Source organism: Janthinobacterium sp. DSP2-3-3 (assembly GCF_049897325.1).
Classification (GTDB): domain Bacteria; phylum Pseudomonadota; class Gammaproteobacteria; order Burkholderiales; family Burkholderiaceae_D; genus Janthinobacterium.
This window is the reverse complement of the sequence record NZ_JAFCWA010000009.1, coordinates 111,368-292,576: the sequence shown is the minus strand read 5'-3', so window position 1 is coordinate 292,576 and position 181,209 is coordinate 111,368. Positions and strand designations below refer to the sequence as shown.

Annotated in this window: 165 protein-coding genes and 2 tRNA genes (1 of these 167 running past the window's edge); 106 read left to right on the top strand and 61 right to left on the bottom strand. The window is 61.7% G+C overall.

The annotated features are described in order from the left end of the window. Window positions 1-138: 138 nt before the first annotated feature. Complete coding sequence (locus ACP7DE_RS19530; protein ID WP_426073621.1) at window positions 139-915, bottom strand: 5'-methylthioadenosine/adenosylhomocysteine nucleosidase; 777 nt, start codon at window positions 913-915, stop codon at window positions 139-141. A gap of 1,451 nt (window positions 916-2,366) precedes the next feature. On the opposite strand from ACP7DE_RS19530, the gene ACP7DE_RS19525 reads away from it, so the two are divergent. The 7 genes from ACP7DE_RS19525 (at window position 2,367) to ACP7DE_RS19495 (ending at window position 11,115) form a co-directional block, all read left to right on the top strand. Beyond that, window positions 2,367-3,992: a GMC family oxidoreductase gene (locus ACP7DE_RS19525; RefSeq protein ID WP_426073620.1), complete on the top strand. Its 1,626-nt coding sequence runs from the start codon at window positions 2,367-2,369 to the stop codon at window positions 3,990-3,992. Between the two features lie 133 nt (window positions 3,993-4,125). Then, window positions 4,126-4,896: an ABC transporter ATP-binding protein gene (locus ACP7DE_RS19520; protein ID WP_426073619.1), complete on the top strand. Its 771-nt coding sequence runs from the start codon at window positions 4,126-4,128 to the stop codon at window positions 4,894-4,896. Further along, window positions 4,896-5,621, top strand: coding sequence for an ABC transporter ATP-binding protein (locus ACP7DE_RS19515; RefSeq protein ID WP_426073618.1), 726 nt, complete (start codon window positions 4,896-4,898; stop codon window positions 5,619-5,621). The genes ACP7DE_RS19520 and ACP7DE_RS19515 overlap by 1 nt, the downstream gene beginning before the upstream one ends. Window positions 5,622-5,690: 69 nt before the next feature. Beyond that, window positions 5,691-6,908: an ABC transporter substrate-binding protein gene (locus ACP7DE_RS19510; protein WP_426073617.1), complete on the top strand. Its 1,218-nt coding sequence runs from the start codon at window positions 5,691-5,693 to the stop codon at window positions 6,906-6,908. 164 nt (window positions 6,909-7,072) lie between these two features. After that, window positions 7,073-7,957 carry a branched-chain amino acid ABC transporter permease gene (locus ACP7DE_RS19505; RefSeq protein ID WP_034752662.1) on the top strand — a complete coding sequence of 295 codons (885 nt, stop codon included), beginning with the start codon at window positions 7,073-7,075 and terminating at the stop codon, window positions 7,955-7,957. A gap of 31 nt (window positions 7,958-7,988) precedes the next feature. Then, on the top strand, window positions 7,989-8,969 hold the full coding sequence (locus ACP7DE_RS19500) for a branched-chain amino acid ABC transporter permease (RefSeq protein WP_426073616.1): 981 nt from the start codon (window positions 7,989-7,991) through the stop codon (window positions 8,967-8,969). 82 nt (window positions 8,970-9,051) lie between these two features. Then, complete coding sequence (locus ACP7DE_RS19495) at window positions 9,052-11,115, top strand: 3-hydroxybutyrate oligomer hydrolase family protein (RefSeq protein ID WP_426073630.1); 2,064 nt, start codon at window positions 9,052-9,054, stop codon at window positions 11,113-11,115. 57 nt (window positions 11,116-11,172) lie between these two features. On the opposite strand, the gene ACP7DE_RS19490 is transcribed toward ACP7DE_RS19495, so the two are convergent. The 3 genes from ACP7DE_RS19490 to sugE all read right to left on the bottom strand — a co-directional run bounded on the left by ACP7DE_RS19490 (window position 11,173) and on the right by sugE (window position 13,108). Then, on the bottom strand, window positions 11,173-12,330 hold the full coding sequence (locus ACP7DE_RS19490) for an iron-containing alcohol dehydrogenase (RefSeq protein WP_426073615.1): 1,158 nt from the start codon (window positions 12,328-12,330) through the stop codon (window positions 11,173-11,175). 86 nt (window positions 12,331-12,416) lie between these two features. Beyond that, entirely contained in the window at window positions 12,417-12,776 is a 360-nt protein-coding gene (locus tag ACP7DE_RS19485) for an NADH-quinone oxidoreductase subunit A (protein ID WP_426073614.1), read from the bottom strand. 11 nt (window positions 12,777-12,787) lie between these two features. Then, window positions 12,788-13,108, bottom strand: a complete 321-nt coding sequence (gene sugE, locus ACP7DE_RS19480; RefSeq protein WP_426073613.1) for a quaternary ammonium compound efflux SMR transporter SugE — start codon at window positions 13,106-13,108, stop codon at window positions 12,788-12,790. Window positions 13,109-13,425: 317 nt separating this feature from the next. Here sugE and mnmG point away from each other — a divergent pair, with 317 nt between their 5' ends. The 13 genes from mnmG to ACP7DE_RS19415 all read left to right on the top strand — a co-directional run bounded on the left by mnmG (window position 13,426) and on the right by ACP7DE_RS19415 (window position 25,249). Then, the gene (gene mnmG, locus ACP7DE_RS19475; RefSeq protein WP_426073612.1) at window positions 13,426-15,363 is read left to right on the top strand and encodes a tRNA uridine-5-carboxymethylaminomethyl(34) synthesis enzyme MnmG; all 1,938 of its coding nucleotides are present in this window, start codon (window positions 13,426-13,428) and stop codon (window positions 15,361-15,363) included. Continuing rightward, window positions 15,360-16,004 (top strand): 16S rRNA (guanine(527)-N(7))-methyltransferase RsmG, encoded by a 645-nt coding sequence (gene rsmG / locus ACP7DE_RS19470; RefSeq protein ID WP_426073611.1) that lies wholly within the window; start codon window positions 15,360-15,362, stop codon window positions 16,002-16,004. The genes mnmG and rsmG overlap by 4 nt, the downstream gene beginning before the upstream one ends. 159 nt (window positions 16,005-16,163) lie before the next feature. Then, window positions 16,164-16,934: a ParA family protein gene (locus ACP7DE_RS19465; RefSeq protein WP_426073610.1), complete on the top strand. Its 771-nt coding sequence runs from the start codon at window positions 16,164-16,166 to the stop codon at window positions 16,932-16,934. Window positions 16,935-16,999: 65 nt separating this feature from the next. Continuing rightward, the gene (locus tag ACP7DE_RS19460; protein WP_426073609.1) at window positions 17,000-17,884 is read left to right on the top strand and encodes a ParB/RepB/Spo0J family partition protein; all 885 of its coding nucleotides are present in this window, start codon (window positions 17,000-17,002) and stop codon (window positions 17,882-17,884) included. A gap of 270 nt (window positions 17,885-18,154) precedes the next feature. Then, a complete protein-coding gene (locus ACP7DE_RS19455) occupies window positions 18,155-18,523 on the top strand; it encodes an ATP synthase subunit I (protein ID WP_426073608.1) in 369 nt (122 codons plus the stop codon). A gap of 46 nt (window positions 18,524-18,569) precedes the next feature. Further along, a complete protein-coding gene (atpB, locus tag ACP7DE_RS19450) occupies window positions 18,570-19,379 on the top strand; it encodes a F0F1 ATP synthase subunit A (RefSeq protein WP_426073607.1) in 810 nt (269 codons plus the stop codon). A 59-nt stretch (window positions 19,380-19,438) separates the two neighbouring features. Then, a complete protein-coding gene (atpE, locus tag ACP7DE_RS19445) occupies window positions 19,439-19,717 on the top strand; it encodes a F0F1 ATP synthase subunit C (protein WP_426073606.1) in 279 nt (92 codons plus the stop codon). A gap of 43 nt (window positions 19,718-19,760) precedes the next feature. Then, a complete protein-coding gene (locus ACP7DE_RS19440) occupies window positions 19,761-20,231 on the top strand; it encodes a F0F1 ATP synthase subunit B (protein ID WP_034752697.1) in 471 nt (156 codons plus the stop codon). A gap of 2 nt (window positions 20,232-20,233) precedes the next feature. Further along, a complete protein-coding gene (locus ACP7DE_RS19435; protein WP_426073605.1) occupies window positions 20,234-20,779 on the top strand; it encodes a F0F1 ATP synthase subunit delta in 546 nt (181 codons plus the stop codon). A 78-nt stretch (window positions 20,780-20,857) separates the two neighbouring features. Continuing rightward, window positions 20,858-22,399 (top strand): F0F1 ATP synthase subunit alpha, encoded by a 1,542-nt coding sequence (gene atpA / locus ACP7DE_RS19430; RefSeq protein WP_096232956.1) that lies wholly within the window; start codon window positions 20,858-20,860, stop codon window positions 22,397-22,399. A 62-nt stretch (window positions 22,400-22,461) separates the two neighbouring features. Beyond that, window positions 22,462-23,337, top strand: a complete 876-nt coding sequence (gene atpG / locus ACP7DE_RS19425) for a F0F1 ATP synthase subunit gamma (protein ID WP_219887685.1) — start codon at window positions 22,462-22,464, stop codon at window positions 23,335-23,337. Window positions 23,338-23,366: 29 nt separating this feature from the next. Further along, window positions 23,367-24,767, top strand: coding sequence for a F0F1 ATP synthase subunit beta (atpD, locus tag ACP7DE_RS19420; protein WP_071080005.1), 1,401 nt, complete (start codon window positions 23,367-23,369; stop codon window positions 24,765-24,767). 62 nt (window positions 24,768-24,829) lie between these two features. Then, window positions 24,830-25,249, top strand: coding sequence for a F0F1 ATP synthase subunit epsilon (locus ACP7DE_RS19415; protein WP_065307860.1), 420 nt, complete (start codon window positions 24,830-24,832; stop codon window positions 25,247-25,249). Between the two features lie 69 nt (window positions 25,250-25,318). Here the strand turns inward: ACP7DE_RS19415 and rsgA are convergent, their stop codons facing one another. The 7 genes from rsgA to ACP7DE_RS19380 all read right to left on the bottom strand — a co-directional run bounded on the left by rsgA (window position 25,319) and on the right by ACP7DE_RS19380 (window position 30,760). Next, on the bottom strand, window positions 25,319-26,386 hold the full coding sequence (rsgA, locus tag ACP7DE_RS19410; protein WP_426073604.1) for a ribosome small subunit-dependent GTPase A: 1,068 nt from the start codon (window positions 26,384-26,386) through the stop codon (window positions 25,319-25,321). A gap of 274 nt (window positions 26,387-26,660) precedes the next feature. Beyond that, the gene (locus ACP7DE_RS19405; protein WP_426073603.1) at window positions 26,661-27,215 is read right to left on the bottom strand and encodes a hypothetical protein; all 555 of its coding nucleotides are present in this window, start codon (window positions 27,213-27,215) and stop codon (window positions 26,661-26,663) included. A gap of 63 nt (window positions 27,216-27,278) precedes the next feature. Further along, window positions 27,279-27,644 (bottom strand): adenosylmethionine decarboxylase, encoded by a 366-nt coding sequence (gene speD / locus ACP7DE_RS19400; RefSeq protein WP_426073602.1) that lies wholly within the window; start codon window positions 27,642-27,644, stop codon window positions 27,279-27,281. A gap of 2 nt (window positions 27,645-27,646) precedes the next feature. Further along, complete coding sequence (locus ACP7DE_RS19395; RefSeq protein WP_170840580.1) at window positions 27,647-27,820, bottom strand: hypothetical protein; 174 nt, start codon at window positions 27,818-27,820, stop codon at window positions 27,647-27,649. Then, a complete protein-coding gene (locus ACP7DE_RS19390) occupies window positions 27,813-29,279 on the bottom strand; it encodes a DUF4178 domain-containing protein (RefSeq protein ID WP_426073601.1) in 1,467 nt (488 codons plus the stop codon). The genes ACP7DE_RS19395 and ACP7DE_RS19390 overlap by 8 nt, the downstream gene beginning before the upstream one ends. 10 nt (window positions 29,280-29,289) lie before the next feature. After that, window positions 29,290-30,342: an SPFH domain-containing protein gene (locus ACP7DE_RS19385; protein ID WP_426073600.1), complete on the bottom strand. Its 1,053-nt coding sequence runs from the start codon at window positions 30,340-30,342 to the stop codon at window positions 29,290-29,292. A 31-nt stretch (window positions 30,343-30,373) separates the two neighbouring features. After that, window positions 30,374-30,760 (bottom strand): DUF350 domain-containing protein, encoded by a 387-nt coding sequence (locus ACP7DE_RS19380; RefSeq protein ID WP_426073599.1) that lies wholly within the window; start codon window positions 30,758-30,760, stop codon window positions 30,374-30,376. A gap of 59 nt (window positions 30,761-30,819) precedes the next feature. On the opposite strand from ACP7DE_RS19380, the gene ACP7DE_RS19375 reads away from it, so the two are divergent. Both ACP7DE_RS19375 and ACP7DE_RS19370 read left to right on the top strand, forming a co-directional pair. Further along, window positions 30,820-32,331, top strand: a complete 1,512-nt coding sequence (locus ACP7DE_RS19375; RefSeq protein ID WP_426073598.1) for a polyamine aminopropyltransferase — start codon at window positions 30,820-30,822, stop codon at window positions 32,329-32,331. Beyond that, window positions 32,331-33,962, top strand: a complete 1,632-nt coding sequence (locus ACP7DE_RS19370; RefSeq protein ID WP_426073597.1) for an NAD(P)-binding protein — start codon at window positions 32,331-32,333, stop codon at window positions 33,960-33,962. The genes ACP7DE_RS19375 and ACP7DE_RS19370 overlap by 1 nt, the downstream gene beginning before the upstream one ends. A gap of 61 nt (window positions 33,963-34,023) precedes the next feature. Here the strand turns inward: ACP7DE_RS19370 and mmsB are convergent, their stop codons facing one another. The 3 genes from mmsB to chvE all read right to left on the bottom strand — a co-directional run bounded on the left by mmsB (window position 34,024) and on the right by chvE (window position 37,902). Further along, entirely contained in the window at window positions 34,024-35,235 is a 1,212-nt protein-coding gene (gene mmsB, locus ACP7DE_RS19365) for a multiple monosaccharide ABC transporter permease (RefSeq protein ID WP_426073596.1), read from the bottom strand. After that, window positions 35,225-36,766 carry a multiple monosaccharide ABC transporter ATP-binding protein gene (gene mmsA, locus ACP7DE_RS19360; protein ID WP_426073594.1) on the bottom strand — a complete coding sequence of 514 codons (1,542 nt, stop codon included), beginning with the start codon at window positions 36,764-36,766 and terminating at the stop codon, window positions 35,225-35,227. The genes mmsB and mmsA overlap by 11 nt, the downstream gene beginning before the upstream one ends. Window positions 36,767-36,879: 113 nt before the next feature. Continuing rightward, window positions 36,880-37,902, bottom strand: coding sequence for a multiple monosaccharide ABC transporter substrate-binding protein (chvE, locus tag ACP7DE_RS19355; RefSeq protein ID WP_426073629.1), 1,023 nt, complete (start codon window positions 37,900-37,902; stop codon window positions 36,880-36,882). Window positions 37,903-38,332: 430 nt separating this feature from the next. Between chvE and ACP7DE_RS19350 the strand changes: the two genes are divergently transcribed. The 15 genes from ACP7DE_RS19350 (at window position 38,333) to gabD (ending at window position 55,198) form a co-directional block, all read left to right on the top strand. Continuing rightward, entirely contained in the window at window positions 38,333-39,493 is a 1,161-nt protein-coding gene (locus ACP7DE_RS19350) for a fumarylacetoacetate hydrolase family protein (protein WP_426073593.1), read from the top strand. 27 nt (window positions 39,494-39,520) lie between these two features. Continuing rightward, complete coding sequence (locus tag ACP7DE_RS19345; RefSeq protein WP_426073592.1) at window positions 39,521-40,288, top strand: SDR family NAD(P)-dependent oxidoreductase; 768 nt, start codon at window positions 39,521-39,523, stop codon at window positions 40,286-40,288. After that, window positions 40,285-42,072 carry an IlvD/Edd family dehydratase gene (locus ACP7DE_RS19340; protein WP_426073591.1) on the top strand — a complete coding sequence of 596 codons (1,788 nt, stop codon included), beginning with the start codon at window positions 40,285-40,287 and terminating at the stop codon, window positions 42,070-42,072. The genes ACP7DE_RS19345 and ACP7DE_RS19340 overlap by 4 nt, the downstream gene beginning before the upstream one ends. Before the next feature lie 91 nt (window positions 42,073-42,163). Then, window positions 42,164-43,138, top strand: a complete 975-nt coding sequence (gene xylF, locus ACP7DE_RS19335) for a D-xylose ABC transporter substrate-binding protein (RefSeq protein ID WP_426073628.1) — start codon at window positions 42,164-42,166, stop codon at window positions 43,136-43,138. Window positions 43,139-43,212: 74 nt separating this feature from the next. Next, the gene (gene xylG / locus ACP7DE_RS19330; protein WP_426073590.1) at window positions 43,213-44,799 is read left to right on the top strand and encodes a D-xylose ABC transporter ATP-binding protein; all 1,587 of its coding nucleotides are present in this window, start codon (window positions 43,213-43,215) and stop codon (window positions 44,797-44,799) included. Continuing rightward, on the top strand, window positions 44,796-45,938 hold the full coding sequence (locus ACP7DE_RS19325) for a sugar ABC transporter permease (RefSeq protein ID WP_426073589.1): 1,143 nt from the start codon (window positions 44,796-44,798) through the stop codon (window positions 45,936-45,938). Before xylG ends, ACP7DE_RS19325 begins: the two co-directional genes overlap by 4 nt. 32 nt (window positions 45,939-45,970) lie before the next feature. Next, entirely contained in the window at window positions 45,971-47,170 is a 1,200-nt protein-coding gene (locus tag ACP7DE_RS19320) for a XylR family transcriptional regulator (RefSeq protein ID WP_426073588.1), read from the top strand. Then, the gene (locus tag ACP7DE_RS19315; protein ID WP_426073587.1) at window positions 47,167-47,934 is read left to right on the top strand and encodes a hypothetical protein; all 768 of its coding nucleotides are present in this window, start codon (window positions 47,167-47,169) and stop codon (window positions 47,932-47,934) included. The genes ACP7DE_RS19320 and ACP7DE_RS19315 overlap by 4 nt, the downstream gene beginning before the upstream one ends. Window positions 47,935-48,017: 83 nt before the next feature. After that, entirely contained in the window at window positions 48,018-49,031 is a 1,014-nt protein-coding gene (locus ACP7DE_RS19310) for a 2-dehydro-3-deoxygalactonokinase (RefSeq protein ID WP_426073586.1), read from the top strand. Beyond that, window positions 49,028-50,758, top strand: a complete 1,731-nt coding sequence (gene araD / locus ACP7DE_RS19305) for an L-arabinonate dehydratase (protein WP_426073585.1) — start codon at window positions 49,028-49,030, stop codon at window positions 50,756-50,758. The genes ACP7DE_RS19310 and araD overlap by 4 nt, the downstream gene beginning before the upstream one ends. Before the next feature lie 13 nt (window positions 50,759-50,771). Then, window positions 50,772-51,668 carry an SMP-30/gluconolactonase/LRE family protein gene (locus tag ACP7DE_RS19300; protein ID WP_426073584.1) on the top strand — a complete coding sequence of 299 codons (897 nt, stop codon included), beginning with the start codon at window positions 50,772-50,774 and terminating at the stop codon, window positions 51,666-51,668. Between the two features lie 13 nt (window positions 51,669-51,681). Then, a complete protein-coding gene (locus ACP7DE_RS19295; protein WP_426073583.1) occupies window positions 51,682-52,335 on the top strand; it encodes a bifunctional 2-keto-4-hydroxyglutarate aldolase/2-keto-3-deoxy-6-phosphogluconate aldolase in 654 nt (217 codons plus the stop codon). 66 nt (window positions 52,336-52,401) lie between these two features. Continuing rightward, complete coding sequence (locus ACP7DE_RS19290; RefSeq protein ID WP_426073582.1) at window positions 52,402-52,824, top strand: CoA-binding protein; 423 nt, start codon at window positions 52,402-52,404, stop codon at window positions 52,822-52,824. Continuing rightward, window positions 52,821-53,663 carry a PPK2 family polyphosphate kinase gene (locus ACP7DE_RS19285; RefSeq protein WP_426073580.1) on the top strand — a complete coding sequence of 281 codons (843 nt, stop codon included), beginning with the start codon at window positions 52,821-52,823 and terminating at the stop codon, window positions 53,661-53,663. Before ACP7DE_RS19290 ends, ACP7DE_RS19285 begins: the two co-directional genes overlap by 4 nt. An 80-nt stretch (window positions 53,664-53,743) precedes the next feature. After that, window positions 53,744-55,198 carry an NADP-dependent succinate-semialdehyde dehydrogenase gene (gabD, locus tag ACP7DE_RS19280; RefSeq protein ID WP_289950484.1) on the top strand — a complete coding sequence of 485 codons (1,455 nt, stop codon included), beginning with the start codon at window positions 53,744-53,746 and terminating at the stop codon, window positions 55,196-55,198. Window positions 55,199-55,204: 6 nt separating this feature from the next. Here gabD and ACP7DE_RS19275 read toward each other — a convergent pair whose 3' ends face one another. Then, window positions 55,205-56,329 carry an extracellular catalytic domain type 2 short-chain-length polyhydroxyalkanoate depolymerase gene (locus tag ACP7DE_RS19275; RefSeq protein WP_426073579.1) on the bottom strand — a complete coding sequence of 375 codons (1,125 nt, stop codon included), beginning with the start codon at window positions 56,327-56,329 and terminating at the stop codon, window positions 55,205-55,207. A 176-nt stretch (window positions 56,330-56,505) separates the two neighbouring features. Between ACP7DE_RS19275 and ACP7DE_RS19270 the strand changes: the two genes are divergently transcribed. Then, the gene (locus ACP7DE_RS19270) at window positions 56,506-57,114 is read left to right on the top strand and encodes a glutathione peroxidase (protein ID WP_426073578.1); all 609 of its coding nucleotides are present in this window, start codon (window positions 56,506-56,508) and stop codon (window positions 57,112-57,114) included. 114 nt (window positions 57,115-57,228) lie between these two features. Further along, window positions 57,229-57,588, top strand: coding sequence for a DUF1428 domain-containing protein (locus ACP7DE_RS19265; RefSeq protein WP_426073577.1), 360 nt, complete (start codon window positions 57,229-57,231; stop codon window positions 57,586-57,588). A 100-nt stretch (window positions 57,589-57,688) separates the two neighbouring features. On the opposite strand, the gene pabB is transcribed toward ACP7DE_RS19265, so the two are convergent. From pabB to ACP7DE_RS19250, 3 genes are all read right to left on the bottom strand, one after another. Next, window positions 57,689-59,527 carry an aminodeoxychorismate synthase component I gene (gene pabB / locus ACP7DE_RS19260; RefSeq protein WP_426073576.1) on the bottom strand — a complete coding sequence of 613 codons (1,839 nt, stop codon included), beginning with the start codon at window positions 59,525-59,527 and terminating at the stop codon, window positions 57,689-57,691. 21 nt (window positions 59,528-59,548) lie between these two features. Further along, window positions 59,549-60,124, bottom strand: a complete 576-nt coding sequence (gene slmA, locus ACP7DE_RS19255) for a nucleoid occlusion factor SlmA (RefSeq protein ID WP_086144344.1) — start codon at window positions 60,122-60,124, stop codon at window positions 59,549-59,551. A gap of 102 nt (window positions 60,125-60,226) precedes the next feature. Beyond that, entirely contained in the window at window positions 60,227-60,961 is a 735-nt protein-coding gene (locus ACP7DE_RS19250; RefSeq protein WP_426073575.1) for a pyrimidine 5'-nucleotidase, read from the bottom strand. A gap of 51 nt (window positions 60,962-61,012) precedes the next feature. On the opposite strand from ACP7DE_RS19250, the gene ACP7DE_RS19245 reads away from it, so the two are divergent. After that, the gene (locus ACP7DE_RS19245; protein WP_426073574.1) at window positions 61,013-61,921 is read left to right on the top strand and encodes a TraB/GumN family protein; all 909 of its coding nucleotides are present in this window, start codon (window positions 61,013-61,015) and stop codon (window positions 61,919-61,921) included. 166 nt (window positions 61,922-62,087) lie between these two features. Here ACP7DE_RS19245 and ACP7DE_RS19240 read toward each other — a convergent pair. After that, window positions 62,088-62,162: transfer RNA gene (locus ACP7DE_RS19240), tRNA-Thr, on the bottom strand. A 40-nt stretch (window positions 62,163-62,202) separates the two neighbouring features. Next, window positions 62,203-63,096, bottom strand: a complete 894-nt coding sequence (gene argB / locus ACP7DE_RS19235) for an acetylglutamate kinase (protein ID WP_010393729.1) — start codon at window positions 63,094-63,096, stop codon at window positions 62,203-62,205. 231 nt (window positions 63,097-63,327) lie between these two features. Between argB and ACP7DE_RS19230 the strand changes: the two genes are divergently transcribed. The 3 genes from ACP7DE_RS19230 to ACP7DE_RS19220 all read left to right on the top strand — a co-directional run bounded on the left by ACP7DE_RS19230 (window position 63,328) and on the right by ACP7DE_RS19220 (window position 67,847). Then, window positions 63,328-63,531: a cysteine-rich CWC family protein gene (locus tag ACP7DE_RS19230; protein WP_426073573.1), complete on the top strand. Its 204-nt coding sequence runs from the start codon at window positions 63,328-63,330 to the stop codon at window positions 63,529-63,531. A 94-nt stretch (window positions 63,532-63,625) separates the two neighbouring features. Beyond that, window positions 63,626-66,664, top strand: coding sequence for a response regulator (locus ACP7DE_RS19225; protein WP_426073572.1), 3,039 nt, complete (start codon window positions 63,626-63,628; stop codon window positions 66,662-66,664). Window positions 66,665-66,695: 31 nt separating this feature from the next. Beyond that, the gene (locus tag ACP7DE_RS19220; RefSeq protein WP_426073571.1) at window positions 66,696-67,847 is read left to right on the top strand and encodes a response regulator; all 1,152 of its coding nucleotides are present in this window, start codon (window positions 66,696-66,698) and stop codon (window positions 67,845-67,847) included. Here ACP7DE_RS19220 and ACP7DE_RS19215 read toward each other — a convergent pair. Together ACP7DE_RS19215 and ACP7DE_RS19210 are read right to left on the bottom strand one after the other, a co-directional pair. Further along, complete coding sequence (locus ACP7DE_RS19215) at window positions 67,840-69,129, bottom strand: extracellular catalytic domain type 1 short-chain-length polyhydroxyalkanoate depolymerase (protein ID WP_426073570.1); 1,290 nt, start codon at window positions 69,127-69,129, stop codon at window positions 67,840-67,842. The two genes, ACP7DE_RS19220 and ACP7DE_RS19215, sit on opposite strands and share 8 nt — an antisense overlap. A gap of 53 nt (window positions 69,130-69,182) precedes the next feature. Continuing rightward, window positions 69,183-69,596: a CopG family transcriptional regulator gene (locus ACP7DE_RS19210; RefSeq protein WP_034783786.1), complete on the bottom strand. Its 414-nt coding sequence runs from the start codon at window positions 69,594-69,596 to the stop codon at window positions 69,183-69,185. 362 nt (window positions 69,597-69,958) lie between these two features. Between ACP7DE_RS19210 and ACP7DE_RS19205 the strand changes: the two genes are divergently transcribed. From ACP7DE_RS19205 to ACP7DE_RS19195, 3 genes are all read left to right on the top strand, one after another. After that, complete coding sequence (locus tag ACP7DE_RS19205) at window positions 69,959-70,108, top strand: DUF1289 domain-containing protein (protein WP_426073569.1); 150 nt, start codon at window positions 69,959-69,961, stop codon at window positions 70,106-70,108. Window positions 70,109-70,116: 8 nt separating this feature from the next. Continuing rightward, window positions 70,117-71,040: an MBL fold metallo-hydrolase gene (locus ACP7DE_RS19200; RefSeq protein WP_426073568.1), complete on the top strand. Its 924-nt coding sequence runs from the start codon at window positions 70,117-70,119 to the stop codon at window positions 71,038-71,040. Between the two features lie 99 nt (window positions 71,041-71,139). After that, complete coding sequence (locus ACP7DE_RS19195) at window positions 71,140-72,093, top strand: NAD(P)H-dependent flavin oxidoreductase (RefSeq protein WP_099761116.1); 954 nt, start codon at window positions 71,140-71,142, stop codon at window positions 72,091-72,093. Between the two features lie 48 nt (window positions 72,094-72,141). On the opposite strand, the gene ACP7DE_RS19190 is transcribed toward ACP7DE_RS19195, so the two are convergent. The 9 genes from ACP7DE_RS19190 to ACP7DE_RS19150 all read right to left on the bottom strand — a co-directional run bounded on the left by ACP7DE_RS19190 (window position 72,142) and on the right by ACP7DE_RS19150 (window position 81,532). After that, on the bottom strand, window positions 72,142-72,723 hold the full coding sequence (locus tag ACP7DE_RS19190; protein ID WP_035823544.1) for a hypoxanthine-guanine phosphoribosyltransferase: 582 nt from the start codon (window positions 72,721-72,723) through the stop codon (window positions 72,142-72,144). A gap of 63 nt (window positions 72,724-72,786) precedes the next feature. Then, on the bottom strand, window positions 72,787-74,043 hold the full coding sequence (locus ACP7DE_RS19185) for a phenylacetate--CoA ligase family protein (RefSeq protein ID WP_426073567.1): 1,257 nt from the start codon (window positions 74,041-74,043) through the stop codon (window positions 72,787-72,789). Then, a complete protein-coding gene (locus ACP7DE_RS19180) occupies window positions 74,040-74,399 on the bottom strand; it encodes an MmcQ/YjbR family DNA-binding protein (RefSeq protein ID WP_426073566.1) in 360 nt (119 codons plus the stop codon). The genes ACP7DE_RS19185 and ACP7DE_RS19180 overlap by 4 nt, the downstream gene beginning before the upstream one ends. 15 nt (window positions 74,400-74,414) lie before the next feature. Continuing rightward, a complete protein-coding gene (locus tag ACP7DE_RS19175; RefSeq protein WP_426073565.1) occupies window positions 74,415-75,260 on the bottom strand; it encodes an ABC transporter ATP-binding protein in 846 nt (281 codons plus the stop codon). Window positions 75,261-75,328: 68 nt separating this feature from the next. Continuing rightward, window positions 75,329-76,648, bottom strand: a complete 1,320-nt coding sequence (locus tag ACP7DE_RS19170; protein ID WP_426073564.1) for an ABC transporter substrate-binding protein — start codon at window positions 76,646-76,648, stop codon at window positions 75,329-75,331. Between the two features lie 63 nt (window positions 76,649-76,711). Further along, window positions 76,712-77,770: a branched-chain amino acid ABC transporter permease gene (locus ACP7DE_RS19165; RefSeq protein WP_034752817.1), complete on the bottom strand. Its 1,059-nt coding sequence runs from the start codon at window positions 77,768-77,770 to the stop codon at window positions 76,712-76,714. 84 nt (window positions 77,771-77,854) lie between these two features. Further along, window positions 77,855-78,751: a branched-chain amino acid ABC transporter permease gene (locus tag ACP7DE_RS19160; RefSeq protein ID WP_198521486.1), complete on the bottom strand. Its 897-nt coding sequence runs from the start codon at window positions 78,749-78,751 to the stop codon at window positions 77,855-77,857. Between the two features lie 19 nt (window positions 78,752-78,770). Further along, window positions 78,771-79,586, bottom strand: a complete 816-nt coding sequence (locus ACP7DE_RS19155) for an ABC transporter ATP-binding protein (protein ID WP_251349535.1) — start codon at window positions 79,584-79,586, stop codon at window positions 78,771-78,773. A 14-nt stretch (window positions 79,587-79,600) separates the two neighbouring features. Continuing rightward, complete coding sequence (locus tag ACP7DE_RS19150; RefSeq protein ID WP_426073627.1) at window positions 79,601-81,532, bottom strand: AMP-binding protein; 1,932 nt, start codon at window positions 81,530-81,532, stop codon at window positions 79,601-79,603. Window positions 81,533-81,711: 179 nt separating this feature from the next. Between ACP7DE_RS19150 and ACP7DE_RS19145 the strand changes: the two genes are divergently transcribed. The 7 genes from ACP7DE_RS19145 to ACP7DE_RS19115 are packed head-to-tail and all read left to right on the top strand — an operon-like array spanning window position 81,712 to window position 88,809. After that, a complete protein-coding gene (locus ACP7DE_RS19145; protein WP_426073563.1) occupies window positions 81,712-82,410 on the top strand; it encodes a Crp/Fnr family transcriptional regulator in 699 nt (232 codons plus the stop codon). Further along, entirely contained in the window at window positions 82,397-84,457 is a 2,061-nt protein-coding gene (locus ACP7DE_RS19140; protein ID WP_426073562.1) for a DUF4132 domain-containing protein, read from the top strand. Before ACP7DE_RS19145 ends, ACP7DE_RS19140 begins: the two co-directional genes overlap by 14 nt. A 46-nt stretch (window positions 84,458-84,503) precedes the next feature. Beyond that, window positions 84,504-86,360, top strand: a complete 1,857-nt coding sequence (locus ACP7DE_RS19135) for an aminopeptidase P family protein (RefSeq protein ID WP_426073561.1) — start codon at window positions 84,504-84,506, stop codon at window positions 86,358-86,360. Beyond that, window positions 86,360-86,614, top strand: a complete 255-nt coding sequence (locus tag ACP7DE_RS19130; protein WP_426073560.1) for a hypothetical protein — start codon at window positions 86,360-86,362, stop codon at window positions 86,612-86,614. Before ACP7DE_RS19135 ends, ACP7DE_RS19130 begins: the two co-directional genes overlap by 1 nt. Continuing rightward, window positions 86,615-87,355, top strand: a complete 741-nt coding sequence (locus ACP7DE_RS19125) for an MgtC/SapB family protein (RefSeq protein ID WP_426073559.1) — start codon at window positions 86,615-86,617, stop codon at window positions 87,353-87,355. 17 nt (window positions 87,356-87,372) lie between these two features. Next, window positions 87,373-87,960, top strand: coding sequence for a DUF924 family protein (locus ACP7DE_RS19120; RefSeq protein ID WP_426073626.1), 588 nt, complete (start codon window positions 87,373-87,375; stop codon window positions 87,958-87,960). A gap of 6 nt (window positions 87,961-87,966) precedes the next feature. Further along, a complete protein-coding gene (locus ACP7DE_RS19115) occupies window positions 87,967-88,809 on the top strand; it encodes a Rossmann-like and DUF2520 domain-containing protein (RefSeq protein ID WP_426073558.1) in 843 nt (280 codons plus the stop codon). A 1-nt stretch (window position 88,810) separates the two neighbouring features. Here the strand turns inward: ACP7DE_RS19115 and ACP7DE_RS19110 are convergent, their stop codons facing one another. Continuing rightward, window positions 88,811-90,265 carry a sensor domain-containing diguanylate cyclase gene (locus ACP7DE_RS19110; protein ID WP_426073557.1) on the bottom strand — a complete coding sequence of 485 codons (1,455 nt, stop codon included), beginning with the start codon at window positions 90,263-90,265 and terminating at the stop codon, window positions 88,811-88,813. A gap of 297 nt (window positions 90,266-90,562) precedes the next feature. Between ACP7DE_RS19110 and ACP7DE_RS19105 the strand changes: the two genes are divergently transcribed. Beyond that, on the top strand, window positions 90,563-90,925 hold the full coding sequence (locus ACP7DE_RS19105; protein ID WP_426073556.1) for a hypothetical protein: 363 nt from the start codon (window positions 90,563-90,565) through the stop codon (window positions 90,923-90,925). Between the two features lie 129 nt (window positions 90,926-91,054). Here ACP7DE_RS19105 and ACP7DE_RS19100 read toward each other — a convergent pair whose 3' ends face one another. Beyond that, on the bottom strand, window positions 91,055-91,636 hold the full coding sequence (locus ACP7DE_RS19100) for a molybdopterin-dependent oxidoreductase (protein WP_426073555.1): 582 nt from the start codon (window positions 91,634-91,636) through the stop codon (window positions 91,055-91,057). Window positions 91,637-91,873: 237 nt separating this feature from the next. Between ACP7DE_RS19100 and ACP7DE_RS19095 the strand changes: the two genes are divergently transcribed. Next, entirely contained in the window at window positions 91,874-92,455 is a 582-nt protein-coding gene (locus ACP7DE_RS19095) for a porin family protein (protein ID WP_426073554.1), read from the top strand. 82 nt (window positions 92,456-92,537) lie between these two features. Here the strand turns inward: ACP7DE_RS19095 and ettA are convergent, their stop codons facing one another. Then, window positions 92,538-94,208 (bottom strand): energy-dependent translational throttle protein EttA, encoded by a 1,671-nt coding sequence (gene ettA / locus ACP7DE_RS19090; protein ID WP_426073553.1) that lies wholly within the window; start codon window positions 94,206-94,208, stop codon window positions 92,538-92,540. 96 nt (window positions 94,209-94,304) lie between these two features. Further along, entirely contained in the window at window positions 94,305-95,186 is an 882-nt protein-coding gene (gene rarD, locus ACP7DE_RS19085; protein WP_426073552.1) for an EamA family transporter RarD, read from the bottom strand. Between the two features lie 238 nt (window positions 95,187-95,424). Here rarD and ACP7DE_RS19080 point away from each other — a divergent pair, with 238 nt between their 5' ends. Beyond that, window positions 95,425-97,302: a potassium transporter Kup gene (locus ACP7DE_RS19080; RefSeq protein WP_426073551.1), complete on the top strand. Its 1,878-nt coding sequence runs from the start codon at window positions 95,425-95,427 to the stop codon at window positions 97,300-97,302. A gap of 147 nt (window positions 97,303-97,449) precedes the next feature. Further along, window positions 97,450-97,911 (top strand): FKBP-type peptidyl-prolyl cis-trans isomerase, encoded by a 462-nt coding sequence (locus ACP7DE_RS19075; RefSeq protein ID WP_426073550.1) that lies wholly within the window; start codon window positions 97,450-97,452, stop codon window positions 97,909-97,911. Window positions 97,912-97,977: 66 nt separating this feature from the next. On the opposite strand, the gene ACP7DE_RS19070 is transcribed toward ACP7DE_RS19075, so the two are convergent. The 3 genes from ACP7DE_RS19070 to ACP7DE_RS19060 form a co-directional block, all read right to left on the bottom strand. Then, complete coding sequence (locus tag ACP7DE_RS19070) at window positions 97,978-98,655, bottom strand: diphthine--ammonia ligase (protein WP_426073549.1); 678 nt, start codon at window positions 98,653-98,655, stop codon at window positions 97,978-97,980. Then, complete coding sequence (locus ACP7DE_RS19065) at window positions 98,652-99,122, bottom strand: GNAT family N-acetyltransferase (protein ID WP_426073548.1); 471 nt, start codon at window positions 99,120-99,122, stop codon at window positions 98,652-98,654. The genes ACP7DE_RS19070 and ACP7DE_RS19065 overlap by 4 nt, the downstream gene beginning before the upstream one ends. Window positions 99,123-99,250: 128 nt before the next feature. Further along, window positions 99,251-99,676: an organic hydroperoxide resistance protein gene (locus ACP7DE_RS19060; RefSeq protein WP_426073547.1), complete on the bottom strand. Its 426-nt coding sequence runs from the start codon at window positions 99,674-99,676 to the stop codon at window positions 99,251-99,253. A 283-nt stretch (window positions 99,677-99,959) separates the two neighbouring features. Between ACP7DE_RS19060 and ACP7DE_RS19055 the strand changes: the two genes are divergently transcribed. After that, a complete protein-coding gene (locus ACP7DE_RS19055; protein WP_426073546.1) occupies window positions 99,960-101,225 on the top strand; it encodes a sensor histidine kinase in 1,266 nt (421 codons plus the stop codon). Continuing rightward, on the top strand, window positions 101,212-101,994 hold the full coding sequence (locus ACP7DE_RS19050; RefSeq protein ID WP_426073545.1) for a LytR/AlgR family response regulator transcription factor: 783 nt from the start codon (window positions 101,212-101,214) through the stop codon (window positions 101,992-101,994). Before ACP7DE_RS19055 ends, ACP7DE_RS19050 begins: the two co-directional genes overlap by 14 nt. 13 nt (window positions 101,995-102,007) lie before the next feature. Here ACP7DE_RS19050 and ACP7DE_RS19045 read toward each other — a convergent pair whose 3' ends face one another. The 7 genes from ACP7DE_RS19045 to ACP7DE_RS19015 form a co-directional block, all read right to left on the bottom strand. Further along, entirely contained in the window at window positions 102,008-103,051 is a 1,044-nt protein-coding gene (locus tag ACP7DE_RS19045; protein ID WP_426073544.1) for a histone deacetylase family protein, read from the bottom strand. A 19-nt stretch (window positions 103,052-103,070) separates the two neighbouring features. Further along, window positions 103,071-104,672, bottom strand: coding sequence for a glutamate--cysteine ligase (gene gshA, locus ACP7DE_RS19040; RefSeq protein WP_426073543.1), 1,602 nt, complete (start codon window positions 104,670-104,672; stop codon window positions 103,071-103,073). A gap of 215 nt (window positions 104,673-104,887) precedes the next feature. Then, entirely contained in the window at window positions 104,888-105,718 is an 831-nt protein-coding gene (prmC, locus tag ACP7DE_RS19035) for a peptide chain release factor N(5)-glutamine methyltransferase (protein WP_426073542.1), read from the bottom strand. 11 nt (window positions 105,719-105,729) lie between these two features. Continuing rightward, complete coding sequence (locus tag ACP7DE_RS19030) at window positions 105,730-106,200, bottom strand: disulfide bond formation protein B (protein ID WP_426073541.1); 471 nt, start codon at window positions 106,198-106,200, stop codon at window positions 105,730-105,732. Between the two features lie 185 nt (window positions 106,201-106,385). Then, window positions 106,386-107,462, bottom strand: coding sequence for a peptide chain release factor 1 (prfA, locus tag ACP7DE_RS19025; RefSeq protein ID WP_071079939.1), 1,077 nt, complete (start codon window positions 107,460-107,462; stop codon window positions 106,386-106,388). Window positions 107,463-107,557: 95 nt separating this feature from the next. Beyond that, the gene (gene hemA / locus ACP7DE_RS19020; protein WP_426073540.1) at window positions 107,558-108,832 is read right to left on the bottom strand and encodes a glutamyl-tRNA reductase; all 1,275 of its coding nucleotides are present in this window, start codon (window positions 108,830-108,832) and stop codon (window positions 107,558-107,560) included. A 92-nt stretch (window positions 108,833-108,924) separates the two neighbouring features. Continuing rightward, on the bottom strand, window positions 108,925-109,614 hold the full coding sequence (locus ACP7DE_RS19015; protein WP_426073539.1) for a response regulator transcription factor: 690 nt from the start codon (window positions 109,612-109,614) through the stop codon (window positions 108,925-108,927). 170 nt (window positions 109,615-109,784) lie between these two features. Between ACP7DE_RS19015 and ACP7DE_RS19010 the strand changes: the two genes are divergently transcribed. Continuing rightward, a complete protein-coding gene (locus tag ACP7DE_RS19010) occupies window positions 109,785-110,288 on the top strand; it encodes a hypothetical protein (RefSeq protein WP_426073538.1) in 504 nt (167 codons plus the stop codon). 3 nt (window positions 110,289-110,291) lie between these two features. On the opposite strand, the gene minE is transcribed toward ACP7DE_RS19010, so the two are convergent. The 4 genes from minE to metE all read right to left on the bottom strand — a co-directional run bounded on the left by minE (window position 110,292) and on the right by metE (window position 114,712). Beyond that, window positions 110,292-110,543, bottom strand: a complete 252-nt coding sequence (gene minE / locus ACP7DE_RS19005; protein WP_071079935.1) for a cell division topological specificity factor MinE — start codon at window positions 110,541-110,543, stop codon at window positions 110,292-110,294. Window position 110,544: 1 nt separating this feature from the next. Beyond that, the gene (gene minD, locus ACP7DE_RS19000; protein WP_131689577.1) at window positions 110,545-111,360 is read right to left on the bottom strand and encodes a septum site-determining protein MinD; all 816 of its coding nucleotides are present in this window, start codon (window positions 111,358-111,360) and stop codon (window positions 110,545-110,547) included. A 37-nt stretch (window positions 111,361-111,397) separates the two neighbouring features. Beyond that, window positions 111,398-112,147, bottom strand: a complete 750-nt coding sequence (gene minC, locus ACP7DE_RS18995; RefSeq protein ID WP_426073537.1) for a septum site-determining protein MinC — start codon at window positions 112,145-112,147, stop codon at window positions 111,398-111,400. Between the two features lie 228 nt (window positions 112,148-112,375). Further along, window positions 112,376-114,712, bottom strand: a complete 2,337-nt coding sequence (gene metE / locus ACP7DE_RS18990; RefSeq protein ID WP_426073536.1) for a 5-methyltetrahydropteroyltriglutamate--homocysteine S-methyltransferase — start codon at window positions 114,710-114,712, stop codon at window positions 112,376-112,378. Window positions 114,713-114,830: 118 nt separating this feature from the next. On the opposite strand from metE, the gene ACP7DE_RS18985 reads away from it, so the two are divergent. The 5 genes from ACP7DE_RS18985 (at window position 114,831) to ACP7DE_RS18965 (ending at window position 120,201) form a co-directional block, all read left to right on the top strand. Beyond that, complete coding sequence (locus tag ACP7DE_RS18985) at window positions 114,831-115,739, top strand: LysR substrate-binding domain-containing protein (protein WP_426073535.1); 909 nt, start codon at window positions 114,831-114,833, stop codon at window positions 115,737-115,739. A gap of 129 nt (window positions 115,740-115,868) precedes the next feature. Next, window positions 115,869-116,354, top strand: a complete 486-nt coding sequence (locus tag ACP7DE_RS18980; protein ID WP_426073534.1) for a phasin family protein — start codon at window positions 115,869-115,871, stop codon at window positions 116,352-116,354. A gap of 218 nt (window positions 116,355-116,572) precedes the next feature. Next, window positions 116,573-117,751 (top strand): acetyl-CoA C-acetyltransferase, encoded by a 1,179-nt coding sequence (locus tag ACP7DE_RS18975; protein ID WP_426073533.1) that lies wholly within the window; start codon window positions 116,573-116,575, stop codon window positions 117,749-117,751. Between the two features lie 143 nt (window positions 117,752-117,894). Then, a complete protein-coding gene (phbB, locus tag ACP7DE_RS18970) occupies window positions 117,895-118,635 on the top strand; it encodes an acetoacetyl-CoA reductase (protein ID WP_035823615.1) in 741 nt (246 codons plus the stop codon). A gap of 117 nt (window positions 118,636-118,752) precedes the next feature. Continuing rightward, entirely contained in the window at window positions 118,753-120,201 is a 1,449-nt protein-coding gene (locus ACP7DE_RS18965; RefSeq protein WP_426073532.1) for a hypothetical protein, read from the top strand. Here ACP7DE_RS18965 and ACP7DE_RS18960 read toward each other — a convergent pair. Continuing rightward, the gene (locus ACP7DE_RS18960) at window positions 120,138-120,758 is read right to left on the bottom strand and encodes a LysE family translocator (RefSeq protein WP_426073531.1); all 621 of its coding nucleotides are present in this window, start codon (window positions 120,756-120,758) and stop codon (window positions 120,138-120,140) included. The genes ACP7DE_RS18965 and ACP7DE_RS18960 overlap by 64 nt on opposite strands. A 153-nt stretch (window positions 120,759-120,911) precedes the next feature. Here ACP7DE_RS18960 and ACP7DE_RS18955 point away from each other — a divergent pair, with 153 nt between their 5' ends. The 4 genes from ACP7DE_RS18955 to ACP7DE_RS18940 all read left to right on the top strand — a co-directional run bounded on the left by ACP7DE_RS18955 (window position 120,912) and on the right by ACP7DE_RS18940 (window position 123,490). Next, entirely contained in the window at window positions 120,912-121,394 is a 483-nt protein-coding gene (locus ACP7DE_RS18955; RefSeq protein ID WP_010393611.1) for an Lrp/AsnC family transcriptional regulator, read from the top strand. Between the two features lie 85 nt (window positions 121,395-121,479). Next, window positions 121,480-122,436, top strand: coding sequence for a prolyl aminopeptidase (gene pip, locus ACP7DE_RS18950; RefSeq protein WP_426073530.1), 957 nt, complete (start codon window positions 121,480-121,482; stop codon window positions 122,434-122,436). Between the two features lie 112 nt (window positions 122,437-122,548). Further along, window positions 122,549-122,989: a DUF2721 domain-containing protein gene (locus tag ACP7DE_RS18945; RefSeq protein ID WP_071079926.1), complete on the top strand. Its 441-nt coding sequence runs from the start codon at window positions 122,549-122,551 to the stop codon at window positions 122,987-122,989. A gap of 45 nt (window positions 122,990-123,034) precedes the next feature. After that, entirely contained in the window at window positions 123,035-123,490 is a 456-nt protein-coding gene (locus ACP7DE_RS18940; protein WP_426073529.1) for a hypothetical protein, read from the top strand. Window positions 123,491-123,494: 4 nt separating this feature from the next. Here the strand turns inward: ACP7DE_RS18940 and ACP7DE_RS18935 are convergent, their stop codons facing one another. After that, window positions 123,495-124,085, bottom strand: a complete 591-nt coding sequence (locus ACP7DE_RS18935) for an SRPBCC family protein (protein WP_426073528.1) — start codon at window positions 124,083-124,085, stop codon at window positions 123,495-123,497. A 159-nt stretch (window positions 124,086-124,244) separates the two neighbouring features. Between ACP7DE_RS18935 and ACP7DE_RS18930 the strand changes: the two genes are divergently transcribed. Further along, on the top strand, window positions 124,245-126,290 hold the full coding sequence (locus ACP7DE_RS18930; protein WP_426073527.1) for an FAD-dependent oxidoreductase: 2,046 nt from the start codon (window positions 124,245-124,247) through the stop codon (window positions 126,288-126,290). A gap of 63 nt (window positions 126,291-126,353) precedes the next feature. Here ACP7DE_RS18930 and ybaL read toward each other — a convergent pair whose 3' ends face one another. The 3 genes from ybaL to ACP7DE_RS18915 all read right to left on the bottom strand — a co-directional run bounded on the left by ybaL (window position 126,354) and on the right by ACP7DE_RS18915 (window position 131,040). Next, window positions 126,354-128,066 (bottom strand): YbaL family putative K(+) efflux transporter, encoded by a 1,713-nt coding sequence (gene ybaL, locus ACP7DE_RS18925; RefSeq protein WP_426073526.1) that lies wholly within the window; start codon window positions 128,064-128,066, stop codon window positions 126,354-126,356. A 209-nt stretch (window positions 128,067-128,275) separates the two neighbouring features. Then, the gene (locus tag ACP7DE_RS18920) at window positions 128,276-129,397 is read right to left on the bottom strand and encodes a beta-ketoacyl-ACP synthase III (RefSeq protein ID WP_426073525.1); all 1,122 of its coding nucleotides are present in this window, start codon (window positions 129,395-129,397) and stop codon (window positions 128,276-128,278) included. Between the two features lie 188 nt (window positions 129,398-129,585). After that, window positions 129,586-131,040, bottom strand: coding sequence for a S41 family peptidase (locus ACP7DE_RS18915; RefSeq protein WP_426073524.1), 1,455 nt, complete (start codon window positions 131,038-131,040; stop codon window positions 129,586-129,588). Window positions 131,041-131,408: 368 nt separating this feature from the next. Between ACP7DE_RS18915 and ACP7DE_RS18910 the strand changes: the two genes are divergently transcribed. From ACP7DE_RS18910 to ACP7DE_RS18895, 4 genes are all read left to right on the top strand, one after another. Continuing rightward, window positions 131,409-131,630: a hypothetical protein gene (locus ACP7DE_RS18910; protein ID WP_426073523.1), complete on the top strand. Its 222-nt coding sequence runs from the start codon at window positions 131,409-131,411 to the stop codon at window positions 131,628-131,630. A 219-nt stretch (window positions 131,631-131,849) separates the two neighbouring features. After that, entirely contained in the window at window positions 131,850-133,943 is a 2,094-nt protein-coding gene (locus ACP7DE_RS18905; RefSeq protein WP_426073522.1) for a M13 family metallopeptidase, read from the top strand. Window positions 133,944-134,125: 182 nt separating this feature from the next. Beyond that, on the top strand, window positions 134,126-136,207 hold the full coding sequence (locus ACP7DE_RS18900; protein WP_426073521.1) for a M13 family metallopeptidase: 2,082 nt from the start codon (window positions 134,126-134,128) through the stop codon (window positions 136,205-136,207). Window positions 136,208-136,440: 233 nt separating this feature from the next. After that, entirely contained in the window at window positions 136,441-138,354 is a 1,914-nt protein-coding gene (locus ACP7DE_RS18895) for a methyl-accepting chemotaxis protein (protein WP_426073520.1), read from the top strand. A 115-nt stretch (window positions 138,355-138,469) separates the two neighbouring features. Here the strand turns inward: ACP7DE_RS18895 and ACP7DE_RS18890 are convergent, their stop codons facing one another. Continuing rightward, on the bottom strand, window positions 138,470-139,033 hold the full coding sequence (locus ACP7DE_RS18890; protein ID WP_426073519.1) for a c-type cytochrome: 564 nt from the start codon (window positions 139,031-139,033) through the stop codon (window positions 138,470-138,472). 200 nt (window positions 139,034-139,233) lie between these two features. On the opposite strand from ACP7DE_RS18890, the gene ACP7DE_RS18885 reads away from it, so the two are divergent. The 17 genes from ACP7DE_RS18885 to ACP7DE_RS18805 all read left to right on the top strand — a co-directional run bounded on the left by ACP7DE_RS18885 (window position 139,234) and on the right by ACP7DE_RS18805 (window position 160,707). Next, window positions 139,234-139,309 (top strand) — tRNA-Arg (locus ACP7DE_RS18885). 341 nt (window positions 139,310-139,650) lie between these two features. Continuing rightward, window positions 139,651-142,305, top strand: a complete 2,655-nt coding sequence (locus ACP7DE_RS18880; RefSeq protein ID WP_426073518.1) for a TonB-dependent receptor — start codon at window positions 139,651-139,653, stop codon at window positions 142,303-142,305. A 108-nt stretch (window positions 142,306-142,413) separates the two neighbouring features. Then, window positions 142,414-143,766, top strand: coding sequence for an MFS transporter (locus tag ACP7DE_RS18875; protein WP_426073517.1), 1,353 nt, complete (start codon window positions 142,414-142,416; stop codon window positions 143,764-143,766). A 24-nt stretch (window positions 143,767-143,790) separates the two neighbouring features. Beyond that, on the top strand, window positions 143,791-144,738 hold the full coding sequence (locus tag ACP7DE_RS18870) for a glycoside hydrolase family 43 protein (protein WP_426073516.1): 948 nt from the start codon (window positions 143,791-143,793) through the stop codon (window positions 144,736-144,738). A gap of 18 nt (window positions 144,739-144,756) precedes the next feature. After that, window positions 144,757-145,827, top strand: coding sequence for an aldose epimerase family protein (locus ACP7DE_RS18865; RefSeq protein ID WP_426073515.1), 1,071 nt, complete (start codon window positions 144,757-144,759; stop codon window positions 145,825-145,827). 194 nt (window positions 145,828-146,021) lie between these two features. Beyond that, window positions 146,022-147,764, top strand: coding sequence for an IlvD/Edd family dehydratase (locus ACP7DE_RS18860; RefSeq protein WP_426073514.1), 1,743 nt, complete (start codon window positions 146,022-146,024; stop codon window positions 147,762-147,764). A 12-nt stretch (window positions 147,765-147,776) separates the two neighbouring features. Beyond that, window positions 147,777-148,769 (top strand): AraD1 family protein, encoded by a 993-nt coding sequence (gene araD1 / locus ACP7DE_RS18855; protein WP_426073513.1) that lies wholly within the window; start codon window positions 147,777-147,779, stop codon window positions 148,767-148,769. Then, window positions 148,766-150,343, top strand: a complete 1,578-nt coding sequence (locus ACP7DE_RS18850) for an aldehyde dehydrogenase (NADP(+)) (protein ID WP_426073512.1) — start codon at window positions 148,766-148,768, stop codon at window positions 150,341-150,343. The genes araD1 and ACP7DE_RS18850 overlap by 4 nt, the downstream gene beginning before the upstream one ends. Before the next feature lie 34 nt (window positions 150,344-150,377). Further along, window positions 150,378-151,145, top strand: a complete 768-nt coding sequence (locus tag ACP7DE_RS18845; RefSeq protein ID WP_426073511.1) for an SDR family NAD(P)-dependent oxidoreductase — start codon at window positions 150,378-150,380, stop codon at window positions 151,143-151,145. A 158-nt stretch (window positions 151,146-151,303) separates the two neighbouring features. Continuing rightward, window positions 151,304-152,854 (top strand): alpha-N-arabinofuranosidase, encoded by a 1,551-nt coding sequence (locus ACP7DE_RS18840; protein WP_426073510.1) that lies wholly within the window; start codon window positions 151,304-151,306, stop codon window positions 152,852-152,854. Between the two features lie 65 nt (window positions 152,855-152,919). Further along, a complete protein-coding gene (locus tag ACP7DE_RS18835; protein WP_426073509.1) occupies window positions 152,920-153,945 on the top strand; it encodes an arabinan endo-1,5-alpha-L-arabinosidase in 1,026 nt (341 codons plus the stop codon). Window positions 153,946-154,104: 159 nt separating this feature from the next. Then, a complete protein-coding gene (locus ACP7DE_RS18830) occupies window positions 154,105-155,079 on the top strand; it encodes an ABC transporter substrate-binding protein (RefSeq protein ID WP_426073508.1) in 975 nt (324 codons plus the stop codon). Window positions 155,080-155,088: 9 nt separating this feature from the next. Then, window positions 155,089-156,642, top strand: coding sequence for a sugar ABC transporter ATP-binding protein (locus ACP7DE_RS18825; protein ID WP_426073507.1), 1,554 nt, complete (start codon window positions 155,089-155,091; stop codon window positions 156,640-156,642). A 47-nt stretch (window positions 156,643-156,689) separates the two neighbouring features. Then, window positions 156,690-157,721 (top strand): ABC transporter permease, encoded by a 1,032-nt coding sequence (locus ACP7DE_RS18820; RefSeq protein ID WP_426073625.1) that lies wholly within the window; start codon window positions 156,690-156,692, stop codon window positions 157,719-157,721. Beyond that, complete coding sequence (yjfF, locus tag ACP7DE_RS18815) at window positions 157,718-158,692, top strand: galactofuranose ABC transporter, permease protein YjfF (RefSeq protein ID WP_426073506.1); 975 nt, start codon at window positions 157,718-157,720, stop codon at window positions 158,690-158,692. Before ACP7DE_RS18820 ends, yjfF begins: the two co-directional genes overlap by 4 nt. A 5-nt stretch (window positions 158,693-158,697) precedes the next feature. Next, entirely contained in the window at window positions 158,698-159,672 is a 975-nt protein-coding gene (locus ACP7DE_RS18810) for a glycoside hydrolase family 43 protein (protein WP_426073505.1), read from the top strand. A 93-nt stretch (window positions 159,673-159,765) separates the two neighbouring features. After that, on the top strand, window positions 159,766-160,707 hold the full coding sequence (locus ACP7DE_RS18805) for a LysR family transcriptional regulator (protein ID WP_131689644.1): 942 nt from the start codon (window positions 159,766-159,768) through the stop codon (window positions 160,705-160,707). Here the strand turns inward: ACP7DE_RS18805 and ACP7DE_RS18800 are convergent. The 4 genes from ACP7DE_RS18800 to ACP7DE_RS18785 all read right to left on the bottom strand — a co-directional run bounded on the left by ACP7DE_RS18800 (window position 160,704) and on the right by ACP7DE_RS18785 (window position 165,100). Further along, window positions 160,704-161,969: a DUF6445 family protein gene (locus ACP7DE_RS18800; RefSeq protein WP_426073504.1), complete on the bottom strand. Its 1,266-nt coding sequence runs from the start codon at window positions 161,967-161,969 to the stop codon at window positions 160,704-160,706. The two genes, ACP7DE_RS18805 and ACP7DE_RS18800, sit on opposite strands and share 4 nt — an antisense overlap. Window positions 161,970-162,015: 46 nt before the next feature. Then, entirely contained in the window at window positions 162,016-162,747 is a 732-nt protein-coding gene (locus ACP7DE_RS18795) for a hypothetical protein (protein ID WP_426073503.1), read from the bottom strand. Window positions 162,748-162,787: 40 nt separating this feature from the next. Beyond that, window positions 162,788-163,612, bottom strand: coding sequence for a hypothetical protein (locus ACP7DE_RS18790; RefSeq protein WP_426073502.1), 825 nt, complete (start codon window positions 163,610-163,612; stop codon window positions 162,788-162,790). A gap of 75 nt (window positions 163,613-163,687) precedes the next feature. Further along, window positions 163,688-165,100 carry a caspase family protein gene (locus ACP7DE_RS18785; RefSeq protein ID WP_426073501.1) on the bottom strand — a complete coding sequence of 471 codons (1,413 nt, stop codon included), beginning with the start codon at window positions 165,098-165,100 and terminating at the stop codon, window positions 163,688-163,690. 187 nt (window positions 165,101-165,287) lie between these two features. On the opposite strand from ACP7DE_RS18785, the gene ACP7DE_RS18780 reads away from it, so the two are divergent. From ACP7DE_RS18780 to ACP7DE_RS18725, 12 genes are all read left to right on the top strand, one after another. Continuing rightward, entirely contained in the window at window positions 165,288-166,052 is a 765-nt protein-coding gene (locus ACP7DE_RS18780) for a hypothetical protein (protein ID WP_426073500.1), read from the top strand. Further along, entirely contained in the window at window positions 166,049-167,080 is a 1,032-nt protein-coding gene (locus ACP7DE_RS18775; protein WP_426073499.1) for a hypothetical protein, read from the top strand. The genes ACP7DE_RS18780 and ACP7DE_RS18775 overlap by 4 nt, the downstream gene beginning before the upstream one ends. 34 nt (window positions 167,081-167,114) lie before the next feature. Continuing rightward, window positions 167,115-167,972, top strand: coding sequence for a hypothetical protein (locus tag ACP7DE_RS18770; RefSeq protein ID WP_426073498.1), 858 nt, complete (start codon window positions 167,115-167,117; stop codon window positions 167,970-167,972). A gap of 1 nt (window position 167,973) precedes the next feature. Then, window positions 167,974-169,578, top strand: a complete 1,605-nt coding sequence (locus ACP7DE_RS18765) for a hypothetical protein (RefSeq protein WP_426073497.1) — start codon at window positions 167,974-167,976, stop codon at window positions 169,576-169,578. Beyond that, the gene (locus ACP7DE_RS18760) at window positions 169,553-170,464 is read left to right on the top strand and encodes a glycerophosphodiester phosphodiesterase (RefSeq protein ID WP_426073496.1); all 912 of its coding nucleotides are present in this window, start codon (window positions 169,553-169,555) and stop codon (window positions 170,462-170,464) included. Before ACP7DE_RS18765 ends, ACP7DE_RS18760 begins: the two co-directional genes overlap by 26 nt. Before the next feature lie 193 nt (window positions 170,465-170,657). Beyond that, on the top strand, window positions 170,658-171,683 hold the full coding sequence (locus ACP7DE_RS18755) for a LacI family DNA-binding transcriptional regulator (protein ID WP_426073494.1): 1,026 nt from the start codon (window positions 170,658-170,660) through the stop codon (window positions 171,681-171,683). Continuing rightward, complete coding sequence (locus ACP7DE_RS18750) at window positions 171,683-173,170, top strand: sugar ABC transporter ATP-binding protein (protein WP_426073493.1); 1,488 nt, start codon at window positions 171,683-171,685, stop codon at window positions 173,168-173,170. Before ACP7DE_RS18755 ends, ACP7DE_RS18750 begins: the two co-directional genes overlap by 1 nt. Then, window positions 173,151-174,170, top strand: coding sequence for an ABC transporter permease (locus tag ACP7DE_RS18745; RefSeq protein ID WP_426073492.1), 1,020 nt, complete (start codon window positions 173,151-173,153; stop codon window positions 174,168-174,170). Before ACP7DE_RS18750 ends, ACP7DE_RS18745 begins: the two co-directional genes overlap by 20 nt. 103 nt (window positions 174,171-174,273) lie before the next feature. Then, window positions 174,274-175,206, top strand: coding sequence for a substrate-binding domain-containing protein (locus ACP7DE_RS18740; protein WP_426073624.1), 933 nt, complete (start codon window positions 174,274-174,276; stop codon window positions 175,204-175,206). Between the two features lie 46 nt (window positions 175,207-175,252). Then, complete coding sequence (locus ACP7DE_RS18735) at window positions 175,253-176,305, top strand: sugar phosphate isomerase/epimerase family protein (protein ID WP_426073491.1); 1,053 nt, start codon at window positions 175,253-175,255, stop codon at window positions 176,303-176,305. A gap of 9 nt (window positions 176,306-176,314) precedes the next feature. Then, the gene (locus ACP7DE_RS18730; protein ID WP_426073490.1) at window positions 176,315-177,466 is read left to right on the top strand and encodes a Gfo/Idh/MocA family protein; all 1,152 of its coding nucleotides are present in this window, start codon (window positions 176,315-176,317) and stop codon (window positions 177,464-177,466) included. Between the two features lie 9 nt (window positions 177,467-177,475). Further along, the gene (locus tag ACP7DE_RS18725; RefSeq protein WP_426073489.1) at window positions 177,476-177,799 is read left to right on the top strand and encodes a 2Fe-2S iron-sulfur cluster-binding protein; all 324 of its coding nucleotides are present in this window, start codon (window positions 177,476-177,478) and stop codon (window positions 177,797-177,799) included. A 1-nt stretch (window position 177,800) separates the two neighbouring features. On the opposite strand, the gene ACP7DE_RS18720 is transcribed toward ACP7DE_RS18725, so the two are convergent. Further along, window positions 177,801-178,112 (bottom strand): hypothetical protein, encoded by a 312-nt coding sequence (locus tag ACP7DE_RS18720; RefSeq protein ID WP_070258491.1) that lies wholly within the window; start codon window positions 178,110-178,112, stop codon window positions 177,801-177,803. Window positions 178,113-178,214: 102 nt separating this feature from the next. Here ACP7DE_RS18720 and ACP7DE_RS18715 point away from each other — a divergent pair, with 102 nt between their 5' ends. Both ACP7DE_RS18715 and ACP7DE_RS18710 read left to right on the top strand, forming a co-directional pair. Further along, window positions 178,215-178,484, top strand: coding sequence for a MoaD/ThiS family protein (locus tag ACP7DE_RS18715; protein WP_426073488.1), 270 nt, complete (start codon window positions 178,215-178,217; stop codon window positions 178,482-178,484). A gap of 26 nt (window positions 178,485-178,510) precedes the next feature. Beyond that, complete coding sequence (locus ACP7DE_RS18710; RefSeq protein WP_426073487.1) at window positions 178,511-179,608, top strand: exo-alpha-sialidase; 1,098 nt, start codon at window positions 178,511-178,513, stop codon at window positions 179,606-179,608. On the opposite strand, the gene ACP7DE_RS18705 is transcribed toward ACP7DE_RS18710, so the two are convergent. Further along, entirely contained in the window at window positions 179,581-180,204 is a 624-nt protein-coding gene (locus ACP7DE_RS18705) for a TetR/AcrR family transcriptional regulator (protein WP_426073486.1), read from the bottom strand. The genes ACP7DE_RS18710 and ACP7DE_RS18705 overlap by 28 nt on opposite strands. 157 nt (window positions 180,205-180,361) lie before the next feature. Between ACP7DE_RS18705 and ACP7DE_RS18700 the strand changes: the two genes are divergently transcribed. Then, window positions 180,362-181,209, top strand: partial view of an MBL fold metallo-hydrolase gene (locus ACP7DE_RS18700; RefSeq protein ID WP_426073485.1) — the 5' portion only. Its footprint extends 208 nt past the window's final position; only the first 848 of its 1,056 coding nucleotides appear in the window; it begins with the start codon at window positions 180,362-180,364; its stop codon lies beyond the right edge, outside the window.

Genomic DNA, 181,209 nt, shown 5'->3' with positions numbered 1-181,209 from the left:
TAAGGTAATTGTTTTGTTTGGCGACATCAATTTACCAATTCAAAACCCTCGCTGCCACCCCCTTCCAGCAAAAACGTCAAGTCCATCTTCCCCCACCAAACGCGAAGAACCTTTTTTTATGCACCGTCAGTTCAAGGATCAGCCAGCCAAACGCTGGCATAGCTGCTGAATCACCGTCAACGCATACGGCGAGGCGACGGTTTGCACAAAACGCATGAAGTCGACGGCCGCTTCTTCGTTGGCGTTGTCGGAAATGGTGCGCATGACAGTAAACGGCACGCCCAGTTCAAAACACACTTGCGCCACGGCGGCGCCTTCCATTTCGACGGCCAGCAAGTCGGGGATATCCGCTTTCAGCTGGTTCACACGCACGGCGCTGCTGATGAACTGGTCGCCGCTGGCGATCAGGCCGCGGTGGACTTGCGCCTGTTGCAGCGCAAACTCTTGAATATCCTTGTCTTGTAATACCTTGGCAAGCTCATCGCGCAGGAAATCTTCTGCCGCACCGGCCAGTTGCGCACTCAACTCCAGATCCGTGGCGAAGCGCTGCAAGCCCGTCAGCGGCACTTCGAAGCGGGGAAACAAAGGTCGGGCATCCATATCGTGCTGCAGCAATGCTTCCGCCACCACGATATCGCCCACTTTCACGTTGTTATCCCCACTGCCGGCCACGCCGGTGAAAACGATGTGGGTAACTCCGTACTTTTCCACAAGGATGGAAGCTGTCATGGCAGCGGCAACCTTGCCCAGACGCGACAGGACGCACACAGCGTCGATATTCCATAGGGTTCCCAGGGTGTAGTCGCGCATGCCGTGCAAACGCTTCTGGGGGCCTTGCATGGCTTCTACCAGCCCCTGCTGTTCTTCGTGCAAGGCACTGATGATGCCTAAACGCATTTTTTTATGTGAATTCATGCTGTTCTTACCGGTTTCGGGGATTGCAGAACGGTTTATATGGTGAACACAGCCGTTTCGGTGACTTTTCCACTGTGCGCGTTTGTCTCTGTGTTTTAAATAAAGATGTATACATAAAAATAGTAGTAATAGTAAACGCCCAATTTTTTGTGGATAAGTCGGTATACCATCGAAAAATCATCGACTTAGCGCGTAAAAAAGTAGGCGCACAAGCATTGTATCGAGACAGGACTTGTTTGGGATAAAAATTGAGTTGTGGACAAAGATCGACTTTTCCCACATCTCATCCTGTGGATATGCAGGCACTTATCCACACCTGCAAGCAAAAATCATGGTTTTTCTTGCTGTTGTGGCATGTTTGACGTGCTTCGTCTGCACTGATGCTTGTCTGTGAATCAACCTTGAGTGACCCCGAGCGGTGTTCTTTCAGGAACGCTGGCATCCAGGTGATTCTTTGAAGACGGTTTGGCAGTGGATCTGGCTGTCGCCGTTGGTTTTTTTTTTGACGCTTCTTGCTTGCTTTTTAGAAATATCCCCGGACTTCCGCTTTTTTTATCGGTTTACAATAGATCTATATATAAAAATAGTAGTAATAGTAAACGCGGTTTTTTCTGTGGATAAGTCACTTTTTTTCAACAGGATCAACCGTTTACGCGCAAAATAAAGCGTGCATAATCGTTGTATCACGCGAGGAGCAAAATTGTATAAAATGCGGGCCTGCGCACAACTTCGTGTTTACTCACAAGTCATCCTGTGGATATCAAGTGACTTATCCACAATCGATTCAAATTTCCCTTCTTTTCGACATAGAACCGCTTGCTGGCCCAGTGCCTGATCAGGTTTGTTAACGTTTCCATTTTGCACAACGGTTTGGCAGTGTTGTGTGCGTGATGCCGGCCGTGCCGGTTTTCGTCGCTCAGTTGTTGGCTCCATTTTTTTTTGTCAGCAGTTTGTCGGCTTTTTTTTGAAGTGAGGTTTGCGAACCTTCTCGATGGTGAAGGGCAGGCAAAACGCGCGTCATCGGGTTTACCTTAATAAGTTCGTATACAAGAATAGTAATAGTAGTTAACAGGGGCATCTTCTGTGGATAAGTCTTGATTTATCCATGTAAACAATCGCTTGGCGTACGGATAAGCGCTGAGTAAGCGTTGTATCTGCCCGGGACGGTTTCTGGACAAAAAAAAGTCGCTGAAAAAATTTTTCGTTTACACACATATCGTCCCTGTGGATATCCATACGGTTATCCACAGCTTGCAGCCCCTGTTTTTATGTTCTTTTTGACCTTTGCCCGTATCGCCGGTCACGATTAATGTCGCCCTGGCCCGGCACTGGTGGTAATCTCAAGGCGGCTCAACAGCCATGCATGCATGAAAAAAGACAGACTCTGGTAGCGGAACGCGGTGGGGAGACACGCCGCGCGACAGCTTGATGGCATACCGAAAGGAGCTTCATTGGAATCGGCAGGCGAATACGACTACATCATCGTGGGTGGCGGCACGGCAGGTTGCGTGCTGGCCAACCGGCTCACACGCGACAAGGACGCCAACGTTTTGCTCGTGGAAGCGGGCGGCAAAGACGATTACGTGTGGATCCATATCCCCGTCGGCTATCTGCATTGCATCGGCAATCCCCGCACGGACTGGCTGTATTCCACGCAGGCGGACGCGGGACTGGGCGGGCGCAGCCTGATGTATCCGCGCGGAAAAGTCCTGGGCGGTAGCTCTTCCATCAACGGCATGATTTATATGCGGGGCCAGGCCGGCGATTACGACCACTGGGCCGACCTGACGGACGACGCATCCTGGCGCTGGGACAAAGTCTTGCCGCTATTCAAACAAAGCGAGGATTACTACGGCGGCGCCTCGGAAAATCATGGCGTGGGCGGTGAATGGCGCGTGGAAAAACAGCGCTTGTCGTGGGATATTTTGAATGCGTTCCGCGACGCCGCGCAGCAGGTCGGCATCCCGAAAACCAGCGATTTCAATGGCGGCGACAATAGCGGCAGCGCGTATTTCGACGTCAACCAGCGCCGCGGCATTCGCTGGAATACCTCGAAGGCGTTCTTGAAACCGGCTGCGCGCCGCCCGAATCTGACCATCATGACGGGTTGCCACGTGGAACGTCTGTTGCTGGAAACGACGGAGTCGGGACCGCGCTGCACGGGCATCGTATTTACGGGCGGCGGCACGCAGTGGCAGGCGACGGCCAAACGGGAAACTTTACTGACGGCGGGCGCCATCGGTTCGCCGCAATTGCTGCAATTGTCCGGTATCGGCCCGGCCGCCTTACTGCAGCAGCATGGGATTGTTCCCGTGTTGGACTCTTCTGGCGTGGGTGGCAACCTGCAAGACCACCTGCAGCTGCGCATGGTCTTTAAAGTACAGGGCGTGAAAACCCTGAACGTGATGGCCAGCAATATCGTCGGCAAGATGCAGATCGGCTTGCAATATGCGCTGTTCCAGAGCGGGCCCATGTCGATGGCGCCATCGCAGCTGGGCGCGTTTGCCAAGTCCAATCCGCAGCAAGCCACGCCGAACCTGCAATACCACGTGCAGCCGCTGTCGCTGGATAAATTTGGCGCACCGCTGCATGCGTTTCCTGCGTTTACGGCCAGCGTGTGCAATTTGCGCCCTACCTCGCGCGGCCATGTGCACATCGCGTCGGCCGACACCTATGTGGCGCCGAACATCGTTCCTAACTATCTCAGTACGCAGGAAGACCGCGCCGTTGCGGCCGACGCCTTGCGCCTGACGCGTGCCATCGCTGCCGCACCGGCCTTGAAACAGTTTGCGCCGCAGGAATATAAGCCCGGGGTGCAATTCCAGAGCCAGGAAGAACTGGCGCAGGCGGCCAGCCAGATCGGCACCACCATCTTTCACCCGGTGGGCACCTGTCGCATGGGCCTGGCCAGCGAGGCATCGAGCGTCGTCGACAGCGCGCTGCGCGTGATCGGTGTGGCCGGCTTGCGCGTTGTCGATGCCTCCATCATGCCGTACATTACTTCTGGTAATACGAACTCGCCGACGGTGATGATCGCGGAAAAAGCGGCGCAAATGATACACGCGGCCTGGAAATGACCGTGTAAAAGCGCGGGTTTGCGCCATTCGGGCTGGCGAAAAATCCCCGTAGTTATACTGTATTGTGCGTTAAATTTAAGTTGTGTATTATAAAAATGACTAAGTAGTACAAAAAGTACAACTAGGAGACACGATGTCAAACGTAATCTTGGAAACAAGAAATTTGACCAAGGAATTCAAGGGTTTCACCGCAGTGAGCGAGGTGAACCTGCAGGTAGAGCGGGGCCATATCCACGCCTTGATCGGTCCGAACGGCGCCGGCAAGACCACGTGTTTCAACTTGCTCACCAAATTCCTGGTCCCCACTTCCGGACAGATCCTGTTCAATGGGAAAGATATCACGGCCGCCAAGCCGGCGCAGATCGCGCGCATGGGCGTGATCCGTTCCTTCCAGATTTCCGCCGTCTTCCCGCATTTGTCCGTGCTGCAAAATGTGCGCATCGGCTTGCAGCGGCAGCTGGGTACCTCGTTTCATTTCTGGCAAAGCGAACGTTCCCTGAATCAGCTCAATGACCGCGCCATGGCCTTGCTGGCCGAAGTCGACCTGACGGAGTTTGCCGACACCATCACGGTTGACATGCCCTACGGGCGCAAGCGGGCGCTGGAAATTGCCACCACCCTGGCGATGGAACCGGAAATGATGCTGCTTGATGAACCGACGCAGGGCATGGGCCACGAAGACGTGCACCGCGTCACCGAGTTGATCAAAAAAGTCTCGGCCGGCCGCACGATTTTGATGGTGGAACACAATATGAGCGTGGTCTCGGGCATCTGCGACAAGATTTCTGTCCTGCAGCGCGGCGCCATGCTGGCTGAAGGCAGTTATGCGGAAGTGTCGCGCAATCCGCACGTGATGGAAGCGTACATGGGCACTACCCACGCCGAACTGGAAGGGGCGCATTGATGACGACGCAATCGAACAAGGCGCCGGCGCTGGAAATTACGCAATTGCACACCTGGTATGGCGAATCGCACATCCTGCACGACGTGAATCTGAAAGTGGAGCAGGGCGAAGTGGTGACGTTGCTGGGCCGCAACGGCGCCGGCCGCACGACCACCTTGCGCGCCATCATGGGTTTGACGGGCGCACGCACGGGTTCCATCAAAGTCAATGGCATCGAAGCGATAGGTTTGGCCACGCACAAAATCGCCCACCTGGGCATCGGCTATTGTCCCGAAGAGCGCGGCATTTTTTCATCGCTGTCGACCGAGGAAAACCTGATGCTGCCGCCGACCCTGGCCAGCGGCGAGAAGGGCATGTCGGTGGAGGAAATCTACGCCATGTTCCCGAATTTGCAGGAACGCCGCCACAGCCAGGGCACGCGCCTGTCGGGCGGGGAACAGCAGATGCTGGCCGTGGCGCGCATCCTGCGCACTGGCGCGCGCCTGCTGCTGCTCGATGAAATATCCGAAGGCCTGGCGCCCGTCATCGTGCAAGGCCTGGCGCGCATGATTACCACCTTGAAAGCGAAGGGCTACACCATCGTCATGGTGGAACAGAATTTCCGGTTTGCCGCACCGCTGGCGGACCGGTTTTATGTGATGGAGCACGGTCAGATCGTCGAGACTTTTGCTGCATCCGAACTGGAGGCCAAGATGCCGGTATTGACCGAGCTGCTTGGCGTCTAGTCATCATGTAGTACGCGTCATCGTCCAGCAATCGACTGAATAGCAAACAATAATCCCAACGGAGACACTATGAAACGTAACGCTATCGCCATTGCCACCGCCACTCTGTGTACCTTGTCTGCACTGGGCTTTTCCGCTACCGCGCACGCCCAGGTATCGGGCGACACCATCAAGATCGGTTTTATTTCCGACATGTCGGGCGTGTATTCCGACGTCGACGGCCTCGGCGGCGCGGAAGCCATCAAGATGGCGATCGCCGATGCCGGCGTGGTACTGGCCGGCAAAAAGGTGGAATTCATTTCTGCCGACCATCAAAACAAGGCTGACATTGCCGCTTCGAAGGCGCGCGAATGGTTCGACCAGCAGGGCGTCGACATGCTGATTGGCGGCACCAATTCCGGCGCCAGCCTGGCCATGGCCAAGGTCGCGGCGGAAAAGAAGAAGATTTTCATCGCCATCGGCGCCGGTTCTTCGCGCCTGACAAATGAAGAATGCACGCCCTACACCGTGCATTACGCCTACGACACGGTGGCGCTGGCGCGCGGTACGGGCGGCACCATTGTCAAGCAGGGCGGCAAGAGCTGGTATTTCATGACGGCCGATTACGCGTTTGGACATTCGCTGGAAAAAGACACGGCCGAGGTCGTCAAAGCGGCCGGCGGCAAGGTGCTGGGCAGCGTCAAGCATCCGCTGGGCGCTTCGGATTTCTCATCCTTCCTGCTGCAGGCGCAAGCAGCCAAGCCGCAAATCCTGGGTTTGGCGAATGCCGGCGGCGATGCCATCAACAGCATCAAGGCGGCCAACGAGTTCGGCTTGACGAAATCGATGAAACTGGCCGGCTTGCTGATCTTCATCAATGACATCCATTCCCTGGGCTTGAACCTGACGCAAGGCATGTACCTGACGGATGGCTGGTACTGGGACTTGAATGCGGATACGCGCGCCTGGTCGAAACGCTATTTTGCCAAGATGAAGAAAGAGCCGTCGATGCTGCAGGCGGCCGACTATTCGGCTGCGGCGACCTACCTGAAAGCCGTCAAGGCGTTGGGAACGGATGACACCGAGAAAGTCATGGCCTACCTGAAAAAGACCAAGATCAACGACATGTTTACGCAGAATGGCGAAGTGCGCCCCGATGGCCGCATGGTGCACGATATGTATTTGATGGAAGTCAAGAAGCCATCCGAGTCGAAATACCCATGGGATTACTACAAGGTGGTCGCCACCGTGCCCGGTGCGCAAGCGTATGTGACCAAGGCCGAATCGAAGTGTTCGTTGTGGAAGTAACGCTGTAGCCATACCTCCAGCGGATCGCCCGCCTGTGCGCGGGTGGTCTGTCCTGCATGCTCTTCGCTCGCAGGGTTCGCCTTGCGCCGCCGCGCCAGTCTGCGGTGGCGTGTTTCCCTTGATACCACACCGTCCTCTGGCGGTGCTTTTTATACTGTGATGCCATGGAAATTTTCGGCGTTCCAATACAAGCGATGATGAGCCAGCTGCTGCTGGGTCTCGTCAACGGCTCGTTCTATGCCATGTTGTCCCTCGGTCTGGCCGTCATCTTCGGCTTGCTCAATGTCATTAATTTCTCGCACGGCGCCATGTACATGATGGGCGCCTTCCTGGCCTGGATGGGTCTCAGCTATTTCGACATCAATTACTGGGCCATGCTGGTCATCGCCCCGATCCTCGTCGGCCTGGTCGGCATCCTGATCGAAAAGACCATGTTGCGCTGGTTGTACAAGCTTGACCATCTGTATGGCTTGTTGCTGACCTTTGGCATCACCCTGATCATGGAAGGCGTGTTTCGCTCCTTCTATGGCGTCTCGGGCCAGCCGTATGCCGTGCCTGAAGCGCTGGCCGGCGCGACGGACCTGGGTTTCATGATCTTGCCGAACTACCGCGCCTGGGTGGTGATCGCCTCGCTCTCCGTATGCCTGGCCACCTGGTTCGTCATCGAAAAAACCAAATTAGGGGCTTACCTGCGGGCGGGCACGGAAAACCCGAAACTGGTGGAAGCGTTCGGCATCAACGTACCGCTGATGGTCACCCTGACGTTCGGCTTCGGCGTGGCACTGGCCGGTTTTGCCGGCGTGCTGGCGGCACCGATCATCCAGGTTTCGCCGCTGATGGGCTCGAACCTGATCATCGTCGTGTTTGCCGTCGTGGTGATCGGCGGAATGGGTTCCATCATGGGTTCCATCCTGACAGGCCTGGGCCTGGGCGTGATCGAGGGCCTGACCCGCGTGTTTTACCCGGAAGGCTCGGCCACCGTGGTCTTCGTGGTGATGGTCATCGTGCTGTTGCTGCGTCCCGCCGGCCTGTTCGGAAAAGAAAAGTAATCCTCATCAGTCATGTATTGGAGCTACCACGATGAATAAGAATGTAGGCTACGCCATTGCCTTGCTGCTGGCGTTGGCGGCCCCGTTTTACGGCTATCCCGTCTTCCTGATGAAGTTGCTGTGCTTTGCCCTGTTTGCCTGCGCCTTTAACTTGCTGATCGGCTACACCGGCTTGCTGTCGTTCGGCCATGCAGCCTTCTTCGGCGGCGCCGGCTATGTCACCGGCTATGCGCTGCGCACCTGGGGCTGGCCAACGGAATTGGGTCTGCTGGCCGGCGTCGCCACCGGCGCCTTGCTGGGCCTGGTGATCGGTGGCCTGGCGATCCGCCGCCAGGGCATTTACTTTACGATGATCACCCTGGCGCTGGCGCAGATGGTGTACTTCCTGGCCTTGCGCCTACCGTTCACGGGCGGCGAGGATGGCTTGCAGGGTGTTCCACGTGGAACCTTGCTGGGTATGATAGACCTGGGCAATGACACCGTACTGTATTACTTCGTGCTGGCCATCTTCATCGCCGGCTTTGCCTTGATCGTGCGCACTATCCACTCGCCGTTCGGCCAAGTACTCAAGGCGATCAAGGAAAACGAACCGCGCGCCATCTCGCTGGGCTACGACGTCAACAAGTACAAGCTGATGGCCATCGTGCTGTCCGCTTCGCTGGCCGCCCTGGCCGGTGCCACCAAGACCCTGGTGCTGGGCTTTGAAACCCTGACCGATGTGTACTGGGGCATGTCAGGTCTGGTCGTGCTGATGACCTTGGTGGGCGGCATGGGCACGTTGTCCGGTCCCATCCTTGGCGCCGTGTTGATCATCGCGCTGGAAAACAAGCTGGGCGATGTTGGCACCTATCTGGCCACGCACACGGGCATCGAGTGGTTCGGCACCCTGGGCGAATCGGTGGGCATGGTAACGGGTGTGATTTTCGTCATCTGCGTGCTGCTGTTCCGGCGCGGCATTGTCGGCGAAGCCATCGCGCGCTTCGGCGGTAGGGCTGCCAAAGCCGCTGTCTGATTTTCAAGCAACGCCGGACGATTCGTCCGGCGTTTTTCATTGTGCGTCCACTGTTACCTCAACGGAGAGAACCACCATGCAAATGACGATCACGCGCGCGGGCACTACTGGCATGAGCCTGTGCACCTTGCTGGCGTTGGCAGCCTGCGGCAGCAACCATGCACCGGAAGAACTGAACCAGATGCCCGGCTACCTGGGTACCATCACGCGCGCCGACTACGATGGCAAGACGAATGATTTGCTCACGGCCGGCCTGGGCAAGACCGGGCTGGCGGGCGCCGCGCCCGCGTATGCGAACGTGGAACAGCCGACGCCGCTCGAACTGCGCCGCAATGCCATCTACGCCAACTACCGCGCCGTGCTCGACATTGCCGCCAACAGCGGCTACGGCACTTTGTACGGACCGAATGTCGATGCCGGCGGTAACGTGGGCACGGGCGAGGGCCTGGTCGCCGGCAGTGAATACATCGCCTATGCCGACGATGGCACGGGCAAGAAGAATGTCACCTTGATGGTGCAGGTGCCGGCCAGTTTCGACCCCGAGCATGCCTGCATCATCACGGGCACGTCCAGCGGTTCGCGCGGCATCTACGGCGCTATCGGCAGCTCCGGTGAGTGGGGCTTGAAGAAAGGCTGCGCCGTGGCGTACGCCGACAAGGGCTCCGGCACGGGCCTGTATGTGTTTGAAGATGATAGCGTCAACCTGCAGAACGGACTACGGGCGGGAAGAGTGGCCGCTGGCAAGAACGCGCTCTTCGCGCCGGACTTGAGCGACGCCGACCGGCTGGCCTGGGCCGCTGCCAATCCAAACCGTATCGCCTTCAAGCATGCGCATTCACAGCAGAACCCGGAAAAGGATTGGGGCAAGGTCACTTTGCAGGCGGTCGAGATGGCCTATTTCGTCTTGAACGAACGCTACGGCGTGCTGGCCCGCGATGGCAGTTCGCGCATCGTTCGGCTGACGCCGGAGAACACCATCACGATAGCCTCGAGCATTTCCAACGGGGCTGGCTCGGCCTTGCTGGCGGCGGAACAGGATAGCAAGGGCTTGATCAGCGGCGTGGCCGCCAGCGAGCCGCAGGTCCAGCCGGCAGCGTCGGGTGCCTACAGCGTGCGCCAGGGCGGGGTAGTGGTGGCCAATCCGGGGCGCGCCCTGTTCGACTACGCCACCTATGCGGCGCTGTATCAGCCGTGCATCGCTTCCGTGGCGGGCATTGCGGGACGCTGCACGGCGCTGGTGGCCAAGGGCTTGTTGAATGGCGCCGACCTGACGGCGCAGCAGGCGGACGCGAAGCAGCGCTTGCGGGCGTATGGCTGGCTGGTCGATGCCGATCCGCTGCAGGCCGCGCACGCGGGCACGAACATCCTGGTGGCCGTCACGTATGCCTATGCCTACGGCAAGTTTTCCGTGATGGACAAGGTATGCGGTTTCACGTTTGCGCAGACGGACGGCAGCGGCAATCCTATCCCGTTTACCACGGCGCAAAAGGCGGTCAGTTTTGCCGCGCAAAGCGGCATCCTCGGCAGTGTCGTGTACGAGAACAGTGTGGGCGGTGCCAGGGTCTACACGGCCGGCGTGTCGCCGTCAAACAGCTTGGCGGACCAGTCGCTCGATGGCTTCCTGTGCCTGCGCAGCCTGGCGACGGGCAAGGATGCCGTCAGTGGCGCCAGCTTGCAGGGCAGTCTGGCCACACAAAGCGTGCGCGTGCGTGCGGGCATGGCCGAGGTGGCGGCCAACGGTAAATTGAATGGCAAGCCGGCCATTATCGTGCACGGCCGCAGCGATACCCTGATTCCCGTCAATCACGCTTCGCGCGCTTACCTGGGGCTGAACGCTGCGGTGGAGGGGGCCAACAGCAAGTTGCGCTATATCGAGGTGAGCAACGCCAACCACTTCGATTCCTTCAGCAGCGCCTTGCCGACCCTGATCGTGCCCTTGCATGTGTATCTGAACCGGGCACTCGACGCGATGTATGCGCATTTGTCTGCCAAGCAGGCCCTGCCGCCATCGCAGGTGGTGCGCACGGTGACGCGCGCCGATGCGTCGACCTTGATCACGAATCTCAACGTGCCGGCGATAGCGGCAACGCCAGCGGCGGGCAATGCGATCAGTGTCACGGGGACGGTTGTGGATGTGCCCAACTAGCATCAGCTTGCATGTCGCGCGAGAGCCACGTCGTGTACGTGGCTTTTTTTTGAACGCTTATAGCGCGGCCGCATAGATGACGCGGGCATCCTCGCGTGTGACGACGCGCGGATTGTTGCCCAGCAAGCGCGTCTGCAGCATGGCTTCATCGGCCAGCCGGTTCAGGTCGCTGGCCGCGATACCCACCTCGCGCAGGGTGCACGCGATGCCGGTGGCGCGCGCCAGCGCCTGCATGGCGTCGATCAGGGCCTCGGCCCGCGCTTCCTCGCTGCCCGTGATGCCGGGCTGCACGACGGCCGCCAGTTGCGCATACAGCGGCGCAGCGTGGGACAGATTGAAACGCAGCACGTGCGGCAGCACCAGCGCATTCGACAGGCCATGTGGCACGTGGAACAGTCCACCGATGGGATAGGCCAGCGCATGCACGGCGGCCACGGGCGCATTTGCAAACGCCTGGCCGGCCAGCATGGCGCCCAGCAACATTGCTTGCCGCGCCGGCAAATTGCTGCCATCGCGGCAGGCGGTGATCAGGTTGCGGGAGAGCAGCGACAGCGCTTGGGTGGCCAGCATGTCGGATAAAGGATTCTTCAGCAGACGGCTGGTGTACGCTTCGATCGCATGTACCATGGCGTCGATGCCGGTGGCGGCCGTCACGGCAGGAGGTAAGCCCAGGGTCAGGTTGGCGTCGAGGATGGCCAGGTCCGCATACAGTTGCGGTGCCACCACGCCCATCTTGCTGGTGGCGCCTGTGGTGACGATGGCGATATGCGTGACTTCCGAACCGGTGCCGGCCGTGGTCGGCAATTGCACCAGAGGCAGGCGCTGGCCGTGGACATTGCCGATGCCATACAGTTGCGCCAGTTCTTGGTGGCCTGGCGCCAGCACGGCGATCAGCTTGGCCACATCCAGCGAGCTACCGCCACCGAGGCCGATAATCAGTTCCACGTGAAACATCTGGGCCTGGGCCACGCCGGCAAGTACGATGGCTTCGGGCGGATCGGCTTGCACGTCGGAAAAGACATGCGCTTCTATCCCCGCCGTTCGCAAGCTGTGCAGCGGATCATCTGCGAGTCCTGTACGCAGAAATCCCGCGTCGGTGACGAGCAGGGCGCGGCGTACGGCGGGAAAGTGATGGGCGATGTGCGCGCCCAGCTGGGCGGCGGCGCCCGGTTGAACGATCAGATGCGGCACGGTGCGGAACTGGAAGGCGGACATGCAGACTCCTGACGGTAAGGACAGAAGCCCAAGCTTACTCCGCTTTCCAGCCCCGCGCGTGTTTCACGTGGAATCAGAAGCCGGGACTACTCCCACTCCAGCGCGCCGCGTTTCCATTCATAGGCCAGGCCGATGGTCAGTAGGCTCAGGAAACCCATGACGGCCCAGAAACCGTGCAAACCCAGCGCGTTGACGTTGGCCGCCCACGGCATCAGGAAGATCACCTCGATATCGAACAGGATGAAGAGGATGGCGACCAGGTAGAAGCGGATGTCGAACTTCATGCGCGCGTCGCCGAACGCCTCGAAGCCGCATTCGTACGGCGACAGCTTTTGCGCATCGGGTTTGTGCGGACCGAGCGCGCGCCCCAGCAGCATGGGTACGATGCCGACCAGGATACCGATCAGAATGAACAGCAGGACGGGAAAATAGTTTTCGAGGAGCATGGGGATTCCTCTCAGTGGCTGGACGACAGTTTCATCAGCACGATACCGCACACGATGAGGACGGCGGCGCACACGCGCATGGCATTCAGTTGTTCACCGAGGGCGACGATACCGACGATGAAGGCGCCGACGGCACCGATGCCGGTCCAGATCGTGTAGGCCGTGCCTAGGGGCAGGGTGCGCATGGCAAGCGACAGCAAGCCGAAGCTGGCGATCATCATGACCACGGTAATCACGGAGGGAGTGAGTTTGGTGAAACCCTCGGAGAGTTTCATCGAGTATGCCCATACGACTTCAAGCATGCCAGCAATCAGTAAAAATATCCAGGCCATGGCGGCTCCTTATACAGAGCGGGCCGTCCCGGTGTGTGCCCATGATGGGGGAGGCCGTCCTCCTGAATGATCGTCCCGATGGCCACTGGCGTGACCACGGTGTTGCTGACGACGCGGCAATTGTAGCAAACATTGGCGGCCAGCGCAGCCTCGTCGCGAGCCCATGAGTGTTCCACGTGAAACAGAAATCACCACTTCCTTGCCACTGCTGAGTAAAAATTAAGCAAAAATTGGCCCGTGGAAGGTTGCGCTCGCAAAAAGACTCTATAATCGGAGCTCTCTTCCCGCATTTTTACTTGCACTGTTACCTATTTATCATGTTATTTCCTACAGAATTCGACGTCATCGTTGTCGGTGGTGGTCACGCCGGTACCGAGGCGGCCCTCGCTTCCGCCCGTATGGGGCAGAAGACGCTATTGCTCACGCATAATATTGAGACACTGGGCCAGATGTCGTGCAATCCCTCCATCGGTGGCATCGGCAAGGGCCATCTGGTCAAGGAGGTCGATGCCATGGGCGGCGCGATGGCGATCGCCACCGACGAGTCCGGCATTCAGTTCCGCATCCTGAACTCTTCGAAAGGCCCGGCAGTCCGCGCCACGCGCGCCCAGGCCGACCGCATTCTCTATAAAGCCGCCATCCGTACGCGCCTGGAAAACCAGCCGAATTTATGGCTGTTCCAGCAAGCGGTCGATGATCTGATCGTCGAAGGCGACCGCGTCGTCGGCGCCGTGACGCAGATCGGCCTGAAGTTTCTGGCGCGCGCTGTCGTACTCACGGCCGGGACTTTCCTCGACGGCAAGATCCACGTGGGCCTGAACAGCTACTCGGCCGGCCGCGCCGGCGACCCGCCTGCCATCTCGCTGTCCGCCCGTTTAAAAGAATTGAAGCTGCCGCAGGGCCGCTTGAAAACGGGCACGCCGCCGCGCATCGATGGCCGCTCGATCGACTTTTCCGTGATGCAAGAACAGCCGGGCGACCTTGATCCCGTGCCCGTGTTCTCGGTGATGGGCAACACGGCCATGCACCCGCGCCAGGTGCCGTGCTGGGTCACGCATACGAATAGCCAGACGCACGACATCATCCGCGCCGGCCTGGACCGCAGCCCCATGTACACGGGCGTCATCGAGGGCGTGGGCCCCCGTTATTGCCCGTCCATCGAAGACAAGATCCACCGTTTCGCAGGCAAGGAATCACACCAGATCTTCCTCGAGCCGGAAGGCTTGACGACGCATGAGTTCTATCCGAACGGCATCTCCACCAGCCTGCCGTTCGATGTGCAAATCGCCCTCGTGCAATCGATGAAGGGCATGGAAAACGCGCACATTCTGCGTCCCGGTTACGCCATCGAATACGACTATTTCGACCCGCGCGGCTTGAAAGCCTCGCTGGAAACGAAGGCCGTGGCAGGCCTGTTCTTCGCCGGCCAGATCAACGGCACCACCGGCTACGAGGAAGCAGCCGCGCAAGGCATGCTGGCGGGCCTGAATGCGGCCTTGCTGACGCAGGACAAGGAAGCCTGGGTACCGGGCCGCTCCGAAGCGTATCTGGGCGTGCTGGTCGACGATCTGATCACCCAGGGCGTGCAGGAACCGTACCGCATGTTCACCAGCCGCGCCGAGTACCGCTTGAGCCTGCGCGAAGATAATGCCGACATGCGCCTGACCGAAATCGGCCGCACCCTGGGTTGCGTGGGCGACGCCCAATGGCAAGCGTTCGAGACCAAGCGCGAAGCGGTGGCGCTGGAACTGCAGCGCCTGCGTTCCACCTGGGTCAATCCGCGCATCCTGGCGGCAGCCGAATCGGAACGCATCGTCGGCCAGGCCATCGAGCGCGAGTACTCGCTGGCGGACTTGCTGTGCCGCCCGAACGTGGCCTACGACACGCTGATGAGCATGACGGGCATGGAAGGCCAGGCCCTGGCCGGCCCCGGCGTGGAGGACTCCGCCGTGCGCGAGCAGGTGGAAATCCAGCTCAAGTATGCGGGTTACATCGAGCGTCAAAGCAAGGAAATCGAGCGCCACGAACACTATGAAAACCTAGCCTTGCCGGCCGGTTTTAATTACCTTGATATCGGCGCGTTGTCTGTCGAAGTGCGGCAAAAACTCGACAAGCAGCGCCCGGAAACCCTGGGCCAGGCATCGCGCATTTCCGGCGTGACGCCAGCGGCGATTTCGCTGCTGCTGGTGCATTTGAAAAAGCGCGGTTTTGGTGCCGCGCAGACCACCACTTTAAAGGACGAGGTTGTTGAATGAAGCAGTTTGACCGGGCCGCACTGGCCCCCATTTTGAATGAAGGCATCGCCGCGCTGGGGCTCGACCTGAGCGCGGATCAGACGGAAAAATTGCTCGATTACCTGGCCTTGCTGGCCAAATGGAATAGCGTGTACAACCTGACGTCGGTGCGCGACCCCCTGCAGATGCTGACTTTGCACGTGCTCGATTCGCTGGCGGCCGTGCCCGCGTTCGCGGACGCCAAAAACGTGCTCGACGTGGGCGCCGGTGGCGGCTTGCCGGGCATGGTGCTGGCCATCGCGCGGCCCGATGTGAAGGTGTCGATGATCGACACGGTGCATAAGAAGACGGCTTTTTTGACGCAAGTGAAGGCCGAACTGGGTTTGAGCAACGTCACCGTGTACACGAAACGGGTGGAACAGCTGGAGGTGCAGCAGAAATTCGACGTGATCACTTCGCGCGCTTTTGCCGACCTGTCCGACTTCGTCAACTGGTCGGGCCACGTGCTGGAAGAGGGCGGTCAGTTCATCGCCTTGAAAGGCATAGCGCCACCAGACGAGCGCGAGCGACTTCCAGCGGAATGGCAAGTTACAGCGCTACGCGCAATTGAGGTGCCAGGGCTAAATGCAGAGCGCCATCTGGTCTTTATAGCAAGAGTTTAAACACCAAAAAATTAAATGATATAAATGGTTTATACGGTATAAATAATATAAACCGTATAAATGGTTTATATCGTATAAATGAAATAAACAGTATAAATCGTTTCGGCAAGATGCCGGGGCGCACGATGAAGTTTGCATCTCTTTACAACTAGAAGATACATGGCCAAAATTTTTTGTGTAGCAAATCAAAAGGGTGGTGTTGGTAAAACCACAACAAGCGTCAACCTCTCCGCCGGCCTGGCCAAGTTGAACCAGCGCGTGCTGCTGGTCGACCTCGACCCGCAAGGCAATGCGACCATGGGCGCCGGCATCAACAAGGCCGGCTTGAAGGCGTCCACCTATGAAGTCATGCTGGGCGAGTCCGATGTCAAGACGGCACGCCAGCGTTCGGAAGCGGGGCGTTTCGATGTCTTGCCGTCTAACCGCGAACTGGCCGGCGCCGAAGTGGAAATGGTCGACCTGGACAACCGCGAACGCCGCCTGAAGGATGCGCTGGCCGAAGTCGACAGCGAATATGACTTCATCCTCGTTGATTGCCCGCCAGCATTATCGATGCTGACCTTGAACGGCCTGTGCGCCGCGCATGGCGTGATCATCCCGATGCAGTGCGAGTACTACGCGCTGGAAGGCTTATCCGACCTGGTCAACACCATCAAGAAGGTGCACGCCAACCTGAACCCGGATTTGAAGATTATCGGCCTGCTGCGCGTGATGTTCGATCCGCGCATGACATTATCGCAACAGGTGTCGGCCCAGTTGGAACAGCATTTTGGCGACAAGGTCTTCAATACCATCATCCCGCGCAATGTGCGCCTGGCCGAAGCGCCATCGTACGGCGTGCCCGGCGTGACTTTCGACCCCAGCTCGAAAGGTGCCCAGGCGTACATCGCCTTCGGCGCCGAAATGGTCGAACGCATCAAGCATATGTAAACAAAGGGCGAGCGACTCGCAAAGAATGATGTGAGTGCTTACTCTGAAAACACGATTAGGACAGCATGGCTACGAAAAAATTAAAAGGACTGGGTCGCGGACTCGACGCCCTGTTGGGCGGCGGCGGCGACTTCGCCAGTCCGGACACGCATCAACCGTCGAACTTGCCCGTGTCACAAATGCAAGCCGGCAAATACCAGCCGCGCACGCGCATGGACGAGGGGGCTCTGAATGAACTGGCCGCCTCGATCAAGGCGCAAGGGCTGATGCAGCCCATCCTGGTGCGCCCGATCGGGCAAGACACCCTGAGTGGCTTGATCAAATATGAAATCATCGCAGGTGAACGCCGCTTCCGCGCCTCGCAGCTGGCGGGGCTGACGGAAGTGCCGGTGCTGGTGCGCGATGTGGACGACCTGGCCGCCGCGGCCATGGCGCTGATCGAGAACATCCAGCGCGAAGACCTCAATCCCCTGGAAGAGGCGCAGGGCATCCACCGCCTGATCGCCGACTTCAACTTTACGCATGAGCAAGCGGCCACTGCGCTGGGACGCTCGCGCAGCGCCGTGTCGAACCTGTTGCGTTTGATGAACCTGGCCGCTCCCGTGCAAACCATGCTGATGGCCGGTGATATTGACATGGGCCATGCGCGGGCGCTGCTGGCGGTCGACGCGGCCAGCCAGATCACCCTGGCCCACCAGGTGGTGGCCAAGCGCCTGTCGGTGCGCGAAACGGAAAAGCTGGTCACGCGCACGGTCGAAGAAGCGGCCAACCCCGTCGAGCCGCGGCAAAAGGAAAAGTCCGGCGACATCGCCCGCCTGGAAGAAGAGTTGTCCGATGCGCTGGCCACGCCCGTGGTGTTCAAAATGGGCAACAAAGGCCGTGGCCAATTGGTGATCGATTTTGCCGATCTTGACGTGCTCGATGGATTGTTGACCCGCTTGCGTGGTTAAATAGCAAGCTGCAAAGACATGGGGAGTGTGGGTGTGGACAATCCGGCCATGCTTTCCAGATGCACCACGTGATTCCTTGATAACACGGCTGGAAGCGGCCAGACAAGCGACTTTGCCATATAGTGGTGCAAATGGCGGCGAATAGTCGGTAAAGCGTCAGTTTCACGCAGCAATCGCCCTGCTGCGGTGCAGCAACGTTTGACTCTATAGATCAAAGCCAACTATAATCCCGTGTCTTTGCGTGTGTAGATTTTTCTGGGAACCTGGCAATTGAGTGATTCACAACAAAGTATTGCCAAACCCGTCTACAAAGTAGTTGCATTGCAGTTAGCAATCGCTATCAGCTTTGCTACCGTCACCCTGTTTTTCGGTGGCAGTGTCAGAGGCTGGTCCGCCGCATACGGCGGTGCTATCGCAGTCATCGGTAGCCTGGTGTATGCCATGCTGGTGGTTCGCGGTACTAGCGACGCCAATAAGGCATTCCGGGCGCATTTGCGCGCAGAAGTGGTGAAAATATTTATCACAGCGGTGCTGTTTATCTTGGCACTGGTGTTGTTTCAGTCGGCCGCCTGGTTATGGCTGATCTTGGGTTTCGCGGTGGCAACCTTAGCATACTGGTTTTCATTGCTCGCTGTTTAATCATTGGTTTCGGGGCGGTGCTCTGAAACGACAAATCTAAATTCATATGACCACAGAACACGCTATTGAAGCGGGCCATGCTGCCCCGGCCAACGCCACAGAGTACATCAGTCACCATCTGACCCACTTGAAAAGTGCGGATGGCGCCTATAACCTGGACACCTTCTGGATTTCCGCCATTCTGGGCTTTGTTTTCCTGGCTGTTTTTTACATGGCTTCGCGTCGTGCCACTGCCGGCGTGCCTGGCAAACTGCAAAATTTCGTCGAAATGATCATGGAAATGGTCAATGAAACTATTAATGGGGCCTTTCACGCGAAAAGCAAGATCATCGCACCGCTGGCCATCACGATTTTTGTCTGGGTCTGGCTGCTCAATGCGATGGACTTCTTGCCGGTTGATCTGTTGCCGATGATTTTGAGCTGGTTTGGCGTGCATAAGCTGCGCGTTGTAGCAACGGCCGACGTGAATCACACCTTCGCCATGTCGTTCTCGGTTGTTTTGTGCATTATCGCTTTCTCGGTCAAGGCCAAGGGCCTGGGCGGCTGGATCAAGGAGCTGTTCACGGCGCCGTTCCATGCAAGCGGCATCATCGGTACGATCTTGCTGGCACCCATCAATTTCTTGTTGCAAATGGTTGAGCTGGTTGCAAAACTGATCTCCCTGTCGCTGCGACTGTTCGGCAATATGTATGCCGGCGAACTGATTTTCATCTTGATCGCGTTGTTGCCTTGGTGGGCACAGTGGGCGTTGGGTGGTCCATGGGCAATTTTCCATATCTTGATTGTAACTTTGCAAGCTTTTGTGTTTATGGCGTTGACGGTTGTGTATCTGAGCCTCGCGGTTGAGAAACATTAATCAGCAACTTTATATTTTGTTTTTTTAGTATCTTTCGTTTTTAAATTTAGGAGAATTTTATGCAAGCTCTGATCGCACAAGTACAAAGCATGACCGTTCTGGCAGCAGCAATCATCATCGGCCTGGCCGCAATCGGCACTGCTCTGGGCTTCGCTATCTTGGGTGGCAAATTCCTGGAAGCATCGGCACGTCAACCAGAACTGATGCCACAACTGCAAACCAAACTGTTCGTTATCGCTGGTCTGCTGGATGCCATCTCGATGATCGGTGTTGGTATCGCTCTGCTGTACACGTTCGCTAACCCGTTCCTGGCTCCTTTGATGGCTGTTGCTCAGTAATTCGCTCCAATCCTAGGAGAAACTTTTAGTTAGGAGCAAAGGTATGGACATCAATATGTCGCTCATCGGCCAGATGATCACCTTCGCGGTGTTGGTCTGGTTCTCGATGAAGTTCGTATTTCCAGCGCTGAACAATGCGCTGGATGAGCGTGCCAAACGAATCGCGGATGGATTGGCTGCGGCCGATCAAGGTCAAGCTTCGATGGCTGTCGCTGAAAAGCGTGCGCAAGAGGCATTGAACAGTGCACGTGAAGAAGCGTCGCAACGCGTTGCGGACGCTGAAAAGCGCGCGCAGCTGGTTGCTGAAGAGATCAAGCAAAATGCACAAGCTGAAGCTGCGCGTATCATTGCGCAAGCCCAGTCGGACGCCGAACAGCAACTGTCGAAAGCACGCGAACAATTGCGCGCTCAGGTGGCTGACCTGGCTGTCAAGGGTGCCGAGCAGATCTTGAAGCGTGAAGTCAACGCTACGGCTCACGCCGAAATGTTGCAGCGTCTTGCTGTCGAGCTGTAATCATGGCAGAACTCGCAACCGTCGCCCGTCCCTACGCGGAAGCTTTGTTCCGCGTAGCCCAAGCTGGTAAGGAGTCAAGCAACCTCGCGGCGTGGTCCGAGCTGGTGTCCGAACTGGCACAGATCGGTAGCCACCCCGAGGTACAGGCGTACGCGCGCAATCCGAAAGTTTCGGAAAGCGACGTCGCCGCCACCATCCTGTCGTTGTTGAAATCGCCGCTCAATGAAGAAGTGAAAAACTTCGTCACGTTGTTGATCGAAAATGCCCGCATCAGCCTGCTGCCGGAAATCGGCGCGCAATTCCATACCTTGAAAAACGGTCTGGAAGGTGCGGCTGACGCCGAGATCACGAGCGCTTTCGATCTGAGCGAAGGCCAAACGGCCGAGCTGGTCGCAACGCTGGAAAAGAAATTCAGTCGTAAGCTCAACCCTGCCGTCACAGTGGATCCATCGCTGCTCGGCGGCGTGCGCGTGGTTGTTGGCGACCAAGTGCTCGATACCTCGGTGCGCGCCAAGCTGCAGCAACTGCACGCTGCATTGGTGTCGTAAGACACGCGCTTCGGCAGGCCAGCTAAGACAGACCCTTACCCCTCGCGCAAGCTGAGAGAAACACTTTTAGGAGTTAGTATGCAACTCAACCCATCTGAAATCAGCGAGTTGATCAAGAGCCGGATCCAAGGTCTTGATGGCGGCGCTGAAGTGCGTAATCAAGGCACGGTTATTTCCGTCGCCGACGGTATCTGCCGCATCCACGGTTTGTCGGACGTGATGCAAGGCGAGATGCTGGAATTCCCAGGCAACACGTTTGGCCTGGCAATGAATCTGGAACGCGACTCCGTCGGTTCCGTGATTCTGGGTGCCTACGAGCACATCTCCGAAGGCGACACGGTGAAATGCACCGGCCGCATTCTGGAAGTGCCAATTGGTCCTGAGCTGCTCGGCCGCGTTGTCAACGCACTGGGTCAGCCAATCGACGGCAAAGGCGCCATCGACACGAAACTGACGGCCGCGATTGAAAAAATCGCTCCGGGCGTGATCGCCCGTGAGTCCGTTTCGCAACCAATGCAAACCGGCTTGAAGTCGATCGATGCGATGGTTCCAGTTGGCCGCGGCCAGCGCGAACTGATCATTGGCGACCGTCAAACCGGCAAGTCGGCTGTGGCGATTGATGCGATCATCAATCAAAAAGGCCAGGGCATGAAATGTATCTACGTCGCGATTGGCCAAAAAGCCTCGTCGATCAAGAACATCGTGCGCTCGCTGGAACAGCACGGCGCGATGGAATACACCATCGTTGTCGCCGCTTCCGCTTCGGAATCGGCCGCCATGCAATACATCTCGCCGTACTCCGGTTGCGCCATGGGCGAATACTTCCGTGACCGCGGTGAAGATGCACTGATCGTCTACGATGATCTGTCCAAACAAGCTGTTGCATACCGTCAAATCTCGCTGCTGCTGCGCCGTCCACCAGGCCGCGAAGCCTACCCAGGCGACGTGTTCTACCTGCACAGCCGCCTGCTGGAACGCGCAGCACGCGTGAACGCCGCCTACGTCGAGAAGTTCACCGACGGCGCCGTCAAAGGCAAGACCGGTTCCCTGACGGCTCTGCCGATCATTGAAACGCAAGCTGGCGACGTGTCCGCATTCGTTCCAACCAACGTGATTTCGATTACCGACGGTCAGATCTTCCTGGAAACCTCGCTGTTCAACGCTGGTATCCGTCCTGCCATTAACGCCGGTATTTCCGTATCGCGCGTCGGTGGTGCCGCCCAGACCAAGGTCATCAAAAACCTGTCCGGCGGTATCCGTACCGACTTGGCGCAGTACCGTGAATTGGCCGCGTTTGCGCAGTTCGCATCCGACCTGGATGAGTCGACCCGCAAGCAGCTGGACCGTGGTGCGCGCGTCACGGAATTGCTCAAGCAAGCCCAGTACTCGCCACTGTCGATCTCGCTGATGGCCGTATCGCTGTTCTCGGTGAACAAAGGCTTCATGGACGACGTGCCAGTCAAGCAAGTGCTGTCGTTCGAAGCTGGTGTCCACGCTTACATGAAGACCAAGCAAGCTGCTCTGCTGGCCAAGATCGAAGAAACCAAGCAACTCGACAAAGACAGCGAAGCAACTCTGTCGGCGGCCATTGCTGATTTCAAGAAATCCGGCGCATATTAAGCGGCCAGGCGGCGCCCACCTCGAGTGAGGCGCCGCCCTACGCGCAGAAGGAGTAAGGACTCATGGCATCAAGCAAAGAGATACGAGGCAAGATCAAGAGCGTAGAGAATACGAAGAAGATCACCAAGGCGATGGAAATGGTCGCCGCGTCCAAAATGCGCAAGGCGCAAGACCGGATGCGGGCCGCCCGTCCCTACAGTGACAAGATTCGTAATATCGCCGCCAATCTGGCGACCGCCAATCCGGAATATACGCACCCGTTCCTGGCAGCTGCCCAGGGCACGCAAGCGAAGGCAGTGGGTTTCATCGTTGTCACGACCGACAAGGGTCTGTGCGGCGGCATGAATACCAACATCCTGCGCCAGGTGATGTCGAAGTCGCGCGAGCTGGAAGCAGCTGGCAACCGGATTGAAGCAGTTGCCATCGGTAACAAGGGTTTGGGTTTTTTGAATCGCATCGGCGTCAAGATCATCGCGCACGCCATTCAAACCGGTGATACGCCCCACCTGGACAAATTGATCGGACCCGTCAAGGTCATGCTCGAAGAGTTCCAGGCAGGCAAGATCGATGCAGTGTACCTGTGCTACACCAAATTCATCAACACGATGAAACAGGAACCAGTCGTGGAGCAATTGCTGCCCCTGACGGCCGACAAGATGGTCGCCGACAAGGGCGCCCACACGTGGGATTACATCTACGAGCCGGATGCGCAAAGCGTGATCGACGAATTGCTGGAGCGCTATGTAGAAGCGCTGGTGTACCAGGCAGTCGCGGAGAATCTGGCGTCCGAGCAATCGGCACGGATGGTCGCGATGAAAGCTGCAAGCGACAACGCGGGTAGTGTGATCGGCGAACTGAAGCTGATCTACAACAAGACCCGCCAAGCTGCGATTACCAAAGAACTCTCCGAAATCGTCGCCGGTGCGGCTGCGGTTTAAACGAATTTAACTATATTGAAGGAACGAACATGGCTGATGGCAAAATCGTTCAGTGTATCGGCGCTGTGGTGGACGTTGAGTTTCCCCGCAACGCGATGCCTAAGGTATTTGATGCCTTGAAGATGGCAGGCTCGGAACTGACCCTGGAAGTACAACAGCAGTTGGGCGACGGCATTGTCCGTACCATTGCACTCGGCACGTCCGATGGCTTGCGTCGCGGCATGATGATCCAGAACACCGGCAAACCTATCATGGTGCCAGTCGGTAAAGCAACCCTGGGTCGCATCATGGACGTGCTGGGCAACCCGATTGACGAATGCGGCCCAGTGTCGCACGAGCAAGTCGCGTCGATCCACCGCACCGCTCCTGCATACGACGAACTGTCGCCATCGCAAGAACTGCTGGAAACCGGCATCAAGGTGATCGACCTGGTTTGCCCGTTTGCAAAAGGCGGTAAAGTGGGTCTGTTCGGCGGCGCTGGCGTAGGCAAGACCGTCAACATGATGGAACTGATTAACAACATCGCCAAAGCGCACAGCGGCGTGTCCGTGTTCGCCGGTGTTGGTGAGCGTACGCGTGAAGGTAACGACTTCTACCACGAGATGGCTGACGCGAAAGTGGTCGATCTGGAAAATCCAGAGAACTCCAAAGTAGCGATGGTCTACGGTCAGATGAATGAACCGCCAGGTAACCGTCTGCGCGTTGCGCTGACCGGCCTGACGATCGCTGAATCGTTCCGTGATGAAGGCAAGGACGTTCTGTTCTTCGTCGACAACATTTACCGCTTTACGCTGGCCGGTACCGAAGTATCGGCACTGCTGGGCCGTATGCCGTCGGCCGTGGGTTACCAACCGACCTTGGCTGAAGAAATGGGCCGTTTGCAAGAGCGTATCACGTCGACCAAGACCGGTTCGATCACCTCGATCCAGGCCGTCTACGTTCCTGCCGATGATTACACCGATCCATCGCCTGCTACCACGTTTGCTCACTTGGATTCGACCGTTGCGCTGTCGCGTGACATCGCTTCCCTGGGTATCTATCCAGCCGTGGACCCACTCGATTCGACCTCGCGTCAGCTCGATCCATTGATCGTTGGTCAAGAGCACTATGACACCGCGCGTGCCGTGCAAACGACCCTGCAACGCTACAAGGAATTGCGCGACATTATCGCGATTCTGGGTATGGACGAGCTGGCACCGGAAGACAAACTGCTGGTTGCCCGTGCACGTAAGATGCAGCGTTTCCTGTCGCAGCCTTTCCACGTCGCTGAAGTCTTTACCGGCGCGCCTGGTAAATACGTTTCGCTCAAAGACACGATCAAGGGCTTCAAAATGATCGCTTCGGGCGAACTCGATCACCTGCCGGAACAAGCGTTCTACATGGTCGGCACGATCGAAGAAGCAATCGAAAAAGCCAAGAAACTTAACTAAGTTAAGTCTGGGCCTAACCCCGCCCGTCACACGGCGGGGTTCTTCAACCCGATAGGACACACATGGCACACACAATTCACGTTGACGTGGTTTCCGCTGAAGAACTGATTTTTTCAGGCGAAGCAGAATTCGTCGCGTTGCCGGGTGAACAGGGCGAGCTGGGTATCTACCCACGCCACACGCCTTTGATTACCCGCATCCGTCCGGGCGCGGTCCGCATCAAGGTAGTCGGCCAGGCTGAAGAAGAATTCGTCTTCGTTGCTGGCGGCCTGCTGGAAGTGCAACCGGACACCGTGACCGTCCTGGCCGATACCGCGATCCGCGGTCACGACCTGGATGAAGCGAAAGCGCTGGAAGCGAAGAAGTTGGCGGAAGAAAATATCCACAACAAGGATTCGGGCATCGACTACGCGCAAGCGCAAGCCGAGCTGGCCAGCGCGATTGCGCAGCTGGCAGCGATCCAAAAGCTGCGCAAGCATTAATTTGCCCGCACGTAGTAATACAAAAGGCAGCCTGCGGGCTGCCTTTTTTTTATACAATTTTTGAGGTGATTACGTGTTGCGCTTCTGCTTGCTCCTTTCCTGTCCCGCTTTGAGTATCGTCTTCCACTTGGCGCGCGCGGCGATGCGCTCGAGCGGCGTTTCTTCGCTACGGCGGGCGTCGCGCAGCAGCTTGTGATAATTGCGCAAGCGGTCCGCATCGACGGTGCCGCGCACGGTGCAACCGGGTTCGCTGGCATGCCGGCAATCGCGGAATTGGCAGGTGGATGCCAGTTGTGCAATGTCGTCAAACGTGGCCGCCAGGGTGTCCGCATCGGCGTCGGCTTGCCAGCTGCGCAAGCCCGGCGTATCGATGATGCAGGCGCCGCTGGAGCACAGGTGCAGGGAACGCGCCGTCGTCGTATGCTGGCCGCGTCCATCGCCATGGCGCACAACATTCGTCGCTTGGCGTGCCGCGCACAGGGTATTGGTCAGGCTGGACTTGCCGGCGCCCGATGACCCGAGCAAGACCAGGGTCTGGCCTGCGCCCAGCCAGGGTTCCAGGATGGCCACGTCATACGCATGGCGCGTATCGATGGCAAACAGCGGCACGTGCTGCGGCAGGCGTTGTTTCAGCTGCGCCAGCTTGCCGGCCACGTCGTCAGCCACGTCGGCCTTGCTGAGCACCACCACGGGGATGACCTGGGCCGCCAGCACGATGGCCAGATAGCGCTCCAGGCGGCGCGGGTTGAAGTCCGCGTCCAGTCCCATCACCAGCAGGGCTGTATCGACATTACTGGCGAGCACTTGCCGCCGGCCGTCATTGCTGCGCCGCGCGATCTGCGTGCCTGGGGATAAGCGTGTAGTTATCCACAGCGTGCCGTGAAGATCATGTTCGGCACCGACCCAGTCTCCGACCGTCAGGACGCTGTTCTGCTGCAGCAGTTGGTGCAGCAGGCGCGGTAGGATCTGCGCCGGGTGTTCCTGGTGGCCATCGTGCACGAGGATGCCGTCGCGGTGTACGGCGCTCACGCGCAGCAGCTGCGCGGCGGGGGAAGATAAGTCGAGTTGGGTGGCTGCGCCGGCGATGGCCTGCTGCAGCCCGATAAGGCGTAGTTGCGCAAAATCGAATGCGATCATGGTAGCGTAATTCCACATTTTGTCGTCCGCGTGCGGACGTGAAGCCTGCGCGTGCAGGCACCGCCAGTCGCTATGACTGGCACGAAAGAAGGGAAGTCGGCTACGCGATCACGCGTATAAAGAATAGCCGGCTAAGGGTCTTAGCCGGGAAAGACAGTGATCAGGCAGCCGACAGCACGGCAGTATCTGAATGACGCATGTTGTCTACTCCTGTTGTGTGATGGAAAACGTTAGTGTGCCAGTGGCGTGCGCCGCCGTCAATGGACGGCGTGGCTCAGCTGCACATGCCGTAGGCGCTGCGTTCGGGGAAATAGCGGTAGGTAAACGTGCGTACCGGGTAGCGCTTGCCGGCGACGAGCATGTCGGGCATCGACAGATCAAAGCGCTGCGGCAGTTGGCGCGGCAGTTGCAAGCGCAGCCGCCACTGGGTTTCCTTGCTGTTGCCGACGGCGGCAAACATGATGGGCAGCTTTTCGATGACGTCGACTATCTCTGCCTTCTGGTTCATGCCGCGCTGGTAAATGGTGAGTATCTTCGCTTCCGCGAAGGGCGGCTTTTTCGGCTCTTCCAGCAGGAACGACAGGCGCGTGAAACTGGCTTGCGTACCGACGGGCAAGGTGAAAATCAGCGCCAGCTCCGTGCCGCCTTCCTTCAGGGTGACAGGTGGCGTGGCATACACGCTGATACCGCGCGGTAGTTCGAAACGCGAGCCCTCCGTCCACGTCTTGCACTCGGGCGTGGTGGCCTGGTACAGGCTCGGTGCCGTGTAGTCATCGCAGGCGGAAGCCAGCAGCAGCAGGGGCAGGGCAAGGAAGGCGGAACGGCGCATGGGAGTCACGGTTGGAGGATGAGCCGACAGTGTAAGCGATCCCCACGCGATCCACCAGCGAGCTTACCCCGGCGGCGCGCGGCGCACGGATTGCAGCTGGCAGTGCGTCGCCTGCAGCGCATCCTTGATGATGTCGAGCGCCAGTTGCGGCCGGGCCGCGCCGCACATGAAGATATCGATGGCGGCAAAGCTGCATTCCGGCCAGGTGTGGATAGAAATGTGCGATTCGGCCAGCAGCACCACGCCAGTGACGCCCTGGACCGCGCCAAAGCTGTGGAAATGGCTATGCAGCACCTGCGCGCCGGCCGTGACGGCCGCGTCGCGCAGCAGGCGCTCGAGCGCGGTGCAGTCGCGCAGGCGTTCCGGCACGATGCCCGACAGGTCGGCCAGCAAATGGGTGCCCAGGGGCAGGTGCGGTGTAGACGTCATGCTTACTTGTGGCTCCCGCCGCTGGAACCGCCGCCATAGCTGCCGCCGCCGCTGCCCGTGCGCGAACTCCAGCTGCTGCCGCCGCTGCCGCTGCCGGCCACCTTGAACATGCGCACCCAGTTGGCGGCCGTGACGGAAAACGTCACCATCAAGGCATAGATCACATATTTACTCATGGGGATTCTTTGCATTCTTGTCGAGAAAAGCGGCCGGCAGGAACAGCGCCAGGCAGCCCAGCAAACTCCACATCAAGGTGCTGGAGAACGAGACGAACATCGGTATCGCATTCAAGACCAGCACGATGATGATGAAGACCTTGGCGATGCCGCGATGACTTAGCTGGATATTCTGCACCTTGGCGCCACCATGGAAGGCGGCGCCGAACCAGGCGGCCATCTGGTCATAGGCCACGGGCACGGAGCGCGACCAGGTCATTTCCTCGCCGGTGATTTCCGCCGCCAGCTTGGTCTGTCCCTGCTCGAATTCATGGACGCGCGTGCTGTCGCCGACGGCTACCTTCCAGTTGAAGGCGCCCGCCGCATACACCACCTGCGAGCCGTAGTCATACAGTTTGCGGTAGGTGGCGCCATCGAGTGTGCAGGTATCGGCGTCCAGCGAGGCCCAGTTGGGCCAGTTCGGCAGCACGTCCGAGCGCGACCAGCCATCGTCCGTCTCCACCAGCCAGAAGAAGCCGGCGCGCGCGTTGTACAGCAGGTATTCGTTCCATTCGCTACCTTCGTCGTCGGCGCGGCGCATCATGCCGATCACCGTGAAATCGACATTGCTGATCTTTGCGCTGGCACCCAGCTCCAGCGTGATGTCGGCGTTGTCGTGCACCTGCTTGCCGATGGCCAGCACCTGCGCTTCCGGGCCGCTGGCGTCGAGCTGCGCGTGGCAGGCGGGGCACACCAGCTGCGCCGCCGCGCCGGGCACGTATTGGATGGCGCCGCCACAGGACGGGCAGTCGAGCGCATCGAGCTTGCCGCGGTACTTGCCGGCGCTTTTGGCAATGGCATCGTCATCGCGCAGCAGCTGGCACTGCAAGCCATCGAGGGTGACGGCGACGCCCTGGTAGACGATGGGTTGCGGGCCATCCGTGTAATCGAGCGTGATAAAGCTGGCGTAGTTGCGGAAGTCCGCCACCTGGATGCGCCAGCCGGCGCCCACCTTGAACGGCAATTCACCCTGGCCGGCGATGCATTCGGCATTGCGGATCTCGGCCGCCGTGTATGGCTCGCCGCAGATCGTGTAGCGCTTGCCTGGCGCCAGCTCGCCAAAGACGGGCAAGGCATCTTGCGTCGCGCGCTCGCGCGTCAGGGTGTACAGGCCGGACGAATCGCCCAGCCAGGCCGTGCTGGCATCGTCGAACAGCACATACCACTCGTTCCACGTGCCGGCGCTGTAGCGCTGCTGGATGCGTCCGACGACCGTGAAGTGGATGCCATCGTGCACGCCGGCCGTGCCGATCTGGATCGGCGAATAGTCTTCCAGGATGGCTGACATCTTGCCCACGTCCCTGACGGAGTCGGCATCCTTCAGGATGGTGCTGTGGCAGTACTCGCATACGGCGAGCACGGAAGCGTGCGAGCGGAAGTGGACTTCCGCGCCGCAGCTGGGACAGGAAACAGTTTGCATGCAGTCGCGCTTAGCCGATCAGTTTTTTCAGCAGTTCAGCCTTGGCGCCGTCGTAGTCGGCCGGCGAAATGAGACCCTTGTCGAGCAAGCCTTTGAGCTTTTCCAGACGCGCCTCGATCGGTTCTTCCGCAGGCGCGGGCGGTGCCGCCGGACCTGGTGCCGGGGCGGGCTGCTGCAGCGCATTGCCCGTACCGTGCGCCATGCTTTGCGCCATCACCTGGCCGATCGACAGCCCGGCGCCGAGGCCCGCGCCGATGCCGGCCATGCCGCCTTCGTTCTGCGCCGCCAGCGGGATCGCGTTGGCGACCTGGAATTTCGTATAGCCGCTCATCTTGTCGGCGCCCAGGCCACCCTTCATGCCGGCGGAAATGCGCTCGTCGAGTGCCGCCTGCAATTCCTCGGGCAGGCTGATGCTGGCCACGTTGAATTCATCGAGGCCCACGCCATAGCGGGCAAACGCTTGCGCCAGGCCATCCTTGACTTCCTGTGCCATCAGCGCCTGGTTGGCCGCCATGTCGAGGAAGGGGACATTCGCGCCGCCCAGCGAGCTGGCCATGCTCGACATCAAAATGCCGCGCAATTGATCTTCCACCTCGTCGCGCGTATAGACTTCGCGCGTGCCGCTGATTTCGGTAAAGAAGGTGCGGGCGTCGGCGATGCGGTACGAGTACATGCCGAAGGCGCGCACGCGTATCATGTCGAAATCCTTGTCGCGGATGGTGATTGGCTGCGGCGTGCCCCACTTGCGGCCCGTCTGCACGCGGGTGCTGAAGTAATACACGTCCGACTTGAAGGGCGAATCGAACAGCTTGTCCCAGTTTTTCAAGTTGGTCAGCAACGGTAAAGTTTGCGTCGTCAGCTTGTGCGTGCCGGGGCCGAAGACATCGGCGATCTTGCCTTCATTGACGAAAACGGCCACTTGCGATTCGCGCACATTCAGGATGGCGCCATTCTGGATTTCGAAATCCTGCATGGGAAAACGCCAGGCCAGCACGCCTTCCGTCTCTTCGTTCCACTGTAGTACGTCGATAAACTGCTTCTTGATAAAGCTGCCGAGGCTCATGATGGATATCCTTGAAAAAGGTAAAGCGGTGTCAGGAAATGCAGGCGGCGTTGATGGCGCCGATTGACAGGGAAATGGCGGCCAGCAGGCCGCCGAAGGCGCTGTTGTTCGATTCGATCTGGTCCTTCGACATGCGCAGCAGGCGCGTGGTGACTACGTACGCCAGCAGTTGCACCACCATGGCGCCGAAGGCCCAGGCGAAGAATTGCTGGTAGTCGGCCGTATGCATCAGCGAGGAGGCGATGGTGGCGGAAAAGCCCAGCAGGGAGCCGCCCAGCGACAGGGCCGCCGCCTGGTTGCCCTGGCGGATCAGCAGCACTTCGTTATACGGCGTGACGCGCGTATAGGTGATAAAAAATACAATCAGCAGCCCGGCGGCCAGTAAAAGATGGATCAGATAGTTTAGGATGGCGGGCACGGCTTTCCTCGCAGTGAGTATTTGATAACGTCAACGCATATTAGAACAAAAAAAGTCCAATGAACAAAAAAATTCTGATCTTGTCCGTCTTCGTGGTCGCCTCCTGCGGCCTCGCGTATGAGCTGATCGCCGGCGCCATGTCCAGCTACCTGCTCGGCGACTCCATTCTGCAGTTTTCCACCATCATCGGCTGCTACCTGTTTGCGATGGGTGTGGGTGCCCACTTTTCAAAGTATGTACAGGACGACGACGTGCTCTCGCGCTTCGTCGACATCGAACTGGCGGTGGGCCTGATCGGCGGCCTGTCGGCCGCCATCCTGTTCATGACGTTTTCATGGATGGCCGCGCCATTTCGCACCTTATTGTATGTGATGGTGTTCCTGATCGGCGCACTGGTCGGCATGGAAGTGCCGCTGGTGATGCGCGCCCTGAACTCGCGCCAGACGGAATTTTCTGAACTGGTCAGCCGCGTGCTGACCTTCGATTACCTGGGCGCGCTGGCCGTCTCGTTGCTGTTCCCGCTGGTGCTATCGCCGTATCTGGGACTGGTGCGCACGGGCTTCTTGTTCGGCATGCTCAACGTGGGGGTGGGCCTGTGGACAATCTGGGTGTTCCGCGCGGAGCTGAAGAACCTCACAGGGCGCTTCTTGCGCGCCTGCGCCGTGATGCTGGTGCTGATCGCCGGCTTTGCCCTGTCGGACCGCATGGTGGCCTGGGGCGAACACGGCCTGTTCGGCGACCAGATCGTGTATTCCACCACCACGCCCTACCAGCGCCTGGTGATCACGCGCTGGAAGGACGATACGCGTTTGTACATCAACGGCAACCTGCAGTTTTCTTCGCGTGACGAGTACCGTTACCACGAGGCGCTGGTGCACCCCGTGCTGGAAGCCTTGCCGTGGGCGCGCCGCGTGCTGGTGCTGGGCGGCGGCGATGGCCTGGCGCTGCGCGAAATCCTGCGTTATCCACAGATTGAACACGTCACCGTGGTCGACCTTGACCCCGCCATGACGGCCGCGTTTACCACGCGCCCGGAACTGGCAAAATTAAATAACAGCGCGTTCTCGGATAAGCGCGTTACCGTCGTCAATGCCGATGCCGCCGTCTGGTTGCGCAATAACGGCGACATGTTCGATGCGGCCATCGTCGACTTTCCCGATCCGTCCAGCTTCGCGCTCGGAAAACTGTATTCCGTGCCCTTCTACGACCTGGTGAAAAAGCACCTTGCCGCCAAGGGCTTGATGGTAGTGCAATCGACGTCGCCCTTCTTTGCCCCGCATGCCTACTGGACCATCAATTCGACCCTGCGCGAAGTGGGCATGCGCACCTGGCCTTACCACGCCTATGTGCCCTCGTTCGGCGAATGGGGTTTTATTCTGGCTTCGCCCCAGCTCGACTACAAACCGCCCACCAGCTATCGCCTGCCCATGCGCTACCTGAATGCGGACACCACACGCGAGATGTTTATCTTCCCGCCCGACATGCAGCCGTTGCCGATGGCGCCGAATCGCCTCAACACCCAGTCGCTCGTGCATGAATTCGAGCAGGACTGGAACCGGGTGATCCGCTGATGCAGCGCCGTTCCTTCATGCTGTGGGCCGCCGCCGGTACGGCCGCTGCAGCCGCTGGCATCGGCAGCATCGCCGCGTATCTGCATTGGCAGGAAATCACACCCAAGGTGCTGTACCCGGGCCGCAGCGAGGGGCATTATTTGCGCAATCTGCTGCGCGAGCGCAAGGCGCTGCCGGCGCCTTCACGCACTTTGAGTACCGACGTGGCCATCCTCGGCTCCGGCATCGCCGGCCTGACGGCGGCATGGCGCCTGAACAAGCTGGGGCATCAGGATTTCCTGATGATCGACGGTCCCCAGCCGTATGGCAACGCGGCCGGCGGCCATTTCGGCGAGCTGGCTTACCCGACCGGTGGTCATTACCTGCCGCTGCCTTCGCCCGAATCGACGCATGTGCGCGAAATTCTGTTCGACCTGGGGATTATCCAGCGCGATCCGCAGGCGGAAAAGCCGACTTACGACGAGCGCTACATCCTGCATGCGCCCGAAGAACGCCTGCTGTTCAAAGGCCAGTGGCAGGATGGCTTCATTCCCACCGAAGGCGTGCCGCCCGAGGAACTGGCGCAGCATGAGCGCTTCTTTGCCGAGGTGCGGCGGCTGCGCCAGGCGCATGGCAACGATGGCAAGCGCGTGTTTGTCTTCCCTACCGTGGAATCGTCGCAAGACCCGGTTTGGCAGGCGCTCGACGCCATCACCTTGAAGCAGTGGATGGAGCGCGAAGGCTATACCTCGCCCACCCTGCACTGGTACCTGAATTACTGCTGCCGCGACGATTACGGCACGCGCTACGACCAGGTTTCAGCTTGGGCCGGCTTGCATTACTACTGCAGCCGCTGGGGACAGGCAGCGAATGCGGGCAATGGCGCCTGGCTGACCTGGCCGGGCGGCATGCAGCCCGTGGCCACGGCCATGGAGCAGGCGTCAAAAGTGCAGCGCCATTCCGGCACGGTGGTCTCGCTCACCACCACGGCAAATGGCGTGGAAGCGCTGTGCCTGGAACTGGTCGATGGCCAGCCGCGCACTTATCTGGTGCGCTCGCGCAAGGCCATCTGCGCCATGCCGCTGTATGTGGCGGCGCGCGTGGTGAAGAATATCGCCGACTATGGCTTTGACGTGAAACGCGATACGCCCGCGTATGCGCCGTGGATGGTGGCCAACTTCCTGCTCAAGCGCTTTCCCGATGAACTGCCGCATGCGCCCCTGTGCTGGGACAACGTGGTGTACCAGGAGCCGGGCCTCGGCTATGTCGTTTCCACGCACCAGGACATCCGCGTGCGCCCGCCCGAGAAAACCGTCTTCAGCGCCTACGTGGCGCTGTCCGACCGCACGCCCCAGGAAGCCCGCAAGTGGCTCGATACGGCCACGCCTGAGGAGCTGCTGGCGCTGGCCAGCATCGACTTGAAAACGGCGTATGGACGCGACTTTGCAAGCTGCGTCGAGCGGGTCGACATCACCGTGCGCGGCCACGCCATGGCCGCGCCGCTGCCCGGTTTTCGCAGCAATGCGGGGTTGAAGGCGCTGCGCGAACATGACGGCGCCATTCTGTTCGCGCATGCCGATTTGTCCGGCTTTTCCGTATTTGAAGAAGCGGCGTGGTGGGGGGATCGGGCGGCGCGTCTGGCCATCACATGAGAATATAAATAAAAAAGGCCGGCGCGAGCGCCGGCCAGAGCCCCCTAAGGCTCGAACCGGTCTACTTGTTCTTGTTGATCACGTCGATGAAGACGGCGGCCAGCAGCACCAGGCCCTTGATCACTTGCTGGTAGTCGATGCCGATGCCCATGATGGACATACCGTTGTTCATGACGCCCATGATGAAGGCGCCGATCACTGCTCCCATCACCTTGCCCACGCCGCCCGAGGCCGAGGCGCCGCCGATGAAGCAGGCGGCGATCACGTCCAGTTCGAAACCCGTGCCAGCCTTCGGCGTGGCCGTGTTCAGGCGCGCCGCGAAGATCAGGCCGGCCAGTGCGGCCAGCATGCCCATGTTGACGAAGGTGTAGAAGCTGACGCGTTCCGTTTTGATGCCGGACAGGCGCGCCGCTTTTTCATTGCCGCCGACTGCGTAGACGCGACGGCCCAGCACGGTGCGGTTGGTGACAAAGGTGTAGGCGACGATCAGGATCGACATCACTGCCAGCACGTTCGGGAAGCCGCGGTATGACGACAGCAGGTAGCTGAAGTACACCATCACGGCGGCGAAGATCGCGTTTTTCAGCAGGAAGAAGGCACGCGGCTCGTTTTCCATGCCGTGCTTCAGTTGCTTGGCGCGGCTGCGCAGCGAGGTGATGATCAGCGCCGCGGCGGCGATCACGCCCAGCAGCAGTGACAGGCCGCGCAGGTTTTCGCCGCCGAACGGGTCGGGCAGGAAGCCTGAGCTGAGCATCTGGAAGCCTTCCGGGAAGGGGCCGACCGACTGGCCTGCCAGCAGCGCCAGGGTCAGGCCCTTGAACACCAGCATGCCGGCCAGGGTGACGATGAAGGACGGGATTTTAAAGAAGGCGACAAAGTAGCCTTGCGCGCCGCCGATGACGGCGCCGGCGATCAGGCAGATGATGCTGGCGGCGACAAAATTCATGTGGTAGTTGACGATCAGGACGGCCGCCAGCGCGCCGACGAAGCCGACCACTGAGCCGACGGATAAATCGATATGGCCGGCTACGATCACCATCAGCATGCCCAGCGCCATGATGACGATGTAGCTGTTCTGCAGCACCAGGTTGGTCAGGTTGAGCGGCTGCATCAGGGTGCCGTCGGTCATGTACTGGAAAAATCCCATGATGACGATCAGGGAGAGCAGCATGCCGTAGTCGCGCATATTGTTTTTCAAAAAGCCGGCGTAGCTTTTCGCTTCCGGCGCTGCCGCTGGCGTTGCTGGCGCGCCCGCTGTCAGTTTATTGTCCATTGTTTTCTCCGTGTGTGACGATCGCGCGCATGATTCGCTCTTGCGATGCTTCTGCTGCGTTAAGTTCTGCCGCGAAGCGGCCTTCGTTCATGACATAGATCCGGTCGCACATGCCCAGTAACTCCGGCATTTCCGAGGAAATCATGATGATGCATTTGCCTTCGGCGGCCAGGTCGCTGATGATGCTGTAGATTTCATACTTGGCGCCCACGTCGATGCCGCGGCTCGGTTCATCGAGGATCAGGATGTCGGGGCGCGAAAACAGCCACTTCGCCAGCACTACTTTCTGCTGGTTACCGCCGGACAGGTTGACCACCTTCTGCGCGACGCTGGAGCAGCGTGTCTTGAGCTTGCGGCGGAACTCCTCGGCCACGCCGAATTCGCGCTGCTCGTCGATCACCATGTGCTTCGAGATCGCGTCCATGTTGGCCAGGCTGGTATTTTTCTTGATGTCCTCTTCAAGGATCAGGCCCAGGCCCTTGCGGTCTTCCGTGACATACGCGAGGCCGTGGGCGATTGCCTTGCCGATGGTGCTGATGTCGATTTCCTTGCCATTCTTGAGTACGGTGCCGCTGATGCGCTGGCCGTAGGCGCGCCCAAAAATGCTCATCGCCAGTTCCGTGCGGCCAGAACCCATCAAGCCGGCGATGCCGATGATTTCGCCCTTTTTGGCATGCATGTTGATGCCTTTGATGACGGGGCGGTCGGCATGCTCAGGATGGAATACCTTCCAGTCGCGCACTTCGAAAATGGTCTCGCCGATGGTGGGCGTGCGCGGCGGATAGCGGTCCGCCATCTCGCGCCCGACCATTTTTTCGATGATGCGGTCTTCGCTGACGGCTTCGATGCGGCAGTCGAAACTGTCGACCGTGTTGCCGTCGCGTAGCACCGTGATGGCGTCGGCGACGCGCGAGATTTCATTGAGCTTGTGCGAAATCAGGATCGATGCGATGCCCTGGCGTTTCAGGTCCAGCAGCAGGTCGAGCAGGGCCGCGCTGTCGCTTTCGTTGAGGCTGGCCGTCGGTTCGTCGAGAATCAGCAGCTTGACGTCCTTGCACAGCGCCTTGGCGATTTCGATCAGCTGCTGCTTGCCCACGCCCAGGTTGGTGATCAGGGTGTCCGGGGACTCTTTCAGGCCGACTTTGTGCAGCAGTTCGCGCGTCTTCGTTTGCGCGTATTCCCAGTCGATGACGCCCATGCTGGCCTGCTCGTTGCCGAGAAAGATGTTCTCGGCGATCGACAGCAGCGGCACCAGCGCCAGTTCCTGGTGGATGATGATGATGCCGATTTCTTCGCTGTCCTTGATGCCGCGGAAGTGCCGCGTCTGGCCCAGGTAATCGATGTCGCCCGTATAACTGCCATGGCCGTAGACGCCGCTCAGCACTTTCATCAGGGTCGATTTGCCGGCGCCGTTTTCGCCGACGATGGCGTGGATCTCGCCGCTGCGTACCCGCAGGTTGACATTGTCGAGCGCAACGACGCCCGGGAATGTTTTGCGTATCCCGCGCATTTCCAGGATAGTGTTCGTCATATAACCTCTCTGGCACGGCCGCGCTGGTCGGCATCGGTCGTGCGGCAGTCTTGTTCTGGATAGTGCATGAAGCGTAAGGCCCGGCATCGCCGGGCCTTCAGTACTGTCGATGCTTATTTCACTTGCGCTTCCGTGTAGTAGCCGCTGCCGGTGACGAGCACCTGCTTCCAGTTCGCCTTGTCGACGGTGACCGGTTTCAACAGGTAGGACGGCACGACTTTTACGCCATTGTTATAGGTCTTGGTATCGTTGACGGTCGGTGTCTTGCCGCTCATCATCGCGTCGACCATGTTCGCCGTCACCTTGGCCAGTTCGCGCGTGTCCTTGAACACGGTCGATGCCTGTTCGCCGCGGATGATCGATTTCACCGACGGGATTTCAGCATCCTGGCCCGTCACGATGGGGAAGGGCTGTTTCGACGTGCCGTAGCCGACGCCCTTGAGCGACGACAGGATGCCGATGCTCAAGCCGTCATACGGCGACAGCACCGCGTCGACACGCGCATTGCCGTAGTAGGCGCTGAGCAGGTTGTCCATGCGCGCCTGCGCCACGGCGCCGTCCCAGCGCAGGGTGGCGACCTTTTCCATGCCCATCTGCTTCGAGCGCACCACCAGCTTGCCGCTGTCGATGTACGGTTTCAGGACCGACAGCGCGCCGTTGTAGAAGAAGTGCGCGTTGTTGTCGTCGGCCGAGCCGCCGAACAGTTCGATATTGAACGGACCCTTGCCTTCCTTGAGTTTCAGCGCCGATTCGATATAGCCCGCCTGCAGCACGCCGACCTGGAAGTTGTCAAAGGTGGCGTAGTAATCGATGTTTTTCGTGCCGCGGATCAGACGGTCATACGAGATGACCTTGATGCCCTTGTCGGCCGCCTTTTGCAGCACGTTCGACAAGGTGGTGCCGTCGATGGCGGCGATCACCAGCACCTTGGCGCCCTTGGTGATCATGTTTTCCACCTGCGCCAGCTGGTTCGGGATATCGTCGTCGGCAAACTGCAAGTCCGTCTTGTAGCCGCGCTCCTTGAATACCTTGACCATGTTGTCGCCGTCGGCGATCCAGCGCATGGACGACTTGGTCGGCATCGAGATGCCGATGGCGCCCTTGTCGGCGGCGCTTGCCACGGGCATTACTGCCATGCCGGAGATGGCCAGCGCCAGGCTCGCGGTCAGCATTTTCATTGTTGTTTTCATTTCAGGTCTCCACCGTCTTCGATAGTTGAATGTGCCAGGGCCGTCGTCCCAGTGGGCGGGCTCCGTGCGGATGGCCGATTGCAGGCCACGGCTGATACTAGTTTGTCCATCCATCCCCCACCAATCACTTTTTTCGCATCGGCGATATCCAAAACGGTATCGATAAGCAGATTGATGCAATGCGCCATGCGGCCCGTTCCCGCCTGCGGACAGGGCGGTAACGGGAGCTCGGCGGCGGCTTCTTTTGGTGCGCTGCAATACCAATAATCATCATCCAATTTGGTGATTTTCGTAATTGCGACGACACAGGTCGGCGCGCAGAATCGGTGCGAACTTGAAGACCAGCCATCCCGCCATACCCTTTTGAAAGCTTGCCATGCAGCCGATTTCCCCCGCTTCCCTGTTGCCCGCCGACCTGGCGCAGGCCCTCCTCATCGGCCGCATCTGGCGTGACGGCCCGTGCGTCATCGCCGTGCGCTGCGGCGAAGTGGTCGACATCACGCAGACAGTGGCGACGGTGGCCGAGCTGTTCGAATGCAGCGATGCGCTCGATATCGCCCGCCATGCGCCGGGAATCGCGCTCGGCTCCGTGCAGGCGCTGCTGGAGCAGGCGCTGGCCGCGCCGGTCGGCGAGCCGCTGCTGCTGGCGCCGTGCGACCTGCAGGCCGTCAAGGCATGCGGCGTGACCTTCGCCGTCAGCCTGCTGGAACGGGTGATCGAGGAACAGGCGGGCGGCGACGCGGCGCGCGCGGCGAGCTTGCGCGCCGCCCTGCAATCGACCCTGGGCGGCGACTTGTCGGCATTGAAACCCGGCTCGGAGGCGGCGCAGCGGCTGAAACAGCAACTGCAGCAGCGCGGCGCCTGGTCGCAATACATGGAAGTGGGCATCGGCCCCGATGCCGAAGTGTTTACCAAGGCGCAGCCCATGTCGTCGGTGGGATGCGGCGCGCAAGTGGGCTTGCTGCCATCGTCCGCCTGGAACAACCCCGAACCGGAGATCGTCCTGGCCGTCAACAGCCGCGGCGAGGTGCTGGGGGCTTCCCTGGGCAACGACGTCAACCTGCGCGATATCGAAGGGCGCAGCGCCCTCTTGCTGGGCAAGGCCAAGGACAACAACGGCTCCTGCGCCATCGGCCCCTTCATCCGCCTGTTTGACGAGGGCTTTACGCTCGATACCGTGCGCCAGGCGGAAGTGTCGCTGCTGATCGAAGGCGCGGACGACGGCTTTGTGCTCGAAGGTGCCAGTTTCATGCGCGAGATCAGCCGCGACCCGCTCGACCTGGTGCGCCAGACGGCAGGCCAGTACCACCAGTATCCGGACGGTTTCATGCTGTTCCTCGGCACCATGTTCTCGCCCGTGAAGGACCGCAGTGCGCAGGGCGGGGGCTTTACGCACCACCTGGGCGACCGCGTCACCATCGCCAGCGCCGCGCTGGGCGCGCTGGTCAACGAAGTGCAGCGCTGCGATGTGATTCCTCCTTGGACGTTTGGCGTGCGCGCGCTGTACCAGAACCTGGCCCAACGCGGTTTGCTTTGATCCGATTATTTTGAAAAGAGAGACACCATGCAGCACGCAATCTATCCCAGCCTTGCCAACAAGCGCGTCGTCATCACGGGCGGCGGAACCGGCATCGGCGTAGCCATCGTCGAGGCGTTCGCACGCCAGGGCGCCCAGGTCACCTTTCTCGACATCGCCAGCGGGCCTTCGCGCGCACTGGAAGAAAAACTGGCCAGCCTGCCGCATCCTCCACGCTTCCGCTATTGCGACCTGACGGACCTGGGTGCTCTGGCCGCCAACTTCGCTGAGATTGAGCACAGCGTGGGCGCCACGGATATCCTCGTCAACAACGCGGCCAACGACGACCGCCACCAGTTGCAGGACGTCACACCGGCCTACTGGGACGAGCGTATCGCTGTCAACCTGCGGCACCAGTATTTCTGCGCCCAGGCAGTGGCGCCTGCCATGCGCGCCAAGGGCAGCGGCGTGATTCTCAACCTGGGGTCGATTTCCTGGCACTTGGCGCAGGCGAACCTGTCGATCTACATGACGGCGAAAGCCGGCATCGAGGGCTTGACCCGTGGCCTGGCGCGCGACCTGGGCGTCGACGGCATCCGCGTCAACTGCATCATTCCCGGCGCCGTGCGCACGCCGCGCCAGGAAAAACTGTGGCATACGCCGGAAGCGGAAACCCTGATCCTGCAGGGCCAATGCCTGCAGACGCGCGTGGAACCGGAAGACGTGGCGGCGCTGGCGCTGTTCCTCGCGTCCGATAACGCGGCCAAGTGCGCCGGCCGCGAATACTACGTCGACGCAGGCTGGTACGGCGCATGAGCACCCCAAGCAATCGCCAGGCGCGGCGCTTCCGCTCGCAGGACTGGTTCGACAATCCCGACCACATCGACATGACGGCGCTGTACCTGGAGCGCTTCATGAACTACGGCATTACGGCCGAGGAGCTGCGTTCGGGCCGTCCCATCATCGGCATTGCGCAAAGCGGCAGCGATATCAGTCCCTGCAACCGCATCCACCTGGAATTGGCGCAGCGCGTGCGCGATGGCATCCGCGACGCGGGCGGCATCCCGATGGAATTCCCCTTGCACCCGATCTTTGAAAACTGCCGCCGTCCCACGGCCGCGCTGGACCGCAACCTGGCGTATCTGGGCCTGGTGGAAATCCTGCATGGTTACCCGATCGACGCCGTGGTGCTGACCACGGGCTGCGACAAGACCACGCCGGCGCAGCTGATGGCTGCCGCCACGGTGGATATCCCCGCCATCGTGCTGTCGGGCGGCCCCATGCTCGATGGCTGGATGGACGGCGAACTGGTGGGTTCGGGCGCGGCCATCTGGGAGGGCCGCCGCCAGCTGTCCGCCGGCTTGATCGACAACGACAAATTCCTGCAAATCGCTGCCGCGTCGGCGCCGTCGGCCGGCCACTGCAACACCATGGGCACGGCATCGACCATGAATGCACTGGCCGAGGCGCTGGGCATGTCCCTGACGGGCTGCTCGGCCATCCCCGCGCCGTACCGCGAACGGGGCCAGATTGCCTACGCAACGGGGCGGCGCATCGTCGGCATGGCGTTCGAGGACGTGCGTCCTTCGAGCATCCTCACACGCGACGCGTTTTTGGACGCGATTATCGTCAATGCAGCCATCGGCGGCTCTACCAATGCCCAGCCGCACCTGATGGCCATGGCGCGCCATGCGGGAGTGGAATTGCACTCGAGCGACTGGATGGAGCACGGCTACGACGTGCCGCTGCTCTTGAACATGCAGCCGGCCGGGAAGTATCTGGGCGAGCGCTTCCACCGCGCCGGCGGCGTGCCGGCCGTGATGTGGGAACTGCTCAAGGCGGGTTTGTTGCATGCGCAGCGCCCCACCGTCACGGGCCAGAGCATGGCGGCGAACCTGGCCGGCCACGAAAGCGCGGACCGCGAGATGATCCGCCCGTTTGCCTCGCCGCTGAAGGAGAAGGCCGGTTTCATGGCCTTGCAGGGCAACCTGTTCGACTTCGCCATCATGAAGACCAGCGTGATCTCGCCCGCTTTCCGCGAGCGTTACCTGAGCACGCCTGGCAGTGTAGGCGTGTTCGAGGCGCGCGCCATCGTTTTTGACGGCTCGTTTGACTATCACGCGCGCATCAACGACCCGGCATTGGCCATCGACGACAGCTGCATGCTGGTCATGCGCGGCGCCGGCCCTGTCGGCTGGCCCGGTTCGGCCGAAGTGGTCAACATGCAGCCGCCCGATGCCTTGCTCAAGGCGGGCATCCTGAATTTGCCGACCCTGGGCGACGGGCGCCAGTCGGGCACCTCGGACAGTCCCTCGATCCTGAACGCCTCGCCGGAAAGCGCCGTCGGTGGCGGCCTGGCGCTGCTGCGCACGGGCGACATCATCCGCGTGGACTTGAACGCGGGCCGCTGCGACATGCTGGTCGACGCCTCTGAGCTGGCGCGCCGCGCGCAAGAACTGCCGCCGCCCGTCAACGACAGCGCCACGCCGTGGCAGGAGCTCTACCGCGCCAGCGTGGGCCAGCTGGAAACGGGCGCCTGCATGGAGCTGGCGCTGAAGTACCGCGCCGTGGGACAGACCCTGCCACGGCATAACCATTGATGTAGGAAGCCGCAACACCCGTAGTGAAAAAACGTTGTTAATAAAATCCACAAGGAGACACCTAATGAACAAGATCATCAGTGCAGCCATCATGACCGCCATGCTGGCATTCACCAGCAGCGCCGCCCTGGCCGATGCGAAAAACCCGAAGATCGGCTTTTCCATCGACGATTTGCGCGTGGAACGCTGGACGCGCGACCGCGATTTCTTCATCGCCGCCGCCGAGAAACAGGGCGCCAAGGTGTTCGTGCAATCGGCCGACGCCAGTGAACAGCGCCAGATTTCGCAGATCGAAAACCTGATCTCGCGCGGCGTGGACGTGCTGGTGATCGTGCCGTTCAACGCCACGGTCCTCAACAACACCGTCAAGGAAGCGAAAAAGGCTGGCATCAAGGTGCTGTCGTATGACCGCCTGATCCTGAACGCCGATATCGACGCGTATATTTCGTTCGATAACGAAAAAGTGGGCGAGATGCAGGCCGAAGGCGTGACCAAGCTGCAGCCGAAGGGCAATTACTACCTGCTGGGTGGCTCGCCGACTGACAACAATGCCAAGATGCTGCGCGAAGGCCAGATGAAGGTACTGAAACCGTTCATCGACAAGGGCGACATCAAGATCGTCGGCCAGCAGTGGGTGAAGGACTGGAGCGCCACCGAAGCGCTGTCCATCGTGGAAAACGCGCTGACGGCCAATAGCAACAAGATCGACGCCATCGTCGCCTCGAACGATGGCACAGCCGGCGGCGCCATCCAGGCCCTGGCCGCGCAAAAGCTGGCTGGCAAGGTGCCGGTCTCTGGCCAGGACGCCGATCTGGCGGCGGTGAAACGCGTCATCGCCGGCACGCAATCGATGACGGTCTACAAACCGCTGAAAACCATCGCTTCGGAGGCGGCCAAGCTGGCCATCCAGCTTGCGCGCAATGAAAAGCCGGCCTACAACTCGAGCTATGACAACGGCCTGAAAAAAGTCAGCACGGTGCTGCTGAAACCTACGCCGCTGACCAAGGCGAATGTAAACATGCTCGTCGACGACGGCTTCTATACCAAGGCGCAATTGGGTAATTAATCGCCCGGCTGATGTCGGCTTGCGCACTGTGCGCTAAGCCGACATTCTTCTTCGTATCCGCAACGAGAGTGAGCATGTCCGACTATCTGCTTGAAATGAAAGGCATCGTCAAACAGTTTGGCGACGTCCGCGTAGGCGGTGTCCGCGCGCTTGACGGCATCGACCTGCAGGTGCGGGCCGGCGAGTGCATCGGCTTGTGCGGCGAGAATGGCGCCGGCAAGTCGACCCTGATGAAGGTGCTGTCCGGCGTCTACCCGCACGGCACCTGGGATGGCGAAATTCGGTGGGGTGGCCAACCCCTGCGCGCGCAATCGATCCGCGACACGGAAGACGCGGGCATCATCATCATCCACCAGGAACTGATGCTGGTGCCGCAGCTGTCCGTGGCCGAAAATATCTTCATGGGCCGCGAGCTCACCCTGCCCGGCGGGCGCATGCATTACGCGGCCATGTACAAGCGCGCCGACGAGCTGCTGCGCGAACTGAAAATTCCCGAACTGAACGTGGCGCTGCCGGTCATGAACTATGGCGGCGGCCACCAGCAGCTGGTGGAAATCGCCAAGGCGCTCAATAAGAATGCGCGCTTGCTGATCCTCGACGAACCGTCGTCGTCGCTGACGGCCTCGGAAATCGCCGTGCTGCTCGATATCTTGCGCGCCCTGAAAGCCAAGGGCGTCACCTGCATCTATATTTCGCACAAGCTCGATGAAGTGGCGGCCATCTGCGACACCATCGTCGTCATCCGCGATGGCAAGCATATCGCCACCACGCCGATGGCGCAGATGAACGTGGAACGCATCATCGCGCAGATGGTGGGGCGCGAAATGAACCAGCTGTATCCGCAGCGTACGAAAAAAGACGCCATCGGCGAGGTGCTGTTCGAGGCGCGCCATGTCACATGCATCGATGCCGATAACCCGCAGCGCAAGCGCGTCGACGATGTGTCATTCACCCTGCGCAAAGGTGAGATCCTCGGCATCGCCGGCCTGGTGGGGGCGGGGCGCACGGAGCTCGTCTCGGCCCTGTTCGGCGCCTACCAGGGGCCGTGCCAGGCCGAGGTGTGGCTCGATGGCCGCCGCATCGATACCGGCTCGCCGCAAAAGGCGATTGCCATGGGCCTGGCCATGGTGCCGGAAGACCGCAAGCATCACGGCATCGTGCCCGATCTCGACGTGGGGCAGAACATCACCCTGGCCGTGCTGGAGGAATTTGCGCGCGCCACGCGCATCGACGGCGAGGCGGAATTGACGGCCGTGCGCGGCGAAATCGCCCAACTGGAGCTGAAAACGGCCAGCCCGTCGCTGCCCATCACGAGCCTGTCGGGCGGCAACCAGCAAAAGGCCGTGCTGGCCAAGATGCTGCTGACGCGCCCGCGCGTGCTGATCCTCGACGAGCCCACGCGCGGCGTCGACGTGGGCGCCAAATATGAAATCTATAAATTGATGCTGGCCCTGGCCGACCGGGGCGTGGCCATCATCATGGTCTCGTCGGAACTGGCCGAGGTGCTGGGCGTGTCCGACCGCGTGCTGGTGATGGGCGAAGGCCGCCTGCGCGGCGACTTTATCAACGATGGTCTGAGCCAGGAAACCGTGCTGGCGGCGGCGCTGGCCCAGCACCCGGCGCCCGCCGCCCCTACCGCCTACAAGGAACCCGCAGCATGAAACCGCACAGTATCAAACAGCTGTTCACCCAATACAAGATGCTGGCCCTGCTGATCGCCGTGGCGCTGATCTGGGCCTTTTTTTCGTGGAAGACGCAGGGCAGTTTCCTCACGCCGCGCAACCTGTCAAACCTGCTGCGCCAGATGTCCGTCACCGGCATCCTCGCCTGCGGCATGGTGCTGGTGATTATCGCCGGTGAGATCGACCTGTCGATCGGCTCCCTGCTGGGACTGTTGGGCGGCATTGCCGCCGTGCTGGATGTGACGCAGCACTGGCCGCTGGCGCTGAACCTGGCGGCGGTACTCGGCTGCGGCTTGGTGATCGGTCTCTTGAATGGCTACCTGACGGCGTACCGGGGCATCCCTTCCTTTATCGTCGGCCTGGGCGGCATGCTGGCGTATCGCGGCATCCTGCTGGGCATCACGGGTGGCATCACGATCGCGCCCGTGTCCGAGCCGCTGGTTTACCTGGGACAGGGCTACCTGCCCGCCTTGCCCGGTATCGCGCTGGGCATCGGCCTGTTCCTGCTGGCGGCCTTTTTGACGTGGCGCGCGCGCGCCAGCCGCGCGCAGCATGGCTTGCCGCAAACGGCGCCCTGGGCCGACGGCTTGCGCCTGGCCGTCATCGGCGCCGTGTTGTATGCCTTCGTGCAAACCCTGAACGGCTATGAAGGCATCCCGCTGCCCGTGCTTTTGCTGCTGGCCTTGCTGGGACTGTTCAGCTACATCACCAGCCAGACCGTGTTCGGCCGCCGCATCTACGCCGTGGGCAGCAATATGGAAGCGACGCGTCTGTCCGGCATTAACGTGAAAGCCGTCAAGCTGTGGATCTTCGGCATCATGGGTTTGATGTGCGCGCTGGCGGGCCTGATCAACACGGGCCGCCTGGCGGCCGGTTCACCCTCGGCCGGCACCTTCAGCGAACTCGATGCCATCGCCGCCTGCTTCATCGGCGGCACCTCGATGCGCGGCGGCTCGGGCACGGTGTACGGCGCCCTGATCGGCGCGCTGGTGATGGCCAGCCTGGATAACGGCATGTCCATGCTGGACGTGGACACCTACTGGCAGATGATCGTGAAAGGCAGTATCCTCACCCTCGCCGTGTGGGTCGATGTCAGCACGCGTGCCGGACGCAGATAGCCGTGAAACGATCTGGCACGGGAGGAGACACCATGAAGATGCCGACCGCGCACCGGATCGCGCTGCTGTTTAACGGGAATAAAATCTACGACCGCGACATCATCGCCGGCATCGCCTCTTACCTGAACACCACGCGCGTGTCGTGGGACCTGTTCCTGGAAGAGGATTTTCGCTGCCGCCTGCCCGGCATCGAACGCTGGCAGGGCGACGGCATCATCGCCGATTTCGATGATCCCGCCGTCTGCGCGGCGCTGGCGCACAGCCGTCTGCCCGTGGTGGCCGTGGGCGGCTCGTATGCGCGCGCCGAGGATTACCCGGCCGACATCCCGTATGTGGCGACCGATAATTTCAAGATCGTCAAGCTGGCCTATGAACACCTGGTGGTAGCGGGCTTGACGCGCTTTGCCTGTTTCAGCCTGCCCGAGGCGGATGTTAACCGCTGGGCGCAGGAGCGCGAAACGGCGTTTTGCGCATTGATGCAGCGCGATCACATGCGCGCCGACGTGTACCGCGGCGTCGCCACCAGCGCGCCTTCTTGGGACGAAGCGGTGGAGCAGCAGATCGCCTGGCTCAACAGCCTGGAAAAACCCGTCGGCATCATCGCCGTGAGCGATGCGCGCGCGCGCCAGTTGCTGCAAGCCTGCATGCATGCGGGCATCGCCGTGCCGGAGCAAGTGGCCCTGATCGGCATCGACAACGATCCGCTGGCGCGCATGCTCACGCGCATTCCGCTCAGTTCCGTGATCCAGGGCACCGAGGAAATGGGCCGCACGGCGGCGCACCTGCTGCACCAGATGTTAAATGGCGCACGCCTGTCCGGCACGCGCATCCTGGTGCCGCCGGCCGGCTTGAATGTGCTTGCGTCCACGCGTCACCAGCCGTTCCAGCACCCGCAGGTGATGCAGGCGCGCCATTTCATTCGCCAGTACGCCTGCCAGGGCATCAAGACGGAGCAGGTGGCCGATTACGTGGGCGTGTCGCGCTCCTCGCTCGAAGCGCACTTCCGCCACGAGCTGGGGCGCAGCGTGCACGATGAAATCCTGCATTTCAAGCTCGATGCGGCCAAGACCCTGCTGGCGCGCGGGCCGGGGCAGGTGGCCGAGGTGGCCGTGCGTTGCGGCTTTACCACGGTGCAGTACATGCATGCCGTCTTCAAGCGCGAACTCGGTTGCACGCCGCGCGAATTCCAGCAGCGCAGCCAGCCACCGCCCGCCCCCGGACAGGCGCCATGATGCACACCCTGCGCAACGGGCGCGGCATGCGCGTGGCCATCGACGCGCACGATGCCAGTGTGCGGGCCTGGTGGGCGCCAGATCGCTATGGCCGCCTGGCCGATGTGCTGGGCGCGGCGCCCCCTGCGGCGCTTTCGGCCACTGGCTGGCAGTGTGCGCCGCCGGACGATGGCCACCTGCGCTTGCGCCTGGAACAAGACGGCCTGTCGGTGCGCTTGGCTTACCGGCTCGACGAGGATGGCAGCCTGCACCTCGACTGCCTCGCCACGGCCGAGACGGTTTCCCGTTTTGCGCTTGCCGCGCCCCGCTTCAATCTGCAGGGCAGAGGGGCCGCCGTGGGCGACCATGTGCTGCGCCTTGATGCCGATCGCTATTGGCCGGGTGGCCGCACGGGCGAGGCGCCGCTCGATGTGGCGGGCAGCGCGTTTGACTTCCGCCAGCCGGCGCCGCTCGCTTCGCGCCTGGCCTGGCCCGCGCTGGCGAACTTGCCGGGATTCCGGCATGACTTTTACTGGACGGGCAGCGGCCAGCTGCGCGAGGCGGCGCGGGTTGCCGACCCCGCGTCGGGCCGGGTATTGCGTTTTTCCAGTACCCAGGACAGTTGCCGTCTGTATTCCGATACGCGCTGTTTTTCCCTGCTGGCGCTGGGTGTGGAAATGCCGCCGGGACAGGTGATGCGCTTCAAGCTTGCCTACCGTCTGGGCGTGCAGGATATCGATGCGTTTGACATATCCGAACCGGTATCAATGATGTCAAATAAGTGATTGGTCAGATATGCGGGGCAGTTCTACCATGGGGTAGTTTTTCCTCATCTATTTTTGCCCTTACCGACGCTGCTAACCTGCCCATGAACATACTCACCATCGATGCCGGCACCACCAATACGCGTACCTTGCTGTGGCGCGCAGGCGCGGTCATCGCCCAGGCGCAGCTGGAAACGGGCGTGCGCAATACCGCCATCGATGGCCATAACGGCGCGCTGAAACAGGCGCTGCGCGACACCATCGCCAGCGTGCTGGCCAGCGCGGGCATCGCGCCCTCCGAGGTGGACCTGGCGCTGGCCTCGGGCATGATCACCTCGCCCATGGGGGTGCAGGAAGTGCCGCACTTGCCGGCGCCTGCCGGCCTGGCCCAGCTGGCGCAAGGCATGCAGGCGGTGGACTTGCCCGACGTGCTGGCGCAGCCCCTGTGGCTGATTCCCGGCGTGCGCAATCAGCATGGCGCCGTCGGCCTGCATAACGTCGAAGCGATGGACATGATGCGCGGCGAAGAGACGGAAGTCGTCGCGTTGCTGGAGCGCCTGGAATTGCGCGGCGCTGCGACCTTGATCATGCCCGGTTCGCATACCAAATTGATCAGCGTGGATGAGCAGCGCCGCATCCTCGGCTGCAGCACCACCATCGCGGGCGAGCTGCTGCAGGCGATCACGCAGCACACCCTGATCAAGCAATCGCTCGATGGCGGTTTTGCGCAGACCCTGGTGCCGAAAATGCTGCTGGCCGGCGCGGCCGCGGCGCAAAAAACGGGGCTGGCGCGTGCCTGCTTCAGCGTGCGCACCCTGGGCCAGTTCAGCGCGGTCGAATGCAATGAACGGGCCAATTTTCTGATGGGCGCTGTCCTCAGCGGCGACTTGCTGGCGCTGCGCAACAGCACCGCCATCCTGATGCGGCCCGAGACCCCGCTCGTCATTACCGGCAAGCCCATGCTGCGCCAGGCGCTCGGTCTGCTGATCGAAGAACACGGATTTTTTTATGGCAAGCGCATCATCGTCGACGACCAGCAGCAAGCCAATCTGGCTGGTTACGGTGCGCTGCTGATCGCCGCCGCGCGCGGCTTGATTTCCCCGCAGGAGACAGTATGAGTGACAACAAGAACAAGCGTCCCTTGCGTTCGCAAGCGTGGTTTGGCGGCGACGACAAGGACAGTTTTATTCACCGCAGCTGGATGAAGAACCAGGGCTATCCCGGCGACGCCTTCGATGGCCGTCCCGTCATCGGCATCTGCAATACCTGGTCCGAGCTGACGCCCTGCAATGGCCATTTCCGCGACCTGGCCGAGATGGTCAAGCGCGGCGTGCTCGAAGCGGGCGGCTTTCCCGTCGAATTTCCCGTCATGTCGCTGGGCGAGACGAATCTGCGTCCGACGGCCATGCTGTTCCGTAACCTGGCCAGCATGGATGTGGAAGAATCGATCCGCGCCAACCCGATCGACGGCGTGGTGCTGTTGACGGGCTGTGACAAGACCACACCGGCCCTGCTAATGGGTGCGGCCAGCGTGGACTTACCCACCATCGTGCTGTCGGGCGGCCCCATGTTGAACGGCAACTATCGAGGCAAACCGATCGGTTCGGGCACCGACGTGTGGAAGTTTTCCGAGGACGTGCGCGCCGGGCGCATGACCTCAAACGAATTCAAGCAGGCCGAATCGTGCATGTCGCGCTCCGCGGGCCACTGCATGACCATGGGCACGGCGTCCACCATGGCCAGCATGGTCGAGGCGCTCGGCGTGACCCTGCCCGGCAACGCGGCCATTCCCGCCGTCGACGCGCGCCGCAAGCTGCAGGCGCAGCTGACGGGCCGGCGCATCGTCGACATGGTGCATGAAGACCTGAAACTGTCGCAGATCCTCACGCGCGCAGCGTTTGAAAACGCCATCATGGTCAATGGCGCCATCGGCGGCTCGACGAATGCCGTGATCCACCTGCTGGCGATTGCCGGGCGCATCGGCGTGGACATGCGCCTGGCCGACTGGGACCGCCTGGGCCGCGACATTCCCTGCCTGCTCAACCTGATGCCGTCGGGCCAGTATCTGATGGAAGATTTTTACTATGCGGGCGGCCTGCCCGTGATCATCCGCGACTTGCTGGGCAAACTGCATGGCGAGGTGCTCACCGTCACGGGCGCCAGCATGGCTGTCAACGTGGCCGAAGCGGAAAATTTCAATCCCGAGGTGATCACGCCGCTGGCGCAGCCATTCAAGGACGAGGGCGGCATCGCCGTCTTGCAGGGCAACTTGGCCCCGCGCGGCGCCGTCATCAAGCCATCTGCCGCCTCGCCGGAACTGATGCAGCATCGTGGCCGCGCCGTCGTCTTCAACAGCATCGAGCATTATAAAAAGCGCATCGACGATCCCGCACTCGATATCGACGCCAGTTGCGTGATGGTGCTGCAAAATTGCGGCCCGCAGGGCTATCCGGGCATGGCTGAAGTGGGCAATATGGGATTGCCGAAAAAACTGCTGGAGCAGGGCGTGCGCGACATGGTGCGCATCTCGGATGCACGCATGAGCGGCACGGCCTATGGCACGGTGGTGCTGCACGTGGCGCCGGAAGCTGCCGTGGGCGGGCCGTTGGCGCTGGTGCGCGATGGCGACATGATCGAACTCGATGTGGCGGGACGGCGTTTGCACCTGGACGTCGACGATGCCGAGCTGGCGCGCCGGCGCGAAGAGTGGCGCGCCCCCGAGCCGGCCATGAAAGGCGGCTATCAGTCGATGTATATCAAGCACGTGACGCAAGCCGACGAAGGCGCGGACCTGGATTTCCTCGTCGGCTGTCGGGGATCCGCCGTGCCGCGCGAATCACACTGAAAAACAAGGAAAAATGATGGGGACACAGGCCCAATTGCTGGTCGATGCGCAAAACTTCCTGGGTGAGGGCGTGCGCTGGTGCGAACGCAGCGGCCGCGTTTTCTGGACGAATATCGAAGGCTGCCAGCTGCATGCGCTGGTGCTGGCCACGGGCGAGCGCCAGACGTGGGACATGCCCGAGCGCCTGGCCTGCTTCGCGCTGACGGACAGCGATGAGGTGCTGCTGCTGGGCCTGGCTTCGCGCCTGGCCTGGTTTGACGCGCGCAGCGGGGCCGTCACGCCCTTGCACACGGTGGAGGGGGACTTGCCCATGACGCGCCTGAACGATGGTCGTTGCGACCGCCAGGGACGCTTTGTCTTTGGCACGCTCGATGAACGCCCGTGCCGCGCTGCCATCGCCAGTTTCTACCGCCTCAACCTGGACTTGACTCTGGAGCGTCTGCCGCTGCCGCAGATCGCCATCTCGAACAGCATCTGCTTCAGCGTTGATGGCACGGCCATGTATTTTTGCGACTCGATGAAGAAGGCGATCTACCGCTGGGACGATTACCTGGGCGGCGACGCCAGCCGGGTGCGCGTGTTTGCCGTGCTCGATCCGGGGCCGGGCGCCGCCGATGGCGCCACCATCGATGCGGACGACCACCTGTGGAGTGCGCAATGGGGCGGGGGCAGGGTCTTGCGCTTCGCGCCGGACGGCAGCGTCGAGCGCGCGATCACCTTGCCCGTGTCGCAGCCCAGTTGCGTGAGCCTGGGCGGGCCGCACTACGACGAATTGTTCGTCACCACCGCTCAGGAGAGTTTGACGCCGGCGCAGCTGGCGGGCGAACCGCTGGCCGGGGGATTATTTCATGCGCGCCAGCCTGGCTTGCGCGGCTTGCCGGAAGTGCGCTTTGGCGCCCTGCCGGCCTGACAGGAGAGAGCATATGCAAAAGCACACGGTTTTTGAGGGCATCCTCACACGGGGCATGGTCGGCATCGTGCGTGCAGATTCGGCGCAGGCTGCCGTGCAGATCGCCGAGGCGTGCATCGCCGGTGGCATCACGGCGCTGGAAGTGGCCTTCACCACGCCCGATACCCTGGGCGTGCTGCGCACCCTGCGCGAACGCCATGGAGACGACGTGCTGCTGGGTGCGGGCACGGTGCTCGATACCGAGACGGCGCGCGCCGCCATCCTGGCCGGCGCGCAGTTCATCATCTCGCCCGGCGTGAACGTGGAAACCATCACGCTGTGCCAGCGCTACCAGGTGCTGGCCATGCCGGGCGCGATGACGCCGACGGAAATCGTCACCGCGCTGCAGGCCGGCGCCGACATCGTCAAGGTTTTCCCCGCCGAGATGTTCGGTCCCGCCTACATCAAGGCCCTGCGCGCGCCCTTGCCGCAAGCGCCGCTGATGCCGACAGGCGGGGTCACGGTAGAAAATCTGGGCGAATGGTTCGCCAGCGGCGCCGTGGCCGTGGGCATCGGCAGCAGCCTGAGTGGTCCGGGCGCCACGGGCGACTATGCGGCCGTGACGGCGCGTGCACACGAGTTTGTGGCGAAGATGGCGCTGGTGCGCACTTCTAGGTCTTCTGGATAGCTCCCTGTCCTGGATAATTCTGCTACGCTAGGCGGGCAATGTCGCACGCCTGACCACGACCCGAATATGCCCAACATCGCCCGCATCCTGCAAGACAGCCGTATCATCGCCATCGTCGGCATGTCCGACAAACCCGAACGCGCCAGCCACGAAGTGGCTGCATACCTGCTGCAGCATGGTTACCGCGTGCTGCCCGTCAATCCGGCCCTCGCCGGTAAGGAAGTGCTGGGACAGCGCGCTTACGCCACCCTGACGCAGGCTGCGGCGGCGGTCGCGCCGGCGCGCATCGATATCGTCGACTGCTTCCGCAAGCCGGCAGACATTCTGCCCATCGCCGAGGAAGCCATCGCAGTCAAGGCCGGCTGCCTGTGGCTGCAGCTGGACATCGTCAACGAGCAGGCGGCGCAGCTGGCGCGCGCGGCTGGCCTGGACGTGGTGATGGATCATTGCACAAAAATCGAGCATCGCAAGCTGGCGGTGACAGCATGAAGGCGCGCACGCAATTTCGCGCCGGCCAGGGTTTCGACCTGAACGAGGATTTCGGCGGCAAGCGCCTGCTGGGCGCTGCCACCAAGGCGGCGAACAAGAAGCTGACGGCAGCCCAGTGCAAGGCCCTGGACCGCGAGGAAACCGTGGCGCTGACGGCGCAGATCGCCGAGTGCCAGAGCATGCTGTATGCGCAGCACAAGAAAAAAGTGCTGCTGGTCCTGCAGGGCATGGATACCTCGGGCAAGGATGGCACGGTCAAGGCCATCTTCAGCAATATCAACCCGATGGGCATCCGCGCCGTGGCGTTCAAGGGTCCCACCGATATCGAACTGGCGCACGATTACCTGTGGCGCGTGCACCAGCACGTGCCCGTCAAGGGCGAGATCGCCATCTTCAACCGCAGCCACTACGAAGATGTGCTGATCACGCGCGTGCAGGACATGATCGACAAGGCCGAATGCCAGCGCCGCTACGCGCAGATCCGTGATTTCGAGCGTATGCTGAGCGAAACGGGCACCGTCATCCTGAAAGTCTTCCTGCATATCTCGAAGGACGAGCAACGCGGACGGCTGCAGGAGCGGCTCGACGATCCCGACCGCCAGTGGAAGTTCGACCCCAACGATATCGCCCAGCGCAAGAAGTGGGATGGCTACCAGCGCGCCTATGAAACGGCGATCCGCGAGACCGATGCCGATCACGCGCCGTGGTATGTGGTGCCATCCAATTCCAAGACCCAGCGCAACCTGGTGGTGGCGTCCTTGCTGCTGGAAACCCTGCAGGGCATGAAGTTGGAATACCCGGCGCCGGACCCGAAACTGTCGTCTTTCAAGGTCGAGTAGTTCCGTCCTCCGCCTGCGGAATCGGCCGCGCTGTGGCATAGTATCCCTCGTCGATAATTCAAACCAGACCGGAGATGCATATGCTGCAGTTGAAAGATCCTACCTTGTTGCGTCACCAGGCTTACGTGAATGGAGCCTGGGCTGATGCCGACGGTGGCCAGACGATTAATGTGAGCAATCCCGCCACCGGCGAGCATATCGGCACGGTGCCCCTGATGGGCGCAGCCGAGACGCGCCGCGCCATCGAGGCGGCCAATGCCGCCTGGCCCGCCTGGCGCAAGAAGACGGCCAAGGAGCGCGCGGCCGTGCTGCGTCGCTGGCATGACCTGATTCTGGAAAACGCCGACGACTTGGCGCTGATCATGACCACCGAGCAGGGCAAGCCCTTGCCGGAAGCGAAGGGCGAAGTGCAGTTCGGCGCCTCGTTCATCGAATGGTTTGCGGAAGAAGGCAAGCGCGTCGCGGGCGATACCCTGCAATCGCCGTGGCCGGACCGCCGCCTGGTCATCACCAAGGAGCCGATCGGCGTATGCGCCGCCATCACGCCGTGGAATTTCCCCGCCGCCATGATCACCCGCAAAGTCGGCCCGGCCCTGGCAGCCGGCTGCCCGATGGTCTTGAAACCGGCTGAAGCAACACCGTTTTCCGCGCTGGCGCTGGCCGTGCTGGCCGAGCGCGCGGGCGTGCCTGCGGGCGTGTTCAGCATCGTCACGGGCGCGCCGAAAGACATTGGCGGCGAAATGACGTCGAATCCCATCGTGCGCAAGCTGACGTTTACGGGCTCGACCCAGGTGGGCCGTTTGCTGGCCGAGCAATGCGCGCCGACGATCAAGAAACTTTCGCTGGAACTGGGCGGCAACGCGCCGTTCATCGTCTTTGACGACGCCGATCTGGACGCGGCAGTGGAAGGCGCCATTGCCTCGAAATACCGCAATGCGGGCCAGACCTGCGTCTGTGCCAACCGCCTGTACGTGCAGGACAGCGTATATGACGCCTTCGCCGACAAGCTGGTGGCCGCCGTGGCCAAGCTGAAGGTGGGCAATGGCATCGAGGCGGGCGTTACGCAAGGACCGTTGATCGACGCCAAGGCCGTCGCCAAGGTGGAAGAGCACGTGGCCGATGCCTTAGCCAAGGGCGGCCGGCTGCTGGCCGGTGGCAAGCGCCATGCGCTGGGCAACGGCTTCTTCGAGCCGACCATCATCGCCGACGTGACGAACGACATGCGCGTGGCCACCGAGGAAACCTTCGGCCCGCTGGCGCCGCTGTTCCGCTTCAAGACGGACGATGAAGTGATCGCCCTGGCCAATAACACGGAATTCGGCCTGGCCGCCTACTTCTATTCGCGCGACATCGGCCGCATCTGGCGTGTGGCGGAAGGCCTGGAAACGGGCATGGTTGGCGTCAACACGGGCCTGATCTCGAACGAGATCGCCCCCTTCGGCGGCGTCAAGCAATCGGGCCTGGGCCGTGAAGGGTCGACCTACGGTATCGAAGACTATCTCGTCATTAAGTACATCTGCATGGGCGGTATCTAAGGCCGCCTAGCGTGAGCCGCGGCGCGCAGCCAACCTGTCCAGCATGCCCTTGACCGCTTGCATCTGCGTGCCGCTCTTGCGGTAAAAATCCGGATCGATCGGATTGATGCTGGTGTAGCCCCAGAAATCCCAGCAGCCTTTCGGGTTGTAAGGGTAGACGGGGCTCGGTTCGGCCTGCGGATACAGCACGATGATCTTGTTGGCGTCCGCCACCTGATTGTAGCCGGTGGTGGTGTAGAAGCGGTTGCCGATGGCTTGCGTCGTTTGCAGGCAGCCGTGGAAGACCACGTGCACGCGGCAGCTCTCGCTGTCGCAGGCTTTCGGGATGTAGGCGTAGCCCGTATTGTTCATGCTGGAATACGTGTTCTGGATGAAGCTGCGCTGGTTGAAGGCGATCAGCTTGCCCGTCAGGGTGGTCGACGAGGGCTGCAGGTCCGGGTACAGGTGCTGCAGGATGTCGCGCGCCTGCACGAAGTCGCAGTCATTGATGAACGGCGATTCCGTCACGGCGCAGGGTTTGTCCTGATTGTTGTCTGTGATGATGGCATGGCCCGCGCCGACCGTATCGACGAAGCGGATTTGCGCCGCCGGCGTGCCCGCCAGTTGATAGAATTTTTCCACCTGCTCCACCACTGGCCGCGTCACGGTCTGGTCTTTCGTTCCGCTGAACAGATATACGCGCTGGCGTTTCAGGTTGGCCGTGTCGTCGATGAGACGGGTGCGCGCAAAATCGTTTGCCGCGCGCAGCAATTCGCTGGCCACGGGCGGCGCCACTTGCGCGCTGCCCGGATTCATGCAGGTGGTCAGGGCATTCGTCAAGTAGGGAATATAGGGGAAGCGGCCCGGCTGACCCGAGCAGAAATACGGGCCACCGGCGATGATGCCGGCGCCGGCGACAGTGGCCGAGTAGGCGACGGCAAATTGCGCCGCCATGAAGCCGCCCGAAGACAGGCCCGATACGGTGGTCTGGCTCAGGTCGGCCTGGTAGGCGGGCAGGGCGGGGGCATCCTTAGTCGCGGCGGGCTTGACGGCTTTGGCAGCCGTGGCGGCGTGCGCGCCGCCTGGCGCCAGGACGAGCAGGCTAGCGGCCAGCAGGGCGGTGGGTAATGCGGTCAGGTGCGGGAAGGACATGGTAACTCCACAGGGCAAGGGCAGGAAGGCCGAGCATAGGTAAAAAAACTGTGCGCTGGGCAAGTACTGCACTGTCATTGATGTCGCTCAAGCAATCGCTGTTGTTGTACGTCTTATACGCGTGCGCGGCGTTTGGCATAGAATGGTTTTTTTCCTTTTCAACCACGGTGCCCTTCATGTCCAAGACCCTTGCCCAGCTGTTTGCGCTGACCACCCTTGCCGCCGGCGCCAGCCTGGCCATGCCAGCCCAGGCTGCCGAAACCGCTGCTGCCACGAGTGCCGCAGCGGCCGCCGCGCTAGCCGCTTGTCCCGCCATCCTCAAGCAGACCTTCAACCGCTTGCAGGATGAAGCGCCGCAAAACCTGTGCCAGTACGCGGGCAAGGTCGTGCTGGTGGTGAATACGGCCAGTTATTGTGGTTTTACTAATCAATACGAAGGGCTTGAGGCGCTGTACGCCAAGTACGGCAGCAAGGGCTTGGTGGTGCTGGGTTTCCCGTCGAACGATTTCGGCAAGCAGGAGCCCGGCAACAGCAAGGAAATCGCCGATTTTTGCTACAACACCTATGGCGTGAAGTTCCCCATGTTTGCCAAATCGGTGGTCTCCGGCCCCACGCCGAATCCGCTGTACGTTGATTTGATCAAGCAGACGGGCAAGACGCCGGCCTGGAATTTCCATAAATACCTGATCGACCGCCATGGCAAGGTCGTCGACAGCTTCCCCAGCAAGGTGACGCCGGACGACAAGAAACTGGTGGGCGCGGTGGAAAAAGCGCTGGCGATGTAAGTTGCCGATACCCGAGCAGGCTTGCGTGCCTGCTTTTTTTTATGCCGCGCTTGTCGTCTTGTCATCATTGTCCTAAGCTGGTTGTTCGCGTTTGTCACAACAAAGGAGAACATCATGGCGTATGTCGATGGATTTGTGGTGCCCGTGCCGAAAGCCAAGCTCGATGCTTACCTGGCCATGTCGCGCGCCTGCGGCGCCGTCTGGCGCGAATATGGTGCGCAGGAATTTCGCGAATGCGTGGGCGACGATGTCAAGCCGGGCAAGCTGACCTCGTTCCCGCAGGCGGTGGACTTGCAGGATGGCGAAGTGGTGGTGTTTTCCTGGATCGTGTTCGAATCGCGCGCCAGGCGTGATGAAATCAACGACAAGGTCATGAAAGACCCGCGCCTGGCCGAGATGATGGACCCGGGAAAATTGCCGTTCGATGGCAAGCGGATGATATACGGCGGTTACGAAATGCGCATCGACCTGTAACCCCTGAAACAGTCCATGGCGGCGTTGCAGTGCCTCGTAGTGCGTTCGCACTGCCTTCGGCAATGCGCCTTGCCCTGAACGGTTTCAGGTGCTACCGGATTTACAGGATGAGCTTGGCCGGCATCGCGCCGCGCAGTGCATTGCACACGACAATCGCCTCGGCCTGCGCCAGCATGGCGCGCGTGATGATGGTTTCCTGCGCATTCCAGGCGGGATCGGCCAGCATGGCCGCGCGCTGCACGCCGGGCAGCAAGCCGCAGGACAGGGGGGGCGTGTGCCAGCAGCCATCGAGCTGGACGAAGACATTGCTGCGCCCGCCTTCCGTCAGCTCACCCCGCTCGTTAAAGAACAGCATGTCGAAACCGCCTTGCGCCTCGGCCGCGCGCCAGGCCGCGTCGTAGCGCGCACGCACGCTGCTCTTGTGGCGCAGGAAGAGGTCGTCGGCCATGGTGGCGTTGGGCGCCAGCAGGATTTTTACCGTGTCCGGCAAGGTGGTGAGCGCACCGCTTTGCACTGTGAACTGGCCATCCTGGCGCAGCGCCAGGCGCAGGCGGAAGGGGGTATCGTCGGGGCGTGCCGCGCAGGCTGCCTGCAGCGCGGCGCGGGCAGCGTCTGCATCCCAGGCAAAACCGAAGTAGGCGCTGGAGGCGGCCAGGCGCGCCAGATGGCGCTCTTGCTGGCGGCAGCCATAGTCGCGGCTGGCGTGCAGGGTTTCGAACAGTTCGAAGTCGTTGGTCAGACCCGTCAGGAAGCGGGCCTTGAGCTGGCATTCCGCAAATTCCTCCTGCGGATCGCTATCGAGCACGATGCCGGCGCCCACGCCCATTTCGCCGCGCCGGATGCCGCCGGGGCCAGCCGCTTGCAGGGCCAGCGTGCGGATTGGCACGGACATGCAGAAGTCGCCCACCGCGTGGACAGCGCCGGCGGCCGGCGGATCGAACCAGCCGATGGCGCCCGTGTAGATGCCGCGCGGCGCCCCTTCCAGTTCGGCGATGATTTCCATGGTGCGGCGTTTCGGCGCGCCCGTGATCGAACCACACGGATACAAGGCCTGGAAGATGTCGGCCAGGCTGGCGTCGCCGCGCAGGCGCGCTTGCACGGTGGAGGTCATTTGCAGCACGCTGCTGTAGCGCGTCACCTGGAACAGGGTCGGCACCTTGACGGAGCCCGTGGCGGCGATGCGGCCGATGTCGTTGCGCAGCAGGTCGACGATCATCAGATTTTCCGCGCGGTTTTTCGGATCATTGGCCAGGGCGGCGGCGCGGCGCGCGTTTTCTGCCATTTGCTCAGGCGGGGCGGCCGGCGCCGTGCCTTTCATGGGACGTGCCGTCAACTCGCCTTGCGCATGGCGTACGAACAGCTCCGGCGACAGCGACAGCAGGGCGCCGCCATCGGGCAGCATCACCAGCGCGCCGTAGGGCACGGGTTGGCGCGCGCGCAGCCGCGCATACAGGGCCGGGGGCGAGCCAAAGGCATCGAAGCGCAAACGATAGGTATAGTTGACTTGATAGGTGTCGCCGGCCACGATGTAGTCGTGGATGCGGTGCAGCGCCTGCGTAAATTGCGCCTGATCTACATTCGCGTGGATGCCGGCCAGGCCGGCCGGCCCTGCATCCGCCCGGACGCGCTCGTCCAGCCACTGCGCCACGTCGTCGTGCGACAGCTGCGTGCAATGGTCGAAGACGAGCACTTGCGCCAGCGGCGGCGCGTCGATACCGGCCGCGCGCGGCGGCATGGCCAGCAAATGCGCGCCCAGCTCGTAGCTGCACACGCAGACGGCGTACTGGCCGCGTTTTAAAACCGCTTGCAGCCCTTCGAGCAGGGCCGGCCACCCGCCGCCCTCGGTGCACTGCAAAACCGCTGTCAGGCCCGTGTACAGGCGCGAACCGGCGCCCGGGGTGCTGGCATCGTCGAGCAGGGCGAAACAGTCGGTGTGCATGGGGACAGCCACGGCGTTGACTTACCCCAGCAGCATGGCGATTTGCAGCGCCGCTTCCTGGGATGGATTGATCTTGAAGCCGCTCTTGGCGTAGCGGTGCCAGCGCCCGATGACGAAGCTGACGATCAAGGTGGCGCGCGCGGCCACTTCGCTTTCCTTGCCATGGCCTTCGGCGGCGGCCACGCGCAAGGCTTGCTTGAGCGCCAGTTCGACGCGGTCGTAGAACTGGTTCATGCGCACTTGCAGGCGCTCGTCCTCATTCACCAGCGCATCGCCGATCAGCACGCGCGTCATGCCCGGATTGCTGATGGCGAAATTGAGCAGCATGCCGACGATGTCGCGCGTCTGCGTCATGCCGTCGCTGTGCTTTTCTGCGATCTGGTTGATCAGGCCGAAGACGCTCGACTCGATGAACTCGATCAATCCTTCGAACATTTGCGCCTTGCTGGCGAAATGGCGGTACAAGGCCGCTTCCGAGACGGCCAGTCTGGCGGCCAGTGCGGCAGTGGTGATCTTTTCGCCTTTCGGCTGCTCCAGCATTGCGGCGAGGGCCTGAAGAATTTGTAGCCTGCGTTGGCCCGGCGGTGTGCTTGCCATATTTTCTCTTGTCGTTAAAAAAAATGCTGCCTTGATGGGGAGGTCCGTCACCGCCGCTAGCGGTGCGGCTTCCGGCGTCAACCGGAAGCCCAAGAGTCCCCTTCAGCGCAGACGGTGAAGGCGGCGTGCCAAATGCCGGACAGATTTTACTTTGACATCGACGTAAGCGGGGCGATTTAACGCTCTGGGCAGCTTTGCCACACCGATCGGATCGGCCATTTTCAGGTATTGCGTGATCCAGGCCGTGCGCAGGCCCAGTTTTTTCGCACCCTTCAGGTTGGCCAGGGTGTCTTCTACCAGGATGCAGCGGCCAGGGTGGATCTGGTGCTTGCGCATCAGTTTGCGCAGCATCAGGGTCGATGGCTTGGGTCGCAGCTGGCGGTGCACATGCATCGCCTCGATGGCGATATGTTGCGCAAAGTGCTGGCGCAGGCCCAGGTGGCGCATCACGTCGCTCGAATAGCGCAGCGGCGCGTTGGTGAGTAAAATTTTACGGCCAGGCAGGCGTTTGAGTAAAGCCCCCAGCCCCCGCTCGGCGCGTATCATGGCGCGCAAATCGTCGAAGGTATGCGTCTCGTGAAAAAAATGTGCTGCCTGCACCTGATGGTGCTTGACCATGCCAAGCAAGGTAGCGCCATAGCGGCGCCAGTAGGCCGCGCGGGCCGCATTGACGATGGCGTCGTCGGCCGGCGTCACACCGTCGCCCAGTACGCGGGCAATATACGTGTTCATATTGGCCGTGATGGTGGGGAAGATGGCGTGCGAGGCATTGTGCAGCGTGTTGTCGAGGTCAAACAGCCAGACCGGCGACGAGCGGTTAAGATGGGACACAGGCACAAGAGTCTTTGCTAGCGAGAGAAGATGAAAAATTCAACAATCAGGAAAACCATGCGACGCCAGATTATAGTGATGTTTTGCGGATTATTCTTGCTGCCGTTGCAGGCTGCCCTTGCCGACGCGCCGCCCGTGGCGCAAAACCGGGGCGCCCTGTTCAAGGTGCAGGACGCCAGCCATACCTTGTATTTGTTCGGTACCATCCATGTCGGCGCCCCTGATTTTTATCCGCTCGAGCCGACCGTGACGCAGGCATTGGAAGGCGCCGGGGCGCTGGCGCTGGAGATCGATCCCGACGTCGATCCGCGCGCCGCCCTGGGCGCCGTGCTGAAATACGGCATGGACGCGCCGGGCAGCACAGTGCCTGCCGATTGCCGCCAGACCCTGGCACCGCGCCTGGCACCGTTGTTGCAAAAATACGGCATTCCAGCCGAATCGGTGGCGCCGATGAAGCCGTGGATGCTGGCCAGCATGCTGGCCATCGGCGAATTTTCCACCCTCGGCTACCGCTCCGACCTGGCGGTGGACAATTATCTGTCGCAGCAAGCCAAGGCGCGCAAGATCCCCGTAGTGGAACTCGAGTCGATGGAAGGCCAGATGGCGCTGTTTGGCGCCATGTCGCCGGCGGACCAGTGCCGCTTCCTGGAAGACGGCGTGGCATCGATCGAGGATCAGGAACAAAGCCAGGAAGCGCGCGAGATCGCCAACGCCTGGCGCACGGCCGACGCGGCGGCCTTCGACAAGCTGGCGGCAAAGGCGGCGCAAGACCCGTCGTTCGCCGCGCAGTTCGTGCAAAAAGTGCTGCTCGACGGCCGCAACCCGGCCCTGGCCGACGGCATCGCCAAGTTGCTGGCGCGCGAAAAGCACAGCCTGGCCGCCATCGGCGTGCTGCACCTGGTCGGAACGAAAAGCGTGCCGGACTTGTTGCGTCAAAAGGGCTTGAAGGTCGAGCGGGTATATTAAGTTCTGACAGCAGACAGCAAGAATGCCGTGGCTTAGCCGCGCGACAGGCTGCGGCAGAGTAGATGAAAAGTGTTCAGGGCAAGGCGCCGAGCCGAAGACAGTACGCATGTACGGCGAGGCGAGGCAACGCAGCCATGGACATTTTTCAGATACGGGGAGATATAGTTGGTGCCCTTGACGTGGATCGAACACGTGACCTCTCCCTTACCAAGGGAGTGCTCTACCACTGAGCTACAAGGGCATAAAAAATCGGCGCTGGGTGAATTGCGCCGAATTAATTTTTAGTGCGAACGGATCATAGTACCAAAAGCCTGCTCGGTCAACACTTCCAGCAATAATGAGTGTTCGATGCGGCCATCGATGATGTGCACCGTGTTCACGCCGGACTTGGCGGCGTCGAGCGCGGACGATATCTTCGGCAGCATGCCGCCCGAAATCGTGCCATCGGCGAACATCTCGTCAATTTCACGCGCGGACAGGTCGGTCACCAGGTTGCCCTGCTTGTCCTGGACGCCGGCGATGTTGGTCATCATGATCAGCTTTTCCGCTTTCAGGATTTCCGCGATCTTGCCCGCCACCACGTCGGCGTTGATGTTGTAGGCCTGGCCATCCTGGCCGAAACCGATCGGCGAGATGATGGGAATGAAGGCATCGTCTTGCAGCGCCTTGACGACGGCCGGGTTGATCGCGTCGATCTCGCCCACAAAGCCGATGTCGAGGAATTCGCCCGGATGTTCGCGGTCCGGCATCTGCATCTTGCGCGCGCGGATCAAGCCGCCATCCTTGCCCGTCAGGCCGACAGCCTGGCCGCCGTAATGGTTGATCAGCATGACGATATCCTGCTGGACTTCGCCGCCCAGCACCCACTCCACCACTTCCATGGTTTCTTCATCGGTGATGCGCATGCCTTGCACGAAGGTGCCTTGCTTGCCGATTTTTTTCAGCGCGTTGTCGATCTGCGGTCCGCCGCCGTGCACCACGACCGGGTTCATGCCAACCAGCTTGAGCAGGATGACGTCGCGCGCGAAGCCGTGCTTCAGGCGTTCGTCCGTCATGGCATTGCCACCGTATTTGATGACGATGGTCTTGCCATGAAAATTGCGAATGTAGGGAAGGGCCTCGGCCAGAATCTGCGCCTTGATTTGCGGCGACACCGCCGTCAAGTCGTCATTCATGTCCAGGTTCAAGTTAGCTAGTTGATTCATGGCGAGTCCGGAAAATAGATTGGTGAGATTTTACAGGGAAGAAGAAAATCTTGGAGGCATTATAGGGCGATCTTGTTGTATTTTCCCTGATGATCCTATAGTCTGGCCCGATATGTCCCCCAGCCAGCCCTTTTACTGCCAGTTACATCTGCGTCGCATCCCGGCGCAGCATGACACACACTTGCCAATTCAAACACAGCTATGAGCCAGTGCAGCCTGTGCGGCGCCACCTTCCAGTGTGGCCAGCTAGACCCGGACGCCAAGGAACCCTGCTGGTGCGTGGCCCTGCCGCCGGCCGTTCCTGTGCCCGGCAGCAGCGCCGGGCGCTGCTGGTGTCCCGCCTGTCTGCAAGCCCACATCGCCTCCTTGACTCCGCCTGAAAAAGTCCCAACAGCGCCTAAATAAGCGCTTCGACGTCTAATTCCTTTGCAATAAACCTTGCATTCCGTAGGGGAATACGTTCAGACTTCGATTTTCAAGAATTTCTGATAGGAAAGTCATGCGCTTCAGGGATATCCGCATCGGCGTGCGCATCAATGCCGGTTATGCCATGTTGATCGTGCTGATGCTGGTCGTCATCGTCCTGGCGGGTAGCCGCATCTATGCCATCCGTGCCGAGACCGACGATATCCTGCAGCGCGACTGGGTCGCCGCCAAGGCCACTAGCAAGATCCATGGGCTGGCGCGCGAGGCGGCCACGCGCATAGGCAGCCTGCCGAACCAGCACGAGTTGGCATGGCGCCAGGCGAATCAGGTGCGCCTGGAAGCGATCAAGCAAGGCATCGACGAGCAGGTGCGCATCCTCGATGGTCTCGATGCGCGGCCGGAAGAACGGCGCCTGCTGGAACAGATGCACCTGGCACGCGCCGACTACTATGCTTCGCTCAAGGCGATGTTCGAACTGGTCGAGCGCGGCGAGGATGCTGCCGCGGAACAGGCCATGCAGACGCAGACCTTGCCGGTGCTGGAAAAAGTGCTGCTGTATGTGGGCCAGCTCGATGACTTGCAGCAGCAACTGATACGCGACAGCGCGGCCAGGATACGCAACGACATCGATACGTCGCTGATCCTGATGGGCGGCATCGGACTGGCAGCCCTGTTGACCGGCATGGCCTTTGCCTGGTCGGCGCGTTCGATCACGCGTCCGCTGGGCGAGGCGGTGGCGATCGCCACGCGCGTGGCCAACGGTGACTTCAGTTCCGTCATCGAAGTGACGTCGCGCGATGAAACGGGCGAATTGCTGCAGGCGCTGAAAAACATGAGTACTAACCTGGCCGTCGAGCAGGATCTGCGCCATGCCGTCGAAGTGGCCGAAGATGCGACCAAGATGAAGTCGGACTTCCTGGCCAATATGTCGCACGAGATCCGCACGCCGATGAACGGCATCATCGGCATGACCCACCTGGCGCTGCAGACCGAGCTCACGTCGACCCAGCGCAACTACCTGGAAAAGGTGGAATCGGCTTCGAAGAATCTGCTGGCCATCATCGACGATATCCTTGATTTCTCGAAGATCGAGGCGGGCAAGATGGCCTTTGAAAAAGTCGACTTTTTCCTCGAGGATGTGCTGGCGCAGATCGCCGACCTGTCCGTGATGCGGGCGCAGGACAAGGGGCTCGAACTGCTGTTCGACATCGGCCCCGACGTGCCGAACGCATTGCAGGGCGACCCGCTGCGCCTGGGCCAGGTGCTGATCAACCTGACCAACAATGCCATCAAATTTACGGACAAGGGCGAGATTGTCGTCAGCATCCGCCTGCAGCAGCTGGAAGAGCATGCGGCGGTGCTGCGCGTGGACGTGCGCGACACGGGCATCGGCCTGACGCCGCCCCAGCGCAGTAAATTGTTCCAGGCATTTACCCAGGCCGACACGTCGACCACGCGTCACCATGGCGGCACCGGCCTGGGGCTGACCATCAGCAAGCGCCTGGTGGAAATGATGGAAGGCGAGATTGACCTGGTCAGCGAAGCGGGTGTGGGCAGTACCTTTTTCTTTACGGCCCGCTTCGGCCTGGCCGCCGTGCCGCGCGACAGCCTGCCAGTACCGCCGCAGTTCCAGGGCCTGCGCGTGCTGGTGGTTGACGACAATCCCAGCGCGCGTGAAATCTTCGTCAGCATGCTGACGGCGCTGGGTTTCGAGGCGCGCGCCGTGTTTGGCGGCGTGCTGGCCATCGGCGCCGTGGCGCAGGCGCGCACCGAAGGGCGCCCGTACGGCCTGGTGCTGATGGACTGGAAAATGCCGGGCATGAACGGTCTGGATACTCTGGCCGGCATCCGCGCCGATGCCGCCGGCATCGATGCGACGCCGGCCTGCATCATGGTCACGGCCTTCCACCGCGAAGCGCTGCTGGAGGCGGCGCGCCAGCGGGACTTGCCGCTCGACGGCGTATTGAACAAGCCGGTCAGCGCCTCGACCCTGCTCGACCAGATATCGTTCGTGTTTGGCGGCGTGACGGGGCAGAGCCGCAAGACGCAGCGCCAGAGCAGCTACCGCGACGACGAACGCGCGCTGCGCGGCGCCTGGCTGCTGCTGGTGGAAGATAATGAAGTGAACCAGGAAGTGGCGCAGCATATTCTCAACGACGCAGGCATCCGCGTCGATATCGCGAGCAATGGTGCCATCGCGCTGGCGAAGATCGAGGAAAACGCCTATGACGGCGTGCTGATGGATTGCCAGATGCCTGTGATGGACGGTTACCAGGCCACCCGCAAGCTGCGCCAGGATCCGCGTTATTCGAATTTGCCGGTGATCGCCATGACGGCCAATGCCATGGTCGGTGACAAGGAAAAATGCCTGGACGCCGGCATGAACGATTTCATCGCCAAGCCGATCGACGTGGCGCAGCTGTTCGGTACCCTGGCGCGCTGGATCGCGCCGGCCACGCCGCAGGAAATGACGGCGATGGTGGTGCAGCCGGAAGCGGAGCTGCCGGTGATCGCCGGCCTGAAAATGGCGGAAGCCATGCGGCGCGTGGGAGGCAATGCCACTTTGATGCGAAAATTGCTGGATCGTTTTGTGGAAACCCAGTTCGATGCCATGCAGCGCATCGTTGCCGCCATCGAGAACAACCAGCTCGAGACGGCGATCCGCGAAGCGCATACCCTGAAAGGCCTGGCCGGCAATATCGGCGCCGGCGGCCTGGCCGACAGCGCCGCGCGGGTCGAGCATTTGCTCAGCCTGGGCTCGCACGATGGCTTGCCGCAGGCGCTGGCCGCCTGCACCCTGGCACTCGATGAACTGGTACCGAAAATCGTGCTGGCCATGCAGTCGCGCGGCAATGTGACCGAGCCGGGCAACGCCGTGGTGGCGCCGGTGGACCGGGCATACCTGGAGGCGGGCTTGCGCGAACTGTCGCAGTTGCTGCAGCAGGACGACGCGCAGGCCGTCAAGCATCTCGATGGCATCGGTCCCGTGCTGGTCGCGGCCGGGCAGGCGGAACACGCGCGTCAGTTGAAGCGCATGCTGGGACAATACGATTTCGAAGGTGCGCTGGCGCAGCTGGGCGAGGTGGCCGATGCGCTGGAGCTGACACTGTGACAAGGATAACTATGCAGAACGAAGGACGGGCATGAGAGCCCCAGCAAGCAAGCCAACCATTCTGGTAGTCGACGACACGCCAGATAATATCGACCTGCTGCGCGCGGTGCTGGAAGACGATTACCGGACCAAGATCGCCGTGAATGGCGAGCGCGCCCTGAAGATCGCCGGCGGCGGCGACCAGCCCGACCTGATCCTGCTCGACATCATGATGCCGGGCATGAGCGGCTACGATGTGTGCCGCGCGCTGAAGGCCGATCCCGCCACGGCTGGCATACCCGTAATTTTTGTGACCGCCATGAGCGAAGTGGCCGACGAGCAGCTGGGCCTGGCCCTGGGCGCCGTCGACTACATCACCAAGCCGATTTCGGCGCCCATCGTGCTGGCGCGCATCAGGACGCAGCTGGCGATGAAGCAGATGCAGGATTTTTTGCGCGACCAGAATCATTACCTGGAAACGGAAGTGGAGCGCCGCGTGCAGGAAGTGGCGGCGCTGCAGGACGTCACCATTCACGCCATGGCCTCGCTGGCCGAGACGCGCGACAGCGAGACGGGCAACCATATCCGCCGCACCTCGCACTACCTGAAGGCGCTGGCCGAGAAAGTACGCGGCCTGCCGCGTTTCCGTGATTTTTTGACGGACAAGAATATCGAACTGCTGTTCAAGACGGCACCGCTGCATGATATCGGCAAGGTGGGGATCCCCGACCATATCCTGCTCAAGCCGGGGCGTTTCGAACCACACGAAATGGCCATCATGAAGACGCACACCACCCTGGGGCGCGACGCCATCCTGGCGGCCGAACACGAGCTGGGTATCGAAGTCGATTTCCTCAAGTACGCCAAGGAGATAGCCTACAGCCACCATGAAAAATGGGATGGCAGCGGTTACCCGCTAGGACTCGCAGGCGAAGACATTCCGATTTCGGCGCGCCTGATGGCGCTGGCCGACGTATATGACGCCCTGATCAGCCGGCGCATCTACAAGCAGGGCATGCACCATGCGCAGGCCGTGCAGATTATCGTCGAGGGGCGCGGTTCGCACTTCGACGCCGAGATCGTCGACGCCTTCCTGGAGATCCAGGACCAGTTCATCGCCATCTCCAACCGGTATGCCGATGGCGTGTGCGAGATCGCCGACAAGCAGCGCCAGATCGCGCCCTACACCGAAAACATCAGCTAACGGTCTTGAAGAAGCGCAGCATCTCTCGGCTGGCGTCCGGCCCTTTGCCATCCGTGTAGCTGCCACTGCCACTGCCGCCGGACCAGGCATGACCTGCGCCGTGGATGACCCAGTGTTCGCCCAGCGGCGAGCCATCGGCCTGGCTGTGCGTGGTGCGCGTGTAGCGGTGGCCATTCGGTACGCTGCCATCCATGGAAGCGGCCTTGGCAGCCTTGCCGCCCGCCTGGCTGCGCACGCCCTGGGCAATCAGTTCATCGCCATTGCGCGGGTTGACGGTGGTGTCGCGGTCGCCGTGGAAAACGATGATGGGCACGCCGCCCGCCGGCGCCTGGCGCTGGGCATTGGGCATGGCGCCGCCCTTCATGGCGGCCAGCGCCGACGGCAAGTCCTTTGCCGAGGCGAACGGCAGGCCCGAATGCACACCGACGGCGGCAAACAAATCCGGGTACAAGGTGCCGACAATGACGGCCATGGCGCCGCCCGCCGACAGGCCGGCGACGAACACTTCGCGTTCATTCACCGGGTAGTCGTCGATGACTTGCCGCGCGATGCCGGCGATCAGCGACGGTTCGCCCTGGTCGCGCTGCTGGTCGATGGCATTGAACCAGTTCCAGCAGCGCGAACTGTTGGCACCCTGCGTCTGCGCCGGATAGACGACAAAACATTCCTTTTCTTCGGCCAGCGCATTCATCTGCGTGCCGGCCGCGAAATCGTCGGGATTTTGCGTGCAGCCGTGCAGCATCACGATCAGCGGCATGGCCTGGCCGTGATAGCTGCTGGGGATATACAGTTTGTAGGAGCGCGTGCCCGCATGGTTGCGGTAAACGCCGTCGATGAACTGTGCGCCAGCGGGGAGTTCGGCCGGCGTGGTGGCCGGCGCGTTGAAACCTGGCGGATGAAAACTCGGCATTTCGAAGCTGGGCATGTCGAAACTGTGCTGCCCCAGGCCGACAGGCACGCCCAGGCGCGCCATGAAATCCTGCGCGAAATCCTGCGCCGCCTGCGCGGGCGTGGGCGGCACAGGCGGCGCTTCCGGCGCAGCATCAGCTTGCGGCTGCGCGGCCCGGGCCTGCGCTGATGGCGGTGCCGGTGGTGGCGCCGGTGGTGGATTAATGTCGCGCATGGCCTGCGGTGGTGGCTGCTGCGCGGACGCTGCCTGCGGCGCCAGGCCGGCCGCGGCCAGCGCCTGTTGGATGGCTTCGGTGGCGGCAGCAGGACCTTGGCCCATCAGATTGCGGGTTGCTGTGCGCATGTGCGCCAACATGTTGAGAGGTAGTTTCATGACTATCCTTACGGTGCCGCGCATCGGCCGGGTCATCGCCGCGAACCAATACGCTAGTGAATTCGCCCTGCTAGCGCCGTCTTGACGACGGTGCTGGCGTGCAGGGCACCTAATACGAAAATCGACTCGATCGTGGCCAGTGCCAGTTCCACGGAGACGTCGCTGGCGATGCTGGCCAGTCCCAGAACCTGAATTTGCAGGCGCTGGCCGGCTGCCTGGATCGCCTCCAGGTCGGCGCGCGAATAATGCTGCATGCCCAATACCAGGCTTTTACGGGCGACGGTTTGTTTCACCACGTCGGCGTGGATACCTAGCTGATTGCGTATCGCCGTCCGGATCAGATCCGTGCGGTTGGAATAAAATCCCTCCTGGACCAGCAGATCGATTTGCCCCAGGTCGATCAAACCGAGGTTGATCGTGATTTTCTCGGATTCCCCAATTTTGGGCTTGCTGTCTTGCTTGGCCATAAGTCTCCAAAAACTCCCCGTGGCATCCATTTGCCATCTGTATGGATGGTAGTATAGTTCTGAAATATCTCAAGTCAAGCAGGATCTGGCCTAATCGTGTTGTAGGACGGATACCCGCAGAGTGAGAACGGACTGCAAAATAAATTTCCAGAAGATAAGTTTTTGATCATGCTTTCGCTTGAAAATATATTCACGGAAACATTGCATGGCGACGCTATCGCCTCGCCGGCATGGTTTCGCGGCATAATGAAAGCCTTCACGTTTACCGATGCCGCTCCATGATGGTCGCTACCCCACCTCCGCCAGCCGTTCCGCTCCCCTTGCCGTCACCGGTGCCGTCGCCTTGTGTCAGCCTGTGCAAGATGAACCGCAACAGTGGCTTGTGCGAAGGCTGTTTGCGCACGCTCGACGAGATTATTGCCTGGAGCAAGGCCGATGACGACTTCAAGCGCGCCGTATGGGCCGAATTGCCAGGCCGCGAAGCTTTGCTCGACTTCGAGCCCGATTACTGAGGAAGCCCATGCCGCGATCGCCAGCGCTGTTCCCCGATTCCATGCAGGTGTTTGAACGCGGCTGGCTGTCGTCGAATAACATTCTGTTCAAGGGCAAGGATGACGCGGCCCTGATCGACAGCGGCTATGTCACGCATGCGCCGCAAACACTGGCCCTGCTGCGCCATAGCCTGGCCGGCCGGCCCCTGGACCGCTTGTTCAACACCCATCTGCACTCCGACCATTGCGGCGGCAACGCGCTGCTGCAAGCCGAATATGGCTGCCAGACGGCCATTCCCGTGTCGGAAGCGGACAAGGTGAGAGTGTGGGATGTCGATGCTCTCAGTTTCCAGGCTACGGGCCAGCAATGTCCGCGCTTCGGCTTTGACGCCACCATTTCCCCCGGCGACACATTCTCCCTGGCCGACCTGCGTTGGCAGGCGCTGGGCGCGCCCGGCCACGATCCCCATTCATTGATCTTTTATTGTGCCGACGAGGGCATCCTTATTTCTGCCGACGCCCTGTGGGAAAACGGCTTTGGCGTGATCTTCCCCGAACTCGATGGCGGCTCCGGCTTTCTTGAAGCGCGCGCCACGCTCGACCTGATCGCCAGCCTGGACGTGCGTGTGGTGATTCCCGGCCATGGACGCCCCTTCCAGGACGCTGCTGGTGCCCTGCAGCGCGCCTATTCGCGTCTTGATTACCTGTCGTCCGACCCCGTGCGCAATGCGCAGAACGCGGTGAAAGTGCTGCTGAAATTCCTGCTGCTGGAACGCCAGCGCATCGCCCTCGCCGAGATACCGGCCCTGCTGCGTGGCATGCCCGTCTTCGAAGAGGCTAACCGGCGTTTCCTGCGCCAGGAGGCGGCTGCGCTGGCCGAGTGGGCCGTGTTGCAGCTGGTGAGAGCTGCAGCGGCAAGAGTCGAGAGTGAGTACTTGCTCAACGAGGGCTGAAACGGCCAGGCGATAAATTCAGCACGATCGTACTTTTTCTGCACTATAATCATTGTTCAGTGTGTCCCTCATCCCGATCAACTTTCCAGCGAGTCCGCCATGGCATTGCCTGTTGCGTTGCAAAACCTCTCCCTACCCGTTATCGCCTCGCCGATGTTCATCGCCAGCGGTCCGGCCCTCGTCGCGGCGCAGTGCAAGGCCGGCATCGTCGGTTCTTTCCCGGCCCTGAACGCGCGTCCCGCCGAATTGCTCGACACCTGGCTCACGGAGCTGCAAGCCGAGCTGGCAGCCTTCCAGGCTGCCAATCCCGACAAAAAAGTGGGGCCGATCGCCGTTAACCAGATCGTGCACCAGTCGAACGACCGCCTGGCGCATGACGTGGAAGTATGCGTGAAACACCGGATTCCCATCATCATTTCCTCGCTGCGCGCGCCGCCCAAGGAAATGCTCGACGCCATCCACAGTTATGGCGGCATCGTGCTGCATGACGTGATTTCGATCCGTCACGCGAAAAAGGCGCTGGAGGCGGGTGTCGACGGCTTGATTTTGGTGGCCAGCGGCGCTGGCGGTCACGCTGGCACCCTGTCGCCGTTCGCGCTGGTGGGTGAAGTGCGCAAATTCTTTGACGGTCCGCTGGCGTTGTCGGGCTCCATCGCCACCGGCGATGCCGTGCTGGCCGCGCAAGCCATGGGCGCCGACTTTGCCTACATTGGCTCGCGCTGGCTGGCGACCAAGGAATCGAACGTCAGCGACGGTTACCGCGACGCCATCGTCGAGTCTGCCGCATCGGACATCGTCTACACGAACCTGTTTACGGGCGTGCACGGGAATTACCTGAAAAAATCGATCGTCGCGGCCGGACTCGATCCGGAAGCCTTGCCCGAAGCGGACAAGAGTTCGATGAATTTTGGTTCCGGCAGCGCCAAGGCCTGGCGCGACATCTGGGGCGCCGGTCAGGGCGTAGGTCTGATGGATGACGTGCCGAGCGTGGAAGAGATGGTGGCGCGCCTGAAGGCCGAATACGATGCGGCGCGCGCGCGCCTGAAGCTGTAACGCTGGTGCTGCCGGATGATGCGGCATGCCGCGTCATCCGATCCATCCTTACTCCTGCTTCAAATCCTCGGGTTTGATGGCCCACAGGCCCGGCAGGTTGCGCCAGTAGCCGTACGCGTCCATGCCGAAGCCGACGACGAAGCGGTTCGGGATCACCAGGCCGACAATGTCCGCCTGCACGGGCTTTTTCTTGCCGATGGCTTTGTCGGCAAACACGGCCAGGATCACTTCGGAAGCGCCCATATCCAGCAAACGCTGCTTGACGTGCGCCAGGGTTTCGCCCTCGTCGAGAATATCGTCGAGCACGATGACGGTGCGGCCCGCCACGTTCGAGCGGGGGATGACTTTCCACACCACTTCGCCACCCTTGTCGTCGTCGCCGTAGCGGCTCACATGGATGTAGTCGAATTCGAGCGGGAAGCTCAGTTGCGGCAGCAGGTTGCCCGTAAATACGACGGCGCCGCCCATCACGCCCAGCACCAGTGGGAACTCTTTCGAGTCCTCTGCGTTGAAGCGTGTGTTGAGTACATCGGCCATGCGCGTGATCGACGCCTGCACGGTATCTTGGTCGAACAGCAGTTCCGCGTTCTTGATCAGGTCACGGGCACGGTTGTGATGAAATTCTTGCATGGACTCTTGCATGGCGATGAATGGGGCTGATGGTCAATGCCGGTATTATCCCGCAAATCGGCCTTATTTGTAATCGCGCATGTCGTCAATGACCTTGCCATCCTGCGCCAGGCTGCCCACTGCCACCAGCACCACGTCGCCGCGCAGCTTGGTCAGTTCGCGGATCGAGCCGATGATGGCTTCCACCCCGCTGGCGTCGCACGGATCGTCGACTTCGCAATGCAAAGCCATTTCGTCGTTGGCCATGCGTCCCGATACCACCAGCCGCGCCTTTTTGATCTGCGGATGGCGGCGCGCGATTTCATGCACCTGCGACGGATGCACGAACATGGCGCGCACCTTGGTGGTCTGGTCGGCGCGTCCCATCCAGCCGCGGATGCGCGTATTTGTGCGCCCGCACGGCGAATCCGCCGCGTCCATCAGCACGGCCGATAAATCGCCAGTGGCAAAGCGGATCAGCGGGTAGTCGGCATTGAAGACGGTGACGACGACTTCACCCACTTCGCCCGGTGCGACGGGAATGCCGCTGCCCGGATGGACGATTTCGAGCAGCACGTTTTCGTCAACGACCATGCCCGGATTGAGCTTGCCATTGCTGGCCGTTTCATAGGCGATGCTGCCGATATCGGCCGAGGCATAGGTCTGGAACACGTGCGGCACGCCATTCTCGGCAAACCAGCTGCGCAAGGATTCGGGCAAGGCTTCCGCACCCATCACTGCCTTGGTGACGCTGCTGATATCGGCGCCCATCTCGCGCGCCTTCTCGATGATCAGTTTCAGGAATGACGGCGTGCCGATATACGTGTCCGGCTTCAGGTCGACCATCGCCTGCACCTGCATTTCCGTTTGGCCGATGCCGGCCGGGATGACGGTGCAGCCGATGCGTGCGGCGCCCCCTTCGACCATGAAGGCGGCCGGCGTAAAGTGATATGAAAAGCAGTTCTGCAGCAAGCCGCCGGCGCGCACGCCGGCCGCATACATGGGCCGCGCGAAGCGCCACCAGTCCGGGCCGCGGCCTTCTGGGTCGAAGATGGGGCCGGGCGAGACGAACACGCGCGACAAGGCGTTCTTCGGCGTCGTATTCAAGCCGCCGAACGGCAGCGCGCCGTGCTGCAATTGCTTGAGGTCGGACTTGCGCGTGACGGGCAGTTGCGCCAGCGCGGCGCGGCTGGTGATGTCGGCCGCGTTGACGCCATCGAGAATGCGGGCCCAGCCCGGCGCCGCCTGTGCGCGCGCGATCAGTTGCGGCAGGCCGGCCATCAATTCGCGTTCGCGTTCTTCCGGGGCGCGTGCTTCCAGACTGTCGAGCGTATCGGTCATGTTGCTGATTCTCCAATGTCACGTTGCATTTTTTTCGTCAGTCCCGCAAAAATCAGGCTGTATGAGCGCTGCAGCTGGGCCGCCATTTCTCCGTCGTCTAGCGCGTCGGGGCTAGCGACCAGCACCCATTTGGCCCGCGCCAGGTAGGGTGCAGGGCGAAAGCCGGGGCGGTCCGTCAGTTCCAGGAAGCGTTCCGCATCGACTTTGAAGCTGATGCCGCGCGTGCTGTGCGCTTCCGCGCCGCACAGCGCGAACAGCTTGCCGCCAACGGAAAACGCCAGCACGTTCGTCCATTTGATGTCTTCTGTCGCGCCGGGAAAGCCGCGGCACACTTGCTTGGCCCGTTCCAGGTCCATGATGCTTCCTTCCGGTCAGGCCAGCCAGCGCTTGCGGCGGCGGTAGAACTTCATGTCGCGGAAGCTCTTGCGCCCGGCGCTGGAGACGCCCAGATAAAACTCTTTGACGTCTTCGTTGCTGGCCAGTTCCTGGGCTTGTCCTTCCATCACGACCCGTCCGTTTTCCAGGATGTAGCCGAAGTCGGCGTAGCGCAGTGCCACGTTGGTGTTCTGCTCGGCCAGCAGGAAAGACACGTTTTCCTTGTGGTTCAGGTCCTTGACGATGCCGAAGATCTCTTCGACGATCTGCGGCGCGATGCCCATCGAGGGTTCGTCCAATAGAATCATCGAGGGCTTGGCCATCAGCGCGCGGCCGATGGCGCACATCTGCTGTTCGCCGCCCGAGGTATAGCCGGCCTGGCTGCTGCGCCGCGTTTTCAGGCGCGGGAAATAGTGATACACCTTCTCCAGCGCGTCTTTCAGCTCGCCGCGCGACAGGCTGCGCGTGTAGGCGCCCGTCAAGAGGTTTTCCTCGATGGTGAGGTGGCCGAAACAGTGGCGCCCTTCCATCACTTGCGAAAGGCCCCGTTTGACCAATTCATTTGGCGTCAGTTGATCCACGCGCTCGCCCTTGAACTGGACCTCGCCCTTGGTGACGTCGCCGCGCTCGCCGCGCAGCAGCGTCGAGATGGTTTTCAAGGTGGTCGACTTGCCGGCGCCGTTGGCGCCCAATAGCGCCACGATCTTGCCTTGCGGCACTTGCAGCGAGACGCCCTTCAGGACCAGGATCACGTGGTCGTAGATGACTTCGATATTGTTCACCGACAGATAGGGCGGCGGCGCGTCCGCCTGGATCGGGGATTGCGTGGCAGTGTGGGTCATGGCTGCTTCTTTAAAAATGTTAAACACGGGACCGGCGGTGGCCGGTCCGGTTCCTCTCGCCTACTGCATTACTTCATGCACGCCGGCGTGATCTTCTTCTCTTCGGCGTACTTGCCTGACGATTCCTCGACCAGCTTGCGCACCAGGGCCTTGTCGCCGACGATCCATTTCGGCGTGATGGCGGTCCATTTCTTGCCATCCCATTGCTGCACTTTCACGGCGCCCGAGCCTTCATGGTCGTCGCAGCTGGTTTTCACGGTGGGGAACATGCCCAGCGCGCCGACGGCCTTCTGGCGCGCATCGTCGACGTTCAGGTTTTCCAGGCCCCAGCGCATCTGCTCGCCCGTAATCGGTTTGCCCTTGCCGAATTTTTCCTGTGCCACGCGGATCGCCTCCACCCACAGGATGCCGGCCGTCACGCCGCGCATGTGGTAGACGGAGCCGATGCGCGACTGGTCGGACAGATTGCCCTTGCCGGACGTGTAGAGTTTCTTGCGGATGTCGTCCAGCACGGGGTAATTGCCCGGCGTATTAAACGTCATCGCCGTGTAACCCTTGGCTGCGTCGCCCGATGGAATCGTGTCTTCCTCGGAGCCGGCCCACCAGACGCCCAGCATTTTTTCGCGCGGGAAGCCGTTGCGCTGCGCCGTCTTGATGGCAACAGAGTTCATCACGCCCCAGCCCCACAGGATCACGTGGTCCGGCTTGGCCTGGCGGATTTGCAGCCATTGCGATTGCTGCTCGCTGCCGGGCGGCGCGACGGGGATTTTCACCAGTTCAAAGCCGTACTGTTTCGACAGCGCTTCCAGCACGGGCATCGGCTCCTTGCCGAAGGCCGAATCGTGGTACAGGTGGACGATTTTTTTCCCTTTCAGCTTGTCCATGCCGCCATTCTTGTCGCCCAGGTATTTGATCATGGCGGCGGCCTGGCTCCAGTAGCTGGAGATCAGCGGATACACATATGGGAAGACTTTGCCGTTGGCGGCGTCCGAGCGGCCGTAGCCGATCATCGTCATGGGGATCTTGTCTTGCGCCACGCGGTCCAGGATGCCGTAGGCGACGCCCGTGGACAGGGTTTCGACCAGGGTGGCGCCACCCTGCTTGGTTTTCAGGCGTTCATAGCATTCCACGCCGCGCGACGGGTTGTATTCGGTTTCGCATTCTTCCCAGCTGATCTTGACGCCATTGACGCCGCCGGCCTGGTTGACCAGGTTGAAGTAGTCGATGATGCCGCCGTAGAAACCGGAGCCGCCGGCCGCGTAAGGGCCCACGCGGTAAGACGGCAGGGCGATGTACTGCTCCTTGTCTTGCGCCTGCGCGCTGCCGGCAATGGTGAGCGTGGCACTGGCGATGGCGGCGGCCAGCATGAGCGATTTGATGTGTTTCATTGTGTCTCCTCTTGTTTTATTTGGTATTCAAGTGAACCGACATCGGACTGCGAAGTAAGACCGTTAGTGCGGGAAAGGCCAGAGGCGTAATTTTTCTTTCGCGATCTGCCACAGCCTGGCCAGGCCGTGTGGCTCGACGATCAGGAAGAAGATGATCAGCGCGCCGAACACCATCAGTTCGAGGTTCGAGGCCACGCTGGTCGGCAATGCCAGGCCATGCGCGATGGTGTTCAGGAAGACGGGCAGCAGCACGATGAAGGCCGCACCGAGGAAGGAACCCAGGATCGAACCGACGCCGCCGATGATGATCATGAAGAGAATGCGGAAGGACAGGTCCAGGTTGTACGCTTCCGGTTCCACCGTGCCCAGGTAGGCATACGCATACAGCGCGCCGGCCACGCCGCAGTAGAACGAGCTGACGGCGAAGGCCAGCAGCTTGGTGCGCATCAGTCTGAAACCGATCACTTCGGCGGCCATGTCCATGTCGCGCACGGCCATCCACGAGCGGCCCACGTTCGAGCGGATCATGTTCTTGGCCAGCAGGGCCATGCCGGCAACAATCGCCAGCACCAGCAGGTATTTGCTTTGCGGCGTATCGAACTGGTAGCCGAGGATGGTCATTTTCTGCACCGTGATCACGCCCGAGGAGCTGTAGTTGGTCAGGTACGGGATCTTGGTCAGGCACCAGACGACAAAAAACTGCGTCGCCAGCGTGGAGGCGGCCAGGTAAAAGCCGCGGATGCGCAAGGAGGGCAGGCCGAAGGCGATGCCCACCATGGCCGCGCACAGGCCGCCCAGGATGAACGACACCAGCAGCGGCAAGCCAGGCAGGCGGGCCATGAAGTTATACGAGGCAAACGCGCCCACGGCCATGAAGGCGGCCGTACCCAGCGACAGCTGGCCTGCGTAGCCGGTCAGGATGTTCAGGCCGAGTGCTGCCAGCGCGAAGATCAGGAAGGGAATCAGGATCGCCGACAGCATGTACGGCGAGGCAAAATACGGCAGGAGGAAGACGGCGACGAGGAGCGTGGCCGTCAGCGCCAGGCGGTCCTGGCGGATCGGAAAAATCTGGTTGTCAGCCTGGTAGCTGGTCTTGAATTGTCCTGCTTCACGGTAAATCATGGCGTGTCCTTTGCGATGGAGCGGTAGCGTTGTGCGTCGTATGCATGGTGTGCATGGTGTGCATCATGCGGCGGCGGTGCGGCGTCAGATGCGCCGGATGATTTTCTCGCCGAACAAGCCTTCCGGGCGCACCAGCAAGAACAGCAGGGCCAGCACATACGGGAACCAGCCTTCGATGCCGCCGCCCACCATGGGGCCGAGGTAGACTTCGGCCAGCTTTTCCGAAGCGCCGATGATCAAGCCACCGACGATGGCGCCGGGTACCGAGGTAAAGCCGCCGAGGATCAGCACCGGCAGTGCTTTCAAGGCGATGAAGGTGAGGGCGAACTGCACGCCGTTGCGCGCGCCCCACAGCAAGCCGGCCACCATGGCCACCAGGCCTGCCACACCCCACACCACGGCCCAGATGCGCTGCAGCGGAATGCCGACCGCCAGCGCCGCCTGGTGGTCGTCGGCGACGGCGCGCAGGGCGCGTCCCACCTTGGTTTTCGAAAACAGCAGGGCCAGGCAGATCACCAGCAGCGCGCAGATACCGGCCGCCATCAGGTCGAACTGCGAGATGTTGATGTCGAAGCGGTCCATCAGGAACTGCATCGGCACGTCTTCGATGGGCAGGTCCAGCTTGTGCACTTGCGAGCCCCACATCAGCTGCGCCAGGCCTTCGATGAAAAAGGTCAGGCCGATGGTGGCCATGAACAGCGTGATTTCAGGTTGGTTGACGAGGGGGCGCAAGACCACCCTTTCAATCGCCATGCCCAGGACGATCATGGTGAGCATCGTCAGCGGGATGGCCAGCCATAGCGACAGGCCGAACTTGTCCATGATGCCGACGCAGGTGAGGGCGGCAAAGAATACCATCGCTCCCTGCGCAAAATTGAACACGCCCGAAGCCTTGTAGATCAGGACAAAACCGATCGCCACCAGCGCGTACATGACGCCTGACAGCAGGCCGCCGATCAGCACTTCAAAGAAAAAATTGATATTCATTGCTATTCCTTGTCTAGTGCGCCACGCCGAGATAGGCGTTGATGACATCCTGGTTGCTGCGCACCTCGTCGGGCGTGCCGTCGCCGATCTTCTTGCCGTAGTCGAGTACCACCACGCGGTCGGAGATATCCATCACCACGCCCATGTCGTGCTCGATCAGCACGATCGTCGTGCCCAGCTGGTCGTTGACGTCGAGGATGAAGCGGCACATGTCCTGCTTTTCTTCGACGTTCATGCCGGCCATCGGTTCATCCAGCAGCAAAATTTCCGGTTCGGCCACCAGCGCGCGACCCAGTTCCACGCGCTTTTGCAAGCCGTAGGGCAGGCGCCCCACAGGCGTCTTGCGAATGGCCTGGATTTCCAGGAAGTCGATGATCTCTTCGGCCTTCTTGCGGTGCTCGATTTCCTCGCGCCGTGCCGGTCCCCAGTACAGGGCTTGCAAGAGAAAATTCGACTTCATCTTCAGGTTGCGTCCTGTCATGATGTTATCTAACACCGTCATGCCTTTAAAAAGGGCGATGTTCTGGAAGGTGCGCGCGATGCCGGACTTGGCAGCCTGGTAGCAGTCCATGCCGCGTCGGTGCTCGCCCCGATAAATGATTTCGCCCTGCTGCGGACGGTACACGCCATTGATCACGTTCAACATCGAGCTTTTGCCGGCGCCGTTCGGGCCGATGATGGCGCGGATTTCATGCTGCTTGACGTCAAACGAGATGTCGGTCAGCGCTTTCACGCCGCCGAACGACAGCGAGATGTTCTTCAGGTCGAGGATCACGGGACCGGTCTTGCGGGCCGTGCCGAAATGGGCGTCGGGTTCGTTCATTTGCATCGTGCTGTGCTCCATCATGCGGCCAGGCCTTGGGGCCGATACGTTTTGCTGTCCCAGATCTGCAGGTCGGCGCTGGTCGAACCGGTGCGGCCATCCTCGAATTTCACCTGGGTCTCGATGTATTGCGTTGCCTTGCCTTCATACAGGGCGGAAATGAGCACCGCGTACTTTTCGGCGATGAATTTGCGGCGCACCTTGCGCGTGCGCGTCAGCTCGTCGTCGTCCGGGTCCAGCTCCTTGTGCAGTACCAGGAAGCGGTGGATCTGCGTGCGCTCCATCAGCGGATCGGTCGCCAGTTCCGCATTCACCTGCTCGATGCAGTCGCGGATCAAGCCGTAGGTTTCGGTGCGCGCCGCCAGGTCGGTGTAGCCGGCATACGCGATGCCGCGCCGCTCCGACCAGTTGCCCACCGCTTCAATATCGATATTGATGAAGGCGCATACCTGGTCGCGCGCATGGCCGAAGGCCACCACTTCCTTGATGAAAGGGAAGAACTTGAGCTTGTTTTCGATGTAGTTGGGCGCGAAGATGGCGCCGCACGAAAGCTTGCCGACATCGGCCGCGCGGTCGATGATTTTCAGGTGGCCTTCGCTATCGAACACGCCCGCGTCGCCGGTATGAAAGTAGCCGTCGGCGTCGATCACTTCGGCCGTGGCATCGGGACGCTTGAAGTAGCCGCTCATGGTGGCCGGCGACTTCACCAGCACTTCACCATTTTGCGCCAGCTTGACTTCCACGCCGGGCGCGGGCAAGCCCACGCTATCGAACTTGATATTGCCGTCCGGCTGCAGACACACATAGGCGCAGGTTTCAGTAGAGCCGTACAACTGCTTGAGGTTGACACCGATGGAACGGTAGAAGCGGAACAGGTCGGGGCCAATGGCGGCGCCGGCCGTATAGGCGACGCGCACGCGCGACAGCCCCAACACGTTTTTCAGGGGGCCGTAGACCAGCAGCTCGCCCAGCTTGTAGCTGAGGCGATCCGCCAGCGACACGGGCTTGCCGTCCAAAATCTGCGCGCCGCAGCGCTTGGCCACGTCCATGAAATGGCTGAACATGTGGCGCTTGATGCTGCTGGCGTCTTCCATGCGTATCATCACGCTGGTGAGCATGTTTTCGAACACGCGCGGCGGGGCGAAGTAGCAGGTGGGGCCGATTTCGCGCATGTCGATCATCACCGTGTCGCCCGATTCGGGGCAATTGACGGTGAAGCCGGCCACCATGGCCTGCGCCAGCGAAAACAGGCAGTCGCCTACCCACGCCATGGGCAGGTAGGACAGGATGTCTTCGTCGTCGGTGAGTTTGTCGAAGGCCACGCCGCCTTCGCCGGCCGCCAGTAGCGCCGTGTGGCTCTGGCACACGCCCTTCGGCTTGCCCGTGGTGCCCGAGGTGTACAGGATCACGGCGGAGTCACTGCCCCGTCCCGCTTCCACCGCAGCGTCGAAGAAGCCGGGATGTTCGCGGTCGTAGGCCCTGCCCAGCACCTGCAGGGCGGCAAAGGACATCAGTTCCGGCTGGCGGTAATGGCGCATGCCCCGTTCATCGTCATAGGCGATGTGGGCGATGTGCGGATACAGGGCCTTGAGTTCGAGCAGTTTGTCGACCTGCTCCTGGTCTTCGACGATGGCGTAGCGGATTTCCGCATCCTGCAGCACATAGGCCATGTCGGCGGCCGGCGCATCTTGGTAGAGTGGCACGGGCACACCGCCCAGGCTTTGCGCGGCCAGCATGGCCCAGTACAGGCGGGGACGGTTGTCGCCAATGATGGCCAAGTTCATGCCGCGCTGGAAGCCGATGGCAGCCAGGCCGCAGGCCAGCGCGCGCACCTCCTCGTTGACCTCAAACCAGGTCCAGGTTTGCCAGATGCCCAGGTGTTTTTCGCGGAATGCGGGCTTGTCGGATCGTACTGTCCCGTGTTGCAATAAGCGCCGCGGAAAAGTCGGCATCGTTGCTGTGGTAGTCGTTTGCACCAGTGTCTCCCTGTTGCTTGTCTCAGGCGCCACCTCGTTGGATGGCGCTCTGTGTTTTTATGTGTGAGGCGTTTGTGCAATGATAGTAGCTTGCGTTAGTTTGCCGAGTTGTCTTTTCGGGGACATTTACCCACTTTTCGATGGTGCATCGCACAATGACCTACCCTGATATCAGTTTGAAGGATGCCGTGCGCGCGGCCAACTGGGCGCAGCTGCTCGATCCCGTGCAAATGGCCCGGGTCGAGGCGGATGTGTTTGAAACCTTTGTGCCGAAAGGCGGTTTTGTCTGCCGCAAGGGCGAGCCGGTGGATAACTGGATCGGCGTCATCAGCGGCATGGTCAAGATGAATAATTTTTCCGCTGCGGGCAAGGCCATGACCTTCATCGGCGTGCCGCCCGGCAGCTGGTTCGGCGAAGGTTCATTGCTGAAGAATGAAATCCGCAAATACGACACCATGGCCCTGCGCGACACGCGCGTGGCGCGCCTGCCCGGCGCCACCTTTCACTGGCTGCTGGAAACGAGCCTGCCATTCACGCGCTTTTTGCTGATGCAGCTCAATGAGCGCCTGGGACAGTTCATTGGCATGGTGGAAAACGAGCGCCTGCTGGATCTGAACACGCGCGTGGCGCGCTGCCTGGCCTCGATGTTCAATTCGCACCTGTACCCTGGCGTGGATACCTTGGTGCAGCTGTCGCAGGAGGAAATCGGCCTGCTGTCCGGCTCTTCGCGCCAGCGCGCCAACCAGGCCTTGCAAGTGCTGGAAAAGAAAGGCTTGCTGCGCCTCGATTATGGCGGCATTCGCGTGCTGGACCTGGAAGGCTTGCGCGGCTATGAGGCCGATGATGCCATCTGAGACCACTCGCGCCGCAGCCCTGCGCGTGCGCCTCGATGGCGGCTTTGTCGAGCATGCGCGTTTCACGGGGCCGCCGGTCGATTTCAAAGGCTGGACGCCCGAAGAACTGGGCGCCGTCTGGGGTGCGTTGCACCGCGCGACGCGCTTCGACCATGACGATCCTGCGCGGCGCGAACTGGCGATGGCGCTATCGGCACAAGCGACCAGCATGAACCTGGCACCGGCGCTGGCAGGCGACATGTTTCTCGATGCGCTGGACGCGGCCGGCGTGCATGACTGGGACTATGCAATCGGCTGCCTGGCTTGCTTGCACGGCGAGGTGCCGGAAGGCAGCGCACGCCTGGCCCAGCGCATCCTTGACGAACCTGCGCGCTGGGGCGAGCAGCATTTTGCTGTCTGGCTGCTGGCGCGCCTTGCTGGCGGCGACGCCCCTGCGCAATTTGCGCAGGTAATGGAGGAGCGTCACGTCCATTATCTAATGCCATTGACCTTGCAGGAATTGGAACTACTTCCGCAACTGGCGCAAGCGTCCCTGCTGGCGCTGGCCGGTTCGCGCTACAGCGGCCACTGGAACCGCGACAGCATCGGCGAGGCGGACCCCGCCGAATTGCTGGCCGACGATGCGGCGTATGTCGATTTTGCGCGCACGATACTGGAACAGGCGGCGCGCCATATCGCCGCCATCCATGACGGCAGCGTGCCGTATGCGGCCGATGCCGCCTTTGCCACGGCAGACTCTCCGGTGCTGGCGCGCGCCGCGCGGGTCGCCGCCTATCGCGATGATGAATGGTTCAGGCCCGTGATCACCGTCTTGCTGCCTTTGGTATGCGTCGCGCCCGGCGCGGCCAAGAGCGCGCCGTCGCAGTCGTTGGCGATGGCGCTGGGTCATGCGGTGGAAACCATCCCCACGCCGGAAGGCTTGCTGGCCCTGCGCACGGCGCTGGCGCAGGTACGCCATGCGGGCATCCGCAAGAAGCTGGAACGCAATCTGAAACCGGCCGAACGGATGCTGGCCGAACGGTCCGATATCGCCTGGAGGATCGGCATGCCGGGCCCTATGGGCAAGCGGCGCCAGGCCACGCTGGCGCGCCGCCTGGAAGCGGGCTACGCCAGCGAGGTGTGGTTTAGCCTGGACCAATGGCGTGTCCTGCGCGACGATGCCGATATTGACGCGGTGGCGCGCGCGCTGGTCTGGCGCACGGGCGATGGGTTGGCCTTTATGCTCGACGGGAAGGGCGCCATCGATGCGCAGGGGAAGCCAGTGGAATTGCCTGAGCAAGGCGAAATCGGCCTGTGGCACCCCTTGCACGGCAGCGGCGAGCAGCGCGCCGCCTGGCAGGCGCTGGTGACACAGCGGCGCGTGCGCCAGCCGCTGCGCCAGGTGTATCGTGAAATCTATGCACCGCCCGGCGACGGCAGTGCCCCATTTTCCGGTTACCAGTTGTCGCTGCGTACCTTGCTGGGACTGGCCCGCCGCGAAGGCTGGCGGCTGGACGACGCTGAAGGCTTGTCGCGCCAGTTCGGCGCCTGGCGCGTATTGCTGCGCATCGAGGGACGTGTGTATCCAGGTGCGGGCGGTGCTTGCACGTCAAACGGGCTGGCGCCCGCGCAGATGATGCCGATGGCGCCGGTGGCATATTCGGAAGCGTGCCGCGCGGTGGATCTGCTGGTCAGCGCCAGTGCGTTGGCGCTGGTGGAAGAAGAGCAAAGCGTGCAGCGCGAAGAGCGCTTGTTTTACCTGGCCAACTTGGCACCGGGACCGATGACGGGCATGCGACGCACCGTGCTGGAACAGGTATTCGCGGAGCAGATCGAGGACGGCCGAATGGCGCTCGAAGCGCGCCACCTGATGGTGGGCCGGCATGCGATCCACCTGACCACCGGCAGGGTCACGAAGGATGGCGCCGAGGTGGCGATCGAGGTGGTAGCGAAGGGGAACAAGCTGGGTGCCGTGCCGTGGTTGCCGCATGATGAGGCGCTGCTGGAAAAAATCGCCGCTACCGCCGGGGTGCTGCTGGCGTTGCACCGAGTGCAGCCCGGCTGCTAATCGCGGTATCATAGGTGCTTCCCAGCATCGCGCCATTTTCGCTCCCATGCAGACACCAGACCACGCCGCCACTCCTGTCCATTCCACCGCTGCCCCCGCTGAGCGCATGGCGCAACTGCGCAGCGCCATGCGCGCCCAGCACATCGATGCCTGCATCGTGCCCTCGGCCGACCCGCATTTGTCCGAGTACCTGCCGGCGCGCTGGCAGGGCCGGGAGTGGCTGTCCGGCTTTACGGGGTCGGTCGGCACCCTGGTCGTGACGCAGGATTTCGCCGGCGTGTGGACCGATGGCCGCTACTGGGAGCAGGCGGAAACGGAACTGGCCGGCAGCGGCATCGTCCTGAAAAAAATCCCTTCCGGTGCCAGCGTGTTGTATATCGACTGGCTGGGCGAGACCATGCAGTCGGGGCAGACGGTGGCCGTCGATGGCGCCGTGCTGGGCCTGGCCAATGCGCGCCTGCTGCAGCAGGCGCTGGGCGCGCAGGTAACCCTGCGCACCGATACTGACCTGCTGCAAGCCGTCTGGCCGCAGCGTCCTGCCATGCCCGCCGCGCCCGTGGTGGAACATGCGGCGGCGTATCCGGCCCTGTCGCGTATTGAAAAACTGGCGGCCCTGCGCGCCAGCATGGCGGTGCACGGCGCCAGCCACCATGTGATTTCCACCCTCGACGATATCGCCTGGCTGTTCAACCTGCGCGGCGCCGACGTGAGCTACAACCCCGTCTTCCTCGCGCATGCGCTGGTGGGTCCGGAGCGCGCCACCCTGTTTGTCGCCGATGGCAAGCTGCCCGCCGCCCTGCGCGCCACGCTGGAGAGCCAAGGCGTGGACGTGGCTGCGTATGACCGTGCCGGCGCCATGCTGGCGGCCCTGCCTGATAGCACCACCTTGCTGCTGGACCCGCGCCGCATGACCTTCGGCACGCGCCAGGCCGTGCCTGAATCGGTGCGGGTGGTGGAAGCGATCAATCCGACCACCCTGGCCAAATCGCGCAAGACGGATAGCGAAGCGGCGCACGTGCGCGCCGCCATGGAGCAGGATGGCGCGGCCCTGTGTGAATTTTTCAGCTGGCTCGACAGTACCCTGGCCGACCCGCAGCGCGCGCCCTTGACGGAAATCGGCGTCGACGAACACCTGACGGCATGCCGTGCGCGCCGTGCGCATTTTGTGAGTCCCAGTTTCGGCACCATCGCCGGCTTCAACGCGCACGGCGCGATCATGCATTACCATGCCCATGCGGGCAGCGAGGCGACCATCGAAGGCGACGGCTTGCTGCTGATCGATTCGGGCGGCCAGTACCTGGGCGGCACCACGGATATCACGCGCGTGGTCCCCGTCGGCACGATCACGGCCGAGCACAGGCGCGATTTCACCCTGGTCTTGCGCAGCATGATCGCTCTGTCGCGCGCGCAGTTCCCGCGCGGCGTGAAGTCGCCCATGTTAGATGCCATCGCCCGCGCACCGCTGTGGGCCGAGGGCATCGACTTTGGCCACGGTACGGGCCACGGCGTGGGCTTTTTCCTGAACGTCCATGAAGGCCCGCAATCGATTTCGCAGTCCGCCATGCCGGAGCCGCAAACAGCCATGGAGATAGGCATGATCACCTCCATCGAACCGGGTATCTACCGTCCCGGCCAGTGGGGCATCCGCATCGAGAACCTGGTGCTGAATGTACCAGCGGTCCCTGCGGGGACGACGCAGTTTGGTGAATTCCTGCGCTTTGAGACCCTGACCCTGTGCCCGATCGACACGCGCTGCGTCGAGCGGTCGCTGTTGCGCGACGACGAGGCTGCCTGGCTCAACGACTATCACGCCACCGTGCGCGCGCGCCTGGCGCCGCACCTGGCCGCGCTGGCCGATGCGCCTGCGCTGGCGTGGCTGGAACAGCGCACGGGAGCCATCTGATGCGTTCGACCCGCGCCACCTCCGCCATCGAGCGGCTCAAGGAACGCACCGGCCATCGCCTCTACACGATGGCGCGCACGGGCGATGAACTGTTTTTCCTCACCGAAGGTCCCGGTTTGCCTCCCCTGTGCCCGCCGCTGGAACTGGATGCCTTTGTCGCCTTCGTGAATGGCCTGGGACCGCAAAAGGCGCGCCGCGTCAGCAAGCTCGATGTGGCGTTTGAAAAGCAGCTGATGAAAAAGCCCCAGAATTAAATGCCGACGATCGACTTCCTGCGCGCCTACTGGTCGCCGGCCGAGCTGGCGACGAATGGCGTGATCCTGCTGAATTTGCTTGGCGCGTTGCTGCTGGGCTTGCTGGTGGGCTATGAGCGCTCATATCACGGGCGCGCTGCCGGCATGCGCACGTATGGCCTGGTCTGCATGGCTTCGGCCGCGCTGACGGTGCTGGGCGGCTATCCGGAGTTCTGGTTTGGCGGCCATGGCACCGTCATCGGCAGCGACCCCACGCGTATCATCCAGGGTATCGTCACGGGCGTGGGTTTCCTCGGCGCCGGCGTCATCATGCGCGAAGGCTTCAATATCAGCGGCTTGACGACGGCTGCTTCTATCTGGGCCTCGTCCGTGATTGGCATCATGGTGGGCATCGGCTTTTATCTGTCGGCTATGGGCTTGGCGTTCATGTGCGCGATGGCGATGATTTTTCTGTCAAAATTGGAGAATTGGTTACCGTCGCGCCACGCAGTGGCCATCACCATGCGCTTCAAGCAAGGGTTTGTTCCGCGCGAAGATGCGCTGCGGCGCATGGCTGCCAAGCGCGGCTACGACATCGCCGGCGGCTCGCTGACCATCGGCAGCACCGACGGCATGCAGGAATGGCGCTTTGTCGCCATCGCGCATGGCAAGAACACGGGCATCAGCCTGTCGGCCATGTCGGCCGAACTGGCCGCCTTCGAAGGCATCGCCGGCTTCCAGCTGTCGCATGCCCGTAATTGATACGAATGCTGAAAAGGATGGACATGGACGCACAGGCCCAAGGTGTACTCGATTTCTGGTTCCTGCCGCCGGATAACCCTGACTATGGCCAATCGCGCGTGGCATGGTTCCGCAAGGATGACGGCTTCGACGCGCAGATACGCGCGCGTTTCGGCGCGCTGATCGATGCCGCCATCGAGGGCGGCTTGCGCGCGTGGGACGCGACGCCGCACGGCGCGCTGGCGCGCCTTATCGTGCTCGATCAATTGACGCGCAATGTGTACCGCGGTACGCCGCGCGCCTTTGCCGGCGACGCCCTGGCGCTGGCGCTGGCCGTGTCGATGACTGAACAGCGTCTTGACCAGCAGCTGGCGCCGATGCTGCGTGCCTTCGCGTACCTGCCGTTCGAACACGCGGAAGACCTGGCCATGCAGGCGCGCGCGGTCGAGCTGTTCCAACTGCTGTCGCAGGCGCAGCCCGGTTTTGACGGCATGCTCGATTATGCGCAGCGTCACCAGGAAGTGATCGCCCGCTTTGGCCGCTTTCCCCACCGTAACGCCATTCTCGCTCGGCCCTCTACGCCGGAAGAAGTGGAATTCCTGCGCCAGCCCGGTTCCAGCTTCTAGGCAGCCATGGACGTTACCCTGAATATCATCGGCGCCGGCCATGTAGGCCGCGTGCTGGGCCGCCTGTTCGCCGGCGTGGATGGTACGCATGGCGGAAAAATCCTGGTGCAGGACGTGCTGACGCGCTCGATGGCGTCGGCGCAGGCGGCTGTGGATTTCATCGGCGCCGGCACCCCCGTCGCCAGCTATGCGGCCTTGCGCCGGGCCGACGTCACCATGCTGGCCGTGGCGGACGACCAGATCGGCCCGGCCTGCGCGGCGCTGGTGGCCGAAGGACGGCAGGCGGGCGCCATCGTGTTTCACTGCAGCGGCGCGCTGGCGTCCAACGTGCTGCTGACCGCTACGCAGGCCGGCGCATCGGTGGCCAGCGCGCACCCGATCCGCAGCTTTGCCGATCCGCAGCAGGTGGCCGCCACCTTTGACGGCACGTTTTGCGGCGTCGAAGGCGATCCACTGGCGCTGGCCTTCCTCACGCCGGCCTTGCATGCCATTGGCGCGCGTCCCGTGCCCATCGACCCCGCCGCCAAGACCCTGTATCACGCCGCTGCCGTGTTTGCCAGCAATTATCTGGTGACGGTGCTCGATGCCGCCCTGCGCGCCTACCAGGCGGCCGGCATTCCCGAGCCGGTGGCGCGCGAGCTGGCTCAGCCCCTGGTGACGGAAGCGGTGGCCAATGTGTTCCGTCTGGGGGCCGCGCCCGCGCTCTCCGGACCCATCGCACGCGGCGATGCGGCCACTGTGCAACGCCAGCAGCAGGCGGTGCAAAGCTGGGATGCCGCCACGGGCGAGTTGTACCGGGCGCTGGTGGCGCCCACGCAAGATCTGGCCAGGCGCAAGCGCGGGGGATGAGTCAGGCGGCGTGCACGCCGTTGCGTCCCTGCTGTTTCGCCTGATACAGGGCGCTGTCGGCGCGCGAAAAGAAGGCTGACTCGCTTTCGTCGGGCCGATATTCGGCCACGCCCAGGCTGATCGTCACGGGTTCCTGTGGCGCGGGCAGGCCGAAATCGTGCCGCTCGACGGCGGCGCGCAGGTTCTCCGCCACTTCTTCTGCTTTGGCCAGGCTGCAGTTATTCAGCAGCACCAGGTATTCCTCGCCGCCCCAGCGCGTGATGACATCGCTTTCGCGCACGGTGGCGCGCGCCACGTCGGCCACGCTACGGATGACCTTGTCGCCCCACAGGTGGCCATGGGTATCGTTGACGCGCTTGAAGAAATCGATGTCGAACAGGATGGCCGACATCGGTTGCGCCGTGCGCTTGGACAAAAGCATGGCGCGCTGGAACAGCAGTTCCAGCGATTGGCGGTTCAATAGCCCTGTCAGCGCATCCGTCGAGGCGATGCGTTCTATGCGGCGCTGGTAGCGGTTCACCGTCAGCAAGGTCAGCACCAGTACCAGCAGGGTCACGCCAAAGCTGATGGCCAGATTCAGGATGAACACGCGCTGCAGCGACTTGACTTCGTCGCTGACATTCTGCTCGACCACCAGGTACCAGCCCAGCTCGGGAATGAAACGCGAGTTGACGAGGATTTGCGCACGGCCCAGCTGGTACGACAGATGCGTCGGCGTACTCTGGTGGTTGATGATCTGGTCGGCAATAGCGCTCACGCCGGGCAGGTTGCGGATGTTGCCGTGCCCGTTGCGCATGGTCTTGCCCGCCAGTACCAGGGTGCCGGCGCCGTCGACAAAATAGATGTTGCGGTGGAAGCGCGCCTGGTAGCGGTCGAGGATGTTGCTCATGGTGGCCAGGGTCAGGCCGATGCCGGTGGCACCGATGAACTGGCCTTCATAGTCGTAGACGCGGTGGTTGATGAAGATGGTCATGCTGTCGCGGTTGGCCATGTCCACGTCGACATTGGTTTCATAATCGGTACTGTCCATGGCGCGCACGCGGTAGTACCAGATGTCGCGCTTCGCTTCCGGGCTGACGGATTTCAGGGTGCCTTCGGCAAAATAATATTTGCTGCTCTTGTCCGAAACGAGAAAGCTGGTGATGGCGCCGTATTTCTTCTTGACTTCGGCCAGGTAGCGCACGATCTGTTCCGGCTTGTTTTCGCCGGCGAGTATCCAGTCGCGCACGAAGGTGTCGTGCGCCATCAGCGACGAGATGAAGACGGGGCGCAGCATGTCTTTCTGGATTTCGGAATAAATATTGTCGCCTGTTAAAGGCAAGGTCTGGTCGGCGATGCCATGCTCGATGGCCTGGCGCGACGCCAGATAGCTGGCCAGGCTGGTGGCCATGAAGCCCGCCCCCAGGATCAGGGTCAGGAGGATAAGCAGGCGGTACTTGATCGACAGAAGGCGCATGGGTACGAGGGTAGGCAGGCCAGGGCACGCGGATATTGGCTCAGGCCGCGAGGCCGGGGCAATCTTTACGCAAGCCAAAAGTATGCAGCAGGCCGGGTATTGACGCAATGATAACTGGCTTTATTGATAATTTACGCTGGTGTACGCGACAAGATAACCACGACTTACCAAATAAAAGTACCGATTTGTCGACAAAGATGCAAATTAGCAATAAGATTTGACGAGGGGGATCATTGCGCACCACCCCTGTCTTGCCGCACGTTTTCGGCGCAGGACACCACGCGTAGGGAGTGTTGTATGTTATTTTTAAAGAGTACGTCTGTCAGCAAGGCCCCCGGCATTTATGAAGTCGATATCGCCGCCAAACCACCGGGCAAGACCTTTGGCATTTTTCTTGCCACCGACCCCGATCATCCACCACATGCCTTGTTGGGGCAATTGAAGGCGCTCGGCTACGAGAATACCTATAGTTCGCCCTACCTGCACAAGGATCAGGGCAAGGTGCTGGACCTGCATTTCCAGAAGGATGGCACGGATATCTTCAAGGGCTGGAAAACCGAGGAGTGCACGCACAACCTGGCGGCCATCACGGCCTTGTTCGAGGAACACGGCATCACCATCGCGCCACGTGTCATGTCGATGGCCGAAGCTTACGCTTAAGCGCCTGTCAGAACCTACTGCGCGTCGGTATAGGCGGCCTGCGATGCTCACCGTACTAAAGTACGGTTGCGCTTCTTAGCCACCTCTCGCTTCCGCTCGCTACGGTTTTGTTTGGCGTTGTAATCTGCTTCAAGCTGTCTCTACGCCGATGTGATACAGCGCCCACGGGCAGTTGGCGAAACGTTCGGCCAGGGGCAGTGCCGCCACGGCCGCGATGCGGTCGGCATCATGGATCGCCCACAGCGGCCCCAGACCGCCCAGCGCCATCGTCTGTCCGTCCAGATGGGTGGCGACAATAAAACGCTGCGCGCGCGCCTGCGCCACGGTCAGCGCCGCCGCATAGCCGTCCACGGCGCGCAGTAGCAGGCGTACCTCATTTTCCTCTGGGGTGCCGGCCGCCTTCAAGACATCGACCAGCAGCGGTCCGCGTAGGGCGTGCGCCTTGCCATCGTATTCCAGGGTGGGGTAGATGGTGCGCGCAGGCAAGTTCGTCAGCGCCGCAAAGTCGAATGCCCGCGCCCGCTCAAAACTGATTTTCTGCTTGTGCATCATCTGGTCGCGCACCGCGTCGAACGGGCCCCGGTTAGGCTTGGCTATGCTGCCAGTGATGGTCAGCAGGGCCGGTCCGCGCAGACTGGCGGGCGCCGCCCGACCCAGGGTGGGCAGCGCAGTGGCCGCCATGGCGGCGGCGAGAAACTGGCGTTTTTGCATGGACCTCTCCTCTTGATTTGAAAATCGCTAATGCTCTTAAGTCTATCTTAAGTTCGCTTAACAGGGCGCATTTTGACGTTATTGTCAGTTTGCAATGTCAGCTTACATCTTGTCACAGTTCTTACGGAATGCAGAAAGACGTAGTTTTTTTCGGCTGTTATTGTGTAGTCATCGCACTTCGCTGAACTGCGAATCCAGGCATGAATCTAGGCACACTAACTAATTGAGAGAAAGAACATGATGAAGAAGAAAATCCTGTTTGCAATGATCGCTTCCGTTACCGCACTGACCGGCATGAGCGCCGCACACGCTGAAGGCGCCTATGTGGGTGCCGGCATCACAGGCAATCGCTACAATTTTGATATTCCTGGCGCCACCAGCGCCGATAATCACAGCGGCTACAAGGCAGGCGCCAAGGTCTTCGCCGGTTACGATTTCGACAAAACCTGGGCGGTCGAGGGCGGCTACGCCGATTTCGGCAGCAAGGATTACAGCTATGTCACGGGCGCCGGCAACGGTTCCGTGAAAAGCGATTCGCACGGCTACTACCTGGCCGGCAAGGCCAGCATGCCGGTGAGTGATAAAGTGGGCGTGTTCGGCAAGCTCGGTGTGGCCAAGGTCAAGAATAGTTTGAGCGGCACGGGCCTGTCGACCGGCATCAGCGGCAACGACAAGACGGGCGTATACGCTTCCGTCGGTGCCCAGTACGCGATCAACGAGAAAGTCTCGCTGACGGCGGAAGTGGAACATTTCGGCAAGAGTGCCGACCAGGGCCGCAAGGCTACCGGCCTGGCGTTAGGCGCACGCTACAACTTCTAATGGTTTAGAAGTGGTTTAGAAGTTTGCTGAAAAAAAGGCAGTTACCGTGAGGTAACTGCCTTTTTGCATGGCCAGACGTCAATTACGTTGTCAGAGGTTTGTAGCGAATACGTTTTGGTTTCGCACCTTCTTCGCCCAGGCGTTTTTTCTTGTCCGCTTCGTACTCTTGATAGTTGCCGTCAAAGAAACTCACTTGCGAGTTGCCTTCGAAGGCCAGGATGTGCGTGGCGATACGGTCGAGGAACCAGCGATCATGCGAAATGACCATCACGCTACCAGCAAATTCCAGCAGGGCGTCTTCCAGCGCGCGCAGGGTTTCCACGTCCAGATCGTTCGACGGCTCATCGAGCAGCAGGACGTTGCCGCCCGCCAGCAAGGTTTTTGCCAGGTGCAAACGTCCACGTTCACCGCCGGACAGGTTGCCGACGATTTTTTGCTGGTCGCCACCCTTGAAGTTGAAACGGCCCAGATAGGCGCGCGACGGCATTTCGAAGCGGCCCACGGTGAGCATGTCGGCACCGCCGCACACATCCTGGAAGACGGTCTTGCTGTCCGACAGCGAGTCGCCGCGATTCTGGTCGACGATGGAGACGCGCGCCGTCTGGCCGAGGGCTACTTCGCCGCTGTCCGGTTGTTCCTGGCCCGTGATCATCTTGAACAGGGTCGACTTGCCGGCGCCGTTGGGGCCGATGATGCCGACGATGGCGCCGGCCGGGATCGTGAAGCTCAGGTCGTCGATCAGCAGGCGGTCGCCGAACGCTTTCGATACATTTTTGAACTCGATGACCTCATTGCCCAGGCGTTCGGCCACGGGAATGAAGATTTCCTGCGTTTCGTTGCGCTTCTGGTATTCGTGCTCGGACAGCTCGTTGAAGCGGGCCAGGCGGGCCTTCGACTTGGCCTGGCGCGCTTTCGGGTTCTGGCGCGACCATTCCAATTCCTTCTGCAGCGCCTTCTGGCGCGCCGATTCCGTCGATTCTTCCTGCTTCAGGCGGGCTTGCTTCTGCTCCAGCCAGGTCGAGTAATTGCCTTTCCATGGAATGCCGCTGCCGCGGTCCAGCTCCAGGATCCACTCGGCTGCATTGTCGAGGAAATAGCGGTCATGGGTGATGGCCACCACGGTGCCGGGGAAGCGCAGCAGGAATTGTTCCAGCCAGTCGACCGATTCTGCATCCAGATGGTTGGTTGGCTCGTCGAGCAGCAGCATGTCGGGCTTGGACAGCAGCAGCTTGCACAGCGCCACGCGGCGCTTTTCACCGCCGGACAGCACGCCGATGGTGGCATCCCATGGCGGCAGGCGCAGCGCGTCGGCGGCCATTTCCAGCTGCAAATTCAAATTGCCGCCATCGGAAGTCGAGATGATCGCTTCCAGGCGCGCCTGTTCCGTGGCCAGGGCGTCGAAATCGGCGTCTTCCTCGGCATATGCGGCGTACACGGCTTCCAGCTTGGCTTGTGCTTCAAATACTTCGCCCAGGCCCGACTCGACTTCCTGGCGCACGGTTTTTTCCGGGTCCAGCTGTGGTTCCTGCGGCAGATAGCCGATGTTCAGGCCCGGCATCGGCACGGCTTCGCCCTGGATGTCGGTGTCGATGCCGGCCATGATTTTCAGCAGGGTCGATTTGCCGGAGCCGTTCAGGCCCAGCACGCCGATCTTCGCGCCTGGGAAGAAGGAGAGGGAAATATCTTTCAGAATCTGGCGCTTGGGCGGGACGATTTTGCCCACGCGATTCATGGTGTAGACGTAATTTGCCATTAGAAATCTCGGGTGATATACAAAGACGGACAGGATACGGTAAACGCCCGCTTCCGGCCAGCGTTGCGCGCTGCGGAACGGGCGCCAGGGGGGTACTTAGGCGGCGCGCGCCTTGCGGGCCATCCACAGCCCCTCGGCCGCGTACAGGGCCAGCGCCGTCCAGATGACGAGGAATCCCAGCATGCGTTCGCGCGTGAACGATTCGTGGAAGACCCACACGCCGATGAGTAACTGGCCCGTGGGGGCAATATATTGCAGCAAACCCAGTACGGCCAGCGGCAGGCGGCGCGCGCCGGCAGCAAACAGCAGCAGGGGAATGGCCGTGATGGGGCCGGACGCCAGCAGCAGCGCGCGCGTGGCGGAAGAGTCAGTATTGACGAAGCCGCTCTGGCCATGCCAGCCCAGCCACAGCATGTAGGCCAGTGCCAGGGGGAATAAAATCAATGTTTCAAACGACAGGCCTTCCAGCGCACCCAGCGCGGCCGTCTTGCGCAGCAAGCCATAGCCGCCGAACGTGGCTGCCAGTAGCAGGGCGATCCAGGGCACCTGCCCGCCTTGCCATGTGAGCCAGGCCACGCCGCAGGCGGCCAGGCCGATGGCCAGCCACTGCAGGCGGCGCAGGCGCTCGTGCAGCAGCAAAAAACCCAGCATGACGTTGACCAGCGGCGTGATGAAGTAGCCGAGGCTGGCGTCGACCACATGGCCGTTGTTGACGGCCCAGATATAGATGAACCAGTTGGCGGAGAGTAAAAATGCACTGGCGACGAAGCTGGCCACGACCCTGGGCTGCGCTTTCAGGCTGCCCAGCCAGCTCCACTGGCGGCGCACGGTCAGTACGATGCCTAGAAACAACAGCGACCAGACCATGCGGTGCGCCAGGATTTCCTGCGGTGCGATCTCATCGATGGCATGGAAATACAGGGGGAACAGGCCCCAGCACAGGAAGGCGAGGGAAGCGTAGAGCATGCCTGGATTCATAATGAGGTACGCTGGAGAGTAGACAGTCTGTCATTATGGCTGAAAACACCGCGAGCTGCCCGGCGCCGCCGGTGAAGCGTAGAATGGCAACAAATCTATGACCGCGAGCCCGCGCAGCAAGGCGGAGCGGCACAAAACCACGACCTTGGGGCAGCTGCGGAACCATGCGAAAATACTCTTGCTATTTGCTAATACCTATCATATTGTGCGATGCAACAAAACAAAAACGGGTGCAATCTTGACGTCGGAACATAAAAAAAGCAGCCTGGTCGGCCTGACACTGGCTGCCGTCGGCATTGTCTATGGCGATATCGGCACCAGTCCGCTGTACACCCTGAAGACGGTGTTTGACCCTGCGCACGGCCTGGCGGTCACGCATAACAATCTGCTGGGCATCGTCTCGCTGATTTTCTGGGGCCTGACCCTGATCGTCTCGCTCAAGTACGTGACCCTGGTGTTGCGTGCCGACAACCGGGGCGAGGGCGGCATCATGGCCCTGATGGCGCTGGTGCTGTCATCTGTCAGTAAGTCGTCGCGCTGGCATGTGCCGCTGATGGTGATCGGCGTCTTTGGCGCCACCCTGTTCTATGGCGACAGCGTGATCACGCCGGCCATTTCGGTGCTATCGGCCATTGAAGGTCTGGAAGTGGCCACGCCTGCCTTCAGCCCGTATGTGGTGTGGCTGACGATCGCCGTGCTGGTGGCGTTGTATTCGGTGCAGTCGCACGGTACGGCCGGCATCGGCCGTTTCTTCGCTCCCATCATGGTGATATGGTTTGTCGCGCTGGCCTGCATGGGCGTGGTCAACATCATCAAGTCGCCAGCCATCCTGGCCGCCGTCAATCCCCTGCACGCGGTGGCTTTCCTCTTGGACAATGGCCGCATCGCCTTTCTGTCGCTGGGCGCCGTGGTGCTGGCACTGACGGGCGCCGAGGCCTTGTACGCCGACATGGGCCATTTCGGCAAGAAGCCGATCCGCATGGCCTGGTTCCTGATCGCCTTCCCCGCGCTGGCGCTGAATTACCTGGGCCAGGGCGGGCTGCTGCTGGCGCACCCGGAAGCCATTTCCAATCCGTTCTACCAGCAGCTGGGCGCCTGGAGCGTGTATCCGCTGGTGATTTTGTCGACCATGGCCACCGTGATCGCCTCGCAGGCGACCATTTCCGGCACCTTCTCGATGACCAAGCAAGCCATTGCGCTGGGCTTCCTGCCGCGCATGCGCGTGCGCCACACGTCGGAAAGCGAAATCGGCCAGATTTACATTCCTGCCGTGAACTGGCTGCAGCTGGCCGTCGTGCTGATGGCCGTGGTCGGTTTTGGCTCGTCGGAAAAGCTGGCCGCCGCCTACGGCATCGCCGTCACGGCCACCATGCTGGCGACCACCATCCTGACCTTCTTCGTCATCCGCTACCGCTGGAAGATGAATTTACTGCTGTGCTGGGCTGCCACCGGTTTCTTCCTGATCATCGATGTCAACCTGTTCGCGGCCAGTTCCCTGAAACTGTTCCACGGCGGCTGGTTCCCGCTGCTGCTGGGCGCCGTCCTGTTCATCATCATGCTGACCTGGAAACGGGGCCGCCAGCTGGTCTTCCTGAATCTGGAAAAACATGCGATCCCGCTCAACGAATTCCTCTCGTCGCTGTTCATCGCGCCGCCGCTGCGCGTGCCCGGCACGGCCGTCTTCCTGCGCGGCGAAACGGATGGCGTGCCGCATGCGCTGTTGCATAACTTGCTGCACAACAAGGTGCTGCATGAGCGGGTGATTTTCCTCACTGTCTTCATGCATGAAGAGCCGTGGGTGACGCCATCCGAGCGCGTGCGCGTGGTGGAGCTGGGCCACCAGTGCTACCAGGTTAATGTGTATTACGGCTTCAAGGATGAACCGGATATTCCGGCTGCGCTGGCGCAATGCGCCGAGCAGGGAATGGATTTCGAGATGATGGAAACGTCGTTCTTCATTGCGCGCCAGACCATCATCTCGACGCCGGGGGCCGGCATGATGCCATGGCGCGAGCACCTGTTCGTCACCATGTCGCGCAATGCGCGCACGGCGGCCGACTACTATCAGATCCCGAGCAACCGGGTGATCGAACTGGGCACGCAGGTGGAAATCTAGATATTGTGGCAACGTTGTATCGTTGCACCACTTAGCGCCGTGCTTACGTCTGCTTACAAATGGGGCCGGCGACACCTGTTAAACTGCAGCCCGTACCGGTCCGCACCGTACGGGCCTCAGTCACACACCAATATTTGAAGGGAAACCATGAAATCGGTATTTCAATTGATCGCCACACTCGCTTGCGCCGTGGCCCTGACCGCTTGCGGCGCTGCTGCCAACACCGAGAAGCCGGTCGTGCTCGACCCGAATACGCAGGTGAAGGAATTCACCTTCCCCGACGTGGTGGTTGGCACCGGCACGACGGCGGCAGCGGGCGATACCCTGGACGTGCTTTACACGGGCTGGCTGTATGACGCAAGCAAGCCGGGCAACAAGGGTACGCAGTTCGATGCGAACCAGCCGGGCGCCGCCTTCCCTTTCCCTCTGGGTATCGGTCAGGTCATCCTGGGCTGGGACCGCGGCCTGGTCGGCATGAAGGTTGGCGGCACCCGCATCCTGTCCATTCCGTATGACCTGGGCTATGGCAAGGCGGGTAAGCCGCCGTCGATTCCCGGCTACGCGGGCTTGCTGTTTGAAGTCAAGCTGGTCGGCGTGACAAAAAAATAGGCACGCGCAGGGCACAGGGACAAAGGGCGATTCCACGGAATCGCCCTTTTTGCTTTGGCGGCCCCTTTATACCTCAGGCGGGGCTAGTTCCTGGAAGTAATAGGTGGCGCCGCCCAGATCGGCCGGCGCGTCATAGTGCAGCACCTGCGTGCGGCGCAGTGCCACCGGTGCGCTGAAGGCGGGACCATCGTAGACGAAGGTGTGGAATTCGCCGTTTTCGCCGCAGGCGTCGACGCCGGGCGGCAGGTCGGCCAAAAAGGCGGCGTCGAACTCGCGCCCGCAAAATTCGCGTGGCAGGTGCTGGCCATTGATGCACACGACGATGGCCTTGAAGCCGGCGGCGAGAAATTCATCGACCAGCGCGCGCCGCGCTTCGCCCCACAGGGGCAGGTGGGCCGTCAGGCCGGCCGCGGCGCAGACTTTTTCTTCCCAGTCGCGGTGCGGCTGCAAGTCGATGTCGCCAAACAGGGCGTGGGCTATGCCATCGTCTTTCGCCGCGCGCAGCATGGCGATGAATTGTTCCTCGTAGCTGGCCCAGCTGGCGTGATAGCGCTGCAGGCGCGCCCCCAGGCTGGCCGCCTGCGCTTCGAGCAGCTCGGGCGGCACGCCGTGCGAGCGCGATTTGCGGCCGTCTTCATCCATGGCCGTGATCAGCAGCGGCACGCGCATGCCGGCGTTGCGCGCGCGCCACAGGGCCAGGCAGGAATCCTTGCCGCCGCTCCAGGAAATGAGGGCCGTCGTCATCCTGCCGTCTGCGCCGCGCGCAGCATGTCGACGTGCTGTATGCCGTCTTCGTCGTAGGGCGCGCTGACGGTGACAAAGCCGAACGACTGGTAGAAGCGTTCCAGGTATTGCTGCGCGCCGATGCGGATGGCGTGACCAGGGTGAAGGCGTTCGGCGCGCGCGATGCCTTCCGCCAGCAGCCGCTTGCCGGCGCCCGTGGTGCGCGCTTCGGGCGCCGTCAGCACGCGGCCCAGCGACATTTCCACGTATTTGGCGCCGGGCGCCAGCACGCGCAGATACGCGCCCAGCAGACGCTGGCCATCGACCGTTTGCCAGCCCAGCAAATGCATGGCTTGCTGGTCATGGCCATCGAGGTCCGGGTAAATACACTGCTGTTCGATGACGAACACGCGCTGGCGCAAGGCCAGCACCTGGTACAAATCGTGGGGGCCGAGTTCGTCGAACGTGTTCCATTGCCAGGCGATCATGCGTACTCCGGAAAAATCAGGAAAAGAGCGCCATTCTAAAGGTACACGTGAAAAAAAACCGCACTGCCTTCATGGCAGTGCAGTTTTGATGGCAAAGCGCGACACGTAGCAACTTATGCCAGGTGTGCTCAGACGATCGTCAGGGTGACGTCGATGTTGCCACGCGTGGCGTTCGAGTACGGGCACACGATGTGGGCGGCGGCGACCAGCGCTTCGGCGGCGGCGCGCTCCATGCCTGGCAGCGAAATTGTCAGTTCCACTTCGATGCCAAAGCCCGTCTCGATGGCGCCGATGCCGACCTTACCTTCGATCGACAGGTCCGCAGGCAGGGCGATCTTGTCGCGGCCGCCGACGAATTTCATGGCGCCGATGAAGCAGGCCGAGTAGCCGGCAGCGAACAGTTGTTCCGGATTGGTGCCGACGGCGCCATTGCCGCCCAGTTCTTTTGGCGTGGTCAGCTTGACATCGAGCACATTGTCGGACGACACGGCACGGCCTTCGCGGCCTCCGGTGGCGGTAGCTACAGCACGGTACAGGACTTGTTTGATCGACATGATGGTTTCCTTGGTATAGATGAATAGGTAACTACTAAATAGTGTGCTACTTGTTTCGTGGACTGATGCCCAGGATGCCCGTCTGAAGAAGCGAGTGCGGCGTCCATGTGCTCAATATATATCGTGCGCTATTTAATTGCAAGCGATTTTATTTCGTGGCGGCGCACATTTGTGCTTTATTTTCTTGCCTTTGTCGCCAGTATTGCCCTTCCATCGCATAATGGCCACCGCCGCTGGCGCCGATTGCTATTCTTGGCCCACTTCTACGTTCCAGGGAAAAATCATGACTAGCCTCTTCTTTATCCTGCGCATCACTTTGGCCACGATGCTCACGTACATCATTGCCACCGTCCTCCTGGTCGAGAACTTCCTGCGTTTTATTTTCGGGCATACAGAAGGCTTCTTTGTCATCGTCGGTGCGCTGCTGGCCAGCGCCGTCATCACGAATGCGTTTTCGCACGTGCGGCGCGTGCGTCTGATCGCCGGCGTCGTCAATGCCAGCACCCTGTCGAGCCGCCAGCGGCGCCAGATCGAGATCCCGTTCGAGGCGGGCGAGGTGTTCGACATGATCGATGCGGCCATCCGCGAATTGCCGGGCAGCGAAGTGGTCGAAAGCGCGCGCGACAGCCTGCAGGTGCAGGCTAGAGTGCGCCGTGCGGCGCCCTACACGCACACGGGCTTGCCCCGTATGCGCCTGCTGGGTTTCCTCGAGCCGCGGCCGAACCAGATCCTCGCCACCGTCACGCCGAATGGCGAGGCGGGCAGCGTGACCCTGATCTGCGAGCCGGCGCGCAATGCCTGGACCGACTGGTTCCTCGTCGACCATGGCAGCAACCTGGAAAACGCGGAAGCGGTGACGCGAGCGATGACGCGCCGGGTGGCGCAGCGCCGGCGCGGCGAGCAGGCCGAGGCGCGCCAGACGGTGACGGAAAAGGAACTCACGGTGGCCAAGCTGAGCCTGCTGCACGCGCAGGTGGAACCGCACTTTCTGTACAACACGCTGGCCAGCGCGCAGCTGCTCACGCGCAGCGACCCGGTACGCGCCGACGAGATGCTGGGCAACCTGATTTTGTATCTGCGCCATTCGCTGCCGCGCATGGAGCAAGCCATGTCGACCCTGGGCACGGAGTTGGAACGTGCGCGCGCCTATCTCGATATCCTGAAAATCCGCATGGGTAACCGCCTGAACTTGCAGATTGAGGTACCGCACTACCTGCGCCAGGTAGAGCTGCCGCCGATGATGCTGCAAACCTTGGTGGAAAACGCCATCAAGCACGGCCTGGAGCCGAAGAGCGGCGGCGGCACCATCTGGATCATGGCGCGCAGCGGCGATGGCACGGTGATCGTCACGGTGGCTGACGACGGCAAGGGCTTCAGTGACGACGGTGCAGGCACGGGCATCGGCCTGCGCAATGTGCGCGAACGCCTGCGCCTGACCTACGGCAATGCCGCCGCGTTTTCCATCCTGGCCAATTTCCCCGATGGCGTGACGGCCACCATCACGCTGCCAGACAGCACGGCGCAAGGAGCCTCGTATGCATCAGCCTGAAATGACCTGCGTCATCGCCGAAGACGAAACCTTGCTACGCGATGCGCTGGTGGCCTTGCTGGCCGAAGAATGGCCGGCGCTGCGCATCGTCGCCGCCTGTGACGACGGCGGCACGGCGCTCGACGCCATCGCCACACGCAAGCCCGATATCGCCTTCCTCGATATCCGCATGCCGGGCCTGACAGGGCTGGAAGTGGCGGCCGGCGCGCTGGAAGCCAGTCCCGGCACCCAGGTGGTGTTCGTCACGGCCTACGACCAGTACGCGATCGATGCCTTCGACAACGGCGCCGTCGATTACTTATTGAAACCCATCGCCCGCGAGCGCTTGCAAGCGACCTTGCAGCGCCTGCAGGCGCGCGCCGGCAAGGCCCGGGCCGGCGACGGCGCGCTGGCCGGCCTGCTGCAGCAATTGAGCAGCGCCTTGCCGGCGGCGGCCAAGTCGCCGCCGCTGGTGTGGCTGACGGCCAGCAGCGGCAAGGATACGCGTTTGATCATGGTGGAAGACATCGCCTATTTTCAGTCCGATACCAAGTACACGGCCGTCATGACGGCGGACGGCGAGGCGCTGCTGCGCAAGCCGATACGCGAATTGCTCGATGTGCTAGACCCGGCCATTTTCAAACAGATCCACCGCTCCACCATCGTCAACATGAAGATGGTGGCATCCGTCACGCGCGACGAGGTGGGACGCGGCGTCTTGCGTCTGAAAACGCGGCCGGAAACCCTGGCCGTAAGCCAGCCGTTCATGGCCTTGTTCCGTAATATGTAGCGTTGTAAGACGCTTAATCAGCCGTCTCGAAGCCTTCGAGCACATTCACCACATTGATGCCCAGCTCCTTCACCGCATAGCCGCCTTCGAGGATGAAGGCGGTGGGCAAATTCAGATGCGCCAGGCGCTCGCCCACGCGCAGGTAGTCGCCGCTTTGCAGGGCGAAGTGCGACAGCGGGTCGCCAACGAAGGTGTCGACGCCCAGCGACACCACCAGCGCGTCGGGCGCGTACATATTGATGCGCAGGCAGGCCGTTTCCAGCGCGGCGAACCAGCTGGCCGTGGAGCTGCCGGGGGGGAGTGGCAGGTTGACGTTGTAGCCCGTGCCGACGCCGCTGCCCGTTTCATCGGCGTGCCCCAGGTAAAACGGATATTCGCTGCGCGGGTCTGCGTGGATGGAGGCGAACAGCACGTCGTCGCGCGCATAGAAAATGCTTTGCGTGCCGTTGCCGTGGTGGTAATCGATATCGAGGATGGCGACCCTGCGCGCGCCGTCGTCGAGCAAATGCTGCGCGGCCAGGGCTGCGTTGTTGAGGAAGCAGTAGCCGCCAAAGAAATCGCTGCCCGCATGGTGGCCCGGTGGGCGCGTCAGGGCAAACGTGGCGCGTTCGCCCAGGCGCAGCGCATGGGCCGCGTTGACGGCGCAGTCGGCGCCCGTCTTGGCCGCCGTCCAGGTGCCGGCCGTCAGCGGCGTGCCGTTGTCCATCGAGTACAGTCCCAGCTTGGCCGTGAAGTCGTCCGGTTCGATATCGCTGCGCAAGGTGCGCACGGGCCACACGGACGGCAGCGCGTCCTTGCCCGCGTTGTCCGGGTCGAGCGCCAGCCATTCGTGCCAGGCGTGGCGCAAAAAATGCAGGTAGCGGGGCGTGTGGATGCGCTCCAGCGACGTCAGGGGAACGCCGTGCGGCGTGACGATGCGCCCCAGGTTGCGCCGGCCCAGTTCGGCCACCACCATGTCGGCCCGTTCGGGTGTCTCGAAGCAGGGCACCATGGTGCCGCGAAACATTTCGAAGCGGCCCCGGTGCTGGCTGTGCAATTCATTGAAGAAGGTCAGCATCGGGGTGTTTTGCGCAAGGTCAGGTGTGCGAACACAGGGTGCTGGCGCGGTAGGCGGCGACGAAATCGTCGAAGCTGCCGGCGGGCGCCGCTTCCATGGCGCGCTGCTCGGCCAGCGAGCTTGCGGCCAGCTGGTCGAAATATGCGCTTTGTTCCGGCGTTGGCGGTTGCGCGCGGAAGTAGGCGGCGTGGCGCTCGCTCTGGCGCAGGCCGAAGGCGGCAAACGAGCCGCCATGGTCGCGCAGCTCTGCCAATACCTTTGCCGATGGCGTCGCGTCCGGGTCGGCCAGCTTGGCCGCCTGCGCCGCCAGGCTGTCCGCATGCGACGTGCCGCCTTGGCGCGCATCGAGCAGGGTCGCCACGGGGGCGATGCGCGCCAGCAGTTCCTCGCCCCACGCCCGCAGGGTGATTTCTTCGCCGTCCCGGCGCAAGGTCAGGCCCGGTGTGCGGCCTTCCTTGACGGTGCGCGCGAAATTGTGCGTGTAGCAGGCGCTTTGCTCGGCCGAGATGGGCGCGCTGTCGTCGAGCGCGCAGAACAGCAAAAAGGCGTCGAGGAAGCGGCCCGTTTCCAGGCTGATGCCGACCGGTTCGAACGGATCGACATCCATGCAGCGCACTTCGATGTATTGCACGCCGCGCAGGCACAGGGCCTGGATCGGGCGCTCGCCAGTGCGGATCACGCGCTTCGGGCGGATGGTCGAATAGTATTCATTTTCGATCTGCAGCACGTTGGTGGACAATTGAATCCACTCGCCATCTTTTTTTGTACCCAGCGCCGCATACGGCGGATACGGGTCGTTGACGGCGTGCGTCAGGGCGTTGACGTAATCATCGAGGCTGTTTTCGTGCGGGCGCAGGCCGGACTGGGCATCGTTCTGGTAACCGAGGTCGCTCATGCGCAGGCTGGTGGCGTAGGGCAGGAACAGGGTGTCGTCGGATAAGGTGTCGAGCTTGTGCGCGCGGCCGCGCAAGAAGCCGGCGGACAGGGCCGGCGAGGCGCCGAACAGATACATCAGGAGCCAGCTGTAGCGGCGGAAATTACGGATCGTCGCCAGGTAGCTTTCCGACTGCACGTCTTTTGGCGTGGCCGCCGCGTGGTGCGCGCTGGCGCTGGTGTCCGGATGGCTGGCCAGCACTTGCCACAGCTGCTCGTCGAGCGAATAGTTGTAATGGATGCCGGCGATGCATTGCATGGCCTTGCCGTAGCGCAATGCCAAGCCGCGCCGGTAGACGTGCTTGAGCATGCCCATGTTCGAGGTGCCGTAGTTGGCGATCGCTATGTCCGCTTCGGGCGGCAGCTGGCAGGGCATCGACTGGCTCCACAGCAATTCGTCGCCAAGGCGGCTGTAGGCATGGCGGTGCACGGTGTCGAGCTTGTCGAGCGTGACGGCGATGTCTTGTTCCGCCGGAGTGATGAATTCGAGCAGCGCTTCGGCGTAGTCGGTGGTGATTTCAGGGTGCGTCAGCGCCGAGCCCAGGACGGCGGGGTGGGGCGTAGAAGCCAGATGGCCGGCATGGTCGACGCGCAGGGTTTCACGCTCGATGCCGCGCAAGCCGCCCAGCAGCGCGCGGTTGGCATCTTCGGTCAGCAATGCCAGGCGGCGAGTCAACAGGTTGGGCAATTTGAGCTTCCTTTCTTGTGCAGCAGATAAATAATTTGTGCTGAGATTAACCGAATTTTGGCAAATGCGTCGGCGCCGGCCCAAAAAACGCCGCGTCGCCAGCGTCCGCCCCGGTGAATGGGGGCGGCGCTTCGGTCAGGAATTCGCTTGATATTTTAACAAACTGCGGAGCATCTGGCGCGTTGCTGGATCAAGCCCTGCGCACGTGGACAGGGTCAGCCCAGGCGGGCGCCGCTGACGCGCTCGATGCCGGCCAGGTCGCGCCAGCTTTGCACTTTGCTGTAGCCGGCATCGGCCAGCAAGCCGCGCACGGACGGCGCCTGGTCATAGCCGTGTTCCATCAGCAGCCAGGCGCCTGACGCCAGGTGGCGCGCGGCGCCGGAGACGATGGTGCGCAGGGCCGACAGGCCATCGGCGTGGTCGGTCAACGCACCGGCCGGCTCGAAGCGCAAATCGCCTTCGGCCAGGTGGCGGTCGCCGCTGGCGATGTAGGGGGGATTCGAGACGATCAGGTCGAATTTTTCCGTGCCCAGCGCTTCGAACCAGTCGCTGGCCATGAAGGTGATGTTGACGCCGTTGGCGCTGGCGTTGCGGCGTGCCACGGCCAGGGCCGCGCTGCTCACATCCAGGGCCGTGACGACGGCGTCCGGCCGCGTGTACGCCAGCGCGACGGCGATGGCGCCGCTGCCCGTGCCCATGTCGAGCACGCGTCCGCCGGGCGGCAGGCGCTCAAGCGCCAGTTCCACCAGCACTTCCGTGTCGGGGCGGGGAATCAGCACGGCGTCGTTCACTTCGAATGGCAGGCCGAAGAATTCGCGTTGGCCGACGAGATAGGCGATTGGCTCGCCTTGCAGGCGGCGCGCCAGCAAGGCCGATAAGCGCTCGGATTCTTCGGTAGTGAGCACACGCTCCGATTGCGTGATCAGCGAGACGCGCGACAGGCCCAGCGCGTGGCCCAGCAGGATGCGGTTGTCGAGCGGGTCGAGCAACGGACGGATTTGCAGGGTGCCGACAGTGCTGCCGGCGGGGATCAGTGTTTCTGGCATGGTGCTTTCAATTATTTCTGACGGCGCAACAAGGTCCACAGCAGGCCGACGCTAAAAATGGCAAACCAGATGAACGCCCATTGCGGAATCGACAGGCCGAAAAACGGCTCGCCGGCGTTTTCGCAGGCGCCATACGATTCAAACATGAAGGGCATGACTTGCGCCGTGAAAATCTTGTTCAGCGCCGTTTCCACCGGATCGATGCCGCACGAGAAGCCGGGATGCGCCAGTACGTATAAATGCTTGGCGCCCACGCCCAGGCCGCCCAGGGCGGCCAACAAGCCGACGCTCGCGCCGATTTTCGGCCGGTTGGCCGCCGCGCCAGCCAGGCAGGCGATGCCGATGGCGAGGAACAGGTAGCGCTGGATCACGCACAGCGGGCACGGCGCCATGTTCATGGCATGCTGCAAATACATGGCCACGCCCAGCATCAGGAAACACAGGGCGGCGATCGATAGGAGGACGGTGCGTGAATTTTTCATGGGCGACACGGTGAGGTGGATGGAAGCGAGCTGGTCATTTTCGCACAAGGCCGGTTTTTTATTGCTTAGCCCCTACTTAAACCCTTGATCTGGCTGGATGCTTTCAAAAGTGTTCAGGGCAAGGCGCAGCGCCGCAGGCAGTACGAACGTACGGCCAGGCGATGCAACGCCGCCATGGACGCTTTTTAATCGCCCAGGGCAGCCAACAGCTCGGCTTGGTGTTCCGCCGCCAGCGCATTCGTCAAGTCCGTCAAATCCCCGTCCATGATGAAGTCCAGCTTATACAAGGTCAGGTTAATGCGATGGTCCGTCAGGCGGCCCTGCGGGAAATTATAAGTGCGGATGCGCTCGCTGCGGTCGCCCGAGCCGATCAGGCTCTTGCGCGTGGCCGCTTCTTTTGACTGCTGCTCGCGCAGCTGCACGTCCTTGATGCGCGCGGCCAGCACTTTCATCGCTTGCGCCTTGTTCTTGTGCTGGCTGCGGTCATCCTGGCATTCGACGACGATGCCGGTGGGCAAGTGGGTAATGCGCACGGCCGAATCCGTCTTGTTGATGTGCTGTCCGCCCGCGCCCGAGGCGCGGTAGGTGTCGATGCGCAAGTCGGCCGGGTTGATGTTGACGTCTTCCACTTCGTCCGCTTCCGGCATCACGGCCACCGTGCAGGCGGACGTGTGGATGCGGCCCTGGGTTTCCGTTGCCGGCACGCGCTGCACGCGGTGGCCGCCCGATTCGAATTTCAGTTTTGAATACGCTCCGTTTCCGACCACGCGCACGATCACTTCGCGGTAGCCGCCCAGGTCGGAGTCGGACGACGATACCAGCTCCACCTGCCAGCGGTTGCGCTCGGCAAAGCGCGAGTACATGCGCAGCAGGTCGCCGGCGAACAAGGCGGATTCATCGCCGCCCGTGCCGGCGCGAATTTCCAGGAAGATATTGCGCTCGTCATTGACATCCTTCGGCAGCAGCATGGTTTGCAATTCGCGTTCCAGGCGCGCCATGGTGGCTTTCGCCGCCTCGATCTCTTCCTGTGCGAATTCCTTCATGTCCGGGTCGCCCAGCATCTCTTGCGCCGTGGCGATATCGTTGCCCGCTTCCTGATAGGAATGGTACAGCGCCACCAGCGGGCCCAGTTCGGCGTGCTCGCGCGTCATCTTACGGTAGCTGTCCATGTTCGACGTGGCGTCCGGGTGCATCAACAGTTCGTCAAGTTCGACCAGGCGGTTCGCCAGTTGATCGAGTTTGCCCAGCATGGATGGTTTCATAGCGATTCGCGGTAAAAGAGTGTAGGGATGCTGCGGGTCCGGCAAGCCCGGCAGGCGGGCAGGGGGCGGCCGCGCGGGCGGCCAGCGGGGCTGCGCTAACGGCGGGGGCGGAACAGTTTCGGCAGCAGGGTGACCAGCTGCTTGCGCTCGTCGCCCTGCGCATGGTGCAGCGCCTGCTGCGGACCGTGCAGGAACTTGGCCGTCAAGCCTTTCGACAGTGCTTCCAGCACGGCATCGATGTCGGCGCCCTTGGCCAGCATCTTGCGCGCCCGTTCCACTTCCATCAGGCGCAGCGCTTCGCTGTTTTCATGCAAATGCTGGATGACGGGCACCATGGCGCGGTCGTCGACCCAGCTCATGAACGACTGCACGCGCGTCTCGATGATGACCTCGGCTTGCGCCACGGCCGCTTGGCGGCTTTCCATGCCCGTCTGCACGACCTTGCCCAGGTCGTCGACCGTGTACAGGAAGACATCGTTCAGGCGGCCCACTTCCGATTCGATGTCGCGCGGCACAGCCAGGTCGACCATGAACATGGGCTTGTGGCGGCGTGCCTTGATGGCGCGCTCGACCAGACCCAGGCCCAGCAGCGGCAAGGACGACGCCGTGCACGAGATGACGATGTCGAACTGGTGCAGCATTTCTGGCAGGTCGGCCAGGCGGATGGCCTTGCCATTGAAGCGGTGCGCCAATTCCTCGCCCCGTTCCATGGTGCGGTTGGCAATGGTGATGCTTTTAGGATTTTGCGCGGCAAAGTGCGTGGCGCACAATTCAATCATTTCGCCGGCGCCGATGAACAGCACGTTCTGCTCGGCAATCTTGTCGAAGATGCGCTGCGACAGGCGTACGGCCGCAGCCGCCATGGAAACGCTGTGGGCGCCGATTTCCGTGCTGCTGCGCACTTCCTTGGCGACGGAAAAACTGCGCTGGAACAATTGGTGCAGATACGTGCCCAGGCCGCCGACCTCGTCTGCCGTGCGGATGGCATCCTTGATCTGCCCCAGGATCTGCGTTTCGCCCAGCACCATCGAGTCCAGCCCGGAGGCGACGCGGAAGGTGTGGCGCACGGCATCGTGCTGCGGCAGCATATATAAGTGCGGGCGCAGCTCGCTGTAGTTGAGCTTGTGATAATCGGCCAGGAAATGCGCACCCGCGTCGAGCGGATTGGGTACGTGGCTGGCCGCATACAGCTCGGTGCGGTTGCACGTCGAGAGGATGGCCGCTTCGTCGTTGTCGCGCAGGTCGATGCGCTGGAACCAGGTACGCGCCGCCATCACCGCCTGACCCAGATGCTCAGGCGCAAACGCCAGCTGTTCGCGGAGCGACACTGGGGCGGTGGTATGGTTGAGGCCGACGGCGAGCAGTTGCATTTCAGGGCTGTTGGGAATTCTTATGCCGACATTATAGCGCCTTGTGCCCGCTCTTTGAGCAGTTCGTCTGTTTTCGTCCGGATGCGTGGGCGTCACCCGCCCAGTTTTTCCAGGCGATAACCATAACTGTAGACGGGCACCAGGCGGTAGCCGTGTTCCGGTTTCAGTTGCAGCTTGTTGCGCACGCGCGAGACGTGGGTATCCATGGTGCGCGAGGGCAGGGCCGTATCGCGCTGCCACACGGCTTCATGGATGTAGGCGCGCGACAGGGGACGGCCCAGGTTGCGGAAAAACAGCAGCGCCAGGGCAAATTCCTTGTGCGTCACGTCCAGCACTTCGCCATCGCGCAGCAGGCGACCGGGGCGGGTTTCAAACGTATACTGACCGAATTGCAAGTACTCGGCGCCATTCTGCGCCGGGTAGGCCACGCGCAGCAGCGCCTGGGTGCGCAAGGTCAGTTCGCTGCGCCGCAAGGGCTTGATCATGTAGTCGTCGGCGCCCGCCGTCATGCCGGCCACCACGTCATCTTCGCCTGAGCTGTTGGTCATAAACAACACGGGCGCCTTCGGCGCCAGTTTTTCCCTGGCCCGGCGTAATACTTCCGCGCCATCCAGATCGCTCACATGCCAGTCGAGGATGAGCATGTCGCAACTGTCCTTGCGCAATTGCCCCAGCATTTCCTTGCCACTCTGAAACTCGTGGCAAGCGTGGCCGGCGGCGGTGAGCACCTGGCAGATCAGTTCTGCCTGACTATGATCGCTATCGAGTACGGCAATTCGCATAATGGGCTGGAATGTGTAGCAACAAACAGACGGTCCGCTCTGCTTATCGTAATGTTAAGGAATGCTCAAGTGAAATATAACAGAGATTGCCATTGTGTCCAGTGAAATCAACGGCCACATTCTTTACGTTACACTTGTTCATCTACCCCCTTATTAGTGGAGAAACGCGCATGGCAGACAAGAGCAGCACCGATTGGACCCTGATACCGGCCAGTCGTGCCGAAATCGAGCAAGTGCGCGAGCGTTGCCGGCGCCTGGTGCAGCGGCGTGCCTTGATGTCGGCGGGCGCCTCGGCCATCCCCATTCCCGGCATCGACCTGATGTCGGATGTCGGGTTGTTTTCCATGCTGATCAACGATATCAATCACGAATTCGGCCTCACGCCCGAACAGATCGAGCGTCTCAACCCGCAGTTCAAGATGATGGCCTACCGCGCGGCGGTGGGCATGGGTGGCATGTTGGTGGGAAAACTGGTGTCGCGCGAACTGATCCTCCAGCTGCTCAAGCGCAGTGGCGTCAAGATTGCCACCAAGCAGGTGGCGCGCTTCGTGCCGTTTGCCGGCCAGGTGGTGGCGGCAGCCATCGGCTACGCCGTGTTCCGCCAGATCGGCAACCAGCACGTGAATGCCTGCGCCGCGGTGGCGCAGGAATTGCTCACGGTCAGGCCGGATTAGGCGCTACGCGTCCGGCAGCACCACGTTGACGTCGAGCACCTCCAGGTTGCCCTGGCGGTCCAGCGAAATCTTGATGTCGTCGGCATTCACCTTGGTGTACTTGGAAATGACGGCGATCAATTCCTTGTGCAGGGCGGGCAGGAAGTCCGGACCACCGCGTCCGCTGCGTTCGCGGGCGATGATGATCTGCAGGCGTTCCTTGGCTGCGGTCGCCGTCTTCGGCTTGGGGGGAAACAGGAAAGAAAGCAAGGCCATATCACTTCGCCCCAAAAATGCGCTGGAGTAATCCAGGCTTTTCATAGTTGGTAAAGCGCAGCTCGACATCTTCGCCGAGGAAACGCGAGACCACGTCTTCATAGGCTTGCGCCACGTCCGTCCCCTTGAAATGGATGGCGGGATTGCCCTGATTCGAGGCGGCCAGCACTTGTTCCGATTCTGGAATGATGCCCACCAGCGGGATGCGCAGGATTTCCTGCACGTCCTGGTAGGACAGCATTTCATCCGATTCCACGCGTTTCGGCGAGTAGCGGGTAATCAGCAAATGTTCCTTGACCGGCTCGCCGCCCGTCTGCGCGCGGCGCGACTTGGCTTGCAGGATGCCCAGGATGCGGTCCGAATCGCGCACCGATGACACTTCCGGGTTGGTGACGATGATGGCTTCATCGGCAAACGTCAGCGCCATCAGCGCACCATGCTCGATACCGGCCGGCGAATCGCAGATGATGAATTCGAAACCCATGTTGATCAGGTCGTTCAACACGCGTTCCACGCCTTCTTCCGACAGGGCGTCCTTGTCGCGCGTTTGCGAGGCGGGCAGGATGAACAGGTTGTCGCAGTGCTTGTCCTTGATCAAGGCCTGGTTCAGGCTGGCCTCTTTATTGATCACATTGATCAAGTCATACACGACGCGGCGCTCGCAACCCATGATCAGGTCGAGGTTGCGCAGGCCCACATCGAAGTCGAGCACGGCTGTCTTGTGGCCGCGCATGGCCAGACCAGTGGCAAAACTGGCGCTAGAGGTCGTCTTGCCGACACCGCCCTTGCCGGACGTCACAACAATAATTCTTGCCACAAATAATCCTTTTCAGATATCTCTTGAATTGTGCAGCTTAAGAGCGGTTCACGGGAGTGACCGGATTGACAGAGTGTATATCGATTCTGTCTCCAGCCAAACGAATTTGCGCGGGTCCGCGCGCCATTTCTGCGGGGAAACCATCCTCGAACGTGCGGTATACGCCGGCGATCGAGACCAGTTCCGGTTCCATGGCCAGCGCGAAGATGCGCGCCTGGGCATTGCCCGAGGCGCCGGCCAGCGCGCGGCCATACAGCGAGGAATACACATGGATGCTGCCGTCGGCGATGATTTCGGCGCCATTGTTGACGACAGCCGTGATGATCAGGTCGCAGCCGCGCGCGTAAATGCGCTGGCCCGCCCGCACGGGCGTGTCGATCACCATCACCTGCGCCTCGGCACCCGCTTGGGCGGCCGCCGTGGCGCTATCCTTCGGGCCATCCTTGGGCGGCGCATCGTCGCGCGTCTTGCCGCTGTCCAGACTCAAGCCTTGCGCCAGGATGGCGTCATGCATGTCGGCCGGCGCATTGCGCACGGCCACGGCATTCAAGCGGTATTTTTTCAGCAGGGCCACGAGGGCGGCCCAGTCGATGGGCACGCTGCCGGGCGGTAAGGCAGCCACGTCCAGCACGGCCAGGTCGTCCTCGAAAAAGTCCGCCACGCCCCCCGTCATGTCGCGCAAGGCGGCATCGAGTGCCTGCGTATCGGCGCTATGCATAATGGCGGAGACAGCAACGACGGTGGAAATCTTGATTTCGATAGGCTTCTGCGACGGGCTTTTGGACATAAACATTTATCAAAGTGAAACTGCGGCAGGCCAACTGTTCCGTACGGCAACAATGGGAGCAGTAAATTTCTTGCATTCTACTGCAAAAAAATCAGCGTCAGGGACCTGGAGTGTGCTATTCCGCAGGGCAACAGTGACTTCTTGTCAAAAAACAAGGGCGGCGCCCCGGAAAACCGCTGCGCCGCCCCGCAAGCAGCTGAGAATGCGCCCTGACGGCGCTATCCTGCGTCAAGCCGCGCGCATCTGCTGTGCCGCCGCGACCATATTGCGCAACGCCGCTTCCGTTTCCGCCCAGCCCCGCGTCTTCAAGCCGCAGTCCGGGTTCACCCATAAGTTGGCCGGCGCAATCGCGGCGCTGGCTTTTTGCAGCAACTTCACCATGTCGGGCGTCGAGGGGATGCGCGGCGAGTGGACGTCGTACACGCCGGGGCCGATGTCGTTCGGATACTGGAACTGGCCAAAGCCCGTCAGTAGTTCCATGTCCGAGCGGCTCGTTTCTATCGTGATCACGTCGGCGTCCATGGCGGCGATCTGCGGCAGGATGTCGTTGAACTCCGCATAGCACATGTGCGTGTGGATCTGCGTCGTGTCCTTGACCACGGAAGCGGCGATGCGGAAGGCGCGCGTGGCCCAGTCCAGGTAGGCGTCCCACTGGCCGCGGCGCAGTGGCAAGCCTTCGCGGATGGCCGGCTCGTCGATCTGGATGATGCCGATGCCGGCCGTTTCCAGGTCTTGCACCTCGTCGCGGATGGCCAGGGCCAGTTGCAGTGCCGTGCTGGGGCGCGGCTGGTCGTCGCGCACGAACGACCATTGCAAGATCGTGACGGGGCCCGTCAGCATGCCCTTCATGGGTTTTTGCGTCAGGCTTTGCGCGTGCACCGTCCAGGCTACTGTCATGGCGGCCGGGCGCTGCACGTCGCCGTAGATGATGGGCGGCTTGACGCAGCGCGAGCCGTACGATTGCACCCAGCCCAGGCGCGTGAAGATGAACCCGTCCAATTGTTCGCCGAAGTATTCGACCATGTCGTTGCGTTCCGCCTCGCCATGCACCAGCACGTCCAGACCCAGCGCTTCCTGGCGCCCCACGACGTGGGCGATTTCCGCGCGCAGCTGGTTGTCATACTCGGCGCTTGCCAGTTCGCCCCGCTTGAAACTCGCGCGGGCTGCGCGGATGGCCGTCGTCTGCGGGAAGGAGCCGATGGTCGTTGTCGGGAAGTCTGGCAAGCGCAGGCGTGCGCGTTGCACGCCCTGGCGCTGCGGGAAGCTGGAATCGCGGCGGTCGACGCTGGGCGTGAGCGTTTGCAGGCGTTGCGTGACCGATGCACGGTGGACGCGGGGGCTGGCGCGCCGCCCTGCAATGGCCAGACGAGACTTTGCCAGCGCGGCCAGCGCGTCGTCGTCGGGAGGGCCTTCCAGTGCCCCCTTGAGCAGGGACAGTTCCACTAACTTCTCCGTGGCAAACGCCAGCCACGTGCGGATTTCACCGTCGAGGTCCGTTTCGGCTTCCAGGCTGAACGGTACGTGCAGCAGCGAGCATGAGGGCGCCAGCCACAGGTGGCCGTTGCGCTTGGCTGCCAGCGGCTGCAGCATGGCCAGGGCCGCGTCGAGGTCGGTGCGCCAGATGTTGCGCCCGTCGACGATGCCGATGGACAAGACTTTATGCGTGGGCAGCCAGTCCGTTACGCTGATCAGCTCGTGCGGCGCGCGGATGCCGTCCACGTGCAGGCCGGCCACAGGCAGGCGGCAGGTCAGGCTGAGGTTTTCTTCCAGTGGCGAGAAATACGTGGCCAGCAGGATATTCACGCCCACCTGGTTCAGCTGCCAGTAGGCGCTCTCGAAGGCGCTGCGCCAGGCGTTGGGCAAGTCCAGTCCCAGGATCGGTTCATCGAGCTGCACCCACGTCACGCCTTGCTGCTTGAGGCGGTCGAGCAGGGCGCCGTAGACGGGCAGCAATTGTTCCAGCAGGGCCAGACGGTCGAAGCCAGACTCGCCGGGCGTCTTTTCCTTGCCCAGCCAGAGGAAGGTGAGGGGGCCGATCAGGGCCGCCTTGACCTGGTGACCGAGCACCTGCGCCTCGGCCACTTCCGCCAGCAGGCGCTCGCAGGCCAGCGAAAACCGGGTCTGCGGCGACAATTCGGGCACCAGGTAATGGTAATTGGTGTCAAACCACTTGCTCATTTCCAGCGCGTGGTTGCCGGCGGCGTGCTCATGGTGCGCTTGACTGTGCGTGCAGCCGGCGTGGTCCGCCTGGTTGTCGTTGCCGCGCGCCATCGTGAAATAGCGCGACAGCGGCGATTGTGCTGTGTCAAAGCGGAAACGCGCCGGTTCGCAGCCCAGCAGCTGGATATGGCTGGCCACCTGGTCGTACAAGGCGAAGTCGCCCACGGTGACATAGTCCAGCCCGGCGTCGCGTTGCAGCGCCCAGTGGCGCGCGCGCAGTTGCTGGCCCGTGGCTTCCAGGGCGGCCTCGGACACCTCGCCACGCCAGTGGCTTTCCAGCGCCAATTTCAGTTCCCGCGCGGCGCCGATACGGGGAAAGCCAAGGATGTGGGTACGAATGGTCATGATGTCATCGAGATTTAATGTGAATGCGCTAGAGTGTGCGGCAACTTAATCTATAATCAAAACGAAACCTTTTTACGAATAACATGAAAATATTTCACGTACATCACCCATTTTCCCAATGCTAGAAATCCGTCACCTGCGCACCCTGAGTGCCTTGCGTTCCTCCGGCAGCCTGGTGCGCGCTGCGCAGTTGCTCAATTTGACGCAGTCGGCCCTGTCGCACCAGATCCGTTTGCTGGAAGAGCGCTACAAGGCGCCCTTGTTCGAGCGCAAGTCGATGCCGATCGCCTTTACGGCCACGGGCAGCCGGCTGCTGGAGCTGGCCGACAAGCTGTTGCCCGAGATCGAGCTGGCCGAGCGCGACGTGGCGCGCCTGTCGCAGGGCGACAAGGGGCAGCTGCGCGTGGCGCTCGAATGCCATACCTGCTTCGACTGGCTGATGCCGGTGATGGATGCATTCCGCCAGCGCTGGCCTGAGGTGGAAATCGATCTGGTGTCGGGCTTTCACAGCGAACCGGCGGAGCTGCTGCGCTCGGGCGAGGCGGACCTCGTGATCGGCTCGCCGTATGGCCCCGATTTCACCGTGTTTCCCCTGTTTCGCTTTGAAATGCTGGTGGTGATGGCGCAGAAGCACCGGCTGCAGGCGCAGCGCCGGCTGGTGGCGGCCGACTTTACAGGCGAGACCCTGATCACCTATCCCGTGCCGGAAGAGCGTATTGACCTGATCCGCGAAGTGCTGCGGCCGGCCGGCATCCAGTTTGAACGCCGCACGGCCGAGCTGACGGTGGCCGTGCTGCAACTGGTGGCGAGTCGGCGCGGCATCGCCGCTTTGCCGAACTGGGCCATCAAGAATTACGTCGATTACGATTATGTGGTGGCGCGTCCGGTGGGGGAGCACGGCTTGTGGAGCGACCTGTATGTCTCCGTGCCGGAGCAGTTGCAGGACAAGGCGTATGTGCGCGATTTCGTCAGCGTGATACGCGAACAGTGCGCGGCTTCGCTCGATGGCATCAAGTTGTTGTCCTGATCAACGTTGAGTTGGAAACAAACCAACAGGAAAGCTTGATAAATATCAAGGTTTAGCAATGAACCACCGCTTACAGTTGAGCACTGTGCGGCGCAACATGGCGCCGCCTACTCTTTGGGGAGGAACGATATGTTTTCAATTTCGGAACAATGGGCACTCGCCGGCAAGGCCGTGGTGGAAGCACAGTTGAGCAGTGCGCAAGCGTATCTCCAGGCTGCGCTCGACAGCGGTGCCAGCGTGCTCGATTGGCAGATCGATGCGGGCCGCGCGGCGCTGGCGGCCGCTACGGTGGCGGGCAATCAGCTGCTGTCCGTGAAGGATACGCAAGCGCTGCTGCAACTGTCGCGCACGCAGTCGCAACTGGCCATCGAACGCATCGGTGCATATGGCCGCCAGGCAAAGGATGTTGCTCAAGAAACCCATGAGAAATTCGACACTGTGACAAAGGGTGAGTTTGCTGCATCGCGTCAAAAATTTGGCGAGCTGTTGCAGGTAGTAAAGCAAACGCCCGTACCCCTGATTATTCCCTTTAATAATTTTCTAAAAACCACTTTCGGCGGCGCCGATGAAGGGTATGATAAAAATAAAAACACGCGTCCCGCTCGTCAAACGTAGGCGCGTTGCGGCCCGGCAGCGGCTATCCGCCGCGCCAGGCCGCCCGCCGCCACCGCAGGGCGGGCTGCCATCGCTGCCGTCTGCCATGCGGTGCTGGAACTGTGGCGCATGCCACGCTAGAATGAAACACAGCTTGCTGTGTCTTCCAGAATTCGGATTCATTGGATTCTATTAACACCTTGACCTTGGCCTTCTTGGCCTGCATATCGGAGAAATAAATGGATGATGTCGTAATCGTGGCCGCCGGCCGTACCGCAGTCGGTAAATTCGGTGGCAGTCTGGCCAAGATTCCTGCGTCCGAACTGGGCGCGCATGTAATCAAGGGCTTGCTGGCACAAACCGGCATCGACCCGAACCTGATCGGCGAAGCGATCCTGGGCCAGGTGCTGACGGCTGCCGTCGGCCAGAACGCCGCGCGCCAGGCTGTCATCAAGGCAGGTTTGCCCAGCTCCATCCCGGCATTCACCATCAACAAGGTATGCGGCAGCGGCCTGAAGGCCACGCACCTGGCGGCGCAAGCGATCAAGTGCGGCGACGCCAACATCATCATCGCCGGCGGCCAGGAAAACATGAGCGCATCGCCGCACGCCATGAACGGCTCGCGCGACGGTTTCCGCATGGGCGACTTCAAGATGATCGACACCATGATCGTCGACGGCCTGTGGGACGTGTACAACCAGTACCACATGGGCATCACGGCGGAAAACGTCGCCAAGAAATATGAAGTGACGCGCGCCGAGCAAGATGAATTCGCGCTGCAATCGCAATTGAAGGCGGAAGCGGCGCAAAAAGCGGGCAAGTTCAAGGATGAAATCCTGCCGCTGGAAATCGCCAACAAAAAAGGCACCGTTGTCTTCGACAGCGACGAATACATCAAGCCCGGATCGACCCTGGAATCGCTGACCGGCCTGCGCCCCGCGTTCGCCAAGGACGGTACTGTCACGGCCGGCAACGCCTCGGGCCTGAACGATGGCGCCGCCGCCGTCATCATGATGTCCGCCTCGCAAGCGAAGGAACTGGGTCTCAAGCCGCTGGCGCGCATCAAGGCTTACGCCTCGTCGGGTCTGGACCCGGCCGTCATGGGCATGGGCCCTGTCTCCGCCTCGCGTTTGTGCCTGAAAAAAGCCGGCTGGACGCATGAAGAGCTGGACTTGATGGAAATCAACGAAGCGTTTGCCGCGCAAGCGATTGCCGTCAACAAGGAAATGGGCTGGGATACCAGCAAGATCAACGTGAACGGCGGCGCGATTGCCATCGGCCACCCGATCGGCGCCTCCGGCGCGCGCATCCTGGTCACCCTGATCCATGAAATGATACGCCGCGACGCCAAGAAAGGCTTGGCAGCCCTGTGCATCGGCGGCGGCATGGGTGTTGCTTTAGCGATCGAACGCGACTAATAGCTGCCAACCGAAGCCAAGCCGTTGCGCGCAGTGCGTGGCGGCCTGGTACGGTGCGGTACGCCGCCGTCACGCGGCGGTTTTGGACTGCTTTCATTAAATAATTAACTTTTTAGCAACAGAACGACACTGAGGGGATGAAAATGGCAAGAGTTGCATTGGTAACTGGTGGCATGGGTGGTCTGGGCGAAGCAGTCTGTTTCAAGCTGGCGGCGCTCGGCTATCGCGTGGTCACGACCTATTCTCCAGGCAATCCGAAGGTTGCGGAATGGCTGGCGACGACCAAGGACATGGGCTATGACTTCAAGGCGTATCCGTGCGACGTGGCTGACTACGATTCGGCGGCTGCCTGTGTGGCTGCCGTGGAAGCGGAAATCGGTCCTGTCGACGTGCTGGTGAATAACGCCGGCATCACGCGCGACATGACATTCAAGAAGATGGACAAGCCGAACTGGGATGCCGTGATGGGCACCAACCTGGACTCCGTCTTCAACATGACCAAGCCCGTCTGCGACGGTATGGTGGAACGCGGCTGGGGCCGCATCATCAATATCTCGTCCGTGAATGGCCAGAAAGGCGCTTTCGGCCAGACCAACTATTCGGCCGCGAAAGCCGGCATGCACGGTTTCACCAAGTCGCTGGCGCTGGAAGTGGCGCGCAAGAACGTCACCGTCAACACCATTTCGCCAGGCTACATCGGCACCAAGATGGTCATGGCGATTCCGCAGGAAGTGCTCGACAGTAAAATCATCCCGCAAATTCCGATGGCGCGCCTGGGCAAGCCGGAAGAAGTGGCCGGCCTCGTCGCCTACCTGGCTTCCGATGAGGCAGCGTTCGTCACGGGCGCGAATATCTCGATCAACGGCGGCCAGCACATGTCGTAATCGTTGTTGAGGTAAAACAGAAAGACAGCTGCGGCTGTCTTTTTTTATGCTGGCAAGCAAAACAGGCCGGGCGCGTGCTTTGCCTTAGAATCAGCATTTCCCCACCGCATCATCCCCATGACTCTTGTTCCTGCCTTGCGCCGCGCCAGCGTGCTTGCCTTCCTTCTCCTGGGCATTTCCGCTGTCCAGGCCAGCGTCGCGTTCCACGTCACGGTGACTACCGAGCGCGTCAACAAGCCCGGCGTGAATACCAGCCTGCCCGCGCGCGATACGCAGGACAGCGACGTCGTGCTGGGCGAACACTTCATCAGCGTCCGCGATGGCCACACCTTGTCCGTGCTCGATTTTGCCACGCGCCGCCGCTACATGATCGATACGGCGGCGTCCACTTACGACACGTATTCGCTGCTCGACGTGGCGGGTTCTCGCGCCGCTGAGCTGCGCCACCGGCAGGGGATCGCCGGCATGTTGAAGGCGAGTGGCCTTGGCCAGCAGGCAACGCCGCCCGTGTATGAGGAACAAGCGTTGTCGGTGCTGGACAACAAGCGGCGTGGACCCTTGCTGCCACAAGTGCTCGACGGTGCCGTGCTGTGGTCGCTCGACGAGCAGCCTCTGTTGCGCCTGGGGATAGCCGGCAGCCCCGTCACCGGCGACGATGCCACGGCGTTTGCCCAGTATTTGCGCTACACCTGGGGCGGCCACCCGGCGGTGCTGAAGATGCTGGCCGACGGCAAGCGCATTCCCGCGGAATTCACCTTGAGTCACCAGCAGATTGCTGGCAAAGTCACGCGCCATTTCCGCATCAGTGCCATGACAGTGGATGCGCCCGCCACGTACACGCTGGCCGCGTACCGGCCACGCCCGCTGGCGGCTGATGCGCCGGCGCTCGAACGCGTGCTGGCGCAGGCGGCCCTGCTGCCGCCGCTGGGACCCCAGGCGCATCCGGCGCTGCGGGCCGAAGCGGAGCGCCTGTTTGCGGCAGAGAAGCCCTTTGACGCCTTCCTGAGCATGCTGGAAGACCATTTTTCCACGGGGGCGCTGGTCGACAAACTCTCGCCGCCGCAGCAGCAGGCCATGCAGCAATGTCAGCCCATTCATGACTTGACGCGCGCACTGCTGGCCAAGGACAAGGAAGATATTCAGGCCGCGCTGACCACCGTGCAGGGCTTGCGCCAGCAGCACGGCCTGGAGCAGCCGGTACTGGCTTTGTTCGAGGGAAATCTGCGCGCCAAGCTGGGGCAACGGCAGGCAGCGATGGCCTTGTATCTGCAAGTACTGCAGGCGAAGCCGCACATGGCGGCCGCGTACCAGGACTTGGGCGACGCGCTATACGCGCAATTCGATGCGCCAAATGCTTGGCGCAGCTGGGATGCGGGCCGGGCCATGGCGCCGTCGCTGCGGCAATTTCGCAAGGTCAATGACCTTGAGCGTAGCCTGCTGAACGATTACCCCGCCTTCTTTGCGGGCGGGGCGCCGGTTCAGTTGCCGGTTCCGCCGAAAGTTCAGCCCAGCACCAGCCGTCCGGCCAGCAGCACGAAGACAGAAGGCAGCACGAACTTGCCGTAAGGCGAAGGCTTGCCGCGCAGGCGGCGCGCCAGGCGCGCAGCCAGTACGGCGTACACGGCGTCGAATAGCAGGCCCACCAGCACCAGGACGGCGCCCAGGCGCAGGTATTGCATGCCGACGCTGTCGCTGCCGGCGACGAACTGGGGCAGGAACATGCTGCAAAACAGCAGTGCCTTCGGATTGAGCAGATTCGTCAGGAAGCCGCGCACCAGGCTGGCGCGGGCGCTGTGCGCCGTAGCGGGGGCGGCTTTTTCCTGCGCCGTTTTTTTCGACAGGGCCGACTGCAGCAAGCGCAGCGCCAGGTACAACAGATACGCGGCACCCGCCCATTTGACCCACAGCAGGGCTTGCGGATGCGTCACCATCAGCGCCGCCAGGCCCGCGCCTGACAGCGCCACGTGCACCGCGCGCGCGCCGGCGATACCCAATGCCGTCACCAGCGCCGTGGCCACGCCGCGCGCGGCACCTGTCGCCAGCACCAGCGCCATGTCGGGGCCAGGTAATAAAAAGGCGCCGGCCAGTGCCAGCAGGTACATCAGGAAGGTAGAATCGGACATGCAGTCAGTCGAAAAGAAAACGGGAGCAAGCGCACGGTGCAGCCTGCTCGCCGGGCCCCATTATGTTCTTGCTGTGATGAAATGTGCTTGCTTTTCCTGCCCTGCATGCCCTAGTATTTGGGTAGATTCCACTCCTATAAAAACAAAAAATAGATGAAAATTTCAGAAGTTAGCCTCGATGCCACCGATTTGCAGATTCTCAGGCTGTTGCAGGATGAAGGACGACTGTCGAATGCGCGCCTAGCCGAGCGCTTGAAGCTCAGCGAAACCCCCGTCTGGCGCCGCTTGCGCCGCCTGGAAGAGGAAGGTTTTATCACCGGCTACCAGGCTTTGCTCAACCGCAAGAAGCTGGGCATCGGCCTGGTGGCGTTTGTACGGGTCGTGTTTGCCAACCATGGCGGCGAGCAGCCCTCACAGTTCGAGCAAGCCATCGCCACGATTCCCGAGATATTGTCGTGCCACAATGTGGCGGGCGAAGCCGACTATTTCCTGCAAGTAGTGGCGCGCGACCTGGAAGCGTATGGCGAATTCGTTTCGACCGTGCTGCGTCGCCTGCCCGGCGTGGCGGAAATCCAGTCCAGCCTGTCGATGCGCGAAATCAAGTCGTCGAACCGCCTGCCCTTGCCGCTGGCCTGAGGCGCCGGGAGCGCACTATCGCACTATAATTGGGTCTTTGCCAGGCATCCGCTGCCTGGCTTCCAGACTGTCTACGAGGACCGCCATGCCCGATTCCCTGTCGCCCCTGTTTCCCGTCCTGTCGCCGAACCGGCACGGCATGCTGGCGGTCGATGACATCCACACCATTTATTGGGAAGAGTGCGGCAATCCCGATGGCATTCCCGTGCTATTCCTGCATGGCGGCCCCGGCGCGGGCCTGTCGCCGCAACACCGTCGCTTCTTCGATCCGCAGCGCTACCGCGTAATCCTGTTCGACCAGCGCGGCGCGGGCAAGTCTACGCCGCTGGGCGAATGGCGCAACAACACGACGCAGCTGCTGATCGACGATATCGAAGTGCTGCGCACCCAGTTCGGCATTGCCCAATGGCTGGTGTTTGGCGGTTCCTGGGGTTCGACCCTGGCGCTGGCGTATGGCCAGGCACATCCCGAAGCTTGCCTCGGTTTCGTGCTGCGTGGCATTTTCCTCTGCACGCAGGCGGAAATCGACTGGTTCATCGAAGGCGTGCGCTGGTTTTATCCGGAACTGTACGCGGAATTCGCCGCGCCCATCCCGCTGGAAGAACGCGGCGACTTGCTGGCCGCCTACGTAAAACGCATCCTCAGCAGCGACCCCGCCGTGTACTGGCCCGCCGCGCGCGCCTGGAGCCGCTTCGAGGGCCGCCGCGTGTACCTGATGCCGCAACCGGAAGATGCGCCGAACGATGCGCTGGACCTGGGCGTGGGCCGGCTCGAATCGCATTACATGGCGAATCTCGGTTTCTTCGAGGAAGACCAGCTGATCCGCAACATGGGGCGCATCGCGCATTTGCCGGCCGTCATCGTGCAGGGACGTTACGACGCCATCTGCCCGCCCCTGTCGGCTTACCGCTTGCAGCAAGCCTGGCCCGGCGCGCAGCTGAACATGATCCCGGACGCGGGCCATGGCGCGCTCGAGCATGGCATCGCTTCGGCGCTGGTGAACGCCACCGAGCGTTTCGTGCCGGGACGCGGCTTCGCATGACGGCAGGGCCTGCCTGGCGGCAAAGCGGCCTACAGGCGTGCGCCACCTGCTACACTAGCGCCTGTGCCGCCGCCTTCCGCGGGCGGCAGTGCGACCTTACCTTTTTTTACCCATGAACATACAGATCGGCGATATCGGCCATATCATCCAGCTGGCGATTGCGCCGGTCTTCCTGCTGACAGGTATTGGCACCATGCTGGTCGTGCTGACCAACCGCCTGGGGCGCATCATCGACCGCACGCGCGTGCTGGAAGACCGGCTCGACATCGGCTACAACGATTTCTACATGGATGAGTTAGATACGCTCTATACGCGTACCCATCTGATCAATTATTCGATCTCCCTGAGCACGGCTTGCGGGTTCTTTGTCTGCATCATCATCGCCATGCTGTTTCTGGGCGATATTATGAACCTGACGCTGGATAAATACATCGCCGTATTCTTCGTGCTGGCCGTGATCTGCCTGATCGGTTGCTTCACCTATCTGCTGCGCGAGATTTACCTGGCCGCCACCGCCCAGCGCATCCGGCGCCATATCCGCCCGCCCCGCTAGGCGGGCCGCACCGGTTTTACCTTCCATATTAAGAACGAGTCCAGCATGCACGATTACAAACGCCCCCCCACCCTGCACCGCTACGGTCAGCGCAGCGAGCTCGAATTGGCCTTGAGCCTGGGCCAGTTCCGCCTGGTGCCGGCGGGCAATTGCCTGACCCTCAGCTTTTCGCAAGTGTGGGACAAGCAACTGTTCGACCTGTTCGCCCCGGCTGACAGCTGCCTGATCATCCATAACACGGAAGAATTCGGCGAACGCCTGCACCGCGCCGTGCAGCGTACTCTGCCCAGCTGGGCCGGCATCGATGGCGTCGTCGAATACGGCCAGCGCGCCGCCCTGGGCGCTACTTTCACCAAGACGCGCACTGAAGCGGCCGAGCAGGAATGGCTGTTCGCCTGGCGCTCGATGCAGCCGCAGGCCAGCCTGAACCCCGTCACGGTGAAACTGGGCAGCCTGGAAAATTTCGCGGAGCTGCGCGACCGCGATACGTATTTAGCCTGATTTGTCAGGATTTATCGGCATGCTGGCTGTCGATGCGGGCCAGCACGGCCGCCATCATGCGCTCGATATCGCCGCGTATCATGGTCGTGCCCAGCATGCCGGGCACATAGAAGCCCGGCACCAGCCGACTGGAAAAGACGATGCGCGTGCCGCCCGTCTCGGGGATGGGATACAAATTCCAGCGCGCTTCATAATGCCGCATGTCGCCGGAGATCAGGGCGATGTCGATGGCCGTGAACGGCGTTTCCGTGGCCCGCACCACCAGGTGGATGGCGTGGTTCATGAACAGGAAGCGCGCCATGCCTTGCTGCTCGATGATGACTTCATTGCCATTGCGCGACAGCACGCGGCAGGAACTGAGGTCGGGCACGAATTCATGCATGCGCTCGTAGGTGGTCAGCGTCTTCCAGACGGATGCCGGCGGCGCCTGCACGCTGCCGCTGGCATCGACTTCATACATGCGCTGCCCGTCGACCTCGATGCGCTTGACGTCGACCTTCAGCTTGTCCAGGCGCAGCGCCTGCATCTGCGCTTGTGCCGCCGCCGGGGTGGCAACGGTGCACAGCATCAGCAGGCAGAGGAAGAGGCGCGTCATGCTACCTAGCCTACGGGAAACTTGCGCCCTGCACAAGCTGTACCCATCGCCGGCGAGTGCGCCGGGCGATTTAGAACTCCCGGTCTAGAGAAATACGCTGCGGCGGCCAGCAATGCTTGTTACCGTACGGCCTGCATACCATCTTCTATCGGACCGACCATGACTGCCTATCCCCATTTGCTGGCCCCGCTCGACCTGGGCTTCACCACCTTGCGCAACCGCGTCATCATGGGGTCCATGCACACGGGCCTGGAAGACCGGTTTTATCATTATGGCAAGCTGGCCGCGTTTTACCGCGAGCGGGCGCGGGGCGGCGTAGGGCTGATCGTCACGGGCGGCATCTCGCCGAACCGCCAGGGTTGGCTGCTGCCGTTCGGCGGTACCTTGAATTTCCTCGGCGACGTACCGAACCACCGCAAAGTGACGCGCGCCGTGCACGAGGAGGGCGGCAAGATCGTCATGCAGATCCTGCATGCGGGCCGCTACGGCTACCAGCCCTTCGTCGTCTCGGCGTCGGCAAAAAAGTCGCCGATTTCGCCATTCCGCCCCCGTCCTTTGAGCGAACGGGGCATCGAGCGCACCATCTGCGACTACGTGCGTTGCGCACGCCTGGCGCAAAAGGCGGGCTACGACGGCATCGAGGTGATGGGCAGCGAAGGCTACCTGTTGAACCAGTTCCTGTGCGCGCGCACCAACCTGCGCCAGGACCGCTGGGGCGGCACGATCGAGAACCGCATGCGCCTGCCCGTGGAAATCGTGCGCCGCATCCGCGCCGCCGTCGGTCCCAACTTCATCATCATGTACCGCCACTCGCTGCTTGACCTGGTCGAAGGCGGCAATACCTGGGACGACGTGGTGACGGTGGCCAGGGCGCTGGAACAGGCGGGGGTGACGATACTCAATACGGGCTTCGGCTGGCATGAGGCGCGCGTGCCGACCATCGTCACCTCGGTGCCGCGCGCCGCGTTTGCCAGCGTGGCGGGACGTTTGCGCCGCGAAGTGAGCATTCCCGTGGTGGCGTCGAACCGCATCAACATGCCGCATGAAGCCAACGCCATCCTGGAGCGGGGCGACTGCGACCTGGTGTCGATGGCGCGCCCCTTCCTGGCCGACCCGTTTTTTGTCGCCAAGGCGGCCTCGGGCCGTGCCGACGAGATCAATACCTGCATCGGCTGCAACCAGGCGTGCCTGGACCACACCTTTGCCAACAAGCGCGCCAGCTGCCTGGTCAACCCGCGCGCCTGCCATGAAACGGAACTTGTGTACGCGAAAAAAGCCGTGGCGCGCAAGGTAGCTGTCGTCGGCGCCGGGCCGGCCGGCCTGTCGGCCGCCACCGTGGCCGCCGAATGCGGGCACGAGGTAACCCTGTTCGACAGCAGCGACAGCGTCGGCGGCCAGTTCAAGGTGGCGATGCAAATTCCCGGCAAGGAAGAATTTACGGAAACCATCCGTTATTTTGCCCGCCGCATCGCCTTGTCGAATATCCAGCTGCGCCTGGGCCAGCGCGTCACGCGTGAGCAATTGCTGGCCGGCGGCTATGACGACGTCATCATCGCTACCGGCATCAAGGTGCGCCTGCCGGCCATTCCCGGTATCGAGCATCCGAAAGTGCTGTCGTATCTGGACGTGCTGCAAGCCAAGAAGCCTGTCGGCGCGCGCGTGGCCATCATCGGCGCGGGCGGCATTGGCTTCGACGTGGGCGAGTATTTGCTGCACGACCCGACGCACCCGCTGCCGCAACCCGTGGCGACGTGGGCGGGCGAGTGGGGCGTGGACTTGAACGCGGCCACGGGCGGCGGCCTGGTGTCGCCCGTGGCGCCTGTGCCCGTGCGGCAGATTTTCCTGTTGCAGCGCAAGACGTCGAAAGTGGGCGCGGGCCTGGGCAAGACTTCGGGTTGGGTGCATCGCGCGGCCCTGGCGAGAAACGGCGTGGCCATGCTGGCCGGCGTGACCTACGACAAGATCGACGGGCAGGGCTTGCATATCACCGTGGGCGGCGAGCAGCGCCTGCTGGCGGTGGACAACGTGGTCATCTGCGCGGGCCAGGACAGCTTGACGGAACTCATGCCGCCCGTCGACAAGGATGGCAAGCCCTTACAGGCGGGCGGCCCGCGTTTCCATAAAATCGGCGGCGCTGCGCTGGCGGCGGAACTTGATGCCAAGCGGGCCATACGGGAAGGCGCGGAGCTGGCCGCCAGCCTGTAAAAAGAAAGCCTGCCGGCTGGGTAGCGGGCAGGCTTGCTGGACGGAAAAGGCGTTGGCGCTCGCTTAATGCGCGCCGTGGCCCTTTTTCACCGTCTCAAAACTTTGCAGCACGTGCTCGGCCATGCCATTGGCCAGTTCGTGCTCGCCAATGAAGACTTTGCCCGCGTTTTCCGCGCGCAGCAATTCCGCCTCTTCCTCGCTGTGCGTGCGCACCACCGTCAGGATGGCGGGGTTCAGCGCGCGCGCCGTCGCTATCATGGCGCGCACGTGGAAGGTGTCCGGCGTGGCGATGACGAGCATGGTGGCGTGCGTGATGTGCGCCTGGATCAGCACGGCCGGTTCGCCCGCATTGCCGGCCACGGCCGGGATGCCCTGCTTGCGCAGCTGGTCGACGATTTCGCGGTTTTCCTCGGCCACGACAAAATGAATGCCCCGCTCCATCAGGGCGGCGGCGATGCGCCGGCCCACACGGCCATAGCCCACCAGCACGATTTGACCTGACAGCTTTTCCTGTGGCACCGTCATCGGCAGCTCGGCCAGCGGATCGGTGGTGCGTTCGAACTTGCGCGCGAAATCGCTGTTGCCGATCACGCGCAGCAGTGGCTTGGCCAGGCTGAACACCAGCGGGTTGAGGGCGATGGACAGGATGGCGCCGGCCAGGATCAGGCTTTGCCCTTCCTGCGGCATCAGGCCCAGCGACAGGCCCAGGGCGGCCAGGATGAATGAGAACTCACCGATCTGCGCCAGGCTGGCCGAAACGATGATGGCTGTTTTCGGCGGGTAGCGCAGGGCCATCACCAGCAAGAAGGCGGCGATCGACTTGCCGAAGATAATGATGGCGCACACGGCCAGCACTTGCAGCGGCTTGTCGATGAGGATATTCGGCTCGAACAGCATGCCGACGGAAACAAAGAACAGCACGGCAAACGCGTCGCGCAGGGGCAGCGACTCTTCCGCGGCGCGGTGACTGAGTTCGGACTCGCGCAGCACCATGCCGGCGAAGAAGGCGCCCAGCGCAAACGACACGCCGAACAGCTTGGTCGAAGCGTAGGCGATGCCGACGGCGGCGGCGATCACGCACAAGGTAAACAGTTCACGCGAACCGGTGCGCGCCACTTGCCACAAAATCCACGGGAACAACTTGCGGCCCACCACCAGCATGAAGATGATGAAGCCGGCCACTTGCCCCAGGGTCACGGCCAGGGTTTGCCACAGGCTGACGGCCTCGGCATCCGGCGCAACTTTTCCACCCAGCACACCGGCAAACGCCGGCAGCAGCACGAGGACCAGCACGGTGACCAGGTCTTCCACCACCAGCCAGCCGACGGCGATGCGCCCGTTGAGAGAGTCGAGGATGCCCCGTTCTTCCAGCGCGCGCAGCAGCACCACGGTACTGGCCACGGACAGGGCCAGGCCAAAGATCAGTCCGCCACCGAGAGTCCAGCCCCACCAATGGGCCAGGCCCATGCCCATCGCCGTGGCGACGCCGATCTGCAGGATGGCGCCGGGCAGCGCGATCTTGCGCACGTCCCACAAATCTTCGATGGAAAAGTGCAGGCCGACACCAAACATCATCAGCATCACCCCGATTTCCGCCAATTGCCCGGCGATTTCCGCATCCGCCACAAAACCGGGCGTGGCCGGTCCGATGATGATACCGGCAGCCAGATAGCCGACCAATGCCGGCAGTTTCAGGCGCGCGGCGAGGAAGCCGAAGATGAGGCCGAACCCGAGGGCGGCGGCGATGGTGGTGATCAGACTGATGTCATGGGGCATGCGTGGTGGGTTCCTTATGGGGACGTGCGGATGGAAAAAGAGGGTGTGCAGCGATTGAGTATAAACGCAACAAAGCTGCGGCTGGAATGTTCCTGCCGCTTTTTTTACAAAAAATTTGCGCTATATCTTCGTCCAGGTGGCTACGAACGCATGCCATCCACCCGCATCTGCGCCTAATTCAAGCAATCAGGCGCATCTCCCCCAGGCGCTTACACCTTGCGCACAACCACGCAGCCTATGGAGTAGCCGGCGCCAAACGAGCAGATGACGCCCAGGCTGCCTGCCGCCATGTCATCCTGATAGGTATGGAAGGCGATGATGGAACCGGCCGACGAGGTGTTGGCGTAGGTGTCGAGGATCACGGGCGCCTCGTTGGCTTCCGCGTCGCGGCCGAGGATCAGGCGCGCGATCAGCAAGTTCATGTTCAAGTTGGCCTGGTGCAGCCAGTAGCGGCTCACTTGCGCCACTTCCACGCCGGCCTTGGCCAGGGTTGCCTTGATCATCTCGGCCGCCATCGGGCACACTTCCTTGAAGACCTTGCGGCCTTGCTGGCGGAACAGTTTATCGGCCTTGCCCACGCCGGATTCATCAAAACGGTTGAGGAAGCCGAAATTGTTGCGGATGGCGTTCGAGAAGCGCGTCTTGAGTTCCGTAGCGATGATCTCGAACTGGTGCGTAGAGACGGCCGTGTCTTTCGCTTCGACGATGATGGCGGTGCAGGCGTCGCCGAAAATAAAATGGCTGTCGCGGTCGCGCCAGTTCAGGTGGCCGCTGGTGATTTCAGGATTCAAGACCAGCACGGCGCGCGCCTGGCCGCTTTGCACGGCGGCGACGGCTTGCTGGATGCCGAAGGTGGCGGACGAACACGCCACGTTCATGTCAAAACCATAACCGTCAATGCCCAGCGCATCCTGCACTTCCACCGCCATGGCCGGATAGGCGCGCTGCATATTGCTGCAGGCTACCAGCACCATGTCGATGTCGGCCGGCGTGCGGCCGGCGCGCGCCAGCGCATCGCGCGCGGCTGCCACGGCCATTTCCGCCTGCAAGGACAGTTCGTCATCGCCCCGTTCCGCAATGTGCGAGACCATGCGGGCCGGATCGAGGATGCCTTCCTTTTCCATCACGAAGCGCGATTTGATGCCGGATGCCTTTTCGATGAAGGCCACGCTCGACAGGTCCAGCGCCGTCACCTCGCCCGTGGCGATCGCGTCGGCGTGATCGGCATTGAATTTTTCTGCATAGGCATTGAAGCAGGTGACCAGTTCTTCGTTGGAGATCGAAAATGGCGGCGTGTACAGTCCGGTGCCGCTGATGACGACTTGTTTCATGGTTAAACTTTCAAATTTGGCAATCGGCGCGCTGCCGATAAGTGAAGCAAATTTTACACAAACGGACTCGACTGTAGAGAGTTTCGTGTTGCGGAGGAGGGGGAAGTGTGGCGGAAGATTGATTTTTGTCGCGTGGACCGGTGATCGGGGGGCATTGTGCCACCCCGCTGTGCTGTCGGCGTTGCTGCTTACTTCTTCTGTTCTTTCTTGACGTCGGCTTGCACCACCACCGGTTCGGCTTTGGCCAGTTGCACCGGTAAACCCTTCAGGTGGTTCAGCGCCTGGTGCAGCTGGAAATCATCCTTGCTGCCAAATTCCAGCGGCTTGCGGGTTTTTTCCAGGGCGATGATGCGCAATTGCTCTTCCATCTCGTCATTGACGGGGGCGGCCTTGGTGCCGTTGTTGGCGCTGCCTTGGTCGCGGTCGTTGCTCAGGTGCTTGGTCAGGTCCGCTTCACGGATGCGCAAGCCGTTCAAGCCGTCGCCGTCCGCGTTTTCATCGACCAGCAAGTCGGGCATGATGCCCTTGGCCTGGATCGAGCGGCCATTCGGCGTGTAGTAGCGGGCCGTCGTCAGCTTGACGGCCGTGTCGGCGGTCAGCTGGCGGATGGTTTGCACGGAACCCTTGCCAAAGGTTTGCGTGCCGATGATGGTGGCGCGCTTGTAATCCTGCAGGGCGCCGGCGACGATTTCCGAGGCCGAGGCCGAGCCTGTGTTGACCAGCACCACCAGCGGCACTTTTTTGATGGCTGCCGGCAATTTTGCCAGCGCATCGCTTTCCGAGCGGAAGGTATAGTATTCGGCGCGGCCGTAGAACACCTGTTTTGAATCGGGCAGCTGGCCATTCGTCGAGACGATGGCCGCGTCCTTCGGCAGGAAGGCGGCCGAGACGCCGATGGCGCCCTGCAGCACACCGCCCGGATCGTTGCGCAGGTCGAGCACCATGCCCTTGAGGTGCGGGTCTTGCTGGTACAGGGCCGTGATCTGCGCGGCCATGTCGTCGACGGTCGGTTCCTGGAATTGCGACACGCGCAGCCAGGCGTAGCCCGGCTCGACCATCTTCGCCTTCACGCTCTTTTGATGGATTTCCTCGCGCGTGATGGTGAAGGCCAGCGGCTGCGGTTCATCCTTGCGGGCAATGGTCAGCGACACCTTGGTGCCCGGTTCGCCGCGCATGCGCTTGACGTTGTCGTCCAGGCTGACGCCTTTCACGGGCTGGCCATCGAGGCGGGTAATCAAATCGCCAGCCTTGATGCCGGCGCGGTAGGCGGGCGAATCCTCGATGGGCGAGACGATCTTGATGTAGCCGTCTTCGCTCAGGCCGATTTCAATGCCCAGGCCGACAAACTTGCCTTCGGAACCTTCGCGCAGCTCGGCGTAGGCTTTCTTGTCCAGGTAGGCGGAATGGGGGTCGAGCGAGGCGACCATGCCGGAAATGGCGTCTTCCAGCAGTTTCTTGTCTTCCACCGGCTCGACGTAATCGGACTTGATCAGGCCAAACACATCGGCCAGCTGGCGCAACTCTTCCAGCGGCAAGGGCGGCTCGACGGTTTTTTGCGCCATGGCTGAAAATTGCAGCGACACGGCGACGCCGGCCACCACGCCCAGGCCGATCAAGCCGGTATTTTTGAGTTTGCCCATCATTGCACCTTTGCAGCTAGCGTGTCTTGCACAAGCGCCAGTCCCCGTGGAGCGGCGCTTTCCTGAAAGTATAGACCTGAATCTCTGCCGGCGTGGGCCTGCCATGGAAAAAGCGTGCCTGGGTCCATTCTACGCGCGAAAACGGGGCTTTCAGCTTGCCAAATGTTGCGGCTTTGTATGCGATGTATAGTTCATCTTGAGGGGAGTAAGCATTTGTAAGAGTCGAAAAAAAGCGTGTGCGGCGGCCCTATAGTGGATTCGCATTCTCGACCCGAAGTGGTTTTGCCTGCGTCTGCGGACGCAGGCTTTTTTTTATCCACGGGCTCAGGCTCATTTAGACTGGAGCTTCTTCTTTCCCCGCAGATAAAAAAATGTTAACTGATTTGCAGGCACGTGTCTCGCTCACAGCGCTGATTGAAAAGTATCTGAAGGGGCGGCATCCTGATGTCGACCTGCTGACCGACATCGTTCAGGATCCGTCACGGCAAGTGCCGATTAGGGGTGTGCTCGAAGATATCGGGCAGTGCAACAACATGCAGTTCACGCAACAGGAGCTGGCGCTGATCGACGACCTGCTCTATCTGTATGGATAAACGCGCCATGCGTTTTTCCAGGCCACGCCATGCTCGCCGGCCTGGACAATGAAAGCCCCTTGAGCCTGGTCGAACTGAGCGGCGATCCCGGGACAGTCCGGGGGCAAGGATGGCCAAACGGCATGGTCGCGTGCTACATTCCTGCAGCGCCTGGCGCGGCGGGCTATCCGCCCGCAGCTATCTGCCCGGTCTTTTTGACATGCCCCATAAGGACAATCCGTGAATCGCTATCTCTTGAGCAGTCTGACCCTGACCCTGTTGGCTGCGTTTGCCCATGCCGCCGAACCCGTATCCGCCGCATCCTCCGTGACCGCACCGAGCGTGGCGCCCGGCGTCGCACCTACCGCACCTGCCGCTGCTGGCGTCGTTTCCGGCATCGATGTGCAGTACATCGACCCTGCGGTCAGAGTGCAGGACGACTTTTTCACCCATTTGAACGGCAAGTGGCTGGCCACGGCGGAGATACCTGCCGACAAGTCGAGCTGGGGTTCGTTCGCCAAGCTGCGCGATGACACCACGCCACAGTTGCGCGGCATCATCGAGTCCACGCAACAGGACAAGCACAAGAAGGCCGGTTCCGAAGCGCAGAAAATCAGCGACATGTACGCCAGTTACATGGATGAAGCCAAGCTCGATGCGCTGGGCACGAAGCCGCTGGCCGGCGAACTGAACCGCATCCGCTCGCTGCGCGACAAGAAGGGCCTGCCCGCCCTGATCGCCCACCTGAGCCAGACGGGTGTCTCGACCCCGTACACCGTCTACGTGGGCCAGGATGCGCGTGCCTCGACGAAATATGCCGCGTATCTGAGCCAAAGCGGCCTGGGCATGCCAGACCGCGACTACTACTTGGAAGCCAAGCAGGCGGGCGTCAAGGAAAAATACCAGGCGCACGTGGAAAAAATGCTGGCCATGGCCGGCGACAAGCACGCCGCCGCCCGCGCCAAGGCTGTCGTTGCCCTGGAAACGGCCTTGGCCGAAGTGCAATGGACCAAGGTCGAGAACCGCGACCCTGTCAAGCGCTATAACAAGACCGAGCTTAACAAGCTGAACGACCTGACTCCCGGCTACGATTTGAAAGCGGGCCTGGCTGCCCAGGGCATCGCCAATAAGGTCGATTATGTCATCGTCAATCAGCCGAGCTACCTGGCCGGCTACAACAAGGTGCTGGCCGCCACCGACCTGGACACCCTGAAAGCCTACTTCGAATGGCAGTTGCTGCGTAGCTACGCCAGCTACCTGTCGAAAAACTTCGTTGATGAAAGCTTTGCCTTCTACGGCACGGTGCTCAGCGGCGTGACGGAAAACCAGCCGCGCTGGAAGCGTGGCGTGGGCGCCGTCGAAGTCGTGTTGGGCGAAGCCGTCGGTAAACTGTACGTCGCGCAATATTTCCCGGCAGAACGCAAGGCGCACATGCAGGAACTGGTGAAAAACGTGCTGGCCGCCTACAAGGACAGCATCGATACCTTGGACTGGATGAGCCTTGACACCAAGAAAGAAGCGCAAGCCAAGCTGGCCAAGTTCACGCCGAAGATCGCCTATCCGAACAAATGGCGTGATTATACGAAGCTGCAAATCGTCCAGGGCGACCTGGTTGGCAACATGATGCGCGCAGCGAACTTCGCTTCGGCGCGCCAGGTGGCCAAGCTGGGTAAACCGATCGACCGCGAAGAGTGGGGCATGACGCCGCAAACGGTGAACGCCTATTACAGCTCGACGATGAATGAAATCGTCTTCCCCGCGTCCATCTTGCAGCCGCCATTCTTTGACGCCAACGCGGATGACGCCGTCAACTATGGCGCCATCGGCGCCGTCATCGGCCATGAAATCAGCCACGGCTTCGACGACAAGGGTAGCCAGTCCGATGGCGACGGCAACTTGCGCGACTGGTGGACCCCGGCCGACCGCAAGAACTTTGCCGCCAAGGCCGATGCGCTGACCAAGCAGTACGATGGCTACAGCCCATTGCCTGGCTACAACGTCAATGGCGCGCTGACCCTGGGCGAGAACATCGCCGACAACTCGGGCGTGGCGATTGCGTACAAAGCCTACAAGATCTCGCTGGGCGGCAAGCCGGCCCCCGTGCTCGATGGCTTGACGGGTGACCAGCGTTTCTACATGGGCTTTGGCCAGGTGTGGCGCAGCAAGATGCGCGAAGCGCAGCAGATCGTGCAGATCAAGACCGATCCCCATTCGCCGGGCCAGTACCGCGCGAATGGCACCATGGTCAACCAGCCTGGCTTCTACGAAGCGTTTGGCGTGAAACCGGGCGACAAGATGTATGTCGCCCCGGAAAACCGCGTGATCATCTGGTAAGCGCGGTCTTGATGAAAACGTAATGCTGTAGCAACAAAAGAGACCAACTTGCGTGGTCTTTTTTGCATTTCGGACAAAGTTTTTTCTGTCGTTTCGGCCGGTATGCTACAGTCAAAAACCGGGCCAGAAGCCTTGGGCCTTCTGACCCTTATATTCCACACAATATAATATAGAGGACAACCGTGAATCGTTATTTGTTAAGTGCATTGACCCTGAGTTTGCTGGCTGGCGTGTCCGGCATGGCCGGCGCCGCTGATGCGTCCAAGAAAGCCGCTGCTGCGCCTGCCACCGCCACGGCCGTCGCGTCTGCGGCGCTGACATCCGGCATCGCCGTCGAATACGTCGATCCCGCCGTGCGCGCGCAGGACGACCTGTTCCAGCACCTGAATGGAAAATGGCTGGCGGAAACTGTGATTCCCGCCGACAAGTCGAGCTGGGGCAGCTTTGCCAAGCTGGCCGACGATACGCAAACGCAGCTGCGCGGCATCGTCGAAGGCGCTGGCGCCGACAAGGCCCGCGCGGCCGGTTCGAATGCGCAGAAAATCGGTGATTTCTACAATAGCTTCATGGATGAAGCCAAGCTGGAAAGCCTGGGCCTGACGCCCTTGAACGCGGAGCTGGCGAAGATCGCCGCACTGCAGGACAAGGCGGAGTTGCCTGCCGTCATCGCGCACTTCAGCAAGCTGGGTGTGACTTCGCCTTACGACTTCGCCATTCATCAGGACGCCAAGGATTCCACTAAATACGTGGCCGACATCGTGCAAAGCGGCCTGGGCTTGCCTGACCGCGATTACTACCTGGAAGCGGGCAAGGCCGATACGCGCGCCAAATACCAGGCCCACGTGGAAAAAATGCTCAGCTTGTCCGGCGACGCGAACGCCGCCTCCAATGCTAAGGCTATCCTGGCCCTGGAAACGGACTTGGCCAAGGCGCAATGGAGCAATGTGCAGAACCGCGACCCCGTCAAGACCTACAACAAGGTGGAGTTGGCAAAACTGGCCACCGTGGCGCCAGGCTACGACTGGGCCCGCTACCTGAAGGATACGGGCATCGCCGGCAAGGTCAATTACGTGATCGTCAGCCAGCCCAGCTACCTGAAGGGCTTTGCCGAGATCGCCAACAAGACGCCGCTGGCAACGTGGAAAGCGTATTTCCAGTGGCACTTGCTGCACGCCAATGCCGGCTACCTGCCGAAAGCCTATGTCGATGAAAACTTCGCGTTTTACGGTACCACGCTGACGGGCGTGACGGAAATGCGTCCGCGCTGGAAACGCGGCGTGGGCGCCGTCGAAGGCGCGCTGGGCGAAGCCGTGGGCCAGCTGTACGTGGAGCAATATTTCCCGGCCGAGCGCAAGGTGCGCATGGAAGCGCTGGTCAAAAACCTGATGACGGCTTACCAGCAAAGCATCGACAAGCTCGACTGGATGAGCCCCGTCACCAAGAAACAGGCGCAGATCAAGCTAGCCAAGTTCACCACCAAGATCGGCTATCCGAACAAATGGCGCGATTACTCGGGCCTGACGGTGGCGCAGGACGATTTGATCGGCAATATCCGGCGTTCGCATCTGCTCAACTACAACCGCGAATTGAACAAGCTGGGCCAGCCGATCGACCGCGACGAGTGGGGCATGACGCCGCAGACTGTGAATGCCTATTACAACCCGGAACTGAACGAAATCGTCTTCCCGGCCGCCATCCTGCAAGCGCCGTTCTTCGACGCCAACGCGGACGACGCCGTCAACTATGGCGCCATCGGCGGTGTGATCGGCCATGAAATCAGCCACGGCTTCGACGACCAGGGCGCCCAGTACGACGGCGACGGCAATCTGCGCGACTGGTGGACCAAGGCCGACCATAAAAACTTCGCCAAGAAGACCAAGCAGTTGGTGGCGCAGTACAACGGCTTTAGCCCCGTCAAGGGCCACTTCGTCAACGGCGAACTGACCCTGGGCGAGAACATCGCCGACAATTCCGGCGTGGCGATCGCCTACAAAGCGTACAAATTGTCGCTGAATGGCAAGAAAGCGCCCGTCATCGACGGTTTCACGGGCGAACAGCGCTTCTACGCGGGCTTTGCCCAAGTATGGCGCATGAAGATGCGCGAAGCGCAGCAACTGGTCTTGCTGAAAACGGACCCGCATTCGCCAGGCCAGTTCCGCGCCAACGGCACCATGCGTAACCAGCCCGGCTTTTACCAGGCCTTCGACGTAAAACCGGGCGACAAGATGTATCTGCCACCGAAAGACCGCGTCATCATGTGGTAAGGCTGCTGTTCAAGGCCTAAGTTGCCAGCCGCCCCGCGCAAGCCGGGCGGCTTTTTTTGCGCCCGACATGGGCGTGCTATCGCGGAAGCAAGCTAAGCACAATGAGGGAAGTGTTGCGCGTGTCGGTGGCGATTTTCCTTGCTCGTTGACAACGAAGATTGAAGCGCCTATATCTGGATGAAAACAATCATAAACCTGTGTAGCGCCCCGTGTGTCATCAAAAAGGAAACATTGTGAGAGACATATTCCGTACCAGCCAAGCCCGTTTTATCACCATGTTCAGCCTTGTTTTTGTGGTGCTGCTGGTCATGACCTTGGCTGTCATCCATTTTTTCGTCACGCCGGATCTGAAACGTACCGAAGGCATGGTGGTCGGTTTTGATGTCAGCAAAATTTCCACCAGGATTACCGAGCAGTTGCGGCAGGTGGAGGCGCAGCAGCGCAGCATCACCCAGACGGTGGCGCTGATGGACAGTGCGGCAATCGACGTCCTGCTGCCGGGACTGGTCGACCAGTATTCCGACCCGAATGTGTTTGGCGGCGGCATCTGGCCGCTGCCGAAAAAGCGCGATCCCGAACGCGACAAGTTCAGCACCTTTTATGCCCGCGACGCTTCCAACAAACTGGTTGTCAACACCCACTGGAATTCGCCGGAGTCGTTGAAGTACTTCGAGCAGAGCTGGTATCTGGGCGGGCTCAAGTCGGCCAAGGGGCATTGCGATTGGGCCAAGGCCTACAAGGACGACGCCAGTGCGCAGCCGCGCACCAACTGCGCCATGCCGATCTACAAGGATAACGAGCTGTACGGCGTTTCCACCATCGATGTCACGCTGGGTTTCTTCAACCGCCTGGTGGCCGACATGGAGACAGCGATCCACGGCCAGATACTGATCGTCGAGCGTGACGGCAAGATCATCAGCAACAGTACTTATATCAAGGACGAAATCGTACTCAAGAAAGTCGAGGATCTGGCGTCCAGCTCGCCGATGGTGGCGGAAATCGGCCGCCTGCTGCCCAAGTTGGACGCGCAGGGCGTGGCGGAATCGGAATATCGCAGCGACGGCACGCCTCACACCTTGTTCCTGAAGGCGATACCGGGCAGTCCGTGGGTATTGGCGACAGGTTTGCCGACCAGCCAGCTGACCGAGCAAAGCGATCGCATCCTGGGCAAGCTGGGCATGGTGCAGATCCCCATCGCCTTGCTGCTGCTGGCCATGTTCATCGGCATCATCCGCCTGTTCATGGGGCGCCTGGGTGTTCTTAAGAGCAATATCGACGCCCTGTCGGCCGGCGACGCGGACCTGACGCGGCGCCTGCCGGGCGGCGGCGGCAGCGAGTTCAACGATGTGGCCGGCAGCTTCAACGCCTTCATCGAACGGCTGCAGCAGATGATGCGCGAAATCGGCCGCAGCACTGGCTCCATCGCGCTGGCCTCGCGTGAAATCGCCAGCGGCAACCAGGATCTGTCGGCCCGCACCGAAAGCCAGGCCAGCGCGCTCGAGCAGACCGCCGCGTCGATGGAGGAGTTGACCGGCACCGTCAGGCAGAACGTCAGCAGCGGCCAGGAGGCCAACCGGCTGGCGCTGGACGCCTCGAAGGTGGCGGCGCGGGGCGGCGTGGTGGTGACGCAGGTGGTTGAGACGATGGGCGCGATTGAACGTTCATCGAAGAAAATCGCCGACATTATCAGCGTCATCGACGGGATCGCGTTCCAGACCAATATCCTGGCGTTGAACGCGGCCGTCGAGGCGGCCCGGGCCGGCGAACAAGGCCGCGGCTTTGCCGTGGTGGCATCCGAGGTGCGCAACCTGGCGCACCGCTCGGCCACGGCGGCCAAGGAAATCGGCGCGCTGATCGTCGAATCGGTGCACAACGTTGACGCCGGCACCAAGCTGGTCGACCAGGCTGGCGCCACCATGCACGAGATCGTCGCCGGCACCGATAAGGTCGCCAACATCATCGGTGAGATCCTGCTGGCCAGCCAGGAGCAGGAAACGGGCATCGGCCAAGTCAACCAGGCCATCGTCCAGCTCGACGATAACACCCAGCAAAATGCCGCGCTGGTGGAGCAGGCAGCGGCGGCAGCCCATTCGATGCAGGAGCAGACCGGCAAGCTTGAACAGATCATCGGCGCATTCAAGCTGTAGCGCGCGGCGCGAACGCACATGAAAAAGCCGCCCAGTTCTATTCAACTGGGCGGCTTTTTTACATCCGAAGCAACTCTGGGGCCGCTTCAACGCGCCGCTAGACGCGGCCTCGCGCTTATTTCTTGGCTTCTTCCGCTGGCGCGCCAGCGCCGTCAGCGGCCACGGCCGGTGCCGGCACTTCGGGTTCCTTGAACTTGCCGCCCGAAGCGTTGGCAATGTAGACGACGGCGCGCGCCACTTCTACATCGTCGAGGTCGGGATTGCCGCCCTTGGCCGGCATCGCGCGCAAGCCTTCGATGGCGTGTTTCAGTACCGTATCGTAGCCCTGGGCCAGGCGGGCCGACCAGCCACCCGCATCGCCAAATTTCGGTGCACCGGCCACGCCGGCGCCATGGCAAGCCACGCAGGTCGCCGTGTAGACAGCTTCGCCGCTTTGCAGCACCTTCGGACCGCTGGCATCCTTGAAGGTAAAGCCGGTGTTGGCGACGGGGCTCAAGCGCTCGGCAATGGCTTCCGGCGACTGGCTGTCCGTACCGGCGCCCGTCAGTTTTTGCGCCGTGACGAACTGCACCAGCAAGATGATGCCGATGACGGTGATGAGGAAGAAGCCAGCTACGGCGGCAAGCAATTGTTTAGGCGTTTTGATCGCTGATTGTTGTTCGTTATGTGCGTCGCTCATGATGTCCTTAGTCCAGATTTGAAACTGATGGCCGTGTAAGGTAGCATTTTTTACATGCTTGGATGCAAACCTTTATGAAACCCACAATTATAGGCACAAAAATTGAGCAGTGACATGCAATTGCCAGTGATACGACAGTTTCCGTAGACGTAGGTAAAGAAAAACGGTATCCTTCGCATCACTTCAGAAATTCCCCCTACGCGGCTGTAGCTCAGTGGATAGAGTATTGGCCTCCGAAGCCAAGGGTCGTGGGTTCGATCCCCGCCAGCCGCACCATACAAATCAAGTCTCCAGTTTTATCCAGCCTGCATTGCCATGCGGCTGCATGCTGTATCCCACTATTACTTCAGCAAGCCTGACATGGTCTGTATCGCTGCTTGCCGGCTTGTCAGGGATGCCACTTCTTGGTGCATTGCCCTCCTGAAAACGCCCCTGGCGCCCCTGCCGTTGTCGCTTTGCAATCTCCAAAGTGTTCCAGCCACCGATATCAAAATTGATATCGAAACTGTGGAAAAATTGATTGGAGAGATTATCGTCCAGCCCCTAAGATAAACGCCGAGCATGCGAACGACATGCAAGCGGTACAACAATATCAATACAATATCTGGAGATTCTTGATGCGCAACGCCACCGGTCCGCTCACGGCCACTTCCCCTCGTCCATTCACCTTGAAGGCAGCCGTTGCGGCATTGGCCGGTATTGGCCTGCTGAGCTCGGCTTCGGTATGGGCACAGGATGCGGTGGCGGCGGACGCCAGTGCCGAGCCTGCCGCAGAAGTGTCGGTCGTGACCGTCAGCGGCGTGCGCCGCGCGGCGCAAAATTCGCAGCAGATCAAGATGCGCTCGGACCAGGTCATCGATTCCATCGTGGCCGACGATATCGGCAAATTTCCTGACAATAACGTGGCCGAGACCTTGGCGCGCATTTCCGGCATCCAGATCCGCCGCGATTCGGGCGAAGCCAGCGCCGTCATGATCCGCGGCTTGCGCGATGTCACGACCCTGCTCAACGGCCGCGAACTGTTTACCACCACGGGCCGCTACGTCAACCTGGCCGACATTCCCGCCACCATGCTGCAGCGCGTGGACGTGTACAAATCGCAGGGCGCGGACCAGGTCGAAGGCGGCGTGGCCGGTATCATCGACGTGCGCACCAACCGCCCGTTCGACTTCAAGGATTTTACGGCCAGCGTGAACACGCGCGCCGTCTACAGCGACAAATCCAAGGCCACCGACCCGAATATCAGCGGCATGGTGGCTAACCGCTGGAAGACGTGCATCGGCGAAGTGGGCGCGTTGCTGGGCTTGTCGCAGCAGCAGCACCGCTACCATGAAGAACGCGCGTTCAATACGGCGCCCGTGGATAAAGGTTTCCTGTCGCCGGGCTTGACGGGGCCGGACCAGGTGGGTTTGTTGCCGATCAAGGGCGACCGCCGCCGCAGCACCGCCAATGCCGCGCTGCAATGGCGTCCGAACGCCGACGTCGAACTGTACGCCGAAGGCATGGCCACGCGCTTTCTGCTCGACGCCGAATCCGATTACTTTGTCGGCTTGCCATGGTGGGGCACGCCCGTGTCGGCGACCAAGATTCCCGGCACCGACCAGCTGCAAACGCTCGCTTCCACCAACGTCAACACCATCATGTCGACGCAGGCGAACAAGAACCAGACCAAGACGCATCAGTTTGCCGTGGGCGGTTTGTGGGATATCAACCCGGAATGGCGTTTCACGTCTGAAGTGGCCAGCACCAAGAGCAGCTATACCTGGCGCAATCCGATTCTCGACGCCATCACTGTCGTGCCGAATGCCCGCATCAATACCAACCAGAACGGCACCTTGCACGTCGATTACACAGGTATCGACTTGCAAGACCCGTCGAATTACTATCTGAAGGGCTTTTTCGACCGCTACGGCCGGGATCAAGGCAGTTCGAACGATGTGCGCGCCGACTTGGCGTACACGCCGGGCGCGGGCGGCTTCTTCAAGGAAATCAGCGTCGGCGTGCGTGGCGTGAAACGCGAAGCCGAATCGATCAAGAGTTTCGAGGGCAATGCGGAAGCACCGGACGTGTCCGGTGCCGCGTTTCCGTTCAGCCGCCAGAGCATGACCTCGATTCCAGGCCTCAATTGCCTGTCGGAACCGATGTCCAGCGGCGGCCCCGACTATGGCTTGAAACAGTGGTATACGCCATGCGCCAGCTTCCTGCTCAATAACACAGGCGCCTTGCGCCAAGCCGTCACGGGCAGCAGCGCGGCGCGCGCGATGGACCCGGGCTCCTTCTTCAAGGATACGGAAAAGACGTATTCGATCTATACCAAGGCGAAGATCGCCTTCAAGCTGGGCGCCTACCCCGTCGACGGCACTGTGGGCGTGCGCGTGGTGCGTACCGAGCAAAGCTTGCAAGGCAACAGTTCGCAAGATGGCGTCTACACGCCCGTCATCAGCGACACGGCCAGCACCGATGTGCTGCCAAGCGTGGCCCTAAAAATCAAGCTGCGCGCCGACCTGGTCGGCCGCTTCGCGGCGGGCCGGACCATCAGCCGCCCCGGCTTTACCCAACTCAATCCTGGCGTGGCCCTGGTCAATTCGACGGAAACGGTGAAGGCGACGGGCGCGGGCGGCAATCCGAACTTGAAACCGGTGACGGGCGACAATGTCGACGCCGCACTGGAATGGTATTTCGCCCCGGCCGGTTCCGTGACGGCCACCGTGTTCCACCACAAGTTCGACGGTTATATCCAGCAGCGCATTGCCAGCGAAACCATCGCCGGCAAGACCTATGACGTGGACCGCCCGTACAACACGGCTGCCGGCAAGCTGCAGGGACTGGAAATTGGCTACCAGCAGTTTTATGACGGCTTGCCGGGTTTGTTGAGCGGCCTGGGCTTGCAAGCGAACGGCACCTACATGAGCGGCACGACCGACGATGAGACGGGCAGCCATGCCATCACGGGCGTGTCGCGCTATGCCTATAACCTGGTGTTGCTGTACGAAAAAGACGCGTGGTCGGGCCGCCTGGCCTACAACTGGCGCTCAAAATTCATCGACAGCTACAACCAGGGCGGCCCCGGCCTGGACTTGAAAGTGGCGGCCACGGCCCAGCTCGACGGTTCGCTGTCATACAAGATCAATGACCAGTTCACGGTGACCTTCGATGGGAATAACTTGCTCGACACCAAGTTCAAGGATTACTGGAACGAGCCGGGCGTGTATGCGCGCGATACGCGCCGTTATGACCGTACGGTAGGGTTATCACTGCGCTGGAAAATGTAAGTTGATCGCAGAGAAAAAAATCAAGGGCGTTGCATGGTGTCGGCCGGCAGCGCCCCTGTCAGTTGGGCAGTCAGACACGATTCATCATCAAAAGAATGGACGGAAAGCATGGAGACGCAAAAATTATCCACCGTTGAAAAGGTTGGCTTCGGCGCCGGCGACATGGCGCTCAATGTCGTCATCTCGTCGATGATGTTGATCATCACCTTTTTCTATACCGATATCTATGGCTTGAAAACCACCGACCTGGCCCTGCTGTTCGTGGCCGTGAAAGTCATCGGTGCCATCGCCGACCTGGTCATGGGTCAGATTACCGATCGCTATAGCTTTGCCTCGGGCCGCTACCGCCCGTATCTGCTGTGGCTGGCCGTGCCGTATGGCGTCAGCGTCTTCTTTGTCTTCAGCACGCCCGAGTGGCAGTATGACGCCAAGCTGATCTGGGCATATTCGACGTATATTCTGATGACCATCATGACGGCCGGCGTGGGCATCCCGTATATTTCCCTGATCAGCGGCTTGACCAGCGACCCGCAGGACCGCCTGTCGGCCAACGGTTACCGCCTGTTCTTCGCCAAGATCGGCGCCTTCATGGTGACTATCGTCGTGCCGATTTTGTCGCAGCGCTGGGGCGGCGGCAACCCGGCCGTCGGCTACCAGGCGGCCATGGCCGTGATGGCCGTCATGGGCGTGGCCCTGTTCCTGTTCTGCTATTTCTCCACCACCGAAAGAGTCGTGCACGTGGTGGAAAAGCAGTCGTTGCTGGAACAATTGAAGGTGCTGCTGCAGAACGATCAGTGGCTGGTGCTATGCGGCGTGTGCGTCACGGGCACCATCGGCTACGTGGTGCGCGGTTCCGTCGCCATTTATTACGCGAAATACTATCTGGGCGGCAGCACGGAAACGGTGGCCGCCTTCCTCACCACGGGCGTGGTGGCCGCCATCCTGGCCATGATCGCCTCGACCTGGATCACCAAGTTTTACTGCAAGGTAAAGCTGTTCCGCTACACGCAGATCGGCGTGGCGCTGATCAGCCTAGCGATCTATTTCTTTGTGAAGCCGAGCGACACCGTGCTGGCCTTCGCCCTGTATTTCCTGCTGTCCTTCGTGGTGGACTTGCACGCACCCGTATTCTGGTCGGCCATCGCGGAAACCATTGATTATGGTCAAGTGAAGACGGGCAAGCGCGTCTCCGGCTTCGCCTTTGGCGGCATTTCTGTCTGCCAGAAGGCGGGCATGGCGGTGGCGGGCGGCCTGGTGGGTGTGCTGCTGTCATATTTCGACTACCAGCCCAACCATGAGCAAACGCAATTCGCCCTCAACGGCATCGCCCTGATGCTGTCGATCATCCCCGGTTTCTTCCACTTGCTGATGGGTTTGCTGATGTTCAAGTACCGCATCAGCGATGAGTACTACAGCGGCGTCAAGTCAGAAATGCACAAGCGTGGTTTTGTCGCTGCGTAAGAATAATTGAATGGAGTAAACAACATGGCTGAAGTCTTGAAACCGTTGATCGAACAACGTGCCGACCCGCATATCTACCGCCACAGCGACGGCTACTACTACTTTACGGCCTCCGTGCCGCAGTACGACCGCATCGAACTGCGCCGTGCCGACAGCATCGCCGAGCTGGCGGATGCGCCAACGGTCGATGTGTGGCACAAGCCGGAAACGGGGCCGTACAGCGAACTGGTGTGGGCGCCGGAGCTGCACTTCAACCAAGGCGCCTGGTATGTGTATTTCGCCGCCGCACCGAGCCGCGAAATCAAAGATAAATTGTTTCAGCACCGCATGTATGCAATCCGCAATACCAACGCCAACCCGTTCGAAGGCGAGTGGGAATTCATGGGGCAGATCGACACGGGCATCGACACCTTTTGCCTGGACGCCACCACGTTCGAGCACGACGGCGTGCTGTACTACCTGTGGGCGCAGAAAGATGTCGCCATCGAGGGCAATTCGAACCTGTACATCGCGCCAATGGTCACGCCGTGGCAGCTGGCCGGCCCGCCCGTGATGCTGAGCAAACCGGAATTCAACTGGGAAATTCGCGGCTTCTGGGTCAACGAAGGCCCGTCCGTGCTGAAACGCAATGGCAAGATATTCATCAGCTATTCGGCCAGCGCCACCGATGAAAACTATGCGATGGGCCTGCTGTGGGCCGATGACACGGCTGACTTGCTCGACCCGTTCTCGTGGACGAAGTCGCCCGAGCCCGTGTTTGCTACCTGCTACGAGCACGGCATCTACGGCCCCGGCCACAACAGCTTTACCACGGGCGACGATGGCGACGGCGTATTGCTGGTGTACCATGCCCGCACCTATACGGAAATCGTCGGCGACCCGCTGTGGAACCCGGATCGCCACACGTTTGTCAAACCGCTGCGCTGGGATGCGCAAGGCATGCCCGTGTTTGGCCGCTCATCGACCCTGTAACATTCCGGACCCGACGCCATGATCCCAGTTGATTCTGTTTCAGTGACGCAAGCGCCGTTCGGCATCTTGCCCGATGGCCAGCAAGTTAGCGTATTTACCCTGACGAACCGCCAGGGCATGCGAGTCAAGGTGCTCGACTTTGGCGCCATCATCAGTGAAATTCACGTGCCGGACCGCGACGGCACTTTTGCCGACGTGGTGCTGGGATTCGAGCACATCGAGCCGTATTTGCACAACAGCGCTTTCCTGGGCGCCGTCATCGGGCGCTTCGGCAACCGTATCGCGCAGGGGCGTTTCAGTCTGGATGGCAAGAATTACCAGCTGGCCGTCAACAATGCGCCAAATCACTTGCATGGTGGCAACCAGGGCTTTCACCAAGTCATGTGGCGGGCCGAGCCGTTCACCACGGACGATGCCGTGGGCGTCACCTTCACGCGTAGCAGTCCGCACGGCGAAGATGGTTATCCGGGCCAGCTGGACGTCACCGTCGTGTACGAACTGGACAACGACAACGCCCTGAGCCTGCGCTACCACGCCGTGACGGACCAGGCCACGCCTGTCAACTTGACGAACCACAGCTATTTCAATCTGGCGGGGCAGGGCACTATCCTCGGCCACGCGCTGTCCATCAACGCGGACCGCTACCTGCCCGTTGATGCCGGCTCCATCCCCACGGGCGAACTGGCGGACGTGTCCGGCACGCCATTCGACTTGCGCCAAAGCACTGTCATCGGCGATAGCATCGCCTTGCCGCATGAGCAGATCCGCATCGGCCGTGGCTACGACCATAACTTTGTGCTGAATCAAAAGCCGGGGCACTTGCTGAACCTGGCCGCCACCGTGCGCGATCCCGTTTCAGGGCGGGTGATGCAGGTGTACACGCAGGAACCAGGCATCCAGTTTTATTCCGGTAACTTCCTCGATGGCAGCCAGCACGGCAAGCATGGCCCCATCCGCTACCGTGGTGCGCTGTGCCTGGAAACGCAGCATTTCCCGGATGCGCCGAATCAATCGCATTTTCCCAGCACCATTTTGCGCCCGGGTCAGGTGTATCAGACGCACACCGCGTACCGATTTTCCGTCGAGTAAGCTTCCTAGCCAAGACAGCCCACGCCCTGCCGCCACGCGCCAGCAGGGCGTTTTCATTGGTGCATGCTGATACCGTTTTCGATATCGGAACGCATTAAAAATTGATTGGAAAGGCATGGCAGGATTCTTTAGTATTCCAACATCGCTGCCCGGGCCGACGACAAGATCCGGCATGGCACAACCAGGAGAATGGCATGTCTGAGACAAAAAAGAAGGTAGCCCTGCGCTCTGCCGAGTGGTTCGGTTCGCAGGACAAGAATGGCTTCATGTACCGCAGCTGGATGAAAAACCAGGGCATACCTGACCACGAATTTCACGGCAAGCCCATCATCGGCATCTGCAATACCTGGTCCGAACTGACCCCCTGCAACGCGCATTTCCGCCAGTTGGCCGAACACGTCAAGCGCGGCATCCTGGAAGCGGGCGGTTTCCCCGTGGAATTCCCCGTCTTTTCGAACGGCGAATCGAACCTGCGTCCCACCGCCATGCTGACGCGCAACCTGGCCTCGATGGATGTGGAAGAATCGATCCGCGGCAACCCGATGGACGCCGTCGTGCTGCTGGTCGGCTGCGACAAGACCACGCCGGCGCTGCTGATGGGCGCGGCCAGCGTCGACATTCCCACCATCGTCGTCAGCGGCGGCCCCATGCTGAACGGCAAGCTCAATGGCAAAGATATCGGCTCCGGCACGGCCGTGTGGCAGTTGCACGAGCAGATGAAGGCCGGTTCCATCACCTTGCACCAGTTCATGTCGGCCGAATCGGGCATGTCGCGCTCGGCCGGTACCTGCAACACCATGGGTACGGCCTCGACGATGGCCAGCATGGCTGAAGCGCTGGGCACCTCCCTGCCGCATAACGCCGCCATTCCCGCCGTCGATTCGCGCCGCTACGTGCTGGCGCACATGTCGGGCATCCGCATTGTTGAAATGGTGCACGAAGACCTGCGCCTGTCGAAAGTGCTGACGCGTGCAGCGTTTGAAAACGCCATCAAGGTCAACGCCGCCATCGGCGGCTCGACCAATGCCGTGATCCACTTGAAAGCGATTGCCGGGCGCATCGGCGTACCCCTGGAATTGGAAGACTGGACCAAGGTGGGGCGTGGCACGCCGACCATCGTCGACTTGCTGCCATCGGGCCGTTTCCTGATGGAAGAGTTTTATTACGCGGGCGGCTTGCCGGCCGTGATACGCCGCCTGGGCGAAGGCGATTTGCTGCCGCACAAGAATGCGCTGACCGTCAATGGCAAGTCGATCTGGGACAACTGCGTCGAAGCACCGATCTACAACGATGAAGTGGTGCGTACGCTGGACAACCCGCTGCTGGCCGATGGCGGCATCTGCGTGCTGCGCGGCAACCTGGCGCCGCGTGGTGCCGTGTTGAAACCGTCGGCCGCCTCGCCGCATTTGATGCAGCACCGCGGCAAGGCCGTCGTGTTCGAGGATTTCGAACACTATAAATCGCGCATTCTCGATCCCGACCTCGATGTCGACGCCGATTCCGTGCTGGTCATGAAAAATTGCGGCCCGAAAGGCTACCCGGGCATGGCTGAAGTGGGCAATATGGGCTTGCCGCCGAAACTGCTGGCGCAAGGCATCACCGACATGGTGCGCATCTCGGACGCGCGCATGAGCGGCACCGCCTACGGCACCGTCGTGCTGCATGTGGCGCCGGAAGCCATGGCGGGCGGCCCGCTGGGCATCGTGCGCGATGGCGACATGATCGCCCTCGATTGCCACAACGGCAGCCTGAACATCGACATCAGCGATGCGGAAATCGCCGAGCGCCTGGCGGTCCGCGAGCTGGGCAGTGCGCCCGGGCCGAAGAGCGGCTACCAGCAGTTGTATATCGAACACGTGTTGCAAGCCGACGAAGGCTGCGATTTCGACTTCCTGATCGGCAATCGCGGTTCCGCCGTGCCGCGCCACTCACATTAAGCGGAGATTCTCATGCTGTTGCTGCAATTTACGAATGAACACGGCGGCCGTCTGGTCGGCCTGCTGCAAGACGACCAGATCCGCGTCATCGAAGGCTACAACACGACGTATGCGCTGGCGCAAGACGCCATCCGCAAAAAGGTCAGTCTGGCCGAACTGGTGGACGCCACCGTCGGCAACACCACGCATTGGTATGTGGACGTGGCCAGTAGCGGCCGCCTGCTGGCGCCGCTCGACCATGCGGACGAAGCGCATTGCTACGTGACGGGCACGGGCCTGACCCATCTGGGCAGCGCCGGCGCGCGCGACGCCATGCACAAGAAAATCGGCGGCGACGCGGAGTCCTTGAGCGACTCCATGAAAATGTTTCGCCTGGGCGTGGAAGGCGGCAAGCCGGCTGACGGCACGGTCGGCGCCCAGCCCGAGTGGTTTTACAAGGGCGACGGCTCCATCGTGCGCGCTGGCGGCCAGCCGCTGCGCATGCCGGACTTTGCCCTCGATGGCGGCGAAGAGCCGGAAATCGCCGGCCTGTACGTGATCGGCGACGACGCTCAGCCCTACCGCGTCGGCTATGCCATTGGCAATGAATTCTCGGACCACATCACGGAACGCCAGAACTATCTGTACCTAGCCCACTCGAAGCTGCGCATGTGCAGCGTCGGTCCGGCCCTGCTGGTGGGCGAATTGCCCGCGCACATCGCCGGTACCTCGCGCGTGCTCGACGGGTCCGGCAAGGTGCGCTGGGAAAAGGCCTTTGTCAGCGGCGAAGACAATATGTCGCACACGATTGCCAACCTGGAACACCATCACTTCAAGTATCCGCTGTTCAAGCGCCCTGGCGACGTGCACGTGCATTTCTTCGGCACGGCTACCTTGAGCTTTGCCGATGGCGTGAGCGTGGCGCCGGGCGAAACCTTTGAAATCGAAGCGCCGGCCTTTGGCCCTGCCTTGCGCAACCGCCTCGACGTTTTCCCAACCGCATTTGCGAAAGTGAGCACATTATGAGTTTCAATATCACCGGTGATGCATTGATCGGCGGCGTCGCCGTCAAGGGCAATGGCGGCTCCTTCGAAGCCTGGGACCCGGCCGCGCGCGCGCACATCGCGCCGGCCTTCCACATGGTGGACGTGGCGCAAATCGACGCGGCGTGCCGTCTGGCACAGGCCGCTTTCGACCCCTTCCGCGCCACCACGGATGCGCAACGCGCCGATTTTTTAGAGACCATCGCCGCGCAAATCCTCGAACTGGGCGACGAGCTGATCGTGCGCGCCATGACGGAAAGCGGCTTGCCGCGCGCGCGCCTGGAAGGCGAACGTGGCCGCACCGTGGGTCAGTTAACACTGTTCGCCGGCTTGCTGCGTGAAGGTTCGTGGACCGATGCGCGCATCGATTCGGCGTTGCCGGAACGCACGCCACCGCGTCCAGACCTGCGCTTGCGCATGATCGGCCTGGGTCCCGTCGCCGTGTTTGCGGCCAGTAACTTCCCGCTGGCCTTTTCCGTGGCCGGTGGCGATACGGCCTCGGCGCTGGCCGCCGGCTGCCCCGTCGTGCTGAAAGCCCACTCGGCCCATCCGGGCACGTCGGAGCTGGTGGCGCGCGCCATCGTCAAGGCGATTGCCCTCTGCAAGCTGCCGACCGGCGTGTTCGCCTTGCTGACGGGCACGGGCAACGGCATCGGCCAGGCTTTGGTGGCCCATCCGGCCATCCAGGCCGTGGGTTTTACGGGTTCGCGTTCGGGCGGCATCGCCCTGATGAAAGTGGCGGCAGAACGTGCGCAACCGATACCTGTATATGCTGAAATGAGCAGCATCAACCCCGTGTTTGTGCTACCGCAAGCCTTGGCTGCCCGTGGCGCGGTGATTGCCAGCGGTTTTGCCGCCTCGCTGACCATGGGCGTGGGCCAGTTCTGCACCAACCCCGGCCTCGTGCTGGGCCTGGAAGGGGCCGACTTCACGGCATTTGCCGCCGCTGCAGCAGCAGCGCTGGCGCCGGCACCGGCCGCCACCATGCTGACGGCCGGCATCGCCAGCAGCTATGCGAAGGGCGTGGTCGCGCTGGCGCAGCACGCCGATGTGACGCCGCTGGTGCAAAACGCTGGCGAGGAAGGCAAGGGCGCCGCCGCCCTGTTCGTCACTTCGGGCGAGGCTTTCCTGGGCAAGCACGATCTGCGCGACGAAGTCTTCGGTCCCGCCTCCCTGCTGGTGGCGTGCCGCGACATGGATCAATTGCTGGCGATCACGGAAAGCCTGGAAGGCCAGCTGACGGCCACCCTGCAAATGGATGCCGGCGACCTGAACGATGCGCGCCGTTTGCTGCCCGTGCTGGAACGCCGCGTGGGCCGCATCCTGGCCAACGGTTTCCCGACGGGCGTGGAAGTGTCGACGGCCATGGTGCACGGCGGCCCGTTCCCGGCTACCTCGGATGGCCGCAGCACCTCGGTGGGCACGGCGGCCATCAACCGCTTCCTGCGGCCCGTGTCGTATCAGAATCTGCCGCAGGACTTGCTGCCGGCATCGCTGCGCGACGATAATCCGCTGGGGATATGGCGCCGTCACGATGGCGTGCTGGACAAACGTTAATTACAAAAAATAAAAATACACAGGTGGAGACAAAATGAAGCAATTGGCGAAATATGGCAGCTTGCAGGGCAAGCGCGTGTTCATCACGGGTGGCGGCAGCGGCATCGGCGAATCCCTGGTGGCGGAGTTTGCCGCCCAGGGCGCGCTGGTGGCGTTTGTCGACATCGCCGTGGAAGCGAGCGAGGCCCTGTGCCGCCGCCTGGCTGAAGCGGGTCTGACGGCGCCCTTGTTCCGCCATTGCGACATCACGGATATTGCCTCTCTGCAAGCCGTCATGGCGGAACTGGCCGATCAACTGGGCGACTTCGATATCCTCGTCAACAATGCGGCCAACGACCAGCGACACCAGGCGCAGGACGTGACCCTGGAATACTGGAACGAGCGTATTGCGATCAATCAACGTCCCATGTTCTTTACGTGCCAGGCCGTCTTCGAGGGCATGAAGCGCAAGGGCGGCGGCTCCATCATCAATGTCAGCTCGATTTCCTGGCACATGAAGTCGGGCGGCTACCCCGTGTATGCCACCACCAAGGCGGCCGTCGTCGGCCTCACGCGGGGTCTGGCGCGCGATTATGGCGCGCACAATATCCGCGTCAACACGGTCACGCCCGGCTGGGTCATGACGCAGCGCCAGATTGAGCTGTGGGTCAATGAGGCGGCCGAAGTGGAAATCAAGAAAAGCCAGTGCTTGCCAAGCAAGCTGATGCCGCAGGACATCGCCGCCATGGTGCTGTTCCTTGCATCGGACGACGGCGCGATGTGTTCCAGTCAAGAGTTCATCGTCGACGCCGGCTGGGTGTAAGCGCCCCCGCGCCGTTTATTCGCGCCGGCACTGACCGGCAACTCCGATCTTGCAACACCCCTCTTGCCGCCCCAACCCCGCGGCAGGAGAGGCATCGCCATTCCAGATTGCCGGGAGTGATCCCGGCCCTTGCTTTTCACTAAAAAACAGGAGACAGCATGAAATTCATCCATACCAGCATCGTGGCCCTCAGCCTGGCCATGGCCGTTGGCAGCGCCTTTGCCGCGCCCGTCAACGTCATCATCGACGTGGCCAAGCCCGGCCCCGTGATCAATAAAAACATCTACGGCCAGTTCGCCGAGCACCTGGGCACGGGCATCTATGAAGGCATGTGGGTGGGCCCGGAGTCGCCGATCCCGAACACCAAGGGTTGGCGCAACGACGTGCTGGGCGCGCTGAAACAGTTGCACGTGCCCTTGGTTCGCTGGCCGGGAGGCTGCTTTGCCGATGAATATCACTGGAAGGACGGCATCGGCGCGCGCGAGAAGCGCCCGACCAAGGTCAACACCAACTGGGGTGGCGTGGAAGAATCGAACGCCGTCGGCACGCATGAATTCTTCGACCTGGCCGACCTGCTGGGCGCACAAACCTATATCAACGGCAACCTCGGTTCCGGCACGCCGCAGGAAATGTCCGAGTGGCTCGAATACATGACGTCGGACAGCAAGTCCACCCTGGCCGAGCTGCGCCGCAAGAATGGCCGTGCCCAGCCGTATAAAGTCGATTACTTTGGCATCGGCAACGAAGCCTGGGGTTGCGGCGGCAATATGCGCCCGCAATACTACGCCGACCTGTACAAGCACTATCACACCTTCATGAAGACGCCGGAAAGCGCGCGTCCAAAGTTCATCGCCAGCGGCGGCAATGACGATGACATCAGCTGGTCCGGCACCCTGAGCCGCGAAATCAAGCCGAACATGATGGACGCCATCAGTTTCCACTACTACACGGTGCCGACCGGTATCTGGGAAAAGAAGGGCGCGGCCACGGGATTTGGCGAAAATGAATGGATTTCCACCCTGAGTCGTACCCTGCGCATCGATAGTTTGATCAAGAACAATATTGCCGCCATCGACAAGAACGATCCCTCGAAAAAGACGGGCTTGTACGTCGATGAATGGGGCACCTGGTACGACGTGGAGCCGGGCACCAACACGGGCTTTTTGTTCCAGCAAAACAGCTTGCGCGATGCTCTGGTGGCGGCCCTGAACTTCAATATCTTCCATGCCCACGCCGACCGCGTGCGCATGACGAATATCGCGCAAATGGTCAACGTGCTGCAGGCGATGATCATCACGGACAAGGAACGCTATTTCCTCACGCCCACTTACCACGCGTTCCAGATGTATGTGCCGTTCCAGGACGCCACGTCCCTGCCGGTCGCCATCCAGGGCAATGGCAAGTACAGCCTGGGCAAGGTCAGCATTCCGGAAGTGAGCGCCTCGGCCGCGCGCGCCAAGGATGGCAAGGTGTATTTGTCGCTGGTCAACACCAACCCGAACAAGGCCGTCGACGTCAATGTGGCCCTGGCGGGCAAGCAAGTGGCCAGCGTCACGGGCCGCGTGCTAACCGCTGGCACGATGGATGCGGTCAACAGCTTTGCGCAACCGCAAGCCGTGCAACCGGTGGCGTTCAATGCCAAGGCGCAAGGCGGCAAGCTGACCGTGTCGGTACCGGCCAAGGCCGTGGTGGTGGTGGCGGTCGAATAAACCTGCCGATTTTGATGTATCCAGCCGGCCCGCATGACGGGCCGGCTGGCCAAGTGGAGAACACGATGCAATTTTCGATAATGATGGCCTTGGCGGCCATGCTTGCCTTCAGCCCCGTTAAGGCGGCCCAGGTCAGCGTGCACGACCCAGTGATGGCCAAGGAAGGCGACACGTATTATCTGTACAGCACGGGTCCCGGCATCACCTTCTACAGCTCGAAAAACATGCTTGACTGGCAGCCGGAAGGGCGCGTCTTTGCGGACCAGCCCTCATGGGCGAAGACGGCCGCGCCATCGTTTGACGACCATATCTGGGCGCCCGACGTGCAGTTTCATGACGGAAAATATTACCTGTACTACTCGGTCTCCGGTTTCGGCAAGAACACCTCGGGCATCGGCGTCACCGTCAACACCACCCTCAACCCCCGCTCGCCCGACTACCGCTGGGTCGACCAGGGCATGTTGTTGCAATCGGTGCCCGAGCGCGACGAGTGGAACGCCATCGACTCGCACATCATTACCGATGCCAAGGGCACGCCGTGGATGTCGTTCGGTTCGTTCTGGAACGGCATCAAGCTGGTGAAATTGACGCCCGACTGGACGCGTATTGCGGAACCGCAAGAGTGGCATTCGCTGGCGCGCCGGGCGCCGCTGCCGCCAAGGGCGGGGGAATTCAAGCCGGCGCCCGAGGAAATCGAAGCGCCCTTCATCTTCCAACGCGGCAAGGATTATTTTTTATTCGTCTCCTGGGGCCTGTGCTGTCAAAAGGAAAAAAGCACCTACCACCTGGCCGTGGGGCGGTCCAACAGCGTGACGGGGCCTTATCTGGACAAGGATGGCCGCGACATGGCGCAGGGCGGCGGCACGATGGTGCTGAAAGGCGACAAGGATTGGCAGGGCCTGGGCCACAACAGCGCCTACACATTTGAGGGCAAGGATTATCTGGTGCTGCACGCGTATGAAACGGCGGACAATTACTTGCAAAAACTCAAGATCCTGCCCATGACATGGGACAAGGATGGCTGGCCGCAGGTTGATGCGCGCGACTTGAACCGCTATCAAAGCCGCCAATTGCCGGCTGCCAAACGGTAAGGGGCCAGGAGATGTGTGCCAGGTGATACGCAAATCGGTATCGCAAGCGAAAAAGAATTGATTGGATGGCTATGTTGCTTTCTCCTACCATGGGTTCATAAAAAACCGCCCATCCGGCATCCGGCTGTGATGGTATTCCAAAAAAAACTGGAGACAAGAATGACATTGACACGCCGCACACTCCTCGCCAGCGCCATGCTGCTGGCCGCTTCCGCCACCACCTTCGCTACCTCGTCCGCCTTTGCCGCCAAGCCCCTCGTCATGGGCTTTTCGCAGGTAGGCGCCGAAAGCGAATGGCGCACCGCCAATACCGTCTCCATCAAGGATGCCGCCAAGAAAGATGGCGTCACCTTGAAATTTGCCGACGCGCAGCAAAAGCAGGAAAACCAGGTTAAGGCCCTGCGCTCTTTCATCGCGCAAAAAGTCGACGTGATCGCTTTCTCGCCGGTCGTTGAATCCGGCTGGGATACCGTCTTGCGCGAAGCCAAGGCTGCCAAGATCCCCGTCATCTTGACGGACCGCGCCGTCAACGTGGCCGATAAATCGCTTTATGTCACCTTCATCGGCTCCGACTTCGTGGAAGAGGGCCGTCGCGCCGGCCAGTGGCTGATCGAGCACGCCAAGAAAACCCCGGACGCCACCCTGAACATCGTCGAGCTGCAAGGCACGGTCGGTTCGGCCCCCGCCATTGACCGCAAGGAAGGCTTCCAGGAAGTCATCGGCAAGAATCCCAAGCTGAAGATCATCCGTTCGCAAACGGGCGACTTTACGCGTGCCAAGGGCAAGGAAGTGATGGAAGCGTTCCTGAAGGCCGAAGGCAAGAAGATCAACGTGCTGTACGCGCACAATGACGACATGGCCATCGGCGCCATCCAGGCCATCGAAGAGGCGGGCATGAAGCCGGGCAAGGACATCATCATCATCTCGATCGATGGTGTGAAAGGCGCGTTCGAAGCCATGATCGCCGGCAAGCTGAACGTTACCGTGGAATGCAGCCCGCTGCTGGGCCCGCAATTGATGTCCATCGCCCGCGATGTGGTCGCCGGTAAACCCGTGCCAGCGCGCATCACGACGGTGGAGGGCGTATTCCCTGCCGAGGTGGCCGCCAAGGAATTTCCGAACCGTAAGTACTAAGCTTGCCGCATGATGAAGACGCAAGCGCATCACAACGCCGCGCCAGCTCCCTTGCTGGAGTTGCGCGGCATCAGCAAGTCCTTTCCCGGCGTCAAAGCCCTCAGCGATGTTGCCCTGCGCCTGTATCCGGGCGAAGTGCACACCTTGATGGGACAGAACGGTGCCGGGAAATCGACACTGATCAAGGTGCTGACGGGCGTGTACACGCCCGACAGCGGCCAGATTTTGCTCGATGGCAAAGCTATCGCCCCCGCGTCCACCTCGGATGCGCAACTGCTCGGCATCAGCACCGTGTACCAGGAAGTCAATCTGTGCCCGAACCTGTCGGTGGCGGAAAACATCTTTATCGGGCGCTATCCGCGCCGCTTCGGCGCCCGTTTTGGCCCTATCGATTGGCGTTCCATGCAGCAGCAGGCGCGTGCCTTGCTGCAGCAATTGCAGATCGATATCGATGTCACGGCGCAACTGTCCAGTTTTCCGCTGGCGATCCAGCAAATGGTGGCCATCTCGCGCGCGCTGAACATTTCCGCCCGCGTGCTGATCCTCGATGAGCCCACGTCCAGCCTGGACGAGGCCGAAGTCAATTTGCTGTTTTCCGTGCTGCGCCGTTTGCGCGAGCAGGGCATGGCGATTTTGTTCGTCACCCACTTCCTCGACCAGACTTACGCCATTTCCGACCGCATCACCGTCATGCGCAATGGCGAGCGCGAGGGAGAATACGCGTGCAGCGAACTGTCGCGCCTGGCGTTGGTGAACAAGATGATCGGCGTGGCGTTTGACACGCCGGAACAAGCGCTGGATATGGCGCAAGACGCGGGCGCCGCCAGCTTTGGACCGAATGTGCTCGAAGCGCAGGGACTGGGTCGCAAGGGCGCCTTGCTGCCCATGGATTTCCACATCCGCCAAGGTGAATTGCTGGGTCTGGCCGGCTTGCTCGGTTCGGGCCGCACGGAACTGGCGCGTTTGCTGTTCGGCGCCGACAAGGCCGACTCGGGCAATATCACCATGCAAGGCAAGCCGCGCCAGTTCCACGTGCCGCGCGACGCGATAGCCCAAGACATCGGTTTTTGCTCGGAAGACCGCAAGCACGAGGGCGCGATTTTGTCGCTGTCCGTGCGCGAAAACATCATCCTGGCCTTGCAGGCCCGCACGGGCTTGCTGCGCGCCATCCCGTTCAAACGCCAGCAGGCACTGGCTGACGAGTACGTGAAGGCGCTCGGTATCAAGACGGCCAGCATCGAAACCCCGATTGGCAGCCTGTCGGGCGGCAACCAGCAAAAGGCACTGCTGGCGCGCTGGCTGGTGACCTCGCCCGCCATGCTGATCCTCGACGAACCGACGCGCGGCATCGACGTGCGCGCCAAGCAGGAAATCATGAGTTATGTGAGCAAGCTGTGCCGCAAGGGCATGGCGATTTTGTTCATTTCGTCCGAACTGCCGGAAGTGCTGCGCTGCAGCGACCGCATCGTCGTCATGCGCGACCGCAAGGCTTGCGGCGTTTATGCGCGCGGCGAGCTCGATGACAGTTCCGTGCTGCAAGTGATCGCCGGAGACGCCACATGAGTTTATCCACACCCTCCAGCGCGCCATTGGCGCGTCCGGCTTCCACTATGGGTACGTCTGCCTTGCATACCATTCTGCATCACCCCCTGAGCCGCCCCCTGGCCGCGCTGTTGTTGCTGTTGCTGGTCGATTTCTTTGCCATCCCCGGCTTTTTCCATCTGGAAATCCGAGACGGTCATCTGTACGGCAGCGTGATCGACATCGTCAACCGCGCCGCACCGCTGATGCTGGCCGCGCTGGGCATGACCCTGGTGATCGCCACGCGCGGCATCGACATTTCTGTAGGCGCCGTCGTGGCCCTGTCCGGCACCGTGGCCGCCATGCTGATCGGCGGCAGCATGGTGATGGAGAATGGCGTGTCGACCTACGTGAGCAACATCCCCATGGGCTGGGCCCTGGCGGCGGCCTTAGGCGCGGCCCTGCTGTGCGGCGCCTGGAATGGCGTGCTGGTGGCGGGCCTGGGCTTGCAGCCCATCGTCGCCACCTTGATCTTGATGGTGGCGGGGCGCGGCCTGGCGCAATTGTTGACGGATGGGCAGATCGTCACCGTCTACTACCAGCCGTACTTCTTCATCGGCAGCGGCTACCTGTTCGGCTTGCCGTTTTCTCTGTTCCTCGTGGCGGCGGTCTTCATCATTACCGCCGTGCTGATGCGCAAAACGGCGCTGGGCCTGTTCATCCAGGCCGTCGGCATCAATCCTGTCGCCGCGCGCCTGGCCGGCATCAAAACGGCGACCCTGATCTTTTTTGTCTACGTGTTTTGCGCCGCCTGCGCGGGCTTGTCGGGACTGATGATCAGCTCGAACATCAAGAGTGCCGATGCGAACAATGCGGGCCTGATGCTGGAACTCGATGCCATCCTGGCAGTGACTTTGGGCGGTACGTCCCTGGCCGGCGGCAAGTTCAGCCTCGTGGGCAGCATGATCGGCGCGCTCATCATCCAGACCCTGACCTACACCATCTATTCGCTGGGCGTGCCGCCGGAAGTAAACATGGTCGTCAAATCGGTCGTCGTGTTCCTCGTCTGCCTGTCGCAATCGTCGCAATTCAAGCAATTGCTGCACCGGAGAAAAGCATGAAGGGCTTGCTGCACACCCCGTATTTCACTTCACTCGTCACCGTGCTGCTGCTGGTGGTGATGCTGGGCCTGGGCGGCGGCGCCTATCCGGGCCTGCTGTCCACGCAAGTGATCTTTAACCTGTTGATCGATAATGCTTTTTTGCTGGTGATCGCCGTCGGCATGACCTTTGTGATCGTCTCGGGCGGCATCGATTTGTCGGTCGGGTCCGTGCTGGCCCTGTCGACCATGATCGCCGCCTGGCTGCTGAACGTGGCGCACTGGCCGCCAACGCTGGTGATCGCCACCGTGTTGGCGCTGGGCAGCGTATTTGGCGCCGGCATGGGTGCGCTGATTCATTATTTCAAATTGCAGCCCTTCATCGTCACCCTGGCCGGCATGTTTTTGGCGCGCGGGCTGTGCTATTTGATCAGCATCAACTCCATCACCATCGCCGACCCGCTATTCGTCGCCATGTCGCAGACGCAATTGCAATTTCTCGGTGGCTTTATCTCGCCCGGCGTGGTCATTGCCGTGGCGACCTTGCTGCTGGCCATCTGGCTGGCGCACGCCACGCCGTTCGGCCGCGCCGTGTATGCCATCGGCGGCAACGAACAGTCGGCCCAGATGATGGGTTTACCCGTGGGGCGCACCAAGGTGCTGATCTACGCCTTCAGCGGCTTTTGCGCTTCGCTCGGTGGCGTGCTGTTTTCGTTTTACATGCTGTCCGGCTATGGCTTGCATGCGCAAGGCACGGAACTGGACGCGATAGCTGCCGTCGTCATCGGCGGCACCCTGCTCAGCGGCGGCTATGGCTATGTGGCGGGTGCTTTGTCGGGCGTGCTGGTGCTGGGCACCATCCAGACCCTGATCGCCTTCGACGGCACGCTCAGCTCGTGGTGGACCAAGATCGTCATCGGCGGCCTGCTGTTTGTCTTTTGCGTCGTGCAAAGACTGATGGCCATGGGCCAGAAAAATACCAACGGGAGTTAAGCTATATGTTGAAGCAACACACACTTGCCGCAGCCATCGGCATGGCGGCAGCGCTTGCCTGCGCCCCATTTGGTGCGCAGGCGGCCAACCCCATCGTGAAAAACATCTACACCGGCGATCCGGCCGCGCTGGTCGACAATGGCAGGGTGTACCTGTACGTCGGCCACGATGAAGCAAGCGCCACCGACACGGACTACCGCATGAATGAATGGCGCGTGTATTCCTCGTGCGACATGGCGAACTGGACGGACCACGGCTCCCCCGTGCGCTTTTCCACCTTCGCCTGGGCCGGCAAGGATGCCTGGGCCGGCGACATCGTCAAGCGCGGCAGCAAATACTATTTCTATTCGACCGTCGACCACAAGACCATCCCCGGCAAGGCCATCGGCGTAGCCGTGTCCGACAGCCCGACCGGGCCGTTCGTCGATGCGCGCGGCAGCGCCCTGATCACGAACGAGATGACGAAGCAAACGGCGATCCCGTGGGACGACATCGACCCGGCCGTGTTTATCGATACGGATGGCCAGGCTTACATTTACTGGGGCAACACGGTCTTGAAATACGCCAAGCTGAAAGCCAACATGACAGAGCTCGATGGCCCCATTTTGACCTTTGGCATGGATGCGTTCACGGAAGCGGCCTACATGCACCAGCATGCGGGTACCTACTACCTGTCGTACTCGCGCAACTTCCCGGAAGAAACGGCGTATTCGACTGGGCCGACGCCGACGGGACCGTGGCATTTCCGTGGTCCCATCATGGACAAGAATGCCGTGGTGAAAACCATCCACCAGGCCATCATCGAATTTAACGGCAAGTCCTACGTCTTCTATCACAACGACAAGTTGCCCGGCGGCGGCGAATACCGGCGCTCCGTGGCTGTGGAAGAGCTGAAATACAAGCCGGACGGCACGATCGAATTCATCCATCAAACGGATGGCCCGGCAGCCAATCCCAGCGCCGCCTGCAAGGCATCCTGAACGCAGTTTGACGACGCTCAAAAAGGAGACACACCGATATCTGGAATATCGATATTGAGTTAAAACTGATATCGATCATGATATGATTTATTCATGGATACCCTCAACCCCAACTGGTTCTTGCGAGCCCGCCTGAAGACGCGGCAATTGCTGCTGTTGATCGCCCTTGACGAGCAGCGCAACATCCACCGTGCGGCGGAAGAATTGCACATGACGCAGCCGGCCGCGTCCAAGCAAATCAAAGACCTGGAAGAGATGCTCGACGTGCGCCTGTTCGACAGGTTGCCGCGCGGCATGGAGCCGACCATCTACGGCGAAACGATGATACGCCACGCGCGCATGGCCTTGACGAGTTTGTCGCTGGCGCATGACGACATCGTCGCGCTGAAGTCGGGCCTGACGGGCCAGGTGGAAGTGGGTGTCATCATGACACCGGCCATGGCCTTGCTGCCGCGCGCGATTGCCCGCATCAAGCAGCAGGCGCCGCTGATGCGCATCGGCGTGCACCTGGAGCACAGCAATACCCTGATGGACATGCTGCAACATGGCACGCTCGATTTCATGATCGGGCGCATCCTGGAAAAGGAAAGCAGCGCCGGCCTCATCTACGAGGAGTTGACGGAAGAGCCGGCCAGCGCCGTGGCGCGCAATGGCCATCCGCTGCTGTCGCGCAAGAATTTGCAGTTAAAAGATTTGGCTGGCCAGCCGTGGATCTTGCCGCCGCAAGGCAGCATCCTGCGCCACCGCTTCGACATGATGTTCCGCCGCGCCAGCCTGGAACCGCCCGTCGACGTCGTCGACACCACCGCCTTGCTGCTGATCACGTCCTTGCTGCAGCAAACGGATTCGCTGCACGTGATGCCGACGGAAGTGGCGCATTACTACGAATCGTTGAACGTGCTGAGCATTTTGCCCATCGAGTTGCCGTGCAAGATGGATGCGTTCGGCATCATCCGCCAGCAAGATCATTTGCTGTCACCGGGCGCGGATATGCTGCTCAAAGCCGTGCGGGCGACGGCGCAGGATATGTACTAGTCGGGCACTTCAAAAAAGAACAGCTGCACCAATCGCCCATTCTCCGGCGTGTCGCCAAACACCTTGCTGATCGAGTGAAAGTAGTGGCCCTTGTAGACGATCAATCGGTTGTGGCGCATGGGGACTTCCAGCAGCGCTTGCCAACTGTCGCGCTGTTCCTGCAAGTCGTTGAATTTCTGCACTTTACTGTTCGGCAGCCAGCGTTTCTGGAAATCCTTGAAGCTGGCGTAGCCGCCCGCCTTGACGTCCGCCTCGGGCAGGCGGCGGTACCAGCTGCTGGGCTGGTGGCGCCAGAAGGTGGTGCCGCCCTGGCATTGTTCAGGTGGGTTCAAGTACAGTACGCCCGCATAGAAATTGAAATTGTTGCCCGTTTCATTATCCACATGGATATCCGTGCGCGCCATGGCGTCGGCATAGCTGAGGCGGTAGGAACCGTTGTCGGGCGAGATAAAACGGATGGGGCGGCCCAGCGCCGTGGCGATGCGCTCCATGATGTCTTGACTGGGCTGGCCCGCCGTCTGGCTGCCCGGGTAGTTCTGCCCGGCATAGCGCTGCTGCTCGAACGGTAAAGTCAGCGCCTGCGCGCGCCAGGCGGCCGGGTCGGGCAGGAAATCGTCGAGGATGTGCAGGTCGGTTTCGCGCAGGAAATCGTGCAAGCTTGCCGCTACGTCGGGCGTGCTCAGCCGTTCCGTATTTTCAGTGCTGGGGCTGGCAAAGCCGATGCGGCACGTTTGCGCCAGGGCCGGGTGCAATGCCACGCCCTGCGCGTAGCGGGACAGCGCCAGTGCCTGCTGGCCCGTGCGGTAATACAGCTCGGCCAGGCCCTGCAGGGTTTGCCAACGCTGCGGGCGCAGGGCGTGGGCCCGTTCCAGCTCGGCGATGGTGTCGGCCAGACGTTGTTTTCCCAGCAGCAATTCCGCATGGCTGATAGCGAAATCGTGCTCGTGCGGCGCCAATCGCGCCGCCGTGGCGTAGCTGGCCAGCGCCGCCTCGCTGTCCGTACCGCGCAGCACATTACCGAGGTTGTAGTGGAACAGGGCGTTGTCGGGCTGTTGCTTGAGCGACAGTTTCAGCAAGCCCAGGCCGATGGCGCCCTGGCCCAGTTCCAGCATCGCCAGTCCCTGGAAATGCTGCGCTTCGGCCAGGGTCGGATTCAGTTTATAGGCGGCCTGGTAGGCATTGATCGCTTCGATCAGCTTGCCTTGCTGCTGCAGTTGCTGGCCCTTCGCCAGATGTTGTTCCGCCTGTGTTGGTTCGCCCATGTCGCTATCCCGATGCAATGTGGCGAACAGTGTAACCGAGCCCGTTCTAGCGCGCCTGACTGACGGGAATTTCTTCCCCATTCAGCTTGATCGCCACCTTGACGATCTGTGCCTTGACCTGGTTGCTGGCCATGTCCGCTTCCTGGGCATAGGCATACACGACGATGGCGAAATCCTTGTAGCCGCTGCGCGCCGCCTCGATCTTGCGCGCCGCCTCCTGGTCTACCTTCAGTAGCGAGTAACCGTCGCCATTCGTGAACGCCAGCTTGTAGTCGCCGTTGTCGTACATGTAGTAATACGTGCCCGCTTCGGCGAACTTGGCGGGGAAGGCGGCCTTGTCCATGGCGTATGGCGACAGCGCGCCCTGGCCATTGATCTGGTAGCGCAGGTAGCGCTTGGTTTTCGCTTCGCTGACCTTGGCGTCGATCTGCGGTTTCAGGGCGTCGAGCACTTCCTGCTTGCGGAAGGCATCGTTGCTGCCCGCATAGTCGCGCGAGATGCGCTGCGCCACGGCCGCGTAATCGGGCGGCACGCCGGACAGGGCGATGTAACTGTACATCAACTGGTTGCCGCTGGTGATGTCGACATAGCTGGACGTTGGCGTGGCAGCGTCCGCTTGCGGCAGGCTGGCGGCGGCCGCCTTCACTTGCGCCTTGGCGGCCATGTCGGCCACGCTGGTGGCGGGCGCAGAGGCCGCCGGCGTTGCATTGTCGGAGGGCTTGCCGCAGGCGGACAGCAGGATGGCGATGGCGAGCAGGGCGGGGAGGGTGCGTTGCATGGTATTTCCTTTAAAGTAGATGTGTGGGGGAGTGCGGGGCTTAGCCAATGCTCTTGCGTTTGTATTCGCCAACGCCGTAAGCGGCCAGGACAATGCTGGCTGCCAGCACCAGGTAAAAACCGATACCGAACGACAAGCCTTGCCACACTTGCCCCAGCATTTCGCTGGCCATCTGCTCGGCCATGCGGGCCGCGCGGCTACCCATGATGCCGCCCATGGCGTTGCCCGCATCGCTGACGGCGCCCTTGATCTTGATGAACAGCAAGCTGCTGTGGATGACGACGAACAGCAGCGGCGCGCATTTGCCCAGCGCCGCTTTCGGGTGGCTGCTGGCCATGGTGGCGCAGCAGCCGGCAATGGCCAGCAGGAAGAATAATTGTGCGGAGGTAAAACCGCCGCCGCCATCGCGGGCAAAGCTTTCCAGGCTGTCGGCGGACAGGCCCAGCAACTGCCAATAGGTGCGCGAAACGGAGGCGAACAAACGGATGCCGATGGTGTTGAAGACAAAGGCGCCGGCGATCAAGACGCCAAGGCTGGCCAGCACCTTGATGCCCAGCGCCGAGACTGCCTGGCCCCACAGTTGCTGGCCCTTGTCGCGCGCCAGCTTGGCCGCGCCGGCCATCTCTTCCTGCGCCAGTTGCTGCGTCGCCACGGCGCTGACGGTGGCGAGGCTGCCAGCGTCATCGAAGCGCACGTCTACGACGGCGTTGATGGCGGGTGCCACGTCCGAGCGCCAGTGGGTACTGACGTCGAAGGCATGTTGAATACCGGCCACGCTGACGGAACCTTGTCCGCTTGCCTGGTAGGCGAGGATGCGGCCCCGTTGGCCGGTGGTAATGGTTGCTGCCGTGCTCGATGCTTGCATGGGATTTCCCTGGTCACTGTCATGCTGTATTGCATGTACCCCCGGATAACGGGGGCAGTTCAGGGAAATCCAAAATTATTTTGAATTATTTTTTTGCGGCTGCATCAAGTCCTTGGCGGCGCCCTGGTAATCCTTCATCAAGCCCATGAAGGCGTCCTGCAAGTGGCGGGCCGCGTCCTGCCGCGGCGCGCCCGTGCGCCGCGCCAGGTCGAATTTATAGGCGTGGGCGGCCGTGTAGCCCGCCTGCGAGGCGGCGTCCAGCAGCACGCCGGCCCGCTTCAGCGAGGCAGTGTCGCCCTTGACCATCAACAATTCGGCCAGATAGGTCTGGGCAATCGGAAAATCTTTCGCGGCGGCCTTTTCCAGCCACTGCATGCCCGCCTTCGGCTGTTTTACTCCCGCATCGCCGCCGCCGATGCCGTAGCCGAGGGCCGTCAGCGCCACCAGGTCGCCGCCCCGCGCGCGCTTTTCCAGCTGCTGGCGGGGAAACGGCCGGGCCGCGATCTGCATGCGGATTTCATAGTTGATGTCTTGCAGCACGTTACCGGGCCACACTTTCGCGCCCGAGGCGGTGACGGCGGCAGGTGATGCTGGTGGCGGGACTGGCGCCGGGACCGGGGCACGCATGCCGTTGTTGCCCGATGCCAGTACGCCCGGCGTTGGCTGGCTGACGCCCTTGCCGCTGCCCATGTTCAGCACCAGCCGCGCCGACGTTTCACCGAACGAGACGCGCGGCTTTTGCACATCGTGCGTCATGGCGGCTACTCGCGCCGCCACCTGCGAAAAGACGTCGCCCATGGGCAAGCCCGGCGCATCGAGCGCGTCGAGCAGGGCGCTCGTGTAGGGGCTGTTGCGCGAATCGGGCGACCAGAAATCGCGCGCCAGGGCGCCCGGTCCCGCCGAATAGGCGATCACCACGCCGCGTGGCGCTTGCGTGTCGGCAAAGCCGTGGCTGGCCGCGTTGCCGCCGCCGGGAACCACCACGGCGCCACCGCGCGTATATTCCTGGCGGCAAGCGTCGAGGATCAGCACGGCGCCGCGCGCGCCCGTGCGCTGCAAATCGCCCGCCAGGCTGGAAACGGACACGCCCTGCGCGGCAATCGCGGTAGCGCTCAGCGCATTCATGTTGGCGCCCAGCGGCAACACATAATTGGCTTCGCCCGCCTGGGCGCCGTGGCCCGCGTAAAACACGAGGGCGATATCGGCGCCGCGCGCCTGCGTGGAAAACTCGGCCGACGCCTTTTGCAACTGCGCCGCCGTGATATCCGTGCGTAACAGCACTTTAAAGCCCAGGCGGCGCAGGCGTTCGGCCATGGCGCGCGCATCGTTCACGGGATTCAATAGCGGCTGCGGATAGGCCGCGTTGCCGATCACCAGGGCGATGCGCTTGCCGGCAGCAGCTTGCACCGGTGCTGGCACGGCGGCGTGCGCTACGTTGCTGCCCAGTAAAAATAACAGGCTCAAGAACAGGGGAATCAGGCGATGCATCGGCGTCTCGGGAATTGTCGTGAAAATAACAAAAGTTAGCGATTTCCAGTGTGATATGAGAAAATTGCTTAAATGCATTTTACCTTACTGACAAGTTTTTCTTGTCTGGCCAGCGCATAGCTTGATTGCCGGTGCGCGTCGTCGCCGGCCAGTGGCGCGTGCCGCCCAACACACGATCGGACCGGCTGTGCAATCGGAACAATTTGAACGGATTCACGCTTTCTGGACCCGCCGCCCGCAGCTGACGCAAGGCGAGCTGGGCGAGTTTTACCAGCGCGTCATCGCCGCGCTGACGCCGTGCCGCCCGCGCGAGGCGGCATCGCTGGGCGATTCCCTGGCGGATTTGCGCCACCAGTTTTTCATTGAAAAAGTCCTGCACAGCGACAGCGACGCCGCACCCCATCACGTCGGTGCTTTGTTCCTGTACTTCAAGCGCTTCATCATCGACCAGTTGCGTAAGCAGCGCGATGATGAGGATGCCGATGCGCAAGAGGGCTGTGACTTGCGCGCGCCCGACGCCTATGCCGAACCGCTGCGCGACTATCAGCTCACGCCACAGCAGGTGCGCGTAGCGGCCGACAGTTTTATCACCACCTTGTCCCGTGATTTGATCTTGCTGCTGCGTCATTGCGGCTGCGGCGGCATGCCCGTCAAGGAACTGGCCGAGCAGATCGCTTCCGCGCATTACCACGGCGGCAAGCTGGGCCTGGTGCACAAGCAAAAGGGAGATAGCCTCAGCGCGGGACGCCAGATCGTCGAGTCGGCCCACCGCGCTACCCTGCTGGGCAGCTGGGTCTTGACCCTGCTCAAGCTGCGCGTGGGGGACTCCTTGACCGCGCGCGACTTGCAGGCGGCGCAAATAGTTTTGGATATCTTGTGCGTGGCCGCGTTATCCCTGCACCTGGACCCTGCGTCCACTTCTCCCAACATTGATGAAAGGCCACCGGCATGACTGCATTGACGCCCTCGCTGGCCATCGTTGCCGCGCGCCTGCCATCTCCCCCATCTTCCGCCGAACTGCTGGACGCGGAGGTGGCTGGCGATACCCCCGACTGGCGCGGCATCGCCGTGCCGGAACACTTATTGGAACGCTTTGCGCGCCGCAGCGATGCCGCGCCGCTGGCCGCGCGGCCCATCGCGGGTGGACAAATCCATGTGCTGGCGCGCCGCCCCGGCTTTGGCGCCGTGCTGCTCGATGCCTGGGACAGTACGCGGCAGCGCTGGCGCGGCTGGCTCGTCACGCCCGATACGGCGTATGCGGATGCCTGCGGCCTGGTGGTCGAAGAGCGCGACGCGCCCGCCGACCCGCGTGCCGGTCTGGTGCTGTGCGACTTGCCGGTGATTCTGGCCGTGACGGACCTGGGCGCCTGCCTGGGCGTGTTCAGCCAGGAACGCCTGCAGGCGGCGCGCTGGCTGGAAACGCATGGCCGAGCGAATCGGGCCGCCAGCGCACCGGGCGTGATCGCCCGCGTGGCCTTGCCCGGCGACGACTATGCGCTGACGGGCACGCCGCTGTCGAGCGAGCTGGGCAAGGATGGCCGCGTGGCGTACCGGCAATTGCTGCGCCAGGGGCTGCAGCAGTTGCAGATCGCTTCGGCTGATGCGCTTGCACCGGTGTCGAAACCTGTGCAGGCGGCCAATGCGAATCGCTGGCTGAAGATCGTCACCGCCGTGGCCGCCAGCGTGATGGTGGTGCAATCGGCGTGGTTGTTCCTGCCGAAAGAGGGCGCCGTCGTCGGCAATGCGGAGTTCCGCAATGGTGCTCCACAGCGCAGCGGCGTCGAGACGGGCGTGCGCACGCGCGTGCTGTTCCGCGCCGAGGCCACAGAGGTGGAAATCCGCACGTGGCTGCAGCGCGAGCAGCTGGAAATTGTCGCCGGGCCGGACACCCTGGGCGCCTTTACCCTGCTGTCGCGCGACCGCCAGAAAGTCTTGCCGCCACCTGGCCCGGGCAATCCGCTAGCCGTGATCAATCCCTGAATTCAAAAATAAGAGAAAGTTATCAAGCATGACAATGTATAAGAGTTTTGCATCTGCCCGCTGGCGCAAGCTGGTCCTGAGTTTGGCCGCCGGCGTCCTGTTGACGGGTTGCGCCATGACGCCGAATGGCCGTGGCGGCGTGATGGTGGGCCTGGATACGGCCGAGTTGTTCGGCACGCCGATGTCCACCTTCCGCTTGCGCGACGGCACGGAAGGCACTTTGCGCAAGGATCCGAAAGGCAAGTATTCGATCAAGCTGTCGCAGGCTTTTCGCGTCGTGCCGCTGGACAAGGCCATCACGGCCCGCGTGGCGCGCGTGGAAAACGTGGGCGAGCGCACCGTGGTGATCGTGGAAACGAAGGAGCGCAACTGCGCCTACCGCTATGAAGTGCTGGCTTTCCAGGGCACGGACGTGCTGCAGTGGACGGTGGGCAATTGCAAGGACCGCCCCCGCGTGGAACTGGCGTCGGACGCAAAATCGCTGAATATCGACTTTCCCAACTACAACCGTTTGTCGCGCATGATCTACACGGACAATCGCCTGCTGAACGCCAGCGTGGCCGTGCCGCCCGGCGTCGATACGCGCGCACAGCCGTTTGCCGACGATGCCTTGCGCGCCACAGGTCCCGTCATCGCCACCCTGCCTGGGAGCGGCAGCGACAGCGGGCGCGTGATCCCGGCACCGCCTGCCGCCGCCCCGGCACCTTCCGCCGCGCCGAAAGCGGGCAGCCGCGCCAGCGCCAAGCCGCGCCGCCAGGAGAGCCAGGCCAGAGCGGCGGCGCCCGCCGTCAGCAGCCTGCCCGCGCAGCGCAGCGCAGCTTCTGCGCCGGCGGCGCCGATGATCTTCCAGGCCGAAGAGATCAAGCCCGTCGTCATCGATTTGAGGAAATAGGATGGCCGCGAGTTTGCGCAGTCTGCAGATCCGGCAGACCTTGATCCTGATCGTCCTGACGATTATTTACCTGTGCTTCGAGCTGGGCTTCAATGCCCGCTTGCTCGACGTGGTGGGCGGCAACGTCAAGCCGGAAGACGTGGAAGGCGTGGAATTCTATGGCCGCAGCCTGTCCGGCATCGCCGCCGCGTTGGTGGTGTTGCAGCTGATGTGGCGCCGCCGGCTGAAGAACAATGGCAGCGGCCCTGGCTGGCTAAAAATCATCGTCTGCTGCGTGGTCACGGCCGGCGTTGTCTTCGGCGTGCTGAAAACCACGGTGAATGTGCTGGTCAACACGCGCGACGCGGAATTTCGCCGCCTGGCCTTCAACACCACTTTGCTGCAGCGTTCGCTGGTAGGCGGCAGCTTGCAACTGCAGGGCCTGGTCGACGATCCCACCCTGTTCGCCAAGCCGGAAGGCAAGTCCTTCCTGGCCCTGTTCCCCTTCCTGGCTGTGTCGGTGCGGCATCTTGACGAGCGCATGGGGCCGGCCAAGGAGCAGCTGGTGCGCGCCAACCTGCGCCAGGTGGCGGGCGGCCCGTCCGGCTATTATGATAAATATCAAGAAGCCATGCGCGAGCTGGCCGGCAAGTGGGAACTGTATGCGGGCATCATCCCCGATAGCGATGCCGGCTTGCGGGCCAAGCAGCAATCCTCGTGGCAGGAGTATGTGAGCAGCCTGTCGCGGCGTGGCTGGCAGCCGCACTCCGTGCCGATGCGGCGCCAGGCGGCCGTCGTCAATAATGTGCGCAAGAAAGTGCCCGTGCTTGCCAACTGGCGTACTGATGACGAGCAGGGCTTCCGCGCCGCCGTCAAGCGCCGCTACACGGCCGAGGCGGCCAGCAAGGGCGTTACCGTGCGCGGTGAGCGCATTCCGCCGGGCTTGCCGTTTGCCGCCTTTGTCGTGCGCCCCGGCGTGCAGGCGGAACTGCGCGAAGCCTTGAAACTGCCGGCCAGCGCCACGGTGCAGGCATCGTATGCGAGTCCCGCCGAGTTCGGGCGCCTGTTCGAGCAGTTCCTGGATCGCCAGACGGCGGAAAAACTGGTGGAATACCGCGCCAGCCGCCCGGATTTTGAAGCGGGCGGCAGGTTCTTCCATGAAGGCAAGGAAGCGGCGCGCGCCGCCATCGTGCCGCCCGTGGCCCTGTTTTTCTCGCTGCTGGGCGCCATCGGCCACTTTTCCAAATTGCTGTACTTGATCGCCACCGTCGTATTATTGCTGCTGGCCATGCGCCGTGGCGAGCAGGCGGGTGCCGATGGACAGCTGAGCCGTCGTTCCGCCTGGATCGCCACGGGCGTGCTGGCGACGGCCTTTGCGGGCATCTGGGGCATGCTGTCCATTCTCGACAACAACGTCACGCGCAGCGACTTGTTCCGGCAAATGCTGGACTGGACGCGCCAGGGCGAGCCCGACAGCACGCGCTGGAATCTCGCCGGCAAGGCCATCCTGGCCAATATCACGCACGTCGTGGCGGTGGGGCAGGGCTACAGCTACCCCGTCAACGAAGCGATCCGCATCCATGTTTTGCAGGGAATTCATTATGGCTATCATCCGGGACAACAATAAGGCGGCCGCACTGGCTTTGCTGCTCTGCATGGCCAGTACGTTTGTCCAGGCCGACTGCCTGGGCATGAAGGTGCATGCCCACCGCGGCGCCGGCAATGCGCCGGAAAACTCGCTGAGCGCGCTGCGCAACACGTATTTCGGCACCTGGGACGGCGTCGAGACGGATTTGCAGCTGCTGGGCGACGGCAGCTGGGTGGTGCACCACGATCTGTTGACGGGGAGAGTCGTCGACACGGGATCGCCCCGCACCGTGAAACAACTGACGGCCGACGACTGGCGCGCCGCCAGCATGAAGAACCGCGGCGCGCTGACGGCGGAAACGCCGCCGTTCGTCAGCGATATTGCCGACCTGGCGACGGCGTTCCCGAATAAAACCCTGAATGCGGAAATCAAGGATGTCGTTTCGTCGTGCGCGCCCATCGCAACTTTGGTGGGGCAGTTGCGTGCGAACATCAAGCATGGCAACTGGTTCTTGACCTCGGGCGTGCCGAATAACCTGGCTTGTGCGCGCCGCGCCGATCCGCAAGGCTACCTGGGCCTGCTCGTGTTTGACGCGCGCAATGCGCAGGCGGCCGGCGCGAACCGAGTCAGCCGCTATATCGCAAAAAATGCCCGTCCGCCCAAGCTCGACAAGCCGTGGCTGCGGCGCGTGCAGCAGCAGATCGGCTTGCCCGCCGGCGTGCACGTGGATGCGCGCAGCCTGGATGCCAATCCGAATTTGCTGGGCGACGCTGCCAGCCTGAACATGCCCGTTTTCGTGTACGCCGTCGATGGCGACTCGGCCCTGGCCGCGTCCTTGCTGCGCGCCCAGCAGCGTAGCCACCGCTGGCCCAGCGGCGTCATTCTTGACGGCAATCCCGAAACGTTTTGCGCGATGATGAAATAAGTTATCCCTGATCTGCGATACGGTGGTTTTGCCGTGCAGCAGAGCGCCTTGCCGCCCCAGAAATAGCAGCGTCCAACGGCCCGCGCCGGGCCAGTTTTTGCACATCTTTTGCGCACCGCAGCATCGATAATGTTTGCATCGCGTGCGTGACTGGCTTATAAATGTAATCGATTACATTTTTCTGAAAAGCGCCATGCCCGCAGCCGTTCCATCACCTTTGCCCACAGAAACCGTCTCCATCAGCGCCGTTGCCGCGCATGCGGGGGTGTCGGTGGCCACCGTCTCGCGCGTGATGAACGAGCAGGCTGGAGTGCGGGCGCCCACGCGCGACAAGGTGCTCGCTTCCGTGGCCGCGCTCGGCTACCGCATGAACCATCTGGCGCGCAGCCTGCGCACGGCGGAGAGCCGCATGCTGCTCACCATGGTGCCCGACGTGGGCAACCCCTTCTATGCGCAGATCGTGCGCGGCATCGATACGGTGGCGCGCGAACACGGTTACTTTGTGCTGCTGTGCGACACGGGCGCCGACGCGGGCCGCGAGCGCTCCTATTTCGACTTGCTGCGCATGCACCGCGCCGATGGCGCCATCTGCCTGGACCCGGACACGGTGCAGCATGCCTTGTCGCATGAATCCGTCAGCCTGCCGTGGGTGGCTTGCTGCGAATTCGACCCCGCCGTGGCCGTGCCCTATGTCGGCATCGATAACCACCGGGCCGCTTCTGACGCCGTTGCGCACTTGCTGTCGCGCGGCCACACGCGCATCGGCCTGATCAATTCCGATGAACGCTATCTGTACGCGCGGCAACGCCAGCAAGGCTATCTGGACACCCTGGCCGCCGCCGGCCTGCCCGTGCAGCCGCAGTGGGTGCATACGGTGCAAAGCCTCGATTACGAAGCGGGCACGGCCGCCACTTTGCGGATGATGGCGGGACCGGATGCGCCGACGGCCATCTTTGCCGTGTCCGACACCCTGGCCATCGGCGTGCTGAGCGCGCTGCGCCAATTGAAAAAACGCGTGCCCGAGGATGTGGCCGTCATTGGCTTCGACGATATCGCCATCGCCGCGCAGATCGATCCCGGTCTCACCACCATCGCGCAACCGATGCGCGAGCTGGGCGAGACGGCGGCGCGCTTGCTGCTGCAGCGGCTGGCGGATCCTGCCGCACGGGTACCTGGGGTGTTACTCAACCATAACTTGGTCTTGCGAGGGAGTGCATAGTGAGCGTTGCCGTCGGTTTCGAGGGGGTCTGCAAGGATTTCGGCCCCGTGCGCGTCTTGCATGGCGTCAGTTTCAGCCTGGCACCCGGGCGCGTGTATGGCTTGCTGGGCGAAAACGGCGCCGGCAAGTCGACCCTGATGAAAATCCTCGCCGGCTACGAGAGCGTGAGCGAAGGGCAATTGCTGATCGATGGCCAGCCCCGGCATTTCACCAGTTCGCGCGCGGCGGAGCTTGCTGGCATCGTGTTGATCCACCAGGAATTCAACCTGGCCGAGCACTTGACGGTGGCGCAGAACATGTTCCTGGGCCACGAAAAGACGCGCGGCTGGCTGCTCGACGAAGCCGCCATGCGTGAAGAAGCGTCGCGCTATTTGAAACAAGTGGGCCTGGATGTGTCGCCTGACACGAAAATCCGCGACCTGATTGTCGCCGAGAAACAGCTTGTGGAAATCGCCAAGGCCCTGTCGCGCCGCGCTCGCTTTTTGATCATGGATGAACCGACGGCCACCCTGACGTCGTCGGAAACACAGCGATTGTTCGCCGTCATGGCGCAGCTGAAAGCGGACGGCGTCACCATCCTGTATATCTCGCACAAGCTCGACGAAGTGGAGCGCAACACGGACGAGGTCATCGTCATGCGCGACGGGCGTTTCGTCACGCGCGAGCCGACGGCCAGCCTCACGCGCCAGCAGATGGCGAACCTGATGGTGGGGCGCGAATTGTCGGACATGTTTCCCGCGAAAGCAGCACTGGCCTCCGATGCTCCCGTGCTCTTGAAAGTTGAAGGCTTGTCCGTTCCCGGCTGGTCCAGGGATCTGTCGTTCGAGGTGCGCGCCGGCGAGGTGCTCGGCTTTGCGGGCCTGGTGGGCGCGGGGCGCACGGAATCGTTCGAGGCGCTGCTGGGCTTGCGTCCGCGCAGCGCGGGCACGATCGAGCTCAATGGCCAGCTGGTGGATATCCGTACCCCCAAGCAGGCCATGCAGCACGGCATGACGTATTTGAGCGAAGACCGCAAGGGCAAGGGCTTGCACGTGAACCTGGGTTTACGGGAAAACCTCACCATGATGACGATGGAGCGCTATGCGCGGCCCTGGCTGAACTTGAAAGCGGAAAAGGGGGCGCTGGCCAAGGCAGTCGGGGATTTCAATATCCGCACGGGCGACCTCGACAGCCGCGCGCGCATGCTGTCCGGCGGCAACCAGCAAAAGCTGGCGCTGGCCAAATACCTGCATTCGGACCCGCGTGTCGTCGTGCTCGATGAACCGAGTCGCGGCGTGGACGTGGGCGCCAAGCGCGACATTTATTTTTTGATCCACCGTCTGGCCGCCGAAGGGCGCGCCGTGATCGTGATCTCGTCCGAACTGATCGAATTGATAGGCTTGTGCCACCGCGTGGCGGTGATGCGCGCCGGCACCTTGCAAGCCACCCTGGCTGCTGACCACCTGACCGAAGAGGAGTTGATTGCCCATGCAACCGGCACGCACTGACACCACCGTATCCCCGATTGCCGCTGCCGTTGCCAGCTTCGGCGCGCGCATCAAGGGCTTTGGCCCCGTGCTGGGCCTGCTGGCCCTGTGCATCGCGGGCACCTTGCTCAATGGCGACTTCGCCACCCTGGATAACCTGATGAACGTGCTTACGCGCACGGCCTTCATCGGCATCATCGCCGTCGGCATGACCTTCGTCATCATTTCCGGCGGCATCGACCTGTCCGTCGGCTCCATGGCGGCCCTGATCGCCGGCTGCATGATCTATTTCATGAATGCGCTGGCGCAAGGCGCGGGGGGGAGCCTGGCGCCGATCACCATGCTGGTGCTGGGCATCGCCATGGCCCTGGTGCTGGGCGCGGGATTCGGCCTGATGCACGGCTTGTTGATCAGCAAGGGCAATATCGAGCCGTTCATCGTTACGCTGGGCACGCTCGGCATCTTCCGCGCCGTGCTGACCTACCTGGCCGATGGCGGCGCGCTGACCCTGGACGCCACCCTGTCCGAGCTGTACAGCCCCGTGTATTACACGAGCGTGCTGGGCGCGCCGATACCGATCTGGATTTTCCTGTTCGTCGCGGCGGCCGGCGCCATCATCCTGAACCGCACGACGTTTGGCCGCCATGTGCAGGCGATTGGTTCCAACGAGCAAGTGGCGCGCTATGCGGCCATCAATGTCGACAAGGTCAAGATCGCCACCTACATGCTGCTGGGTATCTGCGTGGGCATCGCCACGGTGCTGTATGTGCCGCGCCTGGGTTCGGCCACGCCGACCACGGGCTTGCTATGGGAACTCGAAGCGATTGCCGCCGTCGTCGTCGGCGGCACGGCCCTCAAGGGGGGAGAAGGGCGCATCGTCGGCACCGTGATCGGCGCCATCCTCTTGTCCGTGATCAGCAATATCCTGAATTTGACCAGCATCATCAGTGTCTACCTGAATGCCGCAGTGCAAGGCGTGGTGATCATCGCCGTCGCCTTCCTGCAGCGAGGCCGCAAATAAAAACACAGCGGCGTTCTGAAAGGGCAGCCAACGGGCGCCCACAACCTTGGAGGAGAGCAGCATGAAGAGCTTTATACGGGTAGCAGGGATGGCAGTGCTGGTGATGCAGGCGTGGGCGCTGCCGAGTGCGCAGGCCGCCGCGAATGTGGAAAATAAGCTGGTGGTGGGCGTGGCCATACCCACGGCCACGCACAGTTTCACGTCGGGCATCGTGTGGTGGGCGAACCAGGCCAAGGCGGAGCTGGAAAAAGCCCATCCGGGCCTGAAAATCATCGTCAAGACGGCCGCCACGGCGCCCGAGCAGGCGAACCAGTTGCAGGACATGTTGACGGTGAACAAGATCAACACCCTGGTGATCTTCCCCATCGAATCGGCCTCCCTGACGCAGCCCGTGGCGCAAGTCAAAAACAAGGGCGTGTATGTGACGGTGGTCGACCGCGGCTTGACGAACACGCAGTCGCAAGATGCGTACATCGCCGGCGACAACACGGCCTTCGGCAAGCTGCCGGCCGAGTATCTGGCGAAAAGTTTAAACGGCAAGGGCAATATCGTCGCGCTGCGCGGCATGCCAACCACCCTGGACAACGAGCGCTACGATGCGTTTTCTGCCGTGATGAAGGGCCATCCCGAGATCAAGGTGCTGGACGCCAAGTACGGCAACTGGAACCGCGACGATGCCTTCAAGGTCATGCAGGATTACCTGACCCGCTTCAAGCACATCGACGCCGTCTGGGCCGCCGATGACGACATGGCCATCGGCGTGCAAAAGGCCATCGCGCAAGCCAAGCGCACGGACATCAAGCAAGTGTTCGGCGGCGCGGGTGCGAAGGGCGCCGTGAAGAAGATCATGGACGGCTCCGACCCGCTGATCGTGGCCGACGTGTCGTACTCGCCCAAGTTCATGTACGACGCCATCAAGCTGACGACGGAAGCGCGCCTGAAAGGTGATAAATTGCCGGCCAATATCATCATTCCGTCGGTGCTGATCACGCGCGAGAATGCCAAGCAGTTCTACTTTCCGAACTCGCCTTTTTAACTGACACTCCCCCAGGGCCAGCGTCCCGGGGGCTAAAGGATTCCGCATGAAAACCATCCAGGGCCCGGCCATTTTCCTGGCCCAGTTTCTCGGCGATGCGCCGCCGTTCGACTCGCTCGAACACTTGGCGCAATGGGCGGCCGGCCTGGGCTACAAGGGCTTGCAGCTGCCCACGGCGCCGCGCTTGTTCGATCTGGAACAGGCGGCTGCCAGCCAGCAATATTGCGACGACGTGAAGGTTCTGCTGGCACGTCACGGCTTGCAGGTGACGGAACTGTCGACGCATTTGCAGGGCCAGCTGATCGCCGTGCATCCCGCCTACGACGCGCTGTTTGATGGCTTTGCGCCCGAACACGTGCGTGGCGATCCCGCTGCCCGCACGGCCTGGGCCACGCAGCAATTGCTGTGGGCGGCCACCGCCTCGCAGCGCCTGGGTTTGCAGGCCCACGTGACGTTTTCCGGCGCGCTGGCCTGGCCCTACCTGTACCCGTGGCCGCAGCGCCCCGCCGGCCTGGTGGAAACGGCATTCGCGGAACTGGCGAAACGCTGGCTGCCCATCCTCGATGCGTTTGACGTGGCCGGCGTGGACCTCTGCTATGAATTGCATCCGGGCGAGGACTTGCACGATGGCGTGACGTTCGAGCGCTTCCTGGCCGCCGTCAATGATCACCCGCGCGCATCGATTTTGTACGACCCCAGCCACTTCGTGCTGCAGCAGCTCGATTATCTCGCCTTCATCGACATTTATCACGCGCGCATCAAGGCTTTCCATGTAAAAGATGCGGAATTCCGGCCCAACGGGCGCCAGGGTGTGTATGGCGGCTATGGCGACTGGCAAGACCGCGCCGGGCGCTTCCGCTCGCTGGGCGATGGGCAGATCGATTTCAAGGCGATCTTTTCGAAGATGGCGCAATACGACTTTCCCGGCTGGGCCGTGCTGGAGTGGGAATGCTGTTTGAAACATCCCGAGGATGGGGCGGCCGAAGGGGCGCGCTTCATCCGCCAGCACATCATCCACGTGGCCGAGCACGCGTTCGACGATTTTGCGGGCAGTGCGGTTGACCAGGATCAAATTCATCACTTGCTTGGCTTGAAATAAGGAGACGACATGCAGCGACGCTTACGGCTGGGCATGGTAGGGGGCGGACAGGGCGCATTTATTGGCGCCGTGCACCGCATCGCGGCACGCATCGATGACCAGTATGAACTGGTGGCGGGCGCCCTGTCGTCCGACCCGGAGCGTGCGCGCGAGAGCGGCGCCGCGCTGCACCTGGCGCCCGAACGCAGCTATTGCGATTACCGTGCCATGGCACAAGCGGAGGCTGCGCGCCCGGACGGCATCGAAGCGGTGGCCATCGTCACGCCCAACCATTTACACGCGCCCGTCGCCACGGCCTTTCTGGAAGCGGGCATCCACGTAATTTGCGACAAGCCGCTGGGCATTTCGCTGGCGGAAGGCCAAGCCTTGGCGGCGCTGGCGCAACGTCAGAACCTGCTGTTTGCGCTTACGCATACCTACAGCGGCTATCCGCTGCTGCGCCATGCGAAAGCCATGGTCGAGGCGGGCGAGATCGGCGAGCTGCGCCTCGTGCAAGTCGAGTATTCGCAAGATTGGCTGGCCGAGGCGATTGCGGTAGGCGGGTTGAAGCAGGGTAACTGGCATAACGACCCGCACAAGGCTGGTCCCGGCGGCACCCTGCTCGACGTGGGCTTGCACGCCTATCACCTGGCGCAATTCGTCAGCGGCTTCACGCCGCAATCCGTGCTGGCGGAATTGTCGACCTTTGTTCCGAACCGCACGCTGGACGACCACGTGCAGGTAATGTTGCGCTATGCGAATGGCGCCAAGGGCACGCTGTGGGCCAGCCAGGTGGCGACCGGTTGCGAAAACACAGTGCGCCTGCGCTTGTTTGGCAGCAAGGCGCAGCTGGACTTTGACCAGGAACAGCCGAACGAACTATGGGTTACGCCGCAGGGCGGCAACCGCCAGCTGCTGCGCCCGGGCCGGGTCGACAGTGCGGCCGCGCGCCACGCCACGCGCGTGCCGGCCGGCCACCCGGAAGGCTACCTGGAAGCGTTCGCCCAGCTCTACCTGGATGCGGCCCTGGCCATCCGCGCTCTGCAAGCGGGCTTGCCCGTGCCCGAGGCGGCGCGCTGGCTGCCGACGGTGGCCGATGGCGTGGCGGGCCTGGCCTTTGCCGAAGCCGTGCTGCGCAGCCACGCGGCGGGTGCCAGCTGGAGCACGCTGGCGGACTGTTAAACTGGGCGCATGAGCGCGCCCTTTACCACCACCACCTTTACCATCGCCACGTTTACTATCACTATCCTCCCGCAAGGCTGGCAATTCACGGCCGAGGCCGGCACTACTGTGCTGGCCGCCGCCGAGCTGGCCGGCATTCGCCTGCTCAGTTCCTGCCGCAACGGCACCTGTCGTACCTGCCTGTGCCACATGCCCGAAGGAAAGATACGCTACACGGTGGACTGGCCCGGCATCAGTCCCGATGAGCGGCTCGACGGCTACATCCTGCCCTGCGTGGCCGTGGCCGAAAGCGATCTCACGGTGCAGGCGCGCGCTGTGCGCACGGGTGTCTAATTCACGACGGCTTGCCGCCCTTGAGGCGCTGCAGCAGCGCGTCCACGCTGTCGCTGACGGGCAAGCCGTGGCGGCGCAGCAGTTGCACGTGCAGCACCAGGTTTTCCAGCACCAGCTTAGCGGCCACGGCCAGCAGGGCCAGGTTGCGGTCTTCCGGGCTGAAACTTTCCATCGCATCAGCCATCTCGCACAGGTGATTGGCGATCAATCCGCGCAATTCCTGCTCGTCGAAAGGCAGGTCGGCAAAATCGATGGGGTCGGCCACTTCCACTTCCTGCATCAGCACCGCTAATTCTTCCGGGGTAATCGTCATGCCTGGCCTCCTTGTGTGCTTGCCGCTATTTTAGCGGTAACGCCATTGTATCGTCGGCAAAGCGGACTAGAATGAGTCCAGGCCGACGACGTCGAAGGCAGCATGGCGCACTTGCATTTTACCCAACAACTGGCACGTTTCATGGACGTCCCCACCATGGACGTGGCTGCGCCGCGCCTGAGCGCCGCCCTCGATGCCGCGTTTGCGCAGCAGCCGCGCCTGCGCGGTTACGTGCTCGACGAGCAGGGGGCCTTGCGTCCGAATGTGGTGATCTTCATCGATGGGGCGCGCTGCCGCGAACGGCGCGTGCTCGACGACGCCCTGCGGCCCGACAGTCAGGTGTATATCTTGCAGGCACTTTCCGGAGGTTAATCATGGGGCAAGGCATGGAACGAGGCATGGAACAACGCGCGTATCTCGGCACCCGCAAGGGCTTGTTCCAGTTCGATGTCGACGCGGCTGGCGTCTGGCAGCTGGCGCTGGTGCAGTTTGCCGGCGATCCCGTCTCCATGCTGCTGCACGATAGCCGCGACGGCACCCTGTACGCGGCCCTGAACTTGGGCCACTTCGGCGCCAAACTGCACCGCCTGGACAGCGGCAGTTCCACCTGGCAAGAGGTCGCCGTGCCCGCCTACCCCGTCAAGCCGGAAGACAGCACCGATACCGTGAACTGGACCTTGCAGCAGGTCTGGTCGCTGGCGGCCGGCGGTGCAGACCAGCCCGGCGTCTTGTGGGCGGGGACCCTGCCTGGTGGCCTGTTCCGCTCCAGCGACCGCGGCGACAGCTGGCAACTGGTGGAGTCTTTGTGGAACGTGCCGCAGCGGGCGCAGTGGTTTGGCGGCGGCTACGACGTGCCCGGCATCCACAGCATTTGCGTCGATCCGCGCGACAGCCGCAAGGTGCTGGTCGGCATTTCCTGCGGCGGCGTCTGGCAAACCCTGGACGGTGGCACCAGTTGGGCCTTGAGCGCGACGGGCATGCGGGCCGATTACATGCCGCCCGAGCTCGATGAAAACGAAGCCGTGCAAGATCCGCACCGCATCGTGCGCAGCGCCGGCACGCCCGAGGCGCTGTGGTGCCAGCACCATAACGGCATCTGGCGCTCGCACGATGCGGGTTGGCATTGGCAGGAAGTGAGCACGGCGCCGCTGTCGCATTTCGGCTTTGCCGTGGCCGTGCATCCGCGTGATGGCGACACGGCCTGGTTCGTGCCGGCGCAGGCGGACGTGCTGCGCATTCCGCATGACGGCGCGCTGGCCGTCACGCGCACGCGCGACGGCGGCAAAACTTTCGACGTCTTGCGCGCGGGATTGCCGCAGCAGCATTGCTACGACCTGGTGTACCGCCACGGGCTGGCGCTGGCCGACGACGGGCGCAGCCTGCTGATGGCCTCGACCACGGGCGGCGCCTGGTATTCCGGCGATGAGGGCGAGCATTGGCAGACGCTGTCTGCCCATTTGCCGCCCGTTTATGCGGTCTGTTTTGCCACGCCGTAGTAGCACAGGAAGATATCGACGGCCAGTTCCGTCACTTCGCGTCGGCGTGCCGGGCCCAGCAGAGGCTCACCCAGGGTGATCTGCGGCCAGAAGGCAAAGGTCTTCAGTGGCGACATCAGCAGGTGCGCCACTTCCAGCGTCTCGCCCGCCTTGATGCGCCCATCTTGCTGCGCCGCACGGATCCAGATATTCAAGCCCGTTTCCTTTTCATTCAAGCGCGCCACCATGGCTTGCGCCCGTTCGGGCGAGTGGATGGTTTCGCCAAAGATCACGCGCGCCAGGTCGATGAATGCCGCGTCGCATAGCAAGGCCATTTTCTGCTCGACCAGGGCCAGCACCTGCGGGCGCAGCGGCTGGTCGGCAACATAAGGCACGGCAGGCTGGGCCATGCTGCTTTCCCACATGCGCTGCAGGATTTCCGCGAACAACTCGTCCTTGCTGGGGAAGTGGTTGTACACGGTGCGCTTGGAAACGGCAGCCGTGGCGGCGATCTTGTCCATGCTGGTCGCGTCAAAACCGTGCTCGCGAAACTCGGCGATGGCGGCATCGACGATGGCGACGCGCTTGCGGTCGGTGAGGCGTTGCGGTGCGGCCATGGCGGGAAATCTCCTTTGAAAACAATATTTTACACCTCTTGGTTTACTTTGCTAGAAATAGGAACTACACTGTGTAGTGTAATTTAATTCTTGTTAATTCTTTACCGGGCCGCATATGCACTTGCACCGCATCTTATTCTTGGGAGTTCTGATCATCATGAGTTCTTGCACCTTGCGCGCCGCACCTGCCGCGCCCGCTTCTTCCTCAACCTTGTCACCACAACGCCATGAAGGCAAGTTTCGCAATCCCGTGCAGATGCATAAACTGGACACGGCTGCAACGCTCAAGCTGATGTGGACATTTTTCTTTGATAAGCCCGACAGCACGGTGCCCGCTGCAGCCGTACCCGTGCAAGCCTTGAGCCAGGCGCAGTTGCTGGCCGCACCCGACAACAGCCTGTTTCGCCTCGGCCACTCGACCCTGCTATTCAAACTCAACAACGAGTTCTTCCTCACCGACCCCGTGTTTTCCGAGCGCGCCTCGCCGGTGCAGTGGGCGGGACCGAAGCGTTTCCACCAGCCGCCCATCAGCATCGCCGATCTGCCGCCGATCAAGGCCGTGATCCTGTCGCACGACCATTACGATCACCTCGACCATGCTGCCGTGCTGCAACTGGCCGCCAAGACCGAGCACTTCGTCACGCCGCTGGGCGTGGGCGATACCCTGATTCAATGGGGCGTGCCAGCGGCCAAGGTGCAGCAGTTCGACTGGTGGCAGGGCACGACAATTTCCGGTGTGAAACTGGTGGCGACACCATCACAACATTTCTCGGGACGCGGCTTATTTGATGGCAATCAAACCCTGTGGGCGTCGTGGGTCATCGACGCGCCGGACGTGCGCGTGTTTTTTAGCGGCGACTCCGGCTATTTCGGCGGTTTCAAGCAGATCGGCGACAAGTACGGGCCGTTTGACGTGACCATGATCGAAACGGGCGCGTATGACAAGCTCTGGCCGGACGTGCACATGCAGCCGGAGGAAACCCTGCAAGCCCACCTGGACTTGCG

Bases quoted from the DNA above. Each gene is read 5' to 3' on its own strand.
- ACP7DE_RS19325 (WP_426073589.1), top strand. From the start codon at position 44,796: ATGAAACCGCACAGTATCAAACAGCTGTTCACCCAATACAAGATGCTG.
- ACP7DE_RS19440 (WP_034752697.1), top strand. From the start codon at position 19,761: ATGGACATCAATATGTCGCTCATCGGCCAGATGATCACCTTCGCGGTG.
- ACP7DE_RS19290 (WP_426073582.1), top strand. From the start codon at position 52,402: ATGCCCAACATCGCCCGCATCCTGCAAGACAGCCGTATCATCGCCATC.
- speD (WP_426073602.1), bottom strand. From the start codon at position 27,644: ATGACGTCTACACCGCACCTGCCCCTGGGCACCCATTTGCTGGCCGAC.
- ACP7DE_RS19375 (WP_426073598.1), top strand. From the start codon at position 30,820: ATGAACAAAAAAATTCTGATCTTGTCCGTCTTCGTGGTCGCCTCCTGC.
- ACP7DE_RS19340 (WP_426073591.1), top strand. From the start codon at position 40,285: ATGAGCACCCCAAGCAATCGCCAGGCGCGGCGCTTCCGCTCGCAGGAC.
- mmsB (WP_426073596.1), bottom strand. From the start codon at position 35,235: ATGGACAATAAACTGACAGCGGGCGCGCCAGCAACGCCAGCGGCAGCG.
- ACP7DE_RS19315 (WP_426073587.1), top strand. From the start codon at position 47,167: ATGATGCACACCCTGCGCAACGGGCGCGGCATGCGCGTGGCCATCGAC.
- atpE (WP_426073606.1), top strand. From the start codon at position 19,439: ATGCAAGCTCTGATCGCACAAGTACAAAGCATGACCGTTCTGGCAGCA.
- ACP7DE_RS19230 (WP_426073573.1), top strand. From the start codon at position 63,328: ATGAGCCAGTGCAGCCTGTGCGGCGCCACCTTCCAGTGTGGCCAGCTA.
- ACP7DE_RS18725 (WP_426073489.1), top strand. From the start codon at position 177,476: ATGAGCGCGCCCTTTACCACCACCACCTTTACCATCGCCACGTTTACT.
- ACP7DE_RS18865 (WP_426073515.1), top strand. From the start codon at position 144,757: ATGATCCCAGTTGATTCTGTTTCAGTGACGCAAGCGCCGTTCGGCATC.
- ACP7DE_RS19215 (WP_426073570.1), bottom strand. From the start codon at position 69,129: ATGAAACTACCTCTCAACATGTTGGCGCACATGCGCACAGCAACCCGC.
- ACP7DE_RS18860 (WP_426073514.1), top strand. From the start codon at position 146,022: ATGTCTGAGACAAAAAAGAAGGTAGCCCTGCGCTCTGCCGAGTGGTTC.
- ACP7DE_RS19225 (WP_426073572.1), top strand. From the start codon at position 63,626: ATGCGCTTCAGGGATATCCGCATCGGCGTGCGCATCAATGCCGGTTAT.
- ACP7DE_RS19155 (WP_251349535.1), bottom strand. From the start codon at position 79,586: ATGCAAATGAACGAACCCGACGCCCATTTCGGCACGGCCCGCAAGACC.
- minC (WP_426073537.1), bottom strand. From the start codon at position 112,147: ATGTCCAAAAGCCCGTCGCAGAAGCCTATCGAAATCAAGATTTCCACC.
- ettA (WP_426073553.1), bottom strand. From the start codon at position 94,208: ATGGCAAATTACGTCTACACCATGAATCGCGTGGGCAAAATCGTCCCG.
- ACP7DE_RS19120 (WP_426073626.1), top strand. From the start codon at position 87,373: ATGGACATGGACGCACAGGCCCAAGGTGTACTCGATTTCTGGTTCCTG.
- ACP7DE_RS19200 (WP_426073568.1), top strand. From the start codon at position 70,117: ATGCCGCGATCGCCAGCGCTGTTCCCCGATTCCATGCAGGTGTTTGAA.
- ACP7DE_RS19125 (WP_426073559.1), top strand. From the start codon at position 86,615: ATGCCGACGATCGACTTCCTGCGCGCCTACTGGTCGCCGGCCGAGCTG.
- ACP7DE_RS18915 (WP_426073524.1), bottom strand. From the start codon at position 131,040: ATGATGGGCAAACTCAAAAATACCGGCTTGATCGGCCTGGGCGTGGTG.
- ACP7DE_RS19490 (WP_426073615.1), bottom strand. From the start codon at position 12,330: ATGTCCGCCTTCCAGTTCCGCACCGTGCCGCATCTGATCGTTCAACCG.
- ACP7DE_RS19070 (WP_426073549.1), bottom strand. From the start codon at position 98,655: ATGACGACGGCCCTCATTTCCTGGAGCGGCGGCAAGGATTCCTGCCTG.
- ACP7DE_RS19390 (WP_426073601.1), bottom strand. From the start codon at position 29,279: ATGCAAACTGTTTCCTGTCCCAGCTGCGGCGCGGAAGTCCACTTCCGC.
- ACP7DE_RS19135 (WP_426073561.1), top strand. From the start codon at position 84,504: ATGCAGACACCAGACCACGCCGCCACTCCTGTCCATTCCACCGCTGCC.
- ACP7DE_RS19030 (WP_426073541.1), bottom strand. From the start codon at position 106,200: ATGAAAAATTCACGCACCGTCCTCCTATCGATCGCCGCCCTGTGTTTC.
- ACP7DE_RS19075 (WP_426073550.1), top strand. From the start codon at position 97,450: ATGAAATCGGTATTTCAATTGATCGCCACACTCGCTTGCGCCGTGGCC.
- ACP7DE_RS18830 (WP_426073508.1), top strand. From the start codon at position 154,105: ATGACATTGACACGCCGCACACTCCTCGCCAGCGCCATGCTGCTGGCC.
- araD1 (WP_426073513.1), top strand. From the start codon at position 147,777: ATGCTGTTGCTGCAATTTACGAATGAACACGGCGGCCGTCTGGTCGGC.
- xylF (WP_426073628.1), top strand. From the start codon at position 42,164: ATGACCGCCATGCTGGCATTCACCAGCAGCGCCGCCCTGGCCGATGCG.
- ACP7DE_RS18735 (WP_426073491.1), top strand. From the start codon at position 175,253: ATGAAAACCATCCAGGGCCCGGCCATTTTCCTGGCCCAGTTTCTCGGC.
- ACP7DE_RS18705 (WP_426073486.1), bottom strand. From the start codon at position 180,204: ATGGCCGCACCGCAACGCCTCACCGACCGCAAGCGCGTCGCCATCGTC.
- xylG (WP_426073590.1), top strand. From the start codon at position 43,213: ATGTCCGACTATCTGCTTGAAATGAAAGGCATCGTCAAACAGTTTGGC.
- ACP7DE_RS19220 (WP_426073571.1), top strand. From the start codon at position 66,696: ATGAGAGCCCCAGCAAGCAAGCCAACCATTCTGGTAGTCGACGACACG.
- pabB (WP_426073576.1), bottom strand. From the start codon at position 59,527: ATGCACACCGACTGTTTCGCCCTGCTCGACGATGCCAGCACCCCGGGC.
- ACP7DE_RS18875 (WP_426073517.1), top strand. From the start codon at position 142,414: ATGGAGACGCAAAAATTATCCACCGTTGAAAAGGTTGGCTTCGGCGCC.
- prmC (WP_426073542.1), bottom strand. From the start codon at position 105,718: ATGCCAGAAACACTGATCCCCGCCGGCAGCACTGTCGGCACCCTGCAA.
- ACP7DE_RS18715 (WP_426073488.1), top strand. From the start codon at position 178,215: ATGGCGCACTTGCATTTTACCCAACAACTGGCACGTTTCATGGACGTC.
- ACP7DE_RS19180 (WP_426073566.1), bottom strand. From the start codon at position 74,399: ATGGACCTGGAACGGGCCAAGCAAGTGTGCCGCGGCTTTCCCGGCGCG.
- ACP7DE_RS18945 (WP_071079926.1), top strand. From the start codon at position 122,549: ATGAACATACAGATCGGCGATATCGGCCATATCATCCAGCTGGCGATT.
- ACP7DE_RS18975 (WP_426073533.1), top strand. From the start codon at position 116,573: ATGGATGATGTCGTAATCGTGGCCGCCGGCCGTACCGCAGTCGGTAAA.
- ACP7DE_RS19190 (WP_035823544.1), bottom strand. From the start codon at position 72,723: ATGCAAGAATTTCATCACAACCGTGCCCGTGACCTGATCAAGAACGCG.
- ACP7DE_RS18800 (WP_426073504.1), bottom strand. From the start codon at position 161,969: ATGGGCGAACCAACACAGGCGGAACAACATCTGGCGAAGGGCCAGCAA.
- ACP7DE_RS18795 (WP_426073503.1), bottom strand. From the start codon at position 162,747: ATGCAACGCACCCTCCCCGCCCTGCTCGCCATCGCCATCCTGCTGTCC.
- slmA (WP_086144344.1), bottom strand. From the start codon at position 60,124: ATGGCAAGCACACCGCCGGGCCAACGCAGGCTACAAATTCTTCAGGCC.
- ACP7DE_RS19100 (WP_426073555.1), bottom strand. From the start codon at position 91,636: ATGCAAAAACGCCAGTTTCTCGCCGCCGCCATGGCGGCCACTGCGCTG.
- ACP7DE_RS18805 (WP_131689644.1), top strand. From the start codon at position 159,766: ATGGATACCCTCAACCCCAACTGGTTCTTGCGAGCCCGCCTGAAGACG.
- ACP7DE_RS18760 (WP_426073496.1), top strand. From the start codon at position 169,553: ATGGCTATCATCCGGGACAACAATAAGGCGGCCGCACTGGCTTTGCTG.
- hemA (WP_426073540.1), bottom strand. From the start codon at position 108,832: ATGCAACTGCTCGCCGTCGGCCTCAACCATACCACCGCCCCAGTGTCG.
- ACP7DE_RS18820 (WP_426073625.1), top strand. From the start codon at position 156,690: ATGGGTACGTCTGCCTTGCATACCATTCTGCATCACCCCCTGAGCCGC.
- ACP7DE_RS19350 (WP_426073593.1), top strand. From the start codon at position 38,333: ATGCAGCCGATTTCCCCCGCTTCCCTGTTGCCCGCCGACCTGGCGCAG.
- ACP7DE_RS18755 (WP_426073494.1), top strand. From the start codon at position 170,658: ATGCCCGCAGCCGTTCCATCACCTTTGCCCACAGAAACCGTCTCCATC.
- ACP7DE_RS18935 (WP_426073528.1), bottom strand. From the start codon at position 124,085: ATGACGCGCCTCTTCCTCTGCCTGCTGATGCTGTGCACCGTTGCCACC.
- ACP7DE_RS18765 (WP_426073497.1), top strand. From the start codon at position 167,974: ATGGCCGCGAGTTTGCGCAGTCTGCAGATCCGGCAGACCTTGATCCTG.
- ACP7DE_RS19175 (WP_426073565.1), bottom strand. From the start codon at position 75,260: ATGACCCACACTGCCACGCAATCCCCGATCCAGGCGGACGCGCCGCCG.
- ACP7DE_RS19435 (WP_426073605.1), top strand. From the start codon at position 20,234: ATGGCAGAACTCGCAACCGTCGCCCGTCCCTACGCGGAAGCTTTGTTC.
- ACP7DE_RS18940 (WP_426073529.1), top strand. From the start codon at position 123,035: ATGCACGATTACAAACGCCCCCCCACCCTGCACCGCTACGGTCAGCGC.
- ACP7DE_RS19530 (WP_426073621.1), bottom strand. From the start codon at position 915: ATGAATTCACATAAAAAAATGCGTTTAGGCATCATCAGTGCCTTGCAC.
- ACP7DE_RS18965 (WP_426073532.1), top strand. From the start codon at position 118,753: ATGACTCTTGTTCCTGCCTTGCGCCGCGCCAGCGTGCTTGCCTTCCTT.
- mnmG (WP_426073612.1), top strand. From the start codon at position 13,426: ATGTTATTTCCTACAGAATTCGACGTCATCGTTGTCGGTGGTGGTCAC.
- yjfF (WP_426073506.1), top strand. From the start codon at position 157,718: ATGAAGGGCTTGCTGCACACCCCGTATTTCACTTCACTCGTCACCGTG.
- ACP7DE_RS19015 (WP_426073539.1), bottom strand. From the start codon at position 109,614: ATGCGAATTGCCGTACTCGATAGCGATCATAGTCAGGCAGAACTGATC.
- ACP7DE_RS18930 (WP_426073527.1), top strand. From the start codon at position 124,245: ATGACTGCCTATCCCCATTTGCTGGCCCCGCTCGACCTGGGCTTCACC.
- ACP7DE_RS19500 (WP_426073616.1), top strand. From the start codon at position 7,989: ATGAATAAGAATGTAGGCTACGCCATTGCCTTGCTGCTGGCGTTGGCG.
- ACP7DE_RS18985 (WP_426073535.1), top strand. From the start codon at position 114,831: ATGCTAGAAATCCGTCACCTGCGCACCCTGAGTGCCTTGCGTTCCTCC.
- ACP7DE_RS19145 (WP_426073563.1), top strand. From the start codon at position 81,712: ATGACCTACCCTGATATCAGTTTGAAGGATGCCGTGCGCGCGGCCAAC.
- ACP7DE_RS18825 (WP_426073507.1), top strand. From the start codon at position 155,089: ATGATGAAGACGCAAGCGCATCACAACGCCGCGCCAGCTCCCTTGCTG.
- ACP7DE_RS18770 (WP_426073498.1), top strand. From the start codon at position 167,115: ATGTATAAGAGTTTTGCATCTGCCCGCTGGCGCAAGCTGGTCCTGAGT.
- ACP7DE_RS19370 (WP_426073597.1), top strand. From the start codon at position 32,331: ATGCAGCGCCGTTCCTTCATGCTGTGGGCCGCCGCCGGTACGGCCGCT.
- ACP7DE_RS18920 (WP_426073525.1), bottom strand. From the start codon at position 129,397: ATGAAACAAGTCGTCATCAGCGGCACCGGACTGTACACGCCGCCATTT.
- ACP7DE_RS18775 (WP_426073499.1), top strand. From the start codon at position 166,049: ATGACTGCATTGACGCCCTCGCTGGCCATCGTTGCCGCGCGCCTGCCA.
- ACP7DE_RS19060 (WP_426073547.1), bottom strand. From the start codon at position 99,676: ATGTCGATCAAACAAGTCCTGTACCGTGCTGTAGCTACCGCCACCGGA.
- ACP7DE_RS19185 (WP_426073567.1), bottom strand. From the start codon at position 74,043: ATGACCGATACGCTCGACAGTCTGGAAGCACGCGCCCCGGAAGAACGC.
- ACP7DE_RS18745 (WP_426073492.1), top strand. From the start codon at position 173,151: ATGCAACCGGCACGCACTGACACCACCGTATCCCCGATTGCCGCTGCC.
- atpG (WP_219887685.1), top strand. From the start codon at position 22,462: ATGGCATCAAGCAAAGAGATACGAGGCAAGATCAAGAGCGTAGAGAAT.
- ACP7DE_RS19205 (WP_426073569.1), top strand. From the start codon at position 69,959: ATGAACCGCAACAGTGGCTTGTGCGAAGGCTGTTTGCGCACGCTCGAC.
- ACP7DE_RS18960 (WP_426073531.1), bottom strand. From the start codon at position 120,758: ATGTCCGATTCTACCTTCCTGATGTACCTGCTGGCACTGGCCGGCGCC.
- ACP7DE_RS19115 (WP_426073558.1), top strand. From the start codon at position 87,967: ATGGACGTTACCCTGAATATCATCGGCGCCGGCCATGTAGGCCGCGTG.
- ACP7DE_RS19520 (WP_426073619.1), top strand. From the start codon at position 4,126: ATGTCAAACGTAATCTTGGAAACAAGAAATTTGACCAAGGAATTCAAG.
- chvE (WP_426073629.1), bottom strand. From the start codon at position 37,902: ATGGCAGTAATGCCCGTGGCAAGCGCCGCCGACAAGGGCGCCATCGGC.
- ACP7DE_RS18835 (WP_426073509.1), top strand. From the start codon at position 152,920: ATGCAATTTTCGATAATGATGGCCTTGGCGGCCATGCTTGCCTTCAGC.
- ACP7DE_RS19465 (WP_426073610.1), top strand. From the start codon at position 16,164: ATGGCCAAAATTTTTTGTGTAGCAAATCAAAAGGGTGGTGTTGGTAAA.
- ACP7DE_RS18720 (WP_070258491.1), bottom strand. From the start codon at position 178,112: ATGACGATTACCCCGGAAGAATTAGCGGTGCTGATGCAGGAAGTGGAA.
- ACP7DE_RS19265 (WP_426073577.1), top strand. From the start codon at position 57,229: ATGGCGTATGTCGATGGATTTGTGGTGCCCGTGCCGAAAGCCAAGCTC.
- ACP7DE_RS19170 (WP_426073564.1), bottom strand. From the start codon at position 76,648: ATGAAACACATCAAATCGCTCATGCTGGCCGCCGCCATCGCCAGTGCC.
- ACP7DE_RS19285 (WP_426073580.1), top strand. From the start codon at position 52,821: ATGAAGGCGCGCACGCAATTTCGCGCCGGCCAGGGTTTCGACCTGAAC.
- atpA (WP_096232956.1), top strand. From the start codon at position 20,858: ATGCAACTCAACCCATCTGAAATCAGCGAGTTGATCAAGAGCCGGATC.
- ACP7DE_RS19110 (WP_426073557.1), bottom strand. From the start codon at position 90,265: ATGCGCCTTCTGTCGATCAAGTACCGCCTGCTTATCCTCCTGACCCTG.
- argB (WP_010393729.1), bottom strand. From the start codon at position 63,096: ATGAATGACGACTTGACGGCGGTGTCGCCGCAAATCAAGGCGCAGATT.
- ACP7DE_RS19395 (WP_170840580.1), bottom strand. From the start codon at position 27,820: ATGAGTAAATATGTGATCTATGCCTTGATGGTGACGTTTTCCGTCACG.
- ACP7DE_RS19010 (WP_426073538.1), top strand. From the start codon at position 109,785: ATGGCAGACAAGAGCAGCACCGATTGGACCCTGATACCGGCCAGTCGT.
- ACP7DE_RS18845 (WP_426073511.1), top strand. From the start codon at position 150,378: ATGAAGCAATTGGCGAAATATGGCAGCTTGCAGGGCAAGCGCGTGTTC.
- ybaL (WP_426073526.1), bottom strand. From the start codon at position 128,066: ATGCCCCATGACATCAGTCTGATCACCACCATCGCCGCCGCCCTCGGG.
- minE (WP_071079935.1), bottom strand. From the start codon at position 110,543: ATGGCCTTGCTTTCTTTCCTGTTTCCCCCCAAGCCGAAGACGGCGACC.
- ACP7DE_RS19270 (WP_426073578.1), top strand. From the start codon at position 56,506: ATGTCCAAGACCCTTGCCCAGCTGTTTGCGCTGACCACCCTTGCCGCC.
- rsgA (WP_426073604.1), bottom strand. From the start codon at position 26,386: ATGATCGCATTCGATTTTGCGCAACTACGCCTTATCGGGCTGCAGCAG.
- prfA (WP_071079939.1), bottom strand. From the start codon at position 107,462: ATGAAACCATCCATGCTGGGCAAACTCGATCAACTGGCGAACCGCCTG.
- ACP7DE_RS19495 (WP_426073630.1), top strand. From the start codon at position 9,052: ATGACGATCACGCGCGCGGGCACTACTGGCATGAGCCTGTGCACCTTG.
- ACP7DE_RS18785 (WP_426073501.1), bottom strand. From the start codon at position 165,100: ATGCATCGCCTGATTCCCCTGTTCTTGAGCCTGTTATTTTTACTGGGC.
- ACP7DE_RS18890 (WP_426073519.1), bottom strand. From the start codon at position 139,033: ATGAGCGACGCACATAACGAACAACAATCAGCGATCAAAACGCCTAAA.
- ACP7DE_RS19055 (WP_426073546.1), top strand. From the start codon at position 99,960: ATGACTAGCCTCTTCTTTATCCTGCGCATCACTTTGGCCACGATGCTC.
- phbB (WP_035823615.1), top strand. From the start codon at position 117,895: ATGGCAAGAGTTGCATTGGTAACTGGTGGCATGGGTGGTCTGGGCGAA.
- ACP7DE_RS19345 (WP_426073592.1), top strand. From the start codon at position 39,521: ATGCAGCACGCAATCTATCCCAGCCTTGCCAACAAGCGCGTCGTCATC.
- sugE (WP_426073613.1), bottom strand. From the start codon at position 13,108: ATGGCCTGGATATTTTTACTGATTGCTGGCATGCTTGAAGTCGTATGG.
- pip (WP_426073530.1), top strand. From the start codon at position 121,480: ATGCCCGATTCCCTGTCGCCCCTGTTTCCCGTCCTGTCGCCGAACCGG.
- metE (WP_426073536.1), bottom strand. From the start codon at position 114,712: ATGACCATTCGTACCCACATCCTTGGCTTTCCCCGTATCGGCGCCGCG.
- ACP7DE_RS18790 (WP_426073502.1), bottom strand. From the start codon at position 163,612: ATGCAAGCATCGAGCACGGCAGCAACCATTACCACCGGCCAACGGGGC.
- ACP7DE_RS19065 (WP_426073548.1), bottom strand. From the start codon at position 99,122: ATGATCGCCTGGCAATGGAACACGTTCGACGAACTCGGCCCCCACGAT.
- ACP7DE_RS19515 (WP_426073618.1), top strand. From the start codon at position 4,896: ATGACGACGCAATCGAACAAGGCGCCGGCGCTGGAAATTACGCAATTG.
- ACP7DE_RS18880 (WP_426073518.1), top strand. From the start codon at position 139,651: ATGCGCAACGCCACCGGTCCGCTCACGGCCACTTCCCCTCGTCCATTC.
- ACP7DE_RS19165 (WP_034752817.1), bottom strand. From the start codon at position 77,770: ATGATTTACCGTGAAGCAGGACAATTCAAGACCAGCTACCAGGCTGAC.
- ACP7DE_RS18810 (WP_426073505.1), top strand. From the start codon at position 158,698: ATGTTGAAGCAACACACACTTGCCGCAGCCATCGGCATGGCGGCAGCG.
- ACP7DE_RS19460 (WP_426073609.1), top strand. From the start codon at position 17,000: ATGGCTACGAAAAAATTAAAAGGACTGGGTCGCGGACTCGACGCCCTG.
- ACP7DE_RS19275 (WP_426073579.1), bottom strand. From the start codon at position 56,329: ATGTCCTTCCCGCACCTGACCGCATTACCCACCGCCCTGCTGGCCGCT.
- ACP7DE_RS19150 (WP_426073627.1), bottom strand. From the start codon at position 81,532: ATGCCGACTTTTCCGCGGCGCTTATTGCAACACGGGACAGTACGATCC.
- araD (WP_426073585.1), top strand. From the start codon at position 49,028: ATGAGTGACAACAAGAACAAGCGTCCCTTGCGTTCGCAAGCGTGGTTT.
- ACP7DE_RS18840 (WP_426073510.1), top strand. From the start codon at position 151,304: ATGAAATTCATCCATACCAGCATCGTGGCCCTCAGCCTGGCCATGGCC.
- ACP7DE_RS19385 (WP_426073600.1), bottom strand. From the start codon at position 30,342: ATGAGCCTCGGCAGCTTTATCAAGAAGCAGTTTATCGACGTACTACAG.
- ACP7DE_RS19050 (WP_426073545.1), top strand. From the start codon at position 101,212: ATGCATCAGCCTGAAATGACCTGCGTCATCGCCGAAGACGAAACCTTG.
- ACP7DE_RS19210 (WP_034783786.1), bottom strand. From the start codon at position 69,596: ATGGCCAAGCAAGACAGCAAGCCCAAAATTGGGGAATCCGAGAAAATC.
- ACP7DE_RS19415 (WP_065307860.1), top strand. From the start codon at position 24,830: ATGGCACACACAATTCACGTTGACGTGGTTTCCGCTGAAGAACTGATT.
- ACP7DE_RS19320 (WP_426073588.1), top strand. From the start codon at position 45,971: ATGAAGATGCCGACCGCGCACCGGATCGCGCTGCTGTTTAACGGGAAT.
- ACP7DE_RS19310 (WP_426073586.1), top strand. From the start codon at position 48,018: ATGAACATACTCACCATCGATGCCGGCACCACCAATACGCGTACCTTG.
- ACP7DE_RS19300 (WP_426073584.1), top strand. From the start codon at position 50,772: ATGATGGGGACACAGGCCCAATTGCTGGTCGATGCGCAAAACTTCCTG.
- ACP7DE_RS19505 (WP_034752662.1), top strand. From the start codon at position 7,073: ATGGAAATTTTCGGCGTTCCAATACAAGCGATGATGAGCCAGCTGCTG.
- ACP7DE_RS19510 (WP_426073617.1), top strand. From the start codon at position 5,691: ATGAAACGTAACGCTATCGCCATTGCCACCGCCACTCTGTGTACCTTG.
- ACP7DE_RS19485 (WP_426073614.1), bottom strand. From the start codon at position 12,776: ATGCTCCTCGAAAACTATTTTCCCGTCCTGCTGTTCATTCTGATCGGT.
- gabD (WP_289950484.1), top strand. From the start codon at position 53,744: ATGCTGCAGTTGAAAGATCCTACCTTGTTGCGTCACCAGGCTTACGTG.
- ACP7DE_RS18740 (WP_426073624.1), top strand. From the start codon at position 174,274: ATGCAGGCGTGGGCGCTGCCGAGTGCGCAGGCCGCCGCGAATGTGGAA.
- ACP7DE_RS18870 (WP_426073516.1), top strand. From the start codon at position 143,791: ATGGCTGAAGTCTTGAAACCGTTGATCGAACAACGTGCCGACCCGCAT.
- ACP7DE_RS19195 (WP_099761116.1), top strand. From the start codon at position 71,140: ATGGCATTGCCTGTTGCGTTGCAAAACCTCTCCCTACCCGTTATCGCC.
- ACP7DE_RS19105 (WP_426073556.1), top strand. From the start codon at position 90,563: ATGTTATTTTTAAAGAGTACGTCTGTCAGCAAGGCCCCCGGCATTTAT.
- ACP7DE_RS19095 (WP_426073554.1), top strand. From the start codon at position 91,874: ATGATGAAGAAGAAAATCCTGTTTGCAATGATCGCTTCCGTTACCGCA.
- ACP7DE_RS18850 (WP_426073512.1), top strand. From the start codon at position 148,766: ATGAGTTTCAATATCACCGGTGATGCATTGATCGGCGGCGTCGCCGTC.
- ACP7DE_RS19045 (WP_426073544.1), bottom strand. From the start codon at position 103,051: ATGCTGACCTTCTTCAATGAATTGCACAGCCAGCACCGGGGCCGCTTC.
- atpD (WP_071080005.1), top strand. From the start codon at position 23,367: ATGGCTGATGGCAAAATCGTTCAGTGTATCGGCGCTGTGGTGGACGTT.
- ACP7DE_RS18910 (WP_426073523.1), top strand. From the start codon at position 131,409: ATGTTAACTGATTTGCAGGCACGTGTCTCGCTCACAGCGCTGATTGAA.
- ACP7DE_RS19245 (WP_426073574.1), top strand. From the start codon at position 61,013: ATGCGACGCCAGATTATAGTGATGTTTTGCGGATTATTCTTGCTGCCG.
- ACP7DE_RS18710 (WP_426073487.1), top strand. From the start codon at position 178,511: ATGGAACAACGCGCGTATCTCGGCACCCGCAAGGGCTTGTTCCAGTTC.
- ACP7DE_RS19140 (WP_426073562.1), top strand. From the start codon at position 82,397: ATGATGCCATCTGAGACCACTCGCGCCGCAGCCCTGCGCGTGCGCCTC.
- ACP7DE_RS18955 (WP_010393611.1), top strand. From the start codon at position 120,912: ATGAAAATTTCAGAAGTTAGCCTCGATGCCACCGATTTGCAGATTCTC.
- ACP7DE_RS18980 (WP_426073534.1), top strand. From the start codon at position 115,869: ATGTTTTCAATTTCGGAACAATGGGCACTCGCCGGCAAGGCCGTGGTG.
- atpB (WP_426073607.1), top strand. From the start codon at position 18,570: ATGACCACAGAACACGCTATTGAAGCGGGCCATGCTGCCCCGGCCAAC.
- ACP7DE_RS19405 (WP_426073603.1), bottom strand. From the start codon at position 27,215: ATGCGCCGTTCCGCCTTCCTTGCCCTGCCCCTGCTGCTGCTGGCTTCC.
- ACP7DE_RS18730 (WP_426073490.1), top strand. From the start codon at position 176,315: ATGCAGCGACGCTTACGGCTGGGCATGGTAGGGGGCGGACAGGGCGCA.
- rsmG (WP_426073611.1), top strand. From the start codon at position 15,360: ATGAAGCAGTTTGACCGGGCCGCACTGGCCCCCATTTTGAATGAAGGC.
- mmsA (WP_426073594.1), bottom strand. From the start codon at position 36,766: ATGACGAACACTATCCTGGAAATGCGCGGGATACGCAAAACATTCCCG.
- rarD (WP_426073552.1), bottom strand. From the start codon at position 95,186: ATGAATCCAGGCATGCTCTACGCTTCCCTCGCCTTCCTGTGCTGGGGC.
- ACP7DE_RS19295 (WP_426073583.1), top strand. From the start codon at position 51,682: ATGCAAAAGCACACGGTTTTTGAGGGCATCCTCACACGGGGCATGGTC.
- ACP7DE_RS19130 (WP_426073560.1), top strand. From the start codon at position 86,360: ATGCGTTCGACCCGCGCCACCTCCGCCATCGAGCGGCTCAAGGAACGC.